This is a genomic window from Nitrospina sp. 32_T5, assembly GCF_052156635.1.
GTDB lineage: Bacteria > Nitrospinota > Nitrospinia > Nitrospinales > Nitrospinaceae > Nitrospina.
In genome coordinates this window covers 514,950-743,583 of sequence record NZ_JBQKUO010000002.1, presented here as the reverse complement: position 1 = coordinate 743,583, position 228,634 = coordinate 514,950, and the positions used below count along the sequence as shown (strand labels likewise).

At 54.8% G+C, this 228,634-nt stretch carries 226 protein-coding genes (2 of these 226 only partly in view); 106 read left to right on the top strand and 120 right to left on the bottom strand.

Features of this window, described 5'->3' with window-relative positions; all coding sequences use genetic code 11:
* On the top strand, positions 1-654 hold the 3' portion of the coding sequence (gene hemC / locus ACTRW9_RS08340) for a hydroxymethylbilane synthase (protein WP_442428989.1). It extends 300 nt beyond the left edge of the window; the window shows 654 of its 954 coding nt (coding positions 301-954); the start codon falls outside the window, past its left edge; its stop codon occupies positions 652-654.
* A gap of 38 nt (positions 655-692) precedes the next feature.
* Here the strand turns inward: hemC and ACTRW9_RS08335 are convergent, their stop codons facing one another.
* The 4 genes from ACTRW9_RS08335 to ACTRW9_RS08320 are packed head-to-tail and all read right to left on the bottom strand — an operon-like array spanning position 693 to position 4,153.
* Positions 693-902, bottom strand: a complete 210-nt coding sequence (locus ACTRW9_RS08335; protein WP_442428988.1) for a YgaP family membrane protein — start codon at positions 900-902, stop codon at positions 693-695.
* Positions 903-931: 29 nt separating this feature from the next.
* On the bottom strand, positions 932-2,203 hold the full coding sequence (locus ACTRW9_RS08330; protein WP_442425486.1) for a Glu/Leu/Phe/Val dehydrogenase dimerization domain-containing protein: 1,272 nt from the start codon (positions 2,201-2,203) through the stop codon (positions 932-934).
* A 7-nt stretch (positions 2,204-2,210) separates the two neighbouring features.
* Positions 2,211-3,074, bottom strand: coding sequence for a DUF4824 family protein (locus ACTRW9_RS08325; RefSeq protein ID WP_442428987.1), 864 nt, complete (start codon positions 3,072-3,074; stop codon positions 2,211-2,213).
* A gap of 11 nt (positions 3,075-3,085) precedes the next feature.
* Complete coding sequence (locus ACTRW9_RS08320; protein ID WP_442425488.1) at positions 3,086-4,153, bottom strand: DUF2157 domain-containing protein; 1,068 nt, start codon at positions 4,151-4,153, stop codon at positions 3,086-3,088.
* Positions 4,154-4,234: 81 nt separating this feature from the next.
* Here ACTRW9_RS08320 and nadC point away from each other — a divergent pair, with 81 nt between their 5' ends.
* Together nadC and ACTRW9_RS08310 are read left to right on the top strand one after the other, a co-directional pair.
* The gene (nadC, locus tag ACTRW9_RS08315) at positions 4,235-5,077 is read left to right on the top strand and encodes a carboxylating nicotinate-nucleotide diphosphorylase (RefSeq protein WP_442428986.1); all 843 of its coding nucleotides are present in this window, start codon (positions 4,235-4,237) and stop codon (positions 5,075-5,077) included.
* Between the two features lie 73 nt (positions 5,078-5,150).
* Complete coding sequence (locus ACTRW9_RS08310; protein ID WP_442428985.1) at positions 5,151-5,579, top strand: hypothetical protein; 429 nt, start codon at positions 5,151-5,153, stop codon at positions 5,577-5,579.
* Here ACTRW9_RS08310 and ACTRW9_RS08305 read toward each other — a convergent pair.
* Entirely contained in the window at positions 5,576-6,001 is a 426-nt protein-coding gene (locus tag ACTRW9_RS08305; protein WP_442425491.1) for a DUF1566 domain-containing protein, read from the bottom strand. The genes ACTRW9_RS08310 and ACTRW9_RS08305 overlap by 4 nt on opposite strands.
* Before the next feature lie 315 nt (positions 6,002-6,316).
* Between ACTRW9_RS08305 and ACTRW9_RS08300 the strand changes: the two genes are divergently transcribed.
* Positions 6,317-6,829 (top strand): hypothetical protein, encoded by a 513-nt coding sequence (locus ACTRW9_RS08300; protein WP_442428984.1) that lies wholly within the window; start codon positions 6,317-6,319, stop codon positions 6,827-6,829.
* A gap of 127 nt (positions 6,830-6,956) precedes the next feature.
* Here the strand turns inward: ACTRW9_RS08300 and tatA are convergent, their stop codons facing one another.
* The gene (tatA, locus tag ACTRW9_RS08295) at positions 6,957-7,235 is read right to left on the bottom strand and encodes a twin-arginine translocase TatA/TatE family subunit (protein ID WP_442425493.1); all 279 of its coding nucleotides are present in this window, start codon (positions 7,233-7,235) and stop codon (positions 6,957-6,959) included.
* A 150-nt stretch (positions 7,236-7,385) separates the two neighbouring features.
* Here tatA and ACTRW9_RS08290 point away from each other — a divergent pair, with 150 nt between their 5' ends.
* Entirely contained in the window at positions 7,386-7,883 is a 498-nt protein-coding gene (locus ACTRW9_RS08290; RefSeq protein WP_442425494.1) for a hypothetical protein, read from the top strand.
* 7 nt (positions 7,884-7,890) lie between these two features.
* Here ACTRW9_RS08290 and ACTRW9_RS08285 read toward each other — a convergent pair whose 3' ends face one another.
* Positions 7,891-8,064 (bottom strand): flagellar biosynthesis anti-sigma factor FlgM, encoded by a 174-nt coding sequence (locus tag ACTRW9_RS08285; protein ID WP_005010349.1) that lies wholly within the window; start codon positions 8,062-8,064, stop codon positions 7,891-7,893.
* A gap of 593 nt (positions 8,065-8,657) precedes the next feature.
* On the opposite strand from ACTRW9_RS08285, the gene ACTRW9_RS08280 reads away from it, so the two are divergent.
* Entirely contained in the window at positions 8,658-8,870 is a 213-nt protein-coding gene (locus tag ACTRW9_RS08280) for a heavy-metal-associated domain-containing protein (RefSeq protein WP_442428983.1), read from the top strand.
* A 3-nt stretch (positions 8,871-8,873) separates the two neighbouring features.
* Here ACTRW9_RS08280 and ACTRW9_RS08275 read toward each other — a convergent pair whose 3' ends face one another.
* Both ACTRW9_RS08275 and ubiE read right to left on the bottom strand, forming a co-directional pair.
* On the bottom strand, positions 8,874-10,040 hold the full coding sequence (locus ACTRW9_RS08275) for a S1C family serine protease (RefSeq protein WP_442428982.1): 1,167 nt from the start codon (positions 10,038-10,040) through the stop codon (positions 8,874-8,876).
* A gap of 30 nt (positions 10,041-10,070) precedes the next feature.
* Positions 10,071-10,802, bottom strand: a complete 732-nt coding sequence (gene ubiE / locus ACTRW9_RS08270; RefSeq protein WP_442428981.1) for a bifunctional demethylmenaquinone methyltransferase/2-methoxy-6-polyprenyl-1,4-benzoquinol methylase UbiE — start codon at positions 10,800-10,802, stop codon at positions 10,071-10,073.
* 180 nt (positions 10,803-10,982) lie between these two features.
* Here ubiE and ACTRW9_RS08265 point away from each other — a divergent pair, with 180 nt between their 5' ends.
* The gene (locus ACTRW9_RS08265) at positions 10,983-11,531 is read left to right on the top strand and encodes a DJ-1 family glyoxalase III (RefSeq protein ID WP_442428980.1); all 549 of its coding nucleotides are present in this window, start codon (positions 10,983-10,985) and stop codon (positions 11,529-11,531) included.
* 155 nt (positions 11,532-11,686) lie between these two features.
* Positions 11,687-11,917, top strand: a complete 231-nt coding sequence (locus tag ACTRW9_RS08260; protein ID WP_442428979.1) for a hypothetical protein — start codon at positions 11,687-11,689, stop codon at positions 11,915-11,917.
* 56 nt (positions 11,918-11,973) lie between these two features.
* Here the strand turns inward: ACTRW9_RS08260 and ACTRW9_RS08255 are convergent, their stop codons facing one another.
* From ACTRW9_RS08255 to ACTRW9_RS08240, 4 genes are all read right to left on the bottom strand, one after another.
* Positions 11,974-12,852: a PhzF family phenazine biosynthesis protein gene (locus ACTRW9_RS08255; RefSeq protein ID WP_442428978.1), complete on the bottom strand. Its 879-nt coding sequence runs from the start codon at positions 12,850-12,852 to the stop codon at positions 11,974-11,976.
* A 190-nt stretch (positions 12,853-13,042) separates the two neighbouring features.
* A complete protein-coding gene (locus tag ACTRW9_RS08250) occupies positions 13,043-13,984 on the bottom strand; it encodes a transketolase family protein (RefSeq protein WP_442428977.1) in 942 nt (313 codons plus the stop codon).
* On the bottom strand, positions 13,981-14,817 hold the full coding sequence (locus ACTRW9_RS08245; protein WP_442428976.1) for a transketolase: 837 nt from the start codon (positions 14,815-14,817) through the stop codon (positions 13,981-13,983). The genes ACTRW9_RS08250 and ACTRW9_RS08245 overlap by 4 nt, the downstream gene beginning before the upstream one ends.
* A 136-nt stretch (positions 14,818-14,953) precedes the next feature.
* Positions 14,954-15,601, bottom strand: a complete 648-nt coding sequence (locus ACTRW9_RS08240; protein ID WP_442425504.1) for a response regulator — start codon at positions 15,599-15,601, stop codon at positions 14,954-14,956.
* A gap of 390 nt (positions 15,602-15,991) precedes the next feature.
* Here ACTRW9_RS08240 and ACTRW9_RS08235 point away from each other — a divergent pair, with 390 nt between their 5' ends.
* From ACTRW9_RS08235 to ACTRW9_RS08205, 7 genes are read left to right on the top strand one after another with little or no spacing between them, the layout of a single operon-like run.
* Positions 15,992-17,704 (top strand): TolC family protein, encoded by a 1,713-nt coding sequence (locus ACTRW9_RS08235; RefSeq protein WP_442428975.1) that lies wholly within the window; start codon positions 15,992-15,994, stop codon positions 17,702-17,704.
* Entirely contained in the window at positions 17,701-19,029 is a 1,329-nt protein-coding gene (locus tag ACTRW9_RS08230) for an efflux RND transporter periplasmic adaptor subunit (RefSeq protein WP_442428974.1), read from the top strand. The genes ACTRW9_RS08235 and ACTRW9_RS08230 overlap by 4 nt, the downstream gene beginning before the upstream one ends.
* Complete coding sequence (locus tag ACTRW9_RS08225; RefSeq protein WP_442428973.1) at positions 19,026-19,748, top strand: ABC transporter ATP-binding protein; 723 nt, start codon at positions 19,026-19,028, stop codon at positions 19,746-19,748. Before ACTRW9_RS08230 ends, ACTRW9_RS08225 begins: the two co-directional genes overlap by 4 nt.
* Positions 19,735-20,943 carry an ABC transporter permease gene (locus ACTRW9_RS08220; protein ID WP_442425508.1) on the top strand — a complete coding sequence of 403 codons (1,209 nt, stop codon included), beginning with the start codon at positions 19,735-19,737 and terminating at the stop codon, positions 20,941-20,943. The genes ACTRW9_RS08225 and ACTRW9_RS08220 overlap by 14 nt, the downstream gene beginning before the upstream one ends.
* A 56-nt stretch (positions 20,944-20,999) precedes the next feature.
* On the top strand, positions 21,000-22,490 hold the full coding sequence (locus tag ACTRW9_RS08215; protein WP_442428972.1) for an anthranilate synthase component I family protein: 1,491 nt from the start codon (positions 21,000-21,002) through the stop codon (positions 22,488-22,490).
* Positions 22,487-23,344 (top strand): aminotransferase class IV, encoded by an 858-nt coding sequence (locus tag ACTRW9_RS08210; protein WP_442428971.1) that lies wholly within the window; start codon positions 22,487-22,489, stop codon positions 23,342-23,344. The genes ACTRW9_RS08215 and ACTRW9_RS08210 overlap by 4 nt, the downstream gene beginning before the upstream one ends.
* Positions 23,345-23,395: 51 nt before the next feature.
* On the top strand, positions 23,396-23,833 hold the full coding sequence (locus tag ACTRW9_RS08205; RefSeq protein ID WP_442428970.1) for a DUF1566 domain-containing protein: 438 nt from the start codon (positions 23,396-23,398) through the stop codon (positions 23,831-23,833).
* Between the two features lie 3 nt (positions 23,834-23,836).
* Here the strand turns inward: ACTRW9_RS08205 and ACTRW9_RS08200 are convergent, their stop codons facing one another.
* Positions 23,837-24,226 carry a hypothetical protein gene (locus tag ACTRW9_RS08200; RefSeq protein ID WP_442428969.1) on the bottom strand — a complete coding sequence of 130 codons (390 nt, stop codon included), beginning with the start codon at positions 24,224-24,226 and terminating at the stop codon, positions 23,837-23,839.
* 79 nt (positions 24,227-24,305) lie between these two features.
* Between ACTRW9_RS08200 and ACTRW9_RS08195 the strand changes: the two genes are divergently transcribed.
* Genes ACTRW9_RS08195 through ACTRW9_RS08180 form a run of 4 tightly spaced genes read left to right on the top strand, consistent with a single transcriptional unit; the run spans position 24,306 to position 27,317 of the window.
* Positions 24,306-25,460, top strand: a complete 1,155-nt coding sequence (locus tag ACTRW9_RS08195) for an aminotransferase class I/II-fold pyridoxal phosphate-dependent enzyme (protein ID WP_442428968.1) — start codon at positions 24,306-24,308, stop codon at positions 25,458-25,460.
* Entirely contained in the window at positions 25,445-26,125 is a 681-nt protein-coding gene (locus ACTRW9_RS08190; RefSeq protein WP_442428967.1) for a hypothetical protein, read from the top strand. Before ACTRW9_RS08195 ends, ACTRW9_RS08190 begins: the two co-directional genes overlap by 16 nt.
* Before the next feature lie 39 nt (positions 26,126-26,164).
* The gene (locus ACTRW9_RS08185) at positions 26,165-26,947 is read left to right on the top strand and encodes a methyltransferase domain-containing protein (RefSeq protein ID WP_442428966.1); all 783 of its coding nucleotides are present in this window, start codon (positions 26,165-26,167) and stop codon (positions 26,945-26,947) included.
* 19 nt (positions 26,948-26,966) lie between these two features.
* Positions 26,967-27,317, top strand: a complete 351-nt coding sequence (locus tag ACTRW9_RS08180; RefSeq protein WP_442428996.1) for a VOC family protein — start codon at positions 26,967-26,969, stop codon at positions 27,315-27,317.
* 104 nt (positions 27,318-27,421) lie between these two features.
* Here ACTRW9_RS08180 and ACTRW9_RS08175 read toward each other — a convergent pair whose 3' ends face one another.
* The 3 genes from ACTRW9_RS08175 to ACTRW9_RS08165 are packed head-to-tail and all read right to left on the bottom strand — an operon-like array spanning position 27,422 to position 29,887.
* Positions 27,422-28,408, bottom strand: a complete 987-nt coding sequence (locus ACTRW9_RS08175; protein ID WP_442428965.1) for a methyltransferase — start codon at positions 28,406-28,408, stop codon at positions 27,422-27,424.
* Positions 28,409-28,422: 14 nt separating this feature from the next.
* Positions 28,423-29,079 (bottom strand): TlpA family protein disulfide reductase, encoded by a 657-nt coding sequence (locus tag ACTRW9_RS08170; protein WP_442428964.1) that lies wholly within the window; start codon positions 29,077-29,079, stop codon positions 28,423-28,425.
* The gene (locus ACTRW9_RS08165) at positions 29,066-29,887 is read right to left on the bottom strand and encodes a tetratricopeptide repeat protein (RefSeq protein WP_442428963.1); all 822 of its coding nucleotides are present in this window, start codon (positions 29,885-29,887) and stop codon (positions 29,066-29,068) included. The genes ACTRW9_RS08170 and ACTRW9_RS08165 overlap by 14 nt, the downstream gene beginning before the upstream one ends.
* Before the next feature lie 99 nt (positions 29,888-29,986).
* On the opposite strand from ACTRW9_RS08165, the gene ACTRW9_RS08160 reads away from it, so the two are divergent.
* Both ACTRW9_RS08160 and ACTRW9_RS08155 read left to right on the top strand, forming a co-directional pair.
* Complete coding sequence (locus ACTRW9_RS08160) at positions 29,987-30,895, top strand: DnaJ C-terminal domain-containing protein (protein ID WP_442428962.1); 909 nt, start codon at positions 29,987-29,989, stop codon at positions 30,893-30,895.
* 102 nt (positions 30,896-30,997) lie between these two features.
* Positions 30,998-31,294: a 2Fe-2S iron-sulfur cluster-binding protein gene (locus ACTRW9_RS08155; protein ID WP_442425523.1), complete on the top strand. Its 297-nt coding sequence runs from the start codon at positions 30,998-31,000 to the stop codon at positions 31,292-31,294.
* A gap of 6 nt (positions 31,295-31,300) precedes the next feature.
* Here the strand turns inward: ACTRW9_RS08155 and ACTRW9_RS08150 are convergent, their stop codons facing one another.
* Entirely contained in the window at positions 31,301-31,903 is a 603-nt protein-coding gene (locus tag ACTRW9_RS08150; protein WP_442428961.1) for a cob(I)yrinic acid a,c-diamide adenosyltransferase, read from the bottom strand.
* A 219-nt stretch (positions 31,904-32,122) separates the two neighbouring features.
* Here ACTRW9_RS08150 and pyrR point away from each other — a divergent pair, with 219 nt between their 5' ends.
* From pyrR to carB, 6 genes are read left to right on the top strand one after another with little or no spacing between them, the layout of a single operon-like run.
* Complete coding sequence (gene pyrR / locus ACTRW9_RS08145) at positions 32,123-32,656, top strand: bifunctional pyr operon transcriptional regulator/uracil phosphoribosyltransferase PyrR (RefSeq protein WP_005010416.1); 534 nt, start codon at positions 32,123-32,125, stop codon at positions 32,654-32,656.
* A 4-nt stretch (positions 32,657-32,660) separates the two neighbouring features.
* Positions 32,661-33,599: an aspartate carbamoyltransferase catalytic subunit gene (locus tag ACTRW9_RS08140; protein ID WP_442428960.1), complete on the top strand. Its 939-nt coding sequence runs from the start codon at positions 32,661-32,663 to the stop codon at positions 33,597-33,599.
* On the top strand, positions 33,583-34,875 hold the full coding sequence (locus ACTRW9_RS08135) for a dihydroorotase (protein ID WP_442428959.1): 1,293 nt from the start codon (positions 33,583-33,585) through the stop codon (positions 34,873-34,875). Before ACTRW9_RS08140 ends, ACTRW9_RS08135 begins: the two co-directional genes overlap by 17 nt.
* A 21-nt stretch (positions 34,876-34,896) precedes the next feature.
* A complete protein-coding gene (carA, locus tag ACTRW9_RS08130) occupies positions 34,897-36,024 on the top strand; it encodes a glutamine-hydrolyzing carbamoyl-phosphate synthase small subunit (protein WP_442428958.1) in 1,128 nt (375 codons plus the stop codon).
* Positions 36,021-36,893 (top strand): hypothetical protein, encoded by an 873-nt coding sequence (locus ACTRW9_RS08125; protein WP_442428957.1) that lies wholly within the window; start codon positions 36,021-36,023, stop codon positions 36,891-36,893. Before carA ends, ACTRW9_RS08125 begins: the two co-directional genes overlap by 4 nt.
* Positions 36,893-40,147, top strand: a complete 3,255-nt coding sequence (gene carB / locus ACTRW9_RS08120; RefSeq protein WP_442428956.1) for a carbamoyl-phosphate synthase large subunit — start codon at positions 36,893-36,895, stop codon at positions 40,145-40,147. The genes ACTRW9_RS08125 and carB overlap by 1 nt, the downstream gene beginning before the upstream one ends.
* Here the strand turns inward: carB and ACTRW9_RS08115 are convergent.
* On the bottom strand, positions 40,141-41,190 hold the full coding sequence (locus tag ACTRW9_RS08115) for a FlgT C-terminal domain-containing protein (RefSeq protein ID WP_442428955.1): 1,050 nt from the start codon (positions 41,188-41,190) through the stop codon (positions 40,141-40,143). The genes carB and ACTRW9_RS08115 overlap by 7 nt on opposite strands.
* Before the next feature lie 244 nt (positions 41,191-41,434).
* Between ACTRW9_RS08115 and ACTRW9_RS08110 the strand changes: the two genes are divergently transcribed.
* From ACTRW9_RS08110 to ACTRW9_RS08100, 3 genes are all read left to right on the top strand, one after another.
* Positions 41,435-42,103, top strand: coding sequence for a formylglycine-generating enzyme family protein (locus ACTRW9_RS08110; protein ID WP_442428954.1), 669 nt, complete (start codon positions 41,435-41,437; stop codon positions 42,101-42,103).
* 67 nt (positions 42,104-42,170) lie between these two features.
* Complete coding sequence (nth, locus tag ACTRW9_RS08105; protein ID WP_442428953.1) at positions 42,171-42,824, top strand: endonuclease III; 654 nt, start codon at positions 42,171-42,173, stop codon at positions 42,822-42,824.
* Positions 42,825-42,829: 5 nt separating this feature from the next.
* Positions 42,830-43,603, top strand: coding sequence for a M14 family metallopeptidase (locus ACTRW9_RS08100; protein WP_442428952.1), 774 nt, complete (start codon positions 42,830-42,832; stop codon positions 43,601-43,603).
* Positions 43,604-43,618: 15 nt separating this feature from the next.
* Here ACTRW9_RS08100 and ACTRW9_RS08095 read toward each other — a convergent pair whose 3' ends face one another.
* From ACTRW9_RS08095 to ACTRW9_RS08015, 17 genes are all read right to left on the bottom strand, one after another.
* Positions 43,619-45,793, bottom strand: a complete 2,175-nt coding sequence (locus ACTRW9_RS08095) for a LysM peptidoglycan-binding domain-containing protein (protein ID WP_442428951.1) — start codon at positions 45,791-45,793, stop codon at positions 43,619-43,621.
* Between the two features lie 239 nt (positions 45,794-46,032).
* Entirely contained in the window at positions 46,033-46,323 is a 291-nt protein-coding gene (locus ACTRW9_RS08090; protein ID WP_442428950.1) for an EscU/YscU/HrcU family type III secretion system export apparatus switch protein, read from the bottom strand.
* On the bottom strand, positions 46,320-47,255 hold the full coding sequence (gene fliK / locus ACTRW9_RS08085) for a flagellar hook-length control protein FliK (RefSeq protein WP_442428949.1): 936 nt from the start codon (positions 47,253-47,255) through the stop codon (positions 46,320-46,322). The genes ACTRW9_RS08090 and fliK overlap by 4 nt, the downstream gene beginning before the upstream one ends.
* A gap of 856 nt (positions 47,256-48,111) precedes the next feature.
* Complete coding sequence (locus ACTRW9_RS08080) at positions 48,112-48,456, bottom strand: hypothetical protein (protein ID WP_442428948.1); 345 nt, start codon at positions 48,454-48,456, stop codon at positions 48,112-48,114.
* A gap of 77 nt (positions 48,457-48,533) precedes the next feature.
* Positions 48,534-49,130, bottom strand: coding sequence for a flagellar basal body-associated FliL family protein (locus ACTRW9_RS08075; protein ID WP_442428947.1), 597 nt, complete (start codon positions 49,128-49,130; stop codon positions 48,534-48,536).
* Between the two features lie 48 nt (positions 49,131-49,178).
* Positions 49,179-49,787, bottom strand: coding sequence for a dephospho-CoA kinase (gene coaE, locus ACTRW9_RS08070; protein WP_442428946.1), 609 nt, complete (start codon positions 49,785-49,787; stop codon positions 49,179-49,181).
* Positions 49,788-49,812: 25 nt separating this feature from the next.
* Positions 49,813-50,673, bottom strand: a complete 861-nt coding sequence (locus ACTRW9_RS08065; RefSeq protein ID WP_442428945.1) for an aminotransferase class IV — start codon at positions 50,671-50,673, stop codon at positions 49,813-49,815.
* Between the two features lie 26 nt (positions 50,674-50,699).
* Complete coding sequence (locus tag ACTRW9_RS08060; protein WP_442428944.1) at positions 50,700-51,395, bottom strand: CvpA family protein; 696 nt, start codon at positions 51,393-51,395, stop codon at positions 50,700-50,702.
* Between the two features lie 3 nt (positions 51,396-51,398).
* The gene (locus tag ACTRW9_RS08055) at positions 51,399-53,807 is read right to left on the bottom strand and encodes a transglycosylase SLT domain-containing protein (protein ID WP_442428943.1); all 2,409 of its coding nucleotides are present in this window, start codon (positions 53,805-53,807) and stop codon (positions 51,399-51,401) included.
* Positions 53,808-54,039: 232 nt separating this feature from the next.
* Positions 54,040-54,522: an NUDIX hydrolase gene (locus ACTRW9_RS08050; protein ID WP_442428942.1), complete on the bottom strand. Its 483-nt coding sequence runs from the start codon at positions 54,520-54,522 to the stop codon at positions 54,040-54,042.
* A 72-nt stretch (positions 54,523-54,594) separates the two neighbouring features.
* The gene (locus ACTRW9_RS08045; protein WP_442425543.1) at positions 54,595-55,917 is read right to left on the bottom strand and encodes an HPr family phosphocarrier protein; all 1,323 of its coding nucleotides are present in this window, start codon (positions 55,915-55,917) and stop codon (positions 54,595-54,597) included.
* Between the two features lie 46 nt (positions 55,918-55,963).
* Complete coding sequence (locus ACTRW9_RS08040; protein ID WP_442425544.1) at positions 55,964-56,506, bottom strand: HNH endonuclease; 543 nt, start codon at positions 56,504-56,506, stop codon at positions 55,964-55,966.
* A 134-nt stretch (positions 56,507-56,640) separates the two neighbouring features.
* Entirely contained in the window at positions 56,641-58,062 is a 1,422-nt protein-coding gene (locus ACTRW9_RS08035) for an FAD-binding oxidoreductase (RefSeq protein WP_442428941.1), read from the bottom strand.
* A gap of 36 nt (positions 58,063-58,098) precedes the next feature.
* Complete coding sequence (locus ACTRW9_RS08030) at positions 58,099-58,692, bottom strand: VOC family protein (protein WP_442428940.1); 594 nt, start codon at positions 58,690-58,692, stop codon at positions 58,099-58,101.
* An 8-nt stretch (positions 58,693-58,700) separates the two neighbouring features.
* Positions 58,701-58,874: a hypothetical protein gene (locus ACTRW9_RS08025; protein ID WP_442428939.1), complete on the bottom strand. Its 174-nt coding sequence runs from the start codon at positions 58,872-58,874 to the stop codon at positions 58,701-58,703.
* A 78-nt stretch (positions 58,875-58,952) separates the two neighbouring features.
* On the bottom strand, positions 58,953-59,612 hold the full coding sequence (locus tag ACTRW9_RS08020; protein WP_442425548.1) for a precorrin-2 dehydrogenase/sirohydrochlorin ferrochelatase family protein: 660 nt from the start codon (positions 59,610-59,612) through the stop codon (positions 58,953-58,955).
* Positions 59,602-61,125 (bottom strand): tetratricopeptide repeat protein, encoded by a 1,524-nt coding sequence (locus ACTRW9_RS08015; RefSeq protein ID WP_442428938.1) that lies wholly within the window; start codon positions 61,123-61,125, stop codon positions 59,602-59,604. The genes ACTRW9_RS08020 and ACTRW9_RS08015 overlap by 11 nt, the downstream gene beginning before the upstream one ends.
* Before the next feature lie 197 nt (positions 61,126-61,322).
* Between ACTRW9_RS08015 and ACTRW9_RS08010 the strand changes: the two genes are divergently transcribed.
* The 7 genes from ACTRW9_RS08010 (at position 61,323) to ACTRW9_RS07980 (ending at position 71,319) form a co-directional block, all read left to right on the top strand.
* The gene (locus tag ACTRW9_RS08010) at positions 61,323-61,592 is read left to right on the top strand and encodes a hypothetical protein (RefSeq protein ID WP_442425550.1); all 270 of its coding nucleotides are present in this window, start codon (positions 61,323-61,325) and stop codon (positions 61,590-61,592) included.
* A gap of 94 nt (positions 61,593-61,686) precedes the next feature.
* Positions 61,687-62,991 carry a TolC family protein gene (locus tag ACTRW9_RS08005; RefSeq protein ID WP_442428937.1) on the top strand — a complete coding sequence of 435 codons (1,305 nt, stop codon included), beginning with the start codon at positions 61,687-61,689 and terminating at the stop codon, positions 62,989-62,991.
* Positions 62,992-63,176: 185 nt separating this feature from the next.
* Positions 63,177-64,646, top strand: a complete 1,470-nt coding sequence (locus ACTRW9_RS08000; protein ID WP_442428995.1) for an efflux RND transporter periplasmic adaptor subunit — start codon at positions 63,177-63,179, stop codon at positions 64,644-64,646.
* A gap of 45 nt (positions 64,647-64,691) precedes the next feature.
* The gene (locus ACTRW9_RS07995) at positions 64,692-67,898 is read left to right on the top strand and encodes an efflux RND transporter permease subunit (RefSeq protein ID WP_442428936.1); all 3,207 of its coding nucleotides are present in this window, start codon (positions 64,692-64,694) and stop codon (positions 67,896-67,898) included.
* Positions 67,834-68,418, top strand: a complete 585-nt coding sequence (locus tag ACTRW9_RS07990; RefSeq protein ID WP_442428935.1) for a hypothetical protein — start codon at positions 67,834-67,836, stop codon at positions 68,416-68,418. The genes ACTRW9_RS07995 and ACTRW9_RS07990 overlap by 65 nt, the downstream gene beginning before the upstream one ends.
* Positions 68,419-68,493: 75 nt before the next feature.
* Complete coding sequence (locus ACTRW9_RS07985) at positions 68,494-69,459, top strand: AAA family ATPase (protein ID WP_442428934.1); 966 nt, start codon at positions 68,494-68,496, stop codon at positions 69,457-69,459.
* Positions 69,460-69,471: 12 nt separating this feature from the next.
* Positions 69,472-71,319, top strand: a complete 1,848-nt coding sequence (locus tag ACTRW9_RS07980) for a hypothetical protein (protein ID WP_442428933.1) — start codon at positions 69,472-69,474, stop codon at positions 71,317-71,319.
* Here ACTRW9_RS07980 and tenA read toward each other — a convergent pair.
* Complete coding sequence (tenA, locus tag ACTRW9_RS07975) at positions 71,307-71,975, bottom strand: thiaminase II (protein ID WP_442428932.1); 669 nt, start codon at positions 71,973-71,975, stop codon at positions 71,307-71,309. The genes ACTRW9_RS07980 and tenA overlap by 13 nt on opposite strands.
* Before the next feature lie 15 nt (positions 71,976-71,990).
* Entirely contained in the window at positions 71,991-72,827 is an 837-nt protein-coding gene (gene thiD / locus ACTRW9_RS07970; RefSeq protein WP_442428931.1) for a bifunctional hydroxymethylpyrimidine kinase/phosphomethylpyrimidine kinase, read from the bottom strand.
* Between the two features lie 236 nt (positions 72,828-73,063).
* On the opposite strand from thiD, the gene murJ reads away from it, so the two are divergent.
* Together murJ and thrH are read left to right on the top strand one after the other, a co-directional pair.
* Complete coding sequence (gene murJ / locus ACTRW9_RS07965; protein WP_442428930.1) at positions 73,064-74,662, top strand: murein biosynthesis integral membrane protein MurJ; 1,599 nt, start codon at positions 73,064-73,066, stop codon at positions 74,660-74,662.
* Between the two features lie 71 nt (positions 74,663-74,733).
* A complete protein-coding gene (thrH, locus tag ACTRW9_RS07960) occupies positions 74,734-75,351 on the top strand; it encodes a bifunctional phosphoserine phosphatase/homoserine phosphotransferase ThrH (RefSeq protein ID WP_442428929.1) in 618 nt (205 codons plus the stop codon).
* Positions 75,352-75,357: 6 nt separating this feature from the next.
* Here the strand turns inward: thrH and ACTRW9_RS07955 are convergent, their stop codons facing one another.
* Entirely contained in the window at positions 75,358-75,834 is a 477-nt protein-coding gene (locus tag ACTRW9_RS07955) for an SH3 domain-containing protein (RefSeq protein WP_442428928.1), read from the bottom strand.
* 5 nt (positions 75,835-75,839) lie between these two features.
* Positions 75,840-77,387 (bottom strand): carboxypeptidase M32, encoded by a 1,548-nt coding sequence (locus tag ACTRW9_RS07950; protein WP_442428927.1) that lies wholly within the window; start codon positions 77,385-77,387, stop codon positions 75,840-75,842.
* 569 nt (positions 77,388-77,956) lie between these two features.
* Here ACTRW9_RS07950 and ACTRW9_RS07945 point away from each other — a divergent pair.
* Together ACTRW9_RS07945 and ACTRW9_RS07940 are read left to right on the top strand one after the other, a co-directional pair.
* Positions 77,957-80,110, top strand: coding sequence for an FTR1 family protein (locus ACTRW9_RS07945; protein ID WP_442428926.1), 2,154 nt, complete (start codon positions 77,957-77,959; stop codon positions 80,108-80,110).
* On the top strand, positions 80,107-81,681 hold the full coding sequence (locus ACTRW9_RS07940; RefSeq protein ID WP_442428925.1) for a YCF48-related protein: 1,575 nt from the start codon (positions 80,107-80,109) through the stop codon (positions 81,679-81,681). The genes ACTRW9_RS07945 and ACTRW9_RS07940 overlap by 4 nt, the downstream gene beginning before the upstream one ends.
* 24 nt (positions 81,682-81,705) lie before the next feature.
* Here the strand turns inward: ACTRW9_RS07940 and ACTRW9_RS07935 are convergent, their stop codons facing one another.
* The 3 genes from ACTRW9_RS07935 to ACTRW9_RS07925 are packed head-to-tail and all read right to left on the bottom strand — an operon-like array spanning position 81,706 to position 83,617.
* Positions 81,706-81,972, bottom strand: coding sequence for a hypothetical protein (locus ACTRW9_RS07935; RefSeq protein ID WP_442428924.1), 267 nt, complete (start codon positions 81,970-81,972; stop codon positions 81,706-81,708).
* A 25-nt stretch (positions 81,973-81,997) separates the two neighbouring features.
* Positions 81,998-82,663 (bottom strand): bifunctional 4-hydroxy-2-oxoglutarate aldolase/2-dehydro-3-deoxy-phosphogluconate aldolase, encoded by a 666-nt coding sequence (locus tag ACTRW9_RS07930; RefSeq protein WP_442428923.1) that lies wholly within the window; start codon positions 82,661-82,663, stop codon positions 81,998-82,000.
* 3 nt (positions 82,664-82,666) lie between these two features.
* Complete coding sequence (locus ACTRW9_RS07925) at positions 82,667-83,617, bottom strand: aldolase catalytic domain-containing protein (protein ID WP_442425567.1); 951 nt, start codon at positions 83,615-83,617, stop codon at positions 82,667-82,669.
* A gap of 248 nt (positions 83,618-83,865) precedes the next feature.
* On the opposite strand from ACTRW9_RS07925, the gene ACTRW9_RS07920 reads away from it, so the two are divergent.
* The 3 genes from ACTRW9_RS07920 (at position 83,866) to ACTRW9_RS07910 (ending at position 85,957) form a co-directional block, all read left to right on the top strand.
* Complete coding sequence (locus tag ACTRW9_RS07920) at positions 83,866-84,288, top strand: EVE domain-containing protein (protein ID WP_442425568.1); 423 nt, start codon at positions 83,866-83,868, stop codon at positions 84,286-84,288.
* Between the two features lie 110 nt (positions 84,289-84,398).
* On the top strand, positions 84,399-85,103 hold the full coding sequence (locus tag ACTRW9_RS07915; RefSeq protein WP_442428922.1) for a hypothetical protein: 705 nt from the start codon (positions 84,399-84,401) through the stop codon (positions 85,101-85,103).
* Positions 85,104-85,189: 86 nt separating this feature from the next.
* A complete protein-coding gene (locus ACTRW9_RS07910) occupies positions 85,190-85,957 on the top strand; it encodes a hypothetical protein (protein ID WP_442428921.1) in 768 nt (255 codons plus the stop codon).
* Positions 85,958-86,059: 102 nt separating this feature from the next.
* Here ACTRW9_RS07910 and ACTRW9_RS07905 read toward each other — a convergent pair whose 3' ends face one another.
* Complete coding sequence (locus tag ACTRW9_RS07905; RefSeq protein WP_442425571.1) at positions 86,060-86,308, bottom strand: hypothetical protein; 249 nt, start codon at positions 86,306-86,308, stop codon at positions 86,060-86,062.
* 75 nt (positions 86,309-86,383) lie between these two features.
* Between ACTRW9_RS07905 and mgtE the strand changes: the two genes are divergently transcribed.
* On the top strand, positions 86,384-87,739 hold the full coding sequence (gene mgtE, locus ACTRW9_RS07900) for a magnesium transporter (RefSeq protein WP_442428920.1): 1,356 nt from the start codon (positions 86,384-86,386) through the stop codon (positions 87,737-87,739).
* 18 nt (positions 87,740-87,757) lie between these two features.
* Here the strand turns inward: mgtE and ACTRW9_RS07895 are convergent, their stop codons facing one another.
* Complete coding sequence (locus ACTRW9_RS07895; RefSeq protein ID WP_442428919.1) at positions 87,758-88,000, bottom strand: biotin/lipoyl-containing protein; 243 nt, start codon at positions 87,998-88,000, stop codon at positions 87,758-87,760.
* Between the two features lie 92 nt (positions 88,001-88,092).
* Here ACTRW9_RS07895 and ACTRW9_RS07890 point away from each other — a divergent pair, with 92 nt between their 5' ends.
* Positions 88,093-88,314: a hypothetical protein gene (locus ACTRW9_RS07890; protein WP_442425573.1), complete on the top strand. Its 222-nt coding sequence runs from the start codon at positions 88,093-88,095 to the stop codon at positions 88,312-88,314.
* A gap of 26 nt (positions 88,315-88,340) precedes the next feature.
* Here the strand turns inward: ACTRW9_RS07890 and ACTRW9_RS07885 are convergent, their stop codons facing one another.
* The 11 genes from ACTRW9_RS07885 to xerD form a co-directional block, all read right to left on the bottom strand.
* Complete coding sequence (locus tag ACTRW9_RS07885; RefSeq protein WP_442425574.1) at positions 88,341-88,625, bottom strand: antibiotic biosynthesis monooxygenase family protein; 285 nt, start codon at positions 88,623-88,625, stop codon at positions 88,341-88,343.
* Positions 88,626-88,750: 125 nt separating this feature from the next.
* A complete protein-coding gene (rnc, locus tag ACTRW9_RS07880; protein ID WP_442428918.1) occupies positions 88,751-89,476 on the bottom strand; it encodes a ribonuclease III in 726 nt (241 codons plus the stop codon).
* An 18-nt stretch (positions 89,477-89,494) separates the two neighbouring features.
* A complete protein-coding gene (fabF, locus tag ACTRW9_RS07875) occupies positions 89,495-90,733 on the bottom strand; it encodes a beta-ketoacyl-ACP synthase II (RefSeq protein ID WP_442425576.1) in 1,239 nt (412 codons plus the stop codon).
* Between the two features lie 12 nt (positions 90,734-90,745).
* Positions 90,746-90,979: an acyl carrier protein gene (gene acpP / locus ACTRW9_RS07870; protein ID WP_442425577.1), complete on the bottom strand. Its 234-nt coding sequence runs from the start codon at positions 90,977-90,979 to the stop codon at positions 90,746-90,748.
* A gap of 22 nt (positions 90,980-91,001) precedes the next feature.
* Positions 91,002-91,742 (bottom strand): 3-oxoacyl-[acyl-carrier-protein] reductase, encoded by a 741-nt coding sequence (fabG, locus tag ACTRW9_RS07865; protein WP_442425578.1) that lies wholly within the window; start codon positions 91,740-91,742, stop codon positions 91,002-91,004.
* An 18-nt stretch (positions 91,743-91,760) separates the two neighbouring features.
* A complete protein-coding gene (gene fabD, locus ACTRW9_RS07860; RefSeq protein ID WP_442428917.1) occupies positions 91,761-92,696 on the bottom strand; it encodes an ACP S-malonyltransferase in 936 nt (311 codons plus the stop codon).
* Positions 92,690-93,646 carry a beta-ketoacyl-ACP synthase III gene (locus tag ACTRW9_RS07855; RefSeq protein WP_442425580.1) on the bottom strand — a complete coding sequence of 319 codons (957 nt, stop codon included), beginning with the start codon at positions 93,644-93,646 and terminating at the stop codon, positions 92,690-92,692. Before ACTRW9_RS07855 ends, fabD begins: the two co-directional genes overlap by 7 nt.
* Before the next feature lie 74 nt (positions 93,647-93,720).
* Positions 93,721-94,890 (bottom strand): phosphate acyltransferase PlsX, encoded by a 1,170-nt coding sequence (plsX, locus tag ACTRW9_RS07850; protein WP_442425581.1) that lies wholly within the window; start codon positions 94,888-94,890, stop codon positions 93,721-93,723.
* Positions 94,891-95,051: 161 nt separating this feature from the next.
* Positions 95,052-95,234: a 50S ribosomal protein L32 gene (rpmF, locus tag ACTRW9_RS07845; protein ID WP_005010573.1), complete on the bottom strand. Its 183-nt coding sequence runs from the start codon at positions 95,232-95,234 to the stop codon at positions 95,052-95,054.
* 12 nt (positions 95,235-95,246) lie between these two features.
* Positions 95,247-95,786, bottom strand: a complete 540-nt coding sequence (locus tag ACTRW9_RS07840) for a YceD family protein (RefSeq protein WP_442428916.1) — start codon at positions 95,784-95,786, stop codon at positions 95,247-95,249.
* Between the two features lie 119 nt (positions 95,787-95,905).
* Positions 95,906-96,784, bottom strand: a complete 879-nt coding sequence (gene xerD, locus ACTRW9_RS07835) for a site-specific tyrosine recombinase XerD (protein ID WP_442428915.1) — start codon at positions 96,782-96,784, stop codon at positions 95,906-95,908.
* A gap of 153 nt (positions 96,785-96,937) precedes the next feature.
* Here xerD and typA point away from each other — a divergent pair, with 153 nt between their 5' ends.
* The 4 genes from typA to ACTRW9_RS07815 all read left to right on the top strand — a co-directional run bounded on the left by typA (position 96,938) and on the right by ACTRW9_RS07815 (position 101,727).
* Positions 96,938-98,761: a translational GTPase TypA gene (gene typA, locus ACTRW9_RS07830; protein ID WP_442428914.1), complete on the top strand. Its 1,824-nt coding sequence runs from the start codon at positions 96,938-96,940 to the stop codon at positions 98,759-98,761.
* 142 nt (positions 98,762-98,903) lie between these two features.
* Positions 98,904-99,893, top strand: a complete 990-nt coding sequence (gene fbp / locus ACTRW9_RS07825) for a class 1 fructose-bisphosphatase (RefSeq protein ID WP_442425585.1) — start codon at positions 98,904-98,906, stop codon at positions 99,891-99,893.
* 49 nt (positions 99,894-99,942) lie between these two features.
* Positions 99,943-101,211, top strand: coding sequence for a histidine--tRNA ligase (hisS, locus tag ACTRW9_RS07820; RefSeq protein ID WP_442428913.1), 1,269 nt, complete (start codon positions 99,943-99,945; stop codon positions 101,209-101,211).
* Positions 101,212-101,295: 84 nt separating this feature from the next.
* Positions 101,296-101,727 (top strand): Fur family transcriptional regulator, encoded by a 432-nt coding sequence (locus ACTRW9_RS07815; protein ID WP_005010582.1) that lies wholly within the window; start codon positions 101,296-101,298, stop codon positions 101,725-101,727.
* A 13-nt stretch (positions 101,728-101,740) separates the two neighbouring features.
* Here the strand turns inward: ACTRW9_RS07815 and ACTRW9_RS07810 are convergent, their stop codons facing one another.
* Positions 101,741-102,679 (bottom strand): formylglycine-generating enzyme family protein, encoded by a 939-nt coding sequence (locus tag ACTRW9_RS07810; protein ID WP_442428912.1) that lies wholly within the window; start codon positions 102,677-102,679, stop codon positions 101,741-101,743.
* A gap of 313 nt (positions 102,680-102,992) precedes the next feature.
* Here ACTRW9_RS07810 and ACTRW9_RS07805 point away from each other — a divergent pair, with 313 nt between their 5' ends.
* Complete coding sequence (locus ACTRW9_RS07805; protein ID WP_442428911.1) at positions 102,993-105,239, top strand: tetratricopeptide repeat protein; 2,247 nt, start codon at positions 102,993-102,995, stop codon at positions 105,237-105,239.
* Positions 105,240-105,534: 295 nt separating this feature from the next.
* Here ACTRW9_RS07805 and acs read toward each other — a convergent pair whose 3' ends face one another.
* Both acs and ACTRW9_RS07795 read right to left on the bottom strand, forming a co-directional pair.
* The gene (acs, locus tag ACTRW9_RS07800) at positions 105,535-107,508 is read right to left on the bottom strand and encodes an acetate--CoA ligase (protein ID WP_442428910.1); all 1,974 of its coding nucleotides are present in this window, start codon (positions 107,506-107,508) and stop codon (positions 105,535-105,537) included.
* 21 nt (positions 107,509-107,529) lie between these two features.
* Positions 107,530-107,967, bottom strand: coding sequence for a DUF1566 domain-containing protein (locus tag ACTRW9_RS07795; protein WP_442428909.1), 438 nt, complete (start codon positions 107,965-107,967; stop codon positions 107,530-107,532).
* Between the two features lie 172 nt (positions 107,968-108,139).
* On the opposite strand from ACTRW9_RS07795, the gene ACTRW9_RS07790 reads away from it, so the two are divergent.
* The gene (locus tag ACTRW9_RS07790) at positions 108,140-108,529 is read left to right on the top strand and encodes a hypothetical protein (protein WP_442428908.1); all 390 of its coding nucleotides are present in this window, start codon (positions 108,140-108,142) and stop codon (positions 108,527-108,529) included.
* A gap of 3 nt (positions 108,530-108,532) precedes the next feature.
* Here ACTRW9_RS07790 and rdgB read toward each other — a convergent pair whose 3' ends face one another.
* Positions 108,533-109,063 (bottom strand): RdgB/HAM1 family non-canonical purine NTP pyrophosphatase, encoded by a 531-nt coding sequence (gene rdgB, locus ACTRW9_RS07785; protein ID WP_442425592.1) that lies wholly within the window; start codon positions 109,061-109,063, stop codon positions 108,533-108,535.
* Between the two features lie 132 nt (positions 109,064-109,195).
* Here rdgB and ACTRW9_RS07780 point away from each other — a divergent pair, with 132 nt between their 5' ends.
* A complete protein-coding gene (locus ACTRW9_RS07780) occupies positions 109,196-110,032 on the top strand; it encodes a hypothetical protein (protein ID WP_442428907.1) in 837 nt (278 codons plus the stop codon).
* On the opposite strand, the gene ACTRW9_RS07775 is transcribed toward ACTRW9_RS07780, so the two are convergent.
* A complete protein-coding gene (locus ACTRW9_RS07775; protein ID WP_442428906.1) occupies positions 110,004-110,957 on the bottom strand; it encodes a DnaJ domain-containing protein in 954 nt (317 codons plus the stop codon). The two genes, ACTRW9_RS07780 and ACTRW9_RS07775, sit on opposite strands and share 29 nt — an antisense overlap.
* A gap of 209 nt (positions 110,958-111,166) precedes the next feature.
* Here ACTRW9_RS07775 and rlmN point away from each other — a divergent pair, with 209 nt between their 5' ends.
* The 4 genes from rlmN to ACTRW9_RS07755 all read left to right on the top strand — a co-directional run bounded on the left by rlmN (position 111,167) and on the right by ACTRW9_RS07755 (position 116,656).
* Positions 111,167-112,192 carry a 23S rRNA (adenine(2503)-C(2))-methyltransferase RlmN gene (gene rlmN / locus ACTRW9_RS07770; RefSeq protein WP_442428905.1) on the top strand — a complete coding sequence of 342 codons (1,026 nt, stop codon included), beginning with the start codon at positions 111,167-111,169 and terminating at the stop codon, positions 112,190-112,192.
* A gap of 362 nt (positions 112,193-112,554) precedes the next feature.
* Positions 112,555-114,678: a hypothetical protein gene (locus ACTRW9_RS07765; RefSeq protein ID WP_442428904.1), complete on the top strand. Its 2,124-nt coding sequence runs from the start codon at positions 112,555-112,557 to the stop codon at positions 114,676-114,678.
* Positions 114,679-114,710: 32 nt separating this feature from the next.
* Positions 114,711-115,985, top strand: a complete 1,275-nt coding sequence (locus ACTRW9_RS07760; RefSeq protein ID WP_442428903.1) for a c-type cytochrome — start codon at positions 114,711-114,713, stop codon at positions 115,983-115,985.
* A gap of 188 nt (positions 115,986-116,173) precedes the next feature.
* Positions 116,174-116,656 carry a hypothetical protein gene (locus ACTRW9_RS07755; RefSeq protein ID WP_442428902.1) on the top strand — a complete coding sequence of 161 codons (483 nt, stop codon included), beginning with the start codon at positions 116,174-116,176 and terminating at the stop codon, positions 116,654-116,656.
* Positions 116,657-116,662: 6 nt separating this feature from the next.
* On the opposite strand, the gene ACTRW9_RS07750 is transcribed toward ACTRW9_RS07755, so the two are convergent.
* Complete coding sequence (locus ACTRW9_RS07750) at positions 116,663-116,959, bottom strand: BolA family protein (RefSeq protein WP_442425599.1); 297 nt, start codon at positions 116,957-116,959, stop codon at positions 116,663-116,665.
* Between the two features lie 62 nt (positions 116,960-117,021).
* Positions 117,022-117,222, bottom strand: coding sequence for a hypothetical protein (locus ACTRW9_RS07745; protein ID WP_442428901.1), 201 nt, complete (start codon positions 117,220-117,222; stop codon positions 117,022-117,024).
* 16 nt (positions 117,223-117,238) lie between these two features.
* Here ACTRW9_RS07745 and ACTRW9_RS07740 point away from each other — a divergent pair, with 16 nt between their 5' ends.
* Positions 117,239-117,586, top strand: coding sequence for a hypothetical protein (locus ACTRW9_RS07740; RefSeq protein WP_442428900.1), 348 nt, complete (start codon positions 117,239-117,241; stop codon positions 117,584-117,586).
* Between the two features lie 9 nt (positions 117,587-117,595).
* Here ACTRW9_RS07740 and lpdA read toward each other — a convergent pair whose 3' ends face one another.
* From lpdA to ACTRW9_RS07710, 6 genes are all read right to left on the bottom strand, one after another.
* Positions 117,596-118,990, bottom strand: coding sequence for a dihydrolipoyl dehydrogenase (gene lpdA / locus ACTRW9_RS07735; protein ID WP_442428899.1), 1,395 nt, complete (start codon positions 118,988-118,990; stop codon positions 117,596-117,598).
* A 49-nt stretch (positions 118,991-119,039) separates the two neighbouring features.
* On the bottom strand, positions 119,040-119,549 hold the full coding sequence (locus ACTRW9_RS07730) for a hypothetical protein (protein ID WP_442428898.1): 510 nt from the start codon (positions 119,547-119,549) through the stop codon (positions 119,040-119,042).
* Between the two features lie 90 nt (positions 119,550-119,639).
* Positions 119,640-120,320 carry an MOSC domain-containing protein gene (locus ACTRW9_RS07725; protein ID WP_442428897.1) on the bottom strand — a complete coding sequence of 227 codons (681 nt, stop codon included), beginning with the start codon at positions 120,318-120,320 and terminating at the stop codon, positions 119,640-119,642.
* A 19-nt stretch (positions 120,321-120,339) separates the two neighbouring features.
* Positions 120,340-121,332, bottom strand: a complete 993-nt coding sequence (gene sppA / locus ACTRW9_RS07720) for a signal peptide peptidase SppA (RefSeq protein ID WP_442428896.1) — start codon at positions 121,330-121,332, stop codon at positions 120,340-120,342.
* Positions 121,325-122,251 carry a hypothetical protein gene (locus tag ACTRW9_RS07715; protein WP_442428895.1) on the bottom strand — a complete coding sequence of 309 codons (927 nt, stop codon included), beginning with the start codon at positions 122,249-122,251 and terminating at the stop codon, positions 121,325-121,327. The genes sppA and ACTRW9_RS07715 overlap by 8 nt, the downstream gene beginning before the upstream one ends.
* A 26-nt stretch (positions 122,252-122,277) precedes the next feature.
* A complete protein-coding gene (locus tag ACTRW9_RS07710) occupies positions 122,278-123,075 on the bottom strand; it encodes a formylglycine-generating enzyme family protein (RefSeq protein WP_442428894.1) in 798 nt (265 codons plus the stop codon).
* 168 nt (positions 123,076-123,243) lie between these two features.
* Here ACTRW9_RS07710 and ACTRW9_RS07705 point away from each other — a divergent pair, with 168 nt between their 5' ends.
* The 6 genes from ACTRW9_RS07705 to ACTRW9_RS07680 are packed head-to-tail and all read left to right on the top strand — an operon-like array spanning position 123,244 to position 127,043.
* A complete protein-coding gene (locus ACTRW9_RS07705) occupies positions 123,244-123,735 on the top strand; it encodes a TRAP transporter small permease (RefSeq protein ID WP_442428893.1) in 492 nt (163 codons plus the stop codon).
* Positions 123,732-125,006 (top strand): TRAP transporter large permease, encoded by a 1,275-nt coding sequence (locus tag ACTRW9_RS07700; RefSeq protein WP_442428892.1) that lies wholly within the window; start codon positions 123,732-123,734, stop codon positions 125,004-125,006. Before ACTRW9_RS07705 ends, ACTRW9_RS07700 begins: the two co-directional genes overlap by 4 nt.
* 51 nt (positions 125,007-125,057) lie before the next feature.
* Entirely contained in the window at positions 125,058-125,606 is a 549-nt protein-coding gene (locus ACTRW9_RS07695) for a methylated-DNA--[protein]-cysteine S-methyltransferase (protein WP_442428891.1), read from the top strand.
* On the top strand, positions 125,593-126,345 hold the full coding sequence (recO, locus tag ACTRW9_RS07690; RefSeq protein WP_442425611.1) for a DNA repair protein RecO: 753 nt from the start codon (positions 125,593-125,595) through the stop codon (positions 126,343-126,345). Before ACTRW9_RS07695 ends, recO begins: the two co-directional genes overlap by 14 nt.
* A gap of 32 nt (positions 126,346-126,377) precedes the next feature.
* Positions 126,378-126,761: a RidA family protein gene (locus ACTRW9_RS07685; protein WP_442428890.1), complete on the top strand. Its 384-nt coding sequence runs from the start codon at positions 126,378-126,380 to the stop codon at positions 126,759-126,761.
* Between the two features lie 15 nt (positions 126,762-126,776).
* Positions 126,777-127,043 (top strand): hypothetical protein, encoded by a 267-nt coding sequence (locus ACTRW9_RS07680; RefSeq protein ID WP_442425613.1) that lies wholly within the window; start codon positions 126,777-126,779, stop codon positions 127,041-127,043.
* A gap of 27 nt (positions 127,044-127,070) precedes the next feature.
* Here ACTRW9_RS07680 and ACTRW9_RS07675 read toward each other — a convergent pair whose 3' ends face one another.
* Together ACTRW9_RS07675 and ACTRW9_RS07670 are read right to left on the bottom strand one after the other, a co-directional pair.
* Positions 127,071-128,453: a nucleotide sugar dehydrogenase gene (locus tag ACTRW9_RS07675; RefSeq protein ID WP_442428889.1), complete on the bottom strand. Its 1,383-nt coding sequence runs from the start codon at positions 128,451-128,453 to the stop codon at positions 127,071-127,073.
* Positions 128,454-128,548: 95 nt separating this feature from the next.
* Positions 128,549-129,361, bottom strand: coding sequence for a cytochrome c family protein (locus ACTRW9_RS07670; protein WP_442428888.1), 813 nt, complete (start codon positions 129,359-129,361; stop codon positions 128,549-128,551).
* 137 nt (positions 129,362-129,498) lie between these two features.
* Between ACTRW9_RS07670 and queA the strand changes: the two genes are divergently transcribed.
* The gene (gene queA / locus ACTRW9_RS07665; RefSeq protein WP_442428887.1) at positions 129,499-130,539 is read left to right on the top strand and encodes a tRNA preQ1(34) S-adenosylmethionine ribosyltransferase-isomerase QueA; all 1,041 of its coding nucleotides are present in this window, start codon (positions 129,499-129,501) and stop codon (positions 130,537-130,539) included.
* Between the two features lie 18 nt (positions 130,540-130,557).
* On the opposite strand, the gene ACTRW9_RS07660 is transcribed toward queA, so the two are convergent.
* From ACTRW9_RS07660 to truA, 9 genes are all read right to left on the bottom strand, one after another.
* Positions 130,558-130,842 carry an integration host factor subunit alpha gene (locus ACTRW9_RS07660; protein ID WP_442425617.1) on the bottom strand — a complete coding sequence of 95 codons (285 nt, stop codon included), beginning with the start codon at positions 130,840-130,842 and terminating at the stop codon, positions 130,558-130,560.
* Positions 130,843-131,334: 492 nt separating this feature from the next.
* Positions 131,335-131,649, bottom strand: a complete 315-nt coding sequence (locus tag ACTRW9_RS07655; protein WP_442428886.1) for an FtsB family cell division protein — start codon at positions 131,647-131,649, stop codon at positions 131,335-131,337.
* A 6-nt stretch (positions 131,650-131,655) separates the two neighbouring features.
* Positions 131,656-132,945 (bottom strand): phosphopyruvate hydratase, encoded by a 1,290-nt coding sequence (eno, locus tag ACTRW9_RS07650; RefSeq protein WP_442428885.1) that lies wholly within the window; start codon positions 132,943-132,945, stop codon positions 131,656-131,658.
* 44 nt (positions 132,946-132,989) lie between these two features.
* On the bottom strand, positions 132,990-134,279 hold the full coding sequence (hemL, locus tag ACTRW9_RS07645; RefSeq protein ID WP_442428884.1) for a glutamate-1-semialdehyde 2,1-aminomutase: 1,290 nt from the start codon (positions 134,277-134,279) through the stop codon (positions 132,990-132,992).
* Complete coding sequence (mtnP, locus tag ACTRW9_RS07640; RefSeq protein WP_442428883.1) at positions 134,276-135,133, bottom strand: S-methyl-5'-thioadenosine phosphorylase; 858 nt, start codon at positions 135,131-135,133, stop codon at positions 134,276-134,278. The genes hemL and mtnP overlap by 4 nt, the downstream gene beginning before the upstream one ends.
* A 131-nt stretch (positions 135,134-135,264) precedes the next feature.
* A complete protein-coding gene (locus ACTRW9_RS07635; protein WP_442428882.1) occupies positions 135,265-137,556 on the bottom strand; it encodes a hypothetical protein in 2,292 nt (763 codons plus the stop codon).
* Positions 137,557-137,689: 133 nt separating this feature from the next.
* Complete coding sequence (locus ACTRW9_RS07630) at positions 137,690-138,700, bottom strand: aspartate-semialdehyde dehydrogenase (protein ID WP_442428881.1); 1,011 nt, start codon at positions 138,698-138,700, stop codon at positions 137,690-137,692.
* Positions 138,700-139,791 carry a 3-isopropylmalate dehydrogenase gene (gene leuB / locus ACTRW9_RS07625; RefSeq protein ID WP_442428880.1) on the bottom strand — a complete coding sequence of 364 codons (1,092 nt, stop codon included), beginning with the start codon at positions 139,789-139,791 and terminating at the stop codon, positions 138,700-138,702. Before leuB ends, ACTRW9_RS07630 begins: the two co-directional genes overlap by 1 nt.
* Before the next feature lie 68 nt (positions 139,792-139,859).
* A complete protein-coding gene (gene truA / locus ACTRW9_RS07620; RefSeq protein ID WP_442428879.1) occupies positions 139,860-140,636 on the bottom strand; it encodes a tRNA pseudouridine(38-40) synthase TruA in 777 nt (258 codons plus the stop codon).
* 355 nt (positions 140,637-140,991) lie between these two features.
* On the opposite strand from truA, the gene ACTRW9_RS07615 reads away from it, so the two are divergent.
* Positions 140,992-141,879: a P-loop NTPase gene (locus tag ACTRW9_RS07615; protein WP_442425626.1), complete on the top strand. Its 888-nt coding sequence runs from the start codon at positions 140,992-140,994 to the stop codon at positions 141,877-141,879.
* A 21-nt stretch (positions 141,880-141,900) separates the two neighbouring features.
* Positions 141,901-142,344, top strand: coding sequence for a PCP reductase family protein (locus ACTRW9_RS07610; RefSeq protein ID WP_005010681.1), 444 nt, complete (start codon positions 141,901-141,903; stop codon positions 142,342-142,344).
* 90 nt (positions 142,345-142,434) lie between these two features.
* Here the strand turns inward: ACTRW9_RS07610 and ACTRW9_RS07605 are convergent, their stop codons facing one another.
* Entirely contained in the window at positions 142,435-142,791 is a 357-nt protein-coding gene (locus ACTRW9_RS07605; protein WP_442428878.1) for a DUF971 domain-containing protein, read from the bottom strand.
* A 44-nt stretch (positions 142,792-142,835) separates the two neighbouring features.
* Entirely contained in the window at positions 142,836-143,933 is a 1,098-nt protein-coding gene (locus ACTRW9_RS07600) for an Mrp/NBP35 family ATP-binding protein (RefSeq protein WP_442428877.1), read from the bottom strand.
* 565 nt (positions 143,934-144,498) lie between these two features.
* On the opposite strand from ACTRW9_RS07600, the gene ACTRW9_RS07595 reads away from it, so the two are divergent.
* The 4 genes from ACTRW9_RS07595 (at position 144,499) to ACTRW9_RS07580 (ending at position 154,763) form a co-directional block, all read left to right on the top strand.
* A complete protein-coding gene (locus tag ACTRW9_RS07595; protein ID WP_442428876.1) occupies positions 144,499-146,778 on the top strand; it encodes a DNA gyrase/topoisomerase IV subunit A in 2,280 nt (759 codons plus the stop codon).
* An 8-nt stretch (positions 146,779-146,786) separates the two neighbouring features.
* Positions 146,787-148,676, top strand: coding sequence for a DNA gyrase/topoisomerase IV subunit B (locus ACTRW9_RS07590; RefSeq protein WP_442428875.1), 1,890 nt, complete (start codon positions 146,787-146,789; stop codon positions 148,674-148,676).
* 173 nt (positions 148,677-148,849) lie between these two features.
* A complete protein-coding gene (locus tag ACTRW9_RS07585) occupies positions 148,850-151,750 on the top strand; it encodes an ATPase, T2SS/T4P/T4SS family (RefSeq protein WP_442428874.1) in 2,901 nt (966 codons plus the stop codon).
* 154 nt (positions 151,751-151,904) lie between these two features.
* Complete coding sequence (locus ACTRW9_RS07580) at positions 151,905-154,763, top strand: ATPase, T2SS/T4P/T4SS family (RefSeq protein ID WP_442428873.1); 2,859 nt, start codon at positions 151,905-151,907, stop codon at positions 154,761-154,763.
* Positions 154,764-154,766: 3 nt separating this feature from the next.
* Here the strand turns inward: ACTRW9_RS07580 and trmFO are convergent, their stop codons facing one another.
* From trmFO to ACTRW9_RS07480, 20 genes are all read right to left on the bottom strand, one after another.
* A complete protein-coding gene (trmFO, locus tag ACTRW9_RS07575; RefSeq protein ID WP_442428872.1) occupies positions 154,767-156,080 on the bottom strand; it encodes a methylenetetrahydrofolate--tRNA-(uracil(54)-C(5))-methyltransferase (FADH(2)-oxidizing) TrmFO in 1,314 nt (437 codons plus the stop codon).
* Between the two features lie 21 nt (positions 156,081-156,101).
* Positions 156,102-158,354, bottom strand: coding sequence for a type I DNA topoisomerase (topA, locus tag ACTRW9_RS07570; protein WP_442425634.1), 2,253 nt, complete (start codon positions 158,352-158,354; stop codon positions 156,102-156,104).
* Positions 158,355-158,368: 14 nt separating this feature from the next.
* Positions 158,369-159,496, bottom strand: coding sequence for a DNA-processing protein DprA (dprA, locus tag ACTRW9_RS07565; protein ID WP_442428871.1), 1,128 nt, complete (start codon positions 159,494-159,496; stop codon positions 158,369-158,371).
* 82 nt (positions 159,497-159,578) lie between these two features.
* A complete protein-coding gene (locus ACTRW9_RS07560; protein ID WP_442428870.1) occupies positions 159,579-160,433 on the bottom strand; it encodes a TolC family protein in 855 nt (284 codons plus the stop codon).
* 461 nt (positions 160,434-160,894) lie between these two features.
* Complete coding sequence (locus ACTRW9_RS07555) at positions 160,895-161,785, bottom strand: site-2 protease family protein (protein WP_442428869.1); 891 nt, start codon at positions 161,783-161,785, stop codon at positions 160,895-160,897.
* A 38-nt stretch (positions 161,786-161,823) separates the two neighbouring features.
* Positions 161,824-163,128 carry a glutamate-5-semialdehyde dehydrogenase gene (locus tag ACTRW9_RS07550; RefSeq protein ID WP_442428868.1) on the bottom strand — a complete coding sequence of 435 codons (1,305 nt, stop codon included), beginning with the start codon at positions 163,126-163,128 and terminating at the stop codon, positions 161,824-161,826.
* A 17-nt stretch (positions 163,129-163,145) separates the two neighbouring features.
* Positions 163,146-164,117, bottom strand: coding sequence for a hypothetical protein (locus ACTRW9_RS07545; protein WP_442428867.1), 972 nt, complete (start codon positions 164,115-164,117; stop codon positions 163,146-163,148).
* Positions 164,114-166,288 carry an NHL domain-containing protein gene (locus ACTRW9_RS07540; RefSeq protein ID WP_442428866.1) on the bottom strand — a complete coding sequence of 725 codons (2,175 nt, stop codon included), beginning with the start codon at positions 166,286-166,288 and terminating at the stop codon, positions 164,114-164,116. Before ACTRW9_RS07540 ends, ACTRW9_RS07545 begins: the two co-directional genes overlap by 4 nt.
* 4 nt (positions 166,289-166,292) lie before the next feature.
* Positions 166,293-167,078, bottom strand: a complete 786-nt coding sequence (locus ACTRW9_RS07535) for a hypothetical protein (RefSeq protein WP_442428865.1) — start codon at positions 167,076-167,078, stop codon at positions 166,293-166,295.
* Positions 167,079-167,125: 47 nt separating this feature from the next.
* Positions 167,126-167,809, bottom strand: a complete 684-nt coding sequence (locus ACTRW9_RS07530) for a glycosyltransferase family 2 protein (RefSeq protein ID WP_442428864.1) — start codon at positions 167,807-167,809, stop codon at positions 167,126-167,128.
* A gap of 17 nt (positions 167,810-167,826) precedes the next feature.
* On the bottom strand, positions 167,827-168,627 hold the full coding sequence (gene trpA / locus ACTRW9_RS07525) for a tryptophan synthase subunit alpha (protein WP_442425643.1): 801 nt from the start codon (positions 168,625-168,627) through the stop codon (positions 167,827-167,829).
* Positions 168,624-169,835, bottom strand: coding sequence for a tryptophan synthase subunit beta (trpB, locus tag ACTRW9_RS07520; RefSeq protein WP_442425644.1), 1,212 nt, complete (start codon positions 169,833-169,835; stop codon positions 168,624-168,626). The genes trpA and trpB overlap by 4 nt, the downstream gene beginning before the upstream one ends.
* 2 nt (positions 169,836-169,837) lie before the next feature.
* On the bottom strand, positions 169,838-170,467 hold the full coding sequence (locus ACTRW9_RS07515; RefSeq protein ID WP_442428863.1) for a phosphoribosylanthranilate isomerase: 630 nt from the start codon (positions 170,465-170,467) through the stop codon (positions 169,838-169,840).
* Complete coding sequence (trpC, locus tag ACTRW9_RS07510; RefSeq protein WP_442428862.1) at positions 170,442-171,254, bottom strand: indole-3-glycerol phosphate synthase TrpC; 813 nt, start codon at positions 171,252-171,254, stop codon at positions 170,442-170,444. Before trpC ends, ACTRW9_RS07515 begins: the two co-directional genes overlap by 26 nt.
* A gap of 10 nt (positions 171,255-171,264) precedes the next feature.
* On the bottom strand, positions 171,265-172,296 hold the full coding sequence (gene trpD, locus ACTRW9_RS07505; RefSeq protein WP_442428861.1) for an anthranilate phosphoribosyltransferase: 1,032 nt from the start codon (positions 172,294-172,296) through the stop codon (positions 171,265-171,267).
* On the bottom strand, positions 172,271-172,882 hold the full coding sequence (pabA, locus tag ACTRW9_RS07500) for an aminodeoxychorismate/anthranilate synthase component II (protein ID WP_442428860.1): 612 nt from the start codon (positions 172,880-172,882) through the stop codon (positions 172,271-172,273). Before pabA ends, trpD begins: the two co-directional genes overlap by 26 nt.
* Positions 172,879-174,372: an anthranilate synthase component I gene (gene trpE / locus ACTRW9_RS07495; protein WP_442428859.1), complete on the bottom strand. Its 1,494-nt coding sequence runs from the start codon at positions 174,370-174,372 to the stop codon at positions 172,879-172,881. Before trpE ends, pabA begins: the two co-directional genes overlap by 4 nt.
* Positions 174,373-174,569: 197 nt before the next feature.
* A complete protein-coding gene (locus ACTRW9_RS07490) occupies positions 174,570-175,397 on the bottom strand; it encodes a WD40/YVTN/BNR-like repeat-containing protein (RefSeq protein WP_442425650.1) in 828 nt (275 codons plus the stop codon).
* 52 nt (positions 175,398-175,449) lie between these two features.
* On the bottom strand, positions 175,450-176,286 hold the full coding sequence (locus ACTRW9_RS07485) for a hypothetical protein (protein ID WP_442425651.1): 837 nt from the start codon (positions 176,284-176,286) through the stop codon (positions 175,450-175,452).
* Between the two features lie 117 nt (positions 176,287-176,403).
* Positions 176,404-177,297, bottom strand: a complete 894-nt coding sequence (locus tag ACTRW9_RS07480) for a hypothetical protein (protein WP_442428858.1) — start codon at positions 177,295-177,297, stop codon at positions 176,404-176,406.
* Positions 177,298-177,478: 181 nt separating this feature from the next.
* On the opposite strand from ACTRW9_RS07480, the gene ACTRW9_RS07475 reads away from it, so the two are divergent.
* From ACTRW9_RS07475 to ACTRW9_RS07430, 10 genes are all read left to right on the top strand, one after another.
* Positions 177,479-178,471 carry an AAA family ATPase gene (locus ACTRW9_RS07475; RefSeq protein WP_442428857.1) on the top strand — a complete coding sequence of 331 codons (993 nt, stop codon included), beginning with the start codon at positions 177,479-177,481 and terminating at the stop codon, positions 178,469-178,471.
* 13 nt (positions 178,472-178,484) lie between these two features.
* The gene (locus ACTRW9_RS07470) at positions 178,485-179,441 is read left to right on the top strand and encodes a DUF58 domain-containing protein (protein WP_442428856.1); all 957 of its coding nucleotides are present in this window, start codon (positions 178,485-178,487) and stop codon (positions 179,439-179,441) included.
* A gap of 6 nt (positions 179,442-179,447) precedes the next feature.
* Entirely contained in the window at positions 179,448-180,017 is a 570-nt protein-coding gene (locus ACTRW9_RS07465) for a hypothetical protein (RefSeq protein WP_442428855.1), read from the top strand.
* A 3-nt stretch (positions 180,018-180,020) separates the two neighbouring features.
* The gene (locus ACTRW9_RS07460; protein ID WP_442428854.1) at positions 180,021-181,043 is read left to right on the top strand and encodes a hypothetical protein; all 1,023 of its coding nucleotides are present in this window, start codon (positions 180,021-180,023) and stop codon (positions 181,041-181,043) included.
* A gap of 6 nt (positions 181,044-181,049) precedes the next feature.
* Positions 181,050-182,048: a vWA domain-containing protein gene (locus ACTRW9_RS07455; RefSeq protein WP_442428853.1), complete on the top strand. Its 999-nt coding sequence runs from the start codon at positions 181,050-181,052 to the stop codon at positions 182,046-182,048.
* Position 182,049: 1 nt separating this feature from the next.
* Positions 182,050-183,039 (top strand): vWA domain-containing protein, encoded by a 990-nt coding sequence (locus ACTRW9_RS07450; protein WP_442428852.1) that lies wholly within the window; start codon positions 182,050-182,052, stop codon positions 183,037-183,039.
* Between the two features lie 112 nt (positions 183,040-183,151).
* Positions 183,152-183,856, top strand: coding sequence for a Bax inhibitor-1/YccA family protein (locus ACTRW9_RS07445; RefSeq protein WP_442425659.1), 705 nt, complete (start codon positions 183,152-183,154; stop codon positions 183,854-183,856).
* A gap of 162 nt (positions 183,857-184,018) precedes the next feature.
* Complete coding sequence (locus tag ACTRW9_RS07440) at positions 184,019-184,837, top strand: tetratricopeptide repeat protein (RefSeq protein ID WP_442428851.1); 819 nt, start codon at positions 184,019-184,021, stop codon at positions 184,835-184,837.
* Between the two features lie 115 nt (positions 184,838-184,952).
* Positions 184,953-186,656, top strand: coding sequence for a BatD family protein (locus ACTRW9_RS07435; RefSeq protein ID WP_442428850.1), 1,704 nt, complete (start codon positions 184,953-184,955; stop codon positions 186,654-186,656).
* Positions 186,657-186,727: 71 nt separating this feature from the next.
* On the top strand, positions 186,728-187,420 hold the full coding sequence (locus ACTRW9_RS07430) for a tetratricopeptide repeat protein (RefSeq protein WP_442428849.1): 693 nt from the start codon (positions 186,728-186,730) through the stop codon (positions 187,418-187,420).
* A gap of 24 nt (positions 187,421-187,444) precedes the next feature.
* On the opposite strand, the gene ACTRW9_RS07425 is transcribed toward ACTRW9_RS07430, so the two are convergent.
* The 5 genes from ACTRW9_RS07425 to ACTRW9_RS07405 all read right to left on the bottom strand — a co-directional run bounded on the left by ACTRW9_RS07425 (position 187,445) and on the right by ACTRW9_RS07405 (position 191,463).
* Positions 187,445-187,879: a helix-turn-helix domain-containing protein gene (locus tag ACTRW9_RS07425; protein WP_442425663.1), complete on the bottom strand. Its 435-nt coding sequence runs from the start codon at positions 187,877-187,879 to the stop codon at positions 187,445-187,447.
* A gap of 170 nt (positions 187,880-188,049) precedes the next feature.
* Positions 188,050-188,763, bottom strand: a complete 714-nt coding sequence (locus ACTRW9_RS07420) for a response regulator (protein ID WP_442425664.1) — start codon at positions 188,761-188,763, stop codon at positions 188,050-188,052.
* Between the two features lies 1 nt (position 188,764).
* Complete coding sequence (locus tag ACTRW9_RS07415; RefSeq protein WP_442425665.1) at positions 188,765-189,346, bottom strand: HD domain-containing protein; 582 nt, start codon at positions 189,344-189,346, stop codon at positions 188,765-188,767.
* Between the two features lie 3 nt (positions 189,347-189,349).
* Positions 189,350-190,000 carry an alpha/beta hydrolase gene (locus ACTRW9_RS07410; protein WP_442428848.1) on the bottom strand — a complete coding sequence of 217 codons (651 nt, stop codon included), beginning with the start codon at positions 189,998-190,000 and terminating at the stop codon, positions 189,350-189,352.
* Positions 189,997-191,463, bottom strand: a complete 1,467-nt coding sequence (locus ACTRW9_RS07405) for an MFS transporter (protein WP_442428847.1) — start codon at positions 191,461-191,463, stop codon at positions 189,997-189,999. Before ACTRW9_RS07405 ends, ACTRW9_RS07410 begins: the two co-directional genes overlap by 4 nt.
* Before the next feature lie 203 nt (positions 191,464-191,666).
* Here ACTRW9_RS07405 and ACTRW9_RS07400 point away from each other — a divergent pair, with 203 nt between their 5' ends.
* The 5 genes from ACTRW9_RS07400 (at position 191,667) to ACTRW9_RS07380 (ending at position 197,597) form a co-directional block, all read left to right on the top strand.
* Positions 191,667-193,193 carry an OmpA family protein gene (locus ACTRW9_RS07400; protein WP_442428846.1) on the top strand — a complete coding sequence of 509 codons (1,527 nt, stop codon included), beginning with the start codon at positions 191,667-191,669 and terminating at the stop codon, positions 193,191-193,193.
* Between the two features lie 136 nt (positions 193,194-193,329).
* Positions 193,330-195,495, top strand: coding sequence for a class I adenylate cyclase (locus tag ACTRW9_RS07395; RefSeq protein WP_442428845.1), 2,166 nt, complete (start codon positions 193,330-193,332; stop codon positions 195,493-195,495).
* 26 nt (positions 195,496-195,521) lie between these two features.
* Positions 195,522-196,349 carry a motility protein A gene (locus tag ACTRW9_RS07390; RefSeq protein ID WP_442428844.1) on the top strand — a complete coding sequence of 276 codons (828 nt, stop codon included), beginning with the start codon at positions 195,522-195,524 and terminating at the stop codon, positions 196,347-196,349.
* Positions 196,349-197,200, top strand: a complete 852-nt coding sequence (locus ACTRW9_RS07385; protein WP_442428843.1) for a pentapeptide repeat-containing protein — start codon at positions 196,349-196,351, stop codon at positions 197,198-197,200. Before ACTRW9_RS07390 ends, ACTRW9_RS07385 begins: the two co-directional genes overlap by 1 nt.
* 55 nt (positions 197,201-197,255) lie before the next feature.
* The gene (locus tag ACTRW9_RS07380; protein ID WP_442428842.1) at positions 197,256-197,597 is read left to right on the top strand and encodes a DUF2784 family protein; all 342 of its coding nucleotides are present in this window, start codon (positions 197,256-197,258) and stop codon (positions 197,595-197,597) included.
* 18 nt (positions 197,598-197,615) lie between these two features.
* On the opposite strand, the gene ACTRW9_RS07375 is transcribed toward ACTRW9_RS07380, so the two are convergent.
* Positions 197,616-198,500: a formylglycine-generating enzyme family protein gene (locus tag ACTRW9_RS07375; RefSeq protein ID WP_442428841.1), complete on the bottom strand. Its 885-nt coding sequence runs from the start codon at positions 198,498-198,500 to the stop codon at positions 197,616-197,618.
* Positions 198,501-198,558: 58 nt separating this feature from the next.
* Positions 198,559-198,855 carry a hypothetical protein gene (locus tag ACTRW9_RS07370; RefSeq protein WP_442425674.1) on the bottom strand — a complete coding sequence of 99 codons (297 nt, stop codon included), beginning with the start codon at positions 198,853-198,855 and terminating at the stop codon, positions 198,559-198,561.
* A gap of 310 nt (positions 198,856-199,165) precedes the next feature.
* On the opposite strand from ACTRW9_RS07370, the gene ACTRW9_RS07365 reads away from it, so the two are divergent.
* Both ACTRW9_RS07365 and alr read left to right on the top strand, forming a co-directional pair.
* Complete coding sequence (locus ACTRW9_RS07365) at positions 199,166-199,645, top strand: DUF1566 domain-containing protein (RefSeq protein ID WP_442425675.1); 480 nt, start codon at positions 199,166-199,168, stop codon at positions 199,643-199,645.
* 41 nt (positions 199,646-199,686) lie between these two features.
* A complete protein-coding gene (alr, locus tag ACTRW9_RS07360) occupies positions 199,687-200,853 on the top strand; it encodes an alanine racemase (protein ID WP_442428994.1) in 1,167 nt (388 codons plus the stop codon).
* A 4-nt stretch (positions 200,854-200,857) separates the two neighbouring features.
* Here alr and ACTRW9_RS07355 read toward each other — a convergent pair whose 3' ends face one another.
* Entirely contained in the window at positions 200,858-201,787 is a 930-nt protein-coding gene (locus ACTRW9_RS07355) for a dihydroorotate dehydrogenase (protein WP_442428840.1), read from the bottom strand.
* Positions 201,788-202,057: 270 nt separating this feature from the next.
* Between ACTRW9_RS07355 and ACTRW9_RS07350 the strand changes: the two genes are divergently transcribed.
* The 3 genes from ACTRW9_RS07350 to ACTRW9_RS07340 all read left to right on the top strand — a co-directional run bounded on the left by ACTRW9_RS07350 (position 202,058) and on the right by ACTRW9_RS07340 (position 204,783).
* Complete coding sequence (locus ACTRW9_RS07350; RefSeq protein WP_442428839.1) at positions 202,058-203,092, top strand: SPOR domain-containing protein; 1,035 nt, start codon at positions 202,058-202,060, stop codon at positions 203,090-203,092.
* A 222-nt stretch (positions 203,093-203,314) separates the two neighbouring features.
* Entirely contained in the window at positions 203,315-203,671 is a 357-nt protein-coding gene (locus tag ACTRW9_RS07345; protein ID WP_442428838.1) for a hypothetical protein, read from the top strand.
* A gap of 170 nt (positions 203,672-203,841) precedes the next feature.
* Entirely contained in the window at positions 203,842-204,783 is a 942-nt protein-coding gene (locus ACTRW9_RS07340; protein ID WP_442428837.1) for a calcium/sodium antiporter, read from the top strand.
* A gap of 22 nt (positions 204,784-204,805) precedes the next feature.
* Here the strand turns inward: ACTRW9_RS07340 and ACTRW9_RS07335 are convergent, their stop codons facing one another.
* Positions 204,806-205,327 (bottom strand): polymer-forming cytoskeletal protein, encoded by a 522-nt coding sequence (locus tag ACTRW9_RS07335; RefSeq protein ID WP_442428836.1) that lies wholly within the window; start codon positions 205,325-205,327, stop codon positions 204,806-204,808.
* Between the two features lie 191 nt (positions 205,328-205,518).
* Between ACTRW9_RS07335 and rph the strand changes: the two genes are divergently transcribed.
* From rph to ACTRW9_RS07300, 7 genes are all read left to right on the top strand, one after another.
* Positions 205,519-206,244 (top strand): ribonuclease PH, encoded by a 726-nt coding sequence (gene rph / locus ACTRW9_RS07330; RefSeq protein ID WP_442428835.1) that lies wholly within the window; start codon positions 205,519-205,521, stop codon positions 206,242-206,244.
* Positions 206,245-206,419: 175 nt separating this feature from the next.
* Entirely contained in the window at positions 206,420-206,908 is a 489-nt protein-coding gene (ilvN, locus tag ACTRW9_RS07325; protein ID WP_442425682.1) for an acetolactate synthase small subunit, read from the top strand.
* Between the two features lie 30 nt (positions 206,909-206,938).
* Positions 206,939-207,940: a ketol-acid reductoisomerase gene (gene ilvC / locus ACTRW9_RS07320; protein WP_005010853.1), complete on the top strand. Its 1,002-nt coding sequence runs from the start codon at positions 206,939-206,941 to the stop codon at positions 207,938-207,940.
* Positions 207,941-207,955: 15 nt separating this feature from the next.
* Entirely contained in the window at positions 207,956-208,600 is a 645-nt protein-coding gene (locus ACTRW9_RS07315) for a phosphatidylserine decarboxylase family protein (protein WP_442428834.1), read from the top strand.
* Positions 208,597-209,355: a CDP-diacylglycerol--serine O-phosphatidyltransferase gene (gene pssA / locus ACTRW9_RS07310; RefSeq protein WP_442428833.1), complete on the top strand. Its 759-nt coding sequence runs from the start codon at positions 208,597-208,599 to the stop codon at positions 209,353-209,355. The genes ACTRW9_RS07315 and pssA overlap by 4 nt, the downstream gene beginning before the upstream one ends.
* A 52-nt stretch (positions 209,356-209,407) precedes the next feature.
* Positions 209,408-210,262, top strand: a complete 855-nt coding sequence (gene accD / locus ACTRW9_RS07305) for an acetyl-CoA carboxylase, carboxyltransferase subunit beta (protein ID WP_442428832.1) — start codon at positions 209,408-209,410, stop codon at positions 210,260-210,262.
* 53 nt (positions 210,263-210,315) lie between these two features.
* On the top strand, positions 210,316-210,993 hold the full coding sequence (locus ACTRW9_RS07300; RefSeq protein ID WP_442428831.1) for a DnaJ domain-containing protein: 678 nt from the start codon (positions 210,316-210,318) through the stop codon (positions 210,991-210,993).
* 98 nt (positions 210,994-211,091) lie between these two features.
* Here the strand turns inward: ACTRW9_RS07300 and ACTRW9_RS07295 are convergent, their stop codons facing one another.
* A complete protein-coding gene (locus ACTRW9_RS07295; protein ID WP_442425687.1) occupies positions 211,092-212,039 on the bottom strand; it encodes a chlorite dismutase family protein in 948 nt (315 codons plus the stop codon).
* A gap of 181 nt (positions 212,040-212,220) precedes the next feature.
* On the opposite strand from ACTRW9_RS07295, the gene rocD reads away from it, so the two are divergent.
* From rocD to ACTRW9_RS07280, 3 genes are read left to right on the top strand one after another with little or no spacing between them, the layout of a single operon-like run.
* A complete protein-coding gene (gene rocD / locus ACTRW9_RS07290) occupies positions 212,221-213,423 on the top strand; it encodes an ornithine--oxo-acid transaminase (protein WP_442428830.1) in 1,203 nt (400 codons plus the stop codon).
* A 27-nt stretch (positions 213,424-213,450) separates the two neighbouring features.
* Positions 213,451-213,990 carry an NADPH-dependent FMN reductase gene (locus ACTRW9_RS07285; RefSeq protein WP_442428829.1) on the top strand — a complete coding sequence of 180 codons (540 nt, stop codon included), beginning with the start codon at positions 213,451-213,453 and terminating at the stop codon, positions 213,988-213,990.
* On the top strand, positions 213,983-214,444 hold the full coding sequence (locus tag ACTRW9_RS07280) for a GNAT family N-acetyltransferase (RefSeq protein ID WP_442425690.1): 462 nt from the start codon (positions 213,983-213,985) through the stop codon (positions 214,442-214,444). Before ACTRW9_RS07285 ends, ACTRW9_RS07280 begins: the two co-directional genes overlap by 8 nt.
* 419 nt (positions 214,445-214,863) lie before the next feature.
* Here the strand turns inward: ACTRW9_RS07280 and ACTRW9_RS07275 are convergent, their stop codons facing one another.
* The 5 genes from ACTRW9_RS07275 to ACTRW9_RS07255 all read right to left on the bottom strand — a co-directional run bounded on the left by ACTRW9_RS07275 (position 214,864) and on the right by ACTRW9_RS07255 (position 222,904).
* A complete protein-coding gene (locus ACTRW9_RS07275) occupies positions 214,864-217,047 on the bottom strand; it encodes a thioredoxin domain-containing protein (RefSeq protein ID WP_442428828.1) in 2,184 nt (727 codons plus the stop codon).
* 138 nt (positions 217,048-217,185) lie between these two features.
* Positions 217,186-218,172 (bottom strand): MlaA family lipoprotein, encoded by a 987-nt coding sequence (locus ACTRW9_RS07270; protein WP_442428827.1) that lies wholly within the window; start codon positions 218,170-218,172, stop codon positions 217,186-217,188.
* Positions 218,173-218,278: 106 nt separating this feature from the next.
* Entirely contained in the window at positions 218,279-219,016 is a 738-nt protein-coding gene (locus tag ACTRW9_RS07265; protein WP_442428826.1) for a tetratricopeptide repeat protein, read from the bottom strand.
* Positions 219,017-219,118: 102 nt separating this feature from the next.
* On the bottom strand, positions 219,119-221,962 hold the full coding sequence (locus ACTRW9_RS07260) for a fused MFS/spermidine synthase (protein ID WP_442428825.1): 2,844 nt from the start codon (positions 221,960-221,962) through the stop codon (positions 219,119-219,121).
* Positions 221,963-222,013: 51 nt separating this feature from the next.
* Positions 222,014-222,904 (bottom strand): formylglycine-generating enzyme family protein, encoded by an 891-nt coding sequence (locus tag ACTRW9_RS07255; RefSeq protein WP_442425696.1) that lies wholly within the window; start codon positions 222,902-222,904, stop codon positions 222,014-222,016.
* Between the two features lie 170 nt (positions 222,905-223,074).
* On the opposite strand from ACTRW9_RS07255, the gene ACTRW9_RS07250 reads away from it, so the two are divergent.
* On the top strand, positions 223,075-223,887 hold the full coding sequence (locus ACTRW9_RS07250; RefSeq protein ID WP_442428824.1) for an inositol monophosphatase family protein: 813 nt from the start codon (positions 223,075-223,077) through the stop codon (positions 223,885-223,887).
* Between the two features lie 18 nt (positions 223,888-223,905).
* Here ACTRW9_RS07250 and ACTRW9_RS07245 read toward each other — a convergent pair whose 3' ends face one another.
* Positions 223,906-224,283, bottom strand: coding sequence for a DUF2203 domain-containing protein (locus tag ACTRW9_RS07245; RefSeq protein WP_442425698.1), 378 nt, complete (start codon positions 224,281-224,283; stop codon positions 223,906-223,908).
* A 536-nt stretch (positions 224,284-224,819) separates the two neighbouring features.
* Between ACTRW9_RS07245 and ACTRW9_RS07240 the strand changes: the two genes are divergently transcribed.
* From ACTRW9_RS07240 to ACTRW9_RS07230, 3 genes are all read left to right on the top strand, one after another.
* Positions 224,820-225,167: a hypothetical protein gene (locus tag ACTRW9_RS07240; RefSeq protein ID WP_442425699.1), complete on the top strand. Its 348-nt coding sequence runs from the start codon at positions 224,820-224,822 to the stop codon at positions 225,165-225,167.
* 183 nt (positions 225,168-225,350) lie between these two features.
* Positions 225,351-225,743 (top strand): hypothetical protein, encoded by a 393-nt coding sequence (locus ACTRW9_RS07235; RefSeq protein WP_442428823.1) that lies wholly within the window; start codon positions 225,351-225,353, stop codon positions 225,741-225,743.
* A gap of 110 nt (positions 225,744-225,853) precedes the next feature.
* Positions 225,854-226,291, top strand: a complete 438-nt coding sequence (locus ACTRW9_RS07230) for a DUF1566 domain-containing protein (RefSeq protein WP_442425701.1) — start codon at positions 225,854-225,856, stop codon at positions 226,289-226,291.
* A gap of 39 nt (positions 226,292-226,330) precedes the next feature.
* On the opposite strand, the gene ACTRW9_RS07225 is transcribed toward ACTRW9_RS07230, so the two are convergent.
* Both ACTRW9_RS07225 and ACTRW9_RS07220 read right to left on the bottom strand, forming a co-directional pair.
* Positions 226,331-226,702, bottom strand: a complete 372-nt coding sequence (locus ACTRW9_RS07225; protein WP_442428822.1) for a TSUP family transporter — start codon at positions 226,700-226,702, stop codon at positions 226,331-226,333.
* Between the two features lie 4 nt (positions 226,703-226,706).
* The gene (locus ACTRW9_RS07220; RefSeq protein WP_442428821.1) at positions 226,707-227,948 is read right to left on the bottom strand and encodes a dicarboxylate/amino acid:cation symporter; all 1,242 of its coding nucleotides are present in this window, start codon (positions 227,946-227,948) and stop codon (positions 226,707-226,709) included.
* A gap of 110 nt (positions 227,949-228,058) precedes the next feature.
* Here ACTRW9_RS07220 and ACTRW9_RS07215 point away from each other — a divergent pair, with 110 nt between their 5' ends.
* Positions 228,059-228,634 carry the 5' end (the start) of a citrate synthase gene (locus tag ACTRW9_RS07215; RefSeq protein ID WP_442428820.1) on the top strand. It continues 720 nt past the right edge of the window, so 576 of the gene's 1,296 nt are visible here — the first part of the coding sequence; its start codon is at positions 228,059-228,061; the stop codon falls past the right edge of the window.

Below are 228,634 nucleotides of genomic sequence, written 5' to 3'. Positions count from 1 at the left end.
CTGGGGTTGTCTGTTATCACGGAGCGCGAGGACCCGCGCGATGCACTCATTTCCCGCGATGGCAAGAAGCTGGACGAACTGCCACAAGGAGCGAAAGTGGGAACGGGCAGTTTTCGCCGGACCACTCAACTCCTGGCATATCGTCCTGACCTCCAAATCGTGCCCATGCGCGGCAACGTCGGAACGCGGCTCGATAAAATGGAGAAGGAAAACCTGGACGGTATCATATTGGCTGCGGCAGGTTTGAAGCGGATGGGCATGGCCGACCGCATCAGCGAATGCATTCCGCCGGAGATCATGTTACCCGGAGGCGGGCAGGGCGCGGTGGGTATCGAAACGCGCAAGGACGACCCGGGAGTCATGATGCGAATTCTACCGCTTGAACATGAAGATACGCATACCGCCCTGGAGGCGGAACGGTCCTTCCTGCATCGACTGGAAGGCGGATGCCAGGTGCCGATTGGGGTTTACGCTACGGTGGACGGCAACCGCATTCACATCCGTGGCATGGTGGGGAGCCTCGACGGCAAGCAGGTGTTTCGTGCTGAAGGGTCTGGAGCCACCCAGGATGCGGTCAAGCTGGGAGACCAGTGCGCGCTGGAGATCCTGGAGCAGGGCGCGGGAAAGGTCCTCGACGAAATCTACAACCGCTGAGCGGATCAACCGCGGAGCGGGCAGACGGTTGATGCGGGTCAGCTTTTATTGCGCGGCGGGCAGTAGGTGCTGATGTCGAACAGGGAGTAGATAAAGCAATTGCCGGCCATGCCGGTGATGATGATCACCACGCCCACCAATGCCGTGGTCCACCCCCAGAATCCGCCGGACGTGAGTCCTCCCAGCACCAGAGCGACCCCCAGCATCATCCGAAACAACCTGTCCCCATGACCGACGTTGTAGCCCATCGAGTTCCCTTTCTATCTTACGTTGAAAATCACAACCAGTATTCTTCCGGCTTGCCCAGCCGTTCTTCCGCCAGCCGGGTGGCCTCTTCACGGAAAATAATATCTTTGCCGGCCCGCTCTTTCAACCTTTTCGTGATGGTGAGGATATTGCGGCTCACAGTTTCAAAGATGAGATTTTCAACATAAGTCCGGCCGTGATTTCCCATTGCCATGACCCGTTCACGGTAGGATTCATCCTGCGTCATTTTCACCTCCACCGCACACCCGATCACCCCTCCTGAGTTGACGATGAAGTCGGTATAGGACAGAATTTTTCTCCGGTTCTCGAGGTAGTATTCGGTCATTTTGTTACTGGGCGTGTTGGCACCCTGAAAAATTTTGCCGCACATAAGACGGTCGGCGTTGCGGGCAGTGATGGCGTCCGGTCGCGCGGCCGGGATCAGGATGTCGCAGGGCGCTTCGAGGAGACGGGACACGTTGCCGTTGAAAAACCGTTTGTCCACCTGGCCGCGATACGAACCAAGTCCTTTGGGGTTGCTCCTTGCCTGATTGATCTCGCGGATCTGAAGGCCTTTAGAGCACCACAACGCGGCATTCAGATCGGAGGCCCCGACAATGAGAGCGCCTTCTTCCGCAAGTTTGTTACCGATAGCGGCGCCGACGTTGCCAAATCCCTGGATCACAACACGCGCACCCCTGATTTGAAAATTGGGATCGATGTCCTCAAGCGTTTTGATGGAAGAATAAAGGCTGTGCCCGGTGAGCCCCCATTTATCGATGGGCACTCCCCCCTTTGCGAAAGGGCGTCCCGCTGCTCCCCGGCCGTGATGCGGGTCTCCCAGCATATCGGTGTTGTATTGAAAGATGCGCTGGGTGTCGTTTTCATCCGTGCTCATGTCCGGCGCCGAGATGTAGTTGTCAATGGGGAAGATGGCTTCCGCAAAGGCACCGATGAGGTCCTGCTTCATTCCCTTGGCCCGGCCAAACTCATTCGGATCGAAAGCGATGCCCGACTTGGCCCCTCCAAATGGAAGGTTGGCGGCACTGTTTTTCAATGTCATGGTACGTGCCAGCCGCATGATTTCCCAAACTGAGAGGTCAGCGGCAATACGTATGCCACCCAGCCCGGGCCCGCGTCGGGTATTGTCTATTACAACATACCCCCACACGTCACCCGTCTTCGGGTCCACCACCTGGTACTTATTTTGAGGCGGTTGATCGGCAGGGGCGAAATGACGCGGGTTCCCCTCGGTTGTCAATGGTTCTGCGACCAGCTTTTCTGGAATTTTTCCCTTACTCAAGCAACCCTCATTTCAGTTCGGTGATTTCAGTAATCCAGGGTTCGTACCGCTTACCATAACTTAGGGTAACGGCATAACGCGGTCCCATTCCATTTTTTTTGCCGGCGCTTCGGCTTCGGGCCGGGCTCCAATATCGGGGTTTAGATACATATTGAAAAAAGCGATCCCGGAACAAATAGGGAACATGCAGCTGGTCTACAAGTATTTTTTGAATATAACCATTTATGACCGCTTCGTTTTCGCCATGTTTGCCCCGTTCACCTGCGGGGAAAACCGATTTTCTTATACGGACGATTCCGCGAACGATGAGGTGCCGGGAACGGTCCGGATAGCGCTCCCGAAGTTGGGAGGGGGAGCTTCCCGCATCAACAGCAAACAGGCGGGACTGGGTGACCATGCTCCGTTTCAGGCTTTCAATCTGCCGGTTGAGGGATTGGATTTTTGATTCATCCGTTTCCTTTTCCAAATCCGATTTGAGAGAGGCATAGTATTCTACAGCTCCTTTCCGCCAGAGATTCCAGGTCGGACCTTCCATTTCCAAAACAATAAATGCATCCCGGGGAAGCTGGTGGCGATAATAGTCGTAAGCCCTCGTATCGTTGACCGGCATTTCGACACGAAATCCGAGGTCGACCAGTTTATCGCGGGTGAACCACCCCGGTTCCGGGTTGTAATGCCCCGGTTTCTGAAATCCGGGCATCTGCCAGTTGAGTCGAAGAAACAAGCCGGTGTTTTCCCGCTCCTGCCAGGCTTTGGGCAGCTCCCGTTCCGTCAGCGTAATGCGGGCTTCGGGTTCTCCGGATCGGTTGTAAACCACACCCGCAATCACCCAGACATTGATGAAGAGAATCAGGCCGACCGCGATGGGCATTCCATAGCGTTTCATACCGCCTCCCGGAATCGATCGCGCATGGAGCGGAAAAGCACCAGCAAACCAATGGTGATCAGACTCAGCACGAAAAAGAAAAGTGACTTCGGCAATGCGTCCCACCACCAGTCAAAAAACTTCGTATAAAAAAACAAGGTGCAGAAAGTCGTTCCAATATGGGTGATGCCGGGATACTGCAGGCGCACGCCCAGCCAGACCGTTATTCCGTAAGCCGCCAGGGCGGCCGTCTGGTAACCAACCTCGATCCTGTTTTCATTGCCCATCAGGTAACTGCAATGACCGCAATAGGACATGATGAGGAGGGCGAGGTGTATCGAAAGCAGGGCAACCAGATGATAAAACCAGGTGAAGTGTGGGTTCTTATGGTGTTTGATGCAAAACGGCAAAGCCAGTAAAAAGATTCCCCCGAAAATGAAATTTTCCGGCCGCTCTCCGAAATGAAGCCAGTATATTCCGGAAAAGGCTCCCACCGTTGCCGACAGGTAAGCCAGTAAACAAAGTAACCCGGCCAGCAAAAGAAGACGCAGTCCAAACCGGTACGCAAGTATCAGGGCAAATGCGCCCCAAACCAGAAAGGCGTTCTGCGAAGGGGTGATGTTGTACAGCGACCCCATTACATTGAGGTTCAAAACGAAACCGATGAAGGCGACGAGCCCGATCAAAGAAGCGTAATAATGTGAAGGCTCGCGCTGGGCGGCGAACCGCATGGTCAGTACCGCAAGAATGGGCAGGGAGATGACTGAAACGATTTGTACCGATTCCGGAATCAGGCCCCAAATCTGATAAAAGAAAAAAAAGATGCTGGCGCAGAGAGCCAGCCCTCCAAGGAAGGTGAGGATACGCATGCCCAGCGAAAGCTGTTTCTCTGCGGCTGAGTTGTCCGTGTCGAATTGGTGCTTGAAACGGGTAATCAGGTCCGCGTGGTAGCCTTCGATCAACCGGCGTGTCTCGTAAGGCAGGCGGATCAGTCCGGAACTTTCAATTTCCTGCAGTTCCTTTTGGAAAGCCTGAATCCGATCCACCCGTTCCTGGGCTTTCTTTTTGCTGGGAAAACGGTCCATCCCGCTCTCTTACCTAAACATGGCGCACAGGGGGGTTCTGTGCTAATTTAAATGACTTTGTCGGCTTTTTAATATGAGAACATGAGACCTCAACCAACACAAGAACAAATAGATGAGTGGGTCGAGCGTTCCCTGGCGGAAGACCTTGGTGAAGGCGATGTCACCACCGAAACCCTGGTCGATCCCACAGTCCTCGCCCGGGCGCAGGTGGTTGCCAAACAGGACCTCGTGGTCTGTGGCATGGACCTGGTTCGCACTGTTTTTCGCCATGTTGACATGGCTGCGACGTTTGCGAATGAACGCGAAGATGGATGTTTTCTGAAGCAGGGTGAGATTTTAATCTCCATCGAAGGCAAGGCCGGCGCGTTGCTGAAAGCAGAACGGACGGCACTCAATATATTGCAACGGTTGAGCGGCATTGCCACCCTGACCCGGGCATTTGTAGAGAAGGCGGGATCGGTTCAGATTCTTGATACGCGCAAAACCACCCCTGGCCTGCGCGTGTTCGAAAAATATGCCGTAGCGTGTGGGGGAGGAACCAACCATCGTTTCGGCTTGTTCGATGCTGTGCTGATCAAGGACAATCACATCAAGATGGCAGGAGGTATAGGACCGGCACTGGAGCGGATAAAGGCGTCGGGTCATGAGGGACCCATCGAAATTGAAACGACCAATCTGGAAGAAGTGAAGGAAGCGATCGAGGGTGGGGCCGACATCATCCTGCTGGACAACATGACGCCGGAGACGATGGCCGGGGCGGTGCGCCTGATCAATGGCCGGGCCCGCACCGAAGCTTCCGGCAACATGACGCTTGAAAAAGTGGAACAGCTGGCGAAGGTGGGCCTGGACTGTATTTCGGTTGGGGGTTTGACCCATTCCGCTCCGGCAGTGGACATCAGCATGAATTTCGACCTTCCGGGTTGATCGGTTCTATCTTTCCCGACCAGCAATTCTCCCTGTATAATGGGAGTGATTGCAAAAAGGAGATGCGGACACCATGCCCTGCAAAGACAGCTCAGCCCGGATGACCGTGCGGCTCGATGCCGAGGACCGGTTGCGGGATTACACTTTTCATAAAATCACGTGCAACCGCAATATCGGCGTGGATAAAACCTACCACGACCTGTGCGCCGGCCAGCCCGTGTCCGTCGTTCTGGACACCCAGTTCGGCGACCTCATCAAAAGGCTGAATCTCCTGGATACGGAGGACCAGTTCCTCACCTACCTGGAATGGGATGCTCTCCGCTCGGCACTGCAGCAGTATGTGGGCCAGTCCGAAGACGTGGAAACGGAACGTTACCAGATAGCCTCCATCGACTACTCGGAGGCAGGAAACGTGGAAATCAATCTCGTCATATACCCGCCGCAAGAATTGCCCCGAATCGAGTCGTGCCTGAGCCGGACCCGGAAAGAGGGCCGGGATTAGTCATCCGGCCACAGCCTCACCGGTCGTACGTACCCCTGCGTGAAATCCTGATCGTAGTGCTGGGCGTTACCGCCCTGGAACTCGAAGTAAAAGGCCGCCTGCTGGTCGAACGGCAGGCACCATGACCCGATGCCACAACCCGGTTCAAACAAGTCGGAGATATGAATCTCCTTGTTGGAACGTGCGTTCAATTTTAATTCAGGGTTGTAGAGTTCCGCTATTTCCTCTTTTTCCGGCATGCGCCAGTCATGAAATCCCAGGTAATCTTTTTTGTTCAATTGGTCGATCAACTGGAGCGCTTCCTGGAAATTAACCCAGTCTCCGGCTATTTGAAATGAATCCTTTTTTGCCCAGGCAAGACCGGTTTTGTTGTCCTGGATGGTGCCGTCGCCGTTGTCCACAAATCTGGGTTGATCGCTCATAATCCATTCCCTTTATCGCTGAAAAAATTTTGTATTGATCGATTTTATCGGACCGCCCCGGAAGATCGGAGCTGGTGAAATGCCGTATGATTGACTGCGGTCCATTCCCCGGAGGCCGGGGAATATTTCGCTAGACGATGAGGCCATAATTTTATACATTATGGCAGAAATTTCAAACCACCTCTTTTTCTCATCCCATCCCGAATGAAAAATCCAACAGTCTCCTGTATCTCTTTTTCGTTTGCGTTTTTTGGTGTTGCGCTGGTTTGTGCGGCAGCGCCGGGGGACCTATGGGCCGGTGCCGGGGCTGCCTGGGTGCAGGGCCAACTGATCCTGGCACAGTCTCCCACGGCAGGAGAGTGCGGCGAGTCGGTCCCCCCCTTGGAGTTTTACGAAACCGTCAGCAACTACGCCCTGTTCGCAGCATTTGGATTCATCATTCCCGCCATCCTGTTCAACAAAAAAAAGGCAAAGCAGATTCTGGGGATACTGGGAGGGTTGTGCCTGGGTGCGTGGAGCTACCTGGCCTACGGGATCGATTACGAGGAAATCAAAAAAGTCATCTTCAACTACAACCTGCAGGCCGAGCAGACGCTGTCCAACATTGCCGAGGCGCAGGACCGGTACAAATCCGAACACGACACCTACATCGAGGACCTGGGTAAACTGCGCTCCCACCTTTATGGCGCGCACGGCATCAAGCAGTGCGTGAAGATTCTGGAACTCAATGTGAAATGGGATCACTGGTCGGCCAAGGCCAAGCACGTATCCAGCCCGGACACAGTGGAGTGGGACAGCACCAGCGGCAGTTCGCTGAAAAAAGGGTAGGGAACCTTCCTCTCGGTCGGCTCGTCTCAAGCCACCTTTAAAACACAAAAAGGGCAAGACCAGCACGCACCGCGGACAGGCCTTGCCCTTGAATAAGTGACCTTGTCAAGCTGGATGATTGCTTGAATCAGGCAGGGGAAGCGGGCTTTTCAGATTCGGGGGCAGGGGACTCTTCGCCACCGTCTCCAGGTGCCGGGTTGGTCTCCGCCGTGTTTTCGATAGCCGCCGGTTGCTGTTGGTCTTCGCCTTCCTTCTCTTCCATGCCGTCGACTTCTTTCATGGAAGTTTTGAAGTTTTTGATACTCTGACCGAACGCACTGCCGATCTGGGGAAGTTTTCCGGCGCCGAAAATAATCATGATGATGACCAGAATGATCATCAATTCGGGGAAGCCAATTCCCATCATAATTGCGGTCTCCAAAAAAAACTGAGATTAATTGTTCGCGCTTGAGTATAACAAAAATAACATAAAAACCAACAATTTAATAGGGTTCGATTGACTTGCGGCCACAACCTTCTAAAATGAGCAAATACGAATTTTTTCAAGGGCTCTCCCGTGAACCAGGACTATGTTTTGGAACTGTTTTTCGCCATGAAGGGCGATCTGAACAAGATCAATGCCGCCATCGACGAAAAACTGCGTAAAAACCAGATCCGTAAAATCACTACTTTTGAGACGTTCATCAAGTCTCGAATCACAGCCAACCCCAAGGTCTTGCGCATGGTGAACATGGAAATCACACCGGCGGAAGCGGCCTACCTCAGTATGTACCCCGACCTGAAGGAGCTGGAAGTGCTGGACCTTCGTCAGAATCATTTGGGGGATGAAGGGCTGGAAGCGATTGTCCGCTCACCGGTCATTAAAAACCTGTGTGAGCTGGATTTGAGAAGCAACGGTATCACCAGGCTGGGTCTGGAAATGATGGCGGGAGTGGAAAACCTGGTCCACCTGAAGAAAGTGGATTTCCGGTCCAACCAGCTTGGAAAGAGGTGGGAGACCAAATTGAAGGAATCCGAATTTTATCCGGAACTGCAGGAAGTGAAAACGGTCTGATTCGAACTCAGTTCATCCAGGGGTTACGCCCATCCCGGATCTTCTGAACCATTTTGTCAGCCAACTCCCTCGCACGCACCTGGTAGGTACCCGTCTTCAAACCTGTGCGGAAATACTCCACAATTTCATGCCGGATTTCCGAGCCCTTTCTCCTTTTTCCATTGTCCGCTTTTTTGCTCATGGTTGTCGCCTCAGCGTTGCATGTTGAATCATGGTTGTTTCTTATCAACCGCAATGGGTTTAATTTGAAACCACTCGGTTATCCTGTACGTCGATGCATTTTCTGCGTTGAACGGCGTACCGGCGTTTCCGGATTGAGAGGGTGAAAAATCACGGCCTGCAATGACGCACGAAGAGGAAAACTCACTTTAGCCCCGGGTAAACCGGGGGCCTGGAGGGCAAACGCTTTCTCCTTTTTTCGGAGTTTTGCGGGCACCATGTTTTCATCCTCCTTGATGTCAATGGCTCAATCATTGGAATTGAACCGTCTTCCCGACGGCCTACTTTATATTACGGAATTTGAAGGAATTTCTTGAGTATCGAGGGGCTATTTTAACCATAGAAAAATTCAGCCGGTTTCATTCAGGAAGGCACGGGGACCAAATATTTATATGGGGTTGCGAAATTGAATGCGGAAAAGCAAACGTAATATAATCGAATAAATCGGTGTGTTTTAACCTGTCCCCGTTTGAGCAAAGAATAAAACTCTTGTCCGGCGGGAATCATTACGCTTTTATCCTGTTTCGCCGAAAATCAGGTGTATGGAGAGTGAACATGGCACATGAAACGTTGAAGGTGGATGGCATGACCTGCGGTCATTGTGTGGAAACCGTAAGCAAAGCTGTCAGCTCGATTCCAGGGGTCAGCAAGGTGGATGTGGATTTGGAAAAGAACCGGGTTGCCGTGGATTTTGACGAAAACCAGACCGCACTTGCTGACATCAAATCGAAAATTACCGACGTGGGTTATGAGGTGGTGGGGGGGTGAGAGTCAGGAAAGGTACTTGCCGATTTCGACTTCCAGTGTGTGCTCCAGGCCATCCCGCAGGATTTTGATCTGCACCGTTTCCCCGACTTTGGTGTCGGCCACGTAGTTCTGCAGATGCTGCGGATGCGCGATGTCCTTGCCGTCGTAGGCGATGATGATGTCTCCCTGCCGCAGGCCGGCTTTGTCTGCAGGGGCACCTTCATCGATGCTGTTCACCACCACCCCGTTTTGATCCCGCGGCACGCGAAACGATTCCGCCATGTCCGGTGTCATGTGCTGGATGCCGATGCCCAGCCAGCCACGTTCCACCTCGCCGTTTTCGATCAGGTCCCGGGCCACCTTCTCCACGGTTTCCATGGGGATGGCGAAGCCAACGCCTGATCCCAGTTCCGCTATGGCGGTGTTGATACCAATGACGCGGCCTTGCATGTCGATCAAAGGACCCCCGCTGTTTCCGGGGTTGATCGAGGTGTCGGTTTGCAGAAAATTCTCAAAAGTGGCGATTCCCAGGTCGATCCGGCCCTTGCCGCTCACCACTCCAACGGTGATGGTCCCCGTCAAGCCGTAAGGGTTGCCAATCGCCATCACCCAGTCGCCCACCTCGATCTTCGAAGAACTGCCAAACTCAGGTTTCTGGAAGTGCGACAGGGAAAATACTTTAATGACCGCGAGGTCCGTTTTGGGGTCCACACCCACCACCTGCGCCGTGTACTCCCGGTTGTCGAGAAATTTCACCAGCAGGCGATTCGCCTTTTCTACCACGTGGTAGTTGGTGACGATGTATCCCGCTTCATCGAAAATGAGGCCTGAACCGAGACTTTCCATCTGGTAGCGTTTCCGGAACGTGCGTTTCAGCCAGTAACGGAAATTGCTGAACCAGGTCCCGGGCTCTCCACTCATGAGATCGCGCTGGGAGTGGGGATTGGAAATTTCCGTGAGGTTGTTGATGCTGACCACGGCGGGTTTAATCTTTCGTGCGTTGGTAACGAAAGCGTGCTGCAGGCGCACCAGTGTTTCGTAGCCCTCCAGATGCGAATAAGGATTGTTTACCGTGGAGGCAAGGGGAAGCTCAAGGGGTTTTTCCACTTTCGCGGAAGGCGCGCCGACCACCCAGTAAAGGGTCACGCAAACCAGCACGATCCACACCCCGAAAACAATGAACTTTTTCATGTCTGCGGCCTTTCCGGCAGAACCCTATCCTTATTCACCCCGAACTCCCACATACAAAGTGACGATGCCAAACGTCATATCCCGGTATCGCACCGTGTCAAAACCGGCCCTGCGCATTAAAGACGCAAACTCGTCTCGTTCCGGAAATACGCCGACCGATTGCGGTAAATAGGTGTACGCTTCCGGATGGCCCGAAACCCATCGCCCGACCTCCGGCAGGACCCGCTCGAAATAGAGCCGGTACGGTTCCCGCAAAACCGGCTGGCGTGGCAAAGAAAACTCGAGTATCACCGCCCGGCATCCCGGTTTCAGCACCCGCACCATCTCGCGAAGCCCTTGTTCCCTATCGGCAAAATTGCGAACACCAAAAGCCACACTGATGCCGTCGAAGCTATTGTTGGAAAACGGCAGGGCCTCCGACGCGGCGCAAACCCGGGGCAGGGCGCTTGCCTGGTTCCGTACCTTGAATTTCTCTCCGGCCCGGGTCAGCATGGCCTCGCTGAAGTCCAGAGCCACCACCTGGCGGGGCGATTCGGACCGGTGTTCAAAGTATTCCAGAGCCACATCTCCCGTTCCGCAGGCAATATCCAGGTAGCGACCGCCGGATTTCATCGACAGGCGGCTCACCGCACGTTTCCGCCAAAACCGGTCCACGCCGCAACTCAGAACGCGGTTCAGGAGATCGTACCGCGGTGCAATGGCGTTGAACATCGATTGAATCTGGAGGGAAAATGCCTCCCTTTCCTCATCCAGCTCAGGCATCGGCACTCCGGCCGCAAATAAGTCGCATAACCTTTTATTCTAGCACCCACCCGAGGGGACTACAATGGAGGGAAAAGCCATAACCCGAATAAAAGGATGGGTTTGACAAGGCCTTCAGGCCGCTTTATATTCACGCAGTATGAGGTTTTAAATCTGCCCGTTCCGGCAGGAGGTTTTTTTATGAAAAAGGTCATGGTGGCCGTGGCACCCGGTTTCGAGGAAATCGAGACCATCACGGTGGTGGACATTTTAAGAAGGGCGGGCGCGCGGGTGGACCTCGCCGGAACCCAGTCCGAACCCATCGAGGGCTCACGCGGGGTGCGGATTCTGGCCGACGTTCTTTTGTCCGAAATCGATCACAAGGACTACGATCTGATTGTCCTGCCCGGCGGCCAGCCCGGAACCACCAACCTGCAGAACAATGAAAAGGTGATCGCCATCATCCAGAACATGGACAGGGACAGTAAAACAGTGGCGGCCATCTGTGCGGCACCGATGGTCCTGCAAACCGCCGGGGTGCTGAAAAATCACCGCACTACGTCCCACCCGTCTGTGCAGGAGAACCTGGATGGCGTTCGGTACTCGGACGAAAGGGTGGTGGTGGACGGCAACCTGGTAACCAGCCGATCACCTGGAACCGCACTCGAGTTTGCCATGAAACTGGTGGAGATCCTGTTCGGGCCGGATCGGGTCGAAACCGTCAACAAGGGGGTATTGGCGCGCCTGTAAAGCTTTTTATTTTTTAATTTATAACCAAACTATTGATAATTAGGTTAAGGGAGATTTGTGTAATATTTAAAAAAATTTAAAACTTTTTGGCGCGTGCGACATCAAACCGGGAAAGAGCCCAAATGGGGCTCCCATAATGAAAAGGGGGGTTTGCTATGTATGTGAACATTTCGCGCAGCAAGCTTCTGGTCAACGACAGACGCTATTCCAAAAAGAAGAAGGCGGAAAAATCGGCTCCACGCTGCAATCACTGTGGTGGGCTGGTTCGTGAAAACGGGGAGATGGTGGCCTGTATCATGTGTTCCCGGGAGGAAGGCCATTTCTGCTCCAGTTGCGCCTACACGCACGCTTCTGAAGTACCCCAGAAGGGCAAAAAAAGTGCCTGATATTTACATATGATTCCCAAAAGCCCGGAGGCTTCGGCTTCCGGGCTTTTTTATTTTCAGAGAAACAGTCGTCCTTCCGCCACAGTACGGGCTTTTCCGCCTACACGGATGGAACCAATCTGGCCCCCCGTCATTTTCACAGAGACCTTGATTTCCGAGGGTCTATTTATTTCCAGCCCCTGTTCGAGGGTCAGATCCGAAAGGCGGGTGGTATCCAGCACTTGGTGCTGGGCCAGATAAGCTCCCATTGCCCCGGCCACGCTTCCCGTCGCCGGGTCTTCCGGGATGCCAATGAAAGGGGCAAACCCTCGAGTGTGAACGTGAGCACTGGGATTCACCGTTTCCAGGCAGAATGGGTAAATCATGTCGACATCGCCCAGGATACCCCGGAGGCGGGTGAGATTGAGGGCGATTCTGCCGGCTGGGTCCAACGATTTAAGGGGAACGAGCAGGGCCGGAAAGCCGGTGGAAACCACCTGTGCGGGAAGATCTGGATGAAGGTCCTTTGTGTCCAGCCCCAATGCCTGCGCGATGGCTTGCCGATCGGTTCGCGGGCCCTGGATTTCAGGCTGAGGCTGCTCCATCATGAAAGCGACGCCTTCGCGCGTGACGTTAACCGGGCCGACGCCCATCTCAAACCGGCAGGCATTCCGGTCTGGGCCCAAAAAACCGTGCTGGAACAAAACGTGGGCCGTTCCCAGTGTGGGGTGGCCGGCAAACGGGATTTCTTTTCCGGGAGTGAATATTCGGACCTGAAAATCGCAGTCGGTCTGTTTCGAAGAAAACAGAAAAGTTGTTTCAGACAGGTTCATCTCCCGCGCGATGGCCAGCATTTGGTCGGCATCCAGGCCTTCCGCATCAACGAAGACCGCAAGAGGATTTCCCGCCAGCGGCTGATCTGTAAACACATCGACCTGGTAAAAGGTTAGTTCCATAAACCATTAAAAATCAAACTAATAAAAAAAGGGGACTCAAACCCGCAAAACCCGACCCCAAGCCTTAAGTTCCCATAACATATATTATGTCAACTTGAAGTAAGGGTAAAAAGATGCCATCCAGAGGGCCCTGTTCTCGTTATGGTTGGGGTGAATTTGATGGCGGCCTGTGCCGCCCGTTGTGGAAACGTCAGGCCGGCTGCGCATCGCAAAGAGCCAGGGCGGCTTTGGCGATGTGGTTGTGTGAGAGACCGTATTTTTCATACAGCTCTTTCTTCGATCCGGTTTCGGCAAAATGGTCGCGCACGCCGATCCGCCTGACCGGTACCTGCACGGCATGGTCGGCCAGAACTTCGAGCACAGCGTCACCCAGGCCACCGATGAGATTGTGATCTTCAGCGGTCATCACGCGGCCATGTTTTTTGGCCTGTTCTACGATCAATTCCTGATCGATGGGCTTGATGGTGGAAATATTGACCAGCGTGGCTTTCAGACCTTCCTTTTCCATCTGTTCCATGGCGAACAGGCTTTCTTCAACCATGCCGCCGGTGGCGAAGATTACGAGATCCTTTCCTTCCTGCACCACATGACCCTTGCCCAGCTGGAATTGGAAATTCTCGTCGTAAATGCCTTTTACCTTGGCGCGGCCGAGGCGCATGTAAACCGGGCCCTCGTGGTCGATAAGAAACTTCGTCGCCGCAAAGGCTTCCTGATAATCCGCCGGCTGGATGACGGTGAGGTTTGGCATGGCACGGGTGTAGGCAATGTCCACCACCATCTGAGCGGTCGGCCCGTCTTCACCTACGGCGAGTCCGGAATGAGTCCCTACGAGCTTCACATTGGTATTGGAATAGGCGATGCTGACGAGCACCTGATCCATGGTCCGGCCCAGCAGAAAGCAGGCGAATCCGGTGGCAAAAGCCACTTTCCCTGTGGTCGCGAGTCCCGCCGCCGTGCACACCATATCTCCTTCGCTGATTCCCATGTTGAAGAACCGCTCCGGGTATTTGTCGCCAAACTTTTTACTTCGCGTGCTGTCACTCACGCCGGCATCCAGCACCACCACTTTGGGATTGTTGCCGAATTCCACCAACGCGGCTCCGTAGCCGTCCCGTGTCGCTCCGTCGATCATTCCAGCTCCTTAATGGCTTTTTCGTAATCTTCATCCGAAGGCGCTACGCCGTGCCAGGCGGTTTTGCCTTCCATAAAGCTGACTCCCTTGCCTTTTACCGTGTCGGCGATGATCACCCGAGGTTTTTCCTTATGGAGCGGTAGATTGAGCGCCTGGTGTACCTGCGCCATGTCGTGGCCATCGATGCGATGTACATCCCAGCCAAATGACTTCCATTTGTCTTCAATCGGTTCCAGATCCTTCAGGTCCTTGGTGATATTGTCCTGAGCCACCTTGTTGTAATCGACAATGGCGATGAGGTTGTTGGTCTTGAATTTGGCGGCGGACATGGCCGCTTCCCAGACCTGCCCTTCCTGCAACTCGCCGTCACCCATCAGCACATAAACCCGGTAATCGAGATTGTCGAGGCGAGCTGCCAGGGCCATGCCGTGCCCCGCACTCAGCCCCTGTCCGAGACTGCCTGTGGCGATTTCCACGCCCGGGGTTTTCGGGTGCGGGTGACCGGAAAGGTTGCGCTTGCTGTTGATTTTACGGTAATCGACCAGTTCCTCGTCGGCTATGTAACCCGCCCGGGCCAAAGTGGCATAAAGGAGGCCCGTAGCATGCCCCTTGCTCAGGATAAACCGGTCTCGCTTCGGGTCGCGGGGGTTTTTCGAGTCAAAACGCATCACGTCGAAAAACAGGGCCGCCGCGATGTCCGCCCCGGAAAGGCTGCCTCCCGGGTGACCGGATCCGGCGCGATGGATGATCTCCAGGCTTTTGCGCCGCAAGTCGCGGGCAATGCTTTCCAACTCCCCTATTTTCGAATCGGTTGTCTGCGTGGTGTCATTCATATGGACGAAATGGATTCAGTTCAGAAAATTGATTTGTGTCAGCATATTCCAAATCATCCCAATTTTACAGAGGTAAATTGAGAAAAACCGAATTCAAATGGATTTTCAGGGAATTGGGGATGATTGACGGGAAAAGCTATTCGGCCACTACGTTATCAGATAGGATGGCATTGCATTTTTCGAGCAGATCCTCGAGGTCCACCGGTTTTTTTATAAACAGGTCGCCGCCCGCCTCCTGAACCTGTTTTTCCGTATATTGTGGACTGGCGGAGATCACAATGATGGTCATGAAGCTGGTTTTCGGGTTATTCTTGAGATTGGCACACACTTCCAGTCCATTGAGGCCCGGAAGATTGATATCCAGGAGAATGATGGAAGGTAGAAAGTCGGCAGCCTTCAGACCCGCGTCCAGACCGTTGCCCGCAACTTCAACCAGGTATCCTTCCTTTTCCAGAAACTTCTTGACGAGGCTTGTGTATTTTTTCTCATCGTCCACAACGAGTATTTTTTTTGATGACTTGTCCTCGGTCTCTTTTTTAAGGATTTCCTTAATCATGGCAATGGTGTAACCGCTTTTCTGCAGCTCGTACACCCGCTTGCACCGGTCTTTCACCCATGCCGGATAGTACCCGACAATGCCCTTGCCTCCCGGGTGTGCTTCCTTGGCCGGGTCTGGAAAGAAGTTGTACTTTTTCTGCCATAGCCACAGCGTTTTACGGGTTATCGGAATGACTTTCAATATATCTGCGGCGGTAACACGGGAAGCCGAAGCAGGATTATTCATGGGCTTGGTCACATTTTGGAATTGAATAAGCCAGGCAATTGGGGTGGCCTGGAAGCATAGTCATTTATACTATACAGTTACTGTAAAAATTACAAGGGATTTTTCATTTTTACAGGAGGTCCTATATGGGCCCTGCTCAGGTCCGAATTATTTTAAATCGTGTTTTTCACAAAGCGATGCTCTTGAACCGCCCTAAAAATGGTCGTTTTCGGGGGCGTCCCGAGGCCGGAACCGAGTACCAGGGAATGCAGTACAGGAAGTTTCATGAAAGTGGGAACTCGGACCAATTTCCCTTTTAATGCGGTAAGTTATTATATTAAAATCGTTTTTCCCTATTAACCATTGGAGAATTCAGGGGCTATGCTTATGTTGATGAGGGGTGTGTACTCAGTGCGATTAGTGATGATGGCCATCCAGGTTCTTATTTTTCTTCCGGTGATTGCGCAGGCAGAATCCAGCCTGCTGGGCTCGGAAAACCGGTTTCGCCTGCAGGCAGGACTCCAGCTTACGGAAACGCAGCAAACCCCGGGGACGGAAGCCGGAGACAGTGGGAACACCGAGGGCTCTCCCCAACCTGCGACCGAAGATTCGGCGAACAAGAAACCGGACATCGTACTGAGCAATGTCCTGCAATTGTCATTGACCGATGTCATTCAGACCACCCTCACAAACAATGTCGCCATAGCGGTTCAGGAGTACAACTCCCGCATCCAGCGGCAGAACATCATCAATAACGAAGCCGCCTTCGACCCCAGCGTCAATGCCGAAGTGCGGGCCCAGGACGACACGGTTCCAATCGCCTCCGCTTTCGCCAACCCACCGATTTCGGAAACGGACCAGCAACGGTGGAAAGTCGGGCTCAATCAAAAACTCACTTTCGGCACGGAGTACGAATTTTTCTATGAAGGCATCCGGGATGGTACGAACTCGCTGTTTGCCGGATTGAACCCCCAGTACACCACGAGGTTCGAGGTCAATTTGACCCAGCCCCTGCTCAAGAATTTCGGGCAGGATGTGAACAAAAGCAACATCTATATCGCGCGGAACAATCTCTCCATCTCCCAGTACGATTTCAAAAACCAGGTCATCGACATCCTCACTTCGGCGGAAAATGTTTACTGGGACCTTGTATTCAGCCAGGAGGATTTGAAGGTGAAGCAACAATCCGTCCAGCGTGCCCGCGACCTGGAACAGCGTGTCAAAGCACAGGTGGAGGTGGGCACCATGGCACCCCTGGAAATTCTTCAGGCTCAGTCCGAGGTGGCCTCGCGTGAAGAGGCGGTCATCAACGCGGAAAAACTGATTAAGGATAACGAAGACAACCTGAAAAATATTCTGAATATCGCATTCGATTCGGAAAAAGGAACGAAAAACATCCAGCCCCTCGACGCGCCGCAGTACGATCCCCAGGCGAAGGTCGACCTCAATCATGCGATCAGCCAGGCGCTGAGACAACGCCCGGATTACCTGTCCAAGAAAAAAGAACTGGATACACGTAACATCCAGGTGGAGTTCAATGAAAACCAGACCTACCCTACCCTCGACCTGGTGGCCAGCTACGGCCTCAACGGGATTACCGGTGACGCCCGGCCTGTCGGCCTTGGGGGTGCTCCCCGTATCAGCCAGTTCGGGGGAACCTTTGGACGCGGCATGGAACGGGCTTTGTCCACGGATTTCGACAGCTGGACGGCGGGGGTGGTGTTCAGTTATCCACTCGGAAACCGGGCCGCGGAAAGTCAGTTGACCACCGCCAAGCTGGAGGTCGCCAAGCTCCTTCTCGATATCAAGGACCTGGAAAAAACCATCATTATTGAAGTGCGGGAAGCGGTTCGGCAATTGGAAACGGATATCAAACGTGTGCAGGCGGCGCGGGTGGCCCGGCACCTTGCGGAAGAAACCCTGAACGCAGAGTTGAAAAAATTTGAAGTTGGCCTGTCCACCAGTTTCCAGGTGCTGGAGTTTCAAACCGATCTGGCCGAAGAGCAAAGCAAGGAACTGCTGGCCATCATCGATTTCAATAAATCGCGTATCAATTTCCGCAAGGTCATTGCTTCCACACTGGATCATCACAGGATCGAGCTGGCGGAAGAACAGAAACCATGAAAAAACTCCTTATTACATTGGGGGTGGTCGTTCTTGCGGCTGGCGCCTTCTTTCTGGTCCAGGGTGACGGGAAAGAAAATGAACGCCCCAAAAAACATCCCTTCCGGACCGCCAAGGTGGAACGCGGTACCATGGTGGTGAAGATTTCCGCAACGGGTATTGTCGAACCCAATTTCCAGGTGGAGGTCAAGTCCAAGGCCAGCGGCGAAGTGCTCAGCTTCCCCTATGAAGAGGGGGATGCCATCCGGAAAGGCAAGTTCCTGTTGAGGCTGGACAAGTCGGACGAGGTCCGCAATGTCAAGCGGGCGGAAGCGAACCTCGCCAGCGCCCGGGCTCAACTGGATAAGGCCAAAACGTCCCTCAAACTCCAGATCACGCGTTACGGAACCGACTTGCAGGGGGCCAAATCCCAGGTGGAGGAAGCCAGGGCCAACCTGGTTGACGCACGCGACAAGCTGAGTCGGCAGGAGGACCTGTTTCAGAAAAAATTCACCTCCCGCGAATCGCTGGAAACCGCACAAACGGCCTTCAAAGTCCGGGAAGAGTTGCTGGAACAGGCCAAGGCCAACCTGCGTGCTGCTGAAGACAGCGTGCATGACATCGAGGTCAAGAAGCAGGACATTGAACTGGCCAAAGCCGATGTCAAACGGGCCGAGCTGGAACTGGCTGAGGCCAAAGAACGTTTGGCCGAAACCGAAATCTATGCACCGATTTCGGGTGTGTTGATTGAAAAGCTGGTCGAACAGGGGCAGATCATCGCTTCCGGCATCACCACCGTCTCCGGAGGCACGCCGTTGGCAAAAATTGCGGACATGTCCAAACTGTTCATCGTGGCCGACGTGGACGAAACCGACATCGGCAAGGTGGAGGTCGGGCAGAAGGTGAAGATCACCACCGATGCGTATCCAAACGAGGAATTTGAGGGCGTGGTGACCCGCATCGCTCCCAAGGGCCTGGTCGAGGACAGCATCACCATTTTCAAAGTCAAAATTGAAATCCACGGCAAGGGCCGTGATATTCTGAAACCTATGATGACGGCGAATGTGGATATCATCAGCCGGGAACTGGAGGACGTCACCTTTCTTCCCCGCGAAGCCATTCACCGTGAAGATGGAAAAACCTTCGTCGCCGTTCTTCAGAACAATCAACCCCAGGCCCGGCCGGTGGAACTGGGCGTGAAGAATCCGATCGAAATCCAGGTGGGTGGCGTGAATGAAAACCAGGAAGTGCTGATCGGGGACTGGGAAGAAATCAAGGAACACTTCAAACCGGATGACGACACCATGTCCACCATTCGCAAGATGCTGTTCATTCTCCGGCGTTGACCGTGGCTCTCATCGAAATTCAAAAACTGTCGAAAACCTACGACCTCGGCGCTGAAAAAGTGTTCGCCCTGCGTGACGTCAGTTTTTTCATGGAGGCGTCGGAGTTCGCCTCCATCATGGGGCCGTCGGGCAGCGGCAAATCGACGCTCATGAATCTGCTCGGTTGCCTCGATCTCCCCTCTTCCGGCACCTACCGTCTTGACGGCATTGATGTGCAGAATCTGTCTGCGAATGAGTTGGCCGAAGTGCGCAACAAGAAAATCGGTTTCGTATTCCAGAGTTTCAACCTGCTTCCCCGCGCCACCGCGCTGGAGAACGTGGAATTGCCCCTGCTGTACGGACGGGTGAAGGAACCTGCAAAAAAGGCAATGGACGCGTTGCAGAGGGTGGGTCTCGGCCACCGCGCCAAACACAAGCCGAACGAACTGTCCGGCGGTGAAAAACAGCGCGCCGCCATCGCCCGGGCCCTGGTGATCAACCCGCGCATCATCCTGGCGGACGAACCGACGGGCAACCTGGATTCCAAAACGAGTGCGGAGATCATGAAACTGTTCACCCGGCTGAACGAAGAAGGCGTCACCATTATCCTTGTCACGCACGAAAAGGATATTGCCGCCTACTCCAGAAGAATCTTTCAGATGCAGGACGGAAAACTGGTTCAGGACAGCGGATCGGCGCCCCGCGTCCAGAAGAAGGAAGAGGCTCATGCTGATTTTTGATCTCATCCGAATGGCGCTTCGCAGCCTGGTGGCCAACAAACTGCGCACTTTTCTGACGGCCCTCGGCATCATCATCGGCGTCGGTTCGGTCATCTCCATGATCTCCCTGGGTGAGGGCGCGCGCAAACAGACGCTGGAGACGATTGCCAAGTTCGGCACCAACATCATCTCCGTCAAACCCGGGCAGAAAAGCCGCCGCCACGTGCGGACCGGGAAAGTGGAAACGCTGGTCCTCGACGACGCCCGGGCCATCCGTGAACACATCGACCGCATCACCGGCGTCTCGGCGGAGGTGTACCAGAGCGCGCAGTTGAAGTTCGGCAACAAAAACCGCAATGCCACCGTACGCGGCACGGAAGAAGATTATTACTGGATGTCCAATTTTCAGTTGGACAAGGGGCGCTATTTTGCCGACACGGAAGTGCGCACCGCCCGGCGGGTGGCGGTGCTGGGAGCGACCGTCACCAAAAACCTTTTCGATAACGTCGATCCCATCGGCCAGACCCTCAAGGTGGACGGCCAGAATTTTCTCATTATCGGGACGATGATTGCCAAGGGTGCGCTGTCCTGGTTCGATCCGGACGACCAGATTTTCATCCCCGTCACCACCGCGCAGAAGCGTCTGTTCGGCATCAACTACCTGCAATCGATCGACGTGCAGGCGAAGCGCATTCAGGACATTGAAGCCATCAAACAGGACATCGAATCCCTTCTCAAGCGGCGGCATAACATCCGGGAGGGGCAGGACAATGATTTTCACGTGCAGAACTCGGCGGAATGGCTGAACAGCTGGGGCAACGCGGCCAAAACCTTTCAGTACCTTCTGGGCGGCATTGCATTCATCTCCCTGATGGTCGGCGGCATCGGCATCATGAACATCATGTTGGTTTCGGTCACCGAACGCACGCGGGAGATCGGCATCCGCATTGCCATCGGCGCGAAAAAACGGGAAATCCGCCAGCAGTTTCTGATCGAATCCATTTTCATCAGCTTCTTTGGCGGGTTCATCGGGATCCTGATGGGAGCCGGTGTTTCCATGGGCGTGTCCAAGCTGGGGGGATGGGATATGATCGTCTCCGTTCCCTCGATCCTGCTGGCGTTCGGGTTTTCCATGGTGGTGGGTGTCTTTTTCGGTCTGTACCCTGCCAACAAGGCCGCAAACCTGAATCCCATCGATGCGCTCCGCTACGAATGAGCAAATCGTTCCCATCCTGATATAATCGACTCCAACAATCACTTACACCTGAAGCCATGAAAGTCTGTCCCGACAGATCGCGTTTTATTGAACTGGCCGCCACCTGCCCACGCGTGCCCGTGATCGGAGAACGGCGTGTTGATTCATTCAACCCCGCCGAGGCATACCATCGATTGTACGGGGAGGCGGAGCGGTCCTTCCTGTTCGAGAGCGGCAAGGGACCCGACGAGACGGCGCGCTATTCGTTTTTCGGACGAGCCAGTGAAAAAGCCCTCTCCCTGCGCAACAACCAGTTTCAGGTTCACAACAACGGAGACCGGGAAACGGTTCCTTTCCCGGCGCCGGAGGCGCTCCACCGGTTGAACTTTGAGCCAGGCCTGGATGCGATCGACTACGTCGATCATTTCTGGGGGGGATGGGTGGGCTGCCTCAGCTACGAGATGGCTCACTGGTTCGAAAACATTCAACCCCGGGCCAAGGACGGACTCGACCTGCCTCTTCTGTTTTTCTTCCAGGTGGAACGGCTGTGGGTGTACGACCACCGGCAGGCGACCCTCAAATACATCGTCGCAGTGAACATTGAGGACGATCCCGAAACCATTCATTCGCAGGTCAAGGAAGAATTGGAAACGGCCTGGCGGGAAATGGATGGTCTCATTGAGGAAGCGTCGCAATCGGTCCCCCAAAAAACCTCGCTGCCCCCTTCCCTGCAGTCCGCTTCCCTGAATTCCAACATCACGCAGAGAGATTACGAGTGCATGGTCGAGCGTGCCAAAACGTACATCGAGGAAGGCGACATCTACCAGGCCAATCTGGCGCAACGGCTGTCCATTGACTACGAAGGCGATCCCTTCCCGCTTTACCAGCGCCTGCGCAAAGTGAACCCGTCGCCGTTTTCCGGCTATCTTAAATTCGACGGACTGGTGCTGGCCAGTTCATCTCCCGAGCGGCTGGTGAAGGTGGTGCGGGACCGGGTCGAGACGCGGCCCATTGCCGGAACGCGGCCACGCGGCAAAAACGAGGAAGACGACGCGCGGCTGTCGGCAGAATTGTTGCTCAACGAAAAGGAAAAAGCCGAGCATCTGATGCTGGTCGATCTCGAGCGCAACGACCTGGGGCGCATCTGCGAACACGGCAGTGTGCAGGTGACCGACCTCATGTTTCTCGAACAGTACTCGCACGTCTGCCACATCGTCTCCAATATCGAGGGCCGTCTCAAACCCGGTGTGGATGTGGTCGATATCCTTGCCGCCGTGTTTCCCGGCGGCACCATCACCGGCTGTCCCAAGATCCGGTGCATGGAAATCATCGACGAACTGGAACCTTCCCTGCGCGGCCCCTACAGCGGATCGTTCGGTTATATCGGATTCGATCGCCACCTCGATCTCAACATCATCATTCGCACCATCCTGATACAAAGCGGACGGGCGCATTTTCATGTCGGGGCGGGAATCGTCGCCGACTCCATTCCGGAGAAAGAATGGCAGGAGACGCTGGACAAGGCGGCGGCGATGATCCAGGCGCTGAGCGGGGAGCCGGTGGGATGACGTCGGTGGTATATATCAACGGCCGTTTCGTGGGACACGAAGAAGCGCGCGTGTCGGTGTTTGACCGGGGATTCCTTTACGGCGACGGAGTCTTCGAAAGCCTGCGCGCTTATCGGGGACGTATTTTCCGCCTTGCCGACCACCTGGACCGGCTGCATCAGTCGGCGGAACAGGTTCACCTCACCGTGCCGGAAGCATCGGCCAAACTGGAAACCCTGCTGTATGAAGTGCTCAAACGAAATGAACTGGCCGACGCCATCCTGCGTCTCACCCTGAGCCGGGGCGAGAGCACCGGATTCGACATCGTGCCGGACGTGCCGCCGACGCTCGTCATCACAGCCCGCCCGGTTGATTCGTTGCCGGAAGCACGTTATCGCGAAGGTGTGTCGGTACTTCTTGTTCCCGACAGTGCGCCGCGCCTCCCGGAAGTGACCCGGCAGGCGAAATCGGGAAACTTTCTGCCATACATACTTGCCCGGCGCATGGCGCGCGAGGCGGGTCACTGGGACGCCGTCCTGCTGAATCACCGCGACGAAATCTGCGATGCCTCCACCAGCAATGTGTTTGTCATGCACGGGGGTGTGCTGAGAACCCCGCCCGTCGGGGAATCGGTACTGGCGGGCATCACACGCAAGGTTGTTCTGGAACGGGCCGCGGAACTGGGGATCGAGGCGCGGGAGGAGACGCTTCTGACGTCCGATCTGGTTGAGGCCGACGAGGCTTTCCTCACCAATACGGGAATCGAACTGCTGCCGGTCACTCGCGTGAATGATACGGTCATCGGGAACGGTCGGCGGGGTCCGGTCACGGCGCGTTTGCACGCGGCATTTCTAAAATCGATTGAGTCTTTGTGAAGGTGCATTATAATTGCACGCATTTGAATCGAACTGGAATGGATACGGATTATGGATGCAAAGGATTTGTACGAGGACACTCCGCGCGGGGTGATCGTTGATAAGAAAATGAACCTGGAATGGCTGCCGAAGGACGCCCGTGGTGACCTGGGCAAGTGGGTGACCTGGGACGAAGCCAACTACTACATCCAGACCATGCGCAACGTCTATGCCGGCGGTCACGCCGACTGGCGCCTGCCGACCAAAGAGGAAGCGCTCAGCCTGTACAATGAAGACCTGACGCTCGTGGACTGGGAGGGAGAGGCGATCCACATCCACCCGGCGTTCGTGCCCAAATGCGGCCGGGTCATATGGACTTCGGAAGTGAACGATGAAGGACAGGCCTGCGCGGTCAACCTGCAGGACGGCACCGCCGAGTTCGTGGACAAATTGAACCGCGACGAGTACACCACCCGCCTGGTGCGGTCCTCCAATTCAAAGGGAAAATAAGAATCACTTCGGTGCGGCGCTCTGCCAGAACGCGCGGGCATCCAGCGTACCGGCCTTCGAATCCCGGTACGCCTCTCCCTGCACCGACGTTTCCAGCACGCCGTCGTCGCTGGGCATCACTACCTTGGTGTCGCAGTGCTTGGTGCGGGTGAACCCGTTGAACAGGGACGCCATTGTCTCCGGCTTGAGGTTCAAAGGAAATTGCCGCGCGATGCGCGTCTCGTTTTTGGAATCGTGCAGGTCGACGCACAGCGCGCCGTCTTCCAGCCAGTATTCGATTTCCTGCCCTTCTTCCTGCCCCGGCACAAACACCGTGTCGTCCACCTTGATGGCGAAAGCGGTGCTGACGCGTCCCTTGATCCAGACTTTTCCCGTATCTTTGATCTCCGCCATGACTCAATATATAAGTTGGAGTGGCTTTTGACTTGAAAGGGCTTTTATACCATAATTTTTGTTTCCGAAAGCCTTGGGAGTGGAAAAATCATTGGACTCGCCGCTGGAACGCCGCCTTAAAAAAGAACTCGAGCAACGCCGCAAAGACAACCTCCTGCGCACGCTGAAGGTGGCCCAGACCTGTCGCCTCAACCTGTCGAGCAACGACTACCTGCAACTGCGCAGCGACCCGGACGTGATCGCCGGGGCGCGGCAGGCGCTCGAAGAATATGGGGCCGGAAGCGGCGCGTCTCCCCTGCTCTACGGCTACCTGCCCTGCCACGAACAACTCCTCGACGCGCTGCTGAAATGGAAACGCAAAACGGCGGGGCTGGTGTTCAACACGGGATTCATGGCCAACCAGGCGGTGCTCAAACACCTGACGGGGCCGAAGGACCTTGTGCTGGTGGACAAACTCATCCACCATTCGGTCATCCAGGCTATCCTTCAAGGCAAAGCCGATTACAAGCGCTACTCGCACCTCGACCTGAACCACCTGGAAGAGTTGCTGGAGAAAAACAAGAGTGCGTACGAAACGGTGTTTGTCGTCACCGAAAGCGTGTTCAGCATGGACGGCGATTACCCGGACTTGAAAGCCCTCGTGGAATTGAAACAGCGCTTCGGCTTTGTGCTGGTGCTGGACGAGGCCCACGGCACCGGCGTGTTCGGTCCCACCGGCGGAGGGCTGGCCGAGGAGACGGGGGTGCTGGATCATGTGGACATCCTCGTCGGCACGCTGGGCAAGGCGCTGGCCAGCATGGGGGCGTACGTGCTGGCGACATCACAGACGGTGACCGATCACCTCATCAACCACGCGGGCGAATTCATTTACTCCACCTACCTTGCCCCGGCCTGCGCCGGAGCGGCATTGGCGGCCATCGGCAGGGTGCAGTCCCTGCACACGGAACGGCAGCGCCTGCGCAAAAACGCGGCGTGGTTCCGCGAGGAACTGGTCAAGGGCGGATGGACGACCAACGCGTTCGACTCGCAGATCGTGCCGGTGATCGTCGGCGACCCCGACCGCGCGCTGGCCCTGCGCGACCGTCTGCTGGAAAAGGGAATGCTGGCGGGGGCGGTGCGTCCGCCGACGGTGCCGCCGAACTCGTCGCGCCTGCGCCTGTCGTTTCACAGCGGCATCACGCAGGATCACCTGCATGAACTTCTGGAGATTTTGAACGCATGTCGAACGGTTTGACAATCACCCTCATTTGCGGCTGGGCCATTCCGCAGGACTGGCTGAAGAATCTGGCGCAACCGTTCTGTCCGGAAGCCACGGTTCGCTGCGTGTACCCAAAGGACCCATTCGATGCGGAGGAAGCGATGAGGGCTTTGCAGACCCCTGCTCCGGATATCGTCATCGGGTATTCGCTCGGCAGTCTGTGGCTCCTGCATCACCGTGAGCACCTGCCGGAGGCGGCGGTCAAAATCCTGATGGCCCCGATCCTCGCCTTCAGACAGGAGGCGGGGCTGGGCGGGAAAATCCCGTCGGGTCAACTGGAGTTTTTTCTGCGGACGGTCGAGCGCACCCAGGACCTGCCGACGGTGCTGGGCGACTTCATGGCGCTGGGCGACATCGTTCTGCCGCCCGAAGCGAAAAGCGGCATCCCGGAGCGGGATGTTCTATTGCGCGGCCTCCAGTTTCTGCGCGACGTCACGGTTTCGCCCGAAGCCACAGCGGGGTTCCATGCGGTGCTGGGCGACCGCGACCCGTTCACCGACGCCACCGCCCTGCAACCGCTCATGCCAACGTTGGAAGTGGTCAACGGCTGCGGTCACCACCCCGAACCGCTCCTGCAAAAGATATTTCAGCTTCCCGCAGTGCAGGAACGCATGGCCGCACCGTCCCCAAAACGCATTTAACCCTTCTTCCCTCTGCCGTTAGAAAGTACAATTCATTCCATGAACGCGAATCACAAAACCAGCCGCGGACGCGGCGAAGATGAGTTCGAGTCGAGCCTCATCCACAGTTTTTCGAAACACGTCAAGAGCTACGACAAGAATGCGCAGTTGCAGAAGACCATGGCCGAGCGGCTGGCGGCGCTGCTGCCCCCTTCCCTTCCCGAGCCGGTGCTGGAGATCGGCTGCGGCACCGGGCTGTTCACCCGGCACCTGCTGGCGCGCGGTGCGGAGCGGTTGATCCTGAACGACATCGCCCCGGCGATGATCGAGTACCTGAAAGAACATATGAATCTGCCTGAGGCAACGCAGTTTCTGGAAGGCAATGCCGAGCGGCTGGAGTTTCCCCCGGCCGGGTTGATTGCTGGCAACGCGGTGTTCCAATGGTTCCAGCATCCACAGCCCACACTGGAAATCCTGCATCGGAGTCTGCCCAAGGACGGGCAGATCGTGTTCAGCACATTCGGTCCGGAAACGTTGCAGGAGTTCCGCGACTCCGGCGGGCTGGAGGGTCCGACGCACCTGCTGTCGCTTGAAAGCTGGAAGAGTCTTCTCACCCGGTGCGGGTTTCAGTGGCAGGCGGCCGAACGCGAAAGCCGCGAGATTTTCTTTCCCGGCACGCGCCACCTCATCCGCAACCTGCAACAGATCGGCGCCGCGCCACTGCGCATGATGAAGACGGGGGAACTGCGCCGCCTGATCGAGACCCACGACCGCAACTTCTCCACCCCGCAGGGCGTGTACACCCACTGGGAGTTGTATTACTTCGCCGCAGTTAAATTATAAAAGGCCGAGGCCCGTAATGATCAAAGTACAGCGAATAGTGACTAATATCGCAACCCAGAAAACCAGTGCTGCAAATTGTTTTTACCAAAAAATCCTGGGATTAGAAGTTTTAATGGACCTTGGGTGGATCACTACATTGGGATCTGATGTGAAATCAGCTGTGCAAATCAGCATCATGACAGAAGGTGGATCGGGTACCGCTGTTCCCGACCTCTCTATTGAGGTGGATGATGTTGATGAGGCCTTTAAGCAAATGAAAAAGGAAAAGTTTAAAATAGAGTACGAATTGACTGATGAGCCCTGGGGGGTCCGTCGTTTTTTTGTCCGGGATCCCTTTGGAAGACTGGTTAATATTCTGTCTCATTCCTGAAACTCTGCTTTACAGCCAAACAGTGAAGAAATCCTTCTGATCAGCGTTATCGTCTGATCCCCCGTGGATATCCTCCCCTCTTCCACTCCCCCGGTACACTGCAACTACTTCTTATGCGCGACGAGGACGTGCGAGCCTTCGTCCAGCTTGTGGGTCTGGAACTTGTGGAACCCGGCTTTGGTGAGCAGGCGCTCGGTTTCCGAAAACGTGTAGGTCTTGCCCGTCTCGGTGAACAACAGCATGGTGAGGGAAAACATCGCCGCTTCGTACGGCGTGGTGCGGTCCTCGTTCAAAAAGAAATCCACCACCACCAGCCTGCCGCCGGGTTTGAGCGCCTTGAGGATTTTTTTGAGAAGCTTCCGGTTCTCGGCGGGGTTGTAGATGTGCAGGATGTTGGAGAACAGCACGGTGTCGAATCCGTTGCCGTAATCCGTTTCGAACAGGTCGCCGGGCTTCATGGTGAAGCGGCTGAAAAACTTTTCTTTGCCGAACAGCGCGCGCGCCACGTTGCAGGCGGCGTCACGATCGAGGAGCGTTGCCTCCGCCTTTTTATCCTTGCGCAGGACGGCCGCGCAGTAGGAACCGGGTCCGCCGCCCAGGTCGAGGAATCTGCCAATGGATTTTTTCTTCGCCAGGAGCGCGGCAATTCTGGAGGCGTAGGGTTCGCTTCGCTCGTGCATGGCGTAGGAGAAGCAGTGGCGAAACTCCGGGTCGTCGCCGTCTTCGAACGCCGTGAGGTCGCGCCCTTTGCGGATGGTCTGGATCAGCTGGTTCCACTCATCGTTTTTCTCCATCTTCAGATGAGCGGTGCCCTTTTTGTAGTCCGGGCTGGTCCTGCAGAAGTGCCGGTGCATCTCCGGCGTGTTCGCGAACTTGCTGTCTTTGGTTTTCCTGAGCGCGCCCAGCGCGACCAGCGCGTGCAGGAGTGCCGACATTCCCTCGTCCTGCGCTTCCGCCTTGCGGGCAACCTGCCGGACCGTCATCTCCTTTTTGTCGAGAATGGTGAAGACATCGAATTCGAGCGCTGCGAGGAGAACCCGCGCGTCTTCCAGTGCATCGATGGTTTTGACGAATTTCTGGTAGGTGAGCATGAGGCGCCTCCCGGTTATTCGTTCAGCAACGGCTCGATGAGGTCACTCAGATTCAAGCCTGATCCAAACAGTTTGTGCCTGAGGATGCCCTGTTTGTCAATCAGGATCGTGGACGGCGTGCCGCGGAGCCCGTACTTGTCGAAGGTCCTGGCGTCGTATTCCTTTTTATCCAAATATTGTTTGATCTGCGTCTTGACCGCGTTCAGGGTGTAACCCGGCATGTCCTCGTAACCGGGAAAGTCGCGAGAGAGAAAGGCTTCGATCTCCTCCGGCGTCGCCCCGTCTTCGCGTTTCACCAGCCGGTCCCAGGCCAGTGGAAAGGGAATGGAAAAAGCCAGCCGGCCGTTCTGCAACATGCTGCTGTTCTGCAGGCAGGCCAGCGTCTCGCCCACCACCTCTCCGGTGTGCGCCAGTTTTTTCAGGTTTTCCAGGTTGTTGAACCGGTAATCCTCGAAAGCCGTGGCCAGTCCCCAGATCTTCAACGGCCGCCCCTGAAATTTATGATGCACTTCGAGGACTTCCGGAAATCCACCGACGAAACAGCCGGGACAGTTGACCTGGAACACCATGACGAGGATCACGTTGCCGCGTTCCCGGTCGATATTGGAGGCTTCGCCCTGCACCCACTCGGCCACGTCGAGGTTGGGCGCGGGCTGATTAACTTGCGACATCGGGTTTCTTTCCCTGGGTGATGAGGACGAGGTTTTGCAGGATGGACAGCAGCTCGCCCGTGGGTTTTTCATCCAGCGCTTTCTGCAGGATCCACAGCGCGCGACTTTTCTGTCCTTCTAGATTGTATATCATGCCGAGCATGGCGTGGGCCACCAGCCATTTGTCGGTGGAGGGGTGTTTTTCCACGATGGGATCAAAATAGGATTTCGCCTTTTCGTACTGGCGCAGGCGGTAGTAGTTGGAGCCCAACCCGAACAGGATGTTGTCGTGCAGGTTGGGAGGGAACTCGGTGGCCAGCACCCGGTTGAACACGGTGATGCTTTCTGCATAGCGCGCGTCGCGGAACAGACGGATGGCCATCTGGTACTCATCGAGGCGAAACCGGCGTGCCTCGCGTTGTTTGCGGATGGCTTCCAATTGCTCCTCAAGCAGGGACACCGCTTCACCGGACTTTTGCAGTTCATCCACGTTGCTCTGGTGAATGGCGTCGATGCTTTCCAGGTTTTCGGTGAATCCCTCGTTCCACTGGTGGTACTGCGGGGACTGGAAAGAAACCAGGTTTTCCAGGATGATTTCCTCCCCCAGCGTGTGGGCGTATCCCATGAACAGCTTTTCCAGATCGGAACTCATCGCGTCCAGCACCTGCTGACGTCGGTGACGGGCGGCCAGTTCTTCCTCGCTGGGCGGAGTCCAGATGTGCATTTCCGCCGGGTCGATGGGCGGTGGAGGCGGCACCTGGGCCTCTTCCGGCGCCGATACCGGCACGGCATGCGCGCAAGCCCCGATAAAAAAAACCGATACCAGCATTGCTATTTTAAAAAGGCGTTTCATTACATTAATGAGTATAATATTGGCGACAACAGCCAGTTTAGATTAGAACCACCTATAAATCAAGCACTTAGCTACATGAAAAGCTACTACAACATATTGGGCGTGGAGCGCGGCGCTTCCCAGGACGACATCAAAAAGGCGTACCGGAAGCTTGCCCTGAAGTACCACCCCGACCGCAACAAGAACGATTCGGAAGCCGAAAACCGCTTCAAGGAAATCAGCGAGGCTTACGCCGTTCTGAGCGACAAGGACAAGCGCAAGAAATACGACGCCTACGGTGCGGAAGGGTTCCGCCAGCGCTATTCGCAGGAGGACATATTCCGCGATTTCGACCTGGACGAGATCCTGCGCAATTTCGGCTTTGGCGGGTCACCGGGATATGGCGGCGGTTTCGGCCAGTTTTTCGGTGGACAGGGTGGAGGGTACCCCGACCCGTTCGGCCCGGGCATGGGCCGTCACCCCCGGCGCAACAAGGGCGCGGACATGCTGAGTGACATCACCATCACGTTCGAAGAAGCCGCCCTGGGAGCGGAAAAGCGGTTCTCCGTAGACCGGCCCACCGGCCGCGAGGATACCAATCTGAAAATTCCAGCAGGCATCTCCGAGGGCAAAAAACTTCGCCTGAGCGGCAAAGGTCATCCCGGCATGAACGGCGGACCTCCCGGCGACCTGTATTTCCGCGTTCACGTTCAGCCCCATCCCCTGTTCACGCGGGAGGGGGACAATATCCTCGTCGAGCAGACAATCGGTTTGAGCGACGCCCTTCTGGGCACCACCATCGAAGTCCCTACGCTGGAAGGCACCAAGCAGGTGAAAGTGCCCGCAGGCACCCAGCCCAATTCCAAATTGCGGCTGAAAGAACTGGGCGTGCGCGCCAACGGCAAGCGCGGCGACCAGCTGGTGAAAGTCAAAGTGGCCCTGCCCAAGGAGCTCACCGAGGAACAAGAAAAGCTTATCCAAAAAATGAAAGAAGTAGGCCTATAGTATTAATAAATAATAATTATTTTGGTTAGCGGCGTCGCCCTGCGCGGTGTCCCCCATTTCTCTTTATCTCATTCGGATTCAATCTGGTCAGGGAGTGTTGGTATGGCAAAAGTGGTATTTCAACCGGACAACGTCACGCACGAATGCGAAGACGGCATGTCTTTGATCGATATATGTGAGGAAGTGGAGGTCTCGCTGTCCTTTGGTTGCACCGAGGGCACCTGCGGGGTGTGCGAATTGACGGTGGTCGAAGGACGGGAAAACCTGTCGAAGATAACGGAAGAAGAAAAGGACTATTTGTATGAGGAAGACCTTGAGGAAGGCATGCGCCTGGGGTGCCAGGTAAAAGTCAGGAAAGGCGATGTGACCCTCACCTGGAAGGGCAACCGCGCCAAGTAAGAGGATTCATTTCCATTCGGGAGGCGTCCCCCCTCCCGGTTTCCACAGAATCTCATCGTCGCCGGAGACTTTCGCCAGCCAGCGTCCCAGCACATAAAAGGCATCGGACAGGCGGTTGATGAAGGGGCCCACCTCGGGCCCGATTTCCTCCTGACGGGAGAGCGTGATGATTTCCCGCTCCGCCCGGCGGCACACAGTGCGGCACTGGTGCAAAAACGCCAGTGGCAGGCGCCCACCGGGCAGAGTGAAGCTTTTGAGCGGATCGAGGTCCCGGTTCATCGTATCCATCCAGGACTCCATCCACGCCACCTGCTCCGCCTTGACGCCGATGTCCATCTTCCTGCTCGTCTTCGGATCGGTCGCGAGTTCACTCCCCAGATCGAACAGCCATTGCTGGATGGCGGCCAGGGTCTGGTCCACCCGTTCCCGTTCTGCTTCCGCAGGAATCTGATCCAGCGTGCTTCGCACCAGCCCCACCAGGCTGTTGAGTTCATCGACCGTTCCGTAGGCCTGCACCCGGGGATGGTCTTTCGGCACGCGCACCCCTCCGACCAGCGACGTCTCTCCCTTGTCCCCTTGTTTCGTATAAACTTTGGAAATGCGAACCAATGCGAGGTCCTTTCTTTATTGTTCGAAAAGCAAATCCCCTTGACTTGCTTCCGCACAGTGGATATATTCAGACAACATATAGACCTCTTTAAGACAGTCCTGTGAGATTGTCAAGGGATCCGGAATGATAGATAGAGTATCCTCACATGACATGACTCCTCCGAAGGTGCACACACCCGCGGGGGATTTTTTTTGCCCGCAACCGGCAAAGGGGGATCGATGACGTCCACGGTCCTCAACTCCGACGATATCCAGCGGGCCATCACCCGCATCGCCCACGAAATCCTGGAAAAGAACAAGGGCTTGGACAACCTCGCGCTGGTGGGCATCCGGACCCGGGGCGTGACCTTTGCCGAGCGCCTGCAGGCCAAAATCCAGGAGATCGAAAAGGCCAAACTGGATCTGGGCATTCTGGATATCACCCTTTACCGGGATGACATTGGTGCCGCCAAACAGAAACCGGAATTGAAAAAGACCGCCATCGACTTTTCGCTGGAGGGTCGCAAGATCGTGTTGTGCGACGATGTCCTGTTTACGGGACGCACCATCCGCGCCGCCATCGACGGCATCATGGATTTCGGGCGCCCGGCGATGGTGCAACTGGCGGTTCTGATCGACCGCGGTCACCGCGAACTGCCGTTCCGCCCCGATTTCGTCGGCAAGAACATCCCCACCTCGCGCGAAATGCGGGTGCAGGTGGAACTGAAGGAAATCGACGGCAAAGACCGCGTCGTGGTCCAGAACAAGGAATGATGCGATGACGGGATTGAGTTGCAGGGACATTCTGGGAACCGAATCGCTGACACAGGAGGACATTCACCTGATCCTCGATACGGCGGAATCGTTCCGCGAAGTCTCCACGCGCCCGATCAAGAAAGTCCCCACCCTGCGCGGCCGCACCGTCATCAACCTGTTTTTTGAGCCCAGCACGCGCACCCGTACGTCGTTTGAGATCGCGGGAAAGCGCATGAGCGCCGACGTCATCAACATCTCCGGCTCCACCAGCAGTACGGTGAAGGGAGAGAGCCTGCTCGACACGGCCTACAATCTCGAAGCGATGAGCCCGGACCTTCTGGTCGTGCGCCATTCGGAGTCGGGCGTGCCGCACATGATCGCGTCGCACATCAAGACGCCGGTGATCAACGCCGGGGACGGCCAGCACGAGCACCCGTCGCAGGCCCTGTTGGACCTGCTCACCATCCGCCAACGGGTGAAGAAACTGGACGGACTGAATGTGCTCATCGTCGGTGACATCGCCCACAGCCGTGTGGCGCGGTCGAACATCCACGCCATGAAGAAATGCGGTATGAACGTGACGCTGGTGGGCCCGCCCACCATGATGCCGGTGGGCATCGAGAAGCTGGGCGTGCGGGTGTCGTACAACCTCGCCGATGCGGTGGAGGATGCCGACGTCATCATGATGCTTCGCATTCAGATGGAACGGCAAAAACAGCACCTGTTCTCCAGCATACGTGAATACGCGAACCTGTTCTGCCTGACGCAGGACAAACTGAAAAAAGCTAGAAAGGATGTATTGATCATGCACCCCGGTCCCGTCAACCGCGGCGTGGAAATCGCCCTCGATGTCATGGAAAGCCGCCATTCGGTCATTCTCCACCAGGTCAACAACGGAGTCGCCGTGCGCATGGCGCTCATGTTTCTTTTGCTGGGAGGCGGCGATGAAACTGCTCATTAAAAACGGACGGGTGATCGATCCCGCCAACGATCGCGACGGACAGTTCGACGTGCTGGTGGAAAAAGGCCGTATCCTGAAGGTCGCACCGCAGGGAAAACTCTCGAAAGCGGAGACTGACGGCGCGAAAGAAATCGACGCCAAAGGCTGTGTGGTCACACCGGGATTCCTCGACATGCACGTGCATTTCCGGGAACCGGGATTCGAGTACAAGGAAACGATCCGGACGGGATGCGAATCCGCCGCCGCCGGGGGATTCACCACCGTCGCCATGATGCCCAATACCGACCCCGTCAACGACACGCGGTCGGTCACCGAGTTCATGCTGGCGCAGGCGCGGTCCAGCGCCATCATCAACGCCCTGCCCATCGGCGCCATCACCAAAGGACTCAAGGGCGAGGAATTGACGGACATGAAGGACCTGAAGGACGCGGGAGCGGTGGCTTTGTCCGACGATGGCCGGCCCGTGATGAGCAATCAGCTCATGCGACGGGCATTCGAATACAGCCGCATGTGCGACCTGCTCCTCATCCAGCACAGCGAAATCCTGGATCTCACGAAAGGCGGCTGCATGCACGAAGGCGCGGTCTCCACCGAACTGGGGTTGGGCGGCATGCCGCACGAGGCGGAGGACATTATGGTTTATCGCGACATCGCCCTGCTGGAGAAAACCGGAGGACGCCTCCACGTCGCGCACATAAGCAGCGGCAATTCGGTGGAACTGGTCCGGCAGGCCAAGAAACAGGGGTTGCCTGTCACCACCGAAGTGGCGCCCCATCATTTCATGCTGACGGATACCGCCGTGCGCGGCTACGACACCAACACAAAAATGAGCCCGCCGTTGCGCTCCGACCGCGATATCGAGCGCATCAAGGAAGGGCTGGCCGACGGCACCATCGACATGATCGCCACCGACCACGCCCCGCATGACGTGGTGGACAAGCAGGTGGAGTACTCGCATGCCTGCTTCGGCGTGGTGGGACTGGAAACCGCCCTGCCCCTGAGTCTCAGGCTGGTCGAGGAAAAAGTCCTCACCCTGCCGCAGGTGGTGGAGAAGCTGACCTCCCGGCCTGCGGCGGTGTTCCGTCTCGACAAGGGAACTTTGAGTGAAGGCATGGACGCGGACATCACTATATTTGATCCCGACGCGGAGTACACGGTGGATGTGATGAAGTTCAAATCCAAAAGCAAAAACTCCCCATTTCACGGCTGGCAGGTGAAGGGCCAGGTCCGGCACACCATCTACCGCGGCAAGATGGTTTATTCCAATCCATCTTGACCGCATAAGGGTATCTCATTAATGGAAGCGATTCTCGCATTGGAAGACGGACGGATTTTTCGCGGCAGGATGTTCGGCGCGGAAAAGGAAGTCGCGGCGGAAGTGGTGTTCAACACCAGCATGGCGGGATACCAGGAGGTTTTGACCGATCCCTCCTATTGCGGCCAGATGGTGGTGATGACCTATCCGCTGATCGGCAACTACGGTGTCAATCCGGAAGACTATGAATCGGAACGCCCGTACCTGTCCGCCTTCATCATAAAAGAACTGAGCGGCATTCCCAGCAACTGGCGGTCGACCGAAACGCTGGACGCATTTTTGAAACGGCACGGAGTGGTGGGGCTCCAGGGACTCGACACGCGCGCCCTCACCCGGCATATCCGAGATAAAGGCGCACAGAGGGCGGTGATTTCGAACGATGTATCGAATCCGCAGTTGCTGGTTGAGAAAGCAAAACGGGCACCGCAGATGGTTGGACGCGACCTGGTTAAAGAAGTGACATGCGAGCAACCGTACATCTGGGAGGAAGGCGACTGGGACTTGCGCAAAGGGTACACCCGCTTCGAACGCAAGGCCGGAGCGACGGCCTATTTCGTTGTGGCGATGGATCTTGGGATCAAGTACAACATCCTGCGCCGGCTGACGCAAAGCGGGTGTCGCGTGACGGTTGTGCCCGCCACCACAACGGCGGAGGAAATTTTGAAGCTCCAGCCTGACGGTGTGTTTTTGAGCAATGGTCCGGGTGACCCGGCGGCGGTAACTTATGCCATCGACACCGTACGGTCGCTCATCGGCAAAGTGCCGATCTTCGGAATCTGCCTGGGGCATCAGATTTTGAATCTAGCCCTTGGTGGGAGTACTTATAAACTGCGCTTCGGTCATCACGGCGGGAACCAGCCGATCATGGATTCGGAAACAAAAAAGGTGGAGATCACCTCACAGAACCACGGGTTTGCGGTGGACGCCGCGACCACACAACCCGATGTCGAGATCATCTCCCTCAACCTCAATGACCGGACCGTCGAAGGCATCCGTCATAAAACCCTTCCCGTGTTTTCGGTGCAGTACCATCCGGAAGCCGCCCCGGGCCCGCAGGATTCATCCCATCTTTTTGAACGGTTTGTAAAAATGATGAAACAGGCTTCATGATCCGGGAAACACTCAATAAATTGATCGAGGACATCACCCAGTCGCACTCGATGGACGAGATATACCAGGCCAAGAAAGAATATCAGGCCATGTCGGGTGAAATTTTCGAGGACGACAAATCGTATGAAGCGCGCATGGGTTTGTTCCTGGAATGGTTTGTGTTAGACCGTCCCATCAACGGCAGTGAAACTCCATTGCACAGGTTCATGGAGAACCGCTCGGAAGAGTTTTCCGGAGAAGAAAAGGAGTTGTGCGAGGGATTGAAAGAAAGCCGCCACAGCTTGTTCCTGATGAAAAAGTCTGGAAACGGACATGTGGTGGTGCGCGATCTGTTTGAAGATGAAAAACTGGTGGTGAAGGAGGATGAAGGAAAACTGTTTTTCAACAAGGAGGATGTGTTCGAAGCGCGACTCCTTCCATTCCGCAAAAAATATTTTTTTACAGAAAACTTCTGTCATCATCCCCGGGCCACGTACAAATACATCCTGTCCAAAGTGAAGCCCGTTATTGCGGAAGAAAAGCAGGACCATAAAGCTCTTAAAAAAATGAATAAGGAGTGGGGTTCGCTAAAGAAGGATATCGACAGCCTTACGCGAAAAATAGAAAACCTGTCTCTCAAACGGGATCGCACCGAAGCGGAAAAGAAAAAGGAGAAGCTGGGCCAAAAAGTTGAAAGTCTCAATGCAGAGAAACTCCAGTTGGAGATCCGGTTTTACGAACTCCAGAACAGGATGGATGATTTGGAAACAAACAAAATCCGCATAGGTCATCGAGCCCGGCGGCTTTCACTCATCAAACAACTTGCCTACATGAGCCTCAAGTGGGAGCGCTACCACAACGTGGACGTGAGGGATATTTACCGCGACTGATGCCAAAACGAACCGACCTGAAACGAATCATGATCATCGGGGCCGGGCCCATCATCATCGGGCAGGCCTGCGAATTCGACTATTCCGGCACCCAGGCCTGCAAAGCGCTCAAGGAAGAAGGCTACGAGGTCATCCTGCTCAACAGCAATCCGGCCACGATCATGACCGATCGCGAATTCGCGCATCGGACTTATATTGAGCCCGTGACGCCGGACGTGGTCGAGCGCATCATTGCAAGAGAACGTCCCGACGCCCTGCTTCCCACCATGGGTGGGCAGACGGGACTCAACACCGCGCTGGCAGCGGCGGAGCGCGGGGTTCTGGACCGGTACGATGTGGAGATGATCGGAGCCAACGTGCAGACCATCAACAAGGCCGAGGACCGCAGCCTGTTCAAGCAGGCGATGGAGAAGATCGGTTTGCAGTCCGCACCCAGCGGTTTTGCCACGTCCATACAGGAGGCGTGGGACATCGTGAAAGGTACCGGGTTTCCCGCCATCATCCGTCCCTCATTCACACTGGGCGGCTCCGGTGGCGGCGTGGCGGAGACAGAGGCGGAATTCGAAACGTTGGTGAAACGTGGATTGTATGCCAGCCCCACGCACACCGTACTGATTGAAAAATCGCTCATCGGCTGGAAGGAATACGAACTCGAGGTCATGCGCGACATCCGCGACAATGTGGTGATCGTCTGCTCCATCGAAAATTTCGATCCGATGGGGATTCATACCGGGGACAGCATCACCGTCGCTCCGGCGCAGACCTTGACGGACAAGGAATACCAGATCATGCGCAATGCCGCCATCGACATCATCCGTGAGATCGGCGTCGAAACCGGAGGTTCCAACATCCAGTTTTCCATCGATCCGAAGACCGGCGAGATGATCGTGATCGAGATGAATCCCCGCGTGTCGCGCAGTTCCGCATTGGCGTCGAAAGCAACCGGATTTCCCATAGCCAAAATCGCGGCGAAACTGGCGGTCGGTTACACACTGGATGAAATTCAGAATGACATCACACGGGAAACACCCGCGTCGTTCGAGCCGACTCTCGACTACTGCGTGGTGAAGGTTCCCCGTTTCACGTTTGAGAAATTTTTCAAGACCCCTCCCCTGCTCACCACACAAATGAAATCGGTGGGCGAAGCCATGTCGATCGGCCGCACTTTCAAAGAAGCTCTGCAGAAAGCTTTGCGTTCTCTTGAAATCGGGATTTGTGGACTTGAAGAAAACTTCGAATCGAAGCAGGAGGTCCAGCACCAGCCCATCGAGGATCACGAGGAATTGAAAAGGATGCTGGCCCTGCCGCACTGGGACCGACTGTGGCACGTTGCGGCGGCGCTTCGCCGTGGTCTTTCCATCGAAGAAATTTACGGGTTGACCGGCATCGATCCCTGGTTCCTCCACAACATGAACGAAATCATCGAATTCGAGAAAACCCTTCAGCGCCTTGATGACTGTGACGCGTTGGACGAGCCGACCCTGCGGCAGGCCAAGCAATACGGGTTCTCCGACCTGTACCTGGCAAGGCTGTTGAGGTGCAAGGAAGTTGATATCTCAACCCGACGTAAGGAATTCAACCTCTTTCCCGTATACAAGCGCGTCGATACCTGCGGTGCCGAATTCGAAGCACACACCCCCTATCTCTATTCCACTTATGAGGAGGAATGCGAGGCCGACCCCACCGACCGGAAAAAGATCATGATCCTGGGGGGCGGGCCCAACCGCATCGGCCAGGGCATCGAATTTGACTATTGCTGTGTTCATGCCGCCTTCGCACTGAAAGAAGATGGATACGAAACCATCATGGTCAACTGCAATCCGGAGACCGTGAGCACCGATTACGACACTTCCGACCGGCTGTACTTCGAACCTCTGACCTTCGAAGACGTCATGCACATCGTTCGGGTGGAAAAACCGGACGGCGTCATCGTGCAGTTCGGCGGACAGACCCCGTTGAAACTGTCCGTGTCTTTGTGGGAGGCGGGGGTTCCTATCATCGGCACCAGTCCGGACAACATCGACCGTGCGGAAGACCGCGAGCGCTTCAAGGCCGTTCTCGACAAACTGGGCCTCAAGCAACCGAATAACGGCACCGCAACCTCGTTTGCCGAGGCAAAAAAGATTGCCGACGACATCGGCTACCCGGTGGTGGTGCGCCCGTCGTATGTGCTGGGAGGACGGGCCATGGAAATCGTGTACACGCAGCAATCTCTGGACCGCTACATGAAGCACGCCGTCAAGGCTTCCCCTGAGCACCCCATCCTCGTCGACGATTTTCTTGAAAATGCCACCGAAGTGGATGTCGATGCCATCTCCGACGGAACGGATGTGGTCATCGGTGGGGTCATGGAACACATCGAGGAAGCGGGGATTCATTCCGGCGACAGCGCCTGCTCCCTGCCCCCGTTTTCCATTCAGACGGAGATCATCGAAGAAATCAAAATCCAGACCAAAGCGTTGGCCCGTGAGCTGGGGGTCATCGGCCTCCTCAATATCCAGTTCGCCATCAAGGATAAAGACATCTATGTGCTGGAGGTCAACCCGCGCGCCTCGCGCACCGTTCCCTTTGTCAGCAAGGCCATCGGCATTCCGCTGGCCAAACTGGCGGCACGGGTGATGGCGGGCAAATCGCTGGCAGAACTGAAATTCACCGAGGAGCCGGTGGTGCCGCATATCGCGGTGAAGGAGTCTGTATTCCCATTTATCAAATTTCAGGAGGTGGATGTCCTGCTGGGACCGGAGATGAAATCGACGGGGGAAGTGATGGGCCTCGATGCGAGTTTCGGCAAGGCATTTGCCAAGTCCCAGATTGCGACAGGGACGCCCCTTCCTCTTGAGGGAACGGTTTTCGTCAGTGTCAAGGATGCCGACAAGCCAGCGACAGTGGAAGTGGTCAAACGGCTGGCCGAACAGGGCTATCGCCTGCTGGCCACGAAGGGAACCGCGAAGTATTTGCAGGACCGTGGATTCGAGGTGACAACCATTAGGAAAGTGAAAGAAGGGTCACCGCATATTGTGGATGCGATTCAGGACGGAGAGGTCGATTTTGTGATCAACACCACCTTTGGAGAACAGGAAGTGAAGGATTCCTTCTCCCTGCGCCGGGCCTCGCTGGCCAAAAACCTGCCTTACTTCACCACCCTTTCCGGAGCGTACGCCCTGGTCGGGGCGTTGAAAGCGATCCGCGAATCTTCTTTGGATGTGTGCTCGTTGCAGGAGTACTGGCAGAACCAGAAACAGCGGAGTCAATAAGCCAGGGTCCAATGAACAATATCCAGCAGATTGAACTGCGTCACCTTATTGGGAAAATGTGGGACTTCCCGAATCGGGGACTCAAACGGCGGTTTTTCCTTGTCAGCAGCCTTTTGTAACTCCCTTTCCTTTCGAGTCACCGCCCTCACTCGTTTTTTCTTTTTCCAGTATGGGAGGGGTTTCAATTTCGCGGCGCGCACAATGTGACCCTGGACGAAATTTTCCCCCGCCCGCACGACACCCACGGCAAAACCGGGTTGCACGTCCGCGATGCGGATGGCTCCGACCTTGTGGTACCAATGCCCCAAATCTTCATCATTCAACGGGTCCCTATATTCTGAGGAGACCCGAAATACCTGGAACGTGTCACCCACCTTCACACCGTTGTGTCTGCCGATATTCAGAAACACCCGTTGATCGTTTTCTTTTCCATTCAGGGCGACGATTTGACCTTCCAGCATTTGGTTATTTGCGAAGGTGAGAACCCGCTCCAGAATCTGGTTTGTGGTGTGGTCCAAAACCTGTCCCATGGCCGTGCGATAGAAATCTCCCTGTAAAGGATCAAGGGATGCAGGAGTTTCTCCCAACGCCAGATCCCCGTTCAAGGAACGGTATACATAATCCTGTTTCCAGAACGACCTTCCGGTGAACCCGTTTATTAATTCCACCTCCAGTTGCGCAAGAGCGCTCAGTTTCTTGTCCGGCACCGGCTTGGCGGGTTTTTCAAATGAAAGACGGGGCCGGGGTGGCGGCCTCTTCCCCGGTTCGAACCGCAGTATGCGTGCACGCAGAATCAGTTGAGAGGTTCCTTTAAGGAACATTTCATTGCCGTTGACGTCGGGATTGAGGCCATAACCTTTTCCTGCCCCCGATGAAACGACCATCAAGCGGGATTTTTCGACCTTCTTGACCAGGATATCGGTGATCAGGGAGCCCGGATCAAATTCCCCGGTCCACCCGGATTCATTTTTCACAGGCACAACCGTGATTTTCTTGAGATAATACGCCTCCGCCTCGGTCAGAAACGCGAGGCCCATTGCCATGAAGGCAAATGCTGTTTGGAAAACTGGTTTAAGAAACTGCATCGCAACTCCTGTGTCCGGGGTTCCACCGGCTCCGGTTCTACAATACCCTGGATGACAGTAAATTCAGATATTTCCTTGGCTTGACAACTTTCGAACCCAAAGTAAAATACACCGCATGAAAAAGCTCTTTATTCTTATCGTTCTGTTTTCCACTTTCTTTATATTCGCGACCCCCGTTCTTGCCGAAAACCCGCCGGAGGGCATGGTGAAAATCCCTACCGGGTGCTTCATGATGGGAACCAATAACGTGTACGAATACGAATTGGGACGCAAAAACGGCCGTGAGCGGCCGGTTCACCAGGTTTGCATAGACTCATTTTACCTCGACAAGCATGAGGCCACGCAGAAGGAATATGTGGAGACCATGGGTAAAAATCCATCCTATTTCCCCGGCGACAACCTGCCTGTCGAGCACGTCAAATTCAAAGAGGCGCAGGAATACTGTTCTCTGCGGGGAAAACGCCTGCCCACCGAGGCGGAATGGGAGTATGCCGCCCGAGCCGGTGGTGTGGACGATTACCCCTGGGGGCCGGAGATAGACGGCGATTATGTCTGGTACGACCTCAATTCAGTGCGCAAACCGCATCCCGTCGGCACCCGGAAGGCGAATGCCTTTGGTGTTCACGACATGCTGGGAAGTGTGTGGGAATGGGTGAGCGACTGGTATTCCGACCATTATTACGAGGTCAGCCCGCGGGACAATCCGCAGGGTCCTCAGGAACGCCAGAGCTGGCGCGTGATTCGTGGGGGCTCCTGGGTGGACGATCCTGAAAACATCCGTGTTACGGTCCGTTACCGGGGAGATTCGGACGGCACCTATCATTTTCTTGTGGGTGTGCGCTGTGCCCGGGACCTCACCCTCTCACCCTGACCTTCTGTAAATCTGGAGGATCTTTTGGGGAAAAGGGGCCCTAAACCTTTCTTTTTTCTTTTGGACCTTGGACCGTAAAACCGCAAACACCTTGTTCCTGAAATTGAGCCGTCGCTTTCCCAAAGCGAAATCGGAACTGGAGTATGAAACCCGTTTCCAATTGCTGGTGGCGGTTATCCTGAGCGCCCAGGCAACAGACGTCTCCGTCAACGCCGCAACGGCCACCCTGTTTCCCCAATCTCCCACGCCCTCAGCCATGCTGAAAGCGGGTGAGAAGGGTCTTCTCAAACACATCCGCCGTATCGGCCTGGCTCCGACCAAGGCGAAGAACATCCTTAAGACCTGTAAGATTCTTCTGGAAAAATTCGACGGTGAAGTACCCGAAAACCGGGAAGCTCTGGAAAGCCTGCCCGGTGTGGGCCGCAAAACGGCAAACGTGGTGTTGAACGAAGGCTTCGGCCATCCTACCATTGCCGTTGACACGCATGTGTTCCGCCTTTCCAACCGGACCGGCCTTGCTCCCAGCAAAAATACGGTTGAAGCGGAAACCAGGCTTTTGGAAATTGTTCCAAAAAAGTGGAAACCGAATGCCCATCGTTACCTCATCATGCAGGGCCGATACGTGTGCAAGGCAAAAAACTACAACTGTTCCGATTGCGTGATTGTCCAGGAATGCGAATTTTCAGATAAACGTTTTTTGGCTGAAGAAACCGTTAGATAAAATAAATGATTTTCAATACGCCAAACTCTCATCAACAGGTGGTGGACCGGGTGCGGGCCGCAGCGCCCGCCGGTTCGATCATCGACACACTGGGCACGCTGGAGGCCGGAAACGTCTCCTACCCCCTATTGAAAATCACCTTCGGCACGCGAGGCGGTAAAACGGTTTTGATCTCAGCCGGAATTCATGGAGACGAACCTGCTGGTGTGGAGGCAGTCTGTACATTTCTTGAAAGCAGACTTTACGAACCTTATCTGGCTGAGTGGGAATTCCAGGTCATACCGTGTATCAATCCAACCGGTTTCGAAGCAGGTACCCGGGAAAATCATGCGGGAGAGGACTTGAACCGGGTTTTTCAATCGGACCATCCACCCCTGGAGGTGGCGTGTGTGAAGTCCGTATTCGCCAACGGGCCGTTTGATCTGGATCTCGAGCTTCATGAAGACGTCGATAGCGCCGGATACTACCTGTACCAGAAAGATCAGGAAAATTTTGTGTCCGACCTGGGACGGAGGATTCTGGATGCGGTGGAACTCGTGATGCCTCTCGATGAGAGCGAGGAGATTGAAGAGTCGCCTGCTGACCGGGGTTTGCTGACACGGCTCAAGGGTCCGGAGGAAATGGATTTCTGGCCCATGGCCATTTACGCATACGTCCGGGGATGCCGTCATATGTTCACCATGGAGACAGCGGGCCGTTTCCCCTTGGAACAACGAATAGAAGCTCACCTCACGGGCATAGAGGTGGCTTTACGGGAGTTTTCCCGGGTTCCCCGGTAAAAACAATCAGCGGGATCAGGCCTTGATTTCGGCGATGAGAGGAATTTTGATATCCTCGCCAATGTGGAGGGAATTGAGGTCTTTTCCAGGGTTGTAATAACCCAGGAGCCAAAGCGGAATCACGTACTCGTTGTTGCAAAGTTCCCACAAGGTATCCCCTTTTTTCAACTTCCGCACCAGAACCTTTTCGACCTTGTAAGTGGTGTAGAAATCTTCCTGGATTGCCTTGTGGTACTCCTGGCGCTTGGTTTCAAATTCTTCCGGTGTCACGCGGCGGAAAGGAACCTTGATGGTCTGATTGATATGAATCCGACTTCTCCATCGAAGGTTATTGAGCCGGCGCAGTTCTCGAATTGAGATGCGTGCCCAGTCTGCAAAATGGCTTAAGGTTTCATCGAAGTCCACCCTGGCGATACCAATGGGGTACTCCCCTTCCATCCGGGGTATGAAACGCATTGGGCGAAATGCCGGCCGGTCGGTATTGAACTCCTGAACCCCTGTGCTGGCCAGAACCGTATCGCCCTCTTTTGTTTCATTTTTTGTGGAAACCTGCGGCTTCACTGCGACCTGCTTAACCGTCACCTCCAGCTTTTCTTCCTTGACCGTTTCCGGCTTTTTTGCAACCAGTTTGGCCTCGATCATGTTTGGATCTTTGGGGACCTTAACCCTCTGGCCCACGCGCAGGGCATGCGGGTTGGTGAGGTTGTTGATCTTTGCCAGAACGCCTACATGAACGCCATGTTTTTTCGCGATACGAGTCAGTGTGTCGCGCCGTTTAACCCGGTACAGAAACGTATCGCCTACCTTGAAGTCATACTGGTTCCAGTCGGTTTTGATTTCGGTGACTTTTACCTTTTCATCACTCCAGCCGGGAATTTCAAGAACCTGCCCCCGATAAATCCGGTTGCGGTGACCAATGACGTTCAGTTCTTTAAGTTTGGAAACCGTCGTTCCCAGACGGTTGGCAATACTGATGAGAGTGTCCCCCCATTGAACTTTGTACCAGCGGGACCGCATCTGCTTATTGTGTTTCAGTGCTTCCGGAATATCTTCGTACAGACCGGCAAGGTTTGGATACCTGTCCGCAGGAGCCTTCAATACATAGTGCTTGGGGACGTGCTTTTTACCCGTGATCACCGGGCGACGCAGGGCCGGGTTGTAAAACGCGATCTCCTCCCGGTCCATCCCCAGGTATTTTTCCAGAGTGGAAATATTCACGTAGTCCCGGAGTTGCACCGTACTGTAGCTAATTGGTTTTTCTCTGACATGATTGGGGAAATACAGGTTGGGATTGCTGCTCACTTCCAGGGCTGCCAGGAATTCTGCGAAGAAATTGCGGGAAGCAAATCCAAAGGTACGGCTTTTATAGTTCCGCACAATTTTAACAATATCGTCCCCGTGCCTTTTCTTGGCGCGGGTCATTCCGCGCAACCCGTGGTTGTAGGCGGTGATGGCCAAAGGCCAGCTTCCGATGGATTCGTAATTGTATTTGAGCAGTTTCGCCGCGGCATAAGCGGCAAGGATGGGATCTTTACGCTCGTCCACCTCGTAATTGATGCTCATGAACCGGCGTCCCGTACTTCGTGTGAACTGCCACACACCCGCTGCGCCGGCACTGGAATACGCGTGGACCTGGAAGGAAGATTCAACATGCGGCAAAGCCGACAACTGAACCGGGACCCCCACTTCCTTGAAGATTCTTTTGATCTCCGGCATGTATCGTCCAGCCCGACGGATGCCGTCTTCAAAACGGTCGGCCTGCCCCAGCTGGTCGCGGATGCGACGTGCAGCCTGATAAAAGTCCTTCTTCACCAGACGTGCCACACGATCTTCTTCGTAACTCAGGTTGTTGAAATTGTTGAGCCGGGCCAGTTTGTGAAGGATGGTTTTGTACTTGTTGATGGCTTTTCGGACTTCCCGTCGGCGATAGCGGTTGGATTTGTTGTCTCCCAATTCAACCACATGGTAGATGATGCTGAGGTCTTCATCGTCGTGAATGACTACTTGGCGGGTGGTGTACTTGCTGTAAATGGCCTTCCAGAAACTGACCTGCGTTTCCAACCCCACCGGAACGGTGAAGTTGAATTCCTTCTGCTCGTGGAACTCACCTGGAAACGTCGCCCAAACAGGCGAGGCAGTCAGGCTGACCAGACACAGCACGAACGCAATCAGGAGTTGTTTCAATCGCACGGAACCGAACCTTTCCCCTCAAAAAAAGTCCGAAGAATCGAGTATGGAGTCGTTGCCGGAAAGAAAGTAAATCGCCCCTCCCGGATTTTTCACGAACGCGTAGGCCAGATCAGCCTAAATGATTGTTTTTTAAAGATAACAAAAAGGTGACGGGGGGTCAAGCGCGATTCCAAGTAAATACAAGGGTTTCTGGGCCCCTTTCCTTTCTACGATCCGCTAGAATCAGGGGATCGCACGAATCATTTGGAGGGAGGCTGGTACTCCTGGTTCATTTTGTAAACAAATGCCAGCAACTCCGCAACGACTTGATAAATGGCCGGTGGGATTTCCTGGTTCAGGTTCACCTGGGAAAGGACCTGCACGAGGTCGGGATCTTCTTTTATGGGGATGTTGTGTTCCCGTGCAAGCTCTATAATTCGTTCTGCCATAAGGCCTTGCCCCTTCGCGGTGACCACCGGGGCGGTTTCCCGGGTGCCATCGTAGCGAAGCGAAACCGCGCTTTTGGGCTTTTTTGGGGATTCGTCTTTCATGTCTCGATGTCCACCAGACGGGTGGGTTCCTGGATCACCCACTGGGTCAAATGATCCGGCAGGTCCCGGTCCACCTGCTCCTTCAAAGTCGTGGAAATGCGGACAGCAAATCCCAGTTCCTGCATGCGGGTATTCAGGCCCAGGAGATGGTTTTCCAGGAATGTTTTCACACCCGGATTTTCCGTTTCGATGGAAACCGACAGGGCTTCGGGGCGCACACTGGTATCCACTCTCAAAGGGCCAAGCGCGGTCATGTCGAGGAAGAACACCATGTTGAATGTCTTGTTTTCAGGATTGGAGTTTTGCGAATCCCCTTCCCAGTCGCGGCGCACGTAGATTTTAAGTTGTGACCCACCTTCAAACAACGATTGCGGCAAGGGCAACAGCTGGGGAATCTGCTCCTGCTTTGCAAACTGGTTCGACAACTGGTGAAACTCAATGCTCTGTACAGAACGGTGAACCGCCTGGAGAACTTCCTGCAACTGCCGCAAGGGAGCCCCGGTTTTCTGCGTGGCCTCTTCCAGCCGCGTCGCCAGGTCCATCAATTGACCTTTCAAGTCAAACTGCAGGCGTTGAAAGCGGTCGCTTCCTCCTTCCTGCAAAAGCAGGTTCCGCACTTTGGTTTCATACTGGATTCCCGATCGATCCACCATCTCCTGCATGCGCGGGGCCTCCAGTTTATTTTCAGACGAAGGTGAAAGCAGGCGCAGAGTATCCCGCAGTTTGCTCAGAAGTTCCGGGTCGATTTTCGATTCCCTCAACAGGGCTGGTTGATCGACAGCCTGCTTGAGAGTCGAGACCATCTCGTCGATCGGTTGTTGTGTGGTCATGAGAGGTTTTAAAAGAGAAGGAGTGACCGGGCGGATCACCTGGTCGGCGGAGCGGGCCTCCAGCACATATCCGCCCTGGACCTTCCGGGGAGCCACCACCACTGGGTCACCGGGCCGGAATAAATAAGGGTTTGGAATTTTGATTGCCGCCTCCTCCCGACCCTGGGTTTTGACAACCAGGGTTCCCGCATCCTGTGGACGGACCGCGTGCAATACCGTCCGGCCCCGCGGATCTATTTGCAAACGGTTGAGGTCTTGCCGGGAAAAAACCGGTTCTACAGATGCCTTTTTTTCTCCCTGCGGTGACAAACGCGTAACTGCGGCTGAGGCGTTGCCCTCCTGCCCGGATCGATTTATTTGGGCAGGTGGTATGTTATCCACTTTAACGGGTTGGATTGAACCGGGATGAGGGCTATTTACCCTGTGAGCCTGGGAAGTGGAAGCACCGGAACCGGCTTTGCCTGAAGCCCCCACATTATCCTGTCCGGTTCGGTTGAAAACACCGGTTTTGGTTTCTTTCGATTCCAGGGCACCGGGACTCGAAGACCCGGACTGCCCCTGACGCATCGCCCGCTTGGATAAAGTGGTTGTCACGTCCGCAGAGGACCCGGCTTTGTGGTGTGAGGGAGTCCCCGGCCTTGGGGTGGTGGACTCGGAATCGATTAATTTCAAAACCGGCTCAGGGCTGATTTGTTCCACCTTCGCGGTGAGCAATTGACCGGGCTTCAGGTTTTGGGCCGATCCCAACAAAACCGGCTTTCCCTGAAACTGGACAATGGCGCGTCCACCTTGCAGAACCTGCATCACCTTACCCTGAAGGGTGTCGCCGGGACTGAACATGCTTGCGAAAGCTTCCAGCTTGATTGTATTGAATTCTAATGAAACATTTTTAGGGGAAAGAATTCGGACCAGATTGGGCTGGGAATCGCTGGAAACCATTGCAGGGAAGTATCCCTTTTCAGGCCACCACGTCGAGATGGACTCCTTGCGTTTTTTCTGCCATACCTGCAGACGGGGCGGCGGTGGATGATGAGGCCGGCTCTTTCATATCGGCGGGTTCCTTCTTTTTCTTGATACGCACGCGGCGGCGGCGATTTCCTCCCTCATCGGGGTTGGCCGGGTCGGTGGGGTTGGAATTTTCAGGATCCTGTACTTCCAACCGCTTGGCTTCGTTCTGGCGCGCCTGCTCTTCTTCCGCCAGTTGGTCCAGTGCCAGATGAAGGGCCTGTTGAACCTGAACCTTCTCCACCACGGAACTCATCTGCAGAACATGCTGGGTGTTTGCTGGGAACGTGATAGGCATATCCTAAACCTTTTAAAACAAAGCCTTTTACTTAATCAATATACCCTGTGAGGGGGAATTGTCAAGTTGGGACCCCTTCAGGATGCTGTGACGACAAACTCAGTGAAGAGCACGTCTGTGATAACCCCTGATCCACGAACCAGAAATGAGTTGGACATGGCCAGAATTTCCTGCTTTAACCGGGTTTTAATCGGTTTTTTGGGATTCTGGAAGTCTTTCAAGGTTTTACGGGACAATTGCCGGTAAATTCCTGAGCGCAGGTTGGGAAGAGCCTTTTCGAGTTCCTGGTCGAGTTTGTTGTTGCTGAGCAGAAGGCTGACCTGGATCTTTAAAAACTGACCGGTTTCGGTACCATTCTTGGCCGTGATGGGAAGAAAAAATGGTTTTAATGCGTACACATTTGGCTTTTCAAATGGCAGGGTCTCTTCTTCCTGGGCCTGCTGGGTGAAATCGGTTTCCAACGCCGGGGTGGTGAACATCAAAAAAAGGTAATAGGAGATGCCGGACAACAGCACGGCGCCCAGGGAAACGGCCGCATATTTAAGAGCCTGTTCGCGGTAAATCTGCAGCCAGAGGATCGCTTTTCGGAAGGGAGTCGCCTTTTTGAACTCATCTTCCTGCCTTTTCTCTTCCTCCGCTAACAGGCGTTCGATATCATCGGTATCTTCCAACACGATACCTGGATCCCGATCCTTTTGATCTTTGCCTTCCTGGGCCATGTCTTATTTATTGAGAGCCTTCAAATCCTCGAACACCCTGCGAACATTCTGTTTAAGGAGCTGAAGGTCTCCATCGTTTCGAATGATAAAATCCGCATACGCCAGTTTGTCTTCCATTTTCATCTGGTTGTCAATGCGTCGTTCGATTTCCTCCCGGCTCAAAAATCCTTTGTTAAGAGAATTCTCCAGTTGGGTTTGCCGGTCACACGCGACCACAATTACCTTATTTACTTTACGGTAATTTCCAGATTCAATTAAGAGTGCGGCATCAATAAATACCAGGGCCTCAGGATCGTTCCGGACGATCCCGGCAAACCGCCGTTCCTCCTCTTCGAACACCCGGGGGTGCAGAATGGATTCCAGAACCTGCTTTTCTCCGGGGTCGCGAAACACCACATCCCCCAATCCGGCGCGGTTCAGTGTGCGGTCGGAATTGAGGATGGATTCCCCAAAATGCTCTACAATCTCCCGCCACGCGGGTTCATCCGGGCGTACCAGCTCGCGACACAACAGGTCGGCATCGATCACGTACCCGCCAAGTTCCTGCAACATCCCGGCGACGGTGGTTTTGCCGGAACCAATTCCCCCGGTCAAGCCGATTAGAAGTGCCACCCCGCCCCCTTTATGTTCAAACCCATCATTCCAAAACCCGCTTGAGGAAATCCTCGTACAACCGCATCAATTTTCTGGTTGTAGGCCCGGGTTTGCCATTACCTACAGGCCGGCTGTTCAGGAGGGTGACAGGCATGATTTTTTTCACCGTACCCGTGATGAAAGCCTCCTCCGCCTGTTCCAGGGCTTCCGGAGGCCATTCGCCCTCTTCTACAAGGAACCCGTTTTCACGCGCCAGTCTCAGGATTTTTTCCCGGGTGATGCCTTCCAGTATGCCGCAGTCCAGGGACGGAGTGAAAATGCGACCATCCTGAACGAAAAAAATGTTGCTGGTGGTGCATTCCGTCAGGTAACCGGAGGAGTTGAGCATCAACGCATCGGCCGCTCCTGTTCTGTTTGCTTCCATTTTGGCCAGCACGTTGTTCAGGTAGTTGCCGGTTTTCAACCCGGGGTTCAAAGATTCTTTCAGGTTGCGCTTTACGCTCACCAGCGCCAGGTGAATTCCCTTGTCGTAATTTTCCTGAGGGTAAATCACCGCCTCCTTGGCAAGGATGATTACGTTCGGTGACGTGCAGGAGGTAGGGTCGAGGTCAAGTTCTCCCACCCCGCGAGTTACAATGATCCGGACATAGGACTCGGTATTTCCCGCCGATTGCAGGGTGCGGTGGACTTCCTCGCCAAACTTCGTGTCACTGTACGGTATATCAAGATTCAGTGCGGCGGCCGACTGCCGGAGGCGGCGTAAATGCTCAGCCAAAAAAACGACCCGCCCATCGATTGTGGAAACCACTTCGTAGACACTATCGCCGAATAAAAAACCATGGTCGAGTACGGAAATAGAAGCATCGTTGTCAATGGTTCCATTCAGGTTAATTTTGATGGTCATGGGCCGGTCCACAGGAAATTTGAAAATTATTTTTCGTCATCATTCATTTTATCAAGAATATCATTTAACTTTTCCTTGTCTTCCTTCGTGAAGACTTCCTGGATCTTATCCTTCATCTCAGCTGCTTCATTGAATTTTTCCTTGCCATTCTCAAGAGTCTCTTGAATTCCGTCTTTCAGCTCCCTGACTTCGTCCACAGTCTCGCGCATGGTGCTTTTAAGGTCCGTCTCGTTTAACTTTTCAATATACTCTTTTGGGACATCCACGTTTTCCCCGAATACCTCTACAAGCTCTTCCAGCTTGGGGTGGAAAGAGGAGTCGTCCGTAATGTTGGAGTAGGTATCAGGGAGGTATTGTAAGGGGAACAAGGCTACAACAATGACAAAAATACCCTTTACGGCACCTATAACGCCACCCCATACGTGGTCCATGCGCGAGATGGATTCTGATTTCTCAATGTACTTTTTAAGCAGTTTCCCCAGAAAATAAACTGCTAAATACACTCCTGTGAATAACAGGAAGAACGCAAGAATGTGCGCAATGGTGGGGCTGTCGAGAGTATTCAGTAAAACTTCCGACATCTCATCCTGAAAATTCAACGCCACCACGTAGCCTAAAAACAGGCCGGCAAAAGTGAACAGTTCCCGCACCATTCCACGGTAGGCGGAATAAGCTGCGCTGATTAAAACAATTGTGAGAACGACGATATCAAAAAATGTCATTGTTCAATTATCCGATGTTGCCGGACTCATCCGGACGGCCAGTATCTGCTCCCAACTGGTGAAGTTTTTCTTTTCATACAGGTTTTTATAAATCACAAAATTCCTGAGAACCTTTTTCACATAATTTCGGGTTTCATTGAAGGGGATACTTTCGATGAATTCGATATCACCAAGCGATGAACGGATTTCCCTCCATTGTTTAACCCTGTTCGGACCGGCATTGTATGCCGCCAGCGCATAGACGGGGTTGTCATTGAACATTTCCAGAAGGTGGTTCAAGTATTTCACCCCGAGCTTGATATTCAAGGAGGGGTTCTTCAAATCTTCCGATTCCGGTGCAGGTTCACCCAATGAATGAGCCACCCGCTTGGCCGTTTGCGGAATCAACTGCATCAAACCCATGGCGTTGGCGGACGAGTGGGCGTTTGGATTGAAAGCGCTTTCCTGACGCATCAAAGCCAGTACCAGATAGGGATCCAGACGGTAAGGCTCTGCTTCCCGCCTGGCCTTCTCCATGAACGCTTCGGGAAAAAGGGTTTCAATCAATCTTGGGGGAAGAGAATCGTGGTTGTTGCGTAGAGACAGGGTCCAGGACAATGCAATGGTTTTCTGGTACCCGCCTGCCTTTAGAAATAATTCTATTAAATGGTGGAGAAACGCATTGGACTCGCGTCCATGCGTCACCTGCGCCAATTCATCCAGCCCCTTTTCCAGGAAACCGATGGCGATCAGTTTTTCTGCGCGCTTGAGCCGTTTGCGCCCTATTTCGCCCAGACCTGGCTGCCGCGCCTGGCTTTCCGGCGACGGGAGTTCCTCTTTAACAAAACTCAAGGGCTCCATATTCAATTCCACCCTTGCCAGCATGGCGTAAAAATTCAAGGGATGCAGTTCCACCAGTTTTCGTAAGGTGATTTTTCTTTCATCTGTTTTATTGAGGGCCGACTGTGTCTGGGCGAGCCAGTAATAAGAGGCGGCCACAAAATTATATGCATTCAGGAGGTTCGATTCGTATTCGGGCGCTCGCGGATTGAACCTGTCCAGAAATGCCTGGAATTCCTGCTCCGCCTGCGCCAGCTTTCCCTGAAGACGATGAATCCATGGAATCTTGAATTCGGCAGATTGGACGTAATCGCCGTAATCGTATTTTTGCAGCAATTGCTGGTAAAATTCGAGCGCCTGATCGTTGTTGCCAAGGTCCTCGTGAATACGCCCCAGAAAGTATAGAGCCATGTGACTGGACTCCACTTCCGTCGGGTGCTCTTCAAGAATCACCGAATACACACGGGCGGCCTGAGCAGAATATTGATTTCTCCAGAGAAGGAACGCCAGCCGGCGCAATTCCATCGGCGGATAGAGGTGAAGAATCCGGTCGATGCTCTCCTCCCATTCGTTTCCTTTCTGGATGAAGTCGAACACCATCTGATTGGTTTTTGATATCACCCCGCGGGCTTCCAAAAGGCCTGGATACTCAGACAAGATGCGGAAAGCAGCATCGAATAAAGCGGAAAAATCATTCTGTTTCACAGCCGCGTAAAAATCCTGAACGTGAGGGTGCTGGTACCCGTTGTTTGGGGTTTTGCGAGCAGTCTGTTTGGATCCCAAACCAGATCGACCCTCCGTCCCGTTCAACCGGAGATCCAACGCCTGGACAGGAAGTTTGCGGTTGATCATGTCTTGACGGCGAGCATCTAAAAATGCGCGGGCCGAGCTTTCCACCTGTGGGTCGTCGTATGAATCCAGTAGAAACGTGTAAATATCCAGGGCCTCTTCAAGGTTGTGTTCCGAATCATAAGTCTTCGCCAGCGCCAGATGCACTTCCATCTGATGTGCTTCGTTGCCAACAAATTCCCTCATGAGCGCTTTCCGGTAAAACTGCCAGGCCATGTGGAATTGTTTCGTTTCGAAAAAAAGGTCACCCAGATGTTTTTCATTTTCCGCCATCAGGCGCGGCAGATCGGTTTGATATGGGCTTGAGGGATAAGCTCTGTGGAGATCCAGGTAAATCTTCAGACATTCTTCCAGGTTCCGGATCGCCGCTGGAAAGTCCCCGGCCACTCTTTCTTTTTTGGCCAGTTCGTTTCGTGCCTGCGATTCAAACACCATTCTCAAATCCTGTAATATGAAGTTGCCGCGAATTTTGTTTTCCAAATAATTCAGGGCTTCTTCCTCATCCCCTTTGATCAAATGCAAATAACCAAGAGCCAGGAAAAACAGGTTTTTTTCCTCCAGGGTTTTGAGCCGCCCCTCTTCTTCTTTCAACTGTTTAATCAGTGGCTCGATTTCTTTGGTTTCCAGGCTCTCAATATTGGGAATTCGTCCTGAAAACAAGAAATGGATGGAGAACGGTTTTGCGCTTTTGAAAATATCCAGCTGGCGGGCGGACGCAACATCGGGCTCTTGCCATAAACCCAAAAGGAAGCAAATCAAAATGAGGAAAACCGAGGATTTCATTGGGTGTGGTTCATAAGATGTGCATTCATTTCCCGGAGCCGGAAAGCCCTATTGGAAGGCCGCCATGGGCCGACAACCTGAAGAAACTCCAAACGCTTCGAAGGACCCTGCAACGAATCCAATTGGGTCCCGCAGATTCCCATTATCCGCAGAATGCCATATGAACTCAAGTAAATTCAATAGCTTAGGAAAACTAGCGGATTCCCGTTTCCAGGTATTTGCCAAAAAGAAGCTTGAAACTGGAGGTGAAGGCAGGACGCCCCGTCTGAAGGGCTTTCTGGATTTCCTGGATGGACCAATAGCGCCCCTCGTCGATCTCATGTGGGTTGATGCGAATGCGCTGGCGGGTGATGCAGGTGTAACATTCGACATGTTCCCAAAAGGTTTCGGGGCAGGCCTGAATGCGTAAAAACGGCTTGAGGGTTTCGCGAATCCCCAACTCTTCGTCCAATTCCCGATGAGCGGTTGCCCAGTAGTCATCGCCGGCGCTCACGTGCCCGGCGGCTGAGGTATCCCAGTACCCCGGATTTTCGTCCTTGCTCATGGCGCGCTTTTGAAGAAAGAGTTCGCCCGTTTCATTGAAGACCAATATATGGACCGAGCGGTGCAACAGCCCCCTGGAATGGACTTCCCGGCGAGTGGCCCTTCCGATCACCCTGTCTTCGGAATCCACCACATCAAATATTTCAGAACCATCATCCATCACAAAATTTAAATCGCAGGAATGAAGTTGGGGACGGAATGTCCATCAGTGCATGGATTTTTGCAAATCTCGCAGGTAACTCAAAGAATCGGGGATGCTTTCTTCTTCGCAATAATTGTGTTCGGAGAGAGTTCGGATATCATCCAACGCACGCTGGTCTCCTTCAAATACCACAGAGCGATACCCCTTGTCGGCGATGGCACCGCCCGCCTGCAACAGGCTCATCACGGATTTGGCGTTGAATTTTTGCCCGTCGACGATCAAAAACACATCGGAGTCGTGCTTTCGAACAATAAGCGAGATGTAGGTGGATGGCCGGGCGTGGAAACCGAGAGGTTCCGGTATCGACAACTCATAACGCACCGTTTTCACGAAGCTCTTGAGAATTTCCCGGCTCAGTTTGTGGCCTTCGTGAATGTAATACAGGCACCGTTCGAATACAAAATTAACGATGTGCCCCAGGAGTTCCGTTTTGTCCACCAGGCTGGAAATGGTCCGTTTGCACTCACTGTGGCGGATTTCGTCTTCGTGCCGCTCAAAAAAATGACACAGCCAAACGGTGACTTCCAGAAGGTGCAGGGGCATGGAAATGTAGCCACGGAAATCTTTCAGATTTTTATGCCGTTGTTCCATGGACGTATTTTTGATGTACGTATCGAACTCCGATTGAATGCTGTGCACCAGATTCATCAGGTAGCGGGCTTTTTTCTCATCCAGAACGTCCGGGACGATCATCCGCAGTTTTTGAGGGTCGTGTGTGGGTTGAAAACCCATATCCGCGATGAGCTGATTCACGTTGCCCACTTTTTCGAACAGATCGATCACACGATCCTCGTCCTCTTTCACCAGGTCGTCTACGACATTCTTGGGCAACTGCTTGGTGACTTCAATTTCCTGAAATTCGTCGGGATCGATGGCCTGGCCCACTATTTTGAGGCCATTCGCGGTGGCGGCTCGAATGGCTTCTTCGTACAGGTTGAGAATGGAGCGGTTGAGGAAATTCAGGAAGTTCCGCCCTCTGGAAAAAAACAGTTCCTGTTCCTCCTCGCAGTCCCGAAGCCGGTAATAAGGATACCGGTCAAGCAGGTGCTTGGTGTAAAACCCGGAGATGACAAGGTTCCGTATGCTGGCGATGTATTCGGTGAAGGCGGACCAGGTGCGGTTTTCCCGCGCACCGTATTCATCCAGAAAGCTTTCGAGAAAATCGGATTGCTGGATGAGGTTGGAATAACATTTGCGCGTTGGTTCCGTTTCATTCACCAGCACGCGGTAAGCATTGAAGTTGCGGAAAAAGGACGCGCTGGCATCCTGTACCAGAGGCAGAAACTCTTCTTCGGTAATGATTTGGTTGAGGGATTTCGGTTCCAAATTTCAGGTCATCCAGAGCGACGCGGCATGAATAATATGAGCGCGCTCAATTGTAGGCGGGGCCCCGTGCCACATTCTTGGGAAGATATTTCTTCCAGCTTTCGATGTGTGAGGGAGGCCCTTCCGGAATGATAAAGGAATGGAAACTGAACTCGGGGCGTATGGGTTTCTTGATCAGTTTCATGTCGGCTTCAGAGGCCGTGCGGTTGCCTTTCTTCAAATTACAGGGTTTGCACGCCACCACCACGTTCGTCCATGAAGTCTTGCCTCCACGGGATTTGGGCAGAATGTGATCGACGGTCAGCAGATGCTCCCGTTCCCCGCAATATTGACAGGTGTAATTGTCGCGGCGAAGGATGTTTTTCTTGCTGAATGCGACCTGTTTGCGTCGGTTGCGCTTGACCACCTTGAGCACCCGGATCACCGTCGGTAGGGGGAACGAAAGCGAGGGCGATCGGATGACATACCCATCGCTTTCAATCTCCTCGGCGCGTCCGCTCAACACCATCAACAGCCCCCGCTTCGCACAGCAGAATTGCAGAGGCTCATAAGTGTAGTTGAGCACAAGGATTTTTAGAGAGTCGAGCATAGCAAACCTTCTCCAAAGAAAGGATACAGGTCACCATTCAAGCAAACAATTGAAAAATTGTACTCTTATAGCTCGTTCGCCGTCAACCCGATTCAGGGGTTCCCTGGCCCTGGTCCTTCCCGGTAGTCGGATCGTTATAAAAGATTACCACGACCAAGAAGGTTCCTGGGGTCGAGCTGGTTCTTGAGGACGCGCAACTGATCAAGGGTTTCTTTGCCAACCATTTGATGGTAGAAGGCTTTTTTCAATTTGCCCACGCCGTGCTCGGCGGAAACCGTGCCTCCCCATTCCAGGATTTGGTCCACAAATTTTCCATAAAGCGCCTTCGCCCGGTCGATTTGATTCTTGTCAGGAAGCAGGTTGATATGAAGGTGGTTGTCGCCTATGTGGCCAAACATGGCAAAATCGATCCCACTCTCTTCTAATGCAACCCGGTAAAACCGCATCATCTCAAGAAAGTGGTCGTCGTCCACGGCCATGTCGGTTCCCATTTTGACCCGGCCCATGCGGCTGTTCTCTTCATTCAGGAGGAGGGGAACCTGGTGGCGGAAATCATGAAACCGGGCGATGTCCTTGGGCCCCTGTGCAAACCATGAATCTTCCAAAAGGACGTCTCGCGATTGCAGGAATTCGTACCAGGACACCAGGATGCTTTCAAATTCCTCTTCCGTTTGCACATCCTGCTCAAAAAACAGAGCGGCTTCGGCTTTTTCGGGAACATTTTGAAATTTCTTTTTGAGCCGCACCAGCGAACGGCGGTCAAAATATTCCAGGGAACAGGGATCGATCACATCGGAAGACGCATCCCGGATGGCCTCCACCAGATTCCAGCACTTGTCTTCGCTGTCCATGAAAAGGATTCCGCTCAAAAAATCGAAGGGTGTTGTTTGGAGCTTCAAACGAACGCCTGTAATCAGGCAAAGGGTGCCATCGGAACCGACAAACAGATCGATCCAGTCCATTCCCGGCTGGTAGAAATACCCGGCCGCATTTTTGATTTGCGGGCTTCGGTATTCCAAGGCAGGCAGCTCAACCCGGGTGCCGTCATCGAGTTCCAGCGCCTGATCGATAGTTTGTCCGCGTCGCAGGTGAGCGGAACGTCCATCGGCAAGGAGAATATCCAGTTCCTGCACGTAATCACGCGTGACGCCGAATTTGTAACTGCGGGACCCTGAGGCATTGGTAGCAAGGGTGCCGCCAATGGAAGCGAGAGTTTCAGTTGGATTGGGCGGGTAAAACCAGCCGGAACCTTTCAGATGCGTGTTCAAATCTTCCAGCGTCACCGCCGGTTGAACCCGAATGGTCCCCTCCTCCACCTCTCCGGTTTCCTTGAACCGCTCCATGGAAACGATGATTCCCTCGACCGGGACCCTGGATGCGGTGAGACCCGTGCCGGCACCGGAAACGGTTATAGGCTGATCGTTTTCCCTGAGAAAGGATTTCAATTCCTCAACCGTTTCGGGGATCACCACTTCAGAGGCCGCCCCCGGGGGACAGTTGGAGGCGTCTTTCAAATAAGGCGCGATGGCCTCGGGATCGGTTTTACGTCGCATCATTTCAAAAAGGTGTTGGTTGAAGCTGGATAGATGTGGTCAGCGACGGGTGGATTCCATCAGGCTGTCAGCCTGTGGCGGTAAAAACCCTGCATAACCGTTATGCCGCTCGATTAGCTCAAGCACGGAGTAAACATTACCATTGCGGGTTTCCGGTTCAGTAAAAACCTGACGCAGATCCGATGTGGGGCCACCCACGATGTCCCCGGCCATTCGAAATCCGTCACGTTCCATGGAAGAAATGGCCGCCTCAATGTTTTCCACCAACACGGCGATGTGGTGAAAGCATTCATCCCCGTGGGCGTTGACCCACTGAGGGATCAGGCTTTCTTTTCCACGATCATCATCATAAGCCTGATCGATGAAAAAGGCCGGATATCCGGGTTTGCGGTACACCTTGGCCCACCAGCTGTCAAATTCCAGAACGCCGATTTCCTTGTCTTCCTGATAACCCAGATCCAGAAACTGGCAGGAGCGCCGCTCAACGTTGTGCGTGCGTATGGTCACATGATCCAGAACCGGCATCAGGCCAACGCCACAATCATTGAGTTTGTTCACGAGATGCCTTCCCGCACGATTGCCCTCAATAAACCGATTCAGGTAATCGTTTAGAATTTGATCCAATTCAGACATAGAGATTCTTATGCTTTATCTTCGGGCGACTCCGGTGGCTTGGTCTTTACCTGTGGCCGGTCCGCCGAATCATTTTCCGTCTCAGAAGGATAATTGTGAATGAACCGGGCATAACGAACCATCAAGACCAGCATGGCCAGCACGATCCCGACAACAATGACAAGAAATACTGAATTGCTCAAAATGAATCTCCCTGACAAGTAATTTAGCCTGTCTCCATTTTACCAAAGTTGCAGCAACCCTCTCACCCGGAATCCTCGCTAAGAATTCATTTTCTCCAGGCGCTGGCGGGCAAAGTATTCCGCTTCGTCAAGGCTCCCTCGTTCTAGAAAGCTTTGAATTTCCGGGTCGGTCAACAGGCTTTGTAGGAATTCCTTACGTTGCCGGGTATCGGTTAAAACCTCCATTGCCAATTTCCGCATACGCTCCTGCAATACCACCTGCAACAGGTCTACCTGGGTAATGGTCTGCTTCAGAACCGGTTCCAGCCGGGCTCGGAAAGTTCCTGACATCAGCGGACTTTTTCCACTGGTCGAAATCGCGACTTTCACATTGTCGTCAAGGGATATCACTGCAGGGTGGCTGAAATCGCTCACTTCCGGATCGTCCACCGCGTAAACATAGCACCCTGCTTCCAAACCGGATTTAACGAGTTTGCGGTTCAGTTCCCGGGAGTCGGTGGCGGCCATGACCAGTATCAAACGATCATAATTTTTAAGGAACTCGCCATTTTCAACAATCATGACCGTGCACTGGAGGCGGCCATCCCCTTCCCATTTACGAATGGGTTCGGAGATGCGGTCGGCGACCACGATGATTTCGCAATCCTGTCCCAGTAAAGCCTCCACCTTCCGCGTGGCTTCCCGCCCCGCGCCGATCACCACCACCTGCTTGCCCCTCAAATTGAGATCAATCAACATGATTCGGATTTTCCTTTCGGGAAATTTGGAAACAGTTGTCGATACTGGAGCGTTCCGCTTTCGCTTTTCCAATTTTCTTCAAAACCGCTACGCCTTCTTCACATTGATAGAATGGGAACTCGAGATACAGCCTTCCTATTGTGTACTGTGCATTGAGGTACTGGGATTGATTGAATCCCGCCTGCAGCACGTAATCCCGGGCGGGACGCAACCGATCCCATTTCCACTGGTCCCCGGACGCAAGCAGGTTCTGTTTTGATAAAAACCGGGCGATGCTGTCGGCGATCACCATGTGACCGTTGATATTGGGATGCACATGTTCCAGAAACAGGTCCTCACCCGGCAGGCCTTTTTTAGAAACACTTTCGAATTTGGGTGCCAGGTCCAGGACGAGCCCCCCCTCCTCGGCTCCGACTTCCTTTACAATCTGATTGAAGCGAAGACAGGCCCGCAGGTGAAGGCGGTCGTATTCGCGGGCCTGCAAATAATGAAACCTGGCCTTGCCCATCTGGTTCAACCGATCATAAGCCCGTGCAAGCCCGTAGTGCGCTACCGCGTATTGCTCATCCTTCTGATGAGCGGTTTGAAAATGCTCCAATGCTTTTTCATACTTTTCCCCCTCCATTGCCTCACGGCCCTGCTTTACTGATTCCAGAATAAGGGAACGTGAATCGGTCGAAGTGATCTCAGAAAAACCGGAGCGGATGGGAGAAAAATCACGCAGGTTGGAAACCAGGGTAAGAAGCAGGACCTGGATCCCGCGATCTTTTGCTTTCCGGATCAATTCCTTCAGGTTGGCTTTGTAATTGCGTTCCGCCTCGGCATGAAGGGGTTCGTCCCAAACCATGTTTTCCTGGGACAGCATGGCACGGAACAGGTTCACCTGGCTTTCGCGGGTCGCCTTCTCCTTGTCACGGGATTTCAACCACAAACCGGCACGCTCCAACGCCAGGTACACCCGCGAGTGGAACAGGAAGGTGGCCAACCGGATGACGCCCCGGTTCTGGCCATAATTGACCGCGGAGTTGACACCGAAGTGCCCTATGAATTCGTTATGACCGCTGTAGACAATAAAGAGATCCGGCTCGTAATCCATCAACTGGGATGCAAGGTCCAGAACGCCAAAGCTGCTGAGTGCGTCGTACCCGGCATTGATCACTTCCACCCGCTTGCCCGGAAGGACATCATTCAGGATTTCCTGCAAAAGTCCTGAGTAACTGATGCGCCGGTCTGTGTAGGGAAAACCCCGCGTGGTGGAAGCACCGACCATGAAGATGCGAAACACGCCCGGTTGCTTTTTTTTCGAAAACTCGGTGTCCTCGTACCAAGGCTGGTCCGTGAACAGTTTGTTGATGTTGACGGGCAGGTGCTGGAAATAATGCATGGCCACATACTGGGTGTTGAGAGAAACCTTGCCCTCGTCCTGCGGCCGGGTACCAGACACGACAAATTGGAACTGATCGCCAAATCCCCCCAGGCGCAACCCCCCTTCCAGCAGAAGCAAACACCCCACGCCCACCCCAAAAGAGAGGAGGCCCTTAAAAATTATGGATTTACGGAATCGAGCCCACATGAGAAACAATGAATGCATGCACGCGGTAATTGGAATTTATTTCAAGCGAAGTGCCAGTTATTTAAAAGATTGCATCTCACTATATTGACAAACTCACCTAATAAGAACTAAATTTATTCCGAAAGGATTTTCCATTCATGGCCATCAAATTCAAACACATTGGCTCAGTCATCGTTCTCGTTTCGGTTTTGTTCCTGTGGTGCCAGTCGGCACAGGCGGTGATGATGCCGAAAGAAACCAGCATGATGAATTGCAGTCAGGTCATGATGTGTGGCGTTTGTGCGGTCGCTCTCCATTCTGTTTCCCCCGTCCTCAATTCGGCGCCACCGGAAATCCGTATGTTTGTCGAGATCATTCCCCAAATGCCGGATCCCCATCCGGTTCCGCTTTATCATCCTCCCAGGTAAGGCACTTAATTTCTCCATCTAGAAGCGCAACTATTATAGCCCAAATAGGCTAATATCCCCGTAATGAAAATTAAATCCGGGATAGGAGGAATTCATGTGCCGCAATTGGATTATTGTGGTCGTTCTGTGTCTTGTCCCTTCCATGGGACTGGCAACGGAAGGCCAACACCATGTTTTTAAAACCACATTAAATAGTTTCATTCAGGAGGCATTGCAAAACAACCCTGAATTGGCGGAGGTCCGCCAGAAAATAAAGGTTTTGAAAGAAATCCCGCCGCAACGGGAATCTCTGGAAGACCCGATGGTGATGCTCGGCCTCATGAACCTGCCCGTTGACACCTTTTCTTTCGGGCAGGAGGCGATGACCCAGAAACAGATCGAAGTGACCCAGGCGCTCCCCTACCCAGGGAAACTGAACCTCCGTTCCAAAGAAGCTCTTCAGGATGTACGCATCGCCGAACAAACCCTGCAGGATCTGGAACTGGAGATTGTACGGCAGGTCAAAACGTCCTTTTATGAAATCTGCTTCATCCGTGCGGCCATCGACACCACCCGTCAAAACAAGATTCTTTTGGAACAGTTCGTCACCATTGCCGAATCCAAATACGCAGTGGGAAAAGGAATCCAGCAGGATGTCCTGCAGGCCCAGGTGGAATTGTCCAAAATTCTGGACCGGCTGATTGAACTCCAGCAACAGAAGGACCAGGAAACCGCGCGTTTGAACACGCTGATGGACCGCCTTCCGCAAGCGCCGTTGCACATCCCGCATGGAATCTCACAGACGGCATTTCACTACACGGTCGAGGACCTGCAAGCGCTGGCCGAGGAGAACAGGCCTGCCCTGAAAGAAATACAAGAAGCCATCGAAAAGATGAAAGTGCGGAAGGAACTGGCTGAAAAGGAATACTACCCGGATTTCCAGGTGGGCTTTCGCTATGGCCAGCGCCAGGATTCTCCATTCACGGATCATCCTGACTTCGTTTCGGGTTTTGTCGGAGTCAACATTCCTATCTGGCAGAAGACCAAACAGGATCGAAAGGTGGCGGAAGAGAATTACCGCATTTCCGTTCTCAGGGAATCGTATCGAAAAGTCCGCAACAAAATATTCATGGAAATAAAAATGATGATGGACAAGGAGAAGAAAAACCGAGAGATCATTCAGCTGGTAAAAACAGGCATTATTCCCCAGGCCAAGCAATCTTTGGAATCCGCACTGGCCGCCTATAGTGTGGACAAGGTGGACTTCCTCACATTGATCGACAATCAGGTCACTCTTCTCAACTGGGAAATAAAATACCATCGCGAATTGACCCAATACGAGCAAAACCTGGCCGCTTTGGAAAGCCTTGTTGGAAAGAGCCTCGTTGATCTGGATAAAAACAAAACGGTGAAACCATGACCGACGAAAATAACAACAAACCTCCCGAGGATGAAAGTAAGGAGAACGGCGACTCCACGGATGCAAACGTTGGGGAATCCGCATCCGAACGGGATGATGGAGAGGTCCTGTTTCCTCTTGTAAAGCACGTTAAACCAAAAACAAGACCTCCTGCCGATCCAGGGAGTTTCCGTTGGTTGAACCTGGTGCTGTTGTTCGTTCTGGTTACGGGTTTTTATTTCCTAGGTTTTTTGACCGGCCCTGCTCAATGGGAAGGCACGAAACGCGCTTTCTCTGAATTCATCTCTTTCTCCAAGGAACGCATCATCCCGGTAAAAGAAGACGTCAAGGAATACATCGAGACGAAAATCCAGCGGGAAAAATCTCCGGAAGGCACCATGCGGGAGGGGTCCGGGTCCGAAAATCAAAAAATGCCCATGCCCGAGATGAAACAGAAAAAGGAGGAACGAAAAGTCAAATACTGGCAGGCCCCCATGGATCCCAGTTACAAGCGGGACAATCCGGGAAAAAGCCCCATGGGCATGGACCTCATCCCCGTTTACGAGGATGTGACGGAGGACTCGGCCATAAAGATCAACCCGACGGTGGTTCAAAACATCGGGGTCAAAACGGAAAAAGTGAAAGTGCGGAAATTGACCCATAACATCCGAACAACCGGCACTCTGACTTACGACGAGAGGAAGGTACATCACATCCATACCAAATTTGGCGGCTGGATTGAGAAACTGTACGTAGATTTTACCGGGCAGGAAGTGGATCACGACGACATGCTGATGGAAATTTACAGCCCGGAACTGGTTTCCACCCAGGAAGAATTCCTGTTGGCGCTCCAATATAAGGAATCCCTGGAAGACAGCCCTTTTAGGGAAATCCGCCGTGGCGCGCAAACCCTCCTCTCTTCCACCCGCAGACGGTTAGAGTTGTTTGATGTGGCGCAACACCAGATCCAGGAGCTGATCAAAACCCGAAAAGTGAAAAAGACCATGCACATCCATTCTCCGACCCGGGGATTCGTGGTCCATAAAAAAGCCGAGCACGGTCAGTATGTTGAACCCGGAACCCCGCTTTACACCATTGCAGACTTGTCCAGCATCTGGGTCATGGCCGACATTTATGAATACGAAATGCCCTGGGTGAAAATCGGACAGGAAGCCACGATGAACCTTCCCTATTTTCCGGGGAAGCAGTTCAAAGGCAAGGTGACTTACATCGATCCCTTTCTCGATCCCAAAACCCGGACGATCAAAGTCCGCATGGAATTTGAAAACCCTGAATGGGCACTGAAACCGGACATGTACGCGAATGTCACCCTGAAATCACCTTTATCCAGAGACGGGGTGGCAGTTCCCGAACAGGCAGTGATCCGGTCAGGGAATATGGACCTGGTGGTGGTCCAGAATAAAAAGGGACAATTTGAAACCAGGCAAGTGGCACTGGGAGTCGAGGCGGAAGGATATTACCAGGTACTCAAGGGGTTGAAGTCGGGTGAAACGGTGGTGACTTCTTCCGCTTTTCTGATCGATTCCGAAAGCCGCTTGAAGGAAGCCATGGACAAGCTGGACAGTTCTTCCGGGAACCCGGAACCCAAAGAAACTCAAAAACCGGGGAGGCTTGAGTTGAAACTGGATAACAAGAAAACCGTCCATAACCATTGATGTCATGACACCGTTTTTCAACGAGAGGATGGCCCGGAGAAAATCATGCTGAAACGAATCATTGGGGTTTCACTCAAAAACCGGTTTCTGGTTTTACTGGGCGCGCTTGGTGTTTTCATATGGGGCGTGGTTTCCATGAAAACCATCAGTCTGGACGCCATTCCGGACTTGAGCGATGTGCAGGTGATCGTTTTTACCGAATATCCGGGACAGGCCCCGCAGATTGTCGAGGACCAGATCACCTACCCACTCACCACCACCATGCTGTCCGTTCCGTTCGCCAAGGTGGTCCGCGGCTATTCCTATTTCGGACTTTCGTTCGTGTACATCATTTTTGAAGACGGGACCGATTTGTACTGGGCTCGAAGCCGGGTCCTGGAACAATTGAATTTCGTCTCCAAAAGGCTGCCGCAAGGCGTCACCCCGTCCCTTGGCCCCGATGCCACGGGCGTTGGCTGGGTATACCAGTACGCACTGGTGGACCGCAGCGGCCGACACGACCTTTCGGAGTTGCGGTCCATCCAGGATTGGTATTTGCGGTACGAACTGCAAACCGTTCCCGGTGTCTCCGAGGTGGCAAGCATCGGAGGTTATGTGAAGCAATATCAGGTAGAGGTGGATCCCAACAAGCTGAAGGCCTACGACATTCCTCTTACAAAAGTGAAGCATGCGATCCAGCGCAGCAACAACGATGTCGGCGGCCGTTTGCTGGAAATGTCTGAAACGGAATTCATGGTGCGCGGACTTGGTTACATTAAAAACCTTGAAGATATCGAGAACATTCCATTGGGGGTCGATCCCCAGGGAACACCAATCCTGGTCAGGGATGTCGGCCGCGTGCAACTGGGACCGGAACTGCGGCGCGGACTTGCGGAATTGAACGGCGAGGGAGAAACAGTCGGTGGCATCATCGTCCAGCGTTTCGGCGAAAACGCATTGGAGGTTATCCACAAGGTCAAACACAAACTGGATCAACTGAAAAAGGGGCTCCCGGATGGCGTTGAAATCATCGAGGTGTATGACCGCTCCAAACTCATTCAGCGGGCCATCAGCAACCTTAAAGAAAAACTGATCGAAGAAAGTGTCGTCGTTGCCCTGATAAGCGTTTTCTTCCTTCTTCACCTTCGGTCCTCGCTGGTGGCCATCATCACCATTCCCATGGGCATCCTCATGGCGTTCATCGTCATGAAGTACCAGGGATTGAATGCGAACATCATGTCGCTGGGCGGAATCGCCATTGCCATTGGCGCCATGATCGACGGCGCGATAGTTATGATCGAAAACGCGCACAAACATCTGGAACGCGACCGCGGCAAAAAGGATCACTGGCAGATCATTTACGAAGCGGCGTCGGAAGTGGGCCCGGCATTGTTCTATAGCCTGCTCATCATAACGGTTTCCTTTTTACCTGTTTTTACGCTGGAAGCGCAGGAAGGCCGGCTGTTCTCTCCCCTTGCTTTCACGAAAACCTACTCCATGGCCGCCTCGGCCATTTTGGCCATCACACTGGTCCCGGTCATCATGGGGTATTTCATTCGAGGCCGCATCCTGCCGGAAAAGAGAAACCCCATCACCTGGTTGCTGGAAAATTTTTTTCGGCCTCTTCTCTGGCTCGTCCTGCAGATGAAGACAGTGATTATTCTTTTGGCAGTATTAATCGTACTCGCCACCCTGATTCCCCTGAAAAAACTCGGATCGGAATTCATGCCACCTCTGGATGAAGGTGACCTGTTATACATGCCCACCACCCTTCCCGGCATTTCCATAACCAAAGCCCGCCAGCTTTTGCAGCAAACCGACAAGATCATCCGCCAGTTTCCGGAAGTCAAAAACGTGTTCGGAAAAATCGGGCGGGCGGAAACCGCCACCGATCCCGCCCCATTGACGATGATCGAGACCACGATCACACTCAAACCAAAATCCACCTGGCGGCCGAACGTAACAATGGATACTTTGATTGAGGAAATGGATCAGGCGTTGCAATTTCCCGGATTGACCAACACCTGGACCATGCCCATCAAAACCCGCATCGATATGTTGTCCACCGGTATCAAGACTCCTGTGGGCATAAAAATTTCCGGAGATAATTTGAATCAGCTTCAACAACTGGGGCAACGCATCGAAGGGGTCGTCCGTAATATACCCGGCACTGCCAGCGTGTATTCCGAGCGCGTGGTCGGCGGAAATTATTTTGATTTTATCATCGACCGTAAACAGGCTGCACGCTACGGGTTGACGGTGGGCGATGTACAGGATGTCATCCAGACGGCCATCGGCGGCATGAACATCACCACCACCATCGAAGGACTTGAACGTTATCCAGTCAATTTGCGTTACAGCCGGGGATTGCGTGACAGCATCAGCAGCCTGGAACGGGTGCTGATCCCCACCCCTCGTGGAGAGCATATTCCCATGGCGCAGGTGGCCAAAATCGATATCAAGAAAGGTCCGCCCGTCATCAAAACCGAAAACGCCCGTCTGAATGCCTGGATATACATTGATATCAAGAACATCGACGTCGGAACCTACGTTCAAAGAGCGCAGGGAATATTGAATCAACAGATTTCACTGCCGGCCGGTTACAACCTGATCTGGAGCGGCCAGTACGAGTACATGGAACGGGCCAAAAAACGGTTGCAACTCATCGTTCCGGTCACTTTGTTCGTCATATTCATTCTGCTCTATCTCAATTTCCGCAATATGACGGAAAGCATCATCGTCATGCTGTCCCTGCCCTTTGCATTGGTGGGCGGTATCTGGTACCTGTATTACCTCAATTACGAACTCAGCGTGGCCGTGGCGGTTGGATTCATCGCGCTTGCGGGAGTTGCCGCCGAAATCGGCGTTCTTGTTCTGGTATATATCGATCAGGCTTACAAACAGAAACGGCAGGCGGGGGATATCCGTTCGAAAACAGATATCCGCGATGCAGTCCTTCAAGGCACATCAGAACGGATACGGCCGATTATGATGACGGTCGTGTCCACCATCGGCGGTCTTCTCCCCATCATGCTGGGGACCGGCACCGGCTCGGATGTGATGAAGCGGATCGCCGCCCCCATGGTCGGCGGCATGATTTCAGCCACGATCCTGACTTTGATCGTTCTGCCCGCCCTTTATAACCTGATTCTGGAAATCCGGTTCAAGCGGGATTCCAACTTGAATGAAAAGAAGGAGGAGGTATTCAATGAAGCAAAAAGTTTACCTGGTGATTCTGAGCATATGGACACTCCTGCTCGTTCCATTCAGTGAAGCGGGAAATGCTCATGTGATCCCGGAGGATGAACTCCGCAACAAGGTTTACCTGAGCAAACTCGATGCCTTGAAATCGGTATTTAAAGGTATCAGCAAAATCAAATACAGAAAGGATCACCTGACCGAGTCGATAATCGAAAAGATCAAAGGGTTGACGGGTCAGCCTCCCGCCGGCACGCGCCTGGACTATTATTACGGCATCCGGGATGACGGACAAAAACTGTTTGCATTCATTTCCAAGGCCCAGTCCAATTCCCATCCTCCATCCCAGGCGGTGTTCATCACCCTGGTCGACGAAAAGGGGGCGGTTCAGGATGTAAAAATCATGGAGTACAAGGGACCTCAGCGGGCTGAAATCATTTCTCCCTCATTCCTGAAGCAGTTTATCGGGAAAACAGCCAAATCAGACTTCGCTTCCATCTCCTCAAACCAGGGAAGGTCCCTTCCGGTACGCTCGCTGGCCAGGGCAGTCCACAACATCGCAGCCAAAGTTCTGGTACTGACAGGAAAACAGTGAACATCTTTCCGGCTTCCTTGACACCTACGGGTTCCAAACGTATTCTTGAATCGAAACTCAACCCGATCGAGGCTTATGAAGGACGACGTCAAAAGCACCAATACGAAACATGAGACCGCCACCATCGGTGGCATTCACCTGACCCTCAGCCCCGCTGACGACAGCGAGGTGACATGGATCGGACAGGAAGAGATCCTGCGCCAGATTCTTGCCTGCTGGTTGGTGGTGGCGGAAAAGGACCTGCCGCTTTCACCGCGCATCATAGGCATGCCGGGCATCGGCAAGACCACGCTGTGCATGGTGGCCGCGCACAAACGGAACCAGCCTCTTTACATTTTCCAATGCACCAGCGACACGCGTCCCGAAGACCTGCTGGTCACTCCCGTTCTGGCGGAAAACGGCCGTATCTCATACCACGCGTCGCCCCTGGTCACGGCCATGATCCAGGGCGGCATCTGCATACTGGACGAAGGCAATCGCATGAACGAGAAAAGCTGGGCCTCGCTCGCACCGCTTCTCGATCACCGGCGTTACGTCGAATCCATCATCGCAGGCATCCAGATCAAGGCGCACCCGGAGTTCCGGGCCTGCGTCACCATGAACAACGACGAGTCTACTTTCGAGATTCCCGACTACATCCTGTCGCGCCTGCAACCGACCCTGCAATTGCAAATGCCGTCGCAGGAAGACGAGATGGCCATCCTGCAATACCACCTGCCCTTCGCCGAACAGGACCTGTTGGACCTGACCGTGCAGTTCCTGCAACGGTCCCATCAGCTGGACCTCGACTTTTCACCACGCGATGGCATTCACATTCTCCAGTATGCAATCAAGCGCTTGAAGCAGGATCAGGATCATCCGCTTTCAAAGGACGCCATCTGGAGCGAGGCGGTGGAGAAGGTGCTGGGCGAGGAAGCGCTCAATCTCGACCAGCTGGCGGAACGCAAAAGCCGCGCGCTGGGCAACGATCGCCTGCCAATGGGCCTGGGCGATTTCTTCTTCGGCGACGACAACCCCCTGCATCCCGACATAGACCGTTGAGGATTATATAAAATGACCGCTCCGGCTCCCGCCACGGAAAACGTGTTTGCCCTGGGTGAACGCATTCAGATCCTTCCGGTCGTGCACGGAAGCGGTCACTTCACCCGCGAAGTACGGCAACGGTTGCTGGCATCCGGGTGCGACTGCCTCGCCGTGTGCCTGCCTCCGGAATACGAGTCCACGGTGCTACGCGGACTCGATCTGCTTCCTGCTGTCACCATCAGTTGTGTTGAAGAGGAAGACGGCACTGTCACCTACGTTCCCGTCGATCCTTCGCAACCCGTCATCATGGCGCTGCGCATCGCACGGCAGGAAAACATTCCCTGCGAGTTCATCGACCTGAGCGTGCAAAACTACCAGCCGCGCAAAATGGATTTCCCGGACACTGCCGCGCTTCAAGGGATGTCGATGGAAAAGTTCGCCGTCAGCATGCTTCCCTTTCTGCAGAAACCGGAAGAGAACAGGCAGGCGGACCTGCGTTGCCGCTGGATGGCGCACCAGCTCCACCGATTGGAAATCGAACGCAAAAAAGTGCTTTTTATCTGTTCCATTCTCGACTGGCCGTGGATCAAGCAGGCATACGACGAACGCGCGCCCTACCCCAAACCGGAAAAATCACCGCAGTCGCCGACGCTGTACAGTGTGCATCCGGACACTCTGTTTTTCGCTCTCAGCGAGTTTCCGTACATCACCTACCTGTATGAACACCGGCGGCAGACCATGCGCTCCGACAAAAACGTCGCCATCGACGGGGTGAAGGAAATCCTGATCCGCGCGCGGGAGCGCTATCTGCTGAAACACAAGGTGCGTTACCACAACCTGACCCAGCAAAGTTTCCAGATATTTCTACAATACGTGCGCAACCTCACGTTGATGGAGCACCGCCTGACGCCGGACCTCTACACGCTGGCAATGGCGGCGAAACAGATCGGCGGCGATCCATTCGCCATTGCCCTGGTCGAGGCGGCGCGGGAATACCCTTATCAGGAGGGAACAGACGAACTCGACACAGTGGCGCTGGGAGTCGACCAGGCCACGTTCGGCGACGACGGTCCGGTAACCATGAAGAACCGCCTTTCGGAAACGGCCCAGGTTTGGCGCACGTTGAACCTCAAACCGGAACCGGACAAACTGAAGAAACAGGACTACCGCTACCGGTGGAATCCCTACGGCCAGTGCTCGTGGCCGCCGGAAGACGAGAAGATCGAAAACCTCAACTCGCACATCCGCGAACAGACCCGTCACCTGCTGGCGCACGACCTGGCGCGCACCGAAAAATTCACCACCTCGGTGAAGGACGGCATCGATCTGCGCGACACGCTCCGCAACTGGCACACAGGTGATATTTACGTGAAAGAAATTCCACCTTCCCGCGGCAACGTGGAGGTGGTGGTGATGCTGTTCGAGATGGAACCGCAACCGGACCGTTATGACTGGCGGCAGACCTGGTACGCCGAGCACGAGAACGAATCGACGCTGTGCTTCTTCGCCACCAACTACATGGACAATCTGATCGGTCCGGGTATCGGAGAGGCGACCTATGGCGGATGCATGCTGATTTATCCGCCGCGGCCCATCCCAAACGTCTGGGAGGACCCGCGTTTTTCAATGGGAGAGACGTTGGAGGAGAGACTGCTGGAAGCGGCGTTATTTCATTCCCAGGAACGGCACGTGGCGGTGGTCTCGCCGGGCACTCCGCCCGCTTCGTGGAGACGCATGGCGCGCCACTACAAAAAGCGCCTCATCCACCTGCCACTCAAACGCCTGTCGGTGCAGACCGTTGAACGCGTGCGCCGTTTCCATGTGTTGAATGGAAAGCACATCCGTTCCTACGCCACCCGCTTCATTCAGGAACTGTGAAGCGGCGCGGACGCCCAAGTCCGCATATGGTACGCACAATCCCAGAACATCCATTCCAACTGCGTTGATTTGAGAAACGCCTCCATCATCGCTTCGCGGGTGGATGCATTCACCCCTTTCGCAACGCGATCGGTGAGGTCGATCGCCTGATCCACCACGGCGCTGAACTCCGGGCTCGAATACATGTCGATCCAGTTCTGGTAGGTGTTGTTGGGTTTGGCGTTTTTATGGATGTGGAGTCCCACCTCGCGGTAAATCCAGAAGCAGGGAAGAAGCGCCGCGATGCCGACTTCATAGCTGTCGTGCATTGCGGTGGACAGCAGAAATTTCGTGTAGGTGAAACACCCCGGTTCCCGTTCGGCATCGAGTTTAATTTTGAAAAAGTCGAAATAAAATTGATGCAATGACCGCTCGGCAACGATCGCGCCTTTCGAGAAATCGAGGAGGAGCACGATGTCGTCGGGCGTCGGGGCTTTCGACGCGGCGATGGCCAGGGCGCGGGCGAAGTCTTCCAGGTACAGCGAATCCTGTTTCATGTAAAACTGGAAGCGTTCTTCATTGAGCGTGCCCTCCCCCAACTCTTTATTGAAAGGATGATCGAGGATGTCCCGGTATATGCCGGTTATGGAAGCCCAGGCGTCTTGGGTGAATGACATGGGGTCTCCTTCAGATTAAAGCTGCGAATTCCACAATTTAAAAAAATGCGCGACCGGTCCCTTGCCGTGACCCAGCCGGTACCGCGCCCCTTCTTCCAGTGCGCTGGAGATATATTCCTTGGCGTGACGCACGGCGTCGCCCAAAGACTCTCCCCGCGCCAGGCACGCCGCAATGGCCGATGAAAACGTGCACCCGGTGCCGTGAACGTTGTGCGTGCTCACGTGCTTGTGGTTCAACCATTGAATGGTTTCGTTTGCATCCGCGTCGAAAAGGAAACAGTCGTTATTGTCCGTCGTCACCGGCGGACCGCCCTTCACAACCACGGCTTTGGGACCCATCTGCACCAGTCGGCGCGCGGCCTGCTCCATATCGTCACCGGTGTCGATTCCAACCTCCAGCAACGTTTCGGCCTCCCTGAGGTTTGGTGTCAGTACCGTGGCCAGTGGGAGCAGTTCCGACTTCAACGCCGCGACCGCCTCTTCGCGGATCAGGCGGTCTCCGCTTTTGGCGAACATGACAGGGTCGAGCACCACATTTTTCACATTGAACTGTTTCAGCCCTTTAGCAACCTCATGAATGGTGTCGGGATTGTGCAGCATGCCGATCTTGACCGCGTCGGCGCCGATGTCCCCCAGCACCGCATCCAACTGCTGGCGCACGAACTCGGCGGGCACATCGTGAATGCCGGTGACGCCCTGCGTGTTCTGCGCCGTAAGCGCCGTGAGAACGGACATGCCGTAACAGCCGAGCGCCGAAAACGTTTTGAGGTCGGCCTGAATGCCCGCCCCGCCGCCGCTGTCCGACCCGGCGATGGTGAGCGCGCGAATGTATTGGGAAGAATCCGGTTTCATGATGTTAATCGAATATCCATTCAGAAAACGAGAGCGATGTTCTCGATAAACCGCACCACGCCCGTTCATGGGGTCCCTATTGTGCTCGAAAATGCCTGCCCGCGCAATCCATTTATGTCTTGAGTTTGCCCCATAAATATTTGATAATAAAACCCTTAACGGGTCATTGGGAAGCATGGACGCGCTTTGCGAAAGACTTCCCGGGCCTTCCCTCGTGACTTCAAACCTTCCTGTGCATGGATAAAAACGAAAAAGTCAGCCGGGCGGCAGGCACGGTGGGTGGTATGACCCTGGCTTCCCGGCTGTTCGGGTTTCTGCGTGACGTGGTCATCGGCTGGAGTTTCGGTGCGTCGGCCGCAGCGGATGCCTTCTTCGTCGCCTTTCGCATTCCCAACATTCAACGCCGAATACTGGGGGAAGGTGCGGTGAGCGCCGCCATGATTCCCGTTTACGGGGAGTACGTCAATACGCGGAGCAAAGAAGACACCCGGCGCTTTGCCTCCAACCTGTTTAACATTCAGACCGTGGTGCTGGTGCTGGTCACCCTCGGCATCATTGCCCTCGCCCCGTTTGTCATCACCATCTTCGCGCCGGGGTTCCTCGATGAACCCGGCAAGTTCGAGCTCACCGTTTCCCTCACCCGCTGGATGGGACCGTTTCTGATTTTCATCGGGCTCAGCGCATTCTGCATGGGCCTGCTCAACACGCACGGCAACTTCGCCCTGCCCGCCGTCGCGCCGGTGATCCTGAACATTGGCATGATCGTCGGGGCGCTGTTCATCTCGCCATACATGGAACAACCGATCATGGGCCTCGCGCTGGGCGTGCTCCTCGGTGCATTCCTGCAGTTGATGGTACAGTTGCCACGCACCTTCCAAAGCGGGCTGAAACTGTCGGCGGTGCTCGACTGGAAAGACCCCGGCATCATCAAGGTGGCCAAGCTGCTCGGACCCGCCATCATCGCGTTTGGTGTGTATGAAGTGAGCCTGTTGATCGAGACCCTGCTGGCGTCGCTGTTGCCGGGCGGTTCGATTTCTTACCTTTATTACGCCAACCGGCTGGTGCAGTTGCCGCTGGGCGTGTTCGGTGTGGCGCTCGGCATCGCCATCCTGCCGACCCTGACCGAACAGGCGTCGAAGCAGGAGTTCACCGAGCTGCGCGGTACGTTGAACTTCGGCATCCGCTGGATTCTGTTCATCACCATCCCCGCGACGGTGGGACTGGCGGTGCTCAGTTTTCCCATCATCCAGACCCTGTGGGAGCGCGGCGAGTTCATCCGCGCCACCACCGAAGGCACGCAGTATGCGCTGATCTTTTATGCCATCGGCCTGTGCGCTTTCTGCGGTATGAAAATCCTGGTCTCTGCCTTCTACTCGTTGCAGGACACGAAAACGCCGATGCGCATCGGCATCTACACCATGATTTTAAACGTAGGGCTGGCGGTGGCACTGATGGGTCCGTTGAAACACGGCGGCCTGGCACTGGCGACGTCGCTGTCCTCCATCGCCAACGCAGCGGTGCTGGTGTACCTGCTCAAAAAACGGCTGGGGCGGCTGGGCGGACGCAAGATCGTCGCCTCCATCCTGCGTTTCTCGTTCGCCTCGACGCTGATGGGCGTGGCCGTATATTACCTCAACGCCTGGCTGTTCGTGCCCACCGACAGCCTGATCGTGCGGCTGACTGTGCTGGTGGGTGAAGTGCTCTTCGGGGCGGCGCTCTATGCCGGTATCGCCTCGGCGATGAAAATCGAGGAATGGCATTTCCTGGTGAAGCTCGTCAAAACCCGAAAGGCGGCGAAAGCCAGGCCCGACACCCTGCCTGAAGATCTTCCCTGACACCTTGCCCTTGTATTGCCCGATTCTTTCCCTATAATGTGGCCTCCACGAAACCTAAAAAGGAGTTTACAATGCTGGCCTGCCTGGACCTGGAAGGGGTGCTGATCCCGGAAATCTGGATTGCGTTTGCCGAGAAAACCGGCATCGAGAAACTGCGCCTCACCACCCGCGACATCCCCGACTACGACGAGTTGATGCAGGGTCGCCTGAAAATCCTCGACGAAAACAACCTGAAGCTGGACGACATCCAGAGCGTGATCGGTACGTTGAAACCTCTGGACGGGGCTCAGGAGTTCCTGGACTGGCTGAAGTCCGAGTTCCAGGTGATCATCCTCTCCGATACCTTTTACCAGTTCGCCGGGCCCCTGATGGCTCAACTGGATTACCCCACCCTGTTCTGCCACGAGCTTGTGGTGGAGGACAATGGACGCATCGCCGATTACCGGCTGCGCCAGCCCGATGGCAAGACCAAGGCCGTAGCCGCGCTCAAAAACCTGAACTTCAAGGTCATCGCTTCCGGTGACTCGTACAATGACACGGGAATGTTGAAAGAAGCACACGCCGGGATTTTCTTCAAACCGCCGGAGAGCATCACTCACGAGTTTCCGCAGTTTCCAGTGACCCACACGTTTGAGGAATTGAAGAAGGCGTTCATTGAAACGCGTGCACGCCTCAATCAGGGGTGTTGATGCGGGTCACTCGACGCGGGCGGAAAGCAGGTCGGTGGAAATCCATCCTGATTTTCCGTTCAAATCCACTTTGCTCCAGTCGTCGTTCTTTTCCGTGACAACGATTTTCTCGCCTTTCGTCACCACGGTGATGACGCCGCTGTCGGTATTGGGCTGCTCGCGCACATTGGCGCGGTCCACGCGCACGTAGTGGATGATTTTGAGATCGGCATCCTGCGGCCGGTCCTCTGGGGCAACCACCTCTTCCCCGCCTTCGGGGATGTCGTCGTTCCAGGACACCCCGGCCTTGAGAGCGATGATACCGCCGAACACAAGCAGGATGAGGACAATGGCCACCACCGCTTTGGACAGAGGCAGGCCTCCTTCCGGTATCGCAGGCGGCGGCGTGGGCGGTTTGCAATTCGGGCAGAAAACTGCATTCGGCGGCAGGGGTTTCTGGCAGACCACGCAGTATTCGGTGATGTTCGCCTGGTTTTCTTCCATTGCTTTCAGCGACGGGTCTGGTTGCTCTCCAGCTTGTAGATTGCCGTGTACTTTTCCTGAAGGTAGGTAATGAACGGTTCCGGATTGAAGGATTCTCCCGTCACCTGCTTGAGCAGGGTGTCTGTATCGTAGAGCTTGCCCTTGGAGTGAATGTTGCGATTCAGCCAGTCCTTGATCACCCGAAAGTTGCCATTTCGGACATGGTCGCGAATATCCGGCACCTCACGTTCGAGCGCCCTGTAGAACTGGCAGGCCATCATCGCCCCCAGTGTATATGACGGGAAATAACCGAACGCCCCGCCGCTCCAGTGCACATCCTGAAGCACACCTTCACGGTCGGTGGGCGGACGTATGCCGAGGTACGCTTCCATCTTGTCGTTCCAGATCCCAGGCAGGTCCTTCACCGACATCGAGCCGTCGAAAAGTCCTCTTTCAATTTCATACCGCAGGATCACATGCATGGGATACGTCACCTCGTCGGCTTCGACGCGGATGAACGACGGCTGGCTCACATTGATGGCCTCGTACGCGGTATGCGGATCGACACCACGAAACGATTGCGGAAACGTTTCAGCCAGCAGGCCGCAGTAACGGTCGATGAACGCCTCCTGCTGGGCGATCATGCGCTCCCAGAAAAGGGATTGCGATTCGTGCACTCCGGTGGTCAATGCTTCAGACACCGGCAGGGCCTTCTGGTCCTGCATGCGGCCCTGCTCGTAAAGCGCATGACCCGTTTCATGAACCGCGGCGTAGAGCGATTCGATGAAATTGTCCTCACGGTAGCGGGTGGTGATTCGCACGTCCGTGCAGTCGCCGCCGCCACAGAATGGGTGGACAGAGACATCGACCCGGCCATTGGCAAAATTGAAGCCCATGTCGCGGATCACCTGCTGGCCGAGTTCCTTCTGCTTTTCGACGGGAAATGTGCCCTGTAAAAACGATGTGTCCGGCTTGTAGGCACTGTCCTGGATCGCGGCAATGAGCGGTACCAGTTCCCCTTTGAGCCGTTCAAAAATGGGGTCGATGCGTTCCATGGTGAAACCCCGCTCGAACACATCGATGTTCACATCGTATGCCGGACTATGGGGGTCGATGCACTTCGCCCACTCCTTTTTAAGCTCAACCATTTTCTCGAGAAGTGGGGCGAATTCTTCAAATTTATTATTTTCACGGGCTTTTACCCAGACATGATGACCCCGGGATCCCAACTCTGCCAACTCCTGCACCAGTTGACGCGGGACTTTGACTTGCTGGTCGTATTCGCGACGGGTTTCGCGAAGATTGCAGAGCTCGATCTCGTTGAGACCCTCCTGCGGTGTGGCTTCCAGTTGCTCCAGCCATTCCCCGATTTCCGCTGAGGTGAATTTGTCGTGGGCGAGGCCCGCCAGTGTAGCGAGTTGCTGGGCACGGGAGTCCCCGCCTCCCGCAGGCATGATGACTTCCTGATCCCAGTGCAGGATGCCCATGACACTGTGGAGGTCATGAATTTCTTTCAAACGCGCTACTAATTGCCAGTAAACTTCCTGTGATGTCGCTGTCTTATTTTCTGCCATAGTTCGGCTACCCTACCACATTCAAAATATTTTATTAAATTTCTAATTTTAGAATTATAACAAGTCCTCCCTCTGAGACCGACTTGTGAATTCCCTTAAAGAAACCGGATTCTCCACCCACGCCTGTTCGAAATTATTGAAAGGATCGTGGGGCAATCATAAGTGGCTTCATACCACGCCGCCATTTCCTTTTGGTTAAGGACCCCTAAGAAGTGGAAGTATGTCCGAAGGATTCCCAGCCCCAAGCATAATTCCGACTGGCAGAAGCCCATTCAGTTCAGGGATAAACAGTCCGAGTATCCATTCGTAACAAAAGTATTTAATGTTACAAGTCTGATGGTCCCAGCGGCCCCACCGTACACCAATCCATGTTTATTTGAGACACCAGGACACCACTATAGGTTTAATTTAACAGGCCTTTTTCCGTTTTTGATAGAATTTGCCTTTCCGGTTAATTCGTTGACAATTCAATGAGTTAATCATAATATTGATAATAATTCTCATTTTAATTTTTTTAGATATGCGGACACTCCGGAATTGTGTCGAAACCCTTTTTCTCTCCTGATTAGATGAAAAAACGAACTTCGGACCACAAAAAGAATTTCTGCCTTCTTTCATGGACCCTTTATGGCCTGCTCCTTGCGGCTTTGATTTTTCCCACCACCGGGCTGGCGCAGGCGGACACCGCCGCGGTGCAATCCAAAATCAAAAAAGTCATCATGATGATGAACATCGTGGACAAGGAGTATACGGAAGGCATCGCCAATGGTCAGGTGATCAATGCCGCAGAGTACGAGGAGAGCAAGGTGTTCCTTGACCAGGCATTCGAGCGGTTTCAATCCGTTTCCGATAAGGCCGCTTCACCCCAGGGGGCGAAAGAAATTGTGACGCAATACCGTTCCCTTAAGCAGGACATCCAGGATAAGAAGGATCCGGCGCAGATTCGTTCCCAGGTACAGACGATCAACTCCGGACTGGTACGTGAGTTTGCAATTCAAATCAGCCAGACCCCTGCCGAACCGGTCGATCTGGCCCGCGGTCAGGAAATCTACATGAGCAACTGCCGCGTCTGTCACGGGGTGACGGGAAAAGGCGACGGACCGGTGGCACACCAGCTGGAACCCAGACCCGCCGTACTTGCGGATCCGGCCATCACTGGCGACCAGGAAACCGTTGCTTACGACAATTTTCAGATCATCAATGTCGGCATCGCCAATACCGCCATGGTGGGCTGGGCGGATCAACTTTCCGAACAGGACATCTGGAACGTCACCTACTTCATCCGCACCTTTTCCAACGACAACGTCAATCTGCCGCTGTTAGCCGCAGGCACCGGATCCGGTTCCACAGGAGGCTCCGATCAATATCTAAAAACGTTTGAATCGGTGGAGAAGCTGGTCGAGTCGAGCTGGAAAACGTTCAAGGAAGGCGATGCCAAGTTTGCCTCCGAACAGGCTTTCGACGCCTACATGACTTACGAAAAAATAGAAGGGGCGCTGGTCACCAAGGATAAGGAGCTGGGACTGCGACTGGAATCAGCGTTTGGACGTTTGCAGGCTGAAATGAAACGCAATGCTCCACGCGACCTTGTAGAAAACCTGGTGAAGGATATAAAGGCGGGGCTCGCCGAAGGCAAGGCGGAGATGACTCAGGACATCGGTTTCACCGGCCTGTTCATTCAGTCGTTTTCCATCATTGTGCGGGAAGGCTTTGAGGCCATCCTCATCATCGCCGCACTCATCACTTTCCTTGTGCGTTCGCGCAACCAGGACAAATTGAAAACCATTTATGTCGGGGTGGGCATCGGCATTGTCGGCAGCTTTATCACTTATTACATTCTGCAGGAAATCCTGAAAATCAGCATGGCCAGCCAGGAGCTTCTGGAGGGCTGGATCATGCTCATTGCCGTGGTGGTTCTGTTTTACGTCAGTTACTGGCTGATCTCGAAAATCGAAACTGCCAAATGGCAAAAATACATCACCCATAAAATGCAGGACGCCGTGAGCACCGGCAGCGCCTGGACGCTGGGGGTGGTGGCGTTCCTCTCCGTGTACCGCGAAGGTTTTGAAACAGTCCTGTTCTACAAAGCCCTGTATATGTACGCCGGGGAAACCACGGGGGGCATCGTTCCGGGGTTTCTTGCCGGATGTGCGGTTCTGGCGGTGGTGTTTTTCTTGATCAACAAACTGGGGGTGCGCGTGCCAATCAAGTGGTTCTTCGGCGTGACCAGCGTATTCCTGTATTTCATGGCCTTCGTGTTCATGGGCAAGGGACTGCATGAATTACAGATGGGCGGACAGCTTTCAGCCACCCCGGCGGAGTTTGCGCCGGAAATCTCCGTTCTCGGCATGTATCCCACATGGGAGACCTTCATCGGTCAGATGATCCTGCTCCTCGCTTTCGTCGGTGCGATCGTGTACACCTTCATCATCAAGCAGGAGAAGGCCGCCCGCGAACTGAAAACCAGCACCAACCAATTGCAGAAAAACATCACCAGCGTGCACGATCTGGTCGAGCACATCTCCCATCATGCCAAACGGTGCGAGATTTTCCTGAAAGACACGCGGGACCAGGATTTGAAGGAACTTTCCCAGCATCTCAAGGAGATCGATGAAAAAGTCCATGAATTGTTCGACCAGGTAAAATACTTTGAGAATCAGTTGCAGGACGAATACGACCGGATTTCCCAGCCCATCGGTGCCAAGGAGAAGGGACTGCATTGAGATTTCAGTCATTCAAAACCTCGCGTAATTTCCATAAGTGGACGGGGTTCGTCTGCGCCATTTTTTTTCTGATGCTGGCTGTGAGCGGCATCCTGCTAATGCATCGCGACAGCCTGGAACTGGACAAGATCGAAATCCAGGCCAGGTACCTGCCCGACAAATATTTCAAAATGATCGGCGAAGGGTTTGCCCTGCAAACGCTGGCCCTGAACCCTAAAAACCCTTCCATCATGTTCGTCGGCACGCAAAACGGATTGTTCCGTTCCAGGGACCGCGGAGGCAGTTGGGCGCAACTGCACGAAGGCATGCGCAATCAGAATGTGAGAGCCATCGCCATTCATCCCATCATGCCGCAGCTTGTTTTTGCCGCCACCGAGCGGGGCATTTACGTATCCGAAACCGGCGGGGATTTCTGGGGCGGGTGGATTGAAGAATCGTCCGGGCTGCGCAACATCGACGTGCGTGACCTGAAATTCGACCCCAACGATCCCGAAGTGCTTTACGCAGCCACCGCAGACGGCGTTTACAAATCCGATGACGAAGGGGACATGTGGCAGGCATCCTTCAAGCCTGAGAAGAAAGACGGCAGGGAGAGCGTGCGGTTCATTCACTTCTCGTCGAAGGGAAAAACGATTTACATCGGCACCGATTCCGGCATCTTCCGAAGTCAGGACAACGGGGAAACCTGGACACGGCAATGGGACACCGCCCTGCCCTCTCGTTTGAAATCGCTGGTCTCGCTGGACACCGAGCCGGAATTCCTTTACGCCGGGTTCGAAACCGGGCTGTACAAATCCTTCAACCACGGGATTCACTGGATTCATGACAGCAACCTGAATACCGCCTTCGTGCATGGTTTGTTTGTGAACCCCCGGCAGACCACGGTGTTGTATGCTGCCACGCGGGAAAGCCTGTACCGCTCCGCCGATGGAGGCGACCACTGGCAGGTCCAGTCGATTGACGGCGACGATGAAATCGGTCTCGACTTCATCAGCATACAGTTTCCATCGGATATGAAAACACCGATGATGCTGGCGGCAAGCCGCACGCAGGTGCTGTTGTCTCTGGACGGGGGCAAAAACTGGAAAAGCACCGGCCTCGCTGAAATTCTGAGTGAAAAAACGGGCACGCACCTCACCATGGACCTGGTGAAGCTGCTCACCGAAATTCACACCGGGCGTTTCTTTGGCGATCTGGTTTTTGTCCTGGTGGATGTGTCCACGGTGGGTTTGATCCTTCTCATTTTTTCGGGCATCTCACTTTCCCTTTACCGGAGGAGGGTATCGAAATCGAAAAAACTGAAGGAACGGTTGAAGGAGGAAGCGCAGGAGGTGCCGGTGGATGCGATCCTCGACATTCAGGAGACCGCGGACGACCTTTCCCAGGAAAGCCACCAGATACACGACATGATCGAGCACATCAACTCCCACCTGGCCAAGTGCCGAACCATCTACATGTCCCGGGAAAAAAAGGAAATCGAGAAGATCGGTCAACACATCGTCGCCATCGACAAAAAGATGCACCACCTGATGGAACGCATTGAGGAAATTGACAAGCTGTCCCAGAGCTGATGTGGGCGGGGAAACCGGGCGGCCTCAGTGGATGAAGTTCTTGTCGCGGTTGGGGTCGCTCAGGTAACTCAGGTCTCGATGCAGGTCCATTTTCTTGAATTCGTCCCAGTTGTCCCGGAAAAGATTGAACCCGACAAAGTCCAGCGCCTGCATGAGTTCGAGATCATGGATCTTGCGCTCACCCGCCTCGGCCTGCGCCTCCCGGATCACCTCTTCCAAGCCCTCACAGATTTTTGCAAACAGCTCTTCGTCTTCCCAGTTCGAAGCATGCTTTAAAAAATCAAAGCTCATGGGTGTCCTCCAATAACGGGTGAATTCAGTTACCTGAATCAATTTTATTCAAAAATGCAGTCACTTCAAACAAAATTTCTTTCAAATCGTTCTCGATCGCCGCATGGTCATTTTCGACCATTCTTTTCGTTGAAAAAACCGAGGCTCCCACGGCCACCGCAGTGGCTCCATTTTCGAAAAATTGACTGACATTGGATGCGCGAACGCCCCCCACCGCCATCAGTTGAATGTCATCGAACGGCCCTGTGATCTCGCGAAAATACTGGGGGCCCACGATCGAGGAGGGAAATACCTTGACCATGAAGGCACCGGACTCCCGGGCAGACTGAATTTCCGTGGGGGTGAATGCGCCGGGAAAGTGCGGGATTTCCTGCTCCCGGCAAAAACGGGCCACATCGGCAGAAGCGGTTGGGCTGACCAGGAACCGCGCCCCGGCAGAGAGGGCGGTCTCGGCTTCAGGTTGAGTGAGCACCGTGCCTGCCCCCAGGCACAAACGATCCGAAAACCCCTGATCGGCCAGTTTGATAAGCGATACAGCACCGGGCGTGTTCAGGGTGATTTCAATGAATTCGACTCCTGAACGGACCACCGCTTCCAACACACCGGGAAGCTGGCTTTCCGTGATTCCCCGAATGATTCCCAACACCGGTTTTCGGGCAAACCGCTCCGGATCAAACACCTTGCCGGGCATGGTTCACACGTTGGATTCGTTGATCAGCTTTTCGTAAAACTCGAGAAAATCGTCCCGTTTGTCGGAATTCAACAGCGCCATGGCAAAGCGCGGATGCACGTCCAGCACACCGGTAATCATATAAGGGATGTAGTAGCCCCATTCGATCTGCTGGCTGATTTTGACGAAATCGGAACCGATGACTTCGAGGATGGGTCGAAGATCGAATTTCGGGTTTTTGAGGAAGCCCAGCAACAACTCCAGCGGACAGTTGCCGGCGGCCCGGCCGATGCCGTAAATCGTTCCATCAAGATAATTGACGTTGTTGATGATGGCCTCAATGGTGTTGGCGAACGCCAGTTGCTGGTTGTTGTGGGCGTGGATACCGATTTCCTTGCTCGGACAGAGACTTTTATATTTTTTGGCAAGGTAGGCGATCTGCTCGGAATACAGCGCACCGAAACTGTCCACCAGATAAATCACGCGGGTGGAGCATTCTTTTTCCAACTGTTCCAGGGCCTCATCCAGTTCACGTTCGCGGGCGTGGGATACGGCCATGATGTTGATTGTCGTTTCGTATCCCTTGCCTTCCAGGTGATTGACCAGATCGATGGCCTTGTCGATGTCCTTGACGTAGCTCGCCACCCGCATCATATCGAGGTAGCTTTCCCCCTTGGGAACGATGGATTCGGGGTCGACACGACCGATGTCCACCATGGCGGAAAGTTTGGCTTTCTTTTCAATGCCATCAACGACGGCCTCCAGGTCCTTTTCCGTACAGAATTTCATGGGACCGTATTCGTTGCGGTTGAACTGGTTTTCATCGGCTTTGTAACCCAGTTCGATATAATCCACCCCTGCTTCGTTGGCGGCCTGGTACACCTTGCGAACCAGTTCGTTGCTGAATTGATGATTGTTCATCAATCCGCCATCACGAATGGTGCAATCGAGAACTTTAATTTCAGGACGATACATGCCAGACTCACTCCGGTAACAAAATCAGACCAGTGGGTCCGATGAATTGATAGTTGGTTTAAAACTAATTGAATTTGCAGATTATATTTTTCTACCCCGGTCCAGTCAATCAGATTATCCAAAAAGTTGGGGAGAACCCGGTATTTTTGATTTTTCTTGAACATGCGGTCTAAATACCTGTTTAATAGAGGGCCTCGGGCCAGACAACGGCCCTGAACGAATAACTTCTTAAAATTCAGGGGGATAATATGAATTACTGGCTGGTCAAGCAGGAACCTTCCGCTTACAGCTGGGAGCAGTTTGTCAAAGATGGCGGGACCTTCTGGGACGGAGTGCGCAATTACCAGGCCCGGAACAATTTGCAGGCCATGAAAAAAGGCGACCTGGTCCTCTTCTACCACAGTGTTGTGGGGAAGGAAATCATGGGTATCGCCAAAGTGACCAAAGAAGCCTACCCAGACCCCACTTCGGACGATTCCAACTGGGTTGTGGTGGATCTCAAGCCGGCCAAAGCATTCAACAAACCCGTCACACTGGAGGAAATCAAAGCCAGTTCAAAATTAAAAGACATCGCACTCATCAAACAATCCCGGCTCTCGGTAATGCCTCTCAAAGAGGTGGAATTCAAAACCCTTCTTAAAATGGGTGACACCCCTTATTCCGGCGCTTGATCCGTCCTCTGTTCCCCTAAGTAAAAAGGGCGTTGACTTGCGGGGTGGGCTGGGATTTAATTACTTACATTCTGGAGCTTTGTCCACCGCAGTCCGGGCAAGATGAAGAGGTGCCTGCCATCAAACCGGGGTCTCAATACATGCTCCACACCTTTTTAAAATCCGCCACCCTCGTGGTTTGCCTGACATTGCTCCTTCCGGCTGAAGGCAGCACTGTGGAGGACAAGGTCGCCGCCTGCCTCTCACACGTCACGCCCCTTCAGAAAAAAAAGGAGTTTGTCATCGACCTCGGGGGGATGTGGTCCCTTTTCGAGCGGTCTCCCGATTTGAGAATGGAATCCAGCCAGGCGGTACAGTTGGAATCCAAGATCAACGAATTGATCTTTATCAGCAATTACCTCTGCCAGACACTGGACGGGGTGCCGCCCAACGACCTGGCTAAATACGTCACCAGCAACATCGAGGAAAAAGGCAAGAATGAATTCCGGAAAGAACTCCGGGTCCTCGGTATCAGCCAGGGAGAAATCGACGAATGGTTTGCATTTGCGGATTTCTCCAATAAACATCTGAGCCGGAAACTCATTTTGAAATCCGTAAAAGAATCCATCCACCGTGCAGGGGATTATCTGCTTCGATACAAGGAGCTCGCCATCCAAATCGACCAGGCCCCGCGCAAAGATCATTTGCAACAGGCCGCCAGGTTGAAGCATGAGATCGACAAACTGGAAATCGATGACGCCAACCTCTCCCTCGGGTTGTGGGAGATCCACCAGGTGCCGCGATGGGATATTGACGGCAGCGTCGGCGGTTCCTGAACCTCGCATACACAAATCAAATCCGAACCAATCGAAACCAAAGGAGAGCCATGGGAAACTATCTCGTTGTAGGTGGAACCGGTGTCATGGGACAGGCCGCTATCGAAGCAGTGCGGGAAACACAAGGCAAGGACGCCCGCATCATAGCAAACTGGTTTGGAAAGGAAGACACCGGAATTCAGATCGAAGGTGCCGATGAAACGGTGTTTGGAGATATCACCGACCCCCAGTGCCGTCAAAAACTGAAGGAGCTGGGAGGGGGAAGATACGAATACCTTTTTTATGCCACTGCATTGGGAGCCGTTGGTTTCGCCATCCGTGAAACCACACCGGAGCAGATTAAGGAGTCCAACCGTGTTTCTTTCGATCCCATGGTGGCTCTCGAGCAGGAAATGGACATCGGCACCGTGGTGAGCTACTCCACTTTTTACACCACCCGGCACCAACTCGGGAGTTACGGGGCCATGGGGTATTCCAAGGAAGCGCTGGAGAAATGGACGTTCGAGCCGGGCAAATCCAAACGCGCCTGCATCCGGGCCGGGCTGTTCGAATCATCCTCTTCCCGTGGCATCAAATTGCTGTTACGGAAAACCGCAAAGGACCTGAGCAAGCTGAGAGACCCCCTGATCCGTGGATACTTCGAGGGCGTGAGCACCAAGGATGGCGTGGATAATTACCTGAATGGAATCATGCAGGAAGAAAAAGAGTTGTTCGGCGACAGCCCCACCCGGCCGGAGAATCTGAAAGCGGCCCACCTTGAATTGTTCAAGGCTTCTCCACCGGTATTCGTGAATGTATGCGGGGCCAAAATCTGGCTCACTCACGAGCCTCTGCTGTTGCAGAAACACATGTAAAAAGAAAAACCCGCGCCTTGGCGCGGGCCTTTCCTTTCATATCCAGTCTTGGATGAGACGCGGGGAGCGGGCCCTCAAACAGCCCGGAGAGAAATCCCTCCCCTATTTTTTTTTCGGAACATACCACCCGGTGCGCATGTAGGAGTCGTTCATCTTGACATGTTCATCAAGGCTTTCCACATCCTTGGACCGGGTTTCGGGCTCGTGTTCCTTATCGAATTTTTTGAGAACGCTTTCCCTGGTTTTGTCAGACAAAAGCGTCGCCCGTTTGGTCCGCACCCGTCCGGATTTGCGTTTGCGGATTTCTTTAAGCCTTTTTGCCTCGTCACGCGACATTCCGCCTATAACCATTTATCTTCAAAGCCTCTAAAGGAATTAAGAGTGTGTTAGACTAAAGCCTTATGCACAATATTTTACCAGAAACCCATGCCTGTCGATAACTTAAAAGAACTCCTGGAAAATCCGGAAACACCGCCGGAACACCTGCTCGCAACAGTCAACGAGATTGACCATTTCGAGATTGCGCGGCTGTTGCACCAGTTGACGGATGAAGAAAAAGTCAAAATTTTTCAACTACTTGACGATGACATCAAAAAGCAGGAGGTGCTTTACGAAACGGATACGGAAAGCCGCGGTATTTTAATTGAGGAATTGGGTCACGAAAACATGGCGCAGTTCCTGGAGGCCATGCCGAAGGACGAGGCAGTCGATATTCTCCAAGAGGCGGGACCCGAGGTCCAGGAAAAAATCCTGGAGCAGATGGTACCCGACGAGGCCCAGACTCTCAAAAACCTGCTCAGCTATAAAGAAGAAACCGCCGGTGGCCTGATGAGCCCCAATTTCAACCAGGTCCTTCCCCACGAACTTGCGGGTGACATTCTGATGAATTTCCTGCGTCACAACAAACAGGAGTACGGCACCAACTTTTACGTGGTGAATGATTCCCGCGAATTGATGGGGACGTTCACCCTGCGGGACCTTCTGAACGCGCCTCCCAAAGCCATGGCCACCGACATCGTCTGGGAACACACGCCTCACGTGAACCTCGATGACTCCTGCGAAATGGTCGCCAACGAGATGGATCATGAACACATCAGCACCATCCCCGTAGTGGATGAGCAAAACGTCCTGCACGGTATCATTAGCTTTGACGACGTATTGCGCGGCCTTAAGAATATGGCAAGCGAAGACATCTACACCATGGTTGGCGCCTCGGCCAAAGTCGATGCGTTTGCGCAGACCACCCGATCCAAACTTGCGGCCCGGGCCCCCTGGCTGCTGACCACTTTTGTCGGCGGCATGGTGAGCGCCTACATCCTGAAGGTGTTCGAGTTCACGCTGAACGAATTTTCAATGGTCCTGTTTTTTATTCCGTTTGTGCTGGGGCTGGCGGGGAATGTGGGGCTGCAGGGGGCAACGGTGATCGTCCGGGGACTGGCTACGGGTGATATCCAGGACGACAACCTGAAAAGCGTTATTCGCAGTGAAGTGAAAGTCGGAATGTGCCACGGGCTGATTTTCGGGATGGTATGTGGCTTGATCATAATGACCATTGCCAAAACCTTCCTTGACTCCAACCCCATGCTCGGGCTCACCGTGGGCCTGGGAATCGTATTGGCGGTTTCCATGGCCGCCTTCATCGGATCGTTGACGCCATGGGTTTTTAAAAAGCTGGATATCGACCCCGCTATCAGCACCGGACCGGTAGTGACCACAATCAACGATATCGCCGGGCTGTTCATCTATCTCATGACCACTTCCCTGCTCTTTTCTCTGATTTAAACCGGTTCCGGGCTAATTCTATTCGCCCTCTTCTTCCTCGATTTCAATGATTGGGGTGTCTACTTCCACGTACTCCCCTTCACCTACATAAATTTCTTTAATGGTTCCGGTATATTCAGATATCAGGGTAAAATAACCCTCGGCGACGATTTCCGCTACAGGCATTCCCTTCTTGATGGTATCGCCAATGCCCACCAGGAATTCATCAACTTTGCCTGAAGTCATCGTTGGATACATAGCGGCCATGGTGATGTAAGCCATTTCGGTCCTCCTGTTGTATCATGCACGCATCGATTTATTAATGGGAGCAATGCAAGTATAATGAATGCAGATTCAAACCAAGCAAACGGGATATGGATAAAATCAAACTGAAAGTGGGAGACCACCTGTACGAACCGCTGTCGCGTAATAACGGTGAAGTCCGAGAGATCATAAGCCATCCGGACGGCAAGCTGGTACGCGTCCGTTGGCGGGTCGACGACTTCCCTCCCCACGACACAGAGCACTTTCACAAGAAACTGCTTAGAAGCATCCGCAACGGGGAAATCCAGTACCGGTCTGTGGAAAACCCCTGACCTGCCAAATCTGCGTTAGAAGTTCCCTACTGACGGTAAACCGTGTGCGAAGGGCGGCCTGCCAGAATATTTTCCTTCCCCCAGTTGACCACACCGGCAAACTTGTCACTGTTCAGAAATGCATTGTAGGCATCTTCGGAATTCCAGTCGGAGACGATCAGGTACTGTTGGGGATCGTTTACATCCTTATATAAAGACGTCTTGGTGTGCCCATCCATTTCAGCCATTACCTTGAGGACATTATTGAATGCATTTTCAAATGTTTCTTCTTTGCCGTTGATCACTTTGTAATTCATGCCAACCGTTACCATATCATCCCCCAAAAGTTTTAAGATCGGTAAAAAACAAATCTAATTTCAAGAATTCACGAGGCCCGCACAATACTCAACATCCGGGCCTGGTCCTTTAAATACACATCCCTCAACGGAAGCATCTTTTATGCCCCATTTTCTTTGAATTCAGGGTTCAGGTGCTCCAGTGCATTACGCGCAGCGGCCTGCTCCGCTTCTTTTTTACTCCGTCCGGTTCCCCGTCCCTGTTCTTCACCATTGGTCCGCACAACCACCTCGAACTGCTTTTCGTGGTCCGGTCCGGTTTCTTTAACCACTTTATAAAACGGGATGCAGTTGAGGGTATTCTGCGAGAAGTGCTGGAGTTCGCTTTTGAAGTCCCGGAAACGGCTCGTTTTGGCGTATTGGGCGATTTCTTTTTTTAACCTGGGAAGGAATACGTCATAAGCAGATTCCAGGTTACTGTCGAAATAGACGGCCCCCGCCACGGCCTCAAACGCATTTGCCAGAATAGAATTTTTATCCCGCCCCCCGGTGAGATCTTCTCCCCGGCCGAGTAGCAGATAATCCCCCAGACCGATATCCCGTGCCAGGCCTGCAAGGCAGGCTTCGTTGACCACCGCCGCACGTATCTTGGAAAGCAGACCTTCTGAAAAATCCTGGAAAGTTTTCACCATGTAATGGCTGACCACGACATCCAGAACGGAGTCCCCCATGAACTCAAACCGCTCATTGTTCTTAATGGCTTCGGATTTTTCGTTGACGTAGGATTTGTGGGTGAGGGCTTTGTTTAAGAGCAGGATATCCTTAAAAGTGTACCCCAGATTTTTCTGGAGTTGTGCCAGCTCATCGATTCGTTCCTTCGACAGCATGAGGCTTACCGTGTTTCATCAGTCCGTCGGTTGTTTGAAAATCACCACACCGTTGGTTCCGCCGAAGCCGAAGGAGTTTGAAAGAGCCGCCCGGACTTTGGTTTCCCGAGCGGTGTTGGGAACATAATCGAGATCGCAATCCGGATCCGGCGTTGTGTAATTGATAGTGGGTGGAATGACACCATGGTGCATGGCCAGCACGCTGTAGATCGCTTCCACCCCGCCCGCAGCTCCAAGCAGATGCCCGGTCATGGATTTGGTGGAACTGACCTGCAATTTATACGCGTGGTCCTTGAATACCGATTTGATCGCGGTCGTTTCGGTGAAATCCGCTCCCGTGGAGGTACCGTGAGCATTGATGTAATCCACCTCTTCCGGATTCATCTTTGCATCCTCCAATGCCAATTCCATGCATTTGGCGGCACCTTCTCCATCTTTCGAAGGCGCGGTCATATGATATGCATCGCTGTTGAGGGCGTATCCGGCAACTTCGGCATAAATTCGGGCACCGCGTTTCTTTGCGGATTCCATTTCTTCAAGAATTAACACACCACATCCTTCACCCATGACAAAACCGTCGCGGTCCTTATCGAACGGACGGCTCGCTCCCTGGGGGTCATCATTTCGTGTGGACAGCGCCTTGGCCGCAGCGAACCCGCCGATGGCGAGGGGGGTGACGACCGATTCCGAACCGCCTGCGATCATGGCGTCGACCACCCCGTCGCGAATCATCTTGAACGCGTCGCCAATGGCATGCGTTCCGCTGGCGCAGGCCGTCACCACACAGGTATTGGGTCCCTTTGTGCCAAAGATGATGGAAATCTGACCCGATGCCATATTGGGAATGAGCATCGGAATAAAGAACGGCGTGATTTTTCGAACTCCCTTGTTCTGATAGACCTCGTGGTATTTTTCGATGGCTGGAAGACCGCCCAGACCGACGCCGATCAACGTGCCGACACGGTCCGCGTTGGCTTCGGTGATTTCGAGGCCGGAGTCTTTAAGCGCAAACCGGCAGCAGGCGACCGCATAATGGATAAACGTATCCATCTTTTTAATCTCTTTGGGTTCAATGTGGTCCGCAGGATCGAAACCCTCCACCTCTCCGGCAATGCGCACCGGGAAATCCTGGGCGTTGAACCGGGTGATGTAGTCGATGCCGGATTTCCCCCGACAGACCGCATCCCAGTTGGCATCAACGCCGATTCCCAGCGGAGACAGCATTCCAAGGCCTGTAACAACAACACGACGGGTCATATCAAAAGGGAGTTAGTTGGTGTGGTTGTTGATATAATCGATGGCATTTTGTACCGTGGCGATTTTCTCGGCTTCCTCATCCGGGATTTCAATGTCGAACGCTTCCTCGAACGCCATAACCAGTTCCACCGTATCCAGTGAGTCCGCACCGAGGTCATCGATAAAAGATGCGGAGCTATTAACCTGATTTTCATCCACATTCAGTTGTTCTACGATAATTTCCTTTACCTTTTGTTCTACTGACATATTTTGAGACTCCTCAAAGATGTTACATTAACATCCCACCATTAACATTGATGACCTGACCGGTAATATAACGAGCCCGGTCGGATACAAGGAACGCAACACTGTCCGCAATATCCTGCGGCTGGCCGAGACGCGCCATGGGGATCTGCCCGATCAACTGCTCGCGCACATCTTCTTTCAACTGGCGTGTCATATCGGTATCGATGAAACCCGGCGCAATGGCATTGACGCGGATACCCCGGCTCGCCACTTCGCGGGCAGTGGTTTTGGTCAACCCGATCAGGCCGGCTTTGGATGCGGAATAATTGGCCTGTCCCAGATTACCCATCACCCCGACGATGGACGCGACATTGACAATCGCCCCGTCCTTTTGTTTGATCATTTGTTTGACTGCCTGCTGAGTGCAGAGGAAAGAGCCCTTGAGGTTGATGGAAAGAACCAGATCCCAGTCCTCCTCTTTCATGCGCATCAACAACCCATCGCGGGTGATCCCGGCGTTGTTGACCAAAATATCCAACAGTTTAAATTCTTTGGAGATAGAGTCAAAAACTTTTTGAACCTCTTCAGCGGAAGCCACATTGAGCCCTGCGGCGGAAGCGGATCCACCGTTTTTGCAGATAGTTTCGGCGGCCTGTTCGGCACCGTCCTTGTTGACATCCGCCAGCACCACATGGGCCCCCATATTGGCAAGCATCTCACCGACCACCTGACCGATTCCGCGCGCGCCACCGGTGACCAGCGCCACCTTGTCTTTGAGTTCCATATCCATTCCGTTTGAAAGTTATTTCAATTCGGCCACGGTTTTGGCCAGCGACTCCTCATCACCCACCTGGTAACAGCGGATGTCCTTGCTGAACCGCTTCATGAGACCGGAAAGGACCTTACCCGATCCCAGCTCCACCACCGCTTCGACTCCCTGGTCGATCATGCACTGCATGATCTCGGTCCAGCGGACTGGGGAACAGACCTGCTTGAACAGAAGTTCCCGGGCCTTGTCACCCGAATTATTTGGAGCCGCTTCCACGTTGGTTATCACCGGAATGCTTGCATCCTTGAATTCAACTTTTTCCATCTCCGCTTTCAGGCGCATTGCCGCGGGTTCCATCAACTTGCAGTGAAAAGGCGCACTGACGGGCAGGATCACGACTTTTTTCGCACCCTGTTCGCGCGCCTTCTCCGAGACGGCCTCCACCGGTTCCTTATGACCGGCAATGACGATTTGCTCCGGACTGTTGAGGTTTGCAGGTTGAACGATGGCATCCTCTGAGGACGCTGAAAGGCAGAGTTGCTGGACCTGTTCGGCGGACAACCCGATAATCGCCGCCATGGCGCCGACGCCTACAGGAACCGCTTCCTGCATGAAGCGCCCACGTTGGCGGACGAGATGCACGGCATCTCCAAAACGGAGAGTACCGGCACACACCAGGGCAGAAAATTCACCCAGACTGTGGCCAGCCGCCAGCACGGAATTAATACCATGATCGCGGAGCCGTTTCAAGGCAATTATACTGTGGATTAAAAGCGCAGGCTGTGTATTTTCAGTGAGTTTCAGTTTATCTTCGGGACCCTCAAAACATACCTGGCTGATGGAATCACCCAGGATTTCATCGGCTTCCTCAAACATCCGGCGGCATTCGGGATCCGAATCATAAAAATTTTTCCCCATGCCAACAAACTGGGAGCCCTGCCCCGGAAACAAGAACGCGGTCTTTACCATTTGATCACCACCGATCCCCACGTCAACCCGGCTCCCAGGACCGTGAGCAGAGTGACACTGCCCACAGGTGTGAATCCGGCTTCCCGTGCCTCATGCAGGGCGATCGGAATGGAAGCGGAACCCGTGTTGCCGTATTTGTGAATATTTACGAAGACTTTTTCCAAAGGCGCTTCAAGCTTGTCCGCTACAGCTTCTATGATCCGCTGGTTGGCCTGGTGCGGAACGACAAGTGCAACGTCTTCGTTGGACAGGCCGTTGTGGGCAAGGGCCTCCCGCGAAACTTCACTCATTCGCTTGACCGCAACCTTGAAAGTGGATTGCCCGGACATTTTCAGGCAATAGAGCTTGTCGTCGATACCCTGATAGGTAAACGAAGTTTTACCAATGCCCCCTGGAACGATCAACAAGTCCGACTGCGTGCCGTCGGAATAAATATGAGAGGACAGGATACCGCAGGGTTCGGGCTTTTCAGTTCGGCGGAGAATGGCGGCACCTGCGCCGTCACCGAACAACACGCAGGTGGTGCGGTCGGTCCAGTCCATGACCCGCGAATTGACTTCCGTTCCGATGACGAGGATATTTTCATAGCGTCCGCTTTTGATGTACTGCTCGGCAATGGAAAGTCCGAAAACGAAACCGGAACAGACTGCGGCAATATCGTAGGCTGCGGCTTTTTTCGCGCCGAGTTCTTTCTGCACGAAGCAGGCAGTGGCGGGGTAAATGACATCCGGCGTCGAGGTGCAGACGATGATCATATCGAGATCGCCCGCCTCCATTCCGGCATTCTTCAGTGCCATCATTGAGGCGGCGATGCCCATGGTGGAGGCGGATTCGTCCTTCCTGGCGATGCGCCTCTCCACGATACCGGTGCGGGTGCGAATCCATTCGTCGGAGGTGTCTAAATTCTTTTCGAGATCGAAGTTGGTGACGACATTGTCCGGAACGTACATTCCCGTCCCGACTAACTCTGCATTAAAGGGTGATCGTGCTTTCATAGATAGGAGAAAAAGGTTGGGCGCAGCGGTTACGGCTTGTCCGGTTCTTCCGTAGGGGTTTCATCCGTGGTTTCAGGTTCCAGTTCTTCCTCGGATTCTTCCAGCTCGGCTTTGGGTGGCGTGGGTGTCTTGCTGGGAACGCCCCCGTTTTCGTCGTGTCCCGCCACAATTTCCTTGATGTGCTGCCAGAATGAACCTTTGCTGTCCAGATTGTATTCGATGTCTTCGCGAATATGCTGGTTGACTTTCTTTTCTACAAATTCGTGAGCGCGGAGGATCGCATTTTTTACCGCCTTGGCATTGGAGCTGCCGTGCGCGATGATGACCACGCCGTTGACCCCGAGCAGGGGCGCTCCGCCCGCTTCCGAATAGTCCACCGATTTTTTGAATTCGCGCAAACGGCCTTTCAACATCAGGTAGCCCATCTTGGGCACGATGCCGCTGGTGAACAGGGTTTTCAGGTTGGTTCCAATCATTTCCGCCAGGCTTTCGCTGATCTTGAGCGCCACATTTCCGGTAAAGCCGTCACAGACGATGACATCTGCGTTTCCACGATACACTTCCTTTGCCTCGACGTTGCCGATGAAACGGATGTGGGATTTCGAAAGCCATCGAAAAGCTTCCTTGGTGACTTCGTTGCCCTTACCGTCTTCCTCGCCGATGCTGAGCAGACCCACCCCGGGCTCATCCAGGCCCAGAATATACTTGGCGTAAACATGGCCCATAATGCCAAACTGGAAAAGCTGGTTGGATTTGCAGTCGACGTTCGCTCCAGCATCCAGAAGAATGGCTGATCCCTGCAACGTGGGAAGCTGGATGGCAATAGCGGGCCGGTCCACACCCTTGAGGGGCCGAAGAATGATGGTGGAATACGCGAGGACCGCTCCGGTGTTGCCGGCACTGATGAAGGCTTCGCCCTCTCCTTCCTTGACCAGGTCCAGGCCGACCTTCATGGAGGACTTTTTTTTGGTCCGCAAGGCCTTGCTGGGGCTGTCGTGCATTTCCACCACCTCGTCGGCGTGGTGCACTTCGATGGGCAGGTCTTTAGCGTCTTCGTATTTGTCCAGTTCTTCCTGGATCGCGTCAGACAGGCCAACGAGGATGACGGGAAACCCGAATTCGCGGGTGGCCAGAACGGCTCCCTCCACCACCGCTTGCGGGGCAAAGTCTCCTCCCATGGCATCTACGACGATTTTCATCTCAGGTCTGCACTCCTCCGGTCCTTCAAACGGCCCTCAACGTGGTGACCAGACTGATTGGGGCAGGAAGGGAACGCTCTTCAGGCATTCCTCGAACTTGGTATGGAACGGTATCCGATGAAACCCTGCATAGTGGAAAGCAAATGCTTTCCCGTACGCGATTAAAGGGCTTCGACTTCGATCACTTCTTTATCTTTGTAGTATCCGCAGTGAGGACACACGTGGTGGGGACGCTTGAACTCGTGACATTGCGGGCATTCTCCGAACCCCGTAACCGTCAGGGAGTCGTGCGACCGGCGCATGCCTTTGCGGGATTTGGATGTTCGTTTCTTGGGTACGGGCATGATGGCTCCTGATTATTTCAACTTTTCTTTTAATTGTTTCAATACGGCCAGACGGGGGTCGATGTCTTCATCCCCTTCGCACCGGCACGATTCCCGGTTCAGGGACGCACCGCATTTCGGGCAGATCCCCCTGCAATCGTCCCGGCACAATTGGACCATGGGAAGACTCAACATAATCTGATCGTAAACCGGTTGAGTCAAGTCAATTTTCTGATCCGTATAATATTCGAGTTCGATATCCGAATCGACCAGCTCCTGCTCCGCTTCCAGACTGTCCGGATCCGGTGCCGGAATGAACGTGGCATGGATCGGGGTTTCGACATCGAACCGGAACGATTCCAGACAACGCGAGCAGGTCATGGACATGACCGTTTTCACCAGACCTGCCAGGTAAACGTCGCGGTTGGAACGGATCAGGTTGCCGGTCACCTGCACCGCTTCCTTCAATGCACCCGTTTCCGGGTCGACAGCGAATTGGTCCGCCGGTTCCGTCAGGTTCAAATCCAGAGGCTCGTCCTCCGGAATGTCATCAATATCAATGATCAGACTCATGACTGTCCCGTAATGTGCGGTCTGATTGGGTATGGAACCTGAGTGGGCGGGCAGGTAAATGTTTCAAAATCTTAGCTTTAAAGGGGTAGTCCGTCAAGCAAAATTTCCGCTCCGCGAACTCAGGCCCGTGGATGGTGCCGGTCCAGTATGTCGCGCATCCTCTCCTGAAGAATATGGGTGTAAATTTGCGTGGTCGCAATATCCGAATGACCCAGCATTTGCTGAACCGAGCGCAAATCCGCTCCCCGCTCCAAAAGATGCGTGGCAAATGCATGACGCAGGGTATGTGGAGAAACCGGCACCGTCACCCCAGCCTGCATGGCGTACTGCTTGATCAGCTTCCAGAACCCCTGGCGAGTCATCCCGTCACCCAGCCGGGTCAAAAACAGAAAATTCGAGCTTTTATTTTTCAAATATTTAGGGCGAACTTCCTGAATATACAGATTAACCAGCCGACGCGCCGCTTCGCCCATCGGGATCACCCTTTCCTTATCACCCTTGCCGAACGACCGCAGGTAGCCCACCTCCAGGTTCAGGTTCGCGGTTTGGAGCGTCACCAGTTCCGAGACGCGGAGCCCCGTCGCGTACAGCAATTCCAGCATGGCGCGGTCACGGATGCCTCGCGGCGTCGCAGGGTCAGGGGCCTCCAGCAGGGCCTCGACATCCGCCAGGGACAGAATTCCCGGCAGTTTGCGCCACAGGCGGGGGGACTCCAGAATATCCACCGGGTTGCTTTCCACCAGGTTCTCCCTCACAAGGAACCGGTAAAACGCTTTGATGGAAGACAGGGCCCGGGCAATGGACCGGCTGGCCAGCCCCTTGTTTTGAAGCGTTAAAAAGTATTCTCGAACCTGCGAAGTGGTGATACAATGTAGAGTCTCGCCGGAGAAGGCGTCCAGAAACGAAGCAATGTCCCGCCGGTAGGCCGCCACCGTATGCGGCGAATGCCGCTTCTCGACAGTCAGGTACTCGACAAACTGTTTCAGGCTGGAATCCATGGAGCAACAGGCCAGGTTGTTTTAAATCAATAAGATAGGCTATAATACCATATAATTAAACAATAATCGAAGCCTTCCAGGGCCTCCCCTGCCCTCCCGGATTCGATATATACCGACATTACCTACTTTTACCGCTGACAGCGAACGGAGCTCATGAACACGGAACATATTAGAAATATCGGCATCATTGCACACGTTGACCACGGCAAGACCACTCTCATCGACCGGCTGCTGGAGCATAGCGGCATGTTCCGCGAAGGCACCGAACACAGTTCCTGCGTCATGGACAGCAACGACCTCGAGCGCGAACGCGGCATCACCATTTTCTCGAAGAACGCGTCCATCCTTTATAAGGGACACAAGCTCAACATAGTCGACACGCCCGGCCACGCCGATTTCGGCGGCGAGGTGGAGCGTATCCTGAAAATGGTCAACGGTGTGCTCCTGCTTGTTGACGCTGCGGAAGGCCCCATGCCGCAGACGCGGTTCGTATTGAAAAAATCACTGGAGCTGGGACTCAAGCCCATCGTCGTCATCAACAAGATCGACCGTCCCGGAGCCAATCCGGACCGTGCGGTGGACCAGGTATTCGACCTGTTCGTCAACCTGAACGCCACCGACGACCAACTGGATTTTCCCATTGTGTACACCTCCGCCAAGCTGGGGTTTGCCAAACGCACGCTCGACTCGGAACCGGGGGACATGACGCCGGTGCTCGACCTCATTGTCGAGAAGGTGCCGCCACACAACGGCGATGCCGAAGCCCCGTTCCAGATGCAGGTGACGTCGATCGATTACAACGACTACGTCGGCCGCATTGCCATCGGCAAGATCGAACGCGGCCGTTTCCGCGCCGATGTGCCCTGCACACTCATTCGCCGGAACGGCTCCAAGGAAACATTCAAGATGATGAAGACGTACACCTATGACGGACTCACCCGCAGCGAGGTGCAATCTGCGGAAGCGGGCGACATCATCGGTATCGCGGGCATGAAGGATGTGGACATCGGCGAGACCATCGCTGACAGCAAACATCCGGAACCGTTGCCGCTTATCCGCATCGACGAGCCGACCATGTCGATTTATTTTTCGGTGAACGATTCGCCGTTCTCCGGCAAAGACGGACAGTTTCTCACCTCCGGTCATTTGCGCGAGCGGCTGATGAAGGAAGTCAAATCGAACGTCGCATTGAAAGTCGAGGAATCCGGCGCGGGCGACAAGTTCAAGGTCTCCGGCCGCGGCGAATTGCACCTCGGCATCCTCATCGAGACCATGCGCCGCGAAGGATACGAGTTCAGCATTTCGCGCCCGCAGGTCCTTCTCAAGGAAATCGACGGCAAGACGCACGAGCCAATGGAGTTTGTCGTCATCGACGTCGAAGAAACCTATTCCGGAAAAGTGATGGAAGCCCTGGGCACCCGCAAGGGCTCGCTCAAGAACATGATTCACATGGACGACGGCCACGTGCGTCTCGAGTACCACGTGCCCACGCGGTTCCTGTTCGGGTTCCAGTCCGATTTTCTGACCATGACCAAGGGCACCGGCACGCTGCAACATACGTTCGAAACTTTCGTGCCGTTCCTGGGCGGTTCCGCCAAGCGGCTGCGCGGCGCCCTGATCGCGCTGGAAAACGGGCAGACCACGGGTTACTCCATCTTCAACCTGCAGGACCGGGGCCAGTTGTTCGTCGGTCCCGGCCAACCGGTTTACACCGGCATGATCATCGGCGAAAACGCCAAGGACAACGATCTCGTGGTCAACATCTGCAAGGAAAAAAAGTTGACCAACATGCGCGCGTCCGGGTCCGACGACACCGTCATCCTGACCCCGCCCCGCATCATGAGCCTCGAACAGGTGCTGGGCTTTCTGAACGAGGACGAGCTGGCTGAGATCACGCCCAAGAGCATTCGTCTGCGCAAAAAGTACCTGGATGAAAACGAGCGCAAGCGTCAGGCCAAGACACAGAAGGTGGCCTGACAACCCATGCCCCCTTCCCCAAAAACCATTCACTAAAGCATCGTTGAGGAAACCCGGTAAATGGGATACAATCACGCCTGTTTTTGGCGACGGTTGTACCTCGTCGGCTCCCTGCGATCCCAAAGAATAACGAGTCTGATTTATGGACAGAACCACGCTGGTGCAGTTCATCCGGCGCCAGGAGAAAATGACTCCCGGCGCCACGGGCGAGTTCACCAACCTCATGAACGAAGTGCTGGTGGGCGCCAAGATCGTGTCCCTGCAGGTCAACAACGCGGGTTTGGGCGAGGATATTCTGGGTATGTCCGGCCGCGTCAACGTGCAGGGGGAGGAAGTGCAGAAGCTCGACGACTACGCCAACGACATTTTCATCAAGCTGGTCGGGGAATCCGGCAACATCTGCGCCATCACCTCCGAGGAAAACGAAAAGCCCGTCATCATCCCACCGGACCGAGCAGGCAAGTACATCTTCATGGTCGATCCGCTGGACGGCTCCTCGAACATCGACGTCAACGTCAACATCGGCACCATTTTTTCCGTGTACCGGAAGCAGAGCCCGGGGCCGGACGTGACCGACGACGATCTCCTGCAACCGGGTCACCAGCAGGTGGCGGCGGGATACATCATCTACGGACCCAGCACACTGTTCGTATACACTTCCGGCAACGGTGTACACACCTTCACCCTGGACCCCGCACTGGGAGAGTTTTTTCTCTCCACACAGGACATGAAGATTCCCCAGCAGGGATCGACCTACAGTGTCAACGAAGGCAATTCGCAGGTCTGGCAGGAGCCACAAAAAAAACTCGTCGCGTATCTTAAGGAAAACGACAAGAAAACGAAGCGGCCGTACAAGCTCCGCTACATCGGATCGCTGGTGGCAGACTTTCACCGCACCCTGCTGAAGGGCGGCATCTTCATGTATCCCGGAGACAGGAAAAGTCCTGAAGGAAAACTGCGCTATGCGTTCGAAGCCGCACCGATGGCGATGATCGTGGAGAATGCCGGCGGCAAGGCTTCAAACGGAAAAGAACGCATTCTGGATATCAAGCCCACAGACATTCACCAGCGCGTTCCCCTGTACATCGGCAGTCCAGAGGACATGGACCGCGCGCATGCATTGCTTGCGTGACGGTGCCTGACTCCTCCCGCAACCAAAACCTGATCAGCCCAACCGTTAAATGAAAATTCAGAGCATACGCGGCGTCAAAGACATTCTTCCCGGTGAGATCGAAAAATGGCACAAGGTGGAAGCGGCCGCCCGGCGGGTGTTTGCGCCTTACGGGTTTCAGGAGATCCGCCTGCCCATTTTCGAAAGCACCAGCCTGTTCAAACGCAGTATCGGCGAAACCACGGACATCGTCGAAAAAGAGATGTATACCTTCACCGACCGCGGCGGCGAGGAAATCACCCTGCGCCCGGAGGGCACGGCCTCGGTCGTGCGTTCGTACATCCAGCATAAAATGCACGGCCAGAACCAGTTGGTGAAGCTGTATTACATGGGTCCCATGTTCCGCTACGAACGGCCACAGGCCGGACGCTTTCGTCAGTTTTACCAGATCGGAGCGGAAGCACTGGGCTCGGCGAGCCCTCTGGTCGACGCCGAAGTCATGACCATGCTCATCGCCCTGTTTCGCGACCTGGGCCTGAACGACGTCGAGTTGCAGATCAATTCGCTCGGCTGTCGGGAATGCCGTCCGCCTTACCGCGAGTTGCTGAAAGACGCGATTCGCAAGCACCTTGACGAACTGTGTTCCAATTGCACCTCTCGTTACGAGCGCAATCCCCTGCGCGTGCTGGACTGCAAGGTGGAGCGTGACCGGGAGATCGCCCTCACCCTGCCGCGCATCTCGGATCACCTGTGCGAAGCATGCCGTGAGAATTTCGCCGCCGTGCAGGAGGCGCTCACCAGCATGGACACCCCGTTCACATTGAACACCCAGCTGGTCCGGGGACTGGATTACTACACCCGGACGACGTTCGAGGTGGTGGGTACGGAAGGACTCGGCTCACAGAACGCCATCTGCGGCGGCGGCCGCTACGACACTTTGGTGGAGGAGTTCGACGGGCCGCCCACCCCCTGTTTCGGTTTCGCGGTCGGCGTGGAGCGCCTCATCGCAACCCTGCCCGAATCCACCTGGGAGGACATTGCGAAGAAGCCCGACCTGTTTGCCGTATTGATGGGGGAAGAAGCGAGGCGGCGTGGGCAGAAACTAATTCATATACTGCGCGCCGCCGGTTGGTACGTTGAGTTGGACTACGAAGGCGGGAGCATGAAGAGCCAGATGCGGAAAGCCAACCGCCAGGAATGCCGCTTTGTTCTCATCATCGGCGACAATGAAATCGAAAGCGGAACGTATTTTTTAAAGAATATGACGGATGGGCAACAGGTCTCGATTGATCCCGATCGATGCATCGAAATGATAGAAACCCATTTGAAAACCCCTTGAATCCGAAATCGTTTCCACACCCCGTTATGCTGCGGTTGACTCCATGCACCCATAGTGCTAGATTTTCGTTCGGGAGGCTGATTTATGAGCAATAAAGAACAGGAAGTACTCGAAAAGTACATTTCCCAGCACAACCTGAAAATCACCAAACAACGCCGGGCTGTGCTGGAAGCGTTTCTGAATTGTGAAGATCACGTCAGCGCCGAGGAGCTATACAAGATCGTTTCCGCCAAGGAACCGAAGATCGGCCTCGCCACCGTGTACCGTACACTTTCCCTGCTGACCGAAAGCGGCCTGGCGGCCGAACTGGATTTCGGCGACGGGCAGAAGCGGTACGAAATGAATTACGCCCACGAACACCACGATCACATGATCTGCACGGAATGCGGCAAGATCATTGAGTTCCACAACGAAGTCATCGAAAAACTACAGGAAGAAGTCGCCCAAAAAAACGGCTTCAAAATGACGTCCCACAAACTGGATCTGTTCGGAATCTGCAAGGAATGCCAGCAGTGACGCGGGCGGTGGCTCAGGGCTGAGCCGTGGTTTCCGGCGGGTTCGGAGAGAGTTTCCCCTCCCCTTCAGTGGTTACTTTGCGTACCGGTTGCGACTTGAGCCACGTATCGGCCGAGACCACGCAACGGAACCCGATGTAGTTGAACTTCTCATTCACCAGCCCACCGTAGGTGGAGATTTTTGAGTACACACGGTTCTTGGGATTCAACCAGGTGCGGTTGGTCAGACGCAGAGCCCCGGCGGAGGAAACGATGGAACCCCCTCGGATCACCTTATATTCGCCGGTATTGGGCCCGGTAGGATCGCTCAACTTCTCTGACGGGTACACATTCTGCCACCAGTCTTCCGTCCATTCCCAGACGTTGCCCATCATGTCGTAAAGACCGAAAGCGTTCGGTTTTTTCTGTCCGACCGGGTGGGTGGTCCCTTCCGCGTTGTCCATGAACCACGCGTATTCCCCATCCATCACGTTCCCCCAGTAATAACGGGTTTCCGCCCCGGCACGGGCGGCGTACTCCCATTCGGCTTCCGTGGGCAGGCGGCAGGCACCGTTGCTCTTTTTGAGGAACTTCTGAATGTCGTAGTAATTGACCTGTTCCACCGGGTGCGTGGGCCCAATGAACTTGGACGGATTGAAGCCCATGACCCGTTCCCAGCGCTCCTGTGTCACTTCATACTGGTCCATGAAAAAGTCCTCGAGGCATACTTCGCGCTCGAATTTTTCATCCACCTGGGCGTTGTTGTTCCCCATGATAAAACAACCGCCCTTGATGAAGACCATGCCTTCCGGAGCCTTTGCGGCGATTTTTTTATCCTCTTCCGTCAGCACCACCGGTTCCACCCGTTTCGGTGGCTGGGCGGCAACAGGGCCAGGGCCTGCCTCCTGCTCGATTTCGGCAATGGAGGGAGCCTGGTTTTGCTCGTTTGGGGTTTCGCCCTGGGAGCAGGACACAAGGATCAGGCAAAGGACAAATGCCAACGGAAATTTAAAAAAACGCATGAGATTCGCTGGGAAAATGGCAAAGGGCAAATGATAACTCAAAACCACCGGGAGACCAATCTATTTTAACAGGGGGGCAAAAAGGATTTAAATGGCAATTTAATAAACCCTTGCGGCTAAAATTTGTCTCAAGAATGCCGATAGGAAAAGAGTGATAAAACTCCATAAAACTTCTGTGATGGCATCATTGTATCAAAAACCATTTAGCCGTGCGGCGGGAATCGCATCATTGGTCGGGCTATTGGGGCTGGCTGGGTGTTCGTCCATGCCCTACGACGTTTCCGTACCCGTGCTGGAAATGCCCAAGCTCCCGATTCGGCTTTTTCCGGAACGGCCCGATCCCAAAGCGCCCAAAATCCTTCCCGATCACCAGCGCTACCTGGAGTTTGCCATCGGCCAGTATCATGCCAACCAGTTCGCGGTGGCGGAATTTTATCTGAAACGCAGCCTCATCCTGGAACACGACAACCCACGGGCCATGCGGCTTCTGCCCTGGGCTTATTTCTTCCAGAAGAAATACCGCAAGGCCCTGTACGCCTTCGAGAAAATGCACACCCGGTTCCCCGATGACGCCCGTCCTGTGACCGGCCTCGGCTGGTGCTATTTCGCCATGCAGGACTACCACCACGCACTCGAAAAATTCGAACAGGCTCTTGTGCTGGACAAACACTCCCTTCAGGCGAAAAAAGGAATCGGGTTCGCCTACTGGATGCTTGGCCATCCGGATTCAGCCGAACCCTGGCTTCGGAAGGTGTACACCTGGCACCAGTGGGAACGGTTGAAGTCCGACTGGCAGGCGTGGAATCCCAAGCCGCCGGAACAGCTGGTGGAGGTTGTGCCCTCAGACTGGCAGAAGGCGTCGCTGTTCACTCCGGAGGTCGAAGCGCCGCGTTACCCCTCCATCCTTTTCACGCACACGGAATCATTGGCTCACCCCGCCGTGGACAACGCCTGGCGACTGTACAACAAGGAATTTTACAAGGACGCCCTGAACGCCTTTTCCACACTGCCGCCGGAAGTCGCGGAGCAGTTCGACGCGCAAAACGGGCTGGCGTGGAGCTTGTTGAAAACGGGAAACCTGGTGGAAGCCGAAACGGTTTTCCAGAAACTGCGCCGAACCCACCCGGGTTTTCCTGGAGTCAGCATGGGTATCCGCTCCGTAAATGCGGCCTACCAGGAAAAATCCCGTTTCGCGCGCCATTACCTGGAGATTGGCAAATACCAGATCGCCGCACAGCACATCGCCGAATTGAAAACCGCCTACCCTGAATGGTCCCTGCCCCAGAGCCTGCACGGATGGGTGCAATTGAAGCGAGGCAACGAAGCACAGGCCCTGAAGTCCTTTCAAGCCGCCATGGCGCAGAACCCCAACGATGAAGTGGCTCTCGATGGAATGCGCCAGTTCGAAACGCTGGAGCTGGCAAAAGTGTTCCAGGGCGACGAGGCGTTGGCAGGGGGCGATTATAAGCGTGCATCGTATCTTTATTATGAATACATCCGCAAAAATGAAGGCCCCCTCACCCCCATGCTTGCCCGCGCATACAGCGGCATGGGATTCAGCCAGTATCACAAAGGCCGCTATGAACTCGCTCTTTACAATTTCAGAAAACTGGGCGGCGGGGACATGCTGGAATTTGAGCGCAACAAAGGGCTGGGGCTCGCCTATTACGCGCTGGGCGAGTACGACAAGGCGGTGGACCACCTCATCGTCGCCGACGCCCTGAAGCCGGATCAACCGGATCTGATCCATAAGCTGGATTGGGCGGTTCTGCGCAGTTGGGATGCGGAGACGGCGCGCGATTACCTGCTGGCCAAGGCCCAGGAAAAACCACAGAGGCCGACACCCTACATCGGACTCGGCTGGGTGTATTACAAAACCGGACGGCCCAACCTGGGTGCGGAGTACTTCCTGAAATCCATCGAGCTCGACCCGGATATCATTCAGACCGTGGAGTTCCGCGACATGCTGGAGTCGGAGCGCTTCGGCTGGCAGGTTTACAACCGGCTGGGTTGGGAATATTACCACCGGGACGAAGCGGACAAAGCGCTCCAGTTGTTCGCACTGGCTTTGGACCGCCGTCCGCGCTCCTCAGAGGCAATGAAGGGTCTGGGCTACGTTTACCTCAAATTGAAGCAGTATGGCCGCGCCGAGGCCATGCTGGCACGTTCCATCAAACGCAACCCGAACACGCATCCGATGCGGGTGACGGTGAAAGGGACCGAGCCGGGAACGAAGGTGGATCTCTGGACCAGCACACGTACTCAATTGGCGCGGGCACTTTATCACCAGGGCCGTTATGAAGAAGCGCTCAAATGGTTCCTGGCGGAATACGAGCGTCATCCCAGCTGGGCGGAGGTGCACGATGGGCTGGGTTGGACCTACCTGAAAATGGACCGGCTTTCCGAGTCCCGGCAGGCATTTTTAAAGTCACTTCACCTGCAACCGATCAATCCTCATTCCCACCACGGCCTGAAGCAGGTGAAACTCCATATGGCCCAAGGCAGGTTGTGACCCAGCGGCATGCGCAAGGGGGTCAAATTCCGCTCCCCGCCTGTGGAAAACTTCCCTAAAAAGCGCTCTAAATACAAGGAATTCAAAAATTTCAATTGACAGCGCGGGCACCCTGGTTTATCGTATTAAACATTCCAAGATAAGCGCTCAATACATTTGGGGAGGGAGGGGAAGCCTTTCTCTTTTCGCCGTTTGCGAAGAATCATGGAGTTGGGTCTCTCAACTCCATGATCCCACTTCCGGCCCAGCCAATCCTGCGTTTTTCAATCTCTTCTAAAGTTTTAGCGACAACCGATCAGATTTTCTGGTAGCTCGCCTTGAGCTGGTCAACCACAGACGGGTCGGCCAGAGTCGACGTATCTCCCAGCTGGTCCCCCTCGTTAGCCGCAATTTTACGCAGAATGCGCCGCATGATCTTGCCTGACCGCGTTTTCGGCAGGCCTGGGGCCCAATGGATGATGTCCGGTGCCGCGATGGGGCCGATCTCCTTCCTCACGAAGTCGATCAGCACTTTCTTCAGGTCGTCTTTGTATTCGACCCCGTCCATCAGTGTGACATAAGCGTAGATGCCCTGCCCCTTGATGTCGTGAGGAAACCCGACCACCGCCGCCTCAGCCACCTTGTCGTGCAGGACGAGGGCCGACTCCACCTCTGCGGTTCCGATACGGTGACCGGAGACGTTGATGACGTCGTCCACACGGCCCGTCACCCAGTAATATCCGTCCTTGTCGCGCCGGCATCCGTCGCCGGTGAAATAATAGCCCGGGTACATCTGAAAGTAATTTTCCTCGAACCGGGAATGGTCGCCGAATACGGTGCGCATCTGTCCCGGCCAGGGTTGAGCGAGGGCCAGCACGCCGCTGACGTCGTTGCCCTCCACCACCTTGCCCGTTTCCGCCTCGATGACCACCGGCACCACACCGAAAAACGGGAGGGTTGCCGACCCCGGCTTGCAGGGGGTGGCTCCGGGGAGCGGGGAGATGAGAATGCCGCCGGTTTCGGTCTGCCACCACGTGTCCACCACGGGACAGCGGCCGCGTCCGATATTTTTATGATACCAGCGCCACGCTTCCGGATTGATGGGCTCCCCCACCGATCCCAGCACCTTCAGTGTGGACAGATCGTACTTCGCCGGGATGTCCTCACCGTGCGAAATGAGGGCGCGGATGGCCGTCGGCGCGGTGTAGAACTGGGTCACCTTGTGCTTGTCGATGACCGCCCAGAAGCGCCCGGCGTCCGGATACGTCGGAATGCCTTCGAACATGATGGTCGTCGCCCCATTGGCCAGTGGTCCGTAGATGATGTACGAATGGCCCGTCACCCAGCCGATGTCGGCAGTGCACCACCAGATGTCGCCGTCGTGATAATCGAAGATGTGCTTGTGCGTGAGCGCGGTGAACAGCATGTAGCCGCCCACATTGTGCTGCGCGCCTTTTGGCTTGCCCGTGGAGCCCGAAGTGTAGAGGATGAAAAGCGGGTCCTCAGCGTCCATCTGTTCCGGTTCGCACTCCGGCGAGGCGTCTTTCATTTCGTCGTGCCACCAGAAGTCGCGGCCCTTCTGCATGGCGGTCTCCAGTTTGTCGCCGACACGTTTGACGACGATGCACTGTTTTATGTCCGTGCCCTGTTTCGACGCCATGTCCATCGCCTGGTCGGCATTCTCTTTCAGGGGAACCGGCTTCTTGCCGCGGAACGCGCCGTCGGTGGTGACCAGTAACGAACAGCCGGAATCGACAATGCGGTCGGCAAGCGACGTCGGCGAGAAGCCGCCGAACACGATGGAGTGAACGGCCCCGATGCGCGCACAGGCCAGCATGGCGATGGCCAGTTCAGGAATCATGGGCATGTAGATGGAGATGCGGTCGCCCTTTTTCGCGCCGTGTTTCTTGAGCACATTGGCGAACCGGCACACCTCGGCATGGAGTTCCCGGTAGGTCAGTCTGGAATCTTCATCCGGTTCGTTGCCTTCCCAGATGATCGCCGTTTGGTCGCCGCGCGTCTCCAGGTGACGGTCGATGCAATTGACGGTGATGTTGGTCTTCGCCCCCTTGAACCACTCGATGAAGATTTTTCCCTTTTTGATGTTGTAATTGTAATCCCAGACCTTGTCCCATTTCTTGTACCAGACAAACTCCTCCGCCTGTTCGGCCCAGAACCCTTCGGGATCGTTGATGGACCGATCGTACATTTCCTTATATTGTTCCATGCTTTGGACCCAGGCCTGTTTGGACAGGCTTTCCGGGGGGGTGTACCATCCTTCACCACTCATCGCATGACTCCTCTCATATGTTCACTCGCCGGGAGGGGACGCAACGCGCACCGCCCGGGCCGCTTCCGAAAGGGTCCACAATCCATCCGGATTGTCCATCGTGCCCTCGCGGATATTGAACACCCAGGTGCGCAGACGCCCGTCCACCAGCTTGATTATCATGGAAAACCCGCAACCCGGCTCGAACCGGTCGCTGATATGCACCGTCTTACCAAATTTGTCGGTGAGCGAATAGGCCTTGTCGTAGATGCTTTTCGCCTCGTCCTGCGTGGGCAGTCGCCAGTCATCATATCCGGCGAAATTCTGTTCACGAAGCTCGCGGACATAGTCGGCGCTTTCCTGGTAATTCACCCATTTCTTGAGATCGATCATGGTGTCGGTCTTCTTCCACATCAACCCGGTTCTCCGGTCCGTCACCGTACCGTCCCCGTTGTCCACAAAGCGTTCTTCGTCACCCATCGGCAATCATGTTTCCGTTTAAAATGTGGTTCCATTGGTGTCCGTATTCGGACGCGGAAGTGTATCATTATTGAAATGTCTTTTCAAAATAGCTTCCCTGCAAACAAGGATTTGGAATAGAATCGGGGCAGACGCCACCGGACGGAAATTATAACAGGAAAGCTGGAAGGTTATGGAAGAGCTGCCACCCCTCAATGTGTTGTTGACGCATCTCGAATGGAACCTGAAACGTATGGCCGAGATGGAAACGCAGGCACGCACGGAATATTTTCGCAACGCCGCCCTGCAACGTTACGGCTTCACCTTCGACAGCGCGGTGCGGTGCATCCGGGCGCGGGCACGCGAGAACCACGAATCCTGCGAAAGCCCGGAGGAATGCCTGCGCCTGGCCAATGAGCGCGGCTGGCTGCCACAGGATGCGGACTGGGGTGAACTGCTGGAGTCCTACCGGAAAATGAAGCCGGATTCGCTGGCACAGCACGGGGACGTCATATTCGACAAACTTAAGGAATACCACACCGTTTTTGCCACCCTCTACACCCGGCTGGCGCAGCAGGGTTGAGCGTCAAAACTGATCGCGCAACGCCTCGAAGGCACGGCGGCGGTGGGAGATGGCGTTTTTCTCACCGACGCTCATTTCTCCGAAGGTGCGGTCGTGCCCGTCCGGGATGAAGATCACATCCCAGCCGAAACCGTTTTCCCCACGCAGGCTTGGGGCGATGGTGCCCGTCACTTCCCCTTTCCCTATCACAATTTCGCGGCCGTCGTGCACCGCCACCATGCACACCGCACGCGCCCGCCGGTCGGGAAACGGTTCCAGCATCTTCAGCATGCCCTCGCACCCGACGCTCACCTCGAACCATTTGACCAGGGCTCCGGGCAGGCCATTCCAGGCTTCGAACACGAGTCCGGAATCTTCCACCAGCACCGGTGCCTTGAGGGTTTCCCAGGCCTCCGTGGCCTTGTGTTCGACCAGTTCCGCCACGTCCGTGGTCTGGATCTCGTGGAGATGGGCGAGATCCCGCCGTTCCATCTCGATGCCCAGGATTTCCTGCGCCTCGCGGAACTTGTTGGGATTGCCCGTGACAAACTTCAATTGCTTCCAAAGCGGGTGATGTTTCATAATAACCGAACCAAACCGGGTGCCGTGCCTCTGGCATCCTTGTTCCAACCTTAACGCTGTGTTATAAGTTTTCCCTTTCAATCACACGGAAAGCCGCCACTATAGATGAAATCATTCCATCCCATCAGAATCCTCTGCCTGATTCTGACGCTGATCCTCGCTCCGGGTTGCGTCAAGGTATTTGAAAATGACCACGACCTGCAGGCGCAAAAAGCCCTGAAAGACCTCATGGCCATTCAGGACCAGTTTTACCAGAAGAATCAGCGATACGCCAAGAACCTCGTGGAAATCGAGGATTACAAGCTAGAGTACCACAGCGGCATTGTGTACCTGGAAATCGAGTCCGCGGGCAAGGACAAGTACCGTGCCATTGCCCTTCCAGCGGAATCGACCACGGCCAGGGTGTTTGCCTACGACACCGCACAGGGCGGATTTTATGAGATGGGTGAAGAAGAGGTGGCCAGCTACGTATTGGGCGCTTTGAATTACATTCGCGGGGAACAACGGAAGAAGCGGGTGATTGACATCGTCTCCGGCCTGCTAATGGTAATCCTGATTGCGATGGGTTTCAAACTGCACGCGTTGTATAAGGGACCGAAATCCGCTTGGGCGATGACCCCTTATTTTCTGGCAATCCCCCCGCTTATTATGGCGGTGGCGGCATTGAACCACATGAACCGGGACATCATGATGACGCCGTTTCTCCAGACACTGATTTTCGGTTCGATCGGTTTGTCGGGGCTGGCTGTGGTGATGGGTATGATGAGTTTCACCAAACTGCCCCCGGGGGACAACCGCCCGGCCCTCATAGGGGTGGTGATGTGCACTCTGATGATCGCAGTGTTCAACATCGCTATTCTTGCGAACACCTACGTCAAATACGCCAAAGCCCCCGGGCGCGGCGACACCTACTTCATCCCGGCACCACCTCGACCACGATGATGTGATTGCAATGGGAAGACACTCCTGAGTCAGGCTGGGCTTTGAGGGAAAAAGTCTGCCCGGTCACGGTGTTTTTGGGGAGGGCGTAGCGGATGGGACCTTCGTGTGTGTCCAGCACCATCACCTGGCCCATCGAAAGGTCCTTCTGCGTGACCCGGACCTGGTAATAAAAATCCTCGCTTTGCTGGGCTCGCGGCGGGCTCACCTGGATTCTCAGAACGAGATCACCCCGTTTTCGGTTCAACAACCCGCGTTCCCCTTTTTCCGGAATGCGCATGACGATGTCATTTGTCGTTCCGGCGGGAATGCGTATGTTGAAAGTTCCACCCGGAGTGCGAACCCTTACCGTGCCACCGTTCAAACCGGTGTGGGATTCTATGTTGACGGTCTTTTCAAGGTCGAGGCAAAGCACACGTCGTTCCAGGCTCTGCATGTTGCGGTAAGTCCCGTTCCACCAGCGGCCTATCCGCCGGGAAAACGGCAAATCGGTTTGGGCATCTTCCTCCGGCACCACTTCCGGTTCCGGAGGCGTGGCATGGGCGTACCCCTTACCGTTTGCCGGTACGGAACCCTCGTCTTTGACGTATTGTTGGGAATTCGAACGACGGTTTCGCTCCCTGCCGTTTCCATTTTTTGTTTGCGGTTCGTATTCGGGTTTGGGACTTGAGGGATCTTCAGTGGTGACGTTCGACATCCATTTCAGACGCATTGCCGGATTCGTGCGGTAGTACCGTTCCAAAACTCCAAAGGCAATGGAGATTTTTTTAAAACGGTCTTCGCTTTCCGTATCGTTGGGATTTCTGTCAGGATGGTACTGCTTGGCAAGCTGGTAATAAGCCTTTTTGATTTCAGGCCAGGAAACTCCTTCCGCCACATTGAGCGTTTGGAAACACTCCGGCAGATCCACATAGCGCGTCGCATTCATGACAACGAACCGCTCCTCCTCTAATGTGCTACAACTCAGCCTGGGAACTGTGCCGGCTACTCACAGTTTTTCCACAGGCCGGTCTTTCAGAACCAATCAGAATAGATCAACGAAAACAAAGCGCCCCTCATTTTTGGCCTTTGCTCTTGTAACTTGTTTGGAGTAGCCTGATAATACCTTTTTTTTGTAAAACTGCAAACGGTTAATTTATGGATAATTTGATCGGTTGTCCGGAGCAAAAACTCAACGAAATCATGGTCAAGTGGGGTGAAAAACCCTACCGCACACACCAGGTTTTCAACTGGGTTTACAATTATGGAATCCGGCAGTTTGGGGATATGACCAATCTTTCCAAAGTATTAAGGAACAAACTGGAAGAACGGTTTTATATTCGCCTGCCCCGGATTGTATTGCGCACGCCGTCGAGAGACGGATCGATCAAATACCTGTTTGGCCTGGAGGATGGACAGGAAGTGGAGGCCATCTGGATGCCGGAGACGGACCGCAAGACGCTCTGCATCTCGACGCAAGTGGGGTGCCGGCTCGCCTGCTCCTTCTGCCTGACGGCCAGCATGGGGCTGAAGCGTCACCTGACCTCGGCGGAGATCATCGGCCAGTACCTGGCGGTGAACGCCGATCACACGGAAGAAAACCGGGTATCGAACATCGTGTTCATGGGAATGGGCGAGCCGCTGGACAATTACGATGCCGTTTGCGACGCCCTCAGGCTGATGGTTTCGCCGGAGGCGCTCCGCATCTCCACACGCAAGATCACCCTTTCCACTTCCGGCCTTGTGGACCGCATCGAGCGGTTCAAAAGCGAGAACCTGCATGTCAACCTGGCCATTTCACTCAATGCCACCGACAATCCGACACGCGACCAGATCATGCCGATCAACCGGAAATACCCAATTGAAGTGCTTCTTGACTGCCTTCACACCTATCCATTGAAACCCGCCCGCCGGTTGACCTTCGAATATGTCATGCTGAAAGGAATCAACGACACCGATGAGGACGCGCGGAGGCTGGCCAAGCTGTTGCGCAATATTCCCTCCAAAATCAACCTGATCCCCTTCAACGCGTTCGACAGCTCCGCATACCGGCCACCGGACCCTGGCAGGGTGCAGGCCTTCCAGGATTACCTCATTGGCAAACATTATTCCGTGTTTGTGCGGAAAAACCGGGGAACCGACATCCTCGGTGCCTGTGGCCAGCTGGCCGTTCAAAAAAGCTGATTGCAAAGGGTCGTCAGACTCCCAACTGCCGGAAAAACCGCAACAAAAGGTTGTAATCGAAGTCCTTATGGGTCGCCGTTGCCAAAACTACAATTTCCTTGACTTTAAAACACCCCTATGATAATTCTCTACGTCTCTTAAGGACGTATTTTAAAGGGTTTACCCTTACCTCGGAGCCACAAGGAACAATTTCAAAGCATTTCTCACGATTCTTAAAGGTTTCATGCCTTAAAACCAAACTTCAGGATTCCGGAATGGATAACACTCCAAACGCAGGGAACAAGTTTTTGTCTTTAAAGCAGTTTGTCCTCTTTTTTCTGATATTTGGGTTTGGTTTTCTGAACCCGGGTCTGGGTTCGGACATGTTCCCCCAACTCCGGAATGCCCTCAGCCCCGTCCCCGCCTTCGCGCAAGAGGAAGAAGCGGTGATGGACGAAGAAATGGGCGGCGAGGTGGAATTTGCCGATGAGGGCGGTGAATTTGCTGAGGAAGGCGGCGATGAGTTTGCCGACGAGGGCGGTGAGTTTGCGGATGAATTTGCAGGCCCTGAGAGCTTCCTGGAAGAACAGTTTGAAGACGAGTTTGGTGAAGAAGGCGGTGAAGGTGAAGGGGGAGAAGAGGCCGCAGAAGAGGAGGATCTCTCTTACCTGACAGACATCGGTCCCGCCAAGGAAATCCAGAATACGGAGTACACCTTTCCGGGAATCGGCAACCGCAAGGCCACCTGGTTCGCCGCCCAGCTCCACATCCTGTTCGCATCCTTCATTCTGGGTTGCCCTATGTTTGTCGTCATCATGGAAGTCATGGGCTCGCGCCGCACCCAGGGCGTCCGCAAGGCGATCATCCTGTCCAATGTATTCCTCGGCGTCCTGATCGGCGTCACCTTCGGCATTATCGGTGAGATCATCGTCGGCATCCATCACGGGGTTCTGTACGGCTTGTGGGCCTGTTCGTTCGGGGCGCTGGTGGTCAGCTTTCTCAATTACTTCCATCGCCTATTGAACACCAAGGTCTCCTGTCTGGTCGGTGGTGTCGTGGGCGGTGTGATTGCCTTCATGCTGGTACCGGGGGCGCACGTGGCCCTCGACAATGCCATTCTGGCGTTCCTCAACGGCGTGGTCGGCGGCATGCTTTCCAATTACATCATGTTTGCCGAGGCGGATTTCAAGTTTGAGCGCCTGGCACACGAGATCACCAAAGTCATCGGTTTCTGTTACAGCTTCACCGCCCTGAGCGGAGGGCTGTTCCTGTTTGTGATGATGGTGGCATACAAAGACTTCATCAGCTACCTGGTGAATGCCTACCCGGTCCTGTTCATGATCGGCTACCCCACCCTGTTCATTCTGGAAACCATCGTTATGTACATCTATGTGTACTCATGGGATCCGTTGAACAAGGCGAACAAAAAAGGCCGCCACATCGTAACGGGTATCATCCTGAACGTTCTGGGTCTGTCCCTTTTGTGTGCCCTGGACGGTCCGGCAACCCTGATGCAGACGCCGCCCAAACCGTACGACGCCCTGTTCACAACAATGACGGAATGGGACCGCATTGCGACCGCCACCTGGATGCCGCTCAACTATCACCGTCTGGTCGGCAACGGCACATTCGGCGGGTTCATGGTGGGCATCATCGCCGCGTACATGTACCTGTGGTCCCGTGATCCGAAAGAGAAAGAATATTACGACTGGGTTGGCTACATGGGCAACGCCATCGGCGTGATGATCATGATTCCGCTTCCGGCGATGGGTTACATTTTCGTACGCGAAATCTACCAGTATGACGCCACCATCGGCATGTATATCATGTCCGACCGCGAATCCATGTTCATGCTGGTACAGGGATTGCTGATCGGTACCATGTTCAGCGCCAGCAACGTGTATATGTGGGTGAGTATGAAGCGTATTGACAACGCGCACCGGTTCTTCCCCGCTATGAAGCTGGGGTTTGTGCTGATTGTCATTGCGGCCGCCATCTGGTTCACTCCCAGGCGGTTTTTCGCCACCATGCTGCCTGAACCGGGCATGAATCCGGACATGGTTTTGCCGGACGAACTGGCGTTCCTGGCGCTCATGGTTTCGAAAAATACCGCCGCCTTTGCGCTCGTGACCGTCACCCTGATCAACTACATTTTTTACACCATCGCGACACGCACCGGTAAAATCCACTGGGGCAAGATCAACCCCATGGGACCCTACATCCTCATCTTCATGGGTTTCACCGACATCTGGCTGATGAGCTGGATGGGGGTCATCCGCGAGTTGTCGCGCATGAACTGGCACATCTACAAGGTTTACAAAGACGTCACTCCGGAGAAGTTCGCTCCGACTCTGGCGGAATCCGGGGTGTTCGTGACGGGAATTGTCTGGACCTTCTTTATCATCATGACGGCCATCATCTGGTTGGGTCTCAAATACCCGAAATCGAAAAAAGCCAAGGCCGAACAGACGGAAGGCGCACTGCCCTCTCCCTCTGTTGCCGAATGACCGCAAACCAAACTGAAAGCTGACTCAAGCCTATGAACAAGCTGATTAAGTTTCTGACACCCCCTATCGCGGCCGCCATTTTTGGTTATGGCGTAGGCCTGTTCTATGACCTGAAACCACTCCTGTTGTCGGGATCGCTGGCATTCGTCACCCTGCTCTACTGCATATTGCTGTCCAGAGCACCGGGCAAACCGCAGGAAAAAGGGATCATCAAGAACGTGCTGATGAAACTGCCTGTGGTTATTGTTCTTTCAATCATTGTCTGGTTTGCGGCGGGGCATTTTGGTTTCCCTGTCTGGTGGCAGATTGAGTTCGTGGCATTCACGTTTGTGGGTCTCGTTTTCTTCGTGGTGCTGGACCTGAGGACCATGGCACCTGAAAAAACCGCAACGCGAACCAGTGTCCGCCTTCTCGGAACCTACGGGCTGGCCTCGGTGCTGTTCATCACCATCACCGCCCAGTTGCCGCAATTCGATCCGCAGGTGGAACTGGCCAAACTGAACAAACCGCCGGTCAAATTGAGCGGCTTGGCGGGTCCGGAAGTCATTGCCGCAGGTCGGCGCGTGTTTGAAGACAATAAATGCTTCAACTGCCACAAGGTGTTCTGGGAAGGCAACTCCGACCGCGGTCCCAACCTGGGTACCAAGCAGATCGGTTTGTTTAACGAAGATTACCTAAAGGAGCAGATCGTCGATCCCCGTAAAATCCAATCGCCCGGATTCGATGACCCTAAATCCTATAAAGCCATGCCGACGTATTATGGCGAGGATCTGAGTGAGGACGAACTCAATGCCCTGGTCTCTTACCTCAAAACCATGCGGGATCCGACCAACATCCCGGTTGAAGGCAAACTGGGTGAGCAATGGACCTGGTACGACGATCCCAAAATCATTGAGGAGGGGAAACTGGTCTATGAGGGTAAAGAACCGGCTGTAGAAGGACTCAACTGCTCCGTTTGTCACGGAACCGACGGCATTCCCCTGATGACAGGCGCTCTCGATTTCCGCAAAGCGGATAACAAGGACAGTGAAAAGTTCGATGCCACAGAACGGAGCGACAAGGTCCTGAAAGACTGGCCGGATGCACTTTGGTACAAGCGTGTCACACAGGGCGTGCCGGGCACACCGATGGCCGCCTGGGGAACCATGTTCCCGCATCTTTATCTGTGGAAAGCCATCGCTTATGAGCGCACGTTCCATGATCCTCTGGATCAGCGTGCCTCTAAAGTTCCCATTCCGCCCATCCCGACAGAAGAAGAGATCAAACGTTGGAAAGACGAAGGATTGTTCATGGATCCTCTGCTCTAACGTAAGGTCATCGAACCCAAATAAAAACCGGTATGGTCCGCCATACCGGTTTTTCATTTTAAGGATGCGAAAAAATTTGTTCCACCTACCGGGAACTTCGCCGGGAATCGTGAAATTTGATAGAATGCATGTACGAATCCTTCAAACCAACCCATTGCGGGTTTAATCAAATAAGCTAGGAGTGATCCATGAGCCGAATCGATGATCTAATCAGGGAAAATATTTCCGAAGACGGCAAGGTACTCAATCTCCGCGACAAGTACATTGGTCTGCGCGGAACCATGGAAATGTTCACCAAAAAAGAAGCTTTGCAGAACCTGATCACCCTCACCTACTCCGGAAACCAGATCGGCGACGAAGGGGCGGAAGCCATCGCCGAATGCCCGTATCTGCAAAACGTGGAGACGCTGAACCTGAACCACAACGAAATCGGCGACGAGGGCGCGGTGGCGCTGGCCAACTCGACCAACTTTCCCAAACTCACAAAGTTATCCTTGTTCGGGAACGTGATCGGCGACGAGGGGGCGCGAGCGTTCGCACAATCGCCTCTCAGCAAGAAATTCATCAAGTTGGACTTGTACAAGAACCAGTTCAGCAATCAGGGAATCAAAGCGCTCACCGAGTCGGAGAACCTGAAGAACTGCGAGGAACTGGAAATCTACCGGGAGTGACCGTCCTCAAACGGTCTTCCCGGCTTCTTCCCATTGGGCGGGTGTGAAGGTTTTGATCTGAATGGCATGAATCCGTTTGGGCTGACCGTTGATCTGCTCATCGAGCGCGCCGTAAACAAGGCGACGCCGGTCCAGCGGGTTCACATCCTCAAACTGATCAGAGACCACCACCACGGCATAATGCCCGCCTCCACCTGCTGCTTTGTGGCCGCGATGCAGGTAGCTTTCGTCGATGATCTCCACATGCGTGGCATTAAGCTGTTCTCGCAACACGTCGTCGATGATCTGTACCGTTTCATCCATAATGCTTTTATTCTCCTTATCCTTTCAACCGGGCATCGAAGCGAACCCTCACCGCTCCCCTCTCATTTCAAGTCATTGATATCCGGCAGATTGTAAAAGTCTTTCAGCTTCTGCGTGTAACGCGCGTGGGCTTCGTTTTCATCCTTGTCGATCAGCGGATGCCGGCACTTCGCACACACCGGCAGACGGTCCTCCGAATAAGACTTGATCCGGTTGCTGACCCCGCATCCCTTACAAACTATTATTAATGCGTCTTTTTCCATGTTACACTCGTGAAAAATGCATTATAAAACATCCTACCAGCGGGGATCGATGTTTTTTTATTACAGCAACGACCCGAACCGGCCCTCCATGCCGCTTGGCACCAAACTGCTTCTGGGCGGCATCGTCATTCTGGCATTCGTTCTTCTGTTCGTGTTCGGTTTTACATTTTTCCTGATCGCCCTCGCAGGGGGCATTCTCACGTTTCTGGCCGACCTGTTCGGAATTCGCCGGCGGCGGAACATGGGGACTGCCACCCACCCTCATCCAAGGGACCCACGTTTCGGCCAGTGGCCGCCCCGCTCGTCGTCTTCCTCTTCCTCGTCGCGCAAGTACCGGGACGATGACGACGTGATCGACGTGTGAGGAAACAGATCAACGTTTCTTCTTGTAAATGTGCGTTGGTGCTCCGAGAAAAATCTCCGCCGCTTCCATCAGTGTCTCGGAGAGCGTCGGGTGTGGATGAATGGAGTGGGCCAGATCTTCCGCCGTGGCGCCCAGTTGAATTGCCAACACGCCTTCAGAGATCAATTCCCCGGCATTTGTGCCGACCAGCCCCATGCCCAGAATTTTTCCCGTTTTGGGCTCCAGGATCAGCTTGGTCTGGCCATCGTTGCGGCCCAGTGTGGTGGCGCGCCCGGATGCGCCCCACGGAAACTTGCACACCTCCACTTCACGGCCCTCGGCCTTTGCCTGCTCTTCGGTCAGGCCGCACCAGGCGATTTCCGGGTCGGTGAACACCACTGCGGGAATGACTGGACCCGGTAAATCCCGGGACTCCCCCATAATCGTCTCCACGACACGTTTCCCTTCAAATGAGGCCTTGTGTGCCAGCATGGCGCCGCCGATGACATCCCCAATGGCGAAGATCGTTTCCTCCATCGTCAGCCCGCTTTTATCTACCTTTACAAATCCGCGTTTGTCGAGTTCGATACGCGTCTTTTCCAGACCGAGGTTCTCCGTATTGGGTTGCCGGCCGATGGAGATGAGGATTTTGTCGAACACCTCCTCCCTCGACTCTGATTCGCCCTTGAGCGAAACCTTCAACCCCTCCTTCCCCTCCTGAAGAGCCTCCAGCCGGGTATTCAGGTGAATTGCCTCGAAATCCTTTTGCAGTTTCGCCTGGAGAACCCGGACCAGGTCGCGGTCCACGCCGGGAAGCAGGCCTTCGGTCATTTCCACCACTGTGACCTTCGATCCCAGCGCGGCGTACACTGTACCCATTTCCAGCCCGATGTATCCCCCACCCACAACCAGCAGTCTACGGGGAATGTCCTCCACCTCCAAAGCACTTGTGGAATCCAGAAGGCGCGGGCTATCGATGGCAAAGTCGCCGGGGATGATGGGACGAGACCCGGTCGCCAGGATGGCGTGATCAAATTCAATTGACTCTTCTCCCACTTTCACCCGTTTGGAGCTTTCAAAAACGGCACGACCGGACACATATTTCACACCACGTTGCTTGCATAACTGGGCAAGACCCTGAGACATTTTGCCGATGACTTCATTCTTCCACTGGCGCAGGCGGTCGACATCGATCTTGGGGTCACCGAATGCCAATCCCCATTCTCGGGCCTCTTTTGTCTCGTTGACCAGACGGGCTATATGCAGGAGGGTTTTGGAAGGAATACACCCGCGTTGCAGACACACGCCTCCCATACTCTTGTCATCATTGACCAGGGTCACATCCATGCCGTGGTCGGCCGCATAAAAGGCAGCGGCATACCCACCGGGTCCGGCTCCAATAACCAGCAATCGTTTTTCTGCCATAGCGTAGTTGCCGTCTCTCTAAAATGATTTCGCAAAGCCTTTCCCGCAATCATTTATGACGGCGGCGGCTGATTTGTTCCCAGGATTGGGGTTTCGCCTTGCTCCCGATCTTGGCCAAAGCGACGTTGAATATTTTACGAGCCTCGGCGCGTGAGGTGTGCGTACCTGCGACCCGGTCGATGAATTCTTTTTCCAGGGTGATGTAGGATCCCATCTGCCGTCCGACTTTTTTCACGATCTGCAAATTGCTCGGGTCCGCCGACCCTTTCGGCAGGGTTTTCTTTTCACGCTGGAACAGACCCTTGGAGGGTGTAGAAGGAATCGGTTCCTCAACCCTCATGAATTCCGGATCGGGACGAATGGGGGGATCGCTCAAGAAAAAATTCAGCGCAAACCCCGCATCGGTGGAGGCCAGTTCGTTTACCCGCGTTTTTAAAAATTCCTTGACGGCTTCATTGCCTCCGGACGTTCCTTCAAAACCGGCCAGCCGCCACTCCTGCTCCGAGATCACCTCAAACAAACCAAGATCCGCCAGGTGGGAACACAAAGCCCGTTTCACACTCTCTTCCACCTCAGGAGACCATACCGAATTCTGCAAACAGGTTGACCAATGTTCGGGACAAAAAATTTGCGAATGAGGGGACATGATTCAGGTTGTTTCCGCCGGTCCGGACGCGGCCCGGGTCTCCAGTTTGGCGAGAACAGGAACCAGACATTTTTTCCAGCTCTCGGAAAGAAGAGGATGAGCCATCACTCTTCTCAGGGCTTCAAGATTGTTCCGGTCATGAAACATGACGCGGTTGCATTCTTCGATGGACAGCTTTTCCGGGTCGGCTTGCATGAGGTCCATGTGATCACCGGACTGCACCCATCCCTGTTTGAGCACTCGCAGGTAATACCCGGTGTAACCGGTATCGATCACCCGGTCGGCCATGCTCTTGTCATCAAACCGTTTACTGATATTGTGGCACGGCTGACGCGGTTGCGAACACTGAACTTCCACCTCGCCAATGCGGAAGATGTCACCGATATGAATTTCGGTTTCCGGCAGATTCTCGATGGTGAAGTTTTCGCCGAAGAATCCCGGTAGCACCTCGTGCCCGGACTCTTCCCGCCAGTAATCAAGATGCTCGTTCGACAACACGCAGACCGCCTTGTCCGGTCCGCGGTGATGCACCAGATCCGCGCTGGCATCGCCTTCCAATCCCATGAAATCCAGAAACACCGGGCCCGCCACAGGGTCCTTGAAAATGCCGGACCGGAACGGTTTTCCGTCGCCGTAGGTGCCGGTGCGAGGCTGGCCGACGTTTATGGAAAGGATGGTTTTCATAACAGGGCTTCCTCGCGCGTCAGGGAATCCATAAATACAAAAACTGCGGCTCCGGGCTTTTGGGAAGAAAATTGAGATCGAAGTTCACCATATTGATCGATGGCGCCTGAATCAGGGAATACACATTATTCTTGTACTCGCCGGCGCGGTGGTAGGTAACCAGTTGAAAATCCCGCAGGGCCAGATCCTTTTGAATGAGCTTGCGCGTGTCGTCGAGGTAACCGACATGATCGATCAGCTTTGCATCCAGTGCCTGGCGTGCGGTGAACACACGCCCGTCGGCGAGTTTCCGTACCTGGGCTTCAGTGAGGTGACGCCGGCTTTTGGTGATCACTTCAACGAAACGATCGTGCATGTCGTCGATCGCGGCCTGAAACAGTTTACGTTCTTCCTCCGTAAGCGGACGAAACGGCGACAGGAAATCCTTCTTGTCACCAGACTTGACCACCTCAAAGTCGACGCCCACTTTCTCCATCAAGCCCTTCAGGTTCATTTTTAGTGTGATGACACCGATGCTCCCGGTGATCGAGGTCGGATGGGCAATGATGGTGTCCGCAGCCTGGGCCACGTAGTACCCTCCGGATGCCGCGAGGTCCATCACCTGGGCGTATACCTTGACATTGTTCTTTTCCTTGAACGCCTTGATCTCGTGATACAGGATGTCGCTGGAGGTAACCGTGCCGCCGGGACTGTTGATGCTGAGGAGGATGGCCCGGACGTCGTTGTCTTTCTCCGCCTTGTCGAGGGCTTCCCGGATCCGTGCCACCATGCCCTCTTCCTCCCGTGGAGACAGCACGCTGGAGACCCTCTGGTTGGAAATGACCCCGCTGACCTCGACCAGCAACACTTTCGTTCGGCCCTCTCCGGATAGCACCTTCTCCTTGAGCGGGGATGGCGGAGGGATGAGGTGAATCTCGAATACCGTGCATCCGGTAAAAAACAGGGCCAAGATCAAGGCGAGCCCTGTTCTCAAAATACTACGGATTCGATAGCCGTTACCCGTATCAGGCATGATGTTGTCCTCTCACAAGAGTGTAATCGTACACGGCTTTGAAACAGGCAGCCTCCGGTTTCCATTCCTGGCGGCCCGTATCAAAAAACGATTCCACTTTCCTGTATAGTTTTTTGGCCAACTCGGAATTCAAATACTCATCCCGAACCAGAGCGTATTCCAGCAGGTAGTTGGTATTGATTACGAGGTCGCGAAGTGCCATGGTTTCCCGCGCCACCACCATTTTGTGTCCCTTGCGCGCGCTTGCGGAGTCGATGTTTTTAGGGCCACCGCTCTGCAGGCTGTGTGCGATGCGTTTCAACGCTTCCTTCACATCTTCAATCCGGGATTGAAGCTCCGGATCTGACCCTGCTTCTTTCAAGCGCAACTGGATTTTCTGCAAGGGATCAATCAGATTCAGTTCGTGAAGAAAACCCTCACTCAGATCATACATTCTACACAACTCGGAAATGGGAAGCTTTCCGGAGGCGGAAGTTTCTGTTTCCAGAGCCTCCATGCATTTCTGGAGTTGCGTCTCCAGGTTATCAGTGAACTTGGCCCGGGTTTTTTCCAGGCGCTCTTCAAACTCCGCCTCTTCCCCCAGCTTTTTGAATTCCTGCCGGCATTCTTTCTCCAGCTTATCGAACAGCAGGTCGGCTTCGGAATTGATGTAACTGAGCAGGCGGAGCTTGCGTTCCGGTTCCATGGGCTTGACGAACTTCGAACGCACTTCTTTTTCCACGCGGACGAGTTCCCGCGGCATGAGGCGAAACATCTTGTCGAAGCTGTCGTAAAACGTACGCCAGCGCTCGATGGTGTGCTTCTTGTTGCTGGTTGTGTATTTGATGTTGATATTCTTGATGCGGATCGTATTTTCCTGCATCAGGGAAACCAGCTTGTCACGCATCAGCGTGTCGATTTTTTCGTCCACATTATCCATAGGAATTTCACACCGAATTTGATCACTCAGGGGTTTGGCGAAGCCGACCGGGCGCAACGACAACCGATTCCGTAAAAGTCCTTGGCGTCATCGAACCCGTACCGGCGGGACGACCTCATGTAGTCGGGAAGGCTGTTCCAGGCACCCCCACGGATGACATGATACGTCCCCGATTCCGGGCCGCGAGGGTTGTTGTCATCGCCGGCCGAATAGTAGGATTTATCATACCAATCGTACACCCATTCGGCAATATTACCCGCCATGTCGTGGACCCCCTCCGGGGTCTGCCCAGCCTTCAGGGCACCCACTTCGTGAAGGACTTCGCCTTTGTGAATGAAACAGCATTTGCCGAAATTGGCCCTCTCCGGAGTGGGCGGCACTTCGCCCCACGGATAGGTGCGCCCTTCCAGCCCGGCAGCGGCGCGTTCCCATTCCGCCTCCGTCGGCAGGCGTTTGCCTCGCCAGCGGCAGTAATTGCGGCACCGCTGCCAGGTGAGGCCGATCACGGGCTTGTCGACCATGTCGGGGCGCGGTTCGCGTCCCCACCAACCGGTGATGGTCGGGTGCTCTTCCGGATGCTCCTCCAGGTACGCCGCAAAATCGCCTCCCGTCACCTCGAACCGGTCCAGCCAAAAGGCATCGAGGTATACCTTGTGTCGCGGCGTTTCATCCTTCAGCCCCTTGCCCGGCTCACGGCCCATCCAGAACTCCCCGGCGGGGAAGAGGACCATGTCCGACGCAGTTTCCTCTCCTGCGAATCCGGACCCGGGGACCGGTAATCCGATGAACACCCAGGCGATCAGGCTGAAAAAAATGCGGTGCATCCTCAAATACCCCTGTTACCAATTCTCGCGAGAACTCTATTAAATGATTGAGCCGGTAGAGCAAAGCCTTTATTATACATAACTGTACCGGTTCGCTCCCGGGAAACTAAAGCCCTTCTCCCAGGCGGACCGAAACCGGCATTCTACCCCTGTCCCTGACCATCTGACATGCGAACCGTCCGCCAATTCGATGATCTCCTCGCCCGCGCCGAGACCGCTGTACTGATCCTTCTGCTGACCCTCATGGTCCTGCTTTCCTTCGGACAGGTGGTCCTGCGGAATGTAATGGGAAGCGGGATTTTGTGGGGGGACACCCTGCTTCGGCAACTGGTGCTGTGGGTGGGGTTTCTGGGCGCTTCGCTCGCGGTTCGCGAGCGCAAACACATTGCCATCGATTTTCTGCCCTATTTCCTGAACGAATTCTGGAAGAGGATCAACCGCATCGGCGTGGATCTGGTGACCGCCGTCATCAGTGCCTTTCTCGCGCTGGCCGCGTGGGATTTCATGATATTTGAAAAAGAAGGCGGCTCGACGCTGTTTTTGGAAATACCCGTGTGGCTGTTCCAAACCATTTTGCCTTTCAGTTTTGCTCTCATCTCACTCCGCCTGGCTCTGCGGGTGCTGAACGAAATCGCTCATTTCCGGACGCCAGCCGAATGACCCTCCTGATTATTGCCGCCATTCTGCTGTTGACGCTGCTGGGGACACCGCTTTACGCGGTGATCGGCCTCGCGGCCCTGCTGTCGTTCCATTTTGCGGAAATCGATTCGGCGGCGGTATTCATCGAGCTCTACCGGGTCGCAAGCGCGCCGACCCTGCTCGCCATTCCGCTGTTCACCTTCGCCGGATTCATCCTCGCCGAAAGCCGCACTCCGCAGAGGTTGACCCGGCTCACGCAGGCGCTTCTGGGTGGCGTGCCGGGAGGACTGCCGTGGGTGGTGCTGGTGGCCTGCGCCTTTTTCACCGCGTTCACCGGCGCATCGGGGGTCACCATCATTGCGCTGGGCGGCCTGTTGTACCCGCTCATGCTCAAGGAAATGTACGGTAAAAATTTTTCGCTCGGGTTGATGACCTCGTCGGGAAGCCTGGGCCTGCTGTTCCCTCCTTCTTTGCCGCTCATCCTGTACGGCCTGGTTGCGAAGGTGAACATCGACCAGTTGTTTCTGGCGGGTGTGGTGCCGGGTGTGCTGATGATCATCATCCTTGCCGTGTACAGCATGGCGCAGAGCAAACGGTTTGGAATCGAAAGAACCGCCTTCAACTGGAAGGAGACGAAAAGTGCGGTGCGCGAGGCGGCGTGGGAAATCCCCCTCCCCTTTCTCGTGTTGTACGGTATCTACGGGGGCATCTTCACCGTGACGGAAGCCGCGGCGGTGACGGTGGTGTACGTGGTGGTGGTCGAATGTTTCGTGTACCGGGACATCCACCCCATCCGCGGCATGCCTGAGATCATGAAAAAAAGCATGGTGCTGGTGGGAGCCATCCTCATCATCCTGGGCACGGCGATGGGCTTCACCAGCTACCTGGTTGATGAGCAGGTGCCCATGCAACTGCTGGGCTTCATGAAGGATTACATCGACGACCAGTTGACCTTCCTCATTGTACTCAACCTGTTTCTTTTGATCGTCGGGTGCATGATGGACATCTTTTCCGCCATCATTGTGGTGGTGCCGCTGATCGTGCCCATCGCACAGAACTTCGGCGTCGACATGGTGCACCTGGGGGTCATTTTTCTGGTCAATCTGGAAATCGGCTATTCCACCCCGCCGGTGGGGCTCAACCTGTTCATCGCCAGTTCCCGCTTTGAGGAGCCCGTGGTGCGCCTGTACAAGGCCACCCTGCCGTTCCTCGGTCTTCGCCTGATGGGCCTGATGGCGGTCACGTATTTTCCCCTGCTCAGCCTGTTCCTGCCCAACCTGTTCGGAAGCTAGCGTGTTACAATGGCCTCCGTCGGTCACCTAGTGCGAAAAGGACACTCCACCATGCAACCCATTCGAAAACATCAACGCCTCGAAACCGATTTCCTTTTTTATGCGACGATGGACAGCCCGATCGGTATTCTTGGCATTGCCTCGACCCATGAAGGCGTGTGCAACATCCGCACGGCACAGAAAAGTGAACGTCAGTTTGTAAGCTATCTGGAAGACGTGTACATTGCCCGTCCGGTTGCTGATTCCAGACGGTTGAAGCCCGTATTGGATCAATTGGAAGGCTACTTTAAAGGAGAGATCACGGAGTTCGACTGTGACCTGGATATTTCCTGCGGCACGCCGTTTCAACGAAAAGTGTGGAAGCGGCTTTTGAGCATTCCATTTGGGGAGACCCGCAGCTACGGTTGGCTGGCGGAAAAACTCGATAACCCGAATGCCAGCCGCGCCGTGGGCAACGCCAACGGTAAAAATCCTGTACCCGTCATCATTCCCTGCCACCGTGTGATCCATGCCGACGGAGGACTGGGCGGCTACACCGGGGGTCTGCATATCAAGGAATTTCTTTTGGACCTGGAAACACACACCCATGCCGCTGTATAGAACGCAGGCCGTTGTCCTGCGCAGCATGAACCTGGGCGACGCCGACAAGATCGTCACCCTGTTCACGCGGGAGTATGGCAAGGTGAAGGTCGTCGCCAAGGCGGCCCGGCGCATCAAAAGCCGATTCGGTGCGTGCCTGGAACCGATGACTCACCTGTCGCTCATCTATTTTGGTAAGGAGCATCAGGACCTCTACCGCCTCAACCAGTGTGATATCGTGCACTCCTTCCAGAAAGTGCGGGAGCACCCTCAGAAGTTTTACACCGGCATTTACTTCATCGAGTTGTCGGAGAGCCTCGTGGCGGAGGCGCATCCGGAAATTCCAACCTTCGACCTGCTGTGCAAGGCCCTGCGCAAGGTGGAAGGCGAAGGCGACCTGGAAACGTTATGCCGCCTGTACGAAATGCGAATCATGGCGCTGGCGGGATACACCCCGCGTCTGAAGCGGTGCATTCAATGCCGGGAGGAGCCGCGATCCCGCTGGGTGGGATTCAGCTACACACGGCACGGCATTCTGTGCGCGGTTTGCCAGGATCAGACGGTGCTGGAGGCCCGGATCCAGAACGGCACCCTCAATTACCTGCGGAAGCTCCTGACCTTGGATATCCAGCACACCGATCGATTGAAAATTCCCAAAGGAAGCGAGGCGGAGATCGAGTCCATCACCCACCGCCTCATTCTGGCGCGGCTGGGAAGGGAGTTGAAATCCTATCCCTTTATAAAGAAAATGGCGGTTTGATTCCGCACACCCTGAAACCGAAAGCGAGGACCATGGAAAAACAAGCCATTCACACCGAGGACGCCCCGGCCGCCATCGGCCCGTACCAGCAGGCCATCCGCGCAGGGCAGTTTGTGTTCACCTCCGGCCAGATTGCGCTCGACCCGAAGTCGGGCGAGTTCCTGTCCGGAGAAATTGAAGAGGAAACGGAACGGACCCTGGAAAACATTGGCGCCATTCTGAAAGCTGCGGGACTGGGGTTCGAGGATGTGGTGAAGGCGAACGTCTATCTCGCCGACATGAACCACTTCGCCCGCATGAACGGTGTGTACGAAAAATACTTTGCGACCGGGAAACCCGCGCGGGCCTGTGTGCAGGTTGCGGCGTTGCCCAAAGGAGCGAAGGTGGAAATCGATGTGATTGCCCAGGCAGGTTGAAAGAGATTCAATTCAATGGCAAAAAAAAAGAAGCAGGAATTGAAGGGCCAGATCAACTTTTACAAGGCCATGGCCGTGCTGGGAGCGATCATTGCCGGAACATTCGTTTATATGTTGCTGGACTCGGCTCCGCACTTGAGTAAACGGGATTTTCACGATCCCCAGGCCAAGGCCGCCCAGTGCCTGAACTGCCACACCGGGCAGGCAAGCAACATCCCCATCATGCCACACCGAAGAATGGAAGACTGCACCTTCTGCCACACGCCGGACAAGGCCGGGTGAGTTCCCCACCCGGTTCCCCCTGTCAACTCAATCAAAGTGCTCCCTTGCCGGTTTGCCGACACCGTACACGTTGAACCCGATATCGAACAGGGCATCGTGGTCGAGGTGATTTCGCCCATCGAAAATAAATGCGGGTTTTTCCATAAGGTCGTAGATTTTCCTGTAATCCAGATTCCGGTACTCGTTCCATTCCGTCAGCAGGGCAATGGCATGGGCGCCTTTCACCGCCAGGTAGGGATCGTCCAGGTAATCGATTTCACCCGGGATGCCCTCCAGATCTTTTTTAGCATTGGGAAGGGCATGCGGATCGGTGATACTGAGCCAGGCCCGCTCCTCGAGCAACGCACGGCAGATATGAATGGCCGGCGCATCCCGGGTATCGCCTGTGTCCGGCTTGAAGGCAAATCCGAAGATGGCGATTTTCTTGCCGACGATGGAATTGAACATGGCGTTGACAATCCGCTGCACAAACCTCTGCATCTGGAAATCGTTGATGTCGACAACCTTCTGCCAGAACTCGGCCACCGGATGCAGGCCGTAGTGCTCGCACAGGTAAATGAGGTTGAGCAGGTCCTTACGGAAGCAGGACCCGCCGAAACCGATTCCGGCATTTAGAAACTTGGCCCCGATGCGCGTGTCCATGCCGATGGCATGACCCACCTGCGTCACATCCGCTTCCGTCTGTTCGCACAGGGCGGAGATGCTGTTGATTGACGAAATACGCTGGGCGAGGAACGCGTTGGCCACCAGTTTCGACAGCTCACTGCTCCATAAATTGGTGGTGAGGACACGTTCATTGGGCACCCAGTGTCTGTAAATTCGGGTGAGCTCGTCCCGCGCCTCCCGGCCTGCGGGGGTGTCCATGGACCCGATCAGGATACGATCGGGTTCCTCCATGTCACGAATGGCGGTGCCTTCAGCCATGAACTCCGGGTTGGACAGGATCTCGAAATGGACACCGTTGTCACCGGAATGCAGGATTCGTCTGAGCGTCTCCGCAGCCCGAACGGGGATGGTGCTTTTTTCAACGACGATTTTGTCGGACCTGGAGTTTTCCTTGATGCGTCGCGCGGTCTGCTCGATGAACTGCAAATCCACCGCCCGGCCGGCTCCTTCACCGTAGGTCTTGGTCGGTGTGTTGACGGTGACGAAGATGATATCGGCCTCGCCGATTTCCTTATCGACCTCGGTCGAGAAAAACAAATTGCGTCCCCGGCATTGGACGACGCGGTCATACAGGCCGGGTTCGTAAATGGGCAATTGGTCCGAGTTCCACAGGGCTATTTTTTCCTGTGAAATGTCCACCACTGTCACCTTGTAATCCGGACAGTGATGAGCGATGACGGCCATGGTCGGCCCTCCCACATACCCGGCCCCGATGCACACGATTTTTTTGACGAAATCCCCCATAGCAGACTCCCACCGTTGGACATAAAAAAAAGGGAGGCCGGTTCGTTGCCGAACCGGCACTCCCTGATAGTATAACGGCGAAATTCGCCAAATGATTATTTATAGTAAATTTTGCCCTTCTTGTAATTGAAGGCCCGTCCGCCTTTCAGGAAGCGCAGTTTGCCTTTGTGAATCTTCCAGTTTTCGATGACGATGCCTTTTTCTTCTGAGGGACCTTTTTCCTTCGCCCGGTCTTTCACCTTGCCGTCCTTCACGATGTTCTGGTCGGCGTTATCTTCGGTGATGAACTTGGAGAAGGGATGAACGTTGGCCAGAGCCGCTTCCAGATCGACCTTGTCGCCCTTATGCGGATTCTGCTTGTGGCCATGGCAGCGGTTGCACACGTTCTTGTAATCCCAGCGGAGGCCATACTTCTCAGTTTCCGCTTTCTTGAAATCACCCTTGGTGTTTTTCATCACAACGCGGAATTGAGAACCACCGGCAACAGAGTGGCACATCTCGCAACCCACTTGCTCCAGATTGGGCTCGGTCGGGTCGATTCGGGTGCTAACATCTCGGCCTTTGAATTTCGTTCCGGGGGGTATGAATCCACCACGCTGACGGTAGCCGGTAGTGTGACAGAATAGACAAGCCGGATCGGCCGTGTAGTCTTTTTCCGGATCAAGGCCGTCTCTTTTCTTGGCATCGGCGGCGTTGCCCGGCTTCAGCAAATCAAATGTTTTTCCATGGGGTGAATTCTTCCAAGCCTGGTAATAGGGATCGTGGCAGCTACCATCGCACTTCGTGGCACCCACGAATTTAGGTCGCTTGGGGACCTTTTTCTTGGCGGCGTCGGCCGTGTCGGAATAACCCAGAAAAAGGCATAAGGTCAGAAATAGATATCCGAACGATTTAAAAACATTAGCCATTGTTGTCACCCTGATGTTTGGCAGTTTCGGTTAGCACTCCATTTAAACGTCCGCGCAGGATATAATAAACGCCCAGTCAGGTCAATACGAATTTCCTGCCCCCAAACGATCAAAAATCTGATAATACAATAGATTTCATGGATATATCTGATTTCGATTTTCACCTGCCGGACGAATTGATCGCGCAGACCCCCACTGAAGAAAGGGATGCTTCCCGCCTTATGGTGGTGGACCGCATCACTGGAAAAATTGAGCACAGGATGTTCCCGCACATCACGGAATTTCTGACTGACCGTCCCCTGCTGGTTTTCAACAACACCCGCGTGCTCCCGGCCAAACTGGAAGGACACCGAACCGATAACGGCAAGCCGGTGGAGTGGCTTCTGGCCCGCAAGGTGGAATCCGGCTCATGGCTTGTTCTGACACGTGGACTGTCCAGGCTCAAGCCCGGCCAGACGTTCCGGTTTGGAAATGAATTGAGTGCCGTGTTTGAGGGGGTGGAGGAGGCAATGGCCCGGGTGCGATTTTCCAGTGAAGAACTATTGCAAGCCACTCTGAACCAGAAAGGCAGGATGCCCCTTCCGCACTACATCAAGCGCTCGGGGGAACTGGGGGAGAAAATGGATTCCCTGGACCGGGAACGTTACCAGACTGTGTTTGCCGAAGAGGCAGGGGCGATTGCCGCACCCACCGCCGGCCTGCATTTCACGCCTGAGTTGATGAATTTATTGAAAAAAAAAGCGGAACTGAGTTTTCTAACTCTTCATGTGGGCCCGGGCACATTCCAGCCCCTGAGGACAAACAAGGTTGTGGACCATCAAATGAAGGAGGAGTTTTACCGGATCCCCGCGTCCACCTGGAACCAAATTCACCAGGCGAGAGCCGAGGGACGGCCCGTTTTCGCGGTAGGTACAACCAGCACTCGCGTACTGGAATCGGTCAATTTCGATACAGCCACAGAAAAGGACGTGGAAGGCTGGACGAATCGGTTTTTATATCCCGGCCAAACCTTTCGCAACGTGGACCGGTTGCTTACGAACTTCCACCTGCCCCGTTCCACCCTGTTTTTACTGGTCTGCGCCTTTGCCGGAAAACCCCTGATGGATCAGGCGTACAGGGAAGCCATAACGAGAAAGTACCGTTTTTTCAGTTACGGGGACGCCATGCTGATTCTGTGACACGACTGCAGTCGCCAGTCAACTTTCCTGACTGTTGACAGCCTGCTTGAAGTGCTTCCCGGACTTGAAACGAACCACTTTACGGGCGGAAATTTCAGCTTCCTCACCGGTTTTGGGATTGCGCCCCATGCGCTTGGTCTTGGCCTTGACCTGGAAGGTTCCAAAACGCCGCAAGATCACAGGTTCACCCTGCCCCAAAGATTCCTTAATAAGCTTGATTACGGTTTCCACCGCTTCTTCAGCTTTGGCCCGGGACAGGCTCGCTTCCTGAGATACATGGTTGATAATATCTTGCTTGGTCATGCTCCCTCCTTCAGTTCACGAAAATGAAAATGATATAAGCCTATTTATCAGGCATTTTCACCTGTTTTCCGCCCCTCATGGCTATGCATCATTGGGTATCCTGCAAATCCACCTCCACCGGTGCAGCCACACCGGGAGGACCCGCCAAGGTGCCAGATCTGCCAACCAAGCCTCGATCGAACTTGATGTACTGTCCTATCGACACGGACACCCTGACTCTTGAATCTACTCGTTACCCAAAGAGGAATGAATCTACTTTACCATTTATTTCAAAATAATCAATAGGTTATTACACTAATTCCGAAACCGGTTTGGCTCAAACTTTGCAGAAACGAAATCCTATACCAAAAGCGCCAAGCTGATACAAAAAATACCATTTAAAACCAACTATTTATGACTATTTTCCAATAAATTACTTAAGCTTACGCGAGGTATCAAATCTGTTATAAATGGTTTGAAATCAATCGTTAAGAAAACTGCTGCCGCATGAATTCAGGATTTATCGGGGTGGGGTACAATCTGGTAAACAGTTTCTCCGGGGCGAACCAGATTTAATTTTTCGCGGGCGACCCGCTCAACCGCCAGCGGGTCCTTTTTGAGGGCTTCGATTTCCTTCTGCAATGCTTTGTTTTCCTGAACCAGGGAGGCATTTCCCTGCTTCAGTTTTTCCAGGTCGTCATTGAAATTAAATACGGTCATCACTCCATCGTCACTGAATACCGCGACCCCGACCATAATGGCAAACAGCAAAAGACTGAGCCCGATCGTAGCCTGAATTTTATTGAGCGGTTTCGTTTTGATGGCCATGGCAAATTACATTCCCAGGTTATAGAACACCTCGCGGCCCTTGAACACGGCCGCTGGGCCAAGCATGTCCTCGATGCGCAACAATTGATTATACTTCGCCACACGGTCGGTACGACACAGGGACCCTGTCTTGATCTGGCCGGAGTTGACGCCCACCGAAATGTCGGCGATGGTGGTGTCCTCCGTCTCACCGGAACGATGTGAAATGACCGCGGTGTACCCGGCCCGTTTGGCCATCTCCACGGCTTCCAGCGTTTCGGTCAGCGTCCCGATCTGGTTCACCTTGATGAGAATCGAATTGCACACGCCTTCCTGAATGCCCTTCTTCAGGATTTTGGTGTTGGTAACAAACAGGTCGTCACCCACCAATTGCGTGGTGTCACCCACTTTCCTGGTGAGCTTCTCCCATCCTTTCCAGTCGTTTTCGGCAAGACCGTCTTCGATGCTGACGATCGGGTACTTCTTCACCAGTTTTGCCAGGTAATCGACCATTTCGTCGGAGGTGAGTTTGGGTTTCTTCTCCGCCTGCAGAACGTATTTTTTATTCTTGTAGAGTTCGCTTGCCGCCACGTCGAGCGCCAGAAGGATGTCCTTGCCTTCCTTGTATCCGGCGCTCTTGATCGCGGCCAGAAGCACCTCGATGGCCTCGGCATTGGACTTGAGGTTGGGCGCAAAACCCCCTTCGTCGCCCACGGCGGTGTTGTACTTTTTCTTCTTGAGCACGGCTTTCAGGTGGTGAAACACCTCGGTTCCCATCTGCAGGGCCTGGTGAAAGCTGTTCGCGCCGACGGGCATGATCATGAATTCCTGGATATCGACGTTGTTGTCGGCATGCGCTCCGCCGTTCAGTACGTTCATCATCGGTACCGGCAGCTCGCACGCGTTGCTTCCGCCAATGTAGCTGAACAGGGGAATGTCGAGATCGTTCGCCGCCGCATGCGCCACCGCAAGAGACACACCGAGAATGGCATTCGCTCCCAGCTTGCCCTTGTTGGCGGTGCCGTCCATCTCGATCATGATGCGGTCGATCAACCTCTGTTCCGTCACCTCGATGCCCACCAGTTCCGGCGCGATCTTGGCGTTGATGTTCTTGACCGCCTTCTGCACTCCCTTGCCCATATAAGTTTTCTTGTCGCCATCGCGCAACTCCAGTGCCTCGCGCGATCCGGTAGACGCGCCGGAGGGCACCGCGGCGCGGCCCATCAGCCCTTCTTCCAGAAACACATCCACTTCCACCGTCGGGTTGCCCCGAGAATCCAGAATCTGTCTTGCCTGAATACCAACGATTTCGCTCATGATTCTCCTCTTGATCCCCTCAACTCATTCAGCGTGTATGGAAATCAACCCTTCGCCTTGTTCAGGGCGTCGCGGTTGGCTTCGATCGTCCGATCGATTTCCTCTTCCGTATGCACGGCGGACATGAATCCCGCCTCGAACTGAGAACAGGCAATGTAAATGCCCGACTCCAGCATTGCGTTGAAATAACGTTTGAAAAATTCGAGGTCGCAGGTGGACACGGTTTCGAAATCCACGACCTCTTTATCGGTAAAAAACATGGAGAACATCGAGCCCACCCGGGTGAAGAACGCGGGCACACCCGCTTCCTCCGCATTCTTGCGGAAGCCCCCGCACAGGCGTTGGCTTTTCGCCTCCAGATCCTCGTACACTCCCTTGCCCGAGAGCAGGTTCAGCATCTCCAGCCCCGCCGCCATTGCAAGGGGGTTGCCGGAGAGCGTGCCTGCCTGGTAAACCGATCCCACCGGCGCGATGTGGTCCATGTACTCCTTCTTGCCGCCATAGGCGCCCACGGGCAGTCCACCGCCAATGATCTTGCCCAGGGTGGTGAGGTCCGGCGTGATGCCGTACACTTCCTGCGCCCCGCCCAAACCGACGCGGAACCCGCTGATGACCTCGTCGAAGATCAGCAGCGCGCCATGTTTGCTGGTGACGTCGCGGAGCGTTTGCAGAAACCCTTCCTTTGGCGGAACGACCCCCATGTTGCCGGCTATGGGCTCGACGATCAGGCAGGCGATCTCGCTACCCATCCTGTCGAACAGTTCGGTCACAGCATCGCCGTTGTTGTAAGGCAGGGTCAATGTGTTTTTCGCCAGGTCCTCGATGACGCCAGGGCAGTCCGGGATGCCCAGCGACATCAGGCCGGAACCGGATTTGACCAGCAGGCTGTCGCCGTGACCGTGAAAGTTGCCCTCGAATTTGACGATCTTGTCGCGCCTGGTGTAGCCGCGCGCCAGGCGGATGGCGCTCATCGTCGCCTCGGTACCCGAACTCACCATGCGCACGCGCTCAATCGAAGGCACGCAGTCGATGACCTTTTTCGCCATCTCGATTTCCAGTTCCGTCGGCGCGCCGAAGCTGGTGCCGTTCTCCGCGGCGCGTTTCACGGCATCGACGATCCGTGGGTGTGCGTGCCCGAAGATGAGCGGCCCCCACGACGCGTTGTAGTCGATGAACTCATTGCCGTCCACGTCCCACAGACGAGACCCATTGGCTTTCTGGATGAACAGGGGATGGCCGCCGACGGCCTTGAATGCCCTGACAGGGCTGTTGACGCCGCCGGGGATGACTTGCTGTGCTGACTCAAACAGGGATTCGGATTTCTTGCGGTTCATAGCTTTCCAAACAGGGTTTCGAGGTCTCGTTTGCGTTGATCGGGAATTTTAGCAGGATCGGTGACGATGGCCTTTTTCGCCGCATCACCGCATTCGCATTGGCGTTCAAGAACGGGTAGCCCCACCACTTCCTTGAGGATGGTCTGCGCCAGTTCGACGTTGTTGTGCATGATCTCCAGCACCTGTTCCAACGTCACCGGCTCCTCTTCAATGTGCCAGCAGTCGTAGTCCGTGGCGAGGGCAATGGTAACATAACAAATGCCCGCCTCGCGTGCCAGCTTCGCTTCGGTGACATTGGTCATGCCGATCACTTCCACGCCCCAGCTGCGGTACACGTTCGACTCGGCCCGCGTCGAAAACTGCGGACCCTCGATGCAAACGTAGGTGCCGCCCGGATGCACCACCGCACCCGCTTTTTGACTGGCTTCCAGCACTTTGCCATGCATGTCGTCACAGATGGGGTCCGCAAGGCTCACATGGCCGACGATGCCGTCGGTAAAAAAGGTACCGATGCGCCGATGGGTGCGGTCGATGAACTGGTCGGGAAGAACGATGTGCCCGGGAGCGATCTCTTCTTTCATGCTTCCCACAGCGCTGACCGACACAATGCGCTCGACGCCGAGTTTTTTCATGGCGAAGATGTTGGCCCGGTAATTGATCTCAGATGGAGTGATGCGGTGGCCGACGCCATGGCGCGGCAGGAATGCGAGTTTCGTTCCCGCAAGCTCCCCGATCACTACTGGATCCGAAGGCGCACCGTAAGGCGTGTCCACGGCGACTTCCTTTTCCACCTTGAGGTCCTTCATGTTGTACAGGCCGCTGCCGCCGATCACGCCGAGAATATCTGCCGCCATCGATTGTCCTTTCTAACTGGAATGGGAAGGTTACGGTTCCAATGAAAACGAATGTTGTAGCAGGGCGGACGCGGAAGTTAAAGAGGAAATGACCCGGGCCCCCTCCCCTGTTTGCATATCAAGGGCCCGGATCACTCCTCGGTGTCCTCTTTCAAATTGTTCGAAACGCGCTCCGCCTTTTGAAGTAGAAACCTGAGTTCGGAGATGCGGTCATCTGTGGCATCAAGAAGACCGGACTCCTGCTTGAGATTTTCGATTTTCGCCGTGATGTCACCGGACAGAACATGCAGTTCGCCCAGACGCTTTTCCAGCGACTCGAATTCGCGAAGCCGGTTTTCGAAAGCTTCCACCTGTTCGCGGCTCTCGCTCGCCGCCCGGGTCAGATCATTGACCTGAGAAAGGGCATCATCCAGATTTTGCCTTTCCGAGTCAAGACGTTCGCGTTCGGATTGAATCTCCGCAATGCGGCCTTCCAGTTGCGCCAGGTTTTCCTGCACCTCGCGCACTTTCGACACCTGACCCGCCACCGATTCCGCCCGCGTTTCCAACTCCGCGAGCTTGTCTTCCAAATGACGCGACTGTTTCTCCGCACGGGCAACATGCGCTTCCTTTTCTTCAAGCGTTGCCTGACGCCGTTGAAGATCTTTTAAAATGCGGTCGATGGCGTCCAGCTTCTCATCCGTGGCGGCAACGGCTTTCTGCCGTTCATCGATGGCAGACTGCCTGGAATCGAGATCAGCGAGAGCGGCATCGAGTCCGGCTTTCAACGCATCCATCTTCTCCACCTGCGCCTGCGACGCATCGACTTCCTTCACCCGCTTCTGCAAATCTTTCTCCAGCGTCGTCATGGTGTACACGAGGTGGCTGAGGCGTTTCTCCCGCTCCTCCCATTCGGCCTTCTCCCGGCTGGCGTGCTCGATGCGCGACTCAATGCCGTCGGCCAGTTCTTTCAAACGTGCCAGCCGCCCTTCCATTTCCTCCAGTTGGCCGATCTGACGATTGAGACTGCCGGTTTTGACGTTGGCCTCTTCAATAAAGAATTCGAGGCCATCGATCTTTTTCTCCAGTTTTTCGATCAACCCCTTGCGCTGGAGCTGGTCCTCGAGCTTTTCCTCCATGTTGTGAATCATGGCGGAAAGACCGTTCACCCGTTTTTCAACCTCGTTCAACCAGTCGCGTTTTTCGAGAATGCTCTCCAGCCGTTTCGCCGCCTCCTCGCCCAGTTCTTTATTCCTGGTAAAGGTGGATTCAATGGATGCCGCCCCTTTCAACTCCTCGCGGAAGCGTTCAATCCGCCGTTCGGTTTCCTGCGCCGTGTCCTCGAATGATTTGAGGTTCTCGGCAAAGGTGTCGAGCTTCCCCGCTTCGGCTTGCAGGGTTTCGAGCTTGTTTTGAATGGTGGATTCGAGCAGGGTCTGGAGCGAACCGATCTTCTCCTCCAGCTTGTGAACTTCAGCCTTGTCCTCGTGAAGTTGCACCAGCTGGGTTTTGACCTTGTCGGCCATCGTCTCCAGCTCTTCCATGCGCGCGCCGACTTCACGAATGCGGTCGGTTTTCTCGCTGATTCGGTCGGCTTCGACATGAAGGTCACTGGTCTCTTTCAACAGGCGGTCCACCGTCTCCTGCACGGTTTTGACCTGTTCCCGTTGCGCAAGCACCTTGTCGGTTTGAAGTTTAGCCTGGCTCAAATGCTGCTTCACATCTCCCAGGCTGCGCAGGTAACTGCCCACCACTTCGCGGTCCTTTTTGACCGTAGCGAAACGGTGGTCCAAGTCTCTGACCAGGGATTTGAGATCGCCGACGCGGTCGGACGACTCCTTCATTGTCGTGCGGAAGCGCGTTACTTCCTCCACCTGCCCGCCCGCCTTGTTCAGCAGGGACTCTATTTTGGCAACGCGTTTCTCCGCATCGCGCAGTTTCCCGCTGTCTTCTTTCAGCTTGGTGATCTTGCTTTCCATATCCCACACCAGCGCGTTCAGCCGTCCGGATTCTTCATTGGCCTTCTCGGCGGTGCGTTTCTGCTGGCTGAGGGACTTGGTTTTCTGCTCCACTTCGTCGTGCAAGGCGCGCACGTTCTTGAGATCCTGTTTGAGTTCCTTGAACTGGACCTCAAGCGTGGAGGCGGTGGACTCGAATTTGCCGATCGACCCCTCCAGCGCCTGCATCTCTTTCAGGCGTTTTTGCAGGGTGTCGAGTTTTTTGAATGTATCGGGGAGGAATTGACTGAATTTTTCGAAATACTGTTTCGTATCGGAGAGTTTGCCGACGTTGTTCTCGAAGTAGTCGAGCAGGAGTTGCAGGTTTTTGCGTTCCTGCGCCGCCGTCTGGAGCAGTCGCGAAAGTTCCGCGGAGTCGGCGGGGCGCCACTCGGAACCGCGGACGTTCGGATCGCGCGGGGAATCTTCGGCTGAATGGTCCGGCATCGGTCAAATCTCCGAGGTGCCGGCCGGGAGCCGGCAATTCGTAAGTATATGTATTTTAATTATTTTTGGAGATTTGTAAAGGCCGGGAAGGGTCCAGGAGGAAAAAGTGAGCCTGCCATGGCGAGGGGGAGGGTCAGCGAATCAGGGCTTCCGCAATCTGCACAGCGTTCAGCGCCGCGCCTTTTCTCAGGTTGTCGGACACCACCCACAGGTTGAGGGCTTTCGGGTTGGCGAGGTCCTTGCGGATGCGTCCCACCATCACCTCGTCACGCCCGGCGGCGTCGATGGCCAGCGGATATTCGTTTTTCTCGGGAGCATCGACCACGCTGACGCCCGGAAAGGCGGACAGCACGCGGCGCACCTCGGCGACCTCGATCTGTTCATCGGTCTCGACGTACACCGACTCCGAATGCGAGTACATCACCGGCACCCTGACCGTGGTCGGCGTGACCTGGATGCTGTCGTCACCCATGATCTTGCGGGTCTCGTTGACCATCTTCATCTCTTCCTTGGTGTAGCCGTTGTCGAGAAACGTGTCGATGTGCGGCAGGCAGTTGAACGCGATCTGGTGCGGATAGACGTTCTTCACCAGGGGTTCGCAGTTGAGCGCGTTTTTGCTCTGGTGGGTCAACTCGTCGATGGCCTTCTGCCCCGAACCCGACACCGACTGGTAGGTCGAGACAATGACCCGTCGTACACGGAATCGGTCGTGCAGGGGTTTCAAGGCCATCACCATCTGGATGGTCGAGCAGTTGGGATTGGCAATGATGCCCGGCCCGCTCTGGATTGCATCGGGGTTCACCTCCGGCACCACCAGCGGAATGCCCGGTTCCATGCGGAACGCACTGCTGTTATCAATGACGACGCACCCCGCCTCCACCGCCTTCGGCCCGAACTGCCGGCTGGTCGAGGCACCCGCCGAAAACAGCGCGATATCGATGCCCGCGAACGAGTCGTCCTTCAACTCCTGCACGGTGACGGGTTTGCCGTGAAACGGCAGTTCGCTTCCCGCCGAACGGCTCGACGCCAGCAGGCGCAGTTCCGCCACCGGGAACTTGCGTTCCTCCAGGGTGGCGATCATGGTGCGGCCCACGGCTCCCGTGGCGCCCACCACCGCGACATTGTATGAATCTTTTTTCTGCATTACAGTTTCTTCTCCAGAGCCTGCACGACGAGGTCGCCCATCGCCTTGCAACCCACTTCCTTCATGCCGCTCGACATGATGTCTTTCGTACGGTACCCCTCTTCCAGAATCGATTCAACCACGTTTTCGAGTGCGGTGTTGACGTCTTCGCGGTCGAGCGAATACTTGAACATCATGCCCACCGACAGGATGGTCGCGAGCGGGTTGGCCATGTCTTTTCCGGCGATGTCCGGGGCGCTGCCGTGAATCGGTTCGTACATCGCCGTCTTGCCGCCGAGGCTGGCCGACGGCAACATGCCGATGGAGCCGGTGAGCATGCTGGCCTCGTCGCTCAAGATATCGCCGAACATATTGGTGGTGACAATGACGTCGAACTGCTTGGGATTCCGCACCAGTTGCATGGCGGCGTTGTCCACGTACATGTGCGACAACTCGACCTCGCTGTATTCTTTTTCGTGAACACCGGTCACCACCTCGCGCCACAGGCCGGTGGCTTCCAGCACATTGGCCTTGTCCACGGAACAGACTTTCTTGTTGCGCTTGAGGGCGACGTCGAAGGCGACCTTGGCGATGCGGACGATTTCGCTTTCCGTGTAGACCAGCGTGTTCGTGCCGCGCCGCTCGCCTCCCTGAAGCGCCACCACGCCGCGTGGCTCGCCGAAATAAATGCCGCCGGTGAGTTCCCGCACCACGAGGATATCGAGCCCTTCCACCACTTCCGGCTTGAGCGTCGAAGCCTGGGTGAGCGCGCGGAACACCTTGGCCGGCCGCAGGTTGGCAAACAGTTGCAGTTCAGAGCGCAGTCCCAGCAGAGCCCGTTCAGGCCGCAGGGAAAAATCGATGGTCTCCCACTTCGGACCGCCCACCGCCCCCAACAGAACCGCATCGGCTTCCTTCGCCGCCTGCAGGGTATCGCCCGGAAGGGGGTGTCCGGTCGCCTCGTATCCCGCGCCGCCAACGGGCTTTTCGTTCAAATTCAATTTGAGGCCGAGGCGCGTCTCCACCACCCGGAGGACCTTCACCGCTTCGGCAATCACTTCGGGGCCGATGCCATCGCCCGGCAGAACCGCAATCGTGTATTCCTGACTCATACCTGTCGCCACCTTTCAAAAATGAAACGGAGCATTATACCCGAAAACCCGCCAGTGCCGAAAGCCGATCACTTTTTTTTAGATGCCGTGCGACGCCTGGCTTTCGGTTTGTCATAAAACACCTCGACCAGGCAGAGTCCGCGTGCCGGGGCGGTGGGGCCGGCCTGTCTGCGGTCCCGCGCTTTCAGAATCTCCAGAATGGCGTCGGGTTCGATGCGCCCGTAGCCCACCTCGATCAATGTACCGACGAGATTACGCACCATGTGTTTCAAGAAACCATTGCCATCGACAGAGAACTCGATCCAGTCACCGCGTTTTCTGACGGTGAGGTCAAAGACCTCGCGCACCGTGCTTTTGGCCTCGCACCCCGCCCCCTGGAACGATTTGAAATCGTGTTTGCCCACCAGGTGCCGCGCGGCATTGCGCATGGCGACGATTTTCAGCGGCTGGGCGACGTAATGAGCCTGTTTGCAACGCAGGGCGGAGGGATAGTCCCGATTGAGCAGGGTGTAGCGGTAGATCTTGCGTGTGGCGGATTTGCGCGCGTGAAACCCCGAATCCACCTCTTCAACCGCTTTCACCACAATGTCGTGCGGCAAAAGACTGTTGAGGGCTTTCAGGAACTGGCGCGGGGTCATCTTCGAGATGGTGTTGAAATGCGCTACCTGCCCTTCCGCATGCACGCCGGAATCGGTGCGCCCGGAACCGACCACCGGGGTTTTCCTGCCGGTGATGGTCTCCAGCCGTTTCTCCAGCACTTCCTGGATGGTGATCCCGTTCGGCTGAAACTGCCAGCCGTGGTACTGGCTGCCTTCGTATTCGAGGAGGAGTTTGATGCGGCGCATGGGGGGATATTACATGAAAAAAATCGCGACAGTCTCGGACCGTCGCGATTTTTATCCTTAAGAGCTCCGAATTATCGAAGCGTCCACGTTTATACGTGGATCATGAGTGGATCACAAATGATTGGTGTCGGCTGTCTGGCGCGGTGGACTCATGGCTCCTCTTGACCCTCCCGATGGATTGGACCATTTCTCACATCACTAATATAGTCCCTCATTACGGCCCCGCAAGAGGGCAAAAGGCTGAAATTCCGAGGGGAAACTAATTCTTTCCAATCGGGGGCAAATTCTATAAGATAGGGGCCATCGGACGCAACAGCCAGATACTCGAATCGATTCAAATCAAAGGAGTTTCAGGATGAAAACGTACAACGACCTGGCTTCTGACGGCGGTTCCAACATTGTGGAACAGGTGGTCAGCCAACAGCAGAAACTGCGCGCCAGGATGGATAAAATAAAGCACAAGGTTTGCCTGATGAGCGGCAAGGGGGGTGTCGGAAAAAGCTCCATCACCGCCAACGTGGCGGCGTGCCTCGCCCAGCGCGGGCACAAGGTGGGGATTCTGGACGCGGACCTCAACGGCCCCAGTGTCGCCAAACTCCTGGGCGTGCCCAACGACGCCAAGTTGAAAGTCGAGGAAGAAGGCGTGCATCCCGGCGAGGGTGCGCTGGGTATCAAGATCATGTCCATGGACATGCTGTTGCCAAGCGCCGATGCTCCCGTCATGTGGACGGAAGACGAAAAAGCCAGCGCCGTCTGGGTGAGCACCATGGAGTCGACCGCCCTGCAGGAACTGTTGCGTGACACCATCTGGGGCGAACTGGATTATCTATTGATCGACATGCCTCCGGGCAGCGACCGTATCGACAACATCCGCGACCTGATTCCGGAACTGGCGGGCGTTGTGGAGATCACCATCCCCTCCCCCATCTCCCAGCACATCGTGTCGAAATCGATCACCAAGAACTCAAAACTGAAAGTACCGATCATCGGGCTGGTGGAAAACATGGCCACCTACGTGTGCCCGCATTGCAACGAGGAAGGCTCCCTGTTCGAGGGGCAAAACGTCGAGGAGTTGGCCAAAACGAAGGGCATCCCCTTCCTGGGCCGGGTCCCCTTTGACAGCCGGGTATCGAAGGAGTCCGGGAAAAACAAACTGTTTGTTACCGAGTACCCCGATTCGATCACCGGCAAAGCGCTCGGCGCCGTCGTCGATGGCATCGAGAAATTCATTCAATCGAAATAAAACAAGTTAAGGAGAGGACCCATGAAGTTCCTTTGCATTCCCTGCGACGAGCAGATGGAAACTCAAAAAGATGGTCTCTTGATGACCGATGACAGCAAGAACATCGCTCTCAAGTTCAAATGCAAAAAATGCGGGCATATGATCGCCATGCTGACCAATAAATTTGAAACGGAGTTCGTGAGCAAGCTCGGCGTGGAAGCAGGCGGCGCCTCGGAGTTCGGCAAAACGCCGTTCGGAATGGTGGGCAGTTCACTGGCCGGAGGCAAGGAAGAGCTCAAGAAAGCGGAGCCCAGCGACGAAGGCGATGTCGAGTGGACGCAGGAAGCCAAGGACCGCATCCAGAAGGTCCCCTTCTTCGTGCGCGGCATGGCCAAAAAGACCGTCATCAACTTCGCCAAGTCCAAGGGCATCAAGGTTATTGACGCGGCCCTGATGGACGAGGTGCGCGACAAGGTGGGCATGTAACAACCCGCTCACCGCGAACAAAAAAACAACGGGTCGGCCTCTTTCAGGCCGACCCGTTTTTTATTGCAAATACTTTTTAAACGTAAAAACTCACGCCGCGTTCTGCGACTTGCACTCGCCGCACTGGCACAATCGCCGCAACAATTCATACGGGTAAAGCCCCGTGCTGTGGCCGTCGTTCCAGTCGAACTGCAAAGCATAAAGACCCACCGCCTTGATCTTGAGGGGGCGGATGCTGTCCGGAATCATGCCCGGCTTGATTTTCTTTTCCCCCGTCCATTCGTCGATGCAGTGCGCGCACGGACATTTTTCGCGGAGCAACTTCACCGGATACACCGATTCGTGCCCATCCGGCCAGGTGATTCCCAGCGTGGATTCGTCCACCTGCTTCACATCGCTGGGAGTCATTTCACTCTCTTCCATTTTTTTCTTCGGCTCTTCGCTCATACCCATTCCGGTTTCAGGTTTCTATTGTGCTCAGCTTGAAGACGTCACGCTTTCCAGGCCAGTTCGAAACTGGAATCGATTTTCTTTTCCGCACTCGCCTGGTTGATGCTGATCTGCGCCGCGACTTTTCCCGCCAGTTCCTTATAAGCCAAAGAGGCCGGAGAATCGGGATTGCTCAGGAGGATCGGCACGCCCGAATCGCCCCCGGCAACCACATCCGGGATGAGTGGGATGTCACCCAGGAACGGCACCTTGGAATCGTCGGCCAGCTTCTGCCCGGCGCCGGACTGGAAGATGAAGTGTTTTTTGTCACAACCGTCACAGACGAAGTAGCTCATGTTCTCAATCACACCCAAAACAGGAACCTTCACCTGCCGGAACATCTTGACGCCCTTGTCGGCGTCGATGGCGCTGATCTGCTGGGGGGTGGTGACAATCACCCCGCCGGACAGCGGAGCCCGCTGGGTGAGGGTCAACTGCACATCGCCCGTGCCCGGAGGCAGGTCGATGACCAGGTAATCCAACTCACCCCACTCCACGTTCTGCAGGAACTGCTGGATGATTCCGCCCAGCATGGGGCCACGCAACATCAGCGGCTGTCCCTCTTCCGTGAGGAAAGCGGCGGAGATGACTTTAAGATTGTATTTCTCGTGCGGGAAGAATTTGTTGTTGTCTGCGCCCCTCGGCGGTTTGATGGGCATGCCCAGCATTTTCGGAATGCTCGGGCCGTAGATGTCCGCATCCATCAGGCCGACTTTGGCACCACTCAGGCTGAGGGCAATGGCGAGGTTGGTGCTGACGGTGGATTTGCCCACGCCGCCCTTGCCACTGGCCACGGCGATGATGTTTTTCACGCCGGTCAGAATGGGTTGCTGATGCTCGGAAGGCCGCACGTTGGAGGTCATGTTGACCGTGACGTCCTTCACGCCTTCGATTTCACCGACCTTGGTCTGGCATTCGTTTTTCAATTCCTCTTTCACCGGACAGGCGGGAGTGGTCAATTCCACGTCGAACTTCACCTTGCCGTCTTTGGTTTCGAGGTTTTTGACAAACCCAAGGTCCACTATATTCTTATGCAGATCGGGGTCCATGACCGTCTTCAAAGCCCCGATGACTTTTACCTGTAAATCTTGATCCGACATATTTCGCTCCCGGGATGGATCACAAATAGATTGACTTGACGCGTGTCTTTATTCGAGATTTATAAGATTCAAGGCCGCGCCTGACAAGGCGGCCTGAGGGATGGCTTCCGTCAATTCGAAAAAGAAGGGGTCATTTGCCCGCTTCCTTGGTTTTAGGATGGCAAATCCCCAAAAAAAGTTTTCTAAAATACATCATTGCATGGAATATGGGAAATTGAAAACCCATTCTCCCAACCTGCTTCGGGGAGATTTTCCTATTCCCCGCGAAAGAATCGTATAAAAAACCATATTACAATATATAGTGTACATTCGAAAGCAGCGCCCACAACATAATGTATTTTAGTCTTTACAAAAGTTGGGCACTGTGTTAGTCATTTTACTTAAGTCATTAATTTTAAAGGGTCTAAAATACCCTCTAATGACGCATCCGGTCCCGAGCCCTAATTTAACATTGGGCCCTGTTTCCCATCCTCCTCCATCGTGGACGTAGAGATGATGGACCCCGGACCCGCCCTTCGCAACGGAGGCCGGTCCTCTGGCAAATCACCCTGTTTATCCTTCGGTCATGGCAAACGAAAAAGAATCAGATATCACTCAGGAACTTGAAAACCGGTTTCTCACCTATGCCCTTTCCACCATCGTTTCCCGTTCCCTGCCGGACGTGCGTGATGGATTGAAGCCGATTCACCGCCGCATCCTGTATGCCATGAACGGCATGGGTGTGGGCGCGGAAGCCAAGCCGGTGAAGTCAGCCAAAATCATCGGAGAGGTGCTGGGTAAGTTTCATCCGCACGGCGACACTTCCACCTACGATTCCATGGTGCGAATGGCGCAGGACTTCGCCATGCGTTACCCATTGGTGGACGGCAAGGGCAATTTCGGATCGGTGGACGGCGACTCCCCTGCTGCATACCGTTACACGGAAGGCAAGTTGACGCCTATCACCAGCTACATGCTGGCCGACATCAAGAAGAACACCGTCGAGTTCCGCGTCAACTACGACAACACCCTGCAGGAACCCGTTATCCTGCCATCGAAGGTGCCGAACCTGCTCATCAACGGCTCCTCCGGCATCGCCGTAGGCATGGCGTGCTCCTTTCCCAGCCACAACCTGAAAGAGGTCATGAACGCGCTCATGTCGCTCATCGACGACCGCAATCAGACGACGACGCAGATCATGAAACACATCAAGGGACCCGACTTCCCGACCGGCGGCATTTTGCTCAATTCCAAAACCGAACTGCGCAAGATGTACGAGGAAGGCTCCGGCAACCTGAAGGTGCGCGGCAAATGGACGATGGAAACCCTGGCGCGGGGCAAAACACAGATCGTCATCACCGAAATCCCTTACGGCGTCAACAAGGCGCGGCTGATCGAGAAGATCGCGGAGATCATCATCGCCAAAAAACTGCAGGCTCTCACCGACATCCGCGACGAAAGCGATGAAAACGTGCGCGTGGTGCTGGAGATCAAGTCCGGGAGCGACCCCGAAAAGATCATGGCCTACCTCTTCAAGCACTCGGACCTGGAAAGCGGTTTCCAGATCAACTTCAACTGCCTGAAGCCGAACGGCGAGCCCGAACGCTTGTCCATCGGCGAGTTGTGCCTGCATTTCCTGGACTTCCGCAAGGACGTGGTGACGCGCCGCATCAAATATGACCTTGAAGTGCTGGAGAAACGGCTGCACATCCTGGACGGCTTCGCAGTCATCTTCAAAGATCTCGACAAGGCACTGAAACTCATCCGGTCGTCCAAGTCCAAGGACGAAGCGGCGACGAAACTCAAAAAGACGTTCAAACTGGACGACGAACAAACGGCGGCCATTCTCGACATCCCGCTCTACCGGCTGGTGTCGATGGAAATCGACAAGATTTTGCAGGAACAGAAGGAAAAGAAAAAGGAACAGAAGCGGCTGAAAGACATCCTCAAGTCTGAAAAGAAAATCTGGCAGGAAGTCAAAACCGAATTGAAGGAGATCACGGACAAGTACAGCGACAAACGCCGGACCCAGTTCGGTTCCGATGACGGGGTGGAATTCAACGCTGAGGACTTCATCGAGCATGAGGACGTAGCCCTGGTGATCAGCAAAAACGGCTGGCTCCGCAAGATGAAATCCGTATCCGACCCGGCATCCCTAAAGTACAAGGAAAACGATGGCCTGCTGGAAATGGCGCGTGTCAACACGGCGGACCTTGTCGCCTTCTTCACCTCCCACGGCGTGGTGTATGTGCAAAAGGTCCACGCCCTGCCCTACACCCGCAGTGGATTCGGCGAACCCATCCAGAACCTGTTCAAGTTCGGCGACGGAGAGCGCGTGATCAGGATGCTTCCGTTGCTGTCGCCCCAATCGGTGGAAGCCCGGGAAGCGGCCAGGGGCGAGCAGCAGAGCCTTCCTTTGGATGGCATCGGCCAGGAGGAAGACGCGGAACTGTTGCTGGTGAATTCCGCAGGCTACGGTTTCCGTTTCGCCACCGAAAACCTGGGCGAGACCACCCGCTCCGGCAAGAAGGTGATGACGCTGAAAAACAACGCGCGTCTGATAACGGTCATCCAGACCGTCGGCACCCATGCCTTTCTGCTGACGGAGGCAGGCAAAGGCATGCTGGTGAAGCTGGACCAGATCACGCAGCTGAGCGGGGCGGGCGTGGGTGTCCGCCTGATCAACGTCGGCGACAGCCGGTTCCTCGCAGCAAAATGTGTGAAAAAACGCCAAACGGTGGAACTTCTGCTGGATAGCGGCAAAACCAAAGAACTTAAAATGACGGCGGTGCCGGAATACAACCGTGGGAGCCAGGGCGTCGGTGTGGTCAAACGCGTCAAGGTCGTCCGCATTATGGAAAATTGAATTAGACAATGAGCACATATCAAGCAAAAGACATCCAGGTATTGGAAGGGCTGGAACCGGTCCGCAAACGGCCGGGCATGTACATCGGCTCCACCTCGTCCACAGGACTGCACCATCTCGTGTGGGAAATCCTCGACAACTCCGTCGATGAAGCGCTCAACGGCCACTGCAATCACATAGAGGTCACCATCCACCGCGAGGACGAGATCACCATCAAGGACAACGGCCGCGGCATCCCCGTGGACACGTTTCGCAAAACCAAAAAGAGCGCGATGGAAATCCTGTTCACCACGCTCCATTCAGGCGGAAAATTCCAGGAGGGCAATTATAAAGTGTCCGGCGGTTTGCACGGCGTCGGCATGGCGGTGGTGTGCGCGCTGTCGAAATCCCTCACCGCGACTTCCCGGCGCGACGGCTTCGAGTGGACGCAGAGTTATTCCTGCGGCAAGGCCGAGGGCAAACTGAAAAAAGGCAAAGCCACCCGCAACCGCGGTACAGAAATCACCTTCCGGCCGGATCCGAAAATATTCCCCAAGATTGCGTGGAACGTGAAAGCCATCCTCGAGCAGGCGGAATCGAAGGCCTTCCTCAACAAGGGGCTGAAGATCACCGTGCGCGAAAATAAAAACACCCACGTGTTCCAGTACCCGGAAGGCATCAAGGACTTCATCCGCAAAATCACCCCGGCCAACGTGTCGCTCACTCCGGAACCGATGTACGTGGAGAAGGAGGATAAGGAGCTCAGGCTGGAAGTGGCGTTTTTGTGGACGTCGAAAACCGATACGGTGATCCATTCCTATGCCAACGCCATCAAAACCATCGACGGCGGCACCCATGAAAACGGATTCCGCAACGGCATCACCAAGGCGCTTCGCGCCTACATCGAGCGACGCAACCTGTTACCCAAAGGCGTTTCCGGCATCACCGGAGACGACGTGAAAGAAGGACTTGTCGCCATCATCAACATCTACTTGCAGGGCGATGTCGAGTTCCAGGGCCAGACCAAGGGGCGACTCAACTCGGACATCACGTCCCAGGTGGACTCCGTGGTGCGTCATTCGCTGGAAGACTTTTTAAACACACACCAGACGCAGGGGGACCTGCTGTCCAACCGGATCATCCTGGCGGCGCAGGCACGCATCGCCTCCCGTCAGGCCAAGGACTCCGTCAACCGCAAATCGAACATCTCGCACCGGCTCAACCTGCCGGGAAAACTTTCGGATTGCTCGTCCACTCTCCGGGATGAGTCCGAATTGTTCATTTGTGAAGGCGATTCCGCCGGCGGCTCCAGCAAACAGGCACGCGACCGCAAAACGCAGGCCATCCTTCCCATTCGCGGCAAAATTCTTAATGTTGAAACCGCGACCAAGGACAAGATCCTAGCCAACCAGGAAATCCAGAACATTGTCTCCGCCCTCGGAACAGGAATCGAACCAAATTACCAGTATGAAAAACTGCGTTATGGAAAAATCATTCTCATGACCGATGCCGATGTGGACGGGGCCCATATCTGCACCCTGCTCCTCACTTTTTTCTACCGTTTCATGCCGCGCCTGATCCACGAAAACCATCTCTACATCGCCCAGCCCCCCTTGTATCGCATCGATGCCGGCAAAAAGACCTTTTACGCTATCGACGACAAGGAAAAGAACAAGATTGTCTCCAAGCTGAACGGTGCGAAATACGAAATCGGCCGCTTCAAAGGTCTGGGAGAAATGCCCTCCTCCGATCTCAAAAACACCACCATGGACAAATCCAACCGCACCCTGATCCGCGTGACTATTGCCGATGACAGGAATACCGACGTCACTTTCGACCGTCTGATGGGCAAGGACGCCCAGAACCGCTTCAAGTTCATTAAAGAGAAAGCCGTATTTTTTCAAGACCTCGATATCTGATAATATCCGTCCGCCTTAAAAAAAGTCCTCAAAGCTACCGCAAATGCACGTATTTCCCGACCAATTCGGCACTCCACCCAAAAAATAATTTTAAAACACCTCTAAACCTTGTAAAATTAATGATGTACTACTAGAGTTACACTTAGCGTTAATTTATCAGGTTTCATACCACCTTGAACGATTCGCCTCCGCAAAGAAACCCGAAGGCTCCGGGAAATCCCGCGCAAAAACGGGCCGCCCGCCAGACCGCTCCACAGACGCAGGCCGCTGGCCGTGAGCGCCGTTCCGCAGACAAACTGCGCACCCTGGTCAACAAAATTCTGTCCTCCAACAGCATCACCCGAACCCTGTTTGAATTGATCGGCGAATTCAGGGAACTGTTTGATGCTGACAAGGTGACCGTTTTTGCCATCGACCGGCCCAAACGCCAGTTGTTCTCCCGAAACTTCAAGGACAACCAGGTTGAAGAGATCCGGGTGGATATCTCGCCCAAAAGTCTGGCCGGCTTTGTCGCGGCATCGGGCCGCACCCTGAATGTCCTCAATGCATACGACGGCAAGGAGCTCAGTCGTATTCATCCTGAGTTGACACTCGAAAAATCGTTTGACGAAAAACTGGGATACAAGACGAAGTCGGTATTGGTTGTTGCGCTGCCCCACAACCGCAAGATGATGGGGGTCCTTCAAGTCATCAACAAACGGGGCAAGCCCCACTTCACCGATCAGGATGTCCGGCTGGCAAAGGAACTGGCCAGCACCCTGGGTCATGCCATCGTCAAGATGCAGACCGAGATCATTGATGAAAAAATCCAGGCCACTTCGCACGCCATTCATTCCGCCGGGACACTGGATGAAATCCTGATGGAATTGAAAATGCCGATCCTTCAATTATTCGATTGCAGGCTTGCAGTCATTTATGCTCTCGATCCGGCAAAAAAAGACCTGTTTGCCAAACTGAAGACCGGTGGGGGAGAAAGCGAAGTCCGTTGCGCCCTGGGTCCCGCCACCCTGCCCGGTTGCGTGGCAACCGAAAAACGCGTTCTCAATGTGAAAAACGTGCATGACCAGGTGGAACTGGTGGAATACCACCCTGAGATGGTTTACGAGCGAACCCTTGAAAATTCGCTGGGGGAAAAGGCGAAGAGCATGCTGGTCGCCCCGCTTGTGCACGAAGGCAAGGTGATGGGCGTGTTGCAGCTTGCCAACAAGCAGAATGAAATCGCGTTCACCCCGCAGGATGAACGGAGCATCAAAACCATCGCAGATTCCCTGGCGCTGGCCATCAAGAACAAGCAGAAACAGAAGATGGCCAAGCCGACCAAGTTCAGCTACCTCATCAACAACGGTATCATCACCCAGGATGAATTGACCAAGGCGATCTCAAAAGCACGTACCAGCGGTGTCGATATCGAGACCATTCTTCTCGACGAATACAAAATCAACCGCAGTGATTTTGGCAAATCCCTGGAGGAGTTTTACAACATTCCTTATTACGGCTATTCTCCGGATATCGTATTGCCACAATCATTGTTCACCGGTCTCAATACCAACTTTCTTCTCAAGAACAACTGGCTTCCCATCGCCAAAGATGAAGAGCAGAACCGGGTTACCATCCTTACCGACAACCCGGCGAACCAGGACAAAATTCAAAGTATCAAACTGATTTTCACCAAGCGGACCCTCGAATTCAAAGTAGGACTGCGTGCGGACATTCACGACTTTCTCAATGCCACTCCTGAAGACGACAGCCCCGGCGCCATGCCCGCGGATACCGGCGACGTGGACACCCTTCTCAGTGCCCTTCAAAGTGAAAAGGATGTTGAGGTCGATTCGGGGAATGAGGAAGATGAAGTCAGCGCCATCAGCGAAACCGACAGCACCATCGTCAAGCTGGTGAACAAGGTATTGATCGACGCCTACGACAACGGTGTGTCGGATATCCACATCGAGCCGGGCCTCGGGAAAAAGGCCATGCGCATCCGGTTTCGCAAGGACGGTTCCTGCCGTGTGTATCAGGAAATTCCCCCCATGTACCGGCAGGCATTTCTCTCCCGTATCAAGATCATGTCGAAGCTGGATATTGCCGAGCGGCGGCTTCCACAGAGCGGCAAGATCAAAATGAAATACGGCAAGAAAGACATCGAGTACCGCGTTGAAACCTGCCCGACGGTGGGTGGAAACGAAGACGCGGTTCTGCGTATCCTTGCCGCCAGCAAACCGATTCCCCTGGAGAACATGAATTTCTCCGACCGCAACCTGAAATTGATTCAGGCGATGGCGTCCAAACCATACGGACTCATCCTGTGCGTCGGGCCGACCGGTTCCGGTAAAACCACCACCCTGCATTCCACTTTGGGTTTCATCAACACTCCGGAAAAAAAGATCTGGACTGCGGAAGACCCGGTGGAAATCACGCAGGACGGCCTCCGCCAGGTGCAGATGCTCAACAAGATCGGACTCGACTTCGCCCGCGCCATGCGTTCGTTTCTGCGCGGCGACCCGGACGTCATCATGGTGGGTGAGATGCGCGACGTGGAGACCTGCGCCGTCGGTCTGGAAGCTTCCCTCACGGGTCACCTTGTGTTCAGCACCCTGCACACCAACTCCGCCCCGGAAACCATCACGCGTCTTCTCGACATGGGCATGAACCCCCTGAACTTTGCCGACGCCCTCCTGCTTATTGTTGCCCAGCGGCTGGTACGCACCCTCTGCAAAAGCTGCAAAAAGGAATATCACCCCACCAAGGAAGAGTACGACACCCTGGTGAAAGAATATGGCGACCCCGAACTTTTCGCCAAAAACGTCAAAATTCCTTACTCCGATGATCTCATGTTGCAGGGTCCGGAGGGTTGCGAAAAATGCAACAACACCGGGTATGCGGGTCGTACCGGATTGCATGAATGCCTTGAGGGAACGGACGACATCAAACGCATGATCATGAAAAGTTCACTGGTAGAAGAACTTCGGCAGCAGGCCATTCAGGATGGAATGACCACCCTGAAGCAGGATGGCATCTGGAAGGTCTTTAAAGGCGATTGTGACCTCAAACAAGTGCTCGCGGTCTGCATTCAGTAGGAACCGTTCCTCTCCCGGAAAACATTGAAGTTATTCGGGAAGGTATTTATACTGTTTTCATCCAAATTCATCGCATGGAGTAATCAGTCCTGACCCGGGTGGTCGAAGACGTCGCGTTGCGAAGTAGCTGTTCCTGTCACTGTTGATTATCTTTATGACGACCGATTCTGCTACCCTGGAAATGAAAGTCCAGGAAATCAGTGCCCAGATCCAGTCATCGGGTGATTTGTGGTCCCTGCTTCCCGGATTGCTGGAAGAATTGAAAGGGTTGTTTCCCAGCGAAGCGGTGGTGCTATACAAATTGGACCGGGCCAACAAGGAACTGGTTTCCTGTCATGAATTGGGTTACGGAGTTCAAGAGCACCGGTTGCCGTTGAAAAACGATATGCTGGCGGGGCACGCAACACTCAACGGTCGGCCGATTTTATTAAAAAACGCGGGAGAGTTGGGTTCCATACTGGCAATGAACCCCAACTTCAAAATCGGCTCCACCGTTGATGAAGTGCTGGATCTCGAAACCCGGTCTTTGATGGTTTTGCCCCTGCCCTACAAGAAAAAAGTTGTGGGGATTGTGGAATTCGTCAACAAAGTCGGAAACGGCGGGTTCTCGGAACAGGATTTCAAAATTTCCAAGGAACTTGCACCCTACTTGGGATTTTTAGTAACCAAACTGGATGGGAACAGTACCATGACTGCAAGAAATTCCCCGACCATGGATACGCCTGGTTCCAAACCACTCTCCTCTGCCGAACTGCAGGAAAAGCTCGTCAAAATCATCAATGACATCCACTCAGCCAAAAACGTGGATGAAATCCTGATCAGCCTGAAGGACCGCATTCTGGAATTGTTCGATGCGAGCCTCATTACAGTTTATGCCGTCGATCCGGTGCGCAACGAAGTTTATTCCAAAGTCAAATCCGGTGAGAAAATCAATGAAATCCGGGTCCCCATTGCTCCACAGAGCATCGCCGGCTGCGTAGCCATGGAACAGAGAATGGTGGTCATTAAGAATGTATACGATGACCGGGAATTAAAAAAGTTTCACCCCGAACTGACGTTCGACAGTTCCTGGGACAAAATTTCAGGTTTCCAGACCAAAAGCATGCTTGTGACGCCCCTCATCCATAAAGACAAAATGATGGGGGTTTTGCAGTTGATCAACAAAAAGAACAACCAGCCTTTTAACGTCATTGACGAAAAAAGCGCCAAGGTCGTCTCCGAAACTCTAGCCCTTGCTTTTTACAACCAGTCGAAATTCGTTCAACAAAAACCCACGAAGTTTTCTTATCTCCTGCAACAGGGCTTGCTGACTGACATCGAACTGAATAAAGCCATCAACCGCGCCCGCAAGGAACAGATGGATATCGAAAACATCCTTCTGGATGAACTCGGTATTTCGAGAAAGGAGCTTGGCAAATCACTGGAAAACTTTTACAAGATCCCGTACATGGGATACGAAGACGGAATGGTCCTGCCCGCAACCATTTTCGAAGGATTGAACCTTAACTTTCTGTCGAAAAATCACTGGGTACCCGTTGAACGCGAAGACGACAAGGTGGTCATCGTTATCGACAACCCCAACAACCTCGATAAAATCCAGAACATCAAGCTCATCTTCGTCAAAAAGAAGATTGAGTTCCGCGTCGGGTTGAAGGCCGACATCCGTGACTTTCTGAATGCCGCTGTGGCGGAGGAGTCGGCCGGGGCTCCTCTGGAAGAAATGTCCACCCTGCTCAACGCGCTGGAAAGTGAAAAAGACACCGAACTGGCTTCAGAAGAGGACGAGGATGGAAACGCTATCAGCGAAAGCGACAACACCATCGTCAAACTGGTGAACAAAATCCTGACCGACGCCTATGACAACGGCGTGTCCGACATACATATCGAACCGGGCATGGGCAAGGACCACATGGTGGTGCGTTTTCGTAAAGACGGAGCCTGCCGCGTATACCAGGAAATTCCACCCATGTACAAATTCGCCATGATGTCCCGCCTCAAAATCATGGCACGTCTGGATATCGCGGAAAAACGCCTGCCCCAGGACGGCAAGATCAAACTCAAATACGGGGGGAGGGAAGTGGAATACCGCCTTGCCACCTGCCCCACTGTGGGAGGCAACGAGGACGCGGTTCTGCGTATCCTTGCCGCCAGCAAACCGATTCCCCTGGAGAACATGAATTTCTCCGACCGCAACCTGAAATTGATTCAGGCGATGGCGGCGAAACCCTATGGCCTGATTCTGGTGGTGGGGCCGACCGGTTCCGGTAAAACCACCACCCTGCACTCCACCCTCGGTTACATCAACACCCCGGAAAAAAAGATCTGGACCGCCGAGGACCCGGTGGAAATCACGCAGAAAGGATTACGTCAGGTGCAGATGCTCAACAAGATCGGGCTCGATTTTGCCCGCGCCATGCGTTCCTTTCTGCGCGGTGACCCGGACGTCATCATGGTGGGTGAGATGCGCGACGCGGAGACCTGTGCCATCGGTTTGGAAGCGTCCCTAACGGGTCACCTGGTTTTCAGCACCCTGCACACCAACTCCGCACCTGAAACCATCACGCGTCTTCTCGACATGGGCATGAACCCGCTGAACTTTGCCGACGCCCTCCTCCTCATTGCGGCCCAGCGCCTCGTGCGCACGCTTTGCAAAAACTGCAAGGAGGAATACCACCCCACCAAAGAGGAATACGATACGCTTGTGAATGAGTATGGGGATCCGGAACTGTTCGCCAAAAACATCAACATCCCATATTCAGACGATCTCAAACTGTATGGACCCAAGGGCTGCGAGAAGTGCAGCGACACGGGTTATGCAGGGCGGACGGGTCTCCACGAGGTCCTGGAGGGCACGGCGGAAATCAAACGCATGGTCATGAAGCAGGCTCTGGTCGAAGAATTGCGCGACCAGGCCATCAAGGACGGTATGACCACCCTGAAGCAGGACGGCATCTGGAAAATCTTCAAGGGGGATTGCGACCTCAAGCAGGTGCTGGCGGTCTGTATCGTATAAAGGTCAGCAAAGGGTTTTCAGCCACTCCTCCTGAATAGCGAGGGCGCGCTCGATGATTTTGGCGTTGCGAACCTTCTTGTCCCGGATTTTGAACTCTTCCCCCGAAAACAATCCGAAGTTCACATTCATTGGCTGGTAATTCCCTTTAGGGGGGCCTTCCGTCACGTAATGCAACAGCGCACCGATGGCCGTTTCTTTCGGCGGCCTTGTGAAGGGGGCGTTGCGTACCCGGCTTAAAGCGCACAGCCCGGCAACCAGGCCCATTGCGCAGGACTCCACATACCCCTCCACCCCCGTGATCTGGCCTGCAAACCACATGTTCGGGTTTTTCCTCAGGCTCAAATCGGCGGACAGCAATTCCGGCGAGTTGATGAACGTATTGCGATGAATGGCACCGTACCGGAAAAACTCGGCGTTTTCCAATCCGGGAATCATGCGGAAAATGCGGCGTTGCTCAGGATATGTCAGCTTCGTTTGAAACCCGACCAGATTGTAGGCCGTACCCTCTTTGTTTTCCCGCCGCAACTGCACCACCGCATGAAACCTCTCCCCTGTCTCCGGATGATTCAAGCCAACCGGTTTGAGCGGGCCAAAAGCAAGGGTTTTGGGACCCCGCAATGCCAGTTCCTCCACCGGCATGCACCCTTCGAAGTAAACCGGTTTTTCAAATTCCTTGAGAGGGACTTTCTCCGCCTTGCACAATCCGTCCACCAACTGATCGTACTGCTCCTTGTTCAGGGGGCAGTTCAGGTAATCCGCATCGCCCTTGCCATAACGCGACGCGAAAAACGCTTTGGTCATATCAATGGAGTTGGTGTCCACAATCGGGGAAAGCGCATCGTAAAAATACAGATACCCCTGCCCCAGCAGGGATGAGATGCGGTCCGACAGCGCGGGCGAAGTGAGGGGCCCTGTAGCGATGATAACGGGTCCGTCAAATGGAATGTCCTTCACCTCGTTGCGCTTCAGGGTGATGTTGGGATGCTGTTCCAGCGACTGGGTTATTTCCGCCGAAAACAGGTTGCGGTCAACGGCCAGTGCCGCGCCGGCGGGCACCGCATGCCGGTCGCCTGAACGGATCACAAGCGAGTTGAGTTTGCGCAGTTCCTGTTTGAGTAAAAAGGGAGCGGAGGTATCCTGGTTGGACCCAAGGGAGTTGCTGCACACCAGTTCGGCGCAGTGGTCGGTTTTGTGAACCGGAGTCTTGAGCTCCGGACGCATTTCGTAAAGAACCACCCGCCCGCCCCGCTCGGCGATCTGCCAGGCCGCTTCCGATCCGGCAAGCCCGGCCCCGATGATGGTCACATGCGATGTCATATTTCCCGGTTCTTTTAAACGTTATGCCGCTTCGTCGGACGATTTCTTGAAGCCACAACCGGGGCACACAATGCTTTCGCCTTCATTCTTTTTCCACTTGGTGACCATGTAGGCGTTGTTGCATTTCGGGCAGGCCTCGTCCACCGGCTTGTCCCAGGAAGTGAACTTGCAATTCGGGTATTCACTGCATCCATAAAATGTGCGGCCTTTTTTCGTACGGCGGGGCGAGATGTCACCTTTGCAATCGGGTTCCGGGCACTTGATGCCCAGGCTGATGGGTTTGGTGAACTTGCATTCCGGATACTCCGAGCAGGCGAGGAACTTGCCGAAACGGCCCATTTTCATGACCAGGTGCGCGCCGCATTTATCGCAGGTGTCGTCTACCTTCTCGGAAACCTTTTTGCCCCCTTCGCCATTGTTGCCACCGATTTCTTTCGTGTTCTTGCATTCCGGGTAGCCGGAACAGGCCATGAATTTGCCGAACCGGCCCCACTTGATGATCATGGGGCTGTTGCACTTCTCGCAAACCTCGTCGGTTTCCTCTACCTGGCTCTTGATATCTTTCATTTTTGCTTCCGCTTCGACCAGGTCTTTTTCGAACGGACCGTAAAACGATTTCAGCGTGTCCACCCACTCGATCTTGCCTTCCTCGATTTGGTCAAGCTGGTCCTCCATCTGCGCCGTGAACTCCTCCGTCATGATATCCGGAAAATTGTCCACCAGGAGTTCCGAGACCAGGTGACCCAACTCCGTCGGCGCCACGCGCTTGTCTTCGTTTCGGATGTAATCGCGGTCTTTGATGGTGCTGATGATGGCGGCATACGTACTGGGCCGGCCGATGCCTTTTTCCTCCAGTGCTTTCACCAGCATCGCCTCGGTGAACCGCGGCGGTGGCTGGGTGAAATGCTGTTCCGGAAGGACCTTCTTCATTTCGAGAACCTCTCCCTTCTTGATATCGGGGAGAATTTTTTCGGTAGACTTCATGCCCGCACCTTCATCGTCCGTGTCCTCTACGTACACCTTCATGAACCCGTCGAACTTGATCACCGAACCGTTGGCGCGAAACAGGTATTTGGCGGTCACCACATCAAACTGGGTGGTATCCAGCACCGCAGGCACCATCTGGCAGGAAAGCGTGCGTGCCCAGATCAGCTCGTACAGGTTGTACATATCCTTCTCGAGGTATTCCTTGATCGACTTTGGCTCCAGCATGATGTTGGTGGGCCGGATCGCCTCGTGAGCCTCCTGCGCCGTTTTCTTGCTCTTGTACACATTCGGTGCCTTGGGCACGTATTCCTTGCCGTACTTGTCCTCGATGAGACGGCGAATGTCCCCGATCGCCTCTTCCGACAACCGCGTCGAGTCGGTACGCATGTAGGAGATCAAACCCACGGTGCCCTCCTTGCCCAGGGCTATCCCTTCGTACAGGCGTTGGGCAAGCATCATGGTTTTCTTCGGAGAGAAATTGAGTTTGCGGGACGCCTCCTGCTGAAGGGTGCTGGTGATGAAGGGGGCGGAAGGGTTGCGCTTCCTTTCCTTTTTGACGATGTCCTCGAGGACGAACTCGCCCTTCTCCACCGCCTTGACAATGGCCTGGGCCTGTTCCTCGTTGCCGATCTCAGCCTTTTTCCCCTCGACCTTGAACAGCTTGGCCTGGAATTCGGGCTCCTTGCTGCCTTCGAGATCGATGGTGATGGTCCAGTATTCTTCGCTCTTGAAGCTCTTGATTTCCTCTTCCCGGTCGCAAATCATCCGAAGCGCCACCGACTGCACACGCCCCGCACTGAGTCCACGCTGAACTTTTTTCCATAGAATGGGACTGATCTTGTAGCCCACAAGACGGTCCAGAATGCGCCGGGCCTGCTGGGCATTCACTTTATTTACATTCAACTCGGTGGGATGCTTGATCGCCTCGGTGACCGCTTTCTTGGTGATCTCGTTGAACATCACGCGGTAAATCTTGCCCTTCGTGATTTTTGAAACCTCGTTGCAGATGTGGTGGGCGATCGCCTCGCCCTCGCGATCCGGGTCGGGTGCGAGGTAGATGTTGTCCGCTTTTTTGGCAGCGGTTTTCAACGCATTGAGGATTTTCCCTTTTCCTCGGATGGTGATGTATTCGGGATTGAAGTTGTTTTCGACATCGACACCCAGCTTTTTTTTCGGCAGGTCTTTAATATGACCCACCGAGGCTTTGACGACGAAGTCCTTCCCGATGATTTTCTTGAGCGTTTCGACTTTCGTGGGTGACTCCACGATGAGCAAGGATTTACCCATAATACCTCAATGCTTCAGGGAAACCGGGCCATGTGCCACAGGCCATCCGTTTGCGTAACCCGGTCTTTCAATTCCAACTGTACAAGTGTAGCCAAAACATCCGCCGCTGGCAAATGACTGCGTTCTATCAGGTCATCAACGTGGTGCTGTTCGTGGCCTATTAATGAAAGTAATAGCTTTTCAAAATCTGTCAATTCAATTCTTTCATCATTAATTTCCTTGGCAGCCATATTTTGTTGCACTTCTTCGGAAAATTCTTCCAGAATGGCGTCGACGCCATCCACCAGTTTCGCACCTTTCTTTATCAGATTGTGTGAACCTTTGCTTTTAGGTGAAAAAATATTCCCGGGCAATGCAAACACTTCCCTGCCTTGCTCCAGTGCAAAATACGCAGTGATCAACGCACCACTCTTTTCTCCTGCTTCGATCACCAATGTCCCCTGCGAAAGACCGCTGATCACCCGGTTGCGGGCAGGAAAATTGTTTCGATCCGGTTTGGTGGACATGGGAAATTCCGAGATGATTGCCCCGGACTCGGTGATTTTTTCCTTTAGGGCACGATTCTCCGGTGGATACGTGTGTTCCAAGCCACACCCCATTACCGCCAGGGTGACCGCCTTCTCTTTAAGGGCTGTTTTATGCACCAGGGTATCGACACCCCGCGCCATGCCGCTGATCAGGCAGGCTCCACGTTGTGCGAGCTCGCTGCACAACCGTTCGGTTGCAATTTTCCCATAACTCGATACCGCACGGGTGCCCACCACGGCGAAGGGAAAGCTCACGTTATCAAAAAACCGTCCCTTGAAATACAGTACCGGAGGCGGGTCGTAAATTGCTTTCAATAGCGGCGGGTAACGCGGGTCCTCCAAAGTGAGCACACGCACTCCGGTGTCCCTCATCAACCGGTATTCCCGGTCCAAATTGCGTTCCAAGTCGAATTTTAGTATTTGCGCCGCGGTTTTTGCACCAATCCCCTCCACCTGCATCAGTTGCTGGCGGGAGGCATTAAATACATTCCTGGGGGATCCCAAACCTTGGACCAGCCGGTGAAACAGCGTCTTGCCGACGCCAAGAACCATGTTCAACGCCACCCAATAGCGCTCCGCCGCAGACACATCGTCATCTGAAAAAAGAGTTTTCACCGAATCCTGAGCGCCTCATTATGGTAGAAACCCGCCATCTACATCCCCTTTTCGTTCTCCCGGGTCACTCGCTTAACCGGTATTACCGGTTGGTACTAAAAACCTCCTTCTCAAATTCCGCAACCGCCTGGTTGAAGTTATGCAATGCATCATAAAATCCGACCAGAACCCGGGTGTAAATGATAAGGGTTTCGAACAGGTCTTTCTCGTCCCCGATCCCGAAATCATAGTTGGCGACTTCGGTCACCAGAAGCGCGCGCGTCATTCTACGGTTTTTACGGGCAAGATCGAACTGGGAGCGGGCCTGATTGACCCGCACCATGGATTTCTCCAATGCAATTCTTCTCTCAGCAGAAATTTTTTCAAATGGGTTGTTCCCTCCTTCGGCCATTTCACCGTATTCCCGAATCGTGGTGAACGGAAATTTACGTGGCGACAGGGAATCATCTGCCAGTTTGAATTCCGGGTGGATGCGCACACCCATCAATGCCTCAAGGTCAAGCCGTGCCAGTGAAATATCGCTTTCGAACTGGGTGATGTCGTTCAAGGTGCCCGCCAACCCCAATTTAAGCTTGGTCAGGGCCCCCTGGGTGACGTCCCCTTCTCCCTCCTCGAACTTCCTTTCAGCATTAGTGACGGCTTTCTCAAAGTGGCCCTGCACCTCACGGGAAATCCCGATCTGTTCCTTTCGAACCAGGATCCTCTCGTACGCGAGACGCACGCGGTGCTCCAGATCAATAGCTTTCGATTTTTCCAGCTTTCCTGGGTTCGAATGGGCCCGGAGCGTCATATTCACGCATTCAACAACAGGCGGCAGGGTGCTCAAGGGATCTGCGTGGGCAGGCCGGGGGAAAGCAGTAACCGCTCCCACCATAAAAACCAGTAACACCTGCAGAAATGAAACTTTAAAAAATAAAAATTTATTATTTAATTTCATAAACTTAACAAAAATAACTTAAAGTCTAATCGGAGGGAAGTTGCAAAAAGCAGGCGAAAAAAAAGGGATACTGAACAAACCGAAAAGAGTTCTTGATGGCAACCAAGAAGATAGGGCTGAGTCTATCTTTCCACTCTTTTTTGGTAGAGTGCTTATAAAATAAGCACTTTGTCCAGTACCCCAAAGGATATACAGAATTTAGCATAGCGTTTGTCGCCTTGTCAATACTATTTTGCTTTTCCGGGGCACCTTCACGCCCTCACCAAAAAGGATATAACTATATATTTTATAAGCAGTTAAAAGTTTCATCGGGCAGGGTTTTCAGTGCCGGACGCCAATTTCAAAATCAGGGCGAAAGTGAAACGAAAACATTATCAAAACCCATTTAATCAACAGGTTAAAGTCCGAACTTCGGAATCCTTTCACAGCTTATTCACAGGGTGCCCTCACCCTCTCTTCGTTCACTGGATCATGTCTATTGGAACGGGAACAAACGTGACCACAAAAATGAAAATGGAAGCGTATCCCACCTTTCTATGAAACGGTGACAACAACACCGTTTCATTGATAACGGGTGGATGCTTTACACCGATGAAGAAAACCATGGCCGCCCACACAAACCATCCCGGCCAGTACATCCCAAGTGGGAATAAGGCCACAAAGAATAAGCGCGCAAGCCAGGGTTGTTGATTCGGAAACATGGAGTAAATGATGTGCCCCCCATCGAGTTGCCCGATGGGCAAGAGGTTGAGCGCGGTGAAGAACATGCCAAACCACCCGGCCAGCGCAAGGGGATGCAGATAAATGGTCAGTTCTTCGTTGAACGGGCTCACACCCAGCACCAACTCCGACAGGAAGTAAAGAATGAGAGAGTTGCCGTAATTGAGTCCCAGCCCCGGTGGCGGAGCCACATGCGACACCACGGAGAACATCAATCCCACTGCCAGCACAAACAATGCCACCACAAACCCCGCAATCGGCCCCGAGGCACCGATTTCCATGAGAGCCCGGCGGTCCGTTATGGGTTCCTTGATCGCAATGAACGCTCCAAATGTTCCAACGATGAACATGGGAGGCGCGGGAAGGAAATTTGGCAGGGTGGCATCGACATTGTTGCGTCGGCAGGCAAAATAATGCCCGAACTCGTGAACGCCGAGAATCGAAAGCAGCCCCAGCGCGTACCACACGCCGCCCACCAGGGTGGTGGTGAACACGGTGCCTGCCAGCAACAGCACAAACACCGTGACCGTCCGGAAATTGATCACAAACCGCTTGTGTGGATACGGGTACGGTTCGGCTTCCCACGGACCGGTCTCCTGCGGCCCTTCCCGGTTTTCAGCGTTTCGGTCCATTTTATCCTGCCGTTTTCAATCGATCCGGGCTTCGCAGGTCACAACGGCGTGTCGTTGGACAGGGGGCGATGCGTGAATGGCCTGCTCCCTTCGCCGGAATATTCGCCCACGGTCTGGCCGCATCCGAACAATTTGTATTTGTAAATCACCAGTCCCTCAAGCCCGACGGGTCCGCGCGCATGCGTCTTGTTGGTACTGATGCCGATTTCCGCTCCCAGCCCGAAACGGAAACCATCGGCAAAGCGGGTGGAGGCGTTCCACATGACACTCGCCGAATCCACCTCGTTCATGAACTGTTCCGCCGCCTCGCGGTTTTCGGTAACGATGGTATCGGTGTGCCCGGAACCATGCTCGTTGATGTGTGCGATGGCCGCGCCACGGTCATCCACCACCTTGATGGCGAGCTTGAGATCATTGTACTCGGTGTCCCACTCCGCAGCGGAAGCCTTCTGGAGATCCGGCACCAGACTGCACGCACGCAGGTCTCCCATCAATGCCACCCCTTTTTCGCGAAATCGGGTCGTGAGATCGGGCAGCACCTTCGGAGCCACCTTCTCATGCACCAGCAGGGTTTCCATGGCGTTGCACGCCGCCGCGTATTGCAGTTTCGCATCCAGGGCGATGTTCAACGCCTTGGCCGTGTCCGCGTGTTCGTCGATGTACACGTGGCAAATGCCTTCGGAATGGCCCAGCACAGGAATTTTCGTGTGATCCTGAACGTATCGAACAAATTCATTACTGCCCCGCGGAACAATCAGGTTGATGTAACGATCCTGCTCGAGCATCTCCGCCACCTCGGCGCGGGTTTCGATCAACTGCACCGCCGCCTCCGGTACGCCGGGGACACTGGCAATCGCCTGTCTCAAGAGATCCACGATGACCTTATTCGAATTCTGCGCTTCCCGGCCGCCTTTCAGAATCACCGCATTTCCGGATTTCAGGCACAGCGACGCGATCTGCGGTACCGCATCGGGACGCGACTCAAAAATCGCGCCGATGACCCCGATGGGGCACGACACGCGGCGCAGGATCAGTCCTTCATCCAACTCCGTCGTGCCTTGAGCCCGGTTAACGGGATCTTCCAGCCGGACCACACTGCGGATGCCTTCCGCCATTCCCTTCACCTTGTGCGTATCCACGGCCAGACGGGCAACGAGGGGGCCTGAAATATTTTCCTTTTTGCTGTAATCAAGGTCCTTTCGATTGGCTTCCAGAACGGACTCGGTTTGAGCGACAAGCGCCTGGGCCATGGCTTCCAGCGCCCGGTTTTTGGTGGCGGTGTCGAGACGCGCCAAAACCAGCGACGCCTTTTTGGCCAACGCCGCCATTTCTGTTACGGTCATGGTCTTCCTCTTGCTTTTTAATTCAGGGAGGGGTAAATGTCGTTGCCCACATGCTTTAGAATATCGGATTCCTTGATGGCCTGCACCCCGGCATTGCCGATTTCGTTACCCCACAGGTACAGGCGGTTCAGGCGGGTCAGCACCGGAGACCCGGCCAAGTCATGAGCCCCGGTTTCCGTGATGCCATTCCACTGCAGATCCAGCTCTTCCAGATTTGTGAATGCCTCCGATTCGGCGAGGTGTTTCACACCCACGTCGCCAATCTTGTTCCGCTCCAGTCGAAGCTGTCTCAGTTTACGAATATACGGAGATTCCGCAAGAACCTTTGCACCTTCTTCGCCGATTTCGTTGTGAGACAGGGACAGGACTTCCAGGTTTCTCAGGTATTGCGAGGAGGCCAATGCCGCAAGGCCTCGATTCCCGATCCCGTTTTTATCCAGCCTGAGAACCCGGACTTTCTCCAGTATCGGGGAATGGGCCAGTGCCATTAGACCGGCATCGCCAATCCCGTTTCCGGACAGATCCAGGTATTCGAGTGCCCTCAGGGTATCTGAATTGGCCAGAGCCCGGGTGCCCGCAGGACCGATTTGATTGCCCCACAAATTGAGGTGGGACAGGAGCGGATACTTGTCCGAAGCCGCGAGCGCCGCCACCCCGTCCGGCCCGACCTGGTTATTGAACAGGTTCAGTGTCTGGAGGTTCGACAGGTATTTGGAAGCCGCCAGCGCCTGGGCTCCGGCATTGCCAAAACCATGTGAGTTGAGGTCCAGGATTTCGACCCTTTTCAACAGACGGGACCGCGCCAGTTGACGCACCCCGTCATCGCCCAGCATTCCGCTGAAATTGAGCTTGAGGTGGGTGCCGTTCTGCTTCAGTTCTTTCAGGATGATCGCATTGATATTGAGGGCCCAGACGGGACCCGACCACACAAGTCCGGCCAGGGCGGGCACCGCCCACACCAGAACCCGGGTTGTGTGGAAAGGCTTCATGGGAAATTCTGTATCGTGATGCGGACCTCCAGTCCGTCCTGGAGCCAGCCGAAGTTGTCGTTTCCCGCAAGGGTGGTGATCATTCCGTTGGTGTCCACCCGACGGACGCGGTTGTTGTCCCGGTCAGAGAAATACAGATTTCCTTCGCTATCGAATGCCATGCGGTAAGGGCTTTTCAACTGCGCCTGAACGGCGGGCCCGCCGTCACCGGAAAAACCCTGCACACCCGTTCCCGCTACAGTGGTGATGATGCCGTTTTTGTCCACCTTCCGGATGCGGTGCGCGTTTTCCTCGGCAATGTACAATTCGCCGGAAGGCGAAAACACCAGTCCTCCCGGCGACCGGATACCCGCCAGCAACGCCGGCCCGCCATCGCCCTTGTCCTCGAAACTGCCGTCGCCCGCATAAGTTGTCACGTTGCCTTCGTTGTCGATTTTACGGATCTTGCTGCTTCCGGAATCGGAGACGAACACTTCCCCCTGATCGTTCACCGCAAGGCCGTTCGGGTGCACTTCCCCGTCTTCAATGGCCAGCCACGCATCTTTCGCCAGGGTCTGGATGCGTCCCTGTGCGTCGACCCAGCGGATGTCACGGTTGGTGTAGTCCGCAAGATAGACCTTCCCATCCGGGCCGACCGCAACATCCTTGATCACACCGAGCGGTGCGTTGACCGCCGGAATCCCATCCTCCGCATGACCCAGCACCCCGCTTCCGGCAAAACGGTCGATGACCCCGTTTTCGTCGATACGCCGCACGTACCAGCTGTTGCCCTGCGAAGAGATCAGATATATGCGGTTCTGGTGATCGATTTCCAGGCCTTCCGGCATGAACAGCGACGCGTATCGTGCGGAGCGTCCGTTGCCTTCATTGCCCTCCCGCCCGGTTCCCGCGTAGGTATAAATGTAACCTTTTTTGTCCAGCGCCCGCAGACGGTGCGCCTGCTTGTCGGCGAATATCACGTGTCCCTGCCGGTCCACCACAATCCCCGAAGGCGCATCCAGCGTGGCGCCGGGCCCGGGACCGTGATCGCCGCGAAACAAGGCCTGCCCGTTGCCCGCCACCGTCTGCACCGTGTGCTGAACGAGGTGCATGCTTCGCACGCGGTGGTGGTTTCGGTCCACAATGAGAAGGTGTTGATCCGGCGTCATCGCCAGTGCAAACGGCAGATGCAGGGACGTTTCGGAGGCAATTTCATTGTCACCGTTGTACTCGTTTTTCCCCGTACCCATGACGGTGGTGATGATCCCGTTGACATCCACCTTGCGCACCCGGTTGTTGTTGCGGTCGGCGATATAAAGATTGCCGCGGTCGTCTGTAACCACGTCTGTGGGATACGCCAGGCTGGAGCGTGTGGCCGGACCAAAGTCACCGCTGAAAAAATGCGTGCCCTCTCCTGCCACGGTGGTGATGATCCCGTCGGGCGTCACCTTGCGCACGCGGTTGTTGCCGCGGTCCGCGATGAAGAGATTGCCGTTTTCATCGACGTCGATGCCGAACGGGTACTTGAGGAGCGCATCGATGGCCGGACCAAAGTCCCCGCCATACCCAGCCATACCGAGGCCCGCCACTGTAACCATTTGCCCCTCCGGATCCATTTTCAGGACCCGGTTATTGGAGCGGTCGGAGATAAACACGTGACCTAGAGAATCGCAGGCCACGTCCGATGGAAAATGCAGGGGAATCTCAACTGCGGGCCCTTCCTCCATGCCAAAATCAGGCTCTCCCGTTCCGGCGACGGTGGTGATGATGCCTTCCGTATCGACTTTACGCACCCGATGGTTGTTGCGATCGGCAATATACAGGTTGCCTGAGGGATCCAGGCACAACCCCGCTGGAAAATTGAGGGCGGCTTCGAGAGCGGGTCCGTTGTCTCCGTGATACCCTGCGTTGCCGTTGCCCGCCACGGTGGTGATGATGCCGTTTTTACCGATCTTGCGGATGCGGTTTTTGGATCGGTGGGAGATGAAAATATTCCCTTCCTTATCCACCACCACACCATCCACCAGGGTCAATGCCACATGGATTGCCGGTTGTCCGTCGCCGATGTCCGAATAGGGAAATGATTTTTCGCCGGGAAAAGCTGCGCCGGCCAGGACAACGCTCAACACAACCAGACAGACCCACCGGATGATGACTGTGCCTCGTCCGTGGTTCCGATCTGAAATGTTCATGCGTTCACCGTATAGTTATTTCTATCTGTCGTTGGCGTTTTGTTTTGAAGACGGCCCGTATGGTGGGTTCGCCCAACCTGTTCTGTATGAGGTCGAGCATCTCCAGATTCGGGAAATTCGGCGACTCAATAATTGCAATCGCCCCTTCATCCTGAATGTTGTTTTGTCCGAGGTAGAGATTTTTGAGCGAGGTCAGGTGTTTGGCCCGCGCCAGCATCTGCGCGCCGTCAGGCCCGATTTCATTGCGGAACAGGCCGAGTGTGGTCAGCTTCGGAAACGCTTTGGTTTCGACCAGATGATCCATCCCATCGGGGGTGATGAGGTTGTCGTTGAGAAGAAGGGTTTCCAGTTTCTGGAAGTTGTCGGACTGCGACATCAGGCGGATGCCCGGCTCGCCCACCTCATTTTTCCAGAGTTGCAGGGTTTCGAGGTTTTTGATGTACGGCGATTCGGTCAGCGCTTTCACGCCCATATCGCCCAGCAGGTTGCCCCAGAGATCGAGGCTTTGAAGGTTGGACAGGTATGGAGACTGGGCCAGGGCCTGCATGCCCTCGGCTTTGATGAGGTTGTTCTGAAGGTTGAGGTCGGTGACGTTTTTCAGCAGTTCCATTTCCGCCAGCCGGACGGCCCCGGCGGAACGGATCTTCACCCCGCTCAGGTCGAGTTTCGTGCCATCCTGGCTGAGCCTCTGCTTAACCAGTTCATCGATTCCCTGTGCGGCGGCTCCAGAGGAACCCAGCATAACCAGCGCAACGAGAACCCCTGTCACCCTTTTCAGAACAGAAACCATGCGCGCGTACGATGAGGGTTAACGCTGTGACCTAATCCATACCCAGGCTAGGTTAACAGATATTTGAAGATGGTGTATATGATTTTTGTTCCAGCCTTGAAAGTTCCCGAAACCGTGCCGGTGATCTTGGACACCCCCACCCGCCAGCGGTACTTCACGGGAACCTCCAAAATGCGAAGGTTGTTCTTCACCGCCTTGATCTGCATCTCCACGGTCCAGCCGAAGTTCGTGTCCTTCATTCCAATTTCCATCAGCGACGCGTGCCGGATCGCCCGGAAGGGTCCCAGGTCCGTATAACGGTGACCAAAAAACAGCTGGATGAGAAACACGGCAAGCTTGTTGCCATACCGCGCCTGTGGCAAAAGCGCTTTCCGGCTTTCCTTCAGGAGCATGCGGCTTCCCAGCACAAAATCCTGCTCCCCGGTTTCGATGGGTTTAACGAGCAGATCGATCTCTTCCGGATAATCGCTGTAATCGGCGTCGAGGAAGACGACGATGTCAGGATTGTTGAGGCTGGCGATGCCTTTCAGGCAGGCGCTTCCGTAACCGCGGCGGGGTTCGGCAACCACGGTAGCGCCGTGCTCACGCGCCACTTCGGCGGTGGCGTCGGTGGAAGCGTTGTCCACCACGATGATCTGATGCAGACGGTCTTTCGGCAGGTCATCGAGTACCAGCCCGATGGACTGCTCTTCGTTGAAGGCGGGCAGGATGACGGAGATTCTGGAGGACATGAGGGGCCGCCTGCGGCTCAGGCTCCGTTGAGGGCGCTCTTGATGCTGGCAATGAACTGGCCGACCTTTTCCTTGCGCTCGTCGGGACTGGAGCACTGGTCGATGAGTTTGACGATGGCGCTTCCGACGATCACGCCGTCGGACATCTGCGACGCTTCTTTCGCTTCTTCCGGACCGGAGATCCCGAAGCCGATCATCACTGGATGCGTGGTGACTTTTTTCACCTCGCCGATGCGCGACTGAAGGTTGCTGCTGAACTTGCTCTGCATGCCGGTGACCCCGGTGAGGGAGATGTAATATATGAAACCGCGACTCTTTTCGGAAATCATGCGCACCCGGTCCGGCGTGCTGGTGGGCGCGAGCAGGTAGATGACGCGCAGGCCCTTGCTGTTGGCAAAGCTTTCGAACGCCGTCGATTCCTCCGGCGGCAGGTCGGGCACGATGACGCCGTCCACGCCTGCGGCCACGGCATCGTTCACAAACTGCTCCTCACCATACACGAACACCGGGTTGTAGCTGGTCATGAGCACGATGGGAAGCTCGGACGTTTTGCGCAGGTCGGAAACCAGCGCCAGAATCTTTTTCAACGTGGTGCCGCTTTTGAGCGAGCGTTGCGACGCCGCCTGGATGACGGGTCCGTCGGCCAGGGGATCGGAGAACGGCACGCCAAGCTCCACGATGTCCGCTCCGTTTTCCTCGATCACCTGAAAGATGTCTTTGGTCGCGTCGAGGCTGGGATCGCCGGCCGTGATGAACGCCACCAGGGCTTTCTGTTTTTTGGTGCGCAGGTCTTCGATGCGCTGCTCGATGCGGTTCACGGCTGTTCTCCCAGAAACTCAGCCACCTGGTTGACGTCCTTGTCGCCGCGGCCCGACAGGCAGAGCACGATGATCTCGTCTTTCTTCATCTTCGGCGCGATCTTGACCACCTGCGCGATGGCGTGCGCCGACTCCAGCGCCGGGATGATGCCCTCCGACTTCGACAGCAGTTTGAATCCTTCGAGGGCTTCCTCGTCGGTGATCGACACATACTCCGCCCGTCCGGTCTCGCGGTAATAACTGTGCTCGCAGCCGACGCCGGGATAGTCGAGTCCGGCGGAGATGGAATGCGCTTCGTGAATCTGCCCGTCCTCGTTGAACAACAGGTAACTTTTCATGCCGTGCAGAACCCCCACCCCGCCGTGGCCCAGCGACGCACCGTGTTTGCCGGTGTCGATGCCGTGGCCGGCCGCCTCGACACCCATCAGCTTCACGGATTCGTCGTTGACGAAGGGGTAGAACAGGCCGATGGAATTGCTCCCGCCACCGACGCAGGCGACACAGATGTCCGGCAGTCGGCCTTCCACTTCCTGCAACTGCCGTTTCGCTTCCTCGCCGATGATCTTCTGAAAATCGCGGACGATCATGGGAAACGGATGCGGCCCGACGACCGAACCGATGATGTAATGCGTGGTCTCGACGGTGGTGATCCAGTTGCGGATGGCCTCGCTGGTGGCGTCCTTGAGGGTGCGCGTGCCGGAGGAGACGGGGATGACCTTCGCACCGAGGAGTTTCATACGGAATACGTTGAGCGCCTGCCTGCGGATGTCTTCCTCGCCCATGAACACTTCGCATTCGAGATCGAACAACGCAGCCGCCGTGGCCGTGGCGACGCCGTGCTGTCCGGCTCCCGTTTCGGCGATGACGCGCTTCTTGCCCATGCGTTTGGTGAGGAGAGCGCTGCCGATGGTGTTGTTGATCTTGTGCGCCCCGGTGTGGTTGAGGTCTTCGCGCTTGAGGTACACCTTTGCACCGCCCAGCTGGCGGGTCAGGTTTTCCGCGAAATACAGCGGCGATGGCCGTCCGACGTACTGCTCGAGGTAATACTTGAGTTCGCGCTGGAACTCCGGATCCTGCCGGGTTTCGTTGTAAATCCGCTCCAGCTCGGTGAGCGCGGGCATCAGCGTCTCGATGACGTACTTACCGCCGAACTGGCCGAAATGCCCGCTGGCATCCGGGACGGTCGTGTAATCTTTCGGTTGAGCCATGGTCACATTCCTTTTACGGCTTCAATGAACTTGCGTACTTTATTCCGGTTCTTTTTGCCCGGCTTCGATTCCACTCCGGAACACACATCCACCCCATACGGTCGGCACACGCGGATGCCTTCGGCGACGTTTTCCGGGTCGAGACCACCTGCGAGGATCACCGGGCCGTGCCGGCGCGCCTGCTTGACGAGGCTCCAGTTGAAGCGCTCACCGGTGCCGCCCCACTCGCCTTCCTTGTACGCGTCGAGCAGAAACGCATCGACGGCATAACGTGACAGGCCTTTGACCGATTCCGCATCCTTCACCCGGATGGCTTTCACCACCCTGGCCGCGATGCGTTTGCAGAACGCGGGCGACTCGTCGCCATGCAACTGCACAACATCCAGACCGCAGGTTTTGACGGTGCGCTCGATGACCTCGGCGGTTTCATTGACGAACACGCCGACCCTCTGTACAAACGGCGGCAGTTTTTCAGCGATGGCCTTGGCCTGTCTGGCCGTCACCGCGCGTGGGCTTTTCTTGAAAAAGATGAAGCCCACCGCATCCGCGCCGCATTCGACCGCATGCATCGTATCTTCCAGCGAGGTCATGCCGCAGACCTTGACTTTAACCGGAAACGGACGTTTTGTCATGGCCGCGCAGTTCCTGTAATTTTTCGGGGATGCAGTCCGCCTTCATCAGGCTTTCGCCGATCAAGAACGCGTGCATGCCGAGCGATTCGAATTCCTCGATGTGGGTGCGTTCGTAAATACCGCTTTCACACACCAGGCACAGCCCGCCCAGGCCTTTCAGTTGACCCAGCAGGCGGCGCGACACGGCGAGGTCCGTCTTGCCCGTGGTCAGGTCGCGATTGTTGATGCCGAGCAGTTTGGCGTCGGCGTACAGCGCCTTCTCCAGATCCTTTTCGTTGTGCGTCTCGACGAGCGCCGTAAAACCCAGTTCGTGGCCCAGCGCCATCAGGTCCTTCAACTGGTTCTTGTCAAGCGAGGTGGCGATGAGCAAATAGAAATCCGCGCCGAACGCCCGCGATTCGTACACCTGGTACTCGGTGTAGATGAAATCCTTGCGCAGGAGAGGAATGCTCACCTCCTGCTTCGCCTGCTGAAGATAATCGAGACTGCCGCCGAAGAATTTGTTGTCGGTCAGGATCGAAATGGCCGACGCACCGTTGTCCGCATACTCCTTGGCGATCTTCATCGCATCGAAGTCCTGCACCAGGTCGCCCTTGAACGGCGTACGCCGCTTGATCTCGGCGATGATGTTCGATCCATCCCCCTTACGTGACAGAATGCCCAGAACATCCTGCGCTTTCTGCGCCTGGCTCAGCCGCCCCTTCAATTCAGAGAGCGGCCGTTCGCGCTTCGCCGTGGCGACGTCGTCTTTCTTGTGTTCGAAGATGGTGTCCAGAATGTTGCGCATGATCGATTTCCTACGGCACGTTGACGGGACGCTGGTTGCTGACGCGGCACAGGTCTTCCAGTTTCTGTTTCGCCGCACCCGAGTCGATGGACCGGCGCGCGGCATCGATCCCGGCTTGCAAATCGACGGCTTTGCCCGCAGCCACGATAGCGGCGGCGGCATTGAGCAGGACGATATCGCGTTTCGGTCCGGGCGCACCCACCAGAATGCCACGCACGAGTTCGGCGTTGTCTTCGGCCTCGCCGCCTTTCAGATCCTTCGCATTGCACAAGGTCAGTCCCACATCTTGCGGATTCAGCACATACGCCTTGACCGTGCCGTCCTTGAGTTCCGCGACCTGGGTCGGCCCGGTGAGGGTGATCTCATCGAGCCCGTCCTCGCCGTGCACGATAAATGCGTGACGGCACCCGAGTTTGCCCAGAACGTTGGCCAGCGGTTCGGTCCATTTGGCGTCGAACACCCCCACCACCTGCGCCTGGACGCCCGCCGGATTGGTGAGCGGTCCAAGCAGATTGAATATAGTGCGGAATCCCAGTTCGCGGCGCACGTCGGCCGCATGTTTCATCGCCTTGTGCATCGACGGCGCAAACAGGAACGCCATGCCCACATCCTTCAAACATTTTTCAACAACGGACTTTTCCGCCTCGACATTGACGCCGAGGCATTTGAGGACATCCGCGCTACCGGAGCGACTGGACACCGCGCGGTTGCCGTGCTTGGCGACCGTGATCCCTGCCCCCGCCACGACAAACGCCACGGCGGTCGAGATGTTGAATGTGTTTGCCCCGTCGCCGCCGGTGCCACAGGTGTCGACGGAATGCTCACCGTCGGCATCCAGTTTTTCCGCCTTCTCGCGCATCACTCTGGCGGCGCCGGTGATCTCCGAAACCGTCTCTCCCTTCATGCGCAGTGCCGTCAAAAACGCACCGAGGAACGACCGCTCCACCTTCCCCTCCATGACGAGGGTCATGACGTGGATCATCTCCTCTTCGGTCAGGTCACGGCCATCGACCGCTTTATGAAGAATGCTGCGTGCGTCCATCGACGTGCCCCGCCGGCAGACCCGGCGAGTCCAGAAAGTTTTTCAGAAGATTTTTGCCGTACACCGTGAGGATCGATTCCGGGTGGAACTGAACTCCTTCCACCGGCAGTTCTTTATGACGGATGCCCATGATCTCGCCTTCCTTCGTCCATGCCGACACCTCGAAACAATCCGGCAGGGAGTCGCGTTCGACAATCAGCGAATGATACCGCGTCGCTTCGAAGGGATCCGGCAGATCCTTGAACAGGGTATTGTTGTCGTGGTGGATCTGCGACGTCTTGCCGTGCATCAGTTTCGCCGCCTTGACGATCTTGCCGCCGAACGCTTCGGCCACCGACTGGTGCCCAAGACACACACCGAGAAGCGGAATCTTTCCTGCGAAGTGCCTGACCACGTCCTTCGACACCCCGGCCTTGGTGGGAGTGCAGGGTCCGGGAGAGATGACGATCTTCTCCGGCGCGAGTCCCTCGATTTCTTCCACCGTGATCTTGTCGTTGCGGTGCACGCGGATGTCCGCTCCCAGTTCCCCCAGGTACTGCACGAGGTTGTAGGTGAACGAATCGTAGTTGTCGATCATCAGGATCATAAGACCAATCCCTTCTCCGCCAGTTCCACCGCCTTCAGCATGGCCCTGCCCTTGTTCATGGTTTCCTCGAATTCCTTTTCCGGAACCGAATCAGCGACGATGCCCGCGCCGACCCCGAGATACCCCGTCTGGTTTTTGACTACGAGCGTGCGGATGGCAATGGCCGTGTCCATGTTACCGTTGAAACTGATATAACCCACCGCCCCGGCGTAAAGGCCGCGCCGCGTGGGCTCGAGTTCCTCGATGATTTCCATGGCACGGATTTTGGGCGCGCCGGACACCGTTCCCGCCGGGAACGCCGCCGCCAAAACGTCGAAGCAGTCGAGGCCTTCCTTTAATATACCGCGAACGTTGGAGACAATGTGCATGACGTGCGAATATCTTTCTATGGTGAATTTCTCGTTCACCTCCACACTGCGGATTTCCGCCACCCGGCCCAGGTCGTTGCGACCCAGGTCCACCAGCATGATGTGCTCGGCCAGCTCCTTTTCATCCTGCAGGAGGTCCTTTTCCAGTGCCCGGTCCTCGTCTTCATTTCTACCGCGCTTGCGGGTGCCCGCAATGGGCCGCACCTCGACGTCTTTGCCCTCCAGCCGCACCAGCACCTCCGGTGACGACCCCACCACCTGCATGTCGCCGAAGCTCAGGTAATACATGTAGGGCGACGGGTTGATGGTGCGGAGCGCGCGATACAGTACGAACGGGTCCTGCTTGAGCTCGAAGCGGAGCCTCTGAGACAGCACCACCTGGATGGCATCCCCCTCGCGGATGTAATCCTTGACCTTGAGAACCGCTTTTTTGAATTCCTCTTCCTCGAAATTGGAATGGATCTCGGCGTGACTGCTTTGCAGGGAGGGATGGCCGCCGTTGCTGTGTTGCGACAGGTCTTTTCGGAGCAGGCGTTCCAGCGCCTCGATCTTGCCCGTCGTCTCCAGGTACAGTTCGTCGAGGTCGCGCCCCGGCGTATGGGCGTTGGAAACGATCTTTATGGTCTGCGTCACATTGTCGAACACGAGAAGCGTGTCGGTGATGACGAAGTAGGAATCCGGGATATCGAGGTCGTCTTCGGTCTGGTTCGGCAGGTCCTCGAAGTAGCGCACCATGTCGTAGCCGATGAACCCCACCGCCCCGCCGGAGAAGCGCGGCAGGCCGTCCACCGCCACCGGCTGGTACCGGGAAAGCATCTCCTTCACCACTGACAGCGGTTGCTCGCCGTTCAACTGCCGGGTTTCGTTCTGGCCGGAGGTCTGGACCGTGACCGAATCGCCTTTGGTCTGGATAACCGTCGACGGATTGCACCCGATGAAGCAGTAGCGCGCCCACTTGTCGCCGCCCTCGACGCTTTCCAGAAGAAAGGCGTGCATGCCGTCGCGGATTTTCATAAACGCCGAGACAGGCGTATCCAAATCGGCGAGGATTTCCTTATAAACCGGAATCAGGTTGCCCTGTTTCGCCTTGGCCTTGAAGTCATCGAGAGAGGGTTTGTACATTGCAAACAAAAAAAGCACAGACGCACTGTGCTACACGAAAAAGGCCTCTTAGAAAGGGTCTATTTTCAATGAGTTAGTTTAATGACAGTACCACCGAGGGGCGGAGGGTGTCAAGCCGATTGCGCGGGCCTGTGCGGCTGCCCGAGGGGCGCTCCGGGAAAGACGAAAACAACAGGGCCGATACAGGAATTTGGCCCCTACTCCACTTCCTTCCAGTCCTCGCCGTCCCAGTGCAGGATGAGGCCGTTGTCCCCCACCGCGTACATGTCATTTTCGTTCGGACCCCAGATGGCGGTGAGGTATTCCTCGGTATTGGACTCGATACGCGTCCACTGGTCGCCGTCGCGGTAGATAATGAGACCGACGTCACCCACCGCGAACACCAGTTCCTCGCTGGGTCCCCACACATCGAGGAAGAAGTCCTCGACGGGAGTCGGCATCACCTTGAAATCATTACCGTTGAAGTGGATCAGCGTACCGAAAGACCCGGCGAAATACATGTCCTCGGGGCCGAATCCGTAGATGCTGTACAACTCCGCGTTGGAGTTGAAGGTCATGCGCTTCCACTCGGTGTCGTGGAGTTTGAGCACCAGTCCGTCGAAGCCGACGGCGTACATGTTTTCCCGGTCCCAGCCCCAGACGGCGGCGATGTCCGTCTGCGTGCCGCTGGACATGAATTTCCAGTTCTGGCCGTCATACCTGAGGATTTTGCCGATGCGGCAACAGGCGTAGATTTCGTTCTCGCCCAAACCCCAGATACCGGACATGGGCGGCAGGCTGTCGGTGTCTTCCGCCTTCCACTCCTTGCCGTTGTAGCGGATGATTTTGCCGTCGGTGCAGACGGCGTAGAGGTTGTCCGGCGCGGTGCCCCACATCCGTTTGAGGGTCCAGCGTCCGCCGGTATCGATCTTGTTCCATTCTTTGCCGTTCCAGTGCAGGCAGGTGCCTTCAGCTCCCCCGATGAATACATTGTCGGCGCCGAAGCCGTACACAGACAGCAGGTTGCTGCTCGTCAACTGGCTCATGTCCCATCCCCGTTTGAAATTTCAGCGGTTCGTTGCTGCGTGAGTTACGCGATCACAATGAAACGTCGTGCCATTTTTTGCCATCGTAGAAGATGACGCAACCGTTTTCTCCGCACACCCAGACCTTGTCCGGCGCAAGTCCTCGCACCTTGGTGAAGTAAGAGTCAAAGGGAATTTCCATCTGCGTCCAAGCCTTCCCGTCATAGTGCAACAGAGTGGAGGCGTCGCCCACGGCGAAGATGTTGTCGTCGGAACTCCCCCAGATGGCGAGGATGTATTCCTCGGTACCCGTTTCCATGCGGGTCCACTCGTTGCCGTCGAAATGCAGGATGGTACCGTACGAGCCCACCGTATAGACGCTGTCGGCACCGGCGCCCCAGATGCCGTAAAGCGAGGTCTGCTCATCGGTCAATTCCTCGCGGCGGTGGAAGGTCTTGCCGTCGTAGAAGCGGTAGATGCCCTCGCCACCGACGGCGTGGATCCGGTTGATGTCCGCTCCCCAGAAGCCGAACAGGTCGTGAATGGTGTTGGGTTCGCGATATTCCCAGGACGTCCCGTTCCAGAACAGCACGCGGCCACCGACACCGAAAATGAATATGTGCGATTCATCATAGCCGTACAGTGAGTTGAGTGAGTCGTAATTGCCGGTGTCGATCTGTGTCCACTCCTTGCCGTCGTAGTGGATGACCACTCCACCGATACCGACCGCATAGATGCAGTCTTCGTGCGCAGCCCAGATCCCCATGAGTGGATTGGTATTTTCCGTCCGTTCGGGGGTCCAGAACTCACCATCGAAGTACTGGGGAATTCCGTCTTTCCCCACAACATAAATGCTGTTCTCATTGAACGGCCAGATGTCCATCAAATCCGGTTTTTCGCCCGTAAACATGGTTTGCTTCGATCCTTAATGAAAAACAGATTGAGAAACGGTATTCGTTGACGTCTCACCCCGCAACGATATTTCAGGCGAGGTACGGCCCCGAATAGAGACAGCCCCAAACAGGGGTCAATGTTCGGCGGGGGTGAGCCGGAACACCACTTTGGACAGCTTGGGCAGGTTTTCCGAATTCTGAATCAACTCCTGCACCTCCTCACTGATGTCGTTGTGAACGAGGATCAGGGTTTCCAGATTGGACAGGACCTTGGACTCCGCAATGGCGCGTGCCCCCTTGTCGGTGATCTCGGTTTCATACAGATCGAGCAGGGTCAGATTGCGCATGCATTCGGATTTGGCGATGGCCTCCACCCCGCGGTCACCGATGGGATTGTACGTCAACGTCAACTGCTGGAGATTCTTGAGCGTTTCCGATTCCGCCAGGGCGACGGCCCCGTCCGATTCGATATAATTCCAGTTGAGGTTGAGCTCGGTCAGCTTGGAAAGATTTTTTGACCGGGCAATGGCCTGAGCCCCTTCATCGGCGATATTGTTGCGGTAGAGTGACAGCAGATTGAGCCGAGTGAGAGTTTCCGACTCGGCAATAGCTGCAGCGCCCTCATCCTCCAGTCCGTCCCCCACCCAAAGCGAGACCAGGTTGCCCAGAATGGTGGATTTGGCCAGCGCTTTTGCGCCTTCGGCGGTGATTTTATTGTCGCTCAAAATCAGTTCGGACAGGTTGAGCATGGTTTTGGACTTGCACATTGCGGCCAGTCCGGCATCCGTCACCTGGTTTTTGAACAGGTTGAGGACGGTGAGGTTCTTCATTTCCTTGCAGTCGAGCAGGGCCTGAACGCCCTCATCGCCAACCTCGTTGAACTCCAGGAATATCGCAGTGATGTCCTTGATCTGGTCGCTTTGGACGATGTTTTTCAGGTCCTCATCGCCGATTTCGCGCTCGCGCAGATCGAGTTCGCTGTTTTCGATGTTCAGGCCTTCCTTGATAATCGATTCGGTATCCGCCATGGCTCACTTCTAGGAATTAAAGTCAGGGATTTGAAGACATGAATCGCCTATTGTAGAAAAATCAACGTTTTTGTAAAGATATAATTTCAACGGGCCGGGTCCGGGCCCCGCCATCAGGAGTTGTGGCCCCATGCAGGGGTTGCTATATTGTTACGTCTTAATTTCATTCAGGATTGCACCGATGCCGCAAGACATACAGGAAATCACCGATAGGGTCAAACAGGCCAGTCATTTCGTTCCGGCCATCGTCGCGGAGATGGAACGCGTCATGGTGGGCCAGCGTTACCTGATCGAGCGCCTCGTTCTGGGCCTGCTGACCAACGAGCACATCCTCGTAGAGGGCGTGCCGGGACTGGCCAAGACCACCGCCGTCAAAACACTGGCACAGACCATTGAAGCCAGCTACAAGCGCATCCAGTTCACTCCGGACCTGCTGCCCGCGGACCTCATCGGCACCCAGATTTACCAGCCGAAAACCGGAGAGTTTGTCATTAAAAAAGGACCCCTGTTTGCCAACATCATCCTGGCGGACGAAATCAACCGCGCCCCGGCAAAGGTGCAGAGCGCCCTGCTGGAAGCCATGGAAGAGCGGCAGATCACCATCGGGGGGGAGACCTTTCCCCTGGAACAGCCGTTCCTGGTGATGGCGACGCAGAATCCCATCGAGCAGGAAGGGACCTACCCCCTGCCCGAGGCCCAGGTGGACCGCTTCCTGTTCAAGCTCAAAATCGGGTATCCCTCCAAGGACGAGGAAAAACGCATCCTGCAGCGCATGGCCACCACCAACAGCCATATCGAGATCAAGCCGGTGATCCACCCGAAGGACATCCTGGCGGCTCGAGCGGTGTTCGACGAGATTTATATCGACGACAACCTGCAGGATTACATCGTGAATTTGGTCAACGCCACCCGTTTTCCGGGCGAATACCGATTGGAAAACCTGGCCAGCATGATTGACTACGGCGCCTCCCCGCGGGCCTCGATTTTTCTCAACCGCGTGGCAAAAGCGTATGCTTTCATGCAGGGACGCGGCTTTGTGGTGCCGCACGACATCAAAACCATCGGCCTCGACATCCTGCGCCACCGTATCATCCTCACCTACGAGGCGGAAGCCGAGAACATCACGTCCGACGATGTGCTGAAAAAGATTTTCGACACTGTGGAAGTTCCCTGAAGGAGGGGCCGCCATGTTCGGCAACCTGATCGATAAAATTTCAGCACCCTTCAAACCTGCGCCCCCCCCGGCCCCGCAGTACCGGGATGCGTTGGAGATTTCCTCGGAGTTGATTCAAAAGATCCGGGACATTCAGGTGAAAACCAATCACCTGGTCAACCACATGATGGTGGGAGAGTATGTCTCCGCCTTCAAGGGGCACGGCATGGAATTCCGCGAGGTGCGGGAGTATCAACCCGGTGACGATATCCGGCGTATCGACTGGAATGTGACAGCCCGGCTGGACCATCCGTTCATCAAGGAATACCGCGAAGAGCGGGAATTGACGGTGATGCTGATGGTGGACGTCAGCGGTTCCGGCGGGTTCGGCTCGCACTACGCCTTCAAAAACGAGGTGGCGGCGGAGGTGGCATCCATCCTCGCCTTCGCCGCCATCAAAAACAACGACAAGGTGGGGTTGATCGTGTTCTCCGACCAGATCGAACACTTCATACGTCCGCAAAAAGGCCGTGCCCATATCTGGAACGTCATCCGCACCATCCTCACCTTTGAGCCCGAAGGCCACCGGACGAATTTGAGCCTGCCGCTTGAGTACCTGTTGAAAGTGCAGAAACGGAAATCCATCGCCTTCCTCATCTCCGATTTCCAGGCGGAGGATTACATGGACCGCCTCCGCCGGGCGCGGAAGAAGCACGACCTGGTCGCCATCAGCATACTCGACCCGCGGGAAGTGGAGTTGCCAGACGCCGGCCTGGTTCAACTTGAAGACAAGGAAACCGAAGAATCGTTGTGGGTGGATACCAGCGACCCCGCTTTTCGCAAGCGGTACGCAGTGGAGAAAGAGCGCGAACGGAGGGAACTCCAGGCTGCTCTTCGCTCGGCGGGGGTGGATCATATTGAAATCCGCTCGGACCGGTCACTGGTGAAGCCAATCGTCCAGTTTTTTAAAATGAGAGAAAAAAAACACTGAGGAAGCATGTCCGATTTGAATGAACAGAACACACGTACCACCGGTGACGACCCGACCAGCCCCAAGCGGCCGCCACCCAAGGCATCACGTCAAGCGGAACCCCCGGCAAAGGGCACTCCTTCCGCTTTCCAGATTCCAACCGAAGGGGTGAGTACGAAGCTAAAGGCATTCGTCATCGTTCTCACCGTTATCACCTTCGTCGCGTTCGGAATCTTCACCGCCATGCTGTTCAAAAAGTCCATGCCATCGGAAGAGGAGACCGCCGCCCAGGCCCCCTCCGGCTCCACGGTTTGGAGCACGCAGGCCTTGACCGTCGCCGAAAAACTTCGGGACTCGGGTTTGTACGAACAGGCGGTCATCCAGTACGAGGCGTACCTGGAAAATCCGAACCTCAACCTGGAAACGCGGTCGAACGTCGCCTACATCATGGGGGGGTTATATATGGAACTGGGCAACTGCGGGGAGGCGCTGGTCTGGTTTTTTCATTCCGAGGTTGCGGTGAAAGACGCGCCGTGGTCGGAAGATCGCAACAAGCGTATCGACGGCTGTCTGCATCAGTTGAAAGCGAACCCGTGAGCCATGTGGCAGCATCTATGCAACAATAAAATTGAAACCAAATTCCTGTGGCTGGGAATTGCGTTGCTCTGTTTTTCCGGGGAAACGTTCGCTCAAAATACCCAGCTCCCTCCGGTCACCGCCACGGCGCAAATCGAACCGCAGAGAGCCACCATCGGCGATACGGTCACCTACACATTAACAGTGACGCACCCGCCGGAATTTCAAATCAAGCCCCCCAACCCGTTCCAGCATTTTGAGAAGTTCGAGTTCCTTGACCAGGGTGCGAAAACCAGGCAGCAACCCGGCGGACGCGTGGCCGACGAGTTTTTTTTCAAGTTCCGGGCAATGGAGGTCGGCTACTACAACATTCCGGAAATTCCCGTCCACTTCACCGGTCCCCCTCTGGCTGATCCATCGCAAATGGGACCCGGCGAAATCCAGGCCCCCGGGGCGGTGGTGGAAGTGCGGTCGGTACTGTTCAAGGACGGCGACCCGAAAGACATTCGCGACATCAAGCCCATCGTCGGTGCGGGGCCTCCCTGGCAGCGTTATGCCCTGTACGCGCTTGCCGGCCTCGTTGGGTTGATGTTCCTGTACTTCATCGGACGTAAAATTTTTGTGAAAAAAGTTCCCCGGGAACGGAAACCGCAATCCGTGATCCGTGAACCTCATGAAATCGCGCTGGATGAGCTGGACACGCTGAACCGCAAACAATGGATCGAACAGGAACGGTTTCGCGAACACCAATTTGAATTGTCGGAAATTTTCCGCCGTTACCTGGGCGCGCTTTATTCCGTACCGGCACTGGACTGGACCACTGAGGAAATCGTACAGAACCTGCTTTTCCGCAAACATTTCCCCCAGGAACTGGGCCAACGGGCCTTGGGTATTCTGCACCGTACCGACTGGGTCAAATTCGCCAATGTGGAAAGTGATGCTTCTACGTGCCTGGAAAATATTCAGGCGGTCAGGCAGTTTATAGAGGACACAAAACCGCGGCGCGACCTGGGTTCCAGCCAGAAATCGCCAGCGGCCCCCATCTGACGTGTTATGACTTATTTCCAGTTTGCAAATCCGTGGCTGTTTCTTTTACTTCTGGCGATTCCATGGATGGTGTACCAGCATTACCGGAACCGCCCGGCGGCATTCCCCTTTTCTTCCCTGAACACACTGCGGCGCATCCTTCCCTCCCATGTTTCTTTCCTGGTGCAGTTGCCGTTGATCCTGCGTTGCCTCGCGGTGATATTGATCGTCATCGCCCTCGCCCGTCCGCAGGAAGGAAGAAAGAGCACGGAGATCCTGACACACGGTGTGGACATCATGCTTGCGCTCGATACTTCAGCCAGCATGCAGGCGATGGACTTCAAAAAAAAGGACCAGCCGGTGGACCGCCTGACCATCGTAAAAGACGTGGTGAGCGAGTTCATTGACGGGCGCGAATTTGACCGAATGGGTATGGTGGTGTTCGGAAACGAGGCATTCACGCAGTGCCCGTTGACGCTGGACCACAACATACTGCAGGAGTTTTTAAGCCGGCTTGACATCGGTGTGGCGGGTGATTCCACCGCCATTGGCTCCGCCATCGCCATCGCGGTCAAACGGCTCAAGGACCTCGAATCCAAATCCAAAGTCATCATCCTGCTCACCGACGGACGCAACAACGCGGGGAGCATCCCACCCCGGCAGGCCGCGGAGATCGCCGCCACCTTCGGCATCAAGATTTACACGGTCGGCGTAGGCACCCGCGGCAAAGTGCCGTTCGTGTTCGACGGAATTCTCGGCCGCCAGCTGATCATGCAGGACGTGGAGATGGATGAGGAGTCACTGATAGAAATCGCCGACACCACGAACGGCAAGTATTTCCGGGCCAGGGACACCGACTCCCTCAAAAAGATTTACGCGCAGATCGATCAGCTCGAAAAATCCGAGGTGAAGTGGATTGATCACTCGGAATTCAAGGAACTGTTTCCCTATTTCCTGATTCCGGGCCTGCTGTTGTTGATAACGGAAATCACGCTGGCACAAACCCGCTTGAGGAGAATCCCATAAGATGCGATTCGGTCTGCCGGAATATTTGCTTTTGCTGATGGGGCTGGCATTCCTGATTGGATTTTTCATATGGTCGGGAAACCGCAAGCGCGAACAGGCTGCGCGATTCGCCTCCTCTTCCCTGCTCGGCCGGCTGGTGCCACCGCGCGCAAGGGAAAAACAAAGGAAAAAAACCACCTTGATGGTCCTCGCGGTATTTTTCTTTATTCTGGCCCTCGCCCAGCCACGCTGGGGGTACGAATGGGAGGATTTGAAACAGGAAGGGGTGGATATCATCGTGGCAGTGGACGTATCGCAGAGCATGCTGGCAAGCGACATCCAGCCCAACCGGCTGGAACGGGCCAAGCATGAGGTAGCCGACCTCATCCACCTTCTGGAAGGTGACCGCATCGGCCTGGTCGCGTTTGCAGGTTCCAGCATTCTGCAATGCCCACTGACCCTCGACTACAACGCAGCCAGGATGTTCCTGAATGTATTGGGGACCGACCTCATACCCACCCAGGGTACCGCGCTCGGTCATGCCATCCGTACCGCCGTCAAGGCCTTCAGTTCAGTGGAAAAAAAATCGAAAGCCATTATCCTGATCACGGATGGAGAGGACCATGAAGGCGACGCGCTGGCCGCCGCCCAGTACGCCAACGAGCAGGGAGTGAAAGTGTTCGTCATCGGCATCGGCGCGGAGGAAGGCGCTCCCATTCCCGATCCCGAAAGGCAGCGCGGATTCAAGCGGGACCGTAAGGGAGAAATCGTCCTCACCCGTCTCAACGAAGCCGTCCTGCAACAGGTGGCCCTTTCCACCGGCGGCAGTTATGTGAGATCCGTGCTTGGGGATATGGACCTGAATAAAATCTATCTCGAGGACATCAAACAGCGGGTCGAAAAAAAAGAGCTTCGCACCACCCGGCGGAAACGCTGGCAGGAACGGTTTCAATGGTTCATCGCGCTGGGGCTGGTATGCCTTTTAGGAGAGCGCATGGTCCGTGAAAAATGAGATAATAAATAAGGGAAAAACCGGACTTGACGCGGCATGGGCCGCGTCTTATATAATATCGAATCTGCGGAACTTGGGCAGATACCATAAATAATTCAAGGAGTTTATAACGATGCAGCCCAATCGGACCTCATACATGAGTCAGGATGCCATTGCCGCCGAACAACAGCGGTTCATGGTCCGGGTCTATAACTGGATGACGGCGGGTCTCGCCATGACCGGTGGTGTGGCGTGGCTGGTGGCCAATACCGAACCTTTGATGAAACTGATTTTCGGGAATCCCATCGTTCCGATCGTTTTGATCATCGCCCAGATCGGCCTGGTCTTCTACCTCGCGTCCTCGGTCATGAAGATGTCCGCGAGCCAGGCGACGGGCGTTTTCATTCTGTACGCCGGCCTGACGGGGTTGACCTTTTCCGCCATTTTTATGGTGTATACCGCGGCATCGATCACCTCCACCTTTCTGGTGACGGCGGGTACCTTCGGTGCGATGAGTTTCTATGGTTACACAACCAAGAAGGACCTCACCTCGTGGGGCAGCTTTCTGTTCATGGGCCTCATCGGCATCATCATCGCCTCAGTGGTGAACATCTTTCTGCAGAATGAAGCCGTTTACTGGGTGGTAACCTACGCGGGCGTGCTGATCTTTGTCGGCCTCACGGCCTACGACACCCAGATGATCAAGCAGATGAACATCCTCGGTAACGAAGGCACCGATGAAGACACCAAGGAAGCCATCCAGGGCGCCCTCAAGTTGTACCTGGACTTCATCAACCTGTTCCTGATGCTCCTCCGCATCATGGGAGACCGGCGCTGAAGCCTCGGTTCTTCCACGGCGGTTTGAATAACGAAAAGGGATTCCCGGTGCGGGAATCCCTTTTTTCGTTTCGCACGTCACACAGGCAGGCGTGCTAAACTTCCAGGGATCATGCGAAATCTTCTACAAAAACCGGTTATAACGCTAATATTTGCAGCCGCATTGGGATGGAATCCCCTGCCCGCTTTCGCGGAAGATCTGCCGGAGTCCGCACGCGAGGGCATCGCCTATTACAATGAGGAGCAATTCGACCAGGCGGCAAGGAAGTTCAGTGAAGCGGAAGCCCTGGATCCGGAAAATCCCACCGTACGATACAACGCCGGCAACGCCAAGTACCGGCTGGGCCGCTACGAGGCGGCCATCGAGGACTACGGCAAGGTACTCTCCGGCGACACCCCGCCGGCTCTCAGGCAGAAAACCTGGTACAACCAGGGCAACGCCTGGTTTCGGCTGGGTGCACTGGACCGGGCGATGGACTCTTACAAAAAAGCGCTTGAGCTCAATCCCAAAGATGAGGACAGCAAATTCAATTACGAGTTCGCCAAGCGCCAGCTGGAACAGGCCATTGCATCCGGACAGATGATGCCTCGCAATATGGATAAGGGAAAACCGCAACCCGGCAAGAAACAGAAACAGGCCCCGCACGAAGCTTCCCAATCTGAATCCACGGAACCGGCAGGACACGGTGAGGCCAACGAACAGCCCGAACCGGCCGAAGAAACCCGTACCGCAGAACAGGAACCCGAAAAAAATAAGAAGAAAGAAGAGCCGCAGGAGCAGATGGCCGACGAAACCCCGCCCGCTCCTTCTTCTCCCGAACAGAAAAAAATGAACGCCATGTTGAAAGAGGCTGCGCCCTTAACCCAGGAAGAGGCTGAGCGGCTGTTGGGATCGTTGAGCGAGGATCTCAAGAAGTTCAAGCGCCGCCAGTTGCAGGGAGAGATGCAGGACCTGTTCAAGGATCAGGGAAAGGACTGGTGATGGAACCATGCCCAGGAACAACCCCACACCGTGGATAAAACCGTTCTCCCCGCTTCTCTTTTGTGCCTGGTTTGCTCTGTTCTTACCCGGCGGGGTTTGGGCGCAGGAAATCCGTGTGAGTGCTTCGGTGAACAACACCGAGATCACGCTGGAAGACGTGGTGAATTTGGAAGTGGTGGTGGAAGGGACGCAGGATGCGCCGGAACCTGAGCCTCCGCCCCTGCCCGGATTTTCGATCCGTACCGGGGGTCGCGCCACCTCACTTCAAATCATCAACGGAATACGAACCGCATCGACCACGTTCCATTTCCAGCTGATCCCAAAACAATCCGGTGACTTCACCATCGGTCCGTTCAAGTTTGAGATCGACGGCAACCCCTACATCACCGCACCCATTGCCATAACCGTACGTAAAGGCGCCCCACCCAGCCAGGGAAAGCGTCCTGTTTTTGCAGAGGCCACCGTCCCCACACACCAGCCCTACGTCAACGAGCTGTTGCCCATCACTCTGAAGGTGTACCGCCAGGCCACTGTGCGCAATGTTAAGGTCGATTTTCCGTTGGACGATTTTCGCAAGGAAGAACTGGGACCGCCGAAACAGTACAGCCGCGTGCTGAATGGAATCCGCTACGATGTGTACGAGTGGAACACCGGAATCTATCCTTTAAAAGCGGGACAGGTCACAATCCCCTTGGCCCTGATCGAGTTGGATATTGTTGAACAAACCCCCTCAGGCCGGCGGCGTTCCGGAGATCCTTTTTTTGACGACCCTTTTTTCCAGAGTCCGTTTTTTCACAACCAATTCAAATTGAAACACAAAATCCTGCGAACCGATCCCATCGAACTCGAGGTGTTGCCGCTTCCGGAGAAAAACCGGCCGGAACCGTTTTCCGGCCTGGTGGGACAGTTCCAAATGAATACCCGGTTCAGCCGAACTCAGCTGGCGCAGGGGGAAACGATGACCCTCACTGTCACGGTGACGGGTGAGGGCAATCCGCAGGATGCGCTGCTGGAACTCCCGGACACCGGAGGAGACTTTAAGGTTTACGCGGACCAGCCGGAGTTCACCCGCACAGGCGGCGATAAAACGGTGCAGGGGGAAAAAGTGTTCAAGTATGCTCTGGTTCCGCTGAAAGCGGGTACGCTGACATTTCCCGCAATCACCCTCAACTATTTCGAACCACGGGTTCATTCATTTCGTACGGTCCAAACCGAACTGCAAACGGTGAACGTGACTCCCACAAAGGACTCACAAGAGTTGAATGCGGTGGAACCGCAACCGGAAAGCTCGTCCACCGGAGGCCCGCAACGCGAGCCGATTGAGGACATCAATCCATTGTATTTGGACATGCAGGAATTCACCGACCGGAGTCGTCCTGGCTGGTTCTGGTTAACTGTGGTGCTGGCACTGTTCGTTCCCCCGGCGGTTTTTTTGTTTTTTGTCCCGCTCCACCGCAAGCGCCAGCGCATGAAATTCGACACCGCCTACAAACGCCGGATGGAAGCTTTTCGTCAGGCGCAGGAACGCCTGAATCGGCTGACTTCAGAACGCAACGGCGGCGCTCGCGAAATGGTACGGGAGCTGTCGCAGATCGTGCGCACTTACATAGGCGATCGGCTGAACCTGAAGGGAACCGCATTCACCTCGCGGGAAGTGGAAGAGCAGTTGCGGCAACGTGAATTCCGCGAAGAACATATTGTTGAGACACGCGACTTGCTGGAAAAATACGAATCCCTGCAATACGCAGCAGGACAAGGCGACACGGAGGCGCTTCTGGCCGAATCCCGCCGCCTTATCGAGAAACTGGAGAATTCTTGATGCGCCTTCCCAGGTTCGCAATCCAGGTAATGATCTTGCTTTGGGCTGTTTTATTCTTGGCAGGCGGGGCCTTGGCCGGAGAAGTCCAGGAACGCATCGCATCGGCCAATCGCCTCTACATGGAACAGAAATACAAGCAGGCGATCAACGTGTACGAATCCGTCCTTCAATCAGGTTTCGATAACGGTCGTCTGCATTTCAACCTGGGAAACGCATATTACCGCACCAACCAAACCGGAAAAGCCATCCTTCATTACCTGAAAGCGCAACAACGCCTGCCCCGTGACGAGAAGGTGGAGGCCAACCTGATTTTCACACTGGCGAAAACCGTGGACCGGACGGACTGGCGGTTTCCCAACGTGTGGACCACGGTGTTCTTCTGGCTTGAGGATGTGACTCTGGAAGAGCACATCTGGACATTGGCGGGCGTGAACTTACTTTTATGGGTGGCGTGGAGTGTGTTGATCGTCCACCCCGGGCACGCCACCCGTTTGACACGAAATATTGCGCTGGGGTTGTTGGGATTGGTTCTGGTATCCACGCTGGCCCGTTTTTTTTACGACGCCGGGCATCGGTATGCGGTGGTGCTGGCAAAGGACATTGCCGTGCATGCAGAGAAGGGACCGGAAAAACCGGTCCTTTTCCGGCTCCATGAGGGGGCCGTCGGAAAAATTACGGCGGAAAAAGATGGGTGGTACCACCTGATTTTTCCGGATGAAACCGGGGGGTGGATCCGGGCACAAGACGACCAGGTCGGAACCTGACGCTTCGACCCACCCCGGATTCCATCAATCCGTCTCCACCCCGGCCATGAAGCCTTTGATCTGGGCCTTCTGGGTCGGAGTGCCTCGTTCAAAGATTTTAACCAGACGGTGGACCGTGCGCTTGAAATCGTTGTCACTCATCAGACGCACCACTTCCTTGAAAGCGGATACATCCTTGTCCACCGCATCCTTTTCCTTGATCATGTCCCCTTCCCCGGTCAACAACCAGCAAATGTTGACATCGGTTTTCCGGCACAACCCTGTGAGAGTGGTGGCGGAAGGAAGAGACTTGTCGTTTTCCAGATCCGATAAAGATCCCTGTGAAACATTGATGGTTGCGGCCAGGTCCACCAACCGGAGCGATGACAACTTGCGCCAATAGCGAAGACGGCCGCCCACCGATTTGGGCTGATTCGAATCCTCGTGATCCGGATTTTCGTTACCAATTTTTTCAATCATCGGAAACCTCCTTGTGTTTATCTTCAGCCCCTATTATTGAAAAAATCGGTCAAAATATGATGAAGACAATGCAACAATTATGTTACAAAGCGGCCCAATGATATAGCTTTTCCTATATTTCTTACTTGAAACTGCATAAAAACCAAAAAGGTTAACCGCCTCTGCAAACCCTAAATTTTAAAGCGGTATCCCACGCCCCGAATGGTTTCGATATATTTTCCCGCCTCCATCAATTTATTCCGAAGCCTTTGGATATGCGTGTCAATAGTTCGGGAAAAGACACCTTCATTGCTTTCCCAGACATGTTCCATCAGGTAATCCCGGGTTTTTACCTGGCCCAAATTGTCCAGCAATGAGGAGAGCAGCTTGAATTCGGTAAGAGTCAACTGGACGATTTTGTTTTTCACCCGCACCTCGTGTTTCCCGAAGTCCACCTTCAGCACACCCTGGGTCAATGTGTCATTTCGGGCTTGCGAACCATACACCCTTTTTAAAACATTGTTCACCCGCAATAAAAGTTCCTGAGAGTTAAACGGCTTGGTGACATAATCATCCGCACCGAACTCCAGACCCAGGTTCCGGTCCACCTGTTCCGTCCTGCCGGAAAGAATGATAATGGGAAGGTTTTGTGTTTCCTTTTCGCCTCTCAGGCTGCGGCACACTTCCAACCCGTTTTTACCTGGAATATTGATGTCGAGCAGAATCAGGTCGGGGCAGCGCGAACGAATGATGGCTTCCGCGGATTCGCCGTCATCCGTCGAAATGACCTTGTACTTTTCCTGATCGACCAGTTGCTTCACCAGGGTCACAATGGAGGGGTCGTCGTCCACAATGAGGATAGTGTAGCGCCGGAACCCTTTTTTCGTTTTGCTGTTGTCGGCCATATCAGATTTCAGTCGGGTAGTGAGCCAGGGTTTTCCATTCCTTCTCCATCAGGGCCAGCACATGGTTCCATTTTATTGAATACTCTTTTGCCGGCCCGGCAACAGGGTTGGTTTCCGGTGCGAGCGCCAGAAGGTACCGTTGCCATTTGATCATCATCGCCTGCCGTTGTTCGGAAGGAATCGACCGTGAGCTGAGAATGTTGTCTTCAATGTCACACACTTTGATTTTTTTGGATTCGAGTGGCCAGGCTTCAAAGTCTTTCAGGTATTCGACGTGGGACAACCCGTCCGGCTTGGTCAAATCCGCCACCAGACGGCGGACTTCGGGTCCGAACCAGGATTCGATGTCATCTAGGTTGACCCAGGTATCCTCCACCAGGTCATGACACAATGCAGCCAGGGCGCCCTCCACTGTCTTGAAATGAAACTGAAGATAGGCTTTGCACACACGGCGGGGATGGTGGTAGAAAAGCTCCCGCTCGCGACCTTTTCTAATTTGTCCGGAGTGCGCTTTTTGAACGGTAAGAAAGGCTTTTTTGATTTTTCCCAGGTTTCCCGTAACCCGAATCACGTACGGTTCCATATTTTAAAGGCCTTCCCGGGTAAAAAATTTCAAACAATCGTCCACGATCCAGTCTATATGCGATAACAAACTGTGATCGGAGTTCAACTCTTCCAGTTTAACCCAGGGTCGATTCTTCGCAAACTCCCGTGACTGAGCCACGGGCACGGTTTCATCGTGCACTCCGTGGACAATGCGCGTCGGAACGGACCGGTCCAGTGCCAGAGCATCCCACTTGCGGGCATCCTCAAAAATGCCCGTGCTCAATTCCATTTCCCGGTCGTAGCGGTAGTGGTACACCCGTATTACTTCCGGCAGCCTTTCGGACTTCGGGTCCTCCGGATTCACTTTCTCCTTCCAGCGTTTCAGGAATTGAAACCCCGGACACATCAGGTACGCCCCCTTAACCTCTGGTCGCAACTGGGACACAAGTGCCGCCAGGTATCCGCCCATACTGCTTCCGATCATCCCGATCCCCGAACCCGGAAAAGTATCGACTACCGACTGGACTATTTCAACCTGCCCAGAAAGAGTAAGATTTCGAAAATCATCCTTTTCCAAGTCGGGCACTATCAATTCTTTTCCCTGGTCCCGGAATCGCTGGGCAAACACAGTGGCTTTCTTGGAACCGGGGCTGGAGGCGAATCCGTGGCAATACACATAGACGGTTTTCATGCCCGGGTACCTTGGTTCCAGTCCGGCTGAGAACTCAGCATACGTTTGACCCAGGGAAGAAAGAGATAAGCCGGAAACGCGAGAAAAAAGGTGAGCGTGAAATACGGGGCGTAGCCCATCGCCTCCGCGCCGAACCCGCCTGCCCATCCCGCCACCGACCGGCTGAACGCGAATATTGAGGAAAGGAGTGCGTACTCCGAAGCCGATCGTTTTTTGTTAACGATCGCCATCAGGAAGGCGAGAAACGCGGCCGAACCCAATCCACCGGTGAACGATTCCAGTACGCTTGCGCCGTACATCATGGCCTTGAATTCCATCGCCATGGGAACCCCTTCCTGCGGCGGGGGAATGACGGCCGCCACCCCGGCGTAACCGAGGTTGGATAGCGCCTGCAAAAGCCCCAGCACCCAGATGCCTTTGAATATTCCATAGCGGTCGGTGAACCAGCCTCCCACCAGGCCCCCCGCAATAGAGAGGCCGAGCCCGATGTTGACCGAAACCAGACCGATTTCTGTTGCTGAAAACCCGGAGTCCACCCAGAACGGCTTCACCATGAACCCCATCGAGGTGTCCGCGAGCTTGTAAATCAGAATGAAAATGATGACCGGAATGATGTGCGGCCGCTGGATCAGTTCGAAAAATGCGCCGAACATGGGTCCTTCGTTCAACTCGTCACGCAGGGATGGGCCGTTACTTTGCTGCCTCACCCGGCGCGTCCAATAATGACTGCCTGCCACCACCAGAATACCCGCCATCGCCAGCGTGGGCCACAGGTAAGGACGTTTGTCGGACACGTCCAGTTTGGTATCGACCAGGCCGAAGCCCATCAGCACCATAATGAAAAGCAGAGCCAGCGCGTAGGGATAGCGGGCGATCAGGCGAAACTCGCCCAGCAGGGACCGTTCAGAGCGCGTTTTATAGGCCTGTTCCGGAGGGGCCAGCAGGCACACTGTGCCGCAGGCAAACAAGATGAGCGCACCGGCAAGATACGTCGCGCTCCATGACATCCAGTCCGCCAGCACCAGGATGAATCCCGAAGCCAGCATGCCCACCCGATACATGCCATTGCGAATGCCGTTGGCCAGACCCAACTCGTCCTTGTTGAGCATCTCAATGGTGTAGGCATCGATGGCGACATCGCTCGTCGCGGAAAATATTGTGAACAGGCCGATGGCCAGCCACACCCAGGGACCGAAGTCGAGCAGGACGGCAAAAACCAGCATGACACCGCCCATCAGCATGTCCATCAGGAAAATCCAGCGGCGGTGATGGCGAACGTAATCGACTGCCGGGGCCCACAAAAATTTGAGGGTCCAGGCCAACCCCAGCAGGCTCATGAACCCGATCTGCCACAGATCCACCCCCTGCTGGCGCAGGTGAACGGGGAAAACATCGTAGAACACGCCCAGCGGGAAGCCTTCCGCGAAATACAGGATTCCAACCCAGAATAGCTTACTTTTCAATAATTTAGGATGACTCTCCATGCCCCCCCCAACGGTCGGATTGGTGGATGCCCCGTCGGCATTCAGATCGATGGATGTCTTATTTGCCGCTTGTCCACAGAGCGCCTCCCCTTATACTTTCTAGTGGACGGTCGAATCCCTATAATGATTTTTTTATAAGAATTTAGGGTATTCTAGCCGATAGGAAATCGGGGTAGGGAACCATGGCTCAAGAGAATTCCATTCAGCGTCTAAAAGAACAGCTCAAAATCAAGAATCAGGAGCTGAAAAAGCAGGTCAGAGAAACGTCCAGGCTCTCTGACAAAATGAACAACATTACCGTCCTAAACAAGGAAAAAGTCAATGAATTATTGGGCCTGATCAAGCAAAAAGAACTGGAGCTGAAAGAAGCGCAGGAAGCCGTCTGGGCGGCCCGCATGTCCAAACGCAAAAAAGGCCCGGGAGACGAAAAAGAAGACGGGGAAGAAACGGAAGAACAGGTAGAGGACCGGGAGAGTGAAGTTCACGAAATCGATCCTGCCATCGTCAAGGAACTTGAGGAAACCAAAACCAGCCTGCAGAACCTCAGGAGTATTTTCAAGGAAACCCGGGAGGAACTCAAAAAAACCAGCAACGACAAATCCCTCCTCGTCAAGGAAGTCAAAAGAACCCGCAAGGAACTGGACCGGGTTAAGTCATTGAAAGACGAAGTCACCCGCCTCAAGCAGGAGTTGGAACAGAAGGCCGGCCCTTCCTACCAGCAGCTGGAAAAGGAAATCGAAGGCAAGGAAGCAAAAATCGAGAAACTGGAACGCATCATCAAGGATGCGACGCAGGACCGCGAGGACGGCAAGCTTCCTGCGGAAATCATTTTTGAGTTACGCATGGAGCTGAACGAACTGCTCCACGACAAGGAACGCCTGGTCATCGAGTTGGACCAGTTGAAAGATGACAACGAAGAGCTGGAAAGCAAGATCCAGACTCTGGAAGACAAGCAGGTCGCGAGACAGTTGGAGGGGCAGATCGCACTCGAACACCGCTCCTCATTCCGCACGGCATTCGTCTCCATGGAGGGTTTCCTTGTCACATACAGCGACATGATCACCCTTCTCCTCGCAATTTTCGTCATGCTGTTCACCATGTCAAACATTGACGAGGCCAAATTTGTGGAAGCCATCTCCTCATTTCAGGAGAAACAGGTCCGCGTGACCTCTCAAAACGTTCGTCTGACCAACCAGGAAATCGAAATGCTGGAACGCGTACGCGAACTGGTGAAAGACAATGTTGACCCGGAAGAGCTCGTGCGCGGAGACGTGAAAACGAAACTGATCCGCCTCAAATCCGAAGAACTGTTTGCACCGGGCAAGGCCACGTTGATTCCGGGTGCGGAGGAAACCATCTTTAAAGCCATCACGAACGACCTGAAGCAGGGCGTCAAGCAGATCCACGTAGAGGGGCATACGGACAACGTTCCCATCAGTACCGAGACCTTTCCCTCCAACTGGGAACTTTCCACGTCCCGCGCCGCACGGGTGGCACGTTACATCATTGAGGAACTCAATTTTCCGGAGGAGTTGATCGTCGTTTCGGGTTATGGCGAACACCGCCCCCTTAAACCGAATAACACCGATTCCAACCGGGCCATGAACCGGCGAGTCGAGATCAAAATTCTTAAAGACAAGGAAGTTCTAAAGGAAGAAAACGGGGGCAAGGGCCAGGCAATAAATGGACAACCCGTAAAGAAAACCTGAAAGGTCGTTCCGGGGGTCGAATCGTTGAACTTTGCCGGATTGGCCGCGGCGACCAAAAACCCATTCTCATTTATGGGTACGCCCTTTATAATTAGCAATTGAATCCTTTGAATCGAAAAACGTCCCGGGGAATTTTATGGCGGACAAACCGGAAAATATCGCGGAAACCCTTTTCAACAACCGCCAGATATTTTTGAGATACAACCAGAACAACCTCAACCGGATTCAACAACCTCTTTTTCACATGGACCGGCATGTGTTCACCATCATTCCCCGCCTCCTGCATATCAACCAGGAGGGACTCCCGGGCTACGTGAATGGCGATACGCCTTGTGGTATCCATCATTTTCAGCTCGACCATCGGGTTCAGCTCGCCGTGGAAACCCTTTTTCCGGACACGGTATTCCGCGGGAATGAAGAAGTCGATCCCTTCATTCACACGGTTTTGATTATGGGCAGTTGCGGTTCAATCGCCCAGAGCCGTAAATCCGACCTCGATTACACACTTCTGGTCAACAAGCACAGCGTATCGCCGGAAAGGCTGGGCCTTTTCAAGCAGAAGCTCCATCTTATCGAGAAATGGGCCTGGGACGAATTCAACCTCGAGGTCCACTTTTTCATAAATGACATACAAGAGGTCAAAAACAATATTTTTGGCGAAAGCGACACCGAAAGCACGGGTTCTGCCCAGGCCAAGTTGCTTAAAGAGGAGATGTACCGCACCGCTGTCATCACTGCGGGTAAACTTCCCTTCTGGTGGGTGGTCCCACTCAAAACCGATGACGATAAGTACGAGAACTATTTAAGCCTTCTCAACTCGCGTCAAACCCTGCTCGATCCCAATGAGTTCGTCGATATCGGCAACGTGGATGACATTTCACAGGGTGAGTTTTTCGGTGGCTCCATCTGGGCACTCATCAAATCCTTCAAGGCACCCTTCAAGACCCTTTTGAAAATGGGGTTGCTGGAGGAGTACATGTTTGGCAACACCCGTTTCAATCTGCTTTGCCATGAAATCAAAAAGAAAGTTTTCGGCGGTACCCTGTTCGACGACATCGACACCTACATTGCCATGTATGAACGGGTGGAGCGGTTTTTCAAGGAACACAAGGATGAAAATGCGTTGGACGCGCTCAAAACCTCTTTCGTTCTGAAGGTGGGTACCAAAGTCACTGGTGAAGAACTCGTGAAAGGCAGCCCCGATCCCCGAAAACGCACCCTGATCAACATGTACAACTCCTGGGACTGGGAACCGCAAAAACTGGAAAGCGTCAATTCCTATTTCAGCTGGCAAATGCTGGACAAGGTCGCGCTCGGAAACCGGATCAACAAAATCCTCATGGCCAGCTACAAAAACATTTCCGAGGCAAACAAGGAGTCCGGTGAGGAATCCCTGATCTCCGAACGCGATACGCACCTTCTGGGCCGGAAGCTGTTCAGCTTTTACCGGCCCAGTCAGAACAAGGTGGAAAACCTTTTCGCTCTGGTGGATGGAGAAACGGGTGAAAAGGAATTGACCTTCATGCTCCACCGCGTGAACCCCAAAGACAAAGGGGAGTGGTACCTGATTCGCGGAAAAACTTTGGCTTTCCTGGAGCACATTCCCAAGGAACAGATTCTCAAGAAGGCGTCGTCCCTGCAATTTCTCGTGGCCTTTGCCTGTTTCAACAGTTTGTTCCGCAAGGATACCGTTCTTCTGCTGCGAGCGGAGCAACAGTCCATCAAGGACCATGATCTGAAATTCCTGCTGGAAGACCTGTCTTCATTCATGTCGCAGGTTTCCGTGGCATCCATTCCCAATGAAGACCTGCTTACCCATGCCCGCCTGCGGCAATTGTTCATGATTGTGGATTTCGGGCACCCCATTCCGCGTGAGGTCATTATCGGCGGCCTGCAGGATTGCAAAACCGCCAGGGAATACGCGGATTTCATGAATAAGAAACTGGAACGCATTTCCAGCACCACCGCCATTTACCTCACCTCATGGGGGGAATTGTTCTGTAAAACGTATGTCGGAGCCAATTCCATGAACCGCTGCCTTGCAGAATTGCGGTCCATGACCCCCAACCGGGAAATCGACGAAGACGAATTTTTTAAATTTTTCGTACCCGGAAGCCGAAAAGAAAAAATAGACTTCTCCTGGCTGTCCCGGTACATCATGAAAACGCTGACTTTCAAAAAAGGAAAGGCTGCGGAAAGGGTTGAATCGGCCGACCCCAAATCCCATCCGACCGCTCCAAAGCCGTCGGAGCCGGACGCACAGGAGGTGGAAGAAGTCAGATCGAGGTCTTCGTCCGCCTGAACTGCAATGACTGAAACGAAAGAGATATGGCAATCGCAGTAAAAGAATCGGAAACCATATCCGGCTTGGAATACACGGGACGGTACCAACAGGAATCCCGCATCGACGTCGGCACCATTTTCGGGACCATGATCGGCGTCGGCCTGATCACCTGGGCCATCATCCGTGGAGGAAGCCCCGAAACCTTTTTGAACCTCAATGCGGTGCTGATTGTTTTCGGCGGTACCATCGCCACTTCGTTCATCGCCTACCCTTCAGGAAAAATCCTGAGCCTGATTCGTGTCATCATCAATGCTTACAGGCCGGACAATCAAGGACCCGCCGGCTACATTGAGCAGATCATGCAACTCGCCACCAAGTACCGGACCGGCGGCATCAAGCGTCTCAAAAACGAAGAAGAAAACGTGGAGAACCGGTTTCTGCGCACCGGCATCGGCATGATCGTGGATGGATACAACTCCCGCGAGATTCACGAAATCCTGGACCGGGAAATGAACTCGATGATCGAGCGCCACCAGCGAAGCCAGAAAATCCTTCAGTTCATGGCCGTACAGGCACCGATCTTCGGAATGGGTGGAACCCTGATCGGCCTGGTCCAGATGCTCATGCACATTGAGAACCCGGACACCATCGGCCCCTCTCTCGCGACAGCCCTCATCACCACATTTTACGGAATCATGCTCGCCAACCTGATCATCACGCCGGTGGTGGCCAAGCTCAGCCACCGGACGGAAAGCGAAACCCTGCTTTGCAAGATAATCCGTGTCGGGGTTCTGGGTATCCATGACCGCACCAACCCCCAGAAAATCCGGCGAAACATGAACGCACTGCTCTCTCCGGAACAGCAACGATAATGTCAAACATCGACGAATTACTGCAATTGACCCTCGCGAGCAAGTGCCAGGACGGCGTCAATTTCTCCCAGTATGATCTGAAGGGCATCAGCCTGAATGGCATCACCTTCATCTTCGGCGTGCTCAACGAAGTCATCCTGGAAAAATCGGAGCTGATTGACCTTAATTTTACCCAGGCATCCCTTGTGGATGCGAACTTTTACAAAGCCCGCATCAAGAATGTTGATTTCGGCAACGCCGACCTCAGCAACGCCAACTTCGAGGAAGCCACGCTCGTCGATTGCGTTTTCAAAAATGCATCCCTGGAAAACGCAAACTTCACCATGGCCAATCTTAAAGGCTGCATGTTCCGTGGCAGCAACCTGAACCACAGCAACTTTTCCGCCGGCAAGATGGAAAACTGTGACTTTTCCTTTTCCCGCATGATGTACAGCTATTGCCGGTCAGCGGAAATCAACACCTGCAAATTGAACGGAACCAATGCGCGTGGCTCGGACTTTGGATTCGTCAAGTTCCGCGATTCCGATCTTAAAAGCGCGGTATTCAAATACACGGATTTCAATTCCACCACTTTCCGGGATTCCAATTTATCCTTCGCCAATTTCATCGGCGCGGAAATGAAAGACGCCGTCTGCAAGGACAACGAAATGGAAGAGGCCAACCTGGAAGGGGCCGACCTCACCTACGCCAATTTTGAAAAATCAAACATGAGAAACGCCTTTTTTCTCGAAGCCAACCTGCACGGCACCAACTTCAACCAGACCAACCTGAAAAACGCCTATTTCGTGGACGCCAACATCTCCAAAGCGGTGCTGAAAGATGCGGTGCTGGAGAACACCATCCTCGAGTAACCTCTTTCCTCAGGCAAGGCGTGCGAGAGCCCCCCTCTTTTAATATAATCAGCGCATGGCCTACTACTTCCTTATCCTGCATTTCCTTTTCATCTTGTACATGGTGGTGGGATTCATTGTGGGACTGATTGTCAACCACCGCACCTTCCGCTTTGTTCACGCGGCCCTGCTTGCGTTTGTCACGGTGCTCATGATCGTGAACATCCCGTGCCCCCTCACCGTTCTGGAAGAACACTTCTCCGACCAGGATTACGAAGGCTCGTTTCTCGCCACGTGGCTCAATCGCATCATTTATATGGAATGGTTCGATGCCGGCGCGGTGTTTGTGGCGGACATGACCTTCGCCATGCTGGTGTTCACGTCGTTCATCTGGCGGCCACCGCCGCCCGGCAGGTAAACAGAAGGGGAGCGGGGTTCAGCTTTCTTCTGAGAAATTGAGGAAGGGGCTCACACAGCGGAACCCGACGTTGTCAAAATAGTCATCGGGTCGCACTTCCGAGCGATGGAACACATACCGGTGCTCGTCCAGAAAATAATGCCCGCCTTCCTGGAAGCCGTTGCCGCGCAGAACTTTCAAATCGGTTCCAAATTTCTTGAACTGAAAGTCACTTCCCGGATAAGGCAGGTACCAGTCCAGTGTCCATTCCATCACATTGCCGCCCATATCGAAGGCCTGGAATGGACTGACGTCGCGTGGAAAACTGCCCACCGGCATCAACTTGCGCGGACCGTCGAGCCCGATGTTGGCGACGCCTTTTTCATAATCGTTGCCCCAGGGGTATAGGCGTCCGTCGGTGCCCCGCGCGGCCTTTTCCCACTGGGCTTCGGTGGGCAAAGACTTCCCCGCCCACATGGCATACGCCAGGGCCTCGCCCCAGGTGATGCCGGTCACAGGCAGGTCGCCCTGCTCTGGAAGATACATGCCGTTCAACCAGTGCCCGGGATACTCATGATACTGAACGGATTCGACGAACTGCTTGTACTCACGGTTGGTGACCTCGTACTTGTCGATGTAAAACGCGTCCAGGAAAACGGTGTGCCGGGGTTGCTGATCGCGGAACAGGGGTTTGACTGCGCCGATCTTGAGGTGCTTCTTCTCGGGGTCCGTTTTGTCCGTACCCATGATGAACTCCCCGGCGGGAACCAGCACCATTTCCTTGCCATCGACCTCGGAAATGAGCGATGCCGGAAGCGGCCCCCCTCCGCCAACTCCGCAATCGCAGTCCGGTTCGCCACAGGCGGCAAGTCCCAGAAGACAAAGGAGGATCAGGCAAACGATTCGGTGAAGGCGGAAAAACATGAAATCAAATAGCGGGAAAGGTTTTTAATAGAGGATTGCGTGAGGGTGTGAACGGAATTCAGATTTCGTCGTCGTCATCTTCCTCTTCTTCATCCGCACCGCTGATGGAAGCCTGAAGCTCCTCCTCCTCGGCCTGCGTCATCAGGGTCTGGATGTCCTGAAACCCCGACGCCAGCCTCTGGATATTGATGAGCAGGTTCACCAGTTCGCCATCCTCCATTTCCTTGATACCGGCAACCAGGGCACCCCGTTCGTCGTCGCTGTACTGTTCGTCAAACCGGTCGAAACAGGAGAGAATTTTGTCCTTGCAATGGATCAGGTCATAAAAAAAAGTCTGTACTTCGATTTTTGCCATGACGGTGGTTCCATCCCTTTCAATAGCAACATGCAACTACACGGTCAATCGAGTCGCATTTGGGTTTTAGAATTTCTGAGGCCTCAAAATAGCACAAAACCCTTCCGCTTCGGCAACCGTTTTTGATCTGCCTGCGTCTCATTCAAACCCGCAGCCTCCGCTCTGAGCCACTTCCTGCCGGCAACGCTTTAAAATGGGTTGCGCCATTGAAAACATTGATATTAATATATTAAGGCTAATTCTGGGAACCCGCACTGCGGGTTCCATTCCGAAAACAACCTGAAACTGAAGTAATTGGACGAGGATCACCGTGGCAGAAGGAGAACGCTTTGTGGACAATGGTGACGGCACCGTCACCGACACCAAATACAAAATGATGTGGTTGAAGGAGGACTACTATCAACGCAAGGGAAAGTGGTGCAGTTGGATGGGCGCCAACAAATACGTCAAGCTGATGAACGAAAAACAGTTTGCAGGCCATTCCGACTGGAGGCTGCCCAAAAGCCAGGACTGCCGCAACCTGTACGACCACGAATCCAAAAATTACGATTTCAACGACGACATCGTTCACATCGACTACATATTCCCGGAAGGTTGCGGATTCACCTACTGGTGCCAGGAAGAAAGCGGCCACAACGCCATGGCCTACAACTTTTACAGCGACCGGGGTTACCAGATCCGCAAAACGGCCAAGGACGACTCCTTCATGTCCTGCCGCCCGTGCCGGGCCACCGGCAAGGCCAAGGTGGCGAAACGCGTTTCAACCACCGGCAGAACCCGCCGGGAATAAGCCGACGGTCAGCCACCGCTCACCTTTAACAGGAGTTCGCCATTTCCAAGTCTCTGGACACCCCCGCCGCCAACGGACTGGGGCTGCACCGCTCCACCCGGGCGGAAATCGATTTGAGCGCATTCCGCTTCAACATCCGGGCCCTGCGCGGATGCCTGAAACCGGGAGTGCGCCTCATGTCGGTGGTCAAGGCGGATGCTTACGGACACGGTGTGCAACCCTGCGCCGAGGCGGCGCTCTCTGCCGGGGCGGACGTGCTGGGGGTCGGCATCATCGCCGAGGGCATCGAGCTTCGCCACTGCGGCATCGACGCCCCCATTCATTTGTTGATCGGTATTCTGCCCGACGAGATCGACGATCTGCTCCGCTACAACCTGTCGACCACGTTGTGCTCGCAACCCCTGGCGGAAGCCATTTCCAAAAAAGCGGCGGCGCAGAACAAACAGGCTGACGTTCACATCAAGGTCGACACGGGAATGGGACGCCTGGGCATTGGCTGGGAGGAGTTGCCGGCTTTCATCGAATTCCTGAGTGGTCTTAAAACGCTAAACGTCCTGTCCGTATTCACCCACCTGTCGTCCGCCGATGAGGATGCCGACTACACGCGCCTTCAACTGGATCGCATGCAGGAAGCACTGGACCTGGTAAAACAGAATAATCTGCCCTGCCCGCCGGTGCACTGCGCCAACAGTGCCGGCCTGCTGAACTTTGCGGAAAGCCAATGCGACATGGTGCGGTTGGGCATCGCGTTGTACGGGGTGGTTCCGCCTGCGCCACAGGGCCACGTCCCCACGCAGTCGCCGGAATTGAAACCGGTGATGCATTGGAAAACACGGGTGCTGCGGATCAACTCCCTGCCGGCGCACTCTTATCTGAGCTATGGCCGCCGTTTCATCACCCGGCGGGACAGCCGGATCGCCGTTCTGCCTGTAGGATACGCAGATGGCCTGAGCCGTGCGTTGTCTGGAAACATGGAAGTGCTCATCGACGGCAAACGCGCCCCGCAGGTGGGGACCATCTGCATGGATATGTGCATGGTGGATATCACCGACCTGCCGGAGGTGAAGGAGGGGGACGAGGTGGTGCTGTTCGGAAAGCAAGGAGACGACGCCATCACGGTGGAAGAACTTTCCTCCCGCTACAACACCATTCCCTATGAAACCCTGTGCGGGGTCGGCAAGCGCGTGCCGCGGGTTTACCTGCCCTGAACCGTCACTGCTTCCAGGCGCGGCCGCGAAGCGATTCAATCCGGTCGATGCCGTGGTCCCGGCACCAGTCGGTCAACCCATCGAGAATGTTCATCGTAGCGCGGGGATCGAAAAAATTTGCCGTGCCCACCTGAATGGCGGAGGCCCCTGCAAGGATGTACTCAATGGCGTCCTCCGCCGTGCGGATGCCTCCCAGACCGATCACCGGAATGGTCACAGCCCGCGACGTCTGGTACACCATGTTGAGCGCGATGGGCTTGATGGCCGGTCCGGACAGCCCGCCGGTGCCGTTTCCGTTTCCCAGGTACGGTTCGGCCGTTTCCGCATCCAGCACCATTCCGACATAGGTGTTGACGAGGGACAACGCATCCGCCCCCGCCGCCTCCGCCGCTTTCGCTGTAACGGTGATGTCGGTGACATTGGGCGACAGCTTGACGATCAGAAACTTGTCCGTGGAGCGCCGCGTTGCGCCCACCACCTTCTCCACGGTTTTGGGATCGGCACTGAACTGCACCCCGCCCTCTTCCACGTTCGGACAGGAAATGTTCATCTCCAGCGCGTCCACCCGGTCCAGCGTGGACAAGGCCCGCGCCATCTCCTCGTACTCCCCCACCGTGTCTCCGAAGAAGTTGCAGACCACCCGGCAGTCGTACATTTGCAGGTGCGGCAGTTTCTCATCCCGGAACCGATCGAACCCGACGTTTTCCAGCCCAATGGAATTGAGCATTCCCGCCGCCGTCTCCACGACACGAGGCGCAGGGTTACCCATACGGGGTTTCAGGGACAGTCCTTTGGTGCAGAATCCGCCAATCCGGTTGAGGTCGACAAAGGGGGTGAACTCCAGTCCGTAGCCAAACGTGCCGGACGCCGCGAGCACCGGATTGGCCAGCGAAAATGTGCCCAGATTGACAGAAAGATCGACTGCAGAACCCATATGATGATTAATTAAAATTTGTTTAAATAAAGGGTCGCCAAAAACGAAAAAACGTTTTATTTTTCAATCAGTTTTGCTTGACAGGCTAAAAATTGCAATATATACTTCATTTTGATTTTAAAGGGGATGTGGCTGCCGCATCCGTCTCCGGTTCGAGAGCGCTTTCTACACTAGCAGATTTACCGGATGTTCGCACGGAATTACTCTTTCCCTTCACCCGGCCCCCATCCCCCATCATCCACGTTCATTCCATTTGGAACGGAAAGAATCATGTCCCGACCCAGTTTGTTTGCCGAACCAAAACAGACCGAAACCGCCGACAAAAAATTTCTCAAACGCATCGATGAACTCATCGATGAATCGGAAATCGAGGCCATGGCTGAAATCGATAAACAAATCCGTTACAAGAACGCCAAGTTTGCACTGATCGCCCTCATTGCCGTTGGGCTCGCAGCCCTGCTTTACCTTGGGGTGGAGAACCAATCTTTACCCGGCCTGCCGGGAATGGATCAGACGGCGAAGGTGGAACCGCAACCGGCTCCCGCTCCGGAAATCGCACCCCTGAACGAAACCGTGGGGGCGGCGAATCCGCAGAACGAGGTGAAAGCCCCCACCACACCGGAAGCCACGGGAGAGGAAAAACCTGCATCCACTCTGGGCGAGATGGAAAATCAGGCCGCTTCTGCCATCAGTGAAGCACTGAATTCCCTGGACGAGTCGTCCTCTTCCCCCGCTCCGGTCAACACCATCCCGGAAGAAAAAGGACCGACGAAAGAAAAGCCCGCTGTCAAGGAAACCAAGGCGGAGGTGAAGTCCAACGGCCTTCCCATCAATCCCCCGGCCGGAGATTATTTTGTGCAGGTCGGTGCATTTTCGGTTAAATCCAATGCCGACCGCATGCTGAAAAAACTGAAAGCCGCGGGACTGCCGACCGCAATCAGTCAAACGGAAGGAACCTCTTCCATGCACACACTGCTGATCGGCGGTTTTTCTTCCCCGGACAGCGCACAGTTCCTCATGAAAGAACTTAAAAGCAAGGGCCACACCCCTGACCTGGTTCCCTCTCAAGACGGCAATTACGCCATTCTCCTGGGAAAAACCCGGTCCCTTAAAAATGCGGAGGCCATGCAGAAAAAGCTGGGACAGGAAGGCATCTTCACCCAGATTGAAAAAAGAAGGGTGAGCACGCCCATTCACGTGGTTCGCGTCGGTGGTTTCGCTTCCAAAGACCTGGCCGCCCGTTACCAGAAGGAAATCGCCAAGGTCGGATACCCCAAAACGCTGGTTCGCAAAATCACGAAATAACCCGCGCTGTTTTACGGGAATGACTCCCTTTACCGCAAAACCTTTCAGAAATGTTCAGTTCGCTGGATTTTTCTGAAAGGTTTTTTTATTCCCCCCGACTCACATCAAGAAATAAGGCTTCCTTTCAGGAAGGCAAACGCCCTAATCTATTGCCAGAAGGGAACCCATCCGGAAACCCGGTTCCCGCCACCCAACCTGAAGGCCTTTTATACGGAGACATCCATGAAAAAAACCATACCCGTTCTGACGGCGGCACTTCTCATCTGGGCCATTCCTTTTTTCGCCATTTCCCACGAGGGTGAACACAAAAGCAACGATCCCCACAAAATGGAATCCAAGCACAACATGTTTGAGGAAGGCAGTGGTTCCTCCGTACTGTCGGAACCCGGTCATGAGTACGGTCACGAATACAGAGAGGGCTCTCCCCATGACAGCATGAAATCCGGTCAGATGGACGAAGGCAGTGGCGGCATGAAGGACCATAAGACGACGCCACATCGCACCGGCCATGAGGAAGGGTCGGGCATGAAGTCCATGGAGCACAAGACACTCTCAAAAGGCACCCAAAGCGCACACTGATCCCCTGGGTCCCTCCCCCTGTGACCCGGAAAAGCCGGGGCTTTCCTCCTCTTGGCCCCGGCTTTTCATCTCTTTTCTGATTTCTATTTTCTTTGCTTATTTAACCTGATATCTTCAAATGTCGACTTGCCTCCACGCGCATTTTAATTCCAACCCCTAGAACCCCATTCATGCTTCTGGACATCATTTTCATACTGGGAGGTCTCGCCCTCCTGTATTACGGAGGGGAACTGCTGATCGGGGGATGCCTGCGCATTGCCCAGCATTACCGGGTCAGTCCTTTCGTGATTGGCGCCACGGTGATGGGCTTCGGCACCTCCGCTCCGGAGCTGGCGGTCAGTCTGCTGGCGGCCCTGGAAGGCTCGCCGGAAGTGGCCATGGGGAACGTGGTCGGCAGCAACATCGCCAACGTCGGCCTGGTGCTCGGCCTCACCGCGCTGCTGGTTCCTGTCCCCATCGACAAGGCCCGTTTCCGGCTGGAAACCCCTCCCCTCCTCATAGCATCCTTCCTGCTGATTTTATTTTCCTGGGACCAGGGGCTGGTTCGTTGGGAAGGATTGCTGTTTCTTGCCGGAATTGGGTGGTACATCGCCCGGGCCTTGAAAGACGAAGAAGAGTCGCTGCTTCATTTTGAGGACGAACTGAAATGGTTCCGCGGGAAGCCGATCGGGTTTCAGTTTATCCTGATTGTGGTGGGTCTGGTACTGCTGGTGGCGGGCGCACGCGGCATGGTGGTTGGAGGTGTCAGCCTGGCACGCAGTTTCGGAATTAGCGAATGGTTCATCGGAGTTACCATCATTGCCATAGGCACCAGTCTGCCGGAAATCGTTTCTTCCACCATGTCCGCCATGCGGGGCCATGGGGAAATGGCGCTGGGCAACGTGTTCGGCAGCAATATATTCAACATTTTCCTGGTACTCGGTGCCACCGCGTCCATAGATCCCTTAATGATTCAGGAACCGATCCGGGCCGACCTCATTTTCACGACGGCCCTCACCTGCATGCTTCTCATCATGATCAACATGAAACACCGTCTGGAAAAAGGAGGGGGTGTGGTGTTGCTTGCCGGCTACGCGTTTTATATCGGCGCCAAAGGATTGGGTCTGTTTTGAACCGGCGGGCCGTGACCAGGCCTTATCCAGAAAACAGCTGGCGGAAGAAATTACCGACGCCCGAACCGGACGGTTTATTGCCTTTGTCCTTCGATGCCTGGTTTTTATCGGAAGCAACCTTTGTCGCGGGTTTTTCGGTCGAAGCCGTTTTGGACTGGGCACCGTTTTTGGGACCCCCGTTCGTTTCAGGCAGTGGTGGCTCCGGGGTTTCCGGTTTCGGCTGATAGGTGGGTTTTGAAAGCATTTTGCAGCGTCCGTCAAAAACCGACCCCTCTTCAACCACAAGTTGAAAGGCCGAGATATCTCCGGTCAGATGGCTTTTTTCCACCAGCACCACCTTGTTGCCTGCCGAGACGTCTCCCTGGATGGTGCCCCGGTTGGTCAGGTGTCCGGCCTGGATATTTCCCAGGACGTTGCCCGACTCACCGACGATCAGGTGGTCGGCGGCAAACACCTCGCCCTCAACACGGCCTTCCACCAGCACCACACCCTTGACGCGCAAAACGCCTTTCAAGGTGACTCCTTTTTGTATGAATGAATCCATCCATGCTTCCTTTCAATGAATTCCTGACTGACGGAGGTCAGTATAACTGGTTCAAAATTAAAAGGTTAGTGATTTTTTTCGGAATGAGGACCCACACACCGCCTCAACGTTGCTAAAATGCGAAATTCCTGATATTTTACCCCTTTTATTTTTTTCGGCCCATCCCGCTCACCAGCCCAACGGAGAATTACATGAAGCGAAACGACGGACGCACGCCCACTCAGATGAGACCGGTGAGCATCAAAAAGAATTTTATCAAGCACGCCGAGGGCTCCGTCCTCATCACCGTGGGCGAAACCAAAGTGATTTGCACCGCCAGCGTCGAAGAGAAAGTGCCGCCGTTTCTGCGCGATCAGGGACAGGGCTGGGTGACGGCAGAATATTCCATGTTGCCCCGCTCCACCCACACGCGATCACAGCGTGAATCCACCCGAGGCAAAGTCGGTGGCCGCACCATGGAAATCCAGCGGCTGATCGGCCGGTCCCTGCGGACCGTAGTGGACCTCGAAAACCTGGGGGAACGAACCATCTGGGTGGATTGCGACGTGATCCAGGCGGACGGGGGCACCCGCACCGCCTCCATCACCGGGGCCTTCGTGGCGGTCTGCCTGGCGCTCAAGCACCTCCATAAAAACAAAATGATCGATTTCATCCCCGTCAAGGATTTCGTCGCCGCCACCAGCGTGGGCATGCTGGACGGAAACAAACTGCTGGACCTGGATTACAGTGAGGACTCCACGGCAGGCGTGGACTTCAACGTCGTCAAAACGGGCCAGGGACACTTCATCGAGGTCCAGGGCACCGCCGAGCGCGACCCGTTTTCCGACAAGGACATGCAGGAAATGCTGGGGCTGGCCGGCAAGGGCATCAAGGACCTGATTGACCTCCAGGAGAAAGCGATCGGCAAGCTGGACTGAAAGGGGCCCGGCTTGGGCCGGGACCCCCAACTTCCCCGAAGCCCGTGCTTCGGAAAAGATTCACAAGGCCAAAGTTTACAATTATATAGAAATAACCTACCGATTTTGTTAACATATGCTCCCGATTACCCTGAACACCATACCCAAACCGATTAATTCCGAAACCGGGAATCCCATGCAACATACTATTTCAGTCCTCGTGAATAACAAATTCGGCGTGCTTTCGCGCATTTCCGGTTTGTTCAGCGGCCGCGGCTTCAATATCGAAAGCCTCAACGTGGCCGAAACCAGCGAGCCCAACATCTCCCGCATGACCATCGTGACCCGCGGTGACGATAAAAAAATCGAGCAGATCACCAAACAGCTCAACAAGCTGGTCGACATCATCAAGGTTGTGGACCTGACGGAAGAAAGTTTCATCGACCGGGAAATGTTGCTGATCAAAATGAACGCTGAACCGAAAAACCGGGAAGAGATCCTGCGGATTGTGGAAATCTTCCGCGCCAAAGTGGTGGACGTGAGCCCGGCCACGTATACCATTGAGATCACCGGTGACGAGGGCAAACTGCGCGGCTTTCTGGAGTTGTTGCGTCCTTTGGGTATCAAGGAATTGGTGCGGTCCGGACGCATCGCCCTGGGCCGCGGAATGCGGTCGATCAACTGAAAATAAATTCAGAGCGAATAGGAGAGAATCTTGTCGAAGATTTATTACAACAAAGATGCTGATATCAAGAATATAAAAAGCAAGACCGTTGCCATCATCGGTTACGGCAGCCAGGGGCATGCTCACGCCCGCAACCTGCACGACAGCGGCATCAAGGTCGTGGTCGGCCTGCGCAAGGAAAGCCGCTTCTGGGACCGCGCCAAAAAAGACGGGTTGAAGGTCATGACTGTGCCGGAAGCATCCAAAGCCGCGGACATCATCATGATCCTCGTACCGGACGACAAACAGCGCGCCCTGTACGATAACGAAATCCTGCCGCACCTTAAAAAAGGAAACGCCATCGCCTTCGGTCACGGCTTCAACATCCACTTCGGACAGGTGGTGCCGCCGGACTTTGTCGACGTCTTCATGATCGCTCCGAAAGGACCGGGTCACCTGGTACGCCGCACGTTTGAGCAGGGCGCCGGCGTTCCCTGCCTCATGGCCATTCAGCAGGACGTCACCAAGAACGCCAAGAAGGTCGCCCTCGCCTATGCCAAGGCCATCGGCGGCACCCGGGCGGGCGTACTGGAAACCAGTTTCCGCGAAGAGACCGAAACCGACCTGTTCGGCGAGCAGGTGGTGTTGTGCGGCGGCGTGACGGAACTCATCCGCGCCGGGTTCGACACGCTGGTCGAGGCGGGTTACAACCCGGACCTCGCCTATTTCGAATGCCTGCACGAGCTGAAACTCATTGTGGATCTGATTTACGAAGGCGGCATCGGCAACATGCGGTACTCTATCAGCACCACGGCGGCCTATGGCGATGTGACACGCGGTCCGCGCGTCATCACCGACGAAACCCGCAAGGAGATGAAAAAGATCCTGGGCGAAATCCAGAGTGGCCAGTTTGCCAAGGAGTTTATCGTGGAGAACCAGGCCAACCGCCCGGTGTACAACGCCTTGCTGAAAAAAGATGCGGACCACATGATTGAGGAAGTGGGCGAACGCCTGCGGGGCATGATGCCGTTCGTCGGCAAAAAGCTCGACTGACCGGGCGGAGACACCATGCGCATTCCAATCGTCGCGGACGGTTTCCGCTTCATCATCCCGTTGGCCTTGGTCACCGTCGTATTCGCGGCGTTGTCCATGCACTGGGGCACGTTGTTTTTCGGGCTGGCCCTGTTGTTCTGTCTCAACTTTTTCCGCGACCCGGAGCGGGCCATCCCACAGAAAGACAACGTGGTGGTTTCGCCTGCGGACGGCAAGGTCGTCGAGATCGCGGAAGACACCGACCCGCTTTTGAAAGAACCGATGATGCGGGTCAGCATTTTTTTGAACGTGTTCAACGTTCACGTCAACCGCGTTCCGGTTGCCGGCCGCATTGAGGCGGTCCGCTACAACAAGGGAAGTTTCCTCAACGCGGCCAGTCACAAGGCCTCGGCCGAAAACGAGCAAAACGCATTGCTCATCGACACCGGCCGCGAGCAGGTACTGATGAAGCAGATTGCCGGATTGATCGCCCGCCGCATCGTCTGCTGGGCGAAAGAAGGCGATCGCTACGAACTGGGGCAGCGTATGGGGTTGATCCGGTTCGGCTCGCGAACCGATTTGTTTCTGCCCAGGTCGAGCAGGATTGAAGTTCAGGTCGGAGACAAGGTGAGTGGAGGCAGTTCCATCATCGGATTTCTGGATCCCGGAAACTCGTCATGATCAAACCGCCGGAAAAACTGAAAAAAGGCATTTACATCCTTCCCAGCCTGTTCACCACGGGGAATGTCTTTTGCGGGTTTTATGCCTTGATTGCCGCCTTGAGCGAGCAGTACTTCCAGGGCGCCGTGGCGATCGGCCTGGCCATCGTCTTCGACATCCTCGATGGCCGCGTGGCGCGCCTGACAAAAACCACCAGCGCTTTCGGCTTCGAGTACGATTCCCTGGCGGATGTGATCTCGTTCGGCATGGCCCCCGCCCTGCTTGCCTACAGCTGGGTCCTGCAACCCTTTGGACGGCTGGGGTGGATGGCGGCGTTTCTGTTCCTGCTTTGCGGTGCGTTGCGCCTGGCGCGGTTCAACGTCACCCAACCGGACCCGTCCAGCGATAATTTCATCGGGCTTGCCATTCCGGCGGCGGCCGCCATGATCGCCTCCATCATCATTGCCTTTGAAGATTTGTTCGCGACGCGGCTCAATCCCATGATCATGGTCGGTGTGGTGTACCTGCTGGCGTTTTTGATGGTGAGCAACATCCGGTACCCGGCTTTCAAAAAGCTGGCGTTCAAAAAACGCGTGACGTTCACGCGGTTCGTATTTGTCGTGCTGTTCGTGTACGCGGTGGCAACGATTCCCAAGATCGCATTTTTCGGGCTGAGCCTGCTTTACGTGATGTCGGGTCCGACGCTCTGGCTCACCGGACTCCTGCGCAAAATCGGGTCTCAACCATCGAGGGAAATTCCTCACCGCAAAAAATGAACAATTGTCCTTAACTTCAACCAACACTCATTGAGACGAGTTGACAATCATTATGGCCTGGTTCGATAAATTTCCCGGTGTGGGTCGCAAATTACCCAAAACCAAAGAAGCGTGGGTGGAATGTAAATCCTGCAAAGAACAGATTTACCAGATTGACCTGATTGACAATCTGCATGTGTGCCCGAAGTGCGATTTTCATTTTCGCATGACGTATTCGGACCGGGTTCAACTGCTTGTCAATCCCGGTACATTTGAAGAAAAAGACGCCAACCTGATTTCCGGCGACCCCATCCGCTTCAAGGACAAAAAGCGCTACAAGGACCGCGTCAAAAGTCTGCTCAAGGTGCGAAACAGCACCGACTCCGTGGTCTGCGGAACCGGCAAGTTGGAAGACCACCAGGTGGAGTTGTGCGTTTTTGATTTCGAATTTCTTGGCGGCAGCATGGGATCGGTGGTCGGCGAAAAAATCACCCGCGCCATCGAACGCGCACGGGAAGACAAGTCGGCGCTGGTCATCGTAAGCTGCTCCGGCGGGGCACGCATGCAGGAAGGTATCTTTTCACTGATGCAAATGGCGAAGACGTCGGCGGCCCTGAATAAGCTCGCTGAGGAAGGCGTACCCTACATCTCGGTGTTGACCGACCCCACCATGGGCGGCGTCTCAGCCAGTTTCGCCATGCTTGGGGATGCCATCCTGGCCGAGCCGGGCGCGCTCGTCGGTTTTGCAGGGCCCCGCGTCATCGAGCAGACAATCAAACAGAAACTGCCGGAAGGATTTCAGCGCGCTGAATTCCTTCTGGACCACGGCCTCATCGATCAAGTCGTGCACCGCAAGGACATGAAACGGCGTATCGCCAATCTGCTTTCCCTGTTCAAAAACACCCCTATCGTCGCACAGCCGAATTGAATTATAATAGAAAGTCGATTCCACCTCGACCCGGATGGAAGTGAGATCGGCTTATGATGCAGTACTACAAAATACTCGGCGTTTCTTCCAGGGCCAGCCTGACGGAAATCAAAAAGGCGTACAAGGAGCAGGTCAAGAAATGGCACCCCGACCGCTTTCCTACTGCAGATGAGTCCGCGCAGAAAAAAGCCCATGATCTGTTTTCCTCCATAACCGAAGCGTACCAGAAGCTGGTGGACCTGCACACCAACCGCCAGCAGGGATTTTACGAGGAGGACCGGTTCAGCGGTTTCCAGCGGCCCTTCAACCCCGATTTCGGCAGAGCCACCCAGCCGCCGCCTCCCGGTGTCCGTGCGGAAACCGACATACCGGGGTACTTCATCCAGACTTTCAACAACGGCGACCGTTACGAGGGCCAGTTCCACAATGGCATGATGCACGGCATGGGCCACTATGTGCGTTCCAACGGCGATGTGTACACGGGTCAGTTCCGGTTCAACAAGGCACATGGCAACGGCAAGATGACCTTCGCCAACGGCGACACCTATACGGGGGAATTTGCGGAAGATGCCATGTGCGGTCGCGGCACATACATCTATGCCAACGGCGACCGTTACGTAGGCCGTTTCCAGGATGACATGCCGCACGGCGAGGGGGTGCTCATCTCCGATGGAAAGGCGTACGGAGGGCAGTGGGAATTCGGGCAACTGCGGGCAGAGGGCTCGATGTAAATACCCTCTTCCTCATTTTTTGGCGCAAAATAAAAAAGCCGCTCCGAAAAGGAGCGGCTTTTGTTTTTCCAAGTGATTTTACTTTTGCAGCGCGGAGATCAAACGCCCAGCGTTTCCACCGCATCGCGAATGGACATCGCCGTGCAGGAAAAAATCGGCGTGTCTTTTTCCGTGTAACGGCTGCCTTCCGTCTCCCGCAGGTCCATGACCAGGTCGAGGAAATCGTCCGGGTAATCCGTTTCGAACGCCACGACGAAATCGTAGTCGTCCAGACCGAAGCAGTACGTGGTGTTCAGTTTCACCGACGGATACTGGTTTCCCACGTAAATGTGCTCGTCCATGATGCCCTGCCGTGCGTACTTGGAAAGCAGGTACCATTCGCGTTTCTTGGTGAACGGATAGATGAAAAGGTACTTGGCCTTGCCCGGAATGATGTGCGTCCGGTCTTCCTCGTGCTCCGGGTTGAACAGGTCCATGTACATCGACCGCTTCGTCTGCGAAAAGTACGAATACGTGGTGTCGAGGTACTTTCCCAGTTTGGTGCGCAACATTGCGGTGGTCATTTTCTGGAAGTTTTCCATTTCATAGGAAATCCGCCACAGCATGATTTCGGAATCGCAGCGGACACCCACGGTGGAATAGGCGAGGACGATCGTCCCGTCCTGCGCGTCGTAATCTTCCAGCACATTGATGAACTCTTCCTTCGCTGCATCGATCTCGGCCTGCGGCAGGCGCCGGAACGCCGAATCCAGCTTGTAGAATGCGAAGTTGACGTACTGGCGGCGGCTTCCTGGCTGCGCTTCCCGCGCTTTCCGCTCGGCCTGCATTTTGGCAATCGCTTCACCTTCACGCTCCTGCCGGGCCCGGGAGACCACGTCGTCGTCTATCAATTCAATGGATTTATCCCGGGCGTACTGTTCGATCCCGCGGACCACGCTTTTCCGTACGAAAAAGGGCACATTCAGCATCCGGGCTTTGGCATCTTCGGTCCAGTTCAGGCTCGTTTCCGGCATTAATTGTTCCAGCTCTTTGTCATCGATTGCCATAGCTCAACCTCTATCCTCGGTTGTTAAAGTTTGCCAAATTATACAATAATCAAAACAGGGATCAAGGCCCGGAGCCGACTGAATCCGGATAATCCCTGCTCGGCATGTCTGTTCTTGGTTTGATCGGGTCCCATGATAAACTGGGATCAATGGAAATTCAACACGAAATGCGCCTAACTCTATGAAAACTCAAGATTTTATCCAACTCGAAAACCGATATGGGGCAAGAAATTATAACCCTCTGGATGTGGTTCTGAACCGTGGGGAGGGAATCTGGGTATGGGATGTGGAAGGAAATCGCTACATGGACTGCCTCGCCGCCTATTCTGCCGTCAACCAGGGACACTGCCACCCCAGAATCCTGGAAGCGATGGTCGATCAGGCCCGCAAGCTCACCCTCGTCTCGCGCGCCTTCCGCAATGACCAGCTTGGGCCGTTTTACGACGAAATCTGCTCGCTCACGCGCTCGCACTCCGTCCTGCCCATGAACAGCGGCGCCGAAGCGGTGGAATCGGCCATCAAGGCCGTCCGCAAATGGGGCTACGAGGTGAAGGGCGTTCCGGAGGGCCAGGCGGAAATCATCGTCTGCACCAACAATTTCCACGGCCGCACACTGACCATCGTCGGCTTCAGTTCCGAAGAGCAGTACCGCCAGGGCTACGCCCCGTTCACACCCGGATTCAAACTGATCCCGTTCGGCGACGCGGCAGCACTGGAGAAAGCAATCACGCCCAACACCGTCGGCTTTCTGGTCGAACCCATCCAGGGTGAAGGCGGCGTTATCATCCCCCCGGACGGTTACCTGAAAGCCGCGCGCGACTTATGCGACCGGAACAACGTCATGCTGATACTAGATGAAATCCAAACGGGACTTGGCAGGACGGGCAAACTGTTTGCCGAGGAACACGAAGGCATCGAAGCCGACCTGACCCTGGTTGGCAAGGCCCTCTCCGGCGGTTTCTACCCCATCTCCGCGGTCTTGAGCAACCGCGAGGTGCTGGGCGTGTTCAAGCCCGGCGACCACGGAAGTACCTTTGGAGGAAATCCGCTGGCCTGTGCCGTGGCCCGCGCCGCACTCAAGGTGCTGGTGGAGGAAAACCTGATCGAAAACGCCGCGCACGTGGGCGGCTACGCAATGGAGAAACTGCGCGCCATCGACTCGCCACACATCAAGGAGGTGCGTGGTCGCGGCCTGATGATCGGCATCGAACTGAAACCCGAGGCCGGTGGAGCACGCCGCTTTTGTGAGGCGCTGGCCCAGCGCGGGGTGCTGTGCAAGGAGACCCACGAGAACGTCCTGCGCATCGCTCCGCCCCTGATCATCAAAAAAGAAGAAATCGATGGGGCCATCGAACGCATCCAACAGGTATTGACCGAATCGTGATCCCCTCATTCCATAAAGGACCCACCCATGTCTAAAATCATACTGATTCAGGGAAGCCTCAATCCCGATTCCAACACGGCCCGCCTCATCGCCGTCGCCAAAAGGGAATTGGACAAGCGCGGGGTTGAAAACGAAATCATCGACCTGCGCGACCTGGAGATGCAGTTCTGCGACTCGCGCCCACTTCGTGAGTACAATGAAAGCACGCAGGCGGTGCACAAGAAACTGGCCGACGCACAAGGGTTTGTCTTCGGCATGCCCGTGTACTGTTATTCCGTTTCAGGTCCACTCAAAAACTTCATCGACATCCATTCGTCGGCCATGGAAAAGAAATGGGCGGGCATCCTCGGCCAGGCCGGCGGCAAAGCGTCGTACATGTCGCTGGGCGATCTGGCACAAATCCTCGCATTCGAATCACACGTCACCACCGTGCAACCCCACATTTACACGACGTATGCCGACTACGAAGGGGACGAATTGACCAGCGAAAAAGCCCGGGCCAAAATCCAGGAAATGCTCGACAAACTGGTCGCGTGCCTGCACGCCGCGAAAGAAGAAAATGCCTGAGAACGTCACCGTCCGCGAAGGCCGTGCCGAAGACGCGTTGATCATCACCAAATACAATCGCGCCATGGCGAATGAGACGGAATCGAAGTGCCTGCACACGCAGACGGTCCTGCGCGGGGTTCAGCAAGGGCTCGCCCGGCCGGAGCTCTGCCGTTACTTCGTCGCCGAGTTGGAAGAAAAGGTCATTGGGCAGGCGATGATCACCTACGAGTGGAGTGACTGGCGGAACGGCACGTTGTGGTGGTTGCAAAGCGTGTACGTGCACCCTGACCATCGCAGGCAGGGCGTGTTCCGCAAACTGTACCAGCACATCGAATCCCTCGCCCGCAATGCCTCCGATGTGCGCGGCATCCGCCTGTACGTCGAGGAAAGAAACCGCAACGGCCAGAGCGTCTACGCCAGGCTCGGCCTCAATCCTGCCGGCTATCACGTTTACGAACGCGAGTTTGAATAAAACTCCACCTGCCTGGAACACTGACCTGAACTTAATCCCGCCAATTCCAGCGATAATGAAAATCCGTTTTGAAATTGGTACGAACTTGCCTTACCTTTTTCTATTCAGGCAATGCACTGTTTCATGAATCGTCACAAGTATAGTAAGGATATGTTGATGCTGGAATTAAGAAAAAGGAAGCTCCGGAGGAAACTGGGAATTGGGTTGGTGCTGTGGTTGATGGCGGGGATGGTGTTCTCCGGCTGTCACCATGTATTTCCGTTTCTGAAACACGATCACGGTAAGCACAGCGGGCCTCACCAGCATAAGAAGGAATGACCGTTCACCACACTCACAGTGATCGCAAACACAAAACCCCCGATGGCAATCCGCCACCCGGCGGATTTTAATTTTGAAAGGAAAGGATGATGGCAGGCAATTTATTTTTTGCCGAGGCCGGAATGCTTGAAGATGTGGTTCATGGCGTTCAGGAAGTTGGCCTGCTCCTTCGACTCCAGATCTTTCACTTTTTTTTCCTCGTCGAAGATGTTGAGCTTGATGTGCGGCGGCCGGCCCATCTGGTTCATCAGCGCTTCGGCATCGTGCACCGGGGGGTAGCACGTTCCCTGCCGGCACACATACACCGTAGGTTGGCCGGACACGGGACCGCGGCCCTCCGCCCACGGCACGCGCTTTTCCGTCGCCTCGCCTGAGTAACGCACCACCAGTTTGTCCGGACGGTAGTCCGCGTACACCGCTTCCAACAATTTGCCATACTGCGGGTCGTCCTCCGGCCCGGAGATCGTCACTTCCATTGGCAGGGACTCGATGAAGTCCATCGCCGCGAGGAGGCTTGTGTACGCCGTGGGACGGTGCTCGATGCGGTCGGCGAACGCGCGCACGGTGTCGCGTCCTTTTTCAAAATAGGCGTCCTTGCCCGTCAGCCGACCCAGTTTCGCCAGCGCCAGTGCCGCAACCCCGTTGGCGGAGGGAATCGCCTCGTCCTCCGGATTCTTGAGTCGCGTGATGAGTTGCTCCTGATCCGCCGCGGTCATGAAGAACCCGCCGTCTTTTGCATCCCAGAACCGGTCGACCAACGCATCGGCCACCGCCTGCGCCTTGTCGATCCATTCTCCTTCGCCCGTGGCTTCGAACACACCGAGCAGGCCTTCAAGAAACCACGCATAGTCCTCCAGACAGCCATCGACCCGCACCTGCCCATCCTTGTAAACGCGGGACAGTTTGCCGTCCTGCCACATCGTGTCCCATAAAAACCGGGCGGCCTGGACGGCGTGGTCTCGATACACCCGGTCGCGGAACACCACCGCGCCCGCGGCGAAAGCAGTGATCATCATACCGTTCCAGCCGGTGAGGATCTTGTCATCGCGGCCCGGGTTCTGCCGTTTGTTCCGCGCCTCCAACAAATTCTGCCTGCCGTTTCGAATGATGTGATCGACCTCAAAGATCGGCACGCCTTCGGATTCGGATACCTTCTCCATCGTCTCGGCGATGTGCAGGACGTTGCGTTTTTCGAAATTGCCTTTGGCGGTCATGCCGTACACGCGGGCGAACACCTTCGACTGGCGCGGGCCCAGCAGGTCGAGAACCTCTTTCATCGTCCAGGTGAAGAAGTGCCCTTCCCCTGCGTCGGTGTCGGCGTCCTGGCTGGAATAGAATCCGCCTTCAGGCGACGTCATTTCACGCCCGATGTAATGGAACACCTCCCGAGCGATGCGTTCGTAGATTTCCTGCTTGGTGGCCTGCGCCATTTCAACAAACAGGCGGGCCAGAAGTGCGTTGTCGTAAAGCATTTTTTCGAAATGAGGCACCAGCCATTTGCGGTCGGTGGAATAACGGTGAAAGCCGCCGCCCAGCTGATCGTACATGCCGCCTTCCGCCATTCTGGTGAGGCTCTTGTCAGCCATCAGGATGGCGTCGTTGTCCTCACGTTTCTGCCAGTGGCGGAGCAGGAGCGTGTAGAGCATGGGTTCGGGAAACTTCATGCCGGAACCGAATCCGCCATAGGTCTCATCGTACTTTTCCTTCATCAATTCCACCGCCTGGGGGATCAGTGCATCAGATCCAGCGCCCTGCCCTTGCGGGATCGGCGGCGGGGTGGTGAGTTTTTCCATCAACCGCGCGCTCACCGATTTCATGCGGTCCTTCTGGTTGCGGTAGATGTCCGCCGCCTGCTGGAGCACCTGCGGGAAACCGGGCCGGTTGAACTTCGGCTCCGGCGGATAATAGGTGCCGCCGAGATACGGTTTCTGATCCGGCGTGAGGAACACGCTCATCGGCCAGCCGCCGTGGCCGTTGAGGGCGATCACCGATTTCATGTAGATGGCGTCGATGTCCGGCCGCTCCTCACGGTCCACCTTGATGTTGACAAACAACTCGTTCATGAGCTTCGCCGTCTCTTCGTTTTCGAACGATTCGTGCGCCATCACGTGGCACCAGTGACAGGATGAATAGCCGATACTCAAGAAAATCGGTTTGTCTTCCTGCTTTGCCTTCTCCAGCGCTTCCGGTCCCCACGGATACCAGTCCACAGGGTTGTGCGCGTGTTGCAGGAGGTACGGACTGGTTTCGTCCTTCAACCGGTTGGTGTGTGCGGGTGCAGTCATAAGAAACGTGCCGGGAATCAGGGTTTAACAACTTGATGCGCCAAGCATACCGGAAAGGCGGAAAGCGCGAAAGATGGAATTTGGGACGGGAGGATGCAGAAGATGGGATGGCATTAACCGCGAGTTAGCCCGGCCACCTTATTCGCGGATTTTCTTTTCGCGGATCTGGTGGTAGAAGTCGCGCACGCTCACGTAAGGATCGATGGCGCTTTCATCCAGCGCTTTTTTGTCGTCGATGAAAAATGAGGTCTCGTTGATGACTTTGCCGGAAGTCACTCCCGCGCCGACCGTCCCACTGGTAATGAGCCAGAACAGGGGATTCAACACCGAGTCCACGACGGTGCCGACGGTGTCCCGCACGGTGGAGGGTCCGAGAAAAGGTAGCATGATATAGGGTCCGGAAGGTATGTACCAGTACCCCAGTGCCTGACTGAAATCCTCGTCCACCTCCACAATGCCGTATTCCTGCCCGGCCACGTCCAGCATGCCGCCCCATCCCAGCGGCACGTTCATGACGGTGCGTACCAGTACGATTCCCGCCTTTTTAAATTTCAACTGAACGACACAACTGACGAACTTTGCCGGAGCGAGAAACACGTTGTACAGGTTGCGCAGGGCGATACGAAATTCTTCGTTTACGTAATCCCGGTACACCTCGGCCACGGGACGCAGGGCGTATTCGTAAACAGTGTCGTTGAACGTGTAGACCGACCGGTTGAATCCTTCGAACGGATCGCTGAGCGGCGGGATATCGGGTTGTTTCTTTTCAAACGGATCTTCCTCGTACACCTCGTCGCCGAAAGGATCGGAAAACGGATCGCCTGTGGGAACGGCGTCATCGAGGAGCCGGGGATCGAGTGTCTCTTCTTCGCCGGATGTTTCTTTTTCTTTCGATGCCGGCGGAATGGCCTCACCGTCCGGGAGCAGTTTCTGAGCGTGGGGAATGCGTTCCTGGTCCCATGCCTTTACCTTTTTTGAAGCACCCAGAGGAGGAGCCAGCGGCAGGGATTGAACCTCATTCAACTGCTGAAAAGCACTCAGGGCGGGAGCCACGGACAAAGCCTCCACCTTGTTGAGGGAGGCATGCAGGGGGAGTGGCCCCAAAAGGAGTGCGGCCAGGGCCATCCAAACCAGTCCTGGTTTGAAACCCGTTTTTCGAATTGCCGCGAGGGGTTGGATTAAAGGGAAAATCAGAGTGACCGGGCGCAATCTCCACTCCCATGAAATGAAATCATGCGGGTTCGGGCAAGGCGGCGGCGAGGCGGTCGATGGAATCCTGCTGGATCTTCACCTTCGCGTCGCGGGCGCGTTTCACAATCTCCCAGGCTTTCGCGTACTGTCCCTGATGAAACAGGGAATCGACCAGTACACCGTAAGCCGTTTCGTTGTACTTGTTGAACTGGATGGCTTCCAAAAGTTTGGCAATGGCCAAATCGTGCTTACCCATTTTCGCCAGGGATGCGCCCCAGTACGCGTAGGCACTGCTGTTCTCCGGTTCCAGAAGCAGGGCGTTTTCGTATTTGTCAATGGCGCCCTGATGCTTGCCTTTCATCTCCAGCGTGAGGCCCCAGTAAATATACGTCCGGGCGGAGTTCGGGTTGATCTGCGCCGATTGAATGAACTTATCCACAGCCTCATCCAGACGGTCGCCCTTCACCAGCGTGATACCCCACCATGTGAACACTTCGGAGTTCGTCGGATCTTCCTTGTTCAACTCCTTAGCCAGTTCCTCCGCTTCCTTCAGCTTGCCATTGGTGACGTGCTGCTTCAACAGGTCGAGACGCTTCATCACCTCAAACCGCTTGGCCTGCTCCACTTTTTTCTCTTCCTGGCGTTTCTGGATCTGCTGGGCCTGTACCTGCTGACGGGCCTGATTCTCGCGGATTTGAGTTTTGATACTCACATACACAAATCCGATGAAAATAAAAATGCAGCAGAGAACGTAAACGACTTTGACTTTTTTTGGCATTTAATTTTCCGGTGACAAAAACGAATAACAATTGAAGGATGACATTGTACCTTGAGTGGACATCAACCCAAAACGCTAATTGCAGATAATGGGTCATCCTGTTCAGGATGCGGGTTTCAACTGCGTTTCCGCCATGTCGATCAGGCGCGCCGTTTCGGGGTCGTCCGGTACCAGCTTCTGCGCCTCTTTCAGCGCCGAAAGCGCGGCCTGGGTGTCTCCCCGCAGGAGGGCCAGGCGTCCCAGCTCCACAAACCCGTACACATAGTAAGGGTTTATCTGAACGGTCTTGCGGTAAGCCTCTTCCGCCTTTGAATACTCCCGGATTTCGCGGTAAATGCTCCCCAGGTTGAGAAGGGTCAGGATGTGTTCGGGGTCGATCTCCAGAATTTTAAAATAGAAACCCGCGGCCTGCTCAAACGCACCGTGTTCGACCGCCGCCACCGCCTGGTCGAGGTACTGGTCGATCTGCGCCTTGCGCTTGATGCCTTTCACCTGAACCTCGCTCCGGTCCAGCCCAGCCAGGTCTTTCCGTACGGTTTCCTGTTCGGTGGGTGTCAGACTGCGGAAACTCACAAAGTCCGGATACACCCGGAAATGCGGCGTCAACTGGCGCACGATGAGGTGCCGCTCGTCTTTGTAAATGTACTCGGGTGCGCCGAATTCGAGAAGCGAATTGTCATCCGTGTGCAGAGGCGCATCGCCGATGAAATCGTTCAATGTGTCCTGCCGCATGATGAGCAGCCCCATCAAATCGCGCACACCTTCGATTCCCAGACGTTTTAAATCCTTGCCGGTGACAGGATCGTCCAGAATGCGTCGCGCCTCTTCATAGGGAAGCGTGTAATTTTCCTTCGAGCCGATCATCAGGTAATCGTCGCCGACGATGGATTCCCACACGGTCACAAACGGAAACACGGCGTGAAAGGAACGGGCAATGGATTTGAAGTTTTCCGGTGACATGTTGGTATGCGTCCAGATGCATACGATGCCCCCCGCATTGAGCCGCTGTTCCACCAGCCGGAAAAAATCGACCGTAAACAACGCGCCTATTCCGGAAATCCACGGGTTCGACGGCTCGGAGATGATGACGTCGTATTTCTTGTCGGTGAGGGTGATGTGGTTGCGTCCGTCCTGCAGGATGAGGTTCACGCGTGGGTCTTCCAGTGCGTGGTGATTGAACGGCTCGAAGAAACGGCTTCCCTCGATCACCGCGGGCGAGATTTCCACAAGGTCGATTTCCTTGGCAGGAAACTGCTCCACCGCTCCCAGCGTCACCCCACTCCCCTGCCCGATAACCAGTACCTGTTCGCGCGGTTTGTTGAACAGCATCGGCAGGTAACCAGAGAGCAGTTGCGTGCGCATGTCCATCGCCAGGGACGCATCGGTCTTGCCGTTGACGCGGAGAAAGATGTTTCCCGTGCGACCCAGTTCCGTTGTCACCGTGGTGTGGATGCCTTCCTCGTAAAACAGAATTTTGTTTCGGTCCCCGAGGGCGGCATCGAGGTCGTCCAGCCGGTACGGGATGTACGATCCACTGGAGATCACCGCGCGGTCCCACGCGCGAATGTCCTGCGCCCCCAGCACGAACAGCACCAGCACTCCCGGAAGAATGTAAGTCTTGAAATTGAGCGACAGGCCGGGAGAGGTGGCCAGCAGATAACCGCCCAACAGCATGTTCAGGATGACTGCAGTCAGGATGGTGTTCTGGATACCGAGCCAGGGAATCAGCAGGAAGCCGCCGACGAACGAGCCGAAGATGGTGCCCACCGTATTCGACGCGTAGGCGGACCCCACGTTCCGTCCCAACGTCTCCAGCCGCTGGGCCACCATGCGCACCACTACCGGGAACTGCGCTCCCATGCAGAACGTGGGGATGAAAATGATGGCGAATATGATGAGGAAGTTCGCCCACTGCACGGTGGCGAAATTCAGGTTCCAGTTCAGATACACCCACCGGTTGAACAGCGGCACATCGCCGAAAAACGGAAGTGCCACGAGCGCCGAAAAACCAATGGCCACCTGCAACGCGCCGAACGTCACTTTCAAATCCCTGAAACGGTTCACCAGCCGGGCGAACACCACCGTACCCAGCGCCAACCCCAGGATGAATGTGGTGAGGATGAGACTGAAGGCATACACCGACGATCCGAGCAACAGGGAAAAGATCCGGTTCCACGCGACCTGGTAGATCAATGCCGCCACACCCGACAGGCCAAAACAGATGAGCACCCCCCACAGCTCCGGTGTGAACGGAGACGGGGGTTCGGCCCGGGAATGCGATTCCGCTTGCGGCTCGTTGGTCAACAGGGAGGCCAGCCGCCCTTCCCCGCGAACCGAGAACAGGATGATGGCGGCGATGGTGAGATTGAGTGCCGCGGCGATCCAGATGGTGGCGCTGATGCCGAACGCGCGCATGAACACGAACGCGCTGGCGAACGCTCCCACCACCGCGCCGAAGGTGTTCATCGCATAGAGCGTGCCGACGTCGCGGCCGATGCCCTGTTCGTCGTCGGAGACGAATTTGCCCAGCACCGGAAGCGTCGCCCCCATGAAAGAAGCCGGGACAATGAGAATCGTGGCGCACACACCAAACCGCAGCAGACTGGCCAGCATGTAATCATCGCGGAAATGACTGTAGATCCATTGGAACAGCGGCAGGCCGAGGTCGATGAGATACGGGATCAGAAAACAGAAGACGCCGATGATCCCTTCCAGCACCGCATAGAGGACCAGCGGCTCGCCGTGCCGGTCCACCCAGCGGCCGCCAAGGTAACTGCCGAGAGCGAGCCCCGCCATGAACGTGGTCAGCACCGTGGCGATGGAATAATGCGTGTTGCCCAGAACCTGGGTCAGGAGGCGGGTCCAGACGACTTCATAAATGAGGCCCGTGAACCCGGAGACGAAGAAGAAAACGAAAATCCAGATTCTGAAACGGGACGGTTTCAAAGGTGCGCCTGCCCCTCTAAAGGGAGGTAAGGTTGGGGTTGTGAACCGGGATTATTTTTCCACCGACTTGCCACAGCGGAATCCCACCACGCTGTCCTTGCGGCCCGGCGTGGCGGCGTAACGTTTCGACGCCCGCACATCCACCTTGGTGGAATCCCACGAACCGCCGCGGAACACCCGGTTCTTTTTATTTTCGGCGCCGGTGGGATTCATCATCGGCGCTTCCTGATAATAAAACTGATCGTACCAGTCTTCCACCCATTCAGACACATTGCCAGCCATGTCGTAAATGCCATAAACGCTTCGTCCCATGGGAAAACTGCCGATGGGTGCGAGGTATTGGTAGCCGTCTGCCGTGCCGTGAATATTGGCGCGGCGCGGGAGCATCTCGTTCCCCCAGGGGTAGACCAGGCCGTGGGTTCCGCGTGCGGCTTTTTCCCATTCCGCTTCGGTCAGGAGACGTTTGCCGGCCCAGGTGCAGTAATTGACGGCATCGTACCAGCTGACGCCCACCTGGGGAACGTTGGGATGTTTTAAAAGCTCGTGCTCTCCCTCGAAAAACGGAACGCTCGACTCAACATAATTAGCCGCCTTGCGGAATTTATTGTAAGCTTCGACGGAAACCTCGTACTTGTCCACGTAAAATGCGTCGAGGTAAACTTCCTGGGGTGGTTTCTCATCGAAATCGCCTTCGAGGGACCCACGGGAAAACACACCTTCGGGAACCAGAACCATCTCCCGGCCATCGTCGCCGACAAGAGTTTCGTAAATGCTGAAATCGCGATTGTCATCTATTGTGATTTGCTTCTGCTGAGCCTGTTCTGTACGCACCTTGCGGTCGAACTTGATGGATTTGTTGATTTCCCACACGATGACGAGAAAAAAGGCTATGGCTACAGCAAAACAGGCAAGGACGGCAATGACCAGGTTTTTGTCACTCATATAATGTATACAGACCCAAAAGTTGGACGTTAACTCAAATCGAAAAAGCGATTATAGTTTATCATTGCATTAAATCAAACGATTTCTGCCTCCATCCGGCAGGTCAAAGTTTCGTGCAAGACATTGAAACGGGGGAAGAAAACTCCCACCAGCCATAGGAAAAAAACCGGATGCCCTCTCACTCAAAAGACCTGCTTCACGCCAAGGACACGGCGCTGTCCTGGTTGAAACCGGTAAACCGGGAAATCATGAAATGGTTCCGCAACGACGTGGCCGTGGACCTGAAATCCGACCAGAGCCCCGTGACCATTGCCGACAAAAACGCTGAGGAGATGCTCCGCCGTAAAATTCAAATAGCCTTTCCGGACCACGGCATCATCGGCGAAGAATTCGGCAACGTGGACCCCGGGCGCGAATGGGTTTGGACGGTGGATCCCATTGACGGCACCCGTTCTTTTGTTCGGGGCCTGCCTTTATTTTCCGTGCTTCTTTCTTTGTTGCATCGGGGGGAACCCGTGATGGGCATCATTTGCCTGCCGGCGCTCGGGGAAACCGCCTGGGCGGTGCAGGGAGAAGGCGCGTGGTGTGAGGGCCACCGTCTCCGGGTTTCCTCCGAATCCAAATTGCCGCAAGCCACCGTGGGCACGGCAGATGCCTATTGCTTTCGCGATACCAAACAAATGCGCCTTCTAAATTCCCTCCACAAAACCGCCGCGCTGGTTCGAACCTATCCGGATGCCTTCGGCCACCTGATGGCCATTCGCGGGGTGCTGGATGTGATGGTGGACCCGCTGGCCTTCGTCTGGGATTACGCACCGATCAAGATTCTGGCGCAGGAAGCGGGAGGGGTGTTTGCCAACTTCCACGGTCGAAAGGCCCGCATTGAGGAGGGCACGGCCATCGTCGGCAATGCAGACCTGGTAAAGCAGGTACGCAGAATGGTAACCACCTCTTCCACTGCACGCGGTCAGTCCGGGCTTTAGCCGGTTTTGCCTGCCGGTTTACAATGGCTGACGGCCTGCGAACCCGGTATCAAGATCGTGCCAGTACCTGATCTCCGTTTCGGGGTTTTTCCAGCACAAAAAAACTTCCTTGCCGTCCCGCATGGCCGGGAAATCCACCAGGCCCCGCTCGATGCCCTTGAGGACACACCCTTTGGACTCAAGCGCATTGGTCAACTGGTTCGCCGCAAGCGCCACAGCCAGGTAATCCGCGCCCTGAACGCTGCCGCCTCCGTAGCGTGCTTTTTCCCAGGCGTTGCGCACGTCCGGAAATGCATCGCTCAATTTGGCATGAAGGGCCTGAAGTTTCGGAACGATTTCCAGAAGATCCGGAACAATCGCGTTGGCTTCTTCAATGGTGAAATATCGTTTGTCCATGTCTCCCAGTTTCAATAGGGCAAAAGTATCTCCAGAAACGGAACAACAACCTCGCATGCTCCTCCGGATCATTTTCTATCATCCTTCTTATTGAACCACGTTTCGGTTATTGTGAAAACCGACGAATCTTTCCTTTGATAACATGTTTTTTTTCTGGTTTAAACCATTGATTTGTTATATTTTATTCATTGTTTGAGGAGTTCCCGCAAAGAATCCTCCCGGGGGTCGGTAAAGCGATGAGCGGGACGGGGGCGTTTTCTGTTGACAAATACCCTTCAAGATTATACATTTTGGCCAAATCATCCGGAAAGGTGGGAAAATTTAGGGCTTTCCCGTCTCCCGACAACAAAAAATCATCGCCTTCAAAACTGGCTATCTATATCGTTGGAAATTAACATCACTTCGTTAATTTAACTATGGGGAGACGAATAATGAAAAAACAAGTTTTGATGGTAGCAATCAGCTTTGTGACGGTTCTCACTTTTGGTGCTACCTCCGCTATGGCGGATGAGTTGCTGCCGGGTGCTAACGTTCCGGTGGATCAGAGTGTAATGGGCGTGGGCAAGACCATGGTTGAGATCGGAGCCAAGGATCGCGCTCTCACCAGCGCGTTGAACAACGCATCCCGCAACGTCATGCACGTCAACCCGAATACGGGCGTGGACGTTTACCAGCAGTTCGGTTCTTCGCAGACCGACCAGTCCTGGAAATCCGCCAAGACGGTTGAAGAAGCGCAGGTACACGGACTCGTTCCGGGCGACTGCCAGGGTGAAAACTCTGACAATGAGTACCGCAAACAGATGAACCAGAGCCGCGAAGGTTTCATGAAGGAAGTTCTGGTACCGAACGAACTTTGTGGTGATTATCACAAAACCCTGAAGTAAGCGTCATCCAAGTTTCGGGCCCCATGCCCTTGACCTGAGTGATTCAAAAAGCCGATAGAATATTATATTCTATCGGCTTTTTTTCGTTTTGACCCGGAAGCCTTCAACCCTGTCACCCCCGACTTCATGAAGCAAAACAAGCCCCTTTCCTTAATCCAAGCCTGCCAAATCGCAACCCTGATTTTGATCTGGCACCTTTCCTGGCCGTCGCTTGCATTTTCTCTGGAACCGGTTTCCATAAAAAAATTCCCTCAAAAAGCCATCCCTGTTTCCAATCCTGTGGACCTGACCGCCCTGCCTTTGCGGGAAACTTTTCAGATCAATCACAAACGATTCGTCCTTCAGTTTTTTTTCAGCGGACCCAACATCCTTGGCATTATTCTGAAGCGCGACCTGCGTGTTCCCATTCATCTGCGATGGTGCTTTTTCCGCGATTGTTCAGAGAGCCCCTTCGACTACAACGTAATGATCGCCGATTCGTACGCACCGCCGCTGGAGGATGGCATCTTTGAAATCCGCTTCCCACCCCAGCTCAAATACAATTTTCAGGGACTGAATTTCAACACCGGAAGATGATCCTGTTTTTCCGGTAAGGTTTGGATCCCCTCTCCCGGTCACGTAATGAAATTTGTTATAATTGACGCCAATTAAGGCAACCGATTGAAAACCTGTTATCAGAGGAAACCATGTCTGAATCAAGATTCATAGACAATGGAAACGATACCGTCACTGACAGCCAGACCGGCCTCACGTGGATTAAAAAGGACACTCGGCAATTGCTGGGGCGCTGGCGCAACCTGGAACAGTGCAAGGAGTATGCGGAGCAACTCAATCAGGAAAAATTCGCGGGGTTCGACGACTGGAGGGTGTGCCGCCTTGAAGACATCAAGACCATTTTTGACAAAAGCTACCAGTTGAAAGCCAAGGGCGGCGACATGATCCACCTGCCACCGGTGTTCGAGCCGGACTGCGCCGACGTTACGTGGACCGATACGGTGAACGGGGACCGGGCCATGATGTACAACCTCATCAAGGGCCGCTCGAACTGGATCAACAAGCTGGGGGAAGGTCCCTTCGCGGCACGACTGGTTCGGGGAGAGCGCACCGACGAGACGGCTGGCTGAGCCGCCTCCCCGCCGCAAGGGCAATCTTCCAGTATGGCTTCATGCCGTGGTATTGCGAAATGCGGTGATCATCATCCAGGCACCCATGCCGATGAGGACGGCGGCAAATCCCATTTTGAAATATGCGTCGGGAATCAGTTTCAGTATATGCGGGCCCACCTGAGCGCCCACCATCCCGCCAAGGGCCAGCATCAGGCCCATCTTGAAATCCACGTTACCCAGGCGACCGTGCGCCACCAGTGACGATACCGCAATCATAAGGATCACCATGAACGAGGTTCCCACAGCCAATTGCGCCTTGTGACCCAGGTAGATCAATAGCGGAACCACGAGAAAGCCGCCGCCCAGACCGCTGAGCGAGGACAGAACCCCCACCAGCACACCCATCAACGCACAAATAATCCATTCCACGGAGCTACCCTCCTTCCACGTATTTGGTTTCCAACTCATCGACCACGGCGCACCCGATGGAGTCGCCCCACACGTTGACCGCCGTGCGAAAACGGTCCAGGAACCAGTCGATGGCCAACAGCATGCCGATGCCCTCGGTCGGCAGGCCCACCGATTGAAGCACCATCACCATCGTCACGAGTCCCGCTTCCGGAATGCCTGCCGCACCGATGGCGGCCAGCGATGCGGTGAGGAATATGATCACCTGCTGCGTGAAGGTCAGATCCACACCCAGCATCTGCGCAATGAAGATGGCGGCTACGGATTCATACAGCGCCGTTCCGTCCATGTTCACCGTCGCCCCAATGGGCAGCACAAATAATGAAGTCCGACGCGACACCCGGTTGTACTCTTCGGCACACTCGATGGTTACCGGCAGGGTGGCGGAACTGCTGGCGGTGGAAAACGCCGTCGTCAGCGCCTGCAGGGCGTTTTTGAAATATTTCCACGGGTTGCGGCGGGTGACCATCATCAGGATCACCGGCAAGACCACAATGCCGTGCACCAGCAGGCCGAATATCACGGTGAAGGCGAATTTGCCGATTTTCATGAGCTCCGCGACAAACTGGTCTCCCCCGCCCGCTGCCCCCAGTTTGGACGCGATGAGAGCAAAAATACCGATGGGGGCGGTGTAGAGAATCAGGTGCACGATTTTCATCACCGCTTCATTGACCACATCGAAAAAGTCGATCACTCTCCGTCCGCGTTCCCCCATGGTGGTCAGCACCCCGCCGAACACCAGCGAAAAGATAATGAGCGGAAGGATGTCCATGTTGGCCATCGACTGAACCAGGTTGGGCGTGACAAAACTCAAAAAAAGATCCGTTACGCCGCTGGCCTCTTTCAGGGAAGGTTCCGTCTCCGGGGCCACCCTCATTTCCACACCCACCCCCGGCTGAATGAGGTTCACCACAACAAGGCCGATGAGTACTGAAAAAGCAGTGGTCGTTAAAAAGTAAACGAGCGTGATGACGCCGGTTTTGCCGACTTTCGAGATATCGCCCAAACCGGCAATGCCAACCACAAGCGACGACAGCACCAGGGGGATGACCATCATCTTTAAGGCGTTCAGGAACATCTCGCCGATCCAGTCCACCGCGTGCATTTTCGGTCCGAACACCCATCCGCACAACACTCCGAGAACAACTCCGGTGAGGATCATGTACAGAAGCAGGTTTCCTGAATTTTTGTTGTTGGCATTGGTCATGGTTTTCAGGCACCATTTAAAGGAAGTGGACAAATCACGCTATAATACACTTACCGTCCGAGAACGGAAAGAATGGAGCCACATTCCACGTCAAATCAGGGAGAGGAAACATGACCGAGACCGCACAGCTGGTGCTGAATGGAACCACATACGAACTGCCTGTGATTGAAGGAACCTGCGGCGAAAAGGCCATCGACATTTCGACGTTGCGATCGACCACGGGTTACATCACCTTCGATCCCGGCTATGTCAGTACAGGCAGTTGCCAGAGCGACATCACATTCCTCGACGGAGAAAAGGGAATCCTTTTGTACCGGGGCATTCCCATTGAGCAGCTGGCGGAGAAAAGCAACTTCATCGAGACCGCATATCTCCTTATCTACGGTCATCTTCCCAACCGGTCCGAGCTGGAATATTTCCAGTACCACATCACGCACCATTCCATGGTGCACGAGTCGATCAAAAAACTGTACGACGGGTTTCCCAACAACCCACACCCCATGGCGGTGTGCAGTGCGGTGGTGGGCGCACTGGCCACGTTTTACCAGGACCAGTTCAACAACCAGACGGCACGCGAAATAGAAATCACCATCCACCGCCTCCTGGCGAAGCTGCCGACCATCGCGGCCTACAGTTACAAGAAATCCCTGGGACAACCGTTTCTCTATCCCCAAAACCACCTGAGT

What these genes read in the sequence shown, in the direction of transcription:
- topA (WP_442425634.1), bottom strand. Translation starts at nt 158,354, where the DNA reads ATGGGTAAATCCTTGCTCATCGTGGAGTCACCCACGAAAGTCGAAACG.
- ACTRW9_RS08175 (WP_442428965.1), bottom strand. Translation starts at nt 28,408, where the DNA reads ATGCTCACCTACCAGAAATTCGTCAAAACCATCGATGCACTGGAAGAC.
- ACTRW9_RS07285 (WP_442428829.1), top strand. Translation starts at nt 213,451, where the DNA reads ATGTCTAAAATCATACTGATTCAGGGAAGCCTCAATCCCGATTCCAAC.
- ACTRW9_RS07935 (WP_442428924.1), bottom strand. Translation starts at nt 81,972, where the DNA reads ATGAGCTTTGATTTTTTAAAGCATGCTTCGAACTGGGAAGACGAAGAG.
- ACTRW9_RS07925 (WP_442425567.1), bottom strand. Translation starts at nt 83,617, where the DNA reads ATGTATCGTCCTGAAATTAAAGTTCTCGATTGCACCATTCGTGATGGC.
- ACTRW9_RS07420 (WP_442425664.1), bottom strand. Translation starts at nt 188,763, where the DNA reads ATGGCCGACAACAGCAAAACGAAAAAAGGGTTCCGGCGCTACACTATC.
- rph (WP_442428835.1), top strand. Translation starts at nt 205,519, where the DNA reads ATGAAGCGAAACGACGGACGCACGCCCACTCAGATGAGACCGGTGAGC.
- trpB (WP_442425644.1), bottom strand. Translation starts at nt 169,835, where the DNA reads ATGGCTCAACCGAAAGATTACACGACCGTCCCGGATGCCAGCGGGCAT.
- truA (WP_442428879.1), bottom strand. Translation starts at nt 140,636, where the DNA reads ATGCGCCGCATCAAACTCCTCCTCGAATACGAAGGCAGCCAGTACCAC.
- ACTRW9_RS07725 (WP_442428897.1), bottom strand. Translation starts at nt 120,320, where the DNA reads ATGAAAACCATCCTTTCCATAAACGTCGGCCAGCCTCGCACCGGCACC.
- ACTRW9_RS07540 (WP_442428866.1), bottom strand. Translation starts at nt 166,288, where the DNA reads ATGAACATTTCAGATCGGAACCACGGACGAGGCACAGTCATCATCCGG.
- ACTRW9_RS07615 (WP_442425626.1), top strand. Translation starts at nt 140,992, where the DNA reads ATGAAAACGTACAACGACCTGGCTTCTGACGGCGGTTCCAACATTGTG.
- ACTRW9_RS07790 (WP_442428908.1), top strand. Translation starts at nt 108,140, where the DNA reads ATGGAAGAGCTGCCACCCCTCAATGTGTTGTTGACGCATCTCGAATGG.
- ACTRW9_RS07705 (WP_442428893.1), top strand. Translation starts at nt 123,244, where the DNA reads ATGCGAACCGTCCGCCAATTCGATGATCTCCTCGCCCGCGCCGAGACC.
- ACTRW9_RS08135 (WP_442428959.1), top strand. Translation starts at nt 33,583, where the DNA reads ATGAAACTGCTCATTAAAAACGGACGGGTGATCGATCCCGCCAACGAT.
- ACTRW9_RS07490 (WP_442425650.1), bottom strand. Translation starts at nt 175,397, where the DNA reads ATGAGCCAGTTGACGAGCAGCAACCTGCTGTCTGTGTACGGCTTCGGC.
- ACTRW9_RS07245 (WP_442425698.1), bottom strand. Translation starts at nt 224,283, where the DNA reads ATGGACAAACGATATTTCACCATTGAAGAAGCCAACGCGATTGTTCCG.
- ACTRW9_RS07590 (WP_442428875.1), top strand. Translation starts at nt 146,787, where the DNA reads ATGAGCACATATCAAGCAAAAGACATCCAGGTATTGGAAGGGCTGGAA.
- ACTRW9_RS07765 (WP_442428904.1), top strand. Translation starts at nt 112,555, where the DNA reads ATGTTCCCCCAACTCCGGAATGCCCTCAGCCCCGTCCCCGCCTTCGCG.
- ACTRW9_RS07890 (WP_442425573.1), top strand. Translation starts at nt 88,093, where the DNA reads ATGGATAAAATCAAACTGAAAGTGGGAGACCACCTGTACGAACCGCTG.
- ACTRW9_RS07255 (WP_442425696.1), bottom strand. Translation starts at nt 222,904, where the DNA reads ATGAGTGACAAAAACCTGGTCATTGCCGTCCTTGCCTGTTTTGCTGTA.
- ACTRW9_RS08250 (WP_442428977.1), bottom strand. Translation starts at nt 13,984, where the DNA reads ATGATCGACGGAGCGACACGGGACGGCTACGGAGCCGCGTTGGTGGAA.
- ACTRW9_RS07660 (WP_442425617.1), bottom strand. Translation starts at nt 130,842, where the DNA reads ATGACCAAGCAAGATATTATCAACCATGTATCTCAGGAAGCGAGCCTG.
- ACTRW9_RS07390 (WP_442428844.1), top strand. Translation starts at nt 195,522, where the DNA reads ATGGCAATCGCAGTAAAAGAATCGGAAACCATATCCGGCTTGGAATAC.
- ACTRW9_RS07995 (WP_442428936.1), top strand. Translation starts at nt 64,692, where the DNA reads ATGCTGAAACGAATCATTGGGGTTTCACTCAAAAACCGGTTTCTGGTT.
- ACTRW9_RS07485 (WP_442425651.1), bottom strand. Translation starts at nt 176,286, where the DNA reads ATGTTTACGGGCGAAAAACCGGATTTGATGGACATCTGGCCGTTCAAT.
- ACTRW9_RS07675 (WP_442428889.1), bottom strand. Translation starts at nt 128,453, where the DNA reads ATGGGGGATTTCGTCAAAAAAATCGTGTGCATCGGGGCCGGGTATGTG.
- ACTRW9_RS08125 (WP_442428957.1), top strand. Translation starts at nt 36,021, where the DNA reads ATGATCCGGGAAACACTCAATAAATTGATCGAGGACATCACCCAGTCG.
- pyrR (WP_005010416.1), top strand. Translation starts at nt 32,123, where the DNA reads ATGACGTCCACGGTCCTCAACTCCGACGATATCCAGCGGGCCATCACC.
- fbp (WP_442425585.1), top strand. Translation starts at nt 98,904, where the DNA reads ATGGACAGAACCACGCTGGTGCAGTTCATCCGGCGCCAGGAGAAAATG.
- ACTRW9_RS07455 (WP_442428853.1), top strand. Translation starts at nt 181,050, where the DNA reads ATGACTTATTTCCAGTTTGCAAATCCGTGGCTGTTTCTTTTACTTCTG.
- hemL (WP_442428884.1), bottom strand. Translation starts at nt 134,279, where the DNA reads ATGAACCGCAAGAAATCCGAATCCCTGTTTGAGTCAGCACAGCAAGTC.
- ACTRW9_RS07335 (WP_442428836.1), bottom strand. Translation starts at nt 205,327, where the DNA reads ATGGATTCATTCATACAAAAAGGAGTCACCTTGAAAGGCGTTTTGCGC.
- ACTRW9_RS07375 (WP_442428841.1), bottom strand. Translation starts at nt 198,500, where the DNA reads ATGTTTTTCCGCCTTCACCGAATCGTTTGCCTGATCCTCCTTTGTCTT.
- ACTRW9_RS08240 (WP_442425504.1), bottom strand. Translation starts at nt 15,601, where the DNA reads ATGAATAATCCTGCTTCGGCTTCCCGTGTTACCGCCGCAGATATATTG.
- fabG (WP_442425578.1), bottom strand. Translation starts at nt 91,742, where the DNA reads ATGGAACTCAAAGACAAGGTGGCGCTGGTCACCGGTGGCGCGCGCGGA.
- fabD (WP_442428917.1), bottom strand. Translation starts at nt 92,696, where the DNA reads ATGGTAAAGACCGCGTTCTTGTTTCCGGGGCAGGGCTCCCAGTTTGTT.
- ACTRW9_RS08285 (WP_005010349.1), bottom strand. Translation starts at nt 8,064, where the DNA reads ATGAGCAAAAAAGCGGACAATGGAAAAAGGAGAAAGGGCTCGGAAATC.
- ACTRW9_RS07670 (WP_442428888.1), bottom strand. Translation starts at nt 129,361, where the DNA reads ATGGCTAATGTTTTTAAATCGTTCGGATATCTATTTCTGACCTTATGC.
- ACTRW9_RS08260 (WP_442428979.1), top strand. Translation starts at nt 11,687, where the DNA reads ATGTATGTGAACATTTCGCGCAGCAAGCTTCTGGTCAACGACAGACGC.
- accD (WP_442428832.1), top strand. Translation starts at nt 209,408, where the DNA reads ATGGCCTGGTTCGATAAATTTCCCGGTGTGGGTCGCAAATTACCCAAA.
- ACTRW9_RS08275 (WP_442428982.1), bottom strand. Translation starts at nt 10,040, where the DNA reads ATGAAAAAGTTCATTGTTTTCGGGGTGTGGATCGTGCTGGTTTGCGTG.
- ACTRW9_RS07460 (WP_442428854.1), top strand. Translation starts at nt 180,021, where the DNA reads ATGTGGCAGCATCTATGCAACAATAAAATTGAAACCAAATTCCTGTGG.
- ACTRW9_RS07715 (WP_442428895.1), bottom strand. Translation starts at nt 122,251, where the DNA reads ATGGATAATGTGGACGAAAAAATCGACACGCTGATGCGTGACAAGCTG.
- ACTRW9_RS07550 (WP_442428868.1), bottom strand. Translation starts at nt 163,128, where the DNA reads ATGACCGTAACAGAAATGGCGGCGTTGGCCAAAAAGGCGTCGCTGGTT.
- ACTRW9_RS07600 (WP_442428877.1), bottom strand. Translation starts at nt 143,933, where the DNA reads ATGTCGGATCAAGATTTACAGGTAAAAGTCATCGGGGCTTTGAAGACG.
- ACTRW9_RS08140 (WP_442428960.1), top strand. Translation starts at nt 32,661, where the DNA reads ATGACGGGATTGAGTTGCAGGGACATTCTGGGAACCGAATCGCTGACA.
- ACTRW9_RS08020 (WP_442425548.1), bottom strand. Translation starts at nt 59,612, where the DNA reads ATGTTGATTGATCTCAATTTGAGGGGCAAGCAGGTGGTGGTGATCGGC.
- typA (WP_442428914.1), top strand. Translation starts at nt 96,938, where the DNA reads ATGAACACGGAACATATTAGAAATATCGGCATCATTGCACACGTTGAC.
- ACTRW9_RS07425 (WP_442425663.1), bottom strand. Translation starts at nt 187,879, where the DNA reads ATGATTGAAAAAATTGGTAACGAAAATCCGGATCACGAGGATTCGAAT.
- ACTRW9_RS07445 (WP_442425659.1), top strand. Translation starts at nt 183,152, where the DNA reads ATGCAGCCCAATCGGACCTCATACATGAGTCAGGATGCCATTGCCGCC.
- ACTRW9_RS08170 (WP_442428964.1), bottom strand. Translation starts at nt 29,079, where the DNA reads ATGTCGCAAGTTAATCAGCCCGCGCCCAACCTCGACGTGGCCGAGTGG.
- fabF (WP_442425576.1), bottom strand. Translation starts at nt 90,733, where the DNA reads ATGACCCGTCGTGTTGTTGTTACAGGCCTTGGAATGCTGTCTCCGCTG.
- ACTRW9_RS07815 (WP_005010582.1), top strand. Translation starts at nt 101,296, where the DNA reads ATGAGCAATAAAGAACAGGAAGTACTCGAAAAGTACATTTCCCAGCAC.
- ACTRW9_RS07605 (WP_442428878.1), bottom strand. Translation starts at nt 142,791, where the DNA reads ATGAGCGAAGAGCCGAAGAAAAAAATGGAAGAGAGTGAAATGACTCCC.
- ACTRW9_RS07685 (WP_442428890.1), top strand. Translation starts at nt 126,378, where the DNA reads ATGGAAAAACAAGCCATTCACACCGAGGACGCCCCGGCCGCCATCGGC.
- ACTRW9_RS08040 (WP_442425544.1), bottom strand. Translation starts at nt 56,506, where the DNA reads ATGCTCGACTCTCTAAAAATCCTTGTGCTCAACTACACTTATGAGCCT.
- rnc (WP_442428918.1), bottom strand. Translation starts at nt 89,476, where the DNA reads ATGCTGTCGAAGGAACGAATCGATGAGCTGGCACAACTCCAGAAAAAT.
- ACTRW9_RS08310 (WP_442428985.1), top strand. Translation starts at nt 5,151, where the DNA reads ATGCCCTGCAAAGACAGCTCAGCCCGGATGACCGTGCGGCTCGATGCC.
- pabA (WP_442428860.1), bottom strand. Translation starts at nt 172,882, where the DNA reads ATGATCCTGATGATCGACAACTACGATTCGTTCACCTACAACCTCGTG.
- nadC (WP_442428986.1), top strand. Translation starts at nt 4,235, where the DNA reads ATGAGACCTCAACCAACACAAGAACAAATAGATGAGTGGGTCGAGCGT.
- ACTRW9_RS07775 (WP_442428906.1), bottom strand. Translation starts at nt 110,957, where the DNA reads ATGAATGCGACGCGCTATGTGGATCTGCCGGAGTGTTTCCAAACGCTC.
- ACTRW9_RS07350 (WP_442428839.1), top strand. Translation starts at nt 202,058, where the DNA reads ATGTCCCGACCCAGTTTGTTTGCCGAACCAAAACAGACCGAAACCGCC.
- ACTRW9_RS07275 (WP_442428828.1), bottom strand. Translation starts at nt 217,047, where the DNA reads ATGACTGCACCCGCACACACCAACCGGTTGAAGGACGAAACCAGTCCG.
- mtnP (WP_442428883.1), bottom strand. Translation starts at nt 135,133, where the DNA reads ATGGCGGCAGATATTCTCGGCGTGATCGGCGGCAGCGGCCTGTACAAC.
- trmFO (WP_442428872.1), bottom strand. Translation starts at nt 156,080, where the DNA reads ATGACATCGCATGTGACCATCATCGGGGCCGGGCTTGCCGGATCGGAA.
- ACTRW9_RS07955 (WP_442428928.1), bottom strand. Translation starts at nt 75,834, where the DNA reads ATGGAAGAAAACCAGGCGAACATCACCGAATACTGCGTGGTCTGCCAG.
- ACTRW9_RS07545 (WP_442428867.1), bottom strand. Translation starts at nt 164,117, where the DNA reads ATGAAGCCTTTCCACACAACCCGGGTTCTGGTGTGGGCGGTGCCCGCC.
- ACTRW9_RS07370 (WP_442425674.1), bottom strand. Translation starts at nt 198,855, where the DNA reads ATGGCAAAAATCGAAGTACAGACTTTTTTTTATGACCTGATCCATTGC.
- ACTRW9_RS07595 (WP_442428876.1), top strand. Translation starts at nt 144,499, where the DNA reads ATGGCAAACGAAAAAGAATCAGATATCACTCAGGAACTTGAAAACCGG.
- tenA (WP_442428932.1), bottom strand. Translation starts at nt 71,975, where the DNA reads ATGTCATTCACCCAAGACGCCTGGGCTTCCATAACCGGCATATACCGG.
- ACTRW9_RS08100 (WP_442428952.1), top strand. Translation starts at nt 42,830, where the DNA reads ATGATTTTCAATACGCCAAACTCTCATCAACAGGTGGTGGACCGGGTG.
- lpdA (WP_442428899.1), bottom strand. Translation starts at nt 118,990, where the DNA reads ATGGCAGAAAAACGATTGCTGGTTATTGGAGCCGGACCCGGTGGGTAT.
- murJ (WP_442428930.1), top strand. Translation starts at nt 73,064, where the DNA reads ATGGATAAAAACGAAAAAGTCAGCCGGGCGGCAGGCACGGTGGGTGGT.
- ACTRW9_RS07515 (WP_442428863.1), bottom strand. Translation starts at nt 170,467, where the DNA reads ATGACAAAACGTCCGTTTCCGGTTAAAGTCAAGGTCTGCGGCATGACC.
- ACTRW9_RS08205 (WP_442428970.1), top strand. Translation starts at nt 23,396, where the DNA reads ATGGATGCAAAGGATTTGTACGAGGACACTCCGCGCGGGGTGATCGTT.
- ACTRW9_RS07610 (WP_005010681.1), top strand. Translation starts at nt 141,901, where the DNA reads ATGAAGTTCCTTTGCATTCCCTGCGACGAGCAGATGGAAACTCAAAAA.
- recO (WP_442425611.1), top strand. Translation starts at nt 125,593, where the DNA reads ATGCCGCTGTATAGAACGCAGGCCGTTGTCCTGCGCAGCATGAACCTG.
- ACTRW9_RS07930 (WP_442428923.1), bottom strand. Translation starts at nt 82,663, where the DNA reads ATGCCCGGCAAGGTGTTTGATCCGGAGCGGTTTGCCCGAAAACCGGTG.
- leuB (WP_442428880.1), bottom strand. Translation starts at nt 139,791, where the DNA reads ATGAGTCAGGAATACACGATTGCGGTTCTGCCGGGCGATGGCATCGGC.
- ACTRW9_RS07265 (WP_442428826.1), bottom strand. Translation starts at nt 219,016, where the DNA reads ATGCCAAAAAAAGTCAAAGTCGTTTACGTTCTCTGCTGCATTTTTATT.
- ACTRW9_RS07385 (WP_442428843.1), top strand. Translation starts at nt 196,349, where the DNA reads ATGTCAAACATCGACGAATTACTGCAATTGACCCTCGCGAGCAAGTGC.
- ACTRW9_RS08255 (WP_442428978.1), bottom strand. Translation starts at nt 12,852, where the DNA reads ATGGAACTAACCTTTTACCAGGTCGATGTGTTTACAGATCAGCCGCTG.
- ACTRW9_RS08335 (WP_442428988.1), bottom strand. Translation starts at nt 902, where the DNA reads ATGGGCTACAACGTCGGTCATGGGGACAGGTTGTTTCGGATGATGCTG.
- ACTRW9_RS08185 (WP_442428966.1), top strand. Translation starts at nt 26,165, where the DNA reads ATGAACGCGAATCACAAAACCAGCCGCGGACGCGGCGAAGATGAGTTC.
- ACTRW9_RS08030 (WP_442428940.1), bottom strand. Translation starts at nt 58,692, where the DNA reads ATGTCTGAATTGGATCAAATTCTAAACGATTACCTGAATCGGTTTATT.
- ilvN (WP_442425682.1), top strand. Translation starts at nt 206,420, where the DNA reads ATGCAACATACTATTTCAGTCCTCGTGAATAACAAATTCGGCGTGCTT.
- ACTRW9_RS07655 (WP_442428886.1), bottom strand. Translation starts at nt 131,649, where the DNA reads ATGGCCATCAAAACGAAACCGCTCAATAAAATTCAGGCTACGATCGGG.
- ACTRW9_RS07555 (WP_442428869.1), bottom strand. Translation starts at nt 161,785, where the DNA reads ATGGACCGAAACGCTGAAAACCGGGAAGGGCCGCAGGAGACCGGTCCG.
- ACTRW9_RS08265 (WP_442428980.1), top strand. Translation starts at nt 10,983, where the DNA reads ATGAAAAAGGTCATGGTGGCCGTGGCACCCGGTTTCGAGGAAATCGAG.
- ACTRW9_RS07300 (WP_442428831.1), top strand. Translation starts at nt 210,316, where the DNA reads ATGATGCAGTACTACAAAATACTCGGCGTTTCTTCCAGGGCCAGCCTG.
- ACTRW9_RS08215 (WP_442428972.1), top strand. Translation starts at nt 21,000, where the DNA reads ATGAAAGTCTGTCCCGACAGATCGCGTTTTATTGAACTGGCCGCCACC.
- thiD (WP_442428931.1), bottom strand. Translation starts at nt 72,827, where the DNA reads ATGAAACCGGATTCTTCCCAATACATTCGCGCGCTCACCATCGCCGGG.
- queA (WP_442428887.1), top strand. Translation starts at nt 129,499, where the DNA reads ATGGATATATCTGATTTCGATTTTCACCTGCCGGACGAATTGATCGCG.
- rlmN (WP_442428905.1), top strand. Translation starts at nt 111,167, where the DNA reads ATGGATAATTTGATCGGTTGTCCGGAGCAAAAACTCAACGAAATCATG.
- ACTRW9_RS07250 (WP_442428824.1), top strand. Translation starts at nt 223,075, where the DNA reads ATGCCCTCTCACTCAAAAGACCTGCTTCACGCCAAGGACACGGCGCTG.
- mgtE (WP_442428920.1), top strand. Translation starts at nt 86,384, where the DNA reads ATGCCTGTCGATAACTTAAAAGAACTCCTGGAAAATCCGGAAACACCG.
- ACTRW9_RS07840 (WP_442428916.1), bottom strand. Translation starts at nt 95,786, where the DNA reads ATGAGTCTGATCATTGATATTGATGACATTCCGGAGGACGAGCCTCTG.
- ACTRW9_RS07345 (WP_442428838.1), top strand. Translation starts at nt 203,315, where the DNA reads ATGAAAAAAACCATACCCGTTCTGACGGCGGCACTTCTCATCTGGGCC.
- ACTRW9_RS08115 (WP_442428955.1), bottom strand. Translation starts at nt 41,190, where the DNA reads ATGGCAATGGGCCTCGCGTTTCTGACCGAGGCGGAGGCGTATTATCTC.
- ACTRW9_RS07535 (WP_442428865.1), bottom strand. Translation starts at nt 167,078, where the DNA reads ATGGTTTCTGTTCTGAAAAGGGTGACAGGGGTTCTCGTTGCGCTGGTT.
- ACTRW9_RS08090 (WP_442428950.1), bottom strand. Translation starts at nt 46,323, where the DNA reads ATGAAAGACGAATCCCCAAAAAAGCCCAAAAGCGCGGTTTCGCTTCGC.
- ACTRW9_RS08245 (WP_442428976.1), bottom strand. Translation starts at nt 14,817, where the DNA reads ATGAATGACACCACGCAGACAACCGATTCGAAAATAGGGGAGTTGGAA.
- ACTRW9_RS07380 (WP_442428842.1), top strand. Translation starts at nt 197,256, where the DNA reads ATGGCCTACTACTTCCTTATCCTGCATTTCCTTTTCATCTTGTACATG.
- ACTRW9_RS07465 (WP_442428855.1), top strand. Translation starts at nt 179,448, where the DNA reads ATGTCCGATTTGAATGAACAGAACACACGTACCACCGGTGACGACCCG.
- ACTRW9_RS07760 (WP_442428903.1), top strand. Translation starts at nt 114,711, where the DNA reads ATGAACAAGCTGATTAAGTTTCTGACACCCCCTATCGCGGCCGCCATT.
- hisS (WP_442428913.1), top strand. Translation starts at nt 99,943, where the DNA reads ATGAAAATTCAGAGCATACGCGGCGTCAAAGACATTCTTCCCGGTGAG.
- ACTRW9_RS08210 (WP_442428971.1), top strand. Translation starts at nt 22,487, where the DNA reads ATGACGTCGGTGGTATATATCAACGGCCGTTTCGTGGGACACGAAGAA.
- ACTRW9_RS07415 (WP_442425665.1), bottom strand. Translation starts at nt 189,346, where the DNA reads ATGGAACCGTACGTGATTCGGGTTACGGGAAACCTGGGAAAAATCAAA.
- ACTRW9_RS07395 (WP_442428845.1), top strand. Translation starts at nt 193,330, where the DNA reads ATGGCGGACAAACCGGAAAATATCGCGGAAACCCTTTTCAACAACCGC.
- ACTRW9_RS07710 (WP_442428894.1), bottom strand. Translation starts at nt 123,075, where the DNA reads ATGCACCGCATTTTTTTCAGCCTGATCGCCTGGGTGTTCATCGGATTA.
- xerD (WP_442428915.1), bottom strand. Translation starts at nt 96,784, where the DNA reads ATGGATTCCAGCCTGAAACAGTTTGTCGAGTACCTGACTGTCGAGAAG.
- thrH (WP_442428929.1), top strand. Translation starts at nt 74,734, where the DNA reads ATGCTGGCCTGCCTGGACCTGGAAGGGGTGCTGATCCCGGAAATCTGG.
- ACTRW9_RS07950 (WP_442428927.1), bottom strand. Translation starts at nt 77,387, where the DNA reads ATGGCAGAAAATAAGACAGCGACATCACAGGAAGTTTACTGGCAATTA.
- ACTRW9_RS07780 (WP_442428907.1), top strand. Translation starts at nt 109,196, where the DNA reads ATGAAATCATTCCATCCCATCAGAATCCTCTGCCTGATTCTGACGCTG.
- ACTRW9_RS08305 (WP_442425491.1), bottom strand. Translation starts at nt 6,001, where the DNA reads ATGAGCGATCAACCCAGATTTGTGGACAACGGCGACGGCACCATCCAG.
- ACTRW9_RS08320 (WP_442425488.1), bottom strand. Translation starts at nt 4,153, where the DNA reads ATGGACCGTTTTCCCAGCAAAAAGAAAGCCCAGGAACGGGTGGATCGG.
- ACTRW9_RS07355 (WP_442428840.1), bottom strand. Translation starts at nt 201,787, where the DNA reads ATGGGTTCTGCAGTCGATCTTTCTGTCAATCTGGGCACATTTTCGCTG.
- ACTRW9_RS07580 (WP_442428873.1), top strand. Translation starts at nt 151,905, where the DNA reads ATGACGACCGATTCTGCTACCCTGGAAATGAAAGTCCAGGAAATCAGT.
- ACTRW9_RS08190 (WP_442428967.1), top strand. Translation starts at nt 25,445, where the DNA reads ATGTCGAACGGTTTGACAATCACCCTCATTTGCGGCTGGGCCATTCCG.
- ACTRW9_RS07220 (WP_442428821.1), bottom strand. Translation starts at nt 227,948, where the DNA reads ATGACCAATGCCAACAACAAAAATTCAGGAAACCTGCTTCTGTACATG.
- ACTRW9_RS07295 (WP_442425687.1), bottom strand. Translation starts at nt 212,039, where the DNA reads ATGGCAATCGATGACAAAGAGCTGGAACAATTAATGCCGGAAACGAGC.
- ACTRW9_RS07750 (WP_442425599.1), bottom strand. Translation starts at nt 116,959, where the DNA reads ATGGATGAAACGGTACAGATCATCGACGACGTGTTGCGAGAACAGCTT.
- ACTRW9_RS07680 (WP_442425613.1), top strand. Translation starts at nt 126,777, where the DNA reads ATGGCAAAAAAAAAGAAGCAGGAATTGAAGGGCCAGATCAACTTTTAC.
- ACTRW9_RS07905 (WP_442425571.1), bottom strand. Translation starts at nt 86,308, where the DNA reads ATGGTTATAGGCGGAATGTCGCGTGACGAGGCAAAAAGGCTTAAAGAA.
- ACTRW9_RS07530 (WP_442428864.1), bottom strand. Translation starts at nt 167,809, where the DNA reads ATGTCCTCCAGAATCTCCGTCATCCTGCCCGCCTTCAACGAAGAGCAG.
- eno (WP_442428885.1), bottom strand. Translation starts at nt 132,945, where the DNA reads ATGAGCGAAATCGTTGGTATTCAGGCAAGACAGATTCTGGATTCTCGG.
- acpP (WP_442425577.1), bottom strand. Translation starts at nt 90,979, where the DNA reads ATGTCAGTAGAACAAAAGGTAAAGGAAATTATCGTAGAACAACTGAAT.
- ubiE (WP_442428981.1), bottom strand. Translation starts at nt 10,802, where the DNA reads ATGCCTGAGCTGGATGAGGAAAGGGAGGCATTTTCCCTCCAGATTCAA.
- ACTRW9_RS08325 (WP_442428987.1), bottom strand. Translation starts at nt 3,074, where the DNA reads ATGCCCATCGCGGTCGGCCTGATTCTCTTCATCAATGTCTGGGTGATT.
- ACTRW9_RS07895 (WP_442428919.1), bottom strand. Translation starts at nt 88,000, where the DNA reads ATGGCTTACATCACCATGGCCGCTATGTATCCAACGATGACTTCAGGC.
- ACTRW9_RS07990 (WP_442428935.1), top strand. Translation starts at nt 67,834, where the DNA reads ATGAAGCAAAAAGTTTACCTGGTGATTCTGAGCATATGGACACTCCTG.
- ACTRW9_RS07315 (WP_442428834.1), top strand. Translation starts at nt 207,956, where the DNA reads ATGCGCATTCCAATCGTCGCGGACGGTTTCCGCTTCATCATCCCGTTG.
- trpE (WP_442428859.1), bottom strand. Translation starts at nt 174,372, where the DNA reads ATGTACAAACCCTCTCTCGATGACTTCAAGGCCAAGGCGAAACAGGGC.
- ACTRW9_RS07280 (WP_442425690.1), top strand. Translation starts at nt 213,983, where the DNA reads ATGCCTGAGAACGTCACCGTCCGCGAAGGCCGTGCCGAAGACGCGTTG.
- ACTRW9_RS07910 (WP_442428921.1), top strand. Translation starts at nt 85,190, where the DNA reads ATGGGACAGGCCGCTATCGAAGCAGTGCGGGAAACACAAGGCAAGGAC.
- rocD (WP_442428830.1), top strand. Translation starts at nt 212,221, where the DNA reads ATGAAAACTCAAGATTTTATCCAACTCGAAAACCGATATGGGGCAAGA.
- ACTRW9_RS07630 (WP_442428881.1), bottom strand. Translation starts at nt 138,700, where the DNA reads ATGCAGAAAAAAGATTCATACAATGTCGCGGTGGTGGGCGCCACGGGA.
- ACTRW9_RS07695 (WP_442428891.1), top strand. Translation starts at nt 125,058, where the DNA reads ATGCAACCCATTCGAAAACATCAACGCCTCGAAACCGATTTCCTTTTT.
- ACTRW9_RS07470 (WP_442428856.1), top strand. Translation starts at nt 178,485, where the DNA reads ATGTTCGGCAACCTGATCGATAAAATTTCAGCACCCTTCAAACCTGCG.
- carB (WP_442428956.1), top strand. Translation starts at nt 36,893, where the DNA reads ATGCCAAAACGAACCGACCTGAAACGAATCATGATCATCGGGGCCGGG.
- ACTRW9_RS08080 (WP_442428948.1), bottom strand. Translation starts at nt 48,456, where the DNA reads ATGCCTATCACGTTCCCAGCAAACACCCAGCATGTTCTGCAGATGAGT.
- ACTRW9_RS07635 (WP_442428882.1), bottom strand. Translation starts at nt 137,556, where the DNA reads ATGCCGGACCATTCAGCCGAAGATTCCCCGCGCGATCCGAACGTCCGC.
- plsX (WP_442425581.1), bottom strand. Translation starts at nt 94,890, where the DNA reads ATGAAAATCGTCGTAGATGCCATGGGAGGAGACTTTGCCCCGCAAGCG.
- ACTRW9_RS07270 (WP_442428827.1), bottom strand. Translation starts at nt 218,172, where the DNA reads ATGGCCCTGGCCGCACTCCTTTTGGGGCCACTCCCCCTGCATGCCTCC.
- tatA (WP_442425493.1), bottom strand. Translation starts at nt 7,235, where the DNA reads ATGATGGGAATTGGCTTCCCCGAATTGATGATCATTCTGGTCATCATC.
- ACTRW9_RS07945 (WP_442428926.1), top strand. Translation starts at nt 77,957, where the DNA reads ATGAAAAAACGAACTTCGGACCACAAAAAGAATTTCTGCCTTCTTTCA.
- ACTRW9_RS08155 (WP_442425523.1), top strand. Translation starts at nt 30,998, where the DNA reads ATGGCAAAAGTGGTATTTCAACCGGACAACGTCACGCACGAATGCGAA.
- ACTRW9_RS07450 (WP_442428852.1), top strand. Translation starts at nt 182,050, where the DNA reads ATGCGATTCGGTCTGCCGGAATATTTGCTTTTGCTGATGGGGCTGGCA.
- ACTRW9_RS07230 (WP_442425701.1), top strand. Translation starts at nt 225,854, where the DNA reads ATGTCTGAATCAAGATTCATAGACAATGGAAACGATACCGTCACTGAC.
- ACTRW9_RS08005 (WP_442428937.1), top strand. Translation starts at nt 61,687, where the DNA reads ATGTGCCGCAATTGGATTATTGTGGTCGTTCTGTGTCTTGTCCCTTCC.
- ACTRW9_RS07740 (WP_442428900.1), top strand. Translation starts at nt 117,239, where the DNA reads ATGCATTATAAAACATCCTACCAGCGGGGATCGATGTTTTTTTATTAC.
- ACTRW9_RS08065 (WP_442428945.1), bottom strand. Translation starts at nt 50,673, where the DNA reads ATGACCATCAAAATTAACCTGAATGGAACCATTGACAACGATGCTTCT.
- ACTRW9_RS08035 (WP_442428941.1), bottom strand. Translation starts at nt 58,062, where the DNA reads ATGATGCGACGTAAAACCGATCCCGAGGCCATCGCGCCTTATTTGAAA.
- acs (WP_442428910.1), bottom strand. Translation starts at nt 107,508, where the DNA reads ATGAGTGGTGAAGGATGGTACACCCCCCCGGAAAGCCTGTCCAAACAG.
- ACTRW9_RS07885 (WP_442425574.1), bottom strand. Translation starts at nt 88,625, where the DNA reads ATGGTAACGGTTGGCATGAATTACAAAGTGATCAACGGCAAAGAAGAA.
- ACTRW9_RS08160 (WP_442428962.1), top strand. Translation starts at nt 29,987, where the DNA reads ATGAAAAGCTACTACAACATATTGGGCGTGGAGCGCGGCGCTTCCCAG.
- trpC (WP_442428862.1), bottom strand. Translation starts at nt 171,254, where the DNA reads ATGCGCAACATTCTGGACACCATCTTCGAACACAAGAAAGACGACGTC.
- ACTRW9_RS07920 (WP_442425568.1), top strand. Translation starts at nt 83,866, where the DNA reads ATGAATTACTGGCTGGTCAAGCAGGAACCTTCCGCTTACAGCTGGGAG.
- ACTRW9_RS08110 (WP_442428954.1), top strand. Translation starts at nt 41,435, where the DNA reads ATGGTGAAAATCCCTACCGGGTGCTTCATGATGGGAACCAATAACGTG.
- ACTRW9_RS07410 (WP_442428848.1), bottom strand. Translation starts at nt 190,000, where the DNA reads ATGAAAACCGTCTATGTGTATTGCCACGGATTCGCCTCCAGCCCCGGT.
- ACTRW9_RS07855 (WP_442425580.1), bottom strand. Translation starts at nt 93,646, where the DNA reads ATGTACGTTCCGGACAATGTCGTCACCAACTTCGATCTCGAAAAGAAT.
- ACTRW9_RS08230 (WP_442428974.1), top strand. Translation starts at nt 17,701, where the DNA reads ATGAAAAAACTCCTTATTACATTGGGGGTGGTCGTTCTTGCGGCTGGC.
- pssA (WP_442428833.1), top strand. Translation starts at nt 208,597, where the DNA reads ATGATCAAACCGCCGGAAAAACTGAAAAAAGGCATTTACATCCTTCCC.
- rpmF (WP_005010573.1), bottom strand. Translation starts at nt 95,234, where the DNA reads ATGCCCGTACCCAAGAAACGAACATCCAAATCCCGCAAAGGCATGCGC.
- ACTRW9_RS07980 (WP_442428933.1), top strand. Translation starts at nt 69,472, where the DNA reads ATGACCGCTCCGGCTCCCGCCACGGAAAACGTGTTTGCCCTGGGTGAA.
- ACTRW9_RS07805 (WP_442428911.1), top strand. Translation starts at nt 102,993, where the DNA reads ATGCCCTACGACGTTTCCGTACCCGTGCTGGAAATGCCCAAGCTCCCG.
- sppA (WP_442428896.1), bottom strand. Translation starts at nt 121,332, where the DNA reads ATGCCTGATACGGGTAACGGCTATCGAATCCGTAGTATTTTGAGAACA.
- ACTRW9_RS07985 (WP_442428934.1), top strand. Translation starts at nt 68,494, where the DNA reads ATGAAGGACGACGTCAAAAGCACCAATACGAAACATGAGACCGCCACC.
- ACTRW9_RS08220 (WP_442425508.1), top strand. Translation starts at nt 19,735, where the DNA reads ATGCTGATTTTTGATCTCATCCGAATGGCGCTTCGCAGCCTGGTGGCC.
- ACTRW9_RS08200 (WP_442428969.1), bottom strand. Translation starts at nt 24,226, where the DNA reads ATGGCGGAGATCAAAGATACGGGAAAAGTCTGGATCAAGGGACGCGTC.
- ACTRW9_RS07475 (WP_442428857.1), top strand. Translation starts at nt 177,479, where the DNA reads ATGCCGCAAGACATACAGGAAATCACCGATAGGGTCAAACAGGCCAGT.
- ACTRW9_RS08165 (WP_442428963.1), bottom strand. Translation starts at nt 29,887, where the DNA reads ATGCTGGTATCGGTTTTTTTTATCGGGGCTTGCGCGCATGCCGTGCCG.
- ACTRW9_RS08060 (WP_442428944.1), bottom strand. Translation starts at nt 51,395, where the DNA reads ATGACATTTTTTGATATCGTCGTTCTCACAATTGTTTTAATCAGCGCA.
- ACTRW9_RS07480 (WP_442428858.1), bottom strand. Translation starts at nt 177,297, where the DNA reads ATGGCGGATACCGAATCGATTATCAAGGAAGGCCTGAACATCGAAAAC.
- ACTRW9_RS07400 (WP_442428846.1), top strand. Translation starts at nt 191,667, where the DNA reads ATGGCTCAAGAGAATTCCATTCAGCGTCTAAAAGAACAGCTCAAAATC.
- ACTRW9_RS07755 (WP_442428902.1), top strand. Translation starts at nt 116,174, where the DNA reads ATGAGCCGAATCGATGATCTAATCAGGGAAAATATTTCCGAAGACGGC.
- trpD (WP_442428861.1), bottom strand. Translation starts at nt 172,296, where the DNA reads ATGGACGCACGCAGCATTCTTCATAAAGCGGTCGATGGCCGTGACCTG.
- ACTRW9_RS07340 (WP_442428837.1), top strand. Translation starts at nt 203,842, where the DNA reads ATGCTTCTGGACATCATTTTCATACTGGGAGGTCTCGCCCTCCTGTAT.
- ACTRW9_RS07795 (WP_442428909.1), bottom strand. Translation starts at nt 107,967, where the DNA reads ATGGGTGACGAAGAACGCTTTGTGGACAACGGGGACGGTACGGTGACG.
- ACTRW9_RS07745 (WP_442428901.1), bottom strand. Translation starts at nt 117,222, where the DNA reads ATGGAAAAAGACGCATTAATAATAGTTTGTAAGGGATGCGGGGTCAGC.
- ACTRW9_RS07560 (WP_442428870.1), bottom strand. Translation starts at nt 160,433, where the DNA reads ATGAAATTAAATAATAAATTTTTATTTTTTAAAGTTTCATTTCTGCAG.
- ACTRW9_RS08010 (WP_442425550.1), top strand. Translation starts at nt 61,323, where the DNA reads ATGGCCATCAAATTCAAACACATTGGCTCAGTCATCGTTCTCGTTTCG.
- ACTRW9_RS07700 (WP_442428892.1), top strand. Translation starts at nt 123,732, where the DNA reads ATGACCCTCCTGATTATTGCCGCCATTCTGCTGTTGACGCTGCTGGGG.
- ACTRW9_RS08280 (WP_442428983.1), top strand. Translation starts at nt 8,658, where the DNA reads ATGGCACATGAAACGTTGAAGGTGGATGGCATGACCTGCGGTCATTGT.
- carA (WP_442428958.1), top strand. Translation starts at nt 34,897, where the DNA reads ATGGAAGCGATTCTCGCATTGGAAGACGGACGGATTTTTCGCGGCAGG.